This is a genomic window from Pseudoduganella flava (assembly GCF_007830495.1).
In the GTDB taxonomy this organism is placed as follows: Bacteria; Pseudomonadota; Gammaproteobacteria; order Burkholderiales; family Burkholderiaceae_D; genus Rugamonas; species Rugamonas flava.
This window is the reverse complement of record NZ_VLKW01000002.1, coordinates 602004-832689: the sequence shown is the minus strand read 5'-3', so window position 1 is coordinate 832689 and position 230686 is coordinate 602004. Positions and strand designations below refer to the sequence as shown.

The window sequence follows — 230686 nt, the reverse complement described above, 5'->3', positions numbered from 1 at the left end:
GCGGCCGGCGTTTGCCGCCTCGTCAGGCGGAGGGCAGTTGCGAGTGCGCTTCCAGCACGCGGGCCGAGTAGGTCAGCGCCGCTCCCGCGTTCAGCGCGATCGCCACGCCCAGCGCCTCGGTGATCTCGTCCACCGTGGCGCCATGTTCCGCCGCCTTCTTCGTGTGCACGGCAATGCAGCCGTCGCAGCGGGTCGTCACGGCGACGGCCAGGGCGATCAGTTCATGGACCTTGGGCTCCAGGCGCCCCGTGCGCGCGGCCGCGTTGTCGATCGTGGCCAGGCCGCGCAGCACATCCGGGCTGCGTTGCCCCAGTTCGCCCACGCGCTCCAGCAGCGCGGTACGGTAGGTGTTCCAGTCATGCATCATGGTGTATTCCTCCGTGATTTCAATTACGGCCGGCCATCACGCCGCCATCCACGTCCCAGATCGCGCCCGTCACCCAGCCGGCCTGCTCGGACAGCAGGAAGGCGATCGTTTCGGCCACGTCGCGCGGCGTGCCCACGCGGCCGATCGGGTGGAAGCCGTTGAAGCCCTGCAGCGCCGCGTCCACTTCCGCTTTCGGAATGAAGCCTTCGTAGATCGGCGTCTGCACGACGGCCGGCGACACCGCGTTGACGCGGATGCGGTGCGGCGCCAGCTCCATCGCCAGGTGCTGCGTCAGCGCGTGCAGGCCGGCCTTGGCCATCGAGTACGCGGACGACGGCGTGGCGGCGATCGCCTGCTTCGCCCACATCGAACCGATGTTGACGATCGCGCCCGGCCGCCCGGCGGCCACCATGTTTGCCGCGACCTTCTGCGTGATGAAGAAGAACGCCTTGTTCAGCTTCATGTACTGCTCGTAGTCGGCCTCGCCGTGCTCCAGGAACGGCTTCGGGAAGAATACGCCTGCCGCATTGACGAGCAGGTCGATGTCGCCATGGCGTGCGCCGATCTCGCCCAGCAGTGCCGCCACGCCCGCATCGCTGGACAGGTCCGCCGTCAGCGCATCGACTTCGCCCAGCGGCGCCAGTTCGCGGCGCGCCGCGTCGACCTTGTCGGCACGGTGGCCCACGACGATCGCCTTGCCACCTTCGGCCAGCACCATCCGCGCCGTCTCCAACCCCATGCCGCTCGTGCCGCCGACTACCAGCAGCTTCTTGCCTTCAAATCGCTTGTTCATTGCATTCCTCATATCGTCACTTCACATTCAGTGAAGAAAAACTTATCGGTACCAGCACCGCGCCGGCACCTGACATGACCGCCATTCTTCACGATCGGCGGGCGTGGCACAAACGAGTTAAAGTGTCGGGTATCGAAAGAAAATCTTTACCACGACGATGACGACACCGTACCTGAACGCCCTGCGCGCCTTCGAGGCCAGTGCGCGCCACCAGAGCTTTGCCAAGGCTGCCGAAGAGCTGCACGTGACGCCGGCCGCCGTCGGCCAGCTCGTGCGCACGCTGGAGGACTGGCTCGGCACGCCGCTGTTTCACCGCGGCGCCAGCGGCCGCGCGCGGCTCGTCGCCACCGAGACGGCCGAGCGCGCGCTGCCCGACATCCGCGCCGGCTTCGACCGGCTGGCACTGGGCCTGGAGCGGCTCAGGGAAGGCGGCACGAACGGCACGCTGACGGTGACGGTCAGCCCCGCGTTCGCGGCGAAGTGGCTGCTGCCGCGCATCGACCGCTTCCAGGCCGCGTGCCCGGACCTGGACGTGCACCTGGAAACGAACCAGAAGCCGGTGGACTTCCTCGCGCAGCGCATCGACATCGGCGTGCGCTACGGCGCCGGCCACTGGCCCGGGCTGGCGGCCGAGAAGCTGATGGAAGAGGATATCTATCCGGTGTGTTCGCCGGCGCTGCTGCGCGGCCGCGCGCGCCTGCGCAAGCCGCGCGACCTGGCCCGCGAAACGCTGATCCACGACATGCCGATGGACAGCTTCGCGGGCTTTCCCACCTGGGACACGTGGCTGCGCCATGCCGGCGTGACGGACGTTCCGCCCACCCGCGGCATGAAGATCAATAACTCGGCCGCCGTGCTGCAGGCCGCGATCGACGGCCACGGCATCGCGCTGGCGCGCAGCGTGATGGCGCGCGACGACCTGGCTGCTGGCCGGCTGGTACGCCTGTTCCCCGAGCTGGACTACCCGTCGCCGCTGGCCTATTACATCGTCTACCGGCCCGAGTGCGCGAGCCTGCCGCGGCTGGCCGCGTTCCGCGCGTGGCTGCTGGGCGAAGCCGCACGCTAGCGCCCGCGCCGGAAAACTGCGATCATGCAGCGTGTCCCGAACCGATCGCATCCGATGAACAGCCGCGCCATCCCCACCTTCTGGCACGACCCCGCCCTGCCCTGGCTGGAAGCGCGCGCCATCGACGACGGCCGCGCCGTCCGCTACGGCAAGCATGCGCACGACACGTTCTCGATCGGCCTCGTGACGGGCGGCGAAAGCATCTACGTGAACGGGAAGTCGCGCGAGCACGTGCGCGCCGGCGCGGTGGTGCTGATGAACCCCGGCGACGTCCACGCCTGCAATCCGCTCGGCGACACGCCGTGGGCCTACCGCATGTTCTACGTCGACAGCCGCTGGTTGGCCGGCGTTCAACGCGACGTGGGCCTGCATCGCCACGACGACCTGCAGCCCTATGTCGCCATCGTCAGCCATGCGCCGGCGCTGTCCGCGGGGCTGGCGGCGCTGTACGCGACGTGCACCGGCCGGCACGCGGACCCGCTGGCGAAGCAGCAGGCTGCCGTCGCTTTTTTCACTGGCATGCACGACGTGTTGCAGCCCGCTGTGCAGCCGACTTCCACCCCGCGCAACGAGCCGGGCGCGCCGCTGCGCCGTGCGGCCGAATACATCGCCGACAATTGCATGCACGCGCTCACGCTGGACGACATCTGCGCGGCCGCCGGGCTGTCGCCGTCATACCTGATCCGCGCCTTCAAGGCCCGCTACGGCATGACGCCGCACGCATGGCTCGTCAACCGCCGCATCGAATACTGCCGCGGCCTGCTCAAGCGCGGCCACCCGATCGCGGATGCCGCATTGCTGGCGGGGTTCGCCGACCAGGCCCATATGCAGCGCACGTTCAAGCAGCATGTGGCGGCGACGCCGGGGCAGTATCGCTCCCGCCAATACGCCGCTAGTGCGCCACCAGCCACACCGCACTCGCCGCCAGCAGCGCCGCCATCGCCCGGTTGAACAACCGGATCCTGGCTGGGTCGCGCAGGTGCTCGCGCAGCGCGGCCCCGGCCCAGGCCCAGCTGGCGATCGACAGGTAGCAGACGATGAAGTAGATCGCCGCGAATTCCCACACGAGCCGCGCATCGCCGTCGGCGACGAACGCGCCCATGCCCGACACGGCGGCCAGCCATGCCTTCGGGTTCAGCCACTGCATCGCGGCGCCCGTCCACCATGCAGGACCGGCCACGTGCGCGTCCTGCGGCAAGGTGCCGTCGTCGCGCGCCAGCTTCCAGGCGAGGTACAGCAGGAACGCGACGCCGGCCCAGCGGACCGCCGTGATCGTGTGCGGCGCCTGCCGCATCAGCTCATGCAGGCCCAGGCCCGTCAACAGCAGCAGCAACGTAAAACCGACGGTGGCGCCGCTGACGTGGCGCAGCGTTGCCGCGAGCCCGTGCCGCGCGCCGGCGGACAGCGCGACGACGTTGACGGGGCCGGGCGAGATCGAGGAGGCCAGCGCGAACGCGGCCATCGAGAGATAGAGTGACATGGAGTGCGCTTCCCTGAAGATGAATCGGAAGCGCCACGATAGGCCGCGGCGGCGCGGCCGTATTGAACAAAGTTACCCTGTTTTCGCTCAGGCGGGCATGAACCGCAGCGGCTCCACGTTCCACTTCTTCGGCGACTCGTGGCTGACGATCCGCTCCGACTCGGCAAAGCGCGGCAGCGCGAGGTCCACCACTTCCGGCCGGATGTAGACGTTGGTGCGGATGTTGAAGAACACGTTCACCTTCGGCAGCAGCGGCTTGCCGGGATTCGGTTCGTACACGACGCCCAGCCGGCCCGATGCCAGCTGCACCAGCGTGCCGGCCGGGTAGATGCCGATGCAGCGCATGAAGTCCTGCACCAGCGCGGGCCGGAAGTGGAACTTGCTCCACTCGTACAGCTTGCGCAGCGCCAGCGCCGCCGGCATCGCCTCGTGATAGCAGCGCTCGGACGTCAGCGCGTCGTACACGTCGACGATGGCGGCCATCTGCGCCAGGTCGCTTATCTGTTCGTCGCGCAGCCGGCGCGGGTAGCCGGTGCCGTCGCAGCGTTCGTGGTGGTGCAGCGCGATATCCAGCGGGATCGGGCCGACCATGCCGCTTTGCTTCAGCAGGTCGTGGCCGACTTGCGGATGCGTGCGGATCACGGCGAACTCCTCGTCCGTCAGCTTGCCCGGCTTGTTCAGGATCTCGAGCGGGATCGCGGCCTTGCCCGCGTCGTGCAGCAGGCCGCCGATGCCGGCCTGGCGCACCGTCTCGGCATCCATGCCGCGGTGGTGGCAGAACGCGACCAGCAGCGTGCACACGCTGACCGAGTGCAGGAACGTGTAGTCGTCCTTGTTCTTGATGCGCAGCAGGCCGAGCAGCGCGCCCGGATTGCGCAGGATCGATTCGGTAATGTCCTGCACCACCGGCGTCACCTGCCCGATGGCCACCGCCTTCCCCAGCCGAACGTCCGCCATCACGTCGCGCACGACGTTCACGGCCTGGTCGCGTATCTTGACGGCGCGCTCGTATTCGTCGCGGTAGCTGGTCCGCACGGGTGCTTCGCGGGCGATCTCCTGCACCGCCGTCTCGACCGCCGCCGCGGCTTGTTCGACACCGGGCGCTTGCGGCACGTCGCCGCCGCGCCGCGTGTCGATGACGACATCGTGGATGCCCGCGTCGACGATCTTCCTGATCTCGTCGGCACCAACGACGAAGCGGTTGCGCACGAATGGGTGGGTCATCCAGTCGCAGCTGAGGTCGTGCACATACATGCCGGGCCGCAATTGCGCGCTGTCGATCTTCTTCAGGTATTCCAACATGATTCCCTCCGGATCAAACAGCTCCGCGGCGGGGGCGGGGACGGGAGCGAAATGATGATATTGACGATTGTGGAAACCATCATGCCGCAGCAGTTACCATACGTCAACAGGAATAATCAATTTCATCATTTATGGTTGTGAGTTGGACACGCTCTGCCGTGCATGAGCAAACCGCGCCGCTGCGCTAGAATTTCGGCCTTCAAAAGAAGCAACGAAGAACGGTTCGATATGGAGAAGATTTTTGCGCCGGACAAGCTGCTTGACCGGCTGAGCCAGGAATTGCGCGTCCGCTCAGACAAACAATTGGCCAAGGCGCTGGGGCTCAGCGCCGACGTCCTCTGCCAGCTGCGCCGGCGCCGCATTCCCGTGACGGCAACGATGCTGATGCAGATGCAGGAAGTAAGCGGCGTGCCTGTCGACACGCTGCGCGCATTGATGGGGGACCGGCGCCGCCGCATCCGTGTGATGGGCCTGTCCCGGCCGCGCAGGGGCAAGGCCGCTCCGCCTGCCCGCGATGGCCAGGATGCCGTCCGGCCTCCCGACACCCGGGCCGCCGCCTGACTTGCCGCACCTGCGCCAACACACATCCGAGGAATTTACTTAGGACTCTTGACCAATTCCTTTTCCATGCTATGATGCGTGCATGGAGATCACATCGGAAACCCCGTGGGACGGCACGCCGGACATCTCCGCCCGCATTATCGTCGCGATCGGTCGTGTCGCGAGCGTGCTGCGGGCGGGCATGTGGGAGTTCGCCACCGCGGAAAACCTGAACCCGGCCCAGGCGGAGATCCTGCAGCTGCTGAAGGACCGCACGCACGGCGTCCGGCTGTCGTGGCTGGCCACGCAGCTGTCCGTGTCGCCGGCCAGCGCCAGCGACTCGGTCGCCGCGCTCGTCACCAAGGGCCTGGTGCGCAAGGACCGCGCCGAGGACGACAAGCGCGCTACCGCGCTGTGGCTGACCGACCAGGGCAAGGCGCTGGTAGAACGGATGGCGCAGGCGCTGGGCTTCGCGGACGATGCGGCGGCCAGGCTGAATCGCGCCGTGCAGGAACAGATGCTGGTCGGCCTGTTCAAGCTGATCGCGCAGTTGCAGAAGAGCGAGCGGTTCCCCGCATTGCGGGCTTGCCTGTCGTGCCGCTTCTTCGAGGCGAACAAGTTCCCGGGCAGCGCGGCACCGCATCACTGCGCGCTGGTGAAGGCACCGCTGCCGATCGCGTTTCTGCGCATCGATTGCGCCGAGCAGGAGCCGACCGATCCCGTGACGGAGCGGCGCAACTGGGAGGCGTTTGCCTGACATTTTTTTTGACCTAAATATTTAGGACTCCTACTTTAAATGATGTAGCGTGCGTGGCCGGCCGCTGCATCCAATCCCTGGCCGTAACGTAAAACGAAAGGAAACACCATGTCCCGTATCGAACTGCTGTCCCGCGAAAACGCCACCGGCGCCTCCCGCCAACTGCTGGAACAGGTGCAGGCCGCGTTCGGCGCCACGCCGAACATGTTCCGCGCCGTGGCCAACTCGCCGGCGGCGCTCTCCAGCATGTGGGCCGCCTTCGGCGCGCTGCACGGCGGCACGCTGGGCGCCAAACTCGGCGAGCAGATCGCGGTGGCGATCGCCGACGTGAATCGCTGCGAATATTGCCTGGCCGCGCACACGGCGCTGGGCCGCAAGGCCGGTGCCAGCGCCGCGGAGATGAGCGCCGCGCAGGCGGGCCAGGCGGACGAGCCGAAAACGGCCGCCGCGCTGCGCTTCGCCACCGCTGTCGTCCGCGAGCGCGCGCAGATCGGCGCGGCCGATGTCGACGCGTTGCGCCAGGCCGGCTTCGGCGACGGCGAGATCATGGAAATCATGGCCCACGTGGCGTTGAACCTGTTCACGAACTACGTGAACGTGGCGTTCGACGTGCCGGTCGATTTCCCCCGCGTGAAGCTCGGTGCGCAATGACGCGGCCATCGATAATGGAGGACCGCCGATGAAATGCATCGCCCTGTACCACGTGCGCTTCGAGGACCTTGGCACGTTTGCCGCGCCGCTGCGGGAGATGGGCTACGAGATCGCCTACCGCCACGCCGGCGCGGCGCCGCTGACCGACGACGAATGGATCGCCACCGATCTCGTCGTCGTGCTGGGCGGGCCGCTGGGCGTCAACGACACGGCCGCGTATCCATGGCTTACGGCCGAGCTGCACGGCCTGCGGCGGCGCCTCGCCCTGCACCGCCCTACCCTCGGCATCTGCCTCGGCGCGCAGCTGATCGCCGTGGCGCTGGGCGGCAGCGTCGGACGGCGCACGGGCCCGATGGAGATCGGCTGGTCGGCGCTGGAACTGCCCGCTGCTGCCGGCCCGCTGGGGGCGCTGCGCGGCGTACCCGTGCTGCACTGGCATGGCGACAACATCGTCCCGCCGCCCGGCGTGCCGGCACTGGCCGCGACACCCGGTACGCCATGCCAGGCATTCCAGGCAGGCGGCCATGCGCTGGCAGTGCAGTTCCACGGCGAGTTCGATGCCGCCGCGCTGGAGGAATGGCTGGCTGGCCACGCGGTCGAACTGGCGCATGCGGGCAGCGACCTGCAGGCACTGCGCGACGACACGCGGCGCCATGGCCCGGCGCTGGCACAGGCCGGCCAGCGGTTGCTGCGTGCCTGGCTGGCGGACCTGCGATGACGGCGCGGATCGACCAGCTGTTCGCCGGCCCGGCGCGGCCGCTTTCCCGGCCCGGCCATCCGGACGTAGCGAGCGGCATCGCCAAGCTGCCGCTCGCCGGGCCGGTGCGGTTGACGGCAACAGGCCTGGATGGCGACGAACAGGGCGATCGCGCATGGCACGGCGGCCCCGAGAAGGCGTTGCACCACTACGCCGCCGAGCACTACCCGCTGTGGCGCACGCTCTATCCGGACAGCCCCGTGCCGCTGGCGGCGGGCGCGTTCGGCGAGAACGTCTCGACCGCCGGCATGACGGAGGCCACGGTGTGTATCGGCGACGTGTACCGGATCGGCGGTGCACTGGTCCAGGTGTCGCAGGGCCGGCAGCCGTGCTGGCGGCTGAACCGCCGGCTCGGCAGCGGCGACGCCGCGCTGGCGATGCAGACGGCCGGCTGCACCGGCTGGTACTACCGCGTGCTGGAGGAAGGCCTGCTCGCGCGGCACGACCCGATCGTGCTGGTGGAGCGCCCCTGCCCCGCCTGGCCGCTGGCGCGGCTGATCGCCGCGCTGTTCACCGCCGACCGCGATGCGCCGGCGCTGCACGGCGAGTGGCGCGCGGCGAGCCTGCTGGCGCCGCTGGCACCGAACTGGCGCGCGACCTTCGCGCGCCGCACCGAAACGGGCCGCATCGAGGACTGGGCGCGCCGGCTGTACGAATGAACGACGAATCAACAACGAACGAACAACGAACGAACAACCGCGCGCCCGCAACGGCGCACCACTTCAAAGGAAAACACATGAACCTCGTCAAACCCCTGGCAGTCCTGATCCTTGCGGCCACCACCTGCGCCGCCCTCGCCGACCCGGGCCATGCGGCGCACCGCGCCCACAGCGGCGGCATCGCCAGCGCCGCCAAGGCGGATGCCGCACCCGCGTTCGACATCGTCCACACCAAGATCACGACCCAGGGCAACCTGGCCGTGTTCCACATCGCCGTGGCCGGCAAGGCCGGGGCGTCGCGGCCATCGAAAGTCGGCAAGCTGGCCGGCAGCACCGTGTTTTCGTACGTGTGGCCGACAACGATCGATCCGTCCGCGGTCGGCTTCGACCAGGGCGCCGGCATCCTGGCATTCGCCGTCACATCGCACCCCGATTTCGACGACACGCCGCTGTACGACGAGAACGGCGACGGCGACCTGGCCAACGACGGCGACCTGTGGCACTCGCACTGGGTCGTGCTGAAGCAGGACGACGCCTGCGGCAAAGGTGCGTTGAAGGTCGTCGACATTGCGCCCGGCGCGAAGCCGAAGCTGCCGAAGACGTGGCCCGGCCTGCCGCTGTTGATCGACAGCCCCGGCTACAGCCCCGTGTTCAACGGCGAAAGCCTGGAAGTGCGCGTGCCGTTCGACGACATCGGCGCCGTGCAGGCGGCGGGCTTCGACGGCGTGACGGCCGCGCTGCGCGTGAACGCCAGCGTGCACGACCCGCTGCTGTGCGTCGTCGACGTGTTCAAGGTCGCATCGGGCAACCTCACGCTGGCGGGTAAGGTGAACCGCTGAGCGCAGTGCGCACATCGTTTCCATTCACGTGCAACCGCAGTGAGAATGAGAATCATTCCTATTGCGTTTGCTTAGCAAATTGACTAGAATCTTTCACGCGACAAGCGCCTGTGGACCGCGCGGTGAGCCTTGGCCACCGCCGCGGCCTTCCTGATACGTTGAGCTGAAGGGTTTGCATGGAATCGGTCAAGGAGCGGATGGATTGGTGTGCGCTGTTCGTCGAGCACCGTGCGCAGTTGCAGCGCGCCGCGTACAAGGTGCTCGGCAATATCGAGTGGGCGCAGGACGTGGTGCAGGACACGTACCTGAAGCTGTCGGAAGCGGCCCACGTGTTCGAGGCCGCGCAACCGCTGGCCTACCTGTTCCAGATGGTGCGCAACCTGGCGATCGACGCACACCGCCGCGCCGCCCTGGAAGCCCGCGTCTTCGTCGGCGAGGAAGATGGCGAGCAGGTGCCGGCCGCCGGCGGCACGCCCGAATCGGTGACGGTGACGCGGCAGGACTTGCGCATCGTCGCGGACGCGCTGGGGACGCTGCCCGACCGCACCCGCCAGGCGTTCGAGCTGCACCGCTTCAACGGTCTGACGCAGCGCGAGATCGCCGACCGGCTCGGCGTCTCGATCACCCTCGTCAACTTCATGATCCGCGACGCGCTGACGCATTGCGCGGGTGCGCTGCGCCGCGCCGAACGCTGAAGGAGTCGTTCCGTCCGATACAATGCCGACGCAAAACCATTTTCACGACTCATCGGCACTCATCGACATCTTCATGACAGACTCCAACGATCGATACGACGATCGCGCCTGGCAGCAGGCGCTCGACTGGCTGCTGCGCGCGCAGGAACAGCCGCTCGATACAACGGGCAGCGCGGCACTGGCGGCCTGGCTGGCCGAACATCCATCCCACCGCGCCGCGTATGACGAAGCATCGCGCGTCTGGCTGTTGACGGGGCTCGTGCCGCCGGCGGACGAGCGCACCTGACGCGCGCGGGTCAACCGTCCGTCGACAGCGTCAACGCTTCCCATTTTTCAAGCTGCGTCGAAAACGCGGCGAGCCTGCCGCGCACGAGGCGCAATGCATCGCTGCCCAGCAGCAGGTGGGCCGGCGGATCGTCGGCCTCGATCAGCTTGAGCATCGCCTGCGCGGCCTTGGCGGGATCGCCCAGCTGCTTGCCGCTCTTCTCGATGCGGGCCTGGCGCACCGGTTCGAACAGCGCGTCGTAATCGGCGATCGCGCGCGGTGAGCGGCGCATCGACCTGCCCGCCCAGTCGGTGCGAAACGAGCCGGGAGCGACGGCCGTCACGGCGATGCCGAGCGGGCGCACCTCCTGGTCCAGCGCCGCCGAAATCCCTTCCAGCGCGAACTTGCTGCCGCAGTAGTACGCGATGCCCGGCATCGTGATGTGCCCGCCCATCGACGTGATGTTCAGGATGCGTCCGCGCCGGCGCATGCGCATGGACGGCAGCACGGCCTTCATCAACGCCACCGCGCCGAACACGTTCACGTCGAACTGTCGGCGCATCTCGTCCAGCGGCGACTCTTCCAGGATGCCTTCGTGCCCGTAACCGGCATTGTTGACGAGGACGTCGATCGGGCCGATGTCCGCTTCGATGCCCGCGACGACAGGGCCGATCGCAGCGAAGTCGGTGACGTCGAGGATGCGCGCCGTGGCGCCCGCGCCCAGCTGCTCGAAGTCGCGCCGCGCCGCGTCGTTGCGGACGGTGCCGACGACGCGGTGGCCCGCCGCCAGCGCGGCCTGGGCCAGTGCGCGGCCGAAACCGCTGCTGACGCCGGTGATCAGGATCAGTCGCTGTGTTGTCGATTGCGTTGTCGATTGTGCTGTGTATGTGGTTGTCATGTGCGCTCCTTCCGTTGTCGATGGAAGCGCATGTTATTCTCGCGCCTGCCGGTCCGTAAGCCGGGAATCCGTGAATTTCTAGCCTAAAACTATGACATCCCCACAGCTGGCCCGCCTGGCCGCCGCACTGGCGCCGGCCGAGGGCTACAACCCCACCGCGCTGCCCGGCGTGCGGATGCTGCGCTCGGATCGTCCATTGGCACGCACGCCGGTGCTCTACGATCCCGGCATCGTGTTCGTCTGCCAGGGTTGCAAGCGCGGGTACTTCGGCGGGGACGTGTATGTCTACGATGCGGAGCACTACCTGGCCGTCTCCGTGCCCGTGCCGTTCGACATGGAGACGGATGCGACGCCGCAGCGCCCCCTGCTGGCGCTGTACCTGCACCTCGATTTCGCGCTGGCGGCGGACCTGATGCTGCACATCGACCGCGCCGGCCCGCCACCGGTGCAGGCGCCGCGCACGATGATGTCGAGCCGCATCGACGGCACGCTGCGCGCGACGCTGTTGCGCTTCCTGGCCGCGCTGGCCCAGCCGCTGGAAGCGGCGGTGCTTGCCCCGGGCCTGCTGCGCGAGCTGTACTTCCGCGTGCTCACCGGCCCGCAAGGCGGCCCGCTGCGCGCCGCGCTGGCGCAGCGGGGCCAGTACGGCAAGATCGGCCGCGCGCTGCAGCTGATCCACGCGCGCTACGCCGAACCGCTCGACCTGGCGCAGCTGGCACGCGCGGCCGGCATGAGCGTGCCGTCCTTCCACAGCCACTTCAAGGCGATCACCCGCACGTCGCCGATGCAGTATCTGAAGTCGGCGCGGCTGCACCAGGCCAGGTTGCTGATGGTGCGGCAGGACCTGACGGCGGACGGCGCATGCCGCGCCGTCGGCTATACCAGCGCGTCGCAGTTCGGCCGCGAGTTCAAGCGGCTGTTCGGGGTGACGCCGGCCGCGGAGACGAAGCGGATGCGGGAGCGGTTTGCGATTGCGCCGCCGGGGCGGGCTGATAGTGCCTATATCGCTTCGCATTGAAGCTGGCGTGCGCCGGAAAAGGGTTCAGCACGGATGCATGTGCAGAACGGTCTGCTTTCGCGGCTTGCATCGATGTTTGGCTCACGCGCCGCAGGGGCGCTGGCGTGCATGGCGAGCAGGAAGGAGGCACGGGTGATGGCGGCTGGACGCAGCCTGTGCGGCCGCGTGGAGACGCGGCAGGTGGCATGCGTTGAAGGCGGCGTAGCGGCCGCACACGGACTGCCTCAAGCGCCCCAGGGGCGTTGCCGTGCGTGGCGAGCAGGAGGTAGACACGGGTGATGGCGGCTGGACGCTGCCTGTGCGGCCGCGTGGAGACGCGGCAGGTGGCATGCATTGGAGGCGCGTAGCGACCGCACGAGGACTGGCTCAAGCGCCGCAGGGGCGCTGCCGTGCGTGGCGAGCAGGATGGAGGCACGGGTGATGGCGGCTGGACGCAGCCTGTGCGGCCGCGTGGAGACGCGGCAGGTGGCATGCGTTGAAGCGGCGTAGCGGCCGCACGAGGACTGGCTCAAGCGCCGCAGGGGCGCTGGCGTGCATGGCAAGCAGGAAGGAGACACGCGTGATGGCGGCTGGACGCAGCCTGTGCGGCCGCGTGGAGACGCGGCAGGTGGCAATGCATTGAAGGCGGCGTAACGGACGCACGCGGATCGGGTCACGGCGCCGCCCTCCCAAGGAGCGCCGACGGGCGCGCTGCGGCAACCGCATTGATACCGGGCCCCAGATGCAGTCGATCATGCACGCGCCGGCATGTCCTCCAGCCAGAGGTATGCGCTATTTCGCGACTCCCTGCCAGCCCGACGCATGCACGCCAGTGGGCTCGCACCCGGCGCCGGCCGGCGGTCCGCTTCCGTGGCGCCGCGCGGTGTGCTGTCCGTCATATCAATCCGTGAAGAGTCAGGCACAAGGCCTCGCACCGCGTTCCGCCCGGGCGGCATGCAGCACTGTGGCAACGGCGTTCAGCGCGTGCCGGCTGCGCAGATTACGTGCGCGCGGAATTGCGCCTACAGATCACCGCTGCGGCGCACGAGGCGGCGGCGGTCGATGAATCGGGACGGCCACGTCGCGGAATAACGGCTGCGCCATCGGCAAGCCTGAACCCAGTATTCATTGACGGCCCGCCGTATCCAGATGTCGCGCCAGGCATTGCGGTTCGTGCCGGTGACCATCAATGCGAACTGCCTTGGCGATACATTTTCGCCCGCATACATCAACCGGTCGCCCTCCACCGTCGCAAAATAATCGACGCCCTGAAAGCGCAAGCGCAGCTCCGCACCATCCGGTAGAAACAACTCCTTCCATTGGTAGCCACGCTGCCGCGAACACCCATTCGCCGCGAGCCAGTGCCGAACAGCCACGCCGACGATTTCCCCAGGATCGCGGTCGTCGCCAAGCTTGCGAAGCTGCTCCATCAAGTCAAAGTACACGTTGATACGCAGGGGCACGGCAATCGCCTCCTTCAGCATGATTCCGCCTCCTTTTGTCTCGCTGCCAAATGATTGGACAACGCCGCAAGAGAAAAGTTCGACGCCTCCGTGAAAGAAGCGAGGCACGAACGAAGCGAGAACAAACAAAACGAGGCATTCCGCTGGCCAGCCATGGCACATCCGACCGTCAGTGGGGCGCCCGATGCGTCGCCGGCCATGTGGAGACGGCCACCGGCGCCGGCGGCATCGCTCGTGCTCATTCGCCGCTGTGCAAAGGGAGCTCTCAACGACCAGGCATGCCGTCCAGGGCGCGGGCAGTTGCGCTCCGGCGCCACGGCGTGCCAGCATTCCCCACCTGCCGTCGCCACATGCCGGCAGCGACAATCCTCCCTGCTCGAAGTAGCCGCCCGGCTTGAAGAGCTGCACGGAAGGCCGATGTAGACGATGCCATGCCGGTGATACGGCAACTGCCTCGTTTTGCCTCGTTCCGCCTCTTTTTTGCCTCGTCTTTAGCGCGATCGGCAGTCCGGCAAGAGGGATGATTATCAGCCGGATGAAAAGGGTGAGGCAAGAACGAGGCACGATTAGGCAAAACGAGGCACTTCTCCCCGACCACCTACCGAGTACTCGCGGGCGGCGGCGGCACCACGCGCGATGACGCCTGCCGTGCCGCGGCCGCCCCGACACGCCGGCGCCTGCGGCAGCGGCAGCACCGGCCGCCCGCGCCCCGCGCCCTCCCTGCCGGCCAGCAGCGCAGGCTCCCGCTCCGCCGCCCGACGCCTGCCGCGGGCCACCAACGCGCCGCCAACCAAGCCCCCGACCACCGCCAGCGGCAGCACCACGCCCTTCCCTGCCGGCCGGGAGCACGCATTCCCGCGCCCCCAACCCCGGCGCCGACCGCCGGCCACCATCGCCTGCCCAACCAAGTTCGCCCGCCAGCGACGGCCCCACCGTTCACCGGCGGCCAACAGCGCGCGTTTGCATTTCCCGCGCCGACCGCCGGCCCCAATGCAGGCCCAACCAAGCTCCACCACCGCCAGCGGCAGCACCACACCCTTCCCTGCCGGCCGGGAGCCCGCAGTCCTGCGCCCCCAACCCCGGCGCCGACCGCCGGCCACCATCACCTGCCCAAGCAAGTCCCCCGCGAGCGACGGCCACACCGTCCCCGGCTGGCCGACAGCGCGCGTTCCCACGCCCGCCCCGGCCAGCAACGCATACCGCGCAAGCGCCACGTCGCAAAAAAACCCTAAATTTCCCCAACCTTCCTTCGTCTAGCTAAATGAGAAGCATTCCACCCACCGGATGCATTCATTGACCAAGACGAGAGGAAGCTTGATGGAACTACTGATACTCGCCCACGCCCCGGCCCGCAGCCTGGAACAGGGCTTCCTGCCCGCCGCGGCCGAGCTGCGCCTGGCGGTCACGATCCTGACCGACCGCGCGATCGAGCACGTCGCCCACGTGCAGGATGGCGCCCATGGTGCCGACTGCGAGCTGGCCGAATGCGACGTCTTCAACCCGCTTGCCGTGTGCCGCTGGATCGCCGCGCACGGCAAGCGCTACGCCGGCGTGTTGGCGGCCGATACGGCGCTGCGCGCCAGCGCCGCCGGCGTCGCGGCCGCACTCGGCTTGGCTGGACCCGCGTGGCCCGCCGCCGTGCGCGCCGAGCAGCGCCTCGACCTGCAGCCGGGCGCCACGCCGCTGCGCCGCATCGTCGATTGCGCCGAGCCGCCGGCGGACATCGACCCGGCGTGGTTCCCCGCCACCGTGCAGCAGCTGGACGACGCGACGGCGACCGGCACGATCGTGCATGACGCGACGGCACTGCGCGAACTGCTGGCAACGCTGCGCCACGGCCACACGCTGGTCGAGTCGTACCGTGCCGACGAGGAAGTGTATGGGCTCGACCTGCTTGCCACGCCCGAAGGCACGGCAGTCCTGTGCGGCAGCCGCATCGCCTTCGATGCTGCTGATGCCGATGCGGTGCGCACCAAGCGTGTCGCCGCCTTCCTGCCCCGCCCTCCCAACTGCGACGAGCTGCTGGCGCTGCTGCCCGCACTCGCGCTGGGCAACGGCCGCCACCACATCGAGTACGGCGTGTCCGCCGCAGGACTGCGTATCCGCGACATCCACGACGGCCTGCATGACGACGAGTCCGAGCTGGCGCTGGACGACCAGCTGGACGGCAACCTGTTCGCCGCGACGATCAAGGCGGCGCTGGGCCAGAGCGTCAAAGCGCCCCAGCTGTTGCCATTGCAGCACACCGGCACGCCGGCTCTGGAAGCGGCGGCATGAGCGTGCGCCCTGCTCCCGCCGCGCGCCTCGTCGCCGACCACGCGGCCACCCATGCGCTGATGAATTGCCTGCTGAAGGAATTCGCGCTGCCGATGGCCCTGCACGAAGGCGATGGCCGCGGCCTGCCCTACGCATTGGCACGCCGGCTGCGCGCGCCCGTCACGGTGCCCATCCTCATCCGCATGCCCGACGGCGCCCAGTTCGCCGTGCTGGCGGACCGCCGCGACCCGCTCGGCAGCCAGGCCTACGTCTCGGCCGTGTTCGGCCGGCGTGCCGGCGAACGGTGGCGCATGCTGACGCCGGCGATGCTGGCCGAGCGCATGCTGGAGAGCTGCGCGCGCATCACCGGCAAGGGCAACCCGGAGCTGCTGACGCAGATCCACGCGAGCCGCGACCTGAAACGCGCCGTCACCGCGCACCACGCGAGTCGGCACCCCGATCCGCTGGCCGGCTATCTCGCCAGCGAACAGGGCCTGTGGTACGGCCACCCGGCGCAGGTGGCGCCGAAGGCAAGGCTGTGGCCCGCTTCGCTGCGCGAGGAGGACGTGTCGCCCGAATTCGGCGCGGCCGTGCGGCTGCACCGTTTCGAAGTGCCGGCGGACGGCCTGTGGCTGGGTGCCAACGACATGCCGCGCGATCAGGCGCTGGCGGCGTTCGCGGACCAGCGCGACGCGGCACCCGGCCACGCGATCCTCAGCATGCACCCGATCCAGGCCGCGCTGTTCTGCGCGGACGAGCGCGTGCAGCGCCTGCTGGCGGACGGCACGCTGCGCGACCTGGGGCGCACCGGCTGGCTGTCCTATCCGACGGCGTCCGTGCGCACGATGTACGTGCCGGCCCACGAGTATTTCATCAAGGGTTCGCTGAACGTGCGCATCACGAACTGCGTGCGCAAGAACGCGTGGTACGAGCTGGAAAGCGCGCTGCTGATCGACCAGCTGTTGAAGCGCCTCACAGCCCTCGATGACGGCACCACGGGCGGCTTGCGCACGGTGCCCGAGCCGGCGGCCCTCGGCTGGTCGCCACCGGACCACTCGTTGGATGACCGCATCTGGTTCCGCGAGCAGACCGGCGCGATCCTGCGCCGCAATTTCTGCCTCGACGAAGGCGAGGATGCCTGCCTGCTGGCCGGCACTGTCTTCGGCCGCGACCTCGCGCTGCGCGCCAACGTGCTGCCGTTCCTGGAACGCCACCTGGGCCGCGCGCCGGGCGACGCCGACCTGCTGGCCTGGTTCGGCACCTATGCGGCGCTGCTGCTGCGGCCCGTGCTGAACATGTTCTTCCACCACGGCGTCGTGTTCGAACCGCACCTCCAGAACACCGTGATCGTGCAGCGCGACGGCCAGCCGGCGCAACTGCTGCTGCGCGACTACGAAGGCGTCAAGCTCACCGCCGAACACGGCATCCATGCGATCCCGGCCGGCACGCACCCGCGCGTGCGGCATTCGATGGAGTACCCACGCGCGCAGGGCTGGAACCGGATCGCCTACTGCCTGTTCGTCAACAACCTGTCCGAGGCGATCCTCGCGCTGACACAGGGCCGGCCCGCGCTGGCTCCCGTGATGTGGCAGGCCGTGCACGAGACGCTGCACGCGATCCGCGCCACGCTGCGCGCCCCGGCGCCCGAACTGGATGCGCTGCTGGCCGGCGCCACGATCCCGTGCAAGACGAACTTCCGTATCCGCCTCGCGGCGGAAGCCGACCGTTACGCCAGCTACGTGCAGCTGCGCGCACCGTGGGAGGCACGCGCATGACCGTACCGCACACTGTGCCGGATCACGTGGTGCGCCGCGCGCTGGAGCTGGCCGATGGGGCGGACGATCCCATCTCGGCCTTCATCTACGACCTCGATGCGCTGCGCGAGCGGGCCGCCTGGCTGAAGTTGCACCTGCCGCCGGGCGTGCAGCTGTACTACGCGATCAAGGCGAACAGCGAAGCGCCCGTGCTGGATGCGCTGGCGCCGTTCGTCGACGGCTTCGAGATCTCGTCCGGCGGCGAGATCGGCCGGGTGCTCGAATGCGGCACGCGGCGGGGCTTCATCTTCTCCGGCCCAGGCAAGCTCGATTCCGAGCTGACGCGCGCGATGACGCACGGCGTCGAGATGGTCCACGTCGAGGGCCTCGCCGAGATCGGCCGGCTGGAAGCGCTGGCCGCCCGGCTGGGCCGCCGCCAGGACGTGCTGGTGCGGATCAATCCCACGCTGCCGCCGCAACTGGCCACGAAGCTGTCGATGGCCGGCGCGCCCACGCCGTTCGGTGTCGACGAAGCCGAACTGGCCGAAGCCGTGGCGCTGGTCGATGCCAGCCCGCACCTGACGCTGCGCGGCTTCCACGTGCATGCGATGTCGCACCAGCTCGACGTGGCGCGCCACATGCAGCTGCTGGACTGGTACCTGGGGCGCTGGCCCGCGTGGCGCGCACTGGCCGCGAAGCCGGATGACGTGACATGCCTGAACGCGGGCGGCGGCATGGGCGTCGATTACCTGGCGGGCCGGCAGTTCGACTGGCCGGGACTGTGCCGCTACCTGGGCGAACGCCTCGCCGCGATGCCCGATGCGCCGGCGATCCGCTTCGAACCGGGCCGTTTCGTTACTGCCTATTGCGGCTACTACGTGATGCAGGTGCTGGACCTGAAGCACAGCCACGGCCGCGGCTTTGCCGTCTGCCGCGGCGGCACGCACCAGTTCCGGCTGCCCGTCGCGCAGGCGCACGACCATCCCGTCGTGCACGTGCCGCGCGGCGCCGGCCCACGCCGCGAGGCAGGCCGCTGGACCGTCGTCGGTCAGCTGTGCACGCCGAAGGACGTGCTGGCGCGCGACGTCGACTTGCCGGGCCTCGCGGTCGGCGACCTGCTGGTGCTGCCGCTGGCCGGCGCCTACGGCTACAACATCTCGCACGCCGATTTTCTCTGTCATCCCCGCCCGCTCCAGGTCTTCCTCGGCGCGAGGTCACACCACACCCAAGTAATGGAGTCAACGTAATGGAGCCAAGTATGCTGCACACGCCAACGTCTGAACGCCGGGGCAACCGGTCCCTCCTCGAAAGCCAGGCGGCCCGCGAATCGAACGCGCGCTCCTATCCGCGCCGCCTGCCGCTGGCGATCCGCTCGGCCGAAGGCATCCATGTGACCGACATGGACGGCAAGACGTACTACGATTGCCTGGCCGGCGCCGGCACGCTCGCGCTGGGCCACAACCACCCGGCCGTCATCGACGCGATCCGCGCGGCGCTCGATGCGAAGCTGCCGCTGCACACGCTGGACATCACGACGCCCGTCAAGGAAGCGTTCGTCGACGAGCTGTTCGCCAGCCTGCCCGCCGAATTCGCCGACGACGCGCGCATCCACTTTTGCGCGCCGACGGGCGCCGATGCGATCGAAGCGGCCGTCAAGCTGGCGAAGACGATCACGGGCCGCAGCGGCGTGTTCTCGTTCCACGGCGGCTACCACGGCTCCACGCATGCGACGATGGCCCTTTCCGGCACGCTGCACCAGAAGGGCGAGATCGCCGGCCTGATGCCGGACGTGCACTTCCTGCCCTACCCGTACGCCTACCGGTGCCCGTTCGGCGTCGGCGGCGACGATTGCCAGCGGCTCAGCGCCCGCTACCTGCGGGGCCTGCTGGCCGACCCGGAGAGTGGCGTGCGCCCGCCGGCCGCGCTGATCGTCGAAGTCGTGCAGGGCGAAGGCGGCGCGATTCCCGCACCGGTCGAATGGCTGCGCGAGATCCGCCGCATCACGGCCGAACACGGCATCCTGATGATCGTCGACGAGGTGCAGACGGGCTTCGGGCGCACCGGCAAGCTGTTCGCGTTCGAGCACGCCGGCATCGTGCCGGACATCCTCGTGCTGTCGAAGGCGATCGGCGGCAGCCTGCCGCTGTCCGTCCTCGTCTACCGCAAGGAGTTCGACCGCTGGAAACCTGGCGCCCACATCGGCACGTTCCGCGGCAACCAGCTGGCGATGGCGGCCGGCCTGGCCAGCCTGCGCCACCTGCGCAGCGAGGATATTCCCGCCCAGGCGGCGGCGCGCGGTGCGCAGATGATGGCGCGCTTCGAAGCCCTGCAGCGCGAGGTGCCGGAAATCGGCGACGTGCGCGGGCGTGGGCTGATGATCGGCGTCGAGATCGTCGATGATAGCGGTGCGCTCGATGCGCTGGGCCAGCCGCTGGCGAATCCGCAGCTGGCGACAGCCATCCAGCGCAAGTGCTTCCAGAAAGGCCTGATCGTCGAGCTGGGCGGCCGGCATGGCGCCGTCGTGCGCTTCCTGCCGCCGCTGATCGTCAGCGCGGCGGACGTCGATGCGATCGCCGATATCTTCGCCGCCGCCGTGCGCGAAGCCTGCGCGGCACCGGCCGTGATCAGCGCGGCCGCATGAGCGAGGTGCACGCGCCCATGTCGGCCAAGGCGCGCCGGTTCGTGTTCGCGACCGTGCTGCTGGGGACCGTCGCGATCAGCCTGAACAACACGGCGCTGAACCCGGCGATTCCCGTCTTCATCGCGGCGTTCGGCATCGACGCCGTGGCGGCCAGCTGGGTGATCACCGCGTTCATGATCAGCATGGGCATGACGATGCCGGTGACGGCGTGGCTGGGCAACCGCTACGGCAAGAAGCGCGTGTACCTGGCCGGCCTGGCGCTGTTCATTGCCGGCTCGTGCCTGGGCACGGTGGCGCCGACGATGGCGTGGGTGATCGCGGCGCGCTGCATCCAGGGCGTGGCAGGCGGCATCACGATCCCGCTGTCGCTGGCCCTCGTGTTCGAGGTCTACCCGAAGGAGGAACGGGGCCGCGTCAGCGGCTGGTGGGGCATGGCCGTGATGCTGGCGCCGGCCGTCGGGCCCGTGCTGGGCGGCTTGCTGGTGCAGTTCGCCAACTGGCATGCGCTGTTCGCCGTGAACATCCCCGTCGGCTTGCTGGGCTGGATCATCGGCTGGTACTGCCTGCCGGCGCCTGCCGCGCGCACGCCGCGCCCGTTCGACTGGCGCGGTTTTGTACTGGCCACCGCCGGTGTCGGCCTGCTGCTCGCGACGCTCAGCCGCGTGCGCACCTGGGCCGCGCTGACGGAGCCGCTCACGCTCGGCCTCGTCGGCGCGGCCGTGCTGTGCCTGGCCCGCTTCGTGCGCGTCGAGCTGCGCCATCCGGCGCCGCTCCTGAACCTGCGCATCTTCGCCGAGCCGGGCTACAGCGTCAGCGTGGCGATCGTCGCGGCGCAGTCGGTGGGCATGTTCGGCTGCGTCGTGCTGCTGCCGCTGTTGATGCAGACGGTGCTCGGTTTCGGCGCCACGTGGACGGGCGTCGCGCTGTTCGCCACCGCGCTGTGCGCCAGCCTGTTCTCGGCACCCGGCGGCCGGCTGCTGGACCGGCACGGTCCGCGCACCGGCATCGCGCTCGGCCTGCTGTGCAGCGGCGTGGCGACGGCGGCGTTCGGCCTCGTCGGCCCCGGCACGGCGCTGTGGCCCATCGTGGCGCTGATGGCGCTGCGCGGCGTGGGGCTGGCGCTGTCCTACCTGCCCGTCACGACGGCCGGCTTGAACGCCATTCCCGAACACCTCGTGACGGAAGGGTCGGCGATGAACAACATCCTGCGCCGCGTGACGGCGTCGCTGGCGGTGGTGCTCGTGTCGATCTACTTTGAAGTGCGCCGCGCGGTACTGGTCGGCGCCGGTGCGCAGGAGACGGCCGCCAGCCTCGCTGCGCTCAATGAAATCTTCGTCGCCATCGGCCTGCTCATCTTGCTGACGCTGCCGCTGGCGCTGCTGTTCCCGAAACCGGCCGGCGCTCCCGCCGCCGCCGGGTCACTCTGACATTCAAAAGGAAAACCATGAACATCCTGGAAGCAAAGCAAATCGAAGACCAGGCCAAGGACGCCCGCGACACGTGGACCACGGCCTGGCTGGCCGCGCTGCAATCGCCCCGCTACCGGCAAGTGGAACAACGCGTCGTGCGCCAGCTGCTGCAGGCGCTGATCTATGAAGGCGTGGTGCCTTGCGAATACGCGCGCGCGGGCCAGTTCCTCGTCGAAGGCAGCGATCCACAGGGCCGCGCCGTGCAGTACCGCTGCCCCGGCGAGATGAAGACGAGCTTCGGCCTCGTCAAGCTCGATCGCGGCCCCGTGCTGCGTGCCGCCCGCGACGAAGACGCGCGGCCGGCCACGCTCGCCGACGTGTGCGCCGAAGTCCTCGGCCGCCTGCCGCCATCGGACCGCCTGGCCGCCTTCATCGACGAGCTGGAACAGACGCTGGCCAAGGACCTGCAGGCGCACAGCCAGCCGGCAGGCGCCAGCGGCCCGGCCGCGCAGCGTGCCTACGACGAGCTGGAAGGCGACATCATGGACGCCCACCTGTACCACCCCAGCTACAAATCGCGCATCGGCTTCTCGCTGGACGACAACCGCCGCTACGGCCCGGAGTTCAAACAGCCACTCGCCCTGCACTGGCTCGCGGTGCACCAGCGCGCGGCGCGGATGAACCATTCCACGCGGCTGGATTACCGCCAGCTGATCCAGGCCGAGCTGGGCGACGCGGAATACGCCCGCTTCGCCGCGCTGCTGGCCCAGCAAGGCAAGGACATCGGCGAATACTTGCTGCTGCCGGTGCACCCGTGGCAGTGGCAGCAGCGCATCGCCACGCTGTTCCATGCGGAGCTGGCCGACGGCAGCGTCGTCTGGCTGGGCACGGGCAGCGACAGCTACCGCCCGCAGCAATCGATCCGCACGCTGGCCAACCACAGCGCCCCGGAAAAGGCGTACGTAAAGCTGTCGCTCAGCATCACGAACACGTCGACGAGCCGCATCCTCGCTGCGCACACGGTGATGAACGGTCCGATCGTCACGGACTGGCTGCACCGGCTGATCGGCAGCGACCCGACGGCCCGTGAGCTGGATTTCGTGATCCTCGGCGAAGTGCTGGGCGTGAGCTTCAACTACGACACGCTGCCGGAGCCGCGCAAGGCGCGCGCGTACGGCACGCTGGGCGCGATCTGGCGCGAGAGCCTGCACGGCTACCTGCGGGACGGCGAGGCAGCCGTGCCGTTCAACGGCTTGTGCCACGTCGACGATACCGGCAACCCGTTGATCGCCCCGTGGATCGAGCGTCACGGCGTGCACGCATGGACTGAACGCCTGCTGCACGTGGCGGTCACACCGATCATCCACATGCTGTTCGCCCACGGCATCGGCATGGAATCGCATGCGCAGAACATCGTGCTGATCCACCAGGACGGCTGGCCGGCCCGCATCGCGCTGAAGGATTTCCATGACGGTGTGCGCTACTCGCCGGCCCACCTGGCGCAGCCGGAACTGGCACCGAACCTCGTGCCCGTTCCCGCCACGCATGCGCGCATCAACCGCAACTCGTTCATCCTGACGGACGACCTGGATGCCGTGCGCGACTTCTCGTGCGATGCGTTCTTCTTCATCTGCATGGCGGAGACGGCGATCTTCCTGGCGCGCCACCACGGCTTGCCGGAGACGGAATTCTGGGCGATGACGGCAAAGCTGATCCGCCAGTACCAGCAGCGCCACCCGCAGCACGCCGAGCGCTATGCCGCGTTCGACGTGTTCGCGCCGACGTTCCAGGTGGAAGAGCTGACGAAGCGCCGCCTGCTGGGCGACGCCGAGCCGCGCTTCCGCCAGGTGCCGAACCCGCTGCACGCGTTCAGGGACGTGGCGTGCTGACCTCCAATGTACCGCGGCCGAACGCGCTGAAACAGAAGCTGCGCCGCGGCGACCCCGTGTTCGGCCTGTTCTGCTCGATGCCCGCGCCGGCCGCCGTGGAAATCGTCGGCGCGGCCGGCTTCGACTTCGTGATCGTCGACACGGAACACGTGCTGGTGAACCCGGAGACGCTGGAGAACATGCTGCGCACGGCCGAGGCGATGGGCATCACGGCCCTGGTGCGCATCGCGAACGGCGCGCGGATCGACCCGAAGGAAATCCTGCGCGCGCTGGACGGCGGCGCGCAGGGCATCGTCGCGCCATGCGTGGAAACCGCGGAAGCGGCGCGCCAGCTCGTCGCCGCCTGCAAATATCACCCACACGGCAACCGCAGCCTGAACGCGGGCCGTCCCGGTGCGTTCGGCCGTTCCAGCCTGGCCGAGTACGTGGTGCGGGCCAACGACGAAATCATCGTCGTGCCGATGATCGAAAGCGGCGCAGGTGTACGGCAGATCGTCGACATCCTCGCCGTGCCGGGCATCGACATGGTGCTCGAAGGCGCGGCCGACCTGTCGCAATCGCTCGGCATGCCGTGGCAGACGGCTGCACCAAGCGTGCAGGAAGCGCTGTTGCACGTGCAGCAGGCGTGCCGGCAGGCCGGCATCCCTTACTGCGCCATTCCCCGCGCCGACGGCGACGTGGCGACCTGGCGCGCGCGCGGCGTGCACGCGTTCGTGCTGGGCGACGAGCGCGGCATCGCCTTCCGGGCCTTGCAGGCCAAACTGAAATCGATGACTCTTGATGAAGGATGACTACGTGAACAACGAAGAACAACTGCAAACCGAGGCCGCGGAACTGGTGCTGCGCGACCTGATCGACTGCCTGCTGGCCGAAGGCCTGTTCGATGCGGCCCACCCGCAACTGCTGCCTGCCTCCGAATGGCCGCCGGCGCTGGGCACGCTGCCCCAGGGCACGCTGGTATGGCAATGGACGCTCGCCGCCGCGCCGCTCGACCGCGTGGTGGTGCCTGTCGTACGCGGCATCGCCCAGCCGGTGCAGTGCGCGCCCGGCATTCCAGCGCAGGCATGGCGCATCGCGGCGCAAGACGAGCCGGCCGCGCTGGACCCGGCCGGCCTGGTGCGCCTGCTGATCGCCCATGCGCCCGACAGCTTCATTCGCGACAACGAGCAAGGTGCCGCGATGTTCCTCGACTGGATCGAGGACTCGGTACGGCAGACGGCATGGTCGCTGGCGCACGCGGTCGACACGGCCACCGTGCTGGAGGGCTCGGCCGCCGCTGCGTTCCGCACCCTGGAGCAGTGCGCATCGCTGCGCGACCGGCCGTTCCACCCCGTCGCCAAGGCCAAGAAAGGGTTCGATCGCGCCGACTACCATGCCTACATGGCCGAATTCGGGCGAGAGGTGCCGCTGCGCTGGGTGGCCGTGCGGGCCGACTCCGTCGCCTGCGGCAACGGCGTCGACGATCCCCGCGAAACGCGCCCGGAGCGCTTCCTGCTCGATGACGGGGAGCGGCAGGCGCTGCATGCGGAGATGGCGGCGCGCGGCATCGGCGCCAGCCACGTCGCGCTGCCCGTCCACCCGTGGCAGCTCGCCCACGTGCTGCCGAAGATGCTGCCGGCCGAACTGGCCGACGGCACCTGCGTGCCGCTGGACTTCGCGCATGGCGGCTTCGTGCCGACGTCGTCGGTGCGTTCGCTGGCGCCCGTGTCAAGCAGCCACCATCACCTGAAGCTCCCGCTGGGCATCCACTCGCTGGGCGCGTCGCGCTATCTGCCGGCGATCAAGATGATCAACGGCCAGCGCAGCGAAAGCCTGCTGCGCCGCGCCCTTGCACTGGACCCGGTGCTGACCCAGCGCGTGTTCCTGTGCGACGAAACGAAATGGTGGGCCTACCTGCCGGAGCAGGCGACGTTGTTCGACGAAGGCCCGCGCCACCTGGCCGCGATGGTGCGCAGCTACCCGCATGCGCTGACCCAGGATGCGGAATGCCGGCTGGTGCCGATGGCGGCGCTGGGCGTGCCGCTGGCACCGCGGGACACGCACTTCTTCGACGCGTGGCTGCGCCAGCGCCGGCTGCCGGCCGAACCGGGCCCCGTACTCGCGCTGCTGCGGGAACTGTGCGAAGTCTTCTTCGACATCAACCTGCGCATGTTCCGCCTGGGCCTCCTGGCCGAGGTGCATGGCCAGAACGCGGTGCTGGTGTGGCGCGCCGGCCGCGCCACCGGCCTGCTGCTGCGCGACCACGATTCGCTGCGCGTGCACGTGCCGTGGCTGGAGCGCCAGGGCCTGGCCGATCCGGAATACCAGCTGAAGCCCGGCCATGCCAACACGCTGTACCACGCCACGCCGGAAGACCTGCTGTTCTACCTGCAGACGCTGGCCATCCAGGTCAACGTACGCGCGATCTTCGAGACCGCCGAAGCCCGTTACGGTGTCGCGGCCAGCCAGGCATGGGCGATGCTGCGCGACGTGCTGGAGCAGGCGATCGAGCGCATTGACTTCGGCAGCGAGGCGCGCGCGATGCTGCGGGACCGGCTGTTCGACGCGCCGGAGTGGCCGTTGAAACTGCTGGTGCGGCCGATGATCGAGCGCGCCGCGGGCCCGGGCAGCATGCCGTTCGGGAAGAGCGTCACGAGCAATCCGTTCCAGGCGGCGCCCGCGCACCACGCCACACCGCCGGAAGACTCGGCAGCCGCCGCGTGAGCATGCCGAGCTGCAGCCCGCATGACCTGCAGCCCCGCGTGCAGGGTGTCGATGCCGCGCTGCTCGCGCTGTACGCCGGCATCGATGCGTCGACGATCGGCCACGTGACGGAAGACGGCTACGTGCGCGGCGTGCAGCCGCTGTTCCGGCCGATCCGGCTGCTCGGCAACGCCGTCACCGTGCGATTGCCGGCCGTCGACGGCAGCGTGTTGCGCCCCGCGCTGATCGCCAGCCGCCCCGGCGACGTGCTGGTGATCGAGATGGCGCCCGGCGACGAGCACCGCGCGTGCTGGGGCGAGCTGCGCACGCTGGCCGCGCGCATCAAGGGCCTGGCCGGCGTCGTCATTGCCGGCTGCGTCACCGACGTGCGCGCGGTGACGGCACTCGGCTTTCCCGTCTTCGCCGAAGGCATCAGCGCCGTCACGACGCGGCCGCTGGACATGGGTGGCGCCGTCAACGTCCCTGTGCGCATCGGCGACGTGACGGTGCGCCCCGGCGACCTTGTGGTCGGCGACGACGACGGCCTCTTCATCCTCGATCCGGCCCGCGCGGCCGGCATTGGCGCGCGGGCCGCGCAGCGCGCCCAGGCGGAAGCGGAGCGGCGCCGGCGACTCGCCGCGCAGCTGCCGACACAATTGTCCGCACAATTGTCAACACAACTGCCGGTGACAACGTCCGCTTGACTTCAGGGCAATACGCGTATGATAATGAGAAACATTCTCATTTAGCCAGCCACGCGTGCATGCGTCCGCATGCGAAGCCAGCCCTGCAGTAACCCATGAGTACCACTGCGCGCCCTCCCCTTGCGCCGGGGCCGGGCGGCGCATGTCCATCATTTCAAACACGCTGGGGAGATTTCTGTGCAGTCGTACAAGGTCATGCCGTTCCAACTCCGTCCGCTGGCTGCGGCCATGCTGCTCGCCATCGGTGCGCCCGCGTCCGCGCAAACGCAGGCCGCCGCCGCGGAAGCGCTGATGCAGCCCGTGATCATCACCGCCTCGCGCTCGAACATCGAAGTCGACAAGGCGCCGCAAACGGTCGTCGTGATCGAGAAGGAAGACATCGCCCGGCAGCTGTCGATCTCCACCAATTCGTCGGACGTGCTGAGCAACCTGCTGCCGTCGTACACGCCCAGCCGCGGCAAGATGAACGGCTCCGGCGAAACGCTGCGCGGCCGCACGCCGCTGATCCTGATCGACGGCGTGCCGCAATCGAACCCCGTGCGGCCGACGGGCCGCGAGGCGCACACGATCGATTATTCGATGGTCGAGCGCATCGAGATCGTCCAGGGCCCGAACGCCATCAACGGCCTGGGCGCGACGGGCGGCACGATCAACATCATCACGCGCAGCCCGGAAAAGGGTTCGTTCAACCAGTCCCTGGACGTGCAGGTGACGGCGCCGACGACGGACGTAAATTCGGATGTCCTCGGCTACAAGACGACCTACCGCGCGGACGGCCGCGGCGACAAGCTCGAATACCTCTTTTCCCTCGGCTACGAGGACCAGGGCCTGTACCTGGACGGCGCCGGCCGGCCCATCGGCGTGGACGTGACGCAGGGCGACCTGATGGATTCGCGCAGCTACGACGTGCTGGCCAAGATCGGCTACCGCCCGGGCGACAAGCAGAAGCTGCAGTTCTCGGTGAACCGCTACCGCATCAAGTCGAAGGCCAACTACGTGGGCGTGGCGGGCAACCGCACGCTGGGCATCCCCTCCACGTCCGTCGAAGGCACGCCGCCCGGCACGCCGGCGTGGAACGACGTGTGGACGGCCAGCGCCAGCTACAACCACTACGACCTGCTGGGCATGGAACTGTCCGCGATGGCGTTCCGCCAGGAGTTCGAAGGCCTGTTCGGCGCCGACAACTCGGCCACGTTCCAGGACGTGACGATCGCCCCGCGCGGCAAGCTGTACGACCAGTCGCGCTCCGTCGCGAAGAAGTACGGCAGCAAGGTGGGCTTGACGAAGGACGGCCTGTTCGCCGGCCGCGCCAAGCTGACGGTGGGCTTCGACACGCTGGTCGACGAAGGCAAGCAGGACATGTACGGCACCGGCCGCACGTTCGTGCCACAGTCGAAGTACACCAACCTGTCGCTGTTCGCGCAGGGCGAGTACAAGGTGATCGACACCGTGACCGTGCACGCGGGCGTGCGCCGCGAGAACGCCGACCTGAAGGTGGACACCTACCGCACCCTGGCCGCCTACAACAACACGCTCGTCGAGGGCGGCAAGATCAAGTTCAACGAAACGCTGGCCAATGCAGGCATCGTGTTCACGCCGGTCGACGGGATCAGCCTGTACGCCAGCTATTCGGAAGGCTTCGGCCTGCCGGACATCGGCCGCACGCTGCGCTCGATCAACACGCCGGGCCAGAGCATCGCCAGCCTGCGCAGCCTGGAACCGATCCTGACGGACGGCGTCGAATTCGGCGCCCGCGCCCGCAAGGGCAACTGGGAAATGGATGCGTCCTGGTACCGCTCCGACTCCGACTACGGCGCGCGCGTCGTCTCGAATAATGGCGTGTTCGCGATGGCGCGCGAGAAGACGCGGCTGGAAGGTGTCGATGCCAGTGTGGCCTACCGCTTCAACGCGGCGCAGCGCGCCAGCCTGTCGTATGCGCACACGAAGGGCCGCTACGACAGCGATGCGAACGGCAGCCTGGATGCGAAGCTGGACGGCCTGAACGTGGCGCCGGACCGCCTGCTGGCGTCGTGGACCGCGAACTGGACGGACAAGCTGTCGTCGTTCGTGCAGGTGCAGCACGCGTTCAGCCAGACGTTCGACGACCCGGCCAAGGCGTTCTCCGGCTACACGCTGGCCGACGCGACGCTGAGCTACAAGCTGCCCAAGGGCGACGTGCGGATCGGCGTCGCGAACCTGTTCGACAAGTCCTACATCACCTACTACTCGCAAAGCGCGCTGGTCGAGCCGGCCCGCTACTTCGCGGGGCGCGGCCGCACGGTGACGCTGGGCTACGCGGTGCGCTTCTGACATGGTCCGCCACGCCGCCATTCCTGTGACTCTGCGCGTCGTTGGCGCCGTCGGCGGCGGCTACGTGGTGACGGCGTCCACCGTCGCGGCACTGGCCGCCGTGCTGGCCGCGTGCGGCGTGGCGCGGCCGGACGCGGTGGTGCTGGCGTCCATCGGCGGCTTCCTGCTGTACCTGGCGCTGCTGCTGTGGGCGTTCACCGTAAAAAGCGTGACCCGGCTGTGGTTCGCGCTGGCGGGCGGCGCGACGCTTGCGCTGTCGCTGACATGGTCGCTGGCGGCGATTCTGCCGCACTGAGTTACCGCACTGAGTTGCCGCACTGAGGAGAGCACATGGAAAACACGTTCCGGCAATCGATGGCATGGCTGCACACATGGGCGGGCGTCGTGCTCGGCAGCGTGCTGTTCGCCGTGTTCTGGATGGGCACCCTGTCCGTGTTCGACCGCGAGATCGACCGGTGGATGATGCCGGCCACGCGCCTGCCGGCGGCCACCGAACCCGTGTCGCTGGACCGCGTCGCGCAGCTGGTCGCGCCAGCCGTGCCGCAACGCGCCAGCCAGTGGCGCGTCGACCTGCCGACCGAGCGCGTGCCGGTGCTGCGCTTCACGTACAAGGCGGGCAAGGACGAGGTGCCGGTGCGCCAGATCGACCCGGAACGCATGGCCTTCGTGCCGGACCCCGGCACCAAGGGCGGCAGCGGCTTCATCTTCCCGTTCCACTACGGCCTGCACCTGAAGTGGAACGCGATCGGCTCGTGGATCGTCGGCGCTTGCGCGATGGGCATGCTGGTGCTGCTGGTGACGGGCGTGATCGTCCACCGCAAGATCTTCGCGCAGTTCTTCACATTCCGCCCCCACAAGCGGCTGCAGCGCGCAAGCCTGGACCTGCACAACCTCTCCGGCGTGCTGGCACTGCCGTTCCACTTCACGATGACGCTCTCCGGCCTCATCATCTTCTTCTCGATCTTCTTCCCGCAGGCGCACGTTGGCGTGTACGGCGACGGCAAGGACGGCAAGGCCGCGTTCACCGAGGAAGCCTACGGCAAGTACGCGCGGCCGAAGGCAAAGGCGCCCGGCACGCTGGCGTCGCTGGACGCGATGGCGGCCCAGGCCGAGCGCCTGTGGGGCGGCGGCAAGCCATATTTCGTGCGCGTGTGGCACCCGGGCGACGCCAACAGCTACGTCGAGCTGCGCCGCTCGTATGCGCGCGACGTGACGATGAACCTGGACCAGATCTATTTCGACGGCGCCACCGGCGCCGTGCTGAAACGCTTCGAGGCGACGCCCGTGATGACGGCGCAGCGCTTCATCTCCGGCATCCACTTCATCCAGTTCCAGCACTGGCCGCTGCGCTGGCTGTACTTCGCCGGCGGGTTGACGGGCTGCCTGTTGATCGCCACCGGCTTCCTGTTCTGGCTGGAGGGGCGGCGCGCCCGGCACACGCAGCGGCGCCTGGCCGGCGTGCGGGTCGTCGAGGGCCTGACGATCGGCAGCGTGACGGGCATCGTCATCGCCACGCTGGCGTTCTTCGCGGCGAACCGGCTGCTGCCGGCCGATGCCGCGTTCGCCGGCGCGGAGCGCGCCGCGCTGGAGATGTGGGTGTTCTACCTGACCTGGCTCGGCACGTTCGCCCATGCGTGGCTGCGGCCGGCGGGCGCGTGGCGCGCCCAGGCCCTGGCGATCGCCGTGCTGGCACTGGCCTGCGTGCTGCTCGACGCGGCGACGACGGGCGCGCACATGCTGCACCCCGCGGCGGCCGGCATGGATGCGCTGCTGGTGGCGCTGGCCGCGCTGGCCGGCGCGGCGGCACGGCGCCTGGCCGGCCAGCCGCTGCGCCGGCCCGCGCCGGCGCCGGCACTGGAGCGGCAGGCATGAGCGCGCTGCAGTTGCTTGCCGCGGCCGCGCTGTGCTACGGCGGCTTCGCCTGCCTGGCGCTGGCGATGCCGGATCATTGGGTGCAGGCGGGCGGCCGGCAGGAAGCCGCCGCGACGCTGTGCCGGCCGTTGCGCCGCGCCGGCGCCATGCTCCTTGCCGCCGCGTATGCACTGTGCGTGTGCCGCGACGGCGCCAGCTTCGGCACCCTGCTGTGGGTGGTGCTGGTATCGGCCGGCGCGCTGGCCGTGGCGCTGACGCTGACGTGGCGGCCGCACTGGCTGCTGGCACCGGCACGGGCGCTGCGGCACCGGGCCTGACGGCCCCGATCACACGCTACAATTCATCTGGCGTTAATCTTCGCCGCCTAACGTTGTCCTGTCGCAACAGACAGGAAAACGTCATGTCCATCGCCTTGCTGCCCTCCGCGTGGCCGGCCGCCGCGCCGGAGCCGCCCCGCGCCGCCGCGCCCTGCCTCGTCTGGGCGGGCCCCGGCCACCCCGAACGCGCCAGCCTGCAAGCCTTCATCGCCGCCGGCTTCGCGCAAGCCTATGGCGCCCAGGTCAGGCACTTCTGCGACACGCTGGTCGGCTGCCGCGGGCCCGACGGCTCCTGGGCCGCGGCGCTCGGCTACACGCTGGGGCGCGACGGCCGCTTCTTTCTCGAACAATACCTGGACAAGCCCGTCGAAGAGGCGATCGCACGGCTGGCCGGCGTGCCCGTCGGGCGCGCCAGCATCGTCGAAGTGGGCAACCTGACGGCGCGCAGCGCCGGTGCCGCGCGCCAGCTGATCGGCCTGATGACGCACCACCTGCACGGCCAGGGCCTGCGCTGGGTGACGTTCACCGCCACGCGCGCCCTGCTGAACTCGTTCACCCGGCTGCGGCTGCAACCGGCCGTGCTGGGCGATGCCGATCCCACCCGGCTGCCAGGCGGCGCCGCGGACTGGGGCACCTATTACGCAACCTCGCCGAAAGTCATGTTCGGCAATATCGGATCAGGCCATGCACAACTTGTACAACAACGGGGCGCCTGACGTGGAACTTGCGTCCGCACTCACGTCGACCCTCAACGACGCCAACGACGCCGTGCTCTTGGCCGGCCCCGCCGGCACATGGACGGGCGCCGAGCTGCACCGGCGCGTCGCCGACCTGGCCGCGCTGCTGCGCGAACGCTTCGCCCCCGGCACGGCGCTCGGCATCCTGGCGGACAACTCGCCGGACTGGATCGTCGCCGACCTGGCCACCCGCGCCGCCGGCCTGGCGCTGGTGCCGCTGCCGTCGTTCTTCACGCCGGCCCAGTGGGCCCATGCGCTGCAGGCGGCGCAGGTGCAGGCGCTGTTCTGCGCGCAGGCCGGCCACGCCGCCGCGCTGGGCTATGACGTGCCGCTGCCCTGCCCCGGCGGCCTGGTGCTGCAAAACCGCGCCGATGCCGGCAGCGTGGCCCTGCCGGGCATCCAGAAGGTCACGTTCACGTCCGGCACGACGGCGCAACCGAAAGGCGTGTGCCTGACCGCCGCCCAGCAATGGGAGCTGGCCGCGACCTTGCGCGACCTGCTCGCGCCGCTGGGCATCCGGCGTCACCTGAACCTGCTGCCGCTGCCGGTGCTGCTGGAGAACATCGCCGGCCTGTACACGGCGCTGCTGTCGGGCGCCACGAACATCTGCCTGCCGCTGGCGCAGGTGGGCCTGTCCGGCGCGTCCGGCTTCGATGCGCAGGCGTGCCTGGGCGCGATCGCCGAACACGGCGCCGAGAGCGTGATCCTGCTGCCGCAGATGCTGCACGCGCTGGTCGCCGCCGCTCAGCCGGGCGACGCACGCCTGGCCACGCTGAAGTTCATCGCCGTCGGCGGCGCCCGTACGCCGCCGGCGCTGATCGCCGCCGCGCGCGCCAAGGGCTTCCCCGTCTACGAAGGCTACGGCCTGTCCGAATGCGGCTCCGTCGTCGCGCTGAACCTGCCCGGTGCGGACCGCGTCGGCAGCGCCGGCCGGCCGCTGCCGAACCGGCGCGTGCGCATCGCGGCCGATGGCGAGATCGAAGTGGGCGGCGGCACGATGGCCGGCTACCTGGGCGCCCCCGCCGCGCAGGACGACTGGCTCCCCACGGGCGACCTGGGCCGCCTCGATGCCGACGGCTTCCTGCACGTCGATGGCCGCAAGAAGAACGTGCTGATCACCGCCTACGGCCGCAACGTGTCGCCGGAATGGCCCGAAACGGCGCTGTTGGGCGCCGGCGCAGGCGTCCAGGCCGTCGTGTTCGGCGACGCGCAACCCTACCTGGTCGCCGCCATCGTGCCGGCGCGGGCGGACGTGCCGGATGCGCTGATCGCCGCCGCGGTCACGCGCGCCAACGCCGACCTGCCCGATTACGCGCAGGTGCGGCGCTGGTTCCGCGCCGCGCCGTTCACGCCGGCCGACGGCACCGCCACCACCAACGGCCGGATCCGGCGCGATGCGGCCGCCAGCCGCTGCGCCGCCCAGCTCGCAGCAGCCTATCAACCCGATGGAGAATGACATGCAGTTTTTTGACACGCTGTGCGCCCGCACCGCCGCCGACCGCGAACGGCTGTTCGCCGTGCCGGTGATCCAGGATGCGCTGCGCGGCGACATCGTCACCGCCCAGTACATCGCCTTCCTCGGCCAGGCCTATCACCACGTGCGCCACACCGTGCCGCTGCTGATGGCCTGCGGCAGCCGGCTCGACAACCGCCACGGCTGGCTGCGCAACGCCATCGCCGAGTACATCGAGGAAGAGCTGGGCCACGAGGAATGGATCCTGTCCGACATCGCCGCATGCGGCGGCGACGCGGAACAGGTGCGCGCCTCGGCGCCGCACCCGACCACCGAGATGATGGTCGCCTACGCGTACCACCAGGTCGACCGGCACAACCCCGTCGGTTTCTTCGGCATGGTGCACGTATTGGAAGGCACCAGCACGGCGCTGGCCACGAACGCCGCCGCGACGATCGCCGGCACGCTGAAGCTGCCGCCGAACGCGTTCACCTACCTGAACTCGCACGGCAGCCTGGACCTGGAGCACGTGGAATTCTTCAAGGGCCTGATGAACCGCCTCGACGACGCCGCCGACCAGGACGCCGTGGTGCACTGCGCGGCGATGTTCTACCGGCTGTACGGCGACATCTTCCGCAGCCTGCCGCGGCGTGCCGACAGCCTGGCTGGAGCGTAAATGAGCACCTTGCCCCATCGCGCGGTGCTGACCGGCGCCACCGGCGGCATCGGCCGCGCCATCGCGCGGAGCCTGGCGCCGTCGTGCGAATGGCTCGTCGTGTGCAGCCGCGACGGCGCTGCGCTGGCCGCGCTGCGCAACGAGCTGGGCGCCGGCCGCGTGCACGCGGTCCAGGGCGACCTGACCGACGACGCCACGCTGGCCCGGGTCGCGGCGCAGGTCGCCGAGCTGGGCGCGCCGAACCTGTTGATCAACAATGCCGGCATGGGCGACTTCCATGCGTTCGAAAGCCAGGACGCCGCGCGCATCCGCGCGCTGCTGGCGACGAACCTGCTGGCGCCGATCCTGCTGACGCAGCGCCTGCTGCCGCTGCTGCGGCAGGCGCCAGTGGCGCAGATCGTCAACGTCGGTTCGCTGTTCGGCTACATCGGCTACCCCGGCTTCGCGGCGTACGCGGCCAGCAAGAGCGGCCTGCGCGGCTTCACGCAGGCATTGCGCCGCGAACTGGCCGATACGCCCATCGCCGTGCGCCACTTCATCCCGCGCGCCACCCGCACGGCGATCAACAGCGCCGCCGTCGACGCGCTGAACGACGAGATGGGCACCCCGGTCGATGCGCCGGAAGACGCGGCCGCCCAGCTGCTGCGCTTCCTGGCCGGCAGCGCCTGGGAACGCAAGCCGGGCGTCAAGGAAGCGCTGCTGGTGCTGCTGAACCATGCGCTGCCGGGCCTGCCCGACAAGGCGATCCGCGGCCAGCTGCCCGGCATTCGCAAACATATGCCAAAATGAGGAGGAAATACCGATGAAGACGATCGAACGCACGGCCGTGCTGCTGTGTGGCGCCCTGCTGGCCGCCGCCGCGCATGCCGGCCCCGCCGAAGACGCCGTGGTCCGGCTGCAGCACGGCTGGGAAGAGGTGAAATACGCCGCCCCGGCGCCCGAGCAGGAAAAACGCTTCGAGCGGCTGGCCGCGCAGGCGGACGAGGCATTGGCACGCTATCCGGACCGTGCGGACGTGCTGATCTGGCACGGCATCGTCAAGGCCAGCTATGCGGGCGCCAAGGGCGGGCTGGGCGCGCTGTCGCTGGCGAAGGGCGCGCGGCAGGACTTCGAGCAGGCGCTGCGGATCGATCCGAAGGCACTGGCCGGCTCGGCCTACACGAGCCTGGGCTCGCTGTACTACCAGGTGCCCGGCTGGCCGATCGGCTTCGGCAACGACAAGAAGGCGGAGGAAAACCTGAAGCAGGGCCTGGCATTGAACCCGGACGGCATCGACCCCAACTTCTTCTACGGCGACTACCTGTACCGGAACGGCAAGCTGGACGACGCCGAGCGCTACCTGCGCAAGGCATTGCAGGCGCCGCCCCGGCCCGACCGCCAGATGGCGGACGAGGGGCGCCGCAAGGAAATCAATGCGCTGCTGGCGAAGATCGCGGAGCAGCGCCGTTAAGGAGGAACCCGGCCGATGCGCATCCTGCTGGTCGAAGACGACGAATCGCTCGCCTCGGGCTTGCTGCTGGCATTGCGCCGCGCCGGCTACACGGTGGAACACGTCCAGGACGGCGCGGCGGCGGTGCGCGCGCTGACGGACAACCACTTCGACCTCGTGATCCTCGATCTCGGCCTGCCCCGCCTGGACGGCACCGAGGTGCTGGCGGCGCTGCGGCGCGGCGGCAGCGCGATCCCGGTACTGGTGCTGTCGGCCCGCGACGCCGTGCGCGACCGCATTGGCGCGCTCGACCTGGGCGCCGACGACTACCTCGTCAAGCCGTTCGACCTGGACGAGCTGCTGGCCCGCCTGCGCGTGCTGGAGCGGCGCCGCGTCGGCCTGCCCGTCAACCGGCTGCGCCTCGGCGAGCTGGAACTGGACCTGGCCGCGCTGTCGGTGCGCTGGCAAGGCAAGCCCGTCGAACTGCAGCTGCGCGAATTCATGCTGCTGAAGCGGCTGGCCGAACACCCGCACAAGGTCTTCCACCGCAACGAGCTGGAGGAATCGATCTATGGCTGGGGCGACGGCGTCGCCAGCAACGCCATCGACGTCTACGTGCACCACCTGCGCAAGAAGATCTCGCCGCGCATCGTTGAAACCGTGCGCGGCATGGGCTATCGCATCGGCCAGGCCGACGTTGCCGACGCCGAAACCGCCGAACCGGCCGCCCCGGCCGATACCGCGCCATGACGCGCCGCGTGCCGACGATCCGGCGCCGCCTGCTGGTGCGCCTGATCGTGTGCGTGCTGGCCATCTTCGGCGTGATCAGCCTGGCGGCCCACCTGACGGCGCGCCACGAATCGGAGGAATTCTTCAGTGCCCGCCTCGCCAGCTCGGCGCGCATCCTGCAGGCGCTGCTGGCGAACCAGCTGGAAACGGCCACCGTCGAGCAGCCGATCGACATCGAGATTCCCCGCGGCGTGCCGGAATCGGGCGGGCCGACGCGCTTCGGTCATCCCTACGAACACAAGATCGCATTCCAGGTGTGGCGCGCGGACGGCAAGCTGCTGGCGCGCTCCGCCACGGCGCCGGGGCAGCCGCTGGGCGCCTTCACCGCCGGCTACAGCAGCAGGACGATCGACGACGACGTGTGGCAGGTCTTCGCGCTGCGCTCGGGCCAGGTGTGGATCTTCGTGGCCGAGAAGGACGAGGTACGCGAGGAGATGGTCGAGGAACTGGGCACGTCGGTGCTGATTCCCGTGATCGTCGGCGGCATCGCCCTGCTGCTGACGGTGAACCTGGTGCTGGCGTCGACCCTGGCGCCGCTGCGTACGCTGGCCGACAACATCGCCCGCCGCGCGCCCGATTCGCTGTCGCCCGTCGACCTGCCGGAAGTGCCGGGCGAGCTGGCGCTCGTCGTCGATGAGCTCAACAGCCTGCTGCGGCGCATGCGCGAGGCGTTCCAGCGCGAGCAGCGCTTCATCGACGCGGCCGCCCACGAGCTGCGCACGCCGCTGACGGCCGTGCAGCTGCACGTGCAGAACGCGCTGCAGGCAGGCGACGACGACGGCGAGCGCGCCCGTTCGCTGGACGAGGCGCTGTGCGCGCTGCGCCGCACGATCCACCTCGCCGAACAGTTGCTGACGTTCAGCCGGCTGGCGTCCGGCACCGACCTGCTGCGGCACGAACCCGTTGTCCTCGCCGACGTGTGCCGTGGCGTGATGCAGATGCAGCGGCCGCTGCTCGAGCGCAAGGGCCAGTCGGCGCGGCTCGCCGCCCCGGACGATGCCGTGATCGACGGCGATCCCTACCGGCTGCAGCAGCTGGTGCGCAACCTGGTCGACAACGCGTCGCTGCACGGCGCCGCGCTGGGCGTCATCGACATCGACGTGGCACGGCACGACGGCACCGTTGTGCTGCGCGTCGCCAACGATGGGGCGCCGGTGCCGGAAGCGGAGGCCGCCCAGGTGTTCACGCCCTACTACCGCCGCGACGGCAAGGCCGACTTCGGCGCGGGCCTCGGCCTGTCGATCGTGCACGAGATCGCGAAACAGCATGGCGCCGCCATCCACCTCGGCGCCAAGCCCGACGGCCAGGGCTGCGTCGTCAGCATCGCCTTCGCCGCCGCCCGCGACGGCGGCACGGCGGACCCGGACGAGGCCGGCGCGCATGCAGCTGCACATCCCACTGAGCATCCCGACGCGCTGTCGACCCACCGTCAGTGACGCCCGCAGCACGCCCGCGGCGGGCGCTCCACGCTGTTGCGTACAGTACGCCGAATATTGTCAACAATGCAGCTTGATGATATCTTCCCCGTGTTGAAGCGAGCTTGTGCGTGACTGGCGTCATCGAAGCCACGTCTTGTTCGTACCACCTAACAATAGCAATTCCCCGGCGGCAAAATTCGCCTCCATGCGGCGGCCACGGGCGGCCGGTCGTTAGGCCCGCGGGCGCGGCGAATTGCAACGTCCCCACTGATCCACACTCGGCACACCTCATGGAAATCGCACAGCCCGAAGAGAAAACGACCGGCCCCGGCCAGAGCGCCATGCGCCCGAACGAGAAGGCGTTCTGGGCCCTGAACTGGCTGCGCTTCATCCTCGCCATCTACCTCGTCCTGTTCCACACGTTCCAGGGCCGCTACGACGTCATCGAGGACACCTGGTTCGAAGCCTTCCTCGGCATGGGCAATTTCGCGACCAGCGTGTTCTTCGTGCTGTCCGGCTTCCTGCTCACGCATGCCTACGTCGTCAAGAAGAACGGCCGCGAGATCAACAAGCGCAGCTTCTTCATCGCCCGCTTTTCCACGCTGTACCCGCTGCACATCGCCGGGCTGGCGCTCGCCTTGGCGCCGTTCGCGGCCGCCATCGTCGGCAACCACGGCGTGACGGTGCCGGCCGATACCCATGGCCTGGCCGTGCGGGTGCTGAAGGACATCGAAGTGTTCTTCGCGCTGGGCACGAACCTCGCGCTGCTGAGCGCATGGAACCCGTACTACCTGCCGTTCAATACGCCGTCGTGGTCGCTCTCGGCGCTGGCCTGCTTCTACCTCGTGTTCCCGTTCATCGCCGTCAGGATCTACCGGATGAAGTCGCACGGCAGCGCGCTGGTGCTGCTGGGCGTGCTGTTCCTGGCACCCGGCGCGATCGCCGACATCCTGCAGCGCACCGATCTCGTCACGGACGGCCTGCTGCACCGGAACCCGCTGATCCGCCTGCCGCTGTTCATCGCCGGCATGGTGCTGTGCGCGCTGTTCGCCCACAGCCAGCCGTCCGGCTCGCGCTGGCGCACGCCGCTGCTGGCCGCCGTGATCGCGGCGACGACGCTGGTCGGCGTCAACCTGCAGTACCAGGACAGCACCCTGCACATCGAACGCAACGGCCTGTACTTCCCGGCCAGCCTGGCGATCATCTGGCTGTGCGTGCACGTGGGCCCCACGTTGAACGAACGCGTGAAGGCATGGGGCGAACGCCTCGGTGCCGCCTCGCTGCCGATCTTCTTCCTGCACGCGCCGCTGTACGCGCCGTACGCGAAGGCCGAGAAATTCATCCGCGGCGCGCTGGCGAGCCCGGACTGGCGCCTGTCGTCGATCGTCGCCGCCGGCAAGGGCCTGGAACCGGCGATGGCGTTCTATCCGCTGTACCTGGTCACGCTGGTCGTCGTTTGCGTGCTCGTGCAGGAACGCTTCGTCACGCCGCTGCAGGCGAAGATCCGCAACCGCTACGCCCCGCCGCCCGCCCGCGCACAGCAGGCGCAGGACGTGCGCACCGGCACCTGACCCGCGGCCTTACTGCCGCAGGCGCTTCCGGATGTAGCCCGGCAGGTTCGGGTTGGCCAGCAGCCGCTCGGGGAACTGCGGATCGTCGACGGCCGTCAGCGGTTCCAGCTTCATGCTGCGCAGCGGCGCCGGGGCGGCCGCGGCCCGCAGCCCGGCCGCCATCATCGTGCGGTTCCGCGGCGCCGGCTCTTCCATTTCCATGTCGAGGTCCAGCCGCCATTCCGGTGCCGGCATGCGCTTGCGCTGCGCGCCGTCCGGCTTCGCGTCGCGCAGCGCCGGCAGGCGGTGCAGGCCATCGGCCAGCTTCTCCACGGCAGCGGTGAGCGTCATGCCGGCCATCGGATCGTCGCTGCCTTCCAGGAGGTCGATGTAGTAGTCCTTGCCGCCGATGGCGAACGTTTCGGCCGAGTCCTCGTCCGCGCTGCACAGCGTGGCGGCCTCGCCCAATCGCACGCGGCCGTCGATCAGGATCGCCCGGATCGACGTCTCGCGCGCATCGATCAGCGCCATGTACGGGTCGGCATGCTGGCCCTGCAGGACCAGCAGGTCGGCGCGGCGGCCGCGCGCGATCGTGCCCACGTGGCGCTGCCAGCCCAGCATCGCGGCCGGCACGGCGGTCGCCATCGCCACCAGCTCCTCCGGCGAAAACACGCCACCCTGCTTTTCGCTGACGGCATGCGCCATCTTCAGTTCGCCCAGCAGGTTCTTGCAGCCGCTGGGGCTCCAGTCGACGCCCAGCGCGATCGGAATGCCATTCGCCTTGGCCGCCGCCACATTGGCCGTCTTCCCGTACAACAGCAGGTTGCTGGTCGGCGACCACACCATGCCGGCGGCCTGCTCCAGCACGTCGAAATCGTTCTTCCACAGCCCCACGCAATGCACGCAGATCAGGCCCTTGCCCAGCGCCCAGCTGCGGTCCGGCCGGCGCAGGTCGCGAAAGCGCTGGCGCGCCTCGCGGTCGGTGCCTTCGGACAGGTGGTAGAAGAACGGCACGCGCTGCGCCAGCGCGGGCACCAGCTTGCTCTCGATCTCGTCCGGATGGTAGTCCAGGGTCTGCCCGCCGGCCGCCGCCCAGCCTTCCTCGATCGGCTGCTCGACGTTGCGCACGAGGCCCTGGAACAGCTTGCGCGCGCCGCCGCTGGACGACATCGACATGCCCTGCCCCGTCGTCACGCCGCCGAACAGGCTGCGGCATTCGGCGAAGCGGATGATGGCGCGCGTGTAGTCCGGGTCCGGGTGGCGTGCCAGGATGCTGGCCGGCAGCGCCACGTCCGTCTGGTAGCTGGGTTCCTCGGTGCGCCACTGGTTCCGGTTGGTGAACTTGCGCGGCACGTTCCACAGCGGCAGCATGTTGTAGGTGAGGTGGTTGTGCAAGTCGATCAGGCCGGGGAAGATCGTGCCGCCCGTGTCGATCTGTTCCACCTGGGCGAACGCGGCGGGCAGCGGATCTTCCGGCCCCAGCACGGCGGCAATTGTCGCGCCGTCGATGCAGACGCGGCCGCGCCGGCGCACGGTGCGTTCGGCATTCATCGTGACGATATCGCCGGCAAGCAGCAGCTTGCCGGACTGGTCCTGCCTGGAGTCGTTCTTGGAGCCGTTATTCAAGCCATTGAAGCGAATCATCCCTTGTCCCCCCAAACAAAGATTGCGAAGCGCCCAGCTTTTACAGGGCTCCCACACGGATGTCAAGTTGGCAATTTTTATGCCCGCTCGCCAGCGGTGCCATGCTGGACAGGGCGCGCCGTCCTCCTTCCGTTAGAATGGCCGGGCACTCGGCGCACCCTGCGCGCAACCGCCCACCCGTTCACCCGACACCATGAAGCGCTTCACGCTGACTCAAACCTCGTTCCTGCTGTTGCTGGGCCTCGTCACCCTCGCCTTCCTGTGGATCCTGGTGCCGTTCGCCGGCGCCGTGTTCTGGGGTGTGGTGCTGGCGATCGTGTTCGCGCCGCTGTACTACCGGCTGCAGAACGCGTGCGGCAACCGGCCGAACCTGGCCGCCTTTGCCGCGCTGCTGCTGATCGTCCTGATGGTGATCCTGCCGCTGACGATGATCGCCGCCTCGCTGGTGCAGCAGGCCGCGGCCGTGTACGCGATGATCGAATCCGGCCAGATCGACTTTTCGCGCATCTTCCAGCGCGTGATCAACGGCCTGCCGGCCTGGGCACTGACGGTGCTGGACCGCCTGGACCTGACCAATCTCGCCACGTTGCAGGAGCGCGTGACGGCGGCCGCCGCCCAGATCAGCCAGGCCACGGCGCGCTACGCGCTCAACGCGGGCCGCAACGCGCTCGACTTCCTCGTCAGCATCACCGTGATGCTGTACCTGCTGTTCTTCCTGTTCCGCGACGGCCGCACGGTGGCCTCGCGCATCCGCCGCGCCGTGCCGCTTTCCGAGACCTACAAGCAGCCGCTGTTCGACAAGTTCACCACTGTCATTCGCGCCACCGTGAAGGGCAATGTGCTCGTCGCGATGGCGCAGGGCGCGCTGGGCGGCATGATCTTCTGGCTGCTCGGCGTGCCGGGCCCGCTGCTGTGGGGCGTCGTGATGGCGTTCCTGTCGCTGCTGCCGGCCGTCGGCGCCGCGATCATCTGGGGCCCGGTGGCGCTGTACTTCCTGCTGACGGGATCGATCTGGCAAGGCGTCGTGCTGCTGCTGTTCGGCGTGCTCGTGATCGGCCTCGTCGACAACCTGCTGCGCCCCGTCCTCGTCGGCAAGGACACCAAGCTGCCCGACTACATCGTGCTGCTGTCCACCATCGGCGGCATGGCGCTGTTCGGGTTGAACGGCTTCGTCATCGGGCCCGTGATCGCGGCGCTGTTCATCGCGGCGTGGGATCTGTTTGCCGAGGCGGACGAGTTCCACCAGGAGTAAGCCGCCGCAACCGGTCACGTGCAGCATCCGCCGCGGCAGGCGCCGACCGGATGCAGCACCGTTCGCCAACCGGCGCGCTCGCCGGGCGGCGTTTCGAACTCGCTGCGGAACGACGGGTCGGCAAGGCGCGGCCGCAATCGCGCCCCGAGCCCCCGGCGCAGCGGCGGCGGCGCGGCCTGCCAGTGGACCAGGTCCGCATGGGACACGTCGCGCTCCTTGACCGGCGGCACCTGGCCGGCGTAGGGCAGCGCCGGTACCGCCTGCAACGTCGCGCGGAGCGCGGGCGGCAGCGCTGCAACGAAGTCGCGGGGTGCCCGGCCGACCGCCTTCAGCTCGCCCGCCTCGAATGCCGCGTACTGTTCTCCCAACGGCCGCAACGTCCTGCGCAGCCGGCCGGCGCCAATCTGGTGCACCACCTGCTGCTCCCCCGCCTCGGCAAGCACGGCCGCCTTGCCGCCGTCGCTGTGCACCACCGTGACACCGTCCGGCACGCACACCTGCAGCAGCGGCGCGACCACCCGTGCGCGCCCGTGCGCCGCCAGCTTGACCCAGCCTTGCAACAGCGCGATCTCGGTAACCGGCTTGCCGTCTCCCGGCAGCATCGCCAGCCGCACGCGCGTGCGCGGGCCCAGTGCGACGATGGCCGTGCCGGTATCGAACCGGGCGCCGACATCCTCGGTCTCGACGATGTCGTCGCGCTGCAGCGCGGTGCCGTTGACGGCCTTGTACAGCACCGTGCCGCGGATCAGGCGCACGGGCCGATCCGCCAACGTCAGGATCGCCGGCGCCGCCGCGTGCACCAGCACGGGCAGCAGCAGGAGCAGCAACGGCGGGAGCAGCAAAGGTCGCATTGTCGTTCCTTGATGACCGTGGGCCCGTGCCGGCGCGGCGCCCGCCACGTCGCCCGCACCCCGTGGGCGATCGGTGCGCCCGCTCGTGTCGTGCCACGCCCCGGCAGCGCCGCTTGTCCACTCGTCCACTGTCGCTTGTATCGTGCTATCCGATGGTGGGCAACGGCACTGTCGGCAAAAGGCCGCCGTACCTTGTCGCAAGCTGCTGTTGCACATCCATACATAACCAGACGACAATGCTATGTGCCCGCGCTTTCCCCGCCTATAGTCCAAATGGACTGACGGCCCCGCGGGCCATGTCGAGAGATACGCGGATGAATGCCAGGAATGTGTTGATCATTGACGACCACCCGATGTTCAGGACCGGCCTCGGCCTGATTCTGCGGACGGCGCTGGAAGGGATCGCGGTGCAGGAAGTGGGCGCGCTGCACGAGGCGCTGGCGCCGGCCATCGCGGAACCAGCCGTCATCCTGCTGGACGTGCACCTGCGGGGCCTGAACGGTCTCGAATGCGTGGCGGCGCTGCTGGGCCGCTGGCCGGCGGCCGCCATCGTCGTGCTGTCGGCGGACGCCACCGAAGCGACAGCGCGCGCGGCCCTCGCCCGCGGCGCGGTTGCCTTCGTGCCGAAATCGGATACGGCAGCCGACATCATCGACACGGTGCGCCAGCTGCTGCACGGCGAGTTCGCCCGCCAGCCGGTGGACGCGGCGGCGCATGCTCCCGGCCTGACGCCGCGCCAGCAGCAGGTGCTCGACCTGTTGTGCCAGGGCCTGCCGAACAAGACGATCGGCCGGCGCCTGGACCTGTCGGAGAACACGGTGCGCGGGCACGTGCAGGCCGTGCTGGCGTTTCTCGGCGCACCAAGCCGGACGAAGGCGGCGTTCGAGGCCCGCCGCCGCGGCCTCGTCGACTAGATGCACGGACCCGCCGACGCCGGACGCGCGCGGATCGAGAATCTGCGGCTGTCCCTGCACAACGTGCGCAGCTCCGTATGGCCGCCCATCTGCGTGGCGCTGGCGATGACGTGGGCGCTGTTCGACGATGCGATCGGGCTGGCGCTGTTGGCGTGGTGCGCCGCGCTGATCGCCTGCCAGGGGTCGATCGGCTGGTACTCCAGTGCGGTACTGCGCCGCGATATCGGCGCACACGACGCGGCACGGATCCAGCACGCGCTGCTCGCGCTGAACGTGTTGTACGGCGTTGCCTGGGGATCGCTCGTGTGGGTCACGCTGGATACGGCGAGCAACAGCGAAACGATCCTCGTCAATTCCGTCATAGCGGGTGTGGCGGCCAGCGCGATGTCCGTGCTGGCGTCGACGATGCCGGTCTTCGCGGCCTTCGTCCTCGCCGAATTCGCCACGGCCGCGGGGAAATTCGTCCAGATCGACGATCCCGCCTACCACGCGTTGCTGGTGGCGCTGATGGTGTATTTCCTCGCGCTGCTGATGCAGGGCCGGAACTGCGCGAAGACGATCAACAGCGCCATCATGCTGCGCTTCGAGAATGCCGAACTGCTGACGCGCCTGCGCGCCGAAAGCGTGAAGGCGACGGCCGCGCATCACCAGGCCGTCGAAGCCAACCTGGCCAAGTCGCGCTTCATGGTGGCCGCCAGCCACGACCTGCGCCAGCCCGCCCATGCGCTGGGCATGTTCCTGGAAACCCTGGCGCGCGGCGAGTTGAGCGCGGCGCAGCGGCGCGTGCTGGAGAATGCCCGTTCGGCATCGCAGGCGTCCGCCGACATGCTTAATACGCTGCTCGACATGTCGCGCATCGACGCGGGCGTCATCGAAGCTTCCACGCGCCCGTTCGCGCTGCAGGAGATACTGAACCGGATCGAGCGCGAACTGGCGCCGCAGGGGGATGCGAAAGGCCTCGTCTACCGCACCCGCGATACGGACGCGCTGTGCGAATCCGACCCGGCGCTCGTGGAACTCATCCTGCGCAACTTCGTCACGAATGCGATCCGCTACACGGAGCGCGGCGGCGTGCTCGTCGGCGCGCGCGCGCGGGGCGACCGCATGCACCTGGAGGTGTGGGATACCGGCATCGGCATCGATCCATCGAAATTCCACGACATCTTCCGCGAATTCCACCAGCTGAACAACCCGGAACGGGACCGCTCGAAAGGGCTGGGCCTGGGGCTGGCGATCGCCGACGGCCTGGCGCGGAAGCTGGGCCACCGGCTCGAACTGGCATCGAGGCCGGGCCGCGGCAGCGTGTTCCGGCTGGTGCTGCCGCGCGCCGCGCGCACGCCGCACGCGGGCGAGCACGCGGCACCGGCGCCGGCGCCGGCGCAGCCGCAGCTCCACGCCCACGTGCTGGTGATCGACGACGACGCGGCGGTGCGCACGGGCATGGCGATGCTGTTGCAAGGCTGGGGCTGCACGTGCGACGTGGTGGAGGCGCCGGAGCAGGCGCTGGCCGCGGCGCGGGCGCGCTTGCCGGACGTGGTGATCAGCGACTTCCGCCTGCGCGAGAACCATACGGGCACGGAAGTCATCGCCGCGCTGGGCACCGCGCTGGGCCGCCCGGTACGGGCGTTGCTGATCACCGGCGACACGGGGCCCGAGCGCCTGCGCGAAGCCCAGCGCGGCGGCCTGCCGCTGCTGTACAAGCCCGTGTCGCCGCTGCGCCTGCACGCCGCGCTGCGCGGGCTGTGCGAGCCTCAGGCGGCAAATCCGCCGTCGATCAGCAAGTCCGCGCCCGTCACGAACGCCGCTTCCGCGCCCGCCAGATAAGCCACCATCGCCGCCACTTCATCGGCACGGCCGTGGCGGGGCAGCGCCATGAAGCCGTGCATCGACGGCGCCATCGCGCCATCGGCCGGGTTCATGTCGGTGTCGATCGGCCCCGGCTGCACATTGTTGACGGTGATGCCGCGCGGGCCCAGGTCGCGCGCCAGGCCTTTCGCCAGCCCCGTCAGCGCCGATTTGCTCATCGCGTAGACGGCGCCGCCGGCAAACGGCATGCGCAGCGCGTTGGTGCTGCTGATGTTGATGATGCGGCCGCCGTCGCCCATGTGCCGTGCCGCCGCCTGCGCGGCGACGAACACGGAGCGCACGTTGACGGCCACGGTGCGGTCGAAGTCCTCCAGCGCGAACTCCTCGACGGGGCCGAGCCGCAGGATGCCGGCGTTGTTGACGAGGATGTCCAGGCGGCCAAAACGATCGGCGACGCTGTCGATCGCCCGCGTCAGCGTGACGGCGTCCGCGGCATCGGCCTGCACGGCCAGCGCCTTGCCGCCGCCCGCTTCGATCTCGGCGACGAGGGCTTCGGCGGCGATCGCCGAAGCGTGGTACGTGATGGCGACGGTGGCGCCGTCCCTGGCCAGGCGCCGGGCGATCGCGGCGCCGATGCCGCGCGAGCCGCCGTTGATGAAAGCGATCTTGCCATTCAGATTCGTGCTCATGATGTTCTCCTTGGGTTGGTTGATGGACCCAGTATGGAGGGCCGGATTGGATCGCACTAGTCGTCAATCGGCAGCATCAGCTTCAACCAACGGTATAAGATGACGGTACAAAAACACCGGGAGTCGTCATGCAATCCGAGCTTGCCCCCTATCTGGACGCTTTCGTCGCGGCGGCCGACGGCAACAGCTTTTCAGCCGCGGCGCGCCGCCTGGGCCTGACGCCGGCCGCCGTCAGCAAGAGCGTCGCGCGCCTGGAAGCGGGGCTCGGCGTGCGTTTGTTCCAGCGCAACACGCGCAGCCTGAGCCTGACCGGCGAAGGCGAGCGCCTGTACCGGCAGGTGCGCACCGCGTGGGGCGAGATCGGCGACGCATTGACGGAGGTGCGCCAGGGGGCCGGCAGGCCGGCCGGCACGCTGAAGGTATCGCTGGCACCCGCCGTGGGCCGCCACTACTTCGTGCCGCTGCTGCACGGCTTCACGCAGCGCTACCCGGACATCGTGCCGGACCTGCGCTTCGAGAACCGTCAGGTGGATCTGGTCGGCGAAGGCTACGACGTGGCGATCGGCGGCGGCATCGCGCTGACGGAGGGCCTCGTCGCGCGCGAACTGGCGCGGGTACGCGTGGTACTGGCGGCCTCCCCCGATTACCTGGCGCGCCATCCGGCGCCGGCAACGCCGGACGACCTGGCCCGCCACCACGGGGTGCTGCGGCGCTCGATCGGGTCCGGCCGGCTGGTGCCGTGGGTGCTGAGGGATGGCGACGGCTGCGAAGTGGTGGCCAGCGTGCGGCCGGTGGCCGTGCTGGACGACCCGGAGGCGATGGCCTCCGCGGCGGCCTGCGGTCTCGGCATCGCGATGCTTCCGCTGCCGCACGCGCTGCCGCTGCTCGACAGCGGCCAGCTGGTGCGCGTGCTGCCCGGCTGGTATGCGGAAACGGGGCCGCTGTCGATCTACTATGCGAGCCGGCGGCTGATGCCGGCCACCGTGCGCGCCTTTGTCGACTACGTTGTGGACGAGGTGCGTGAGCGCGGGCTGGGCGTGCGCTTCGCCGAAGTGTAGGAAGAGATCAGCGCGGTGTTCATCTCTTCGCCAGGAGATGCCGGGCAGCGAACAGCATGCCGATACTCCCGGCCAACCTGCCGATCCGAAGCGCTCGTCGCTCCTGTCCGCGACGAACCTTTTTTTCAGCGATGTGTCGATTTCCGCGGGCCTGCCACGTCGTAGCGGCAGAGGGTCGTCCTCTGCCTACCCAAGGAAACCATCATGTCCACCAATACCGTTGAATTCCACCGCGTCCTGAAAGCAACGCCCGACCGCGTCTACCGCGCCTTCGTCACGCCGGCCGCGTTTGCGAAATGGCTGCCGCCGCACGGCTTCGTCGGCACCGTGCATGAACTCGACGCACGCGAAGGGGGCCGCTACCGGATGTCGTTCACGAACTTCACGACGGGGCACAGCCATTCGTTCGGCGGCGAGTACCTGGAACTGCGGCCGGGCGAGCGCCTGCGTTACTCGGCCGAGTTCGAAGATCCGAACCTGCCGGGCCGGATGCAGACGACCGTCACGCTGCGCGAAGTGTTTTGCGGTGTCGAGGTGCGCATCCGGCAGGAAGGCATCCCGGCGGCGATTCCCGCCGAAGCGTGCTGCCTCGGCTGGCAGGAGTCGCTGACGCTGCTGGCGCAACTGGTCGAGGCGGAGATCAACGACTAGGGCGCACACGGTCACGCCTGTTCGCCGAACGCTTCGGCCACCAGCGTGCGCAGCCAGCGGTTGCCGTCGTTCTGGTTGTAACGGCGGTGCCAGAACATATTGGTCTGCAAGCCGGGCAGGCGCAGCGGCGACTTCACGTAGACGAGGCCGAACGGCGCAGCCGCCCGCTCGGCCAGCTTGCGCGGCACGGTGACGACGAGATCGGTGGTGGCGACGATGTACGGCGCCGCGGCGAAATGCGGCACCGAAAAACTGCTCGATGCCAGGATGCCGGCCTTATGCAACGCCGTGTTGATGCGGTCGTACGGGCTTTCCAGCGCGGCCACGACGAGGTGGCGCGCCTGCGCGAAGCGCTTCATCGTCAGCGCACCGTCGGCCAGCGGATGGCCGGCGCGCAGCAACGTCACGTACTCCTGGCGGAACAGGCGCCGCTGGTACAGCGCGCCGGGCGCATCGTCGAACGCGCCGATGGCGAGATCGATGCGCCCCGCTTCCATCTCGGCGCGCAGCCCGGCCCCGCCGGCGCGCACCGATGCGATCTCGACGCCGGGCGCGGCGGCACCGCACAGCTCGACCAGCCGCGGCATGAAGTACACCTCGCCGACGTCCGTCATCGCGATCGTGAAGCGGCGCCGCGTTACCTGCGGGTCGAACGCCTGGCGCGGCGCCAGCGCCTGCTCCAGGTGCGCCAGCGCGGCCGCCACCGGTTCGGCCATCCCTTCCGCATATGGCGTCGGCTGCATGCCCGTGGCCGTCCGCACGAACAGCTCGTCGCCGACGGCCCGCCGCAGCCGCGCCAGCGCATTGCTGACGGCCGATTGCGTCACGCGCAGGCGGCGCGCCGCTGCCGAGATGCGGCGTTCGCGGAACACTTCCTGGAATACCAGCAGCAGGTTGAGGTCCAGTTCGCGCAACTCCATGCGGCCTCCATTTACATTGTAAATACTGGCTATTTTCTCATTTACGGCGGAAATCGACTACAGTGCGGCAAATCATCCCAGCGAGGAGACACGATGAATACGCCTGACCTGCATCCGGGCTACCTGTCCGGCTTCGGCAACGAATTCGCCACCGAAGCCGTGCCGGGCGCCCTGCCCGCCCACCGCAATTCGCCGCAGCGCGCGCCGCACGGGCTGTATGCCGAACAGCTGTCCGGCACCGCCTTCACGGCGCCGCGCGCGCACAACCGGCGCAGCTGGCTGTACCGCATCCGCCCCGCCGCCGTGCACCAGCCGTTCGAACGCATCGACAACGGCCGCATCGTCAGCCGCTTCGACGACGTGCCGGCGCCGCCGAACCAGCTGCGCTGGGACCCGCTGCCGCTGCCCGATGCCCCCACCGACTTCATCGACGGCTGGGTCACGATGGCGGGCAACGCCGGCTGCGCGATCCACCTGTACGCGGCCAACCGGTCGATGGACGGACGCTATTTCTACGATGCGGACGGCGAGCTGCTGATCGTGCCGGAACAGGGGCGCCTGTCGATTGCGACGGAGCTGGGCGTGCTGGACATCGAACCGCAGCAGATCGCCGTGATCCCCCGCGGCGTGCGCTTCCAGGTCACGCTGCCGGACGGCGCGGCGCGCGGCTACATCTGCGAGAACTTCGGCGCGCTGCTGCAGCTGCCGGACCTGGGTCCGATCGGTTCGAACGGCCTGGCCAACCCGCGCGACTTCCTGACGCCGCAGGCGGCCTTCGAAGACCGCGAGGGCGACTTCGAACTGGTGACCAAATTCGCCGGGAACCTGTGGCGCGCACCGATCGGGCATTCGCCGCTGGACGTCGTCGCATGGCACGGCAACTACGCGCCGTACAAGTACGACCTGCGCCACTTCAACACGATCGGCTCGATCAGCTACGACCACCCGGACCCGTCGATCTTCCTCGTGCTGCAAAGCCCCAGCGACACGCCCGGCGTCGACACGCTGGACTTCGTGATCTTCCCGCCCCGCTGGCTGGTGGGCGAGGACACGTTCCGCCCGCCCTGGTTCCACCGCAACGTCGCCAGCGAATTCATGGGCCTGATCGCGGGCCAGTACGACGCGAAGGCGGAAGGCTTCCGGCCCGGCGGCGCGAGCCTGCACAACTGCATGAGCGGCCACGGCCCCGATGCGGCCACGTTCGACAAGGCCAGCGCGGCCGATACAAGCCAGCCGCACAAGGTCGATGCGACGATGGCCTTCATGTTCGAGACTCGCGACATCATCCGCCCGACCGCGCATGCGCTAGCCACGCCGCTGCTGCAGAAGAACTACCACGAATGCTGGTCCGGCATCCGCAAGCACTTCAAGGAACCCCAGGCATGACGATCGCACTGAACGAAACCCACGATCCGGCGCTGGCCAGCTGGGTAAGCTCGGCGAACGATACCGCCAGCGACTTCCCGATCCAGAACCTGCCGTTCGGCGTGTTCCGCCGTGCCGGCAGCGATGAGCCGCTGCGCGGCGGTGTCGCGATCGGCGACCAGGTGCTGGACCTGGCCGCGCTGCACGGCAGCGCGCTTGACGCGCAGTTCGACGACACCGCACGCGCCGCATTGGCATTGGCCGCGCGCGACACGCTGAACGACTTCATGGCCGCCGGGCCGGCGGCCTGGTCGGCGCTGCGCCTGGCGCTGTCGCGCTTCGTGCGCGCCGATGCGCCGGCCCATCCGGAGCTGCTGGTGCCGCAGACGCAGGCCGAGTATGCGCTGCCGGCGCGCATCGGCGACTACACGGATTTCTATACGTCGATCCACCACGCCACCGCCGTCGGCCGCCTGTTCCGCCCCGACGAGCCGCTGCTGCCGAACTACAAATGGGTGCCGATCGGCTACCACGGCCGGGCGTCGTCGATCGGCGTCTCGGGCCAGGCATTCCGGCGGCCGCAAGGCCAGACGCGACCCGCCACGGGCGGCACGGTACCCCACTTCGGCCCCAGCAAGCGGCTCGACTACGAGCTCGAAGTGGGCATCTTCATCGGCACCGGCAATGCGGACGGCGAGCCGATTCCCGTGGCGGAGGCCGACGAGCACGTGTTCGGCCTGTGCCTGCTGAACGACTGGTCCGCGCGCGACCTGCAGGCGTGGGAATACCAGCCGCTGGGGCCTTTCCTTGCGAAGAACTTCGCATCGACGATCTCGCCGTGGATCGTCACGACCGAAGCGCTGGCGCCGTACCGCGCCGCGTGGCGCCGCGACGCGGCCGATCCGCAACCGCTGTCCTACCTCGACTACCCGGCGCTGCGCGAAACGGGCGCGTTCGACATCGAACTGGAAGTGCTGCTGCAGACCGCGGCGATGCGCGCGGCCGGCCAGGCCCCGGCGACGATCTCGCGTTCGAACTTCCGCGACTCGTACTGGAGCGTCGCGCAGATGGTGGCGCACCACACCGTCAACGGCTGCGGCCTGCGCCCGGGCGACCTGCTCGGCTCGGGCACGCAGTCCGGCCCGGAACCGGAAGCCGCCGGCTCGCTGCTGGAACTGACGGGGGGCGGCAAGCAGTCGATCGCGCTGCCGAACGGCGAACAGCGCACGTTCCTAGAAGACGGCGACACGGTGGTGCTGCGTGCCCGCGCCGTGCGGGCGGGGTTGCCGCGCATCGGTTTTGGCGAGGCGGCGGGCACGGTGCTGGCGGCGCGCTGACCGCCAGTCCTGTCAGCGCTGGCTGGCCGACTTCACGGGAGCGACGAACGCCAGCGCTTCCTCGAACGATTGCAGCACCAGGTCGACCCGCTGCGCCAGCGCGCCGGGGTCGGCCTTCTCGGCCATCTCAGCCATGCCACGCGGCTGGATCGTGACCAGCGGGACGTCCGGCAGCACGTCGCGCAGCTGCGCAACCGCTTCGTACCACACGTCGGGCGCCGTATCCATCGGCCACGCGACGATCACGCTGGAGACGAGACGCTCGGCATCCGGCGGATCGTCGTCGTCCGGCTTGCCCAGCACCACGCTACGCGCGTCGATTTCCGCCTCGCGCAATGCCAGCACCAGCAGCTCGCTGAGGAATTCCTCGCGCACCCCTTCCAGGCTGGCGCACAGCACGATCGAGCGCTCCGGCACGTCGAGCGAACCTTGCCAGCGGCCGAGGCGCTCCTCGCGCGCATGGCGCAAGTGCGCGCCGATCGTTTCGTTGAGCAGCGACACGCTGCGCCGGCCTGTGCGCCGCGCCGCAGTACCTGCGCCGGCATCGAGCGTGTCGGCCACCATCGCGATCGTCGCGCGCAGGCGCTGCTGCTGCGCGCCGACGTCCTGGCTGGCCTGGCTGCCGCGCAGGTCGGCGCTGGCCAGCGCCAGCCCAGGCAACAGCACCTGGTCGCAGTAGCGCGCCAGCGTGTACTTGCGCAGGAAGGCGCGGGCATCGCGGATGATCGCGGCCGCGTCGCCGGACAGCACCCGGTGGTAGAAGCGCTGCGCGTCGCTGGCGTTCGGCGATTCGGCCAGCAGGATGCTGACCGGTTCCAGTTCCTTGATGTAGCGCCCGGCGACGACGAGACACAGCGTGAGCGGTGTCGACAGCAGCAGGCCCACCGGCCCCCACAGAGCGCTCCAGAACAGCGCCGACACGATCACGGCCAGCGGCGACATGCCGGAGCTGTGGCCGTACACGCGCGGTTCGACGACGTTCGCGACCAGCACTTCCAGCACGCCGAACAGCACCATGGCATAGACGGCCAGCGCCCAGCCGGGATCGACGGCCGCGGCGAACAGCCCGATGCCGGCGGCGGCGATCAGCGCGCCGATGTACGGCACGAAGCGCAGCACGGCGCACAGCGCGCCCCACAGCGCCGCATGCGGCAAGCCGAGCAGCCACAGCGCGATGCCGCTCACGGCGCCGAACACGAGGTTCACGACGAACTGCGAAAAGAAGAAGCGCGACACGCCGTGCGCCGCGTCTTCCAGCCCGCGGATCGTGCGGCTCACTTCGCGCTGGCCCGTCAGGCGGATGATGCGGTCGCGCAGGTTTTCATGGTCGAGCAGGATGAAGATCAGCAGCACGAGCACGAGGCCCGCGGCGCCCAGCGGGCCCGAGACGACGGCGACGGCTTTCGCCAAGGTGTCCTGGGTTGTCGCGCGGGTGCGGATCTCGACGGGCACGGGTTGCACGGCGCCTGCCGGCAGCGTGGCGGCGCCATCGTGACCGCCGGCCAAAGGTTCGTCGCCCAGCAGGTCCGCCGGCAGGCGCGCCAGCGGCTGTTCGGTCAGCACGCGCACTTCTTCCAGCTTGGCGCGGATCTCGGCGCGGTATTGCGGCAGCTCGGCCGTCAATGCCAGCATCTGCGCGCCCAGCACGGTGCCCGCCGCGGCCACCGCCGCGAACACGAGCGCCAGCGCGGCGAAGATCGCATGCACGCGCGCCAGGCCCAGCGTGCCGATCGCGCGGATCAGCGGGGCCAGCGCAAGGCTCAGCACCAGCGCGAGGACGATGGGCTGCAGCACGCCGCGGCCGAAGTGGAGGATGGCAATGAGGCAGGTGGCGGTAACGACGCGGTTCACGGGCAACGGTGGAAGGTCAGGAAAGAATGGTCGGCAAACAGCCGCATTTGACCATAAAACGGCGTCGCCCGCTCTACTTTGCGGGCGGCGCCGCCCCCTGCCCGTTGTGTGCTGGTCTACTGCTTGTCGGCGACCTGCGCGGCCAGCGCGCGCACGAACGGCGCCGGATCGTCCTGTGCCAGCTGGCGCAGGCGCTGCTGCACGCGCGGCGCGGACAAGCCCACGGCCGAGCGCAGCGCCACCTTGCGCACGCCCGCATCGGCGTCCGCGTGCAGCACGTCGAACATCTCGCCCGCCGCATCGGCCTGCAGGTTGCGCAGCGCCGATGCCGCCGCCACTTTCAACAGCGGCGCCCCCGTCGCATGGGCCGCCTTCAGCGCCTGCAGCGCGCCGGCCTGGCCGGGCAGCAGGCTGGCGAGATACGTGGCCTTGCTGGCCAGCGCCGGGTCGCCGCCCTGGATCAGTTGCAGCAGCACGGGCTGCGCGGCGTCGCCCAGCGCGTTCGCAGCGGCGGCGTAATCGGGTTCCTCCGCGTCGAGCCAGGCGCGTACTTCCTTGATGGTGATGGTCATCGCGTGTTCTCCTTGTCAGGTGGCGAAACTGAGCGTGCTGGCACGCATCGTGTTCACTTCCGTCGAGATCAGGTCCGGCGGCGGGTTGGTGATGTTCGACGTGCCGTTCCCCGTCATCAGCCGGTTGTTGTCGTCCACGTGCCGCAGGCCCAGCACGTGCCCGACTTCGTGGCCCAACGTCCACTCGGTGGCGATCGATGCGACGACGGCGCCGGGCTGCCCGGCCGGATGCGACGCACAGCCGTTGTACACGGGGACCGTGCTGCGCACGAGGTACACGACGACGTCCGTGCCCCATGCGTTGTTGCGGTGCGCGAACAGGTCGTTCTGCTCGCCGGTGGTGCTGCCGAGCGTGCACCCGCCGACGTCGACGTCGTTCAGCGCCGGCAGGTCCAGGCGCTCGGTGCTGACGTGGTGGACGCGCAAGCCCACCGCCTCGTACACGCGCTGCATCGAGCGCACCATCGTGGCGACGCCGACGGTGGGATCGGTGAGGATCTTCAGGTGCAGCCGCACCGTCTGCTCGCCGATCTCGAAGCGGTTGTCCGCCGTGTTCAGCAGCCAGCCGCCGAAGCGGGTGCCGTTCGGCGCCATCGTCGCCGCTTCCATCGTCGGCCCCGCGAGACGCAGGATGCCCAGGCCCCACGGGCTCGTCACCAGCACGTCCGCCCGGCCGTCGCCGGTGAAGTCGGCCACCGCGTCGAAGCGGTTGTCCGCCGTGTTCAGCAACCAGCCGCCGAAGCGGGTACCGTTCGGCGCCAGCATCGTCGAGGTGAAGCTCGTACCGGTGTACTTCAGCACGCCGATGCCCCATGGGCTGGCGACGAACAGCTCGTTGCGGCCGTCGCCATCCATGTCGGCCGCGGCGATGATGCGGTTGTCCAGCGTATTGAGCAGCCAGTCGCCGAAGCGCGTGCCGTTCGGCGCCATCATCTTCGCGTTCAGGGTCGCGCCGGACATTTCCAGCACGCCCAGGCCCCACGGGCTCGTGATCACGATTTCCGAGCGCCCGCCGCCGTCGAAGTCGGTGACGGTGACGATGTGGTTGTCGCCCGTGTTCAGCAGCCAGCCGCCGAAGCGCGTGCCGTTCGGCGACATCACCGGCACCTGGAATGCGCCATTGGACAGCCTGAAGACGCCCAGGCCCCAGCTGCTGGTGACGACCAGTTCCTCGCGGCCGTCGCCATCCAGGTCGCCCACCGCGCTGTAGCGGTCTTCCGCCGTGTTGATGGGCCAGTTGGCGAAGCGGGTGCCGTTCGCCGCCATCATCGGCACCGTGAACGTGCTGCCGGAGAGCTTGAAGATGCCGATGCCCCACGGGCTCGTGACGAGGATCTCGTCGTGGCCATCGCCGTCGAAGTCGCCGATCGGGCCGAAGCGGTTGTCGGCCGTGTTCAGCAGCCAGCCGCCGAAGCGCGTGCCGTTCGCCGCCATCACCACCGGCGTGAAGCTGCCGCCTTCCTTGCGCAGCAGCGCAATGCCCCACGGGCTCGTGACGAGCATTTCGGCGCGGCCGTCGCCGTCGAAATCGCCGATCAGGTCGAAGCGGTTGTCGGCGCTGTTGAGCAGCCAGCCGCCGAAGCGGGTGCCGTTCGCCGCCATTACGGGGGATGTGATCGTGCTGCCGTCGAAGGTCAGCAACCCCAGCCCCCACGGGCTGCTGACCGGTATGTCCGCCCTGCCATTGCCATCGAAATCGCGCCTGCGATACACCATGATCGAGCTCCTTCACCTGGTACTGCGTTGAATGGATGTCCGTGCCGGCGCCCGTCGCGATTGGAGTCGTGGGAGCCTGGCCGGATCAGTATGGCAAACGCGAGCGGGGGATCTATCCGGGATTTGTCGGCAAATTGTCATCGCGCGTCGCCGCGACCGCCTCCAGCAAGTGCCGCGCCGCGCCGACATTCCCTGGCACAAACCCCACCGCCCGTGTAAAATCGGCATCTTGGGTGCGCCGCTCTCCGACCGGAGTGCGGCGTTAAACGGGAAACCGGTGCCACCGCCAGCTTTGCTTAGCTTTGTCCTGCATAGCTTTGGCGGTCATTCCGGTGCAGCCCCCGCTGCTGTAAGCCTGACGACTCCGAACACCGCCACTGTGGCTACGCCATGGGAAGGCTCGGAGAAGAACGACGGCGAGCCAGAATACCGGCCCAGAACAATCAGCACCATTCCCCGGGGTGACGGGAAAAAGCTGTCGACCGGATCGGTGTACCGACTTCCCGTGTCGGCGTCTTGTCGCATCCCCCCGATGGTGTCGTATGAACCATTCGACGGGAGGATTCGAATGCATATCATGGAAGGTTTCCTGCCACCGGCGCATGCGCTCGGGTGGACTGTCGTGTCGCTGCCTTTCGTGGCGTGGGGCACGCGCGTCATCGGGCGCGACCTGCGCGCCCACCCGGAGCGACGCATGCTGCTGGGCGTGGCCGCCGCGTTCACGTTCCTGCTGTCCGCCCTGAAGCTGCCGTCGGTGACGGGCAGTTCGTCGCACCCGACCGGTGTCGGCCTGGGCGCCCTGCTGTTCGGACCGATGGCGATGATCCCCGTGGGCTTCGTCGTGCTGCTGTTCCAGGCACTGCTCCTCGCGCACGGCGGCCTGACGACATTGGGCGCCAACGTGTTCTCGATGGCGATCGTCGGCCCGTTCGTGGCGTTCGGCGTGTTCCGCGCCTGCGTCGGCGTCGGGCTGGGGCGCGCCTTTGCCGTCTTCCTCGGCGCCTGCCTGGGCGACCTCACCACCTATGTCACCACGTCGGCCCAACTGGCCTGGGCGTTCCCCGACGCCGTGGGCGGCTTCACCGCGTCGTTCGTCAAGTTCGCCGGCATCTTCGCATTGACGCAGGTGCCGATCGCGATCAGCGACGGCCTCCTCACGATGCTGGCCGCGAACGCGATGCAGCGGCTGAATGCGCGCGAACTGGGCGCGCTGCCGTTGATGATGCACGGGCGGGCCAAATGAAGGGGCGCCTGATGAACTGGAAAGTCTGGGCCGTGCTGGCAGCCGTCGTGGTGATCAGCGCCGTGCCGCTCTGGCTGGCCGCCGGCGCGCCGTTCGGCGGTGCCGACGACGTGGCGAAGCAGGCGATCGGCACGATCAAGCCGGGCTACCAGCCATGGTTTTCCCCGCTGATCGAACCGGCCAGCGGCGAAGTGGCGTCGCTGCTGTTCGCGCTGCAGGCCGCCGTGGGCGCCGGCGTGATCGGCTACTGGCTCGGCCTGTCGACGGCGCGCGCCCGGCAAGCGAAGGAACACGATGCAAATTGAGGCCGCGGCGCAGGCCAGCCGCTGGCGCGACGCCACGCCGACGGCGAAGGCGCTGTTCGCGCTGGCCGGCATGACGGCGGCCGCGTGCGCCCGCCAGCCTGCCACGCTGGCCGCGCTGGCCGGTGCGCTGGCCCTTGTCACGCTGCTGGCGGCAAGAGTCCCGGTGCGGCTGTACCTGGCCGTGCTGCTGCCGCCGCTGGGCTTCCTGGCCGTGTCCACGCTGACGATGCTTGTCGCCGTCGATTTCAACGGCCCGCACTGGAACCCGGCCGCGCTGCCGCTGGCATCGATGACGGCGCTGCGTGCGCTGGCGATGCTGGCCGCGCTGCTGGCGCTCACGCTCACCACGCCATTGCCCCAGCTGCTTGGGTTGCTGCGTCGCTTGCGCGTGCCCGAACCGCTGCTGGACCTGATGGCGCTGTGCTACCGCATGCTGTTCGTGCTGCGCCAGGCATGGGACGAAGGCCTCGCCGCGCAAAGCGCCCGGCTGGGCTACAGCGGCACGCGCGTTGCCTGGCGTTCGCTGGGCCTTCTCACCGCGCGCCTCGCCGTGCAGGTGTGGCAGCGCGCGGCGGCGTTGGACCAGGCAGCGCAGGCACGGGGCTACGCCGGCACGTTAAGCTTCCTGCCGGCCGTGTACCCGCAAGCGCGCCGGCAGAACACCTGCGCGGCGATCGCCGGCACGCTGCTGATTATCGCCGTGCTCGCGGGAGAACGCGCGTGACGGCACTGATCGAACTGCGCGCGGTCGACCACGTGTATGGCGACGGCGGTTACGGCCTGCGCGGCTGCAGCCTCGCGATTCACGCGGGCCGCCGGCACGCGCTGCTGGGCGCGAACGGCGCCGGCAAGACGACGCTGCTGCTGCACCTGAACGGCCTGCTGCGCCCGGCGGCCGGCACCTTGCACTGGCAAGGCGCGCCATTCGACTACAGCCGCGCGGGCCTGGCGGCGCTGCGCCGCCAAGTGGGCCTCGTGTTCCAGAATCCGGACCGGCAGCTGCTGTCCGCGCACGTCGAGGAAGACGTGTCGTTCGGCCCGCTGAACCTGGGGCTGGACGAAGCGACCGTACGCCGGCGCGTCGCCGCCGCACTCGACGCCGTCGGCATGCGCGAGCACGCGCAGCGTCCCGTGCATCACCTGAGTTTCGGGCAAAAGAAACGCGTCTGCATCGCCGGCGTGCTGGCGATGGAACCGGCCGTGCTGCTGCTCGATGAGCCGATGGCCGGGCTCGACGCGCCGATGCAGGAAGAGCTGGAAGAGCTGCTGGGCCTCCTCGCGGCGGGCGGCGTGACGGTTGTCGTCTCGACGCACGACATCGATTTCGCATGGCGCTGGGCGGACGACTTCCACCTGATGGCGGGCGGTGCCTGCATCGGCTCCGGTCCCGCCGCCGCGCTGGCGGCGCAGTCCGAGCTGCTGCGCGCGGCCGGCCAGCGCCCTCCCCTTGCCCTGGCGCTGCATGAACAACTGGCAGCGCGCGGCATCGTGCCGCGTGAACCCGTCCCGCGCAGCGTCGATGCACTGCTGCGGACACTGAACCTGGAAACCGCATGACGACTACCCCCAAAGGCAAAGTATGGTTCGTGGGCGCCGGCCCCGGCGACCCGGAACTGATCACGCTGAAAGGCCAGAAGCTCCTCGCGCAGGCCGGCGCCGTGCTGTTCGCCGGCTCGCTGGTCGACCGTGCCGCCACGCTGTACGCGCCGGCCGGCTGCGTGATCCGCGACTCGAAGGACATGACGCTCGAACAGATGACGGACTGGCTGATCGAGCAGGCCGCCGCGCACGGCACGGTGGTGCGGCTGCAGACGGGCGACCCGGCCCTGTACGGCGCGTTGATCGAGATGGCCCGGCCGCTCTCCGCCGCCGGCATCGAATGGGCCGTCGTGCCCGGCGTATCGTCGGCGATGGCGTCGATGGCCGCCGCCGGCGAATCGATGACGTTGCCCGAGGTGACGCAGACCGTCATCCTCACCCGCGTCGAAGGCCGCACGCCGATGCCGCCCGGCGAAGACCTCGCCACGCTGGCCGCGCACCGCACCACGCTGTGCATCTTCCTGTCCATCACGCTGATGTACAAGGTCGAGGCAGCGCTGCGCGCGGCCGGCTGGCCGGAGGATGCGCCGATGCTCGTCGTGCACAAGGCCAGCTGGCCCGGCGAGGAGCGCATCGTGCGCGGCACGCTGGCCGACATCAAAGCACGCTGCCGCGAAGCCGGCATCGCCAGCCAGGCGATGATCGTTGCCAGCCCCACGTTGGGCGCGCTGCACTGGGAAACCCTGGCGCGCTCGAAACTCTACGACCCCGCTTTTACCCATCGATTCCGAAAGGCCAGCGCATGATCCAACCTCAAGACACCATTCTTCTCGTGGGCCACGGCTCGCGCGAATCGTCCGGCAACGAGGAGATCCTCGAATTCGTGGCGCGCTGGCGCGCCCGCCAGCCGGGCTGGCGCATCGAAGTATGCTTCATCGAATTCGCGCCACCGAGCCTGGCCGACGGCCTGCTGGCCGCGGGCCGCGACGGCGGCCGCGTGTTCGTCGTGCCGCTGATCCTGAACGCGGCGGGCCACGTCAAGATGGAGATTCCCGAAGCGATCGAGCAGGCCCGCATCGCCTGCCCACGCGCCGAATTCCTGCTGGCGCCGCACCTGACCGCGTGCGACCCGATCCTGGCCGTGCTGCGTCGCCGGCTGCGCCACGCGATGAATGGGCTGGACATGCCCGATCCGACGACGACCGGTGTCGTGCTGCTGGGCCGCGGCTCTTCCGACCGCGGCGCCAACGGCGACATGGCGAAGATGGCGCGCTGGCTGCTGGAGGAAACCGACCATGAACTGGTCGACCTGGCGTTCACCGGCATCACGTGGCCGCGCCTGGAAAAGGTCGTGCAGCGCCAGGTGCTGCTGGGGATGACGCAGATTGTCGTGCTGCCCTACTACCTGTACACGGGCACGCTGATGCAGCGCATCCATCGCCAGGTGGAGCACCTGCGCCTGCAGTACCCGCAGCTGCGCTTTGCCTGCACCACGCACTTCGGCTTCGAGAACGAGATCTTCGAACTGGTCGAGCAGCGCGTGCACGACCTGGCAACCGGCGTGCCGGACAGCCGCCTGCCGTGCGACGGCTGCACCTACCGCGAGATCGCCCACGACCACGGGCACGGTCATTCGCACGAGCATACGCATGGCGCGGCCCATGAGCACACCCACGCGGTGCACTTCCATCCGGAGGTCAAAGCGGCATGAGCACCGTCAACACCGTTACCGAACAGCTGACCCGCGCGGGCCAGGTCATCGAGCATGACAGCTTCGCGATCATCGATGCCGAAGCGGGACCGCATGCCTACACGGCCCAGCAATGGCCGATCGTGCGGCGGATGATCCATGCGAACGCGGACTTCGACTTCAACGGCCTGACGGCGTTTCATCCGGACGCCGTGCAGGCGGGCATCGACGCGATGCTGGCCGGCGGCACGCCCGTGGTGGCGGACGTCGAGATGATCTGCTCGGGCCTGTCGCAACCGCGCCTCGCCCACTTCGGCATGCGCACGCACCAGTTCATCAGCGATGCCGACGTGATCGCCGCGGCGCAAGCAGAGGACACGACGCGCGCCGTGCAGGCGATGCGCAAGGCGCACCGGCTTGGCTTGCTGGACCGGGCGATCGTCGGCATCGGCAACGCGCCCACCGCGCTGATCGAGCTGGTACGGCTGATCCGCGAGGAAGGCGTGCGCCCGGCGCTGGTGGTCGGCATGCCGGTCGGCTTCGTGTCGGCCGCCGAGTCGAAGGATCTGTTGGCCCACGTCGACGAGGTGCCGTGGATCGTCATCCGCGGCCGCAAGGGCGGCTCGACGCTTGTCGTGGCGGCGCTGCACGCGCTGCTCGCGCTGGCCGAAGCACGCCAGAAGCAAGAGGCCTGATGGACGAGAAGCGGAAGGCCGAACGGGGCACCCGCACCGGTTTCACGACCGGCGCATGTGCCGCCGCGGCCGCACGTGCCGCGGTGCTCGGGTTGGCCGGCGGCGCCGTGCCGGCCGAGATCGAAAGCCTGCTGCCGAACGGCACACGGGTGCGCTTCGCCGTGCAGGACGGGCGCTGCACGGCCGGCACGGCGCACGCGATGATCGTCAAGTTCGCCGGGGACGACCCCGATTGCACGGATGGCGCGCACATCACCGTCGATCTGCGGCTGCTCCCCGGCCAGCCCGGCGTCGTCACCTATTGCGCCGGCGACGGCGTCGGCACCGTGACGATGCCGGGCCTGGGCCTGGAAGTGGGCGGCCCGGCGATCAACCCCGTCCCGCGCCGTAACATCGCCGACAACCTGCGCGAGGCGGCGCCGGAACTGCTGGCGCAGCATGGCATCGAAGTGACGATCAGCGTGCCGGAAGGCCAGGTCATGGCGAAGAAGACGACCAATGCCCGCCTGGGCATCCTGGGCGGCATCAGCATCCTCGGCACGACGGGGATCGTGAAGCCCTACTCCACCGCCGCGTGGCGCGCCAGCGTCGTGCAGGGCGTGCAGGTGGCCGCGACGACGGGCCACGGCGTCGTCGCGCTGACGACGGGCGGGCGCACCGAAAGCTTCGCGATGACGGCGCTGCGGGCGGAGCGCCCCGAGCTGCCGAACGCCTGCTTCGTGCAGATGGGCGACTTCCTGCGCTATGCGCTGGACACGGCCGTCGAACATGCGATTCCGCTGGTGGTGCTGGCCGTCATGGTCGGCAAGCTGACCAAGATCGCCCAGGGCGAGACGATCACGCACGCGAACCGCAGCGAGGTCGATACGGATCTGGTGGCCCGCATCGCCCGCGCGATCGGCGCCAGCGACGAGGACTGCGCCGCGATCGCCGCGGCGGAAACGGCCCGCTTCGGCGCCGAACTGATGGTCGAGCGCGGGCTGGGCGACGCGTTTCACAGCGCCCTCGCCCAAGCCGCGATCGACACGCTGACGGCACCCGACCGTTACGGCAATGCGTTCCGGCTGCGCGTGATGGTGTGCGATTTCACCGGCCAGCAAGTGGCGGACGTATGGTCCGCACCGCAACTGGACCCCATAACGGAGGCATCATGACTGATCCCAATCCCTGCCGCGTGATCGGCGTGCTGGACGACGGCGTCGCCAGCCTGTCCGCCGACGCCCGCGCCTACCTGCGCAATGCCGACGTCGTGATCGGCGGCAGCCGCACGCTGGCCCTGTTCAAGGATGCGACGAAACCGGGCGCGACCCTGCTCGACCTGACGGGCAAGCTCTCCGCCGTGCCGGAGTGGATCCGCAACGCCCGCGCCGACCACCTGGCTTGCGTGGTGCTGGCCACCGGCGACCCACTGTGCCACGGCATCGCGCCCTACCTGGCGCAGCACGTGTGCATCGACGCGCTCGACATCGTGCCGAACGTGTCGACGTTGCAGCTGGCCTGCGCCCGCGTCGGCCTGGCGTGGCAGGATGCGCGCATCGTCTCCGTGCATGCGCGCGACGCGGGCGAATGGGAACGGGGTGCGCTGCCCACGCACGGCCTGTACGCGCTGGCGCAAGCCGTGCGCGCCCATGCCCGCCTGCTGATCCTGACGAGCCCTGACAACAGCCCGGCCCGCATCGCGCGCCTGCTGCTGGCCGAAGGCCTGGGCGACGATTTCCACATGGCCGTGGCCGAGAACCTGCTGCAGCCGGAGGAACGCGTGCTGGCCGACCTCCGCCCGGCCGACGCCGTCGACATGAGCTTCGCCCCGCTGAACGTGGTGCTGCTGTGGCGCACGGCGCCCGCGCCGCGCCCGGTGCGCTTCGGCCTTGCCGACGACACGTTCGTGCAACGCCAGCCGGACAAGGGCCTGATCACGAAGCAGGAAGTGCGCGCCGTCAGTCTCGCGCGGCTGCAGCTGCGCGAGGACAGCATCGTGTGGGACATCGGCGCCGGCTCCGGTTCCGTGGGCCTGGAAGCGGCGCGCCTGTGCCCGCGCGGCCACGTGTTCGCCATCGAGAAGAACGAGGCCGATCACGCGATCACGGGGCGGAACCATGCGGCATTCGGCGTTTCGAACTACACACTGCGCCATGGCCGGGCACCCGACGGCCTGGATGCATGGCCCGATCCGGACGCCGTGTTCATCGGCGGTTCCGGCGGCGAGCTCGCGGAGCTGATCGCGCTGATCTCCCGCCGCCTGCGCCCCGGCGGCACGCTGGTGATGAACTTCGTCACGCTGGAAAACCTCGCTGCCGCCACCGCCGCGTTGCAGGACTTGGCGCCGCAAGGCGTGCAGTGGGACGTGGTGCAGCTGCAGGCCGCCCGCAGCAAGCCGATCCTGCACATGCACCGGATGGCGGCCGAGAACCCGGTGTGGATCGTTTGCGCGGAGGTGCCCCTTGGCTGACGCCGCGACCCGCCCCGGCACGCTGTGGGGCATCTCGCTGGGCCCAGGCGACCCGGGCCTGATCACCCGCGCCGCGTGGGCCGCGCTGGAGCGCCGCGACACCGTGTGGGTGTACCCGGCGCGCAGCGGCAAGACGCCCAGCTACGCGTTCGACATCGTGCAGCGTGCCGGGCTGGAGCCGCCCGACGAACACACGCAGCTGCTGTTCCCGATGACGCATGACGGCGAGAAGCTGGCGCGCGCGTGGCTGCGCGCGGCCGACACCGTGCTGCCCTGGCTGCGGGCCGGCCGCGACGTGCTGTTCCTCGTCGAAGGCGACGCCAGTACGTACGCGACGTTCGGCCACCTGGCGCGCACCGTGACGGCGCTCGACCCGGGTATCCCCGTGCGCACGATCGCCGGCGTCAACGCATTCACCGCATCGTGCGCGCAGGTCGGCGTGCCGTTCGCGGAGCAGGACGATACGGTGGCGATCGTGCCTGCGGCGTACGGCGTGAGCGCCGTCGACCGCCTGCTGCCGGACTTCGACACGCTGGTGCTCATGAAGATCAAACCGCTGCTGGACGAATTGCTCGACTGGCTGGAGCGCCGCGACCTGCTGGCCGGCGCCCACTTCATCGAACGGGTCGGCGCACCGGACGAGCGGCGCATCAGCGGCGCCGAGCTGTTGACGTTGCGCGGCACGAAGGTCAGCTACCTGTCGCTGATGATCCTGAAGCACCCGCACCGTATCAGGGGCGAGCGCATCAAGGGCTGCCTGAAGAAATCAACCACGGAGACTCCATGACCGAAACCGCAACCGCCACGCCGCGCATCTGCCTGGTGGCGATCACAAAGCACGGCGCGGCCCTGGCCACCCGGCTCGCACGCGACCTGCCGGACGCGCACATCCGCACCTCGGCCAAGTTCGCCGCGCAGTTCGCCGGCCTGCCGAACGCGCTGCACGCGTATGAAGGCGCGCTGCGCGACGAGATCGGCCCGCTGTTCGCCGACTACGACCAGCTGATCTGCTTCATCTCGCTGGGCGCCGTCGTGCGCCTGATCGCACCGCATCTCAAAAGCAAGGACGAGGACCCGGGCGTCATCGTCGTCGACGACGCGGGCCAGTACGTGATCCCCGTGCTGTCCGGTCACGTCGGCGGCGCCAACGAATGGAGCGAGCGCGTGGCCGACCTGCTGGGTGCCGCGCCCGTGCTGACGACGGCCTCCGACGTGGGCCGCACGATCCCCGTCGACATCCTGGGCCGCCACCTGGGCTGGACGGTCGAGGCGCCGAAGATCAACATCACCCGCGTCTCCGCCCACGTCGTCAACGGCGAGCCGATCGCGTTCGTGCAGGAAGCGGGCAGCCCGCACTGGTGGACGCGCCCGACGCCGCTGCCCGACAACATCCACCGCTACGAGCGCTACGCCGACGTGCCGCTGGACCGCTACGCCGCGCTGCTGTGGGTGACGCATGCGGACGTGCCGGCGGAACGGTGGGACGCGCTGCACGAGCGCCTCGTCGTCTACCGCCCGCCGCTGGACACATGAGCGCCTACACGCTGGGCCTCGGCTGCGACCGGGGCACGTCGCTCGACACGCTGCGCGAGGCGGTGCAGGCAGCCCTGGCAAAGGCGGGCGTGCTGCCCGAGCAGGTGGCCGGCGCGGCCAGCATCACGCTGAAGAGCGACGAGGCGGGCCTGCTGGCCATCGCCGCGGAACACGGCTGGCCGCTGCGCTTCTACCCGCCCGAAGAACTGGCCGCCGTGCCGGTGCCTCACCCATCGGAGACGGTGCGCCGCTACACGGGCACGCCATCCGTCAGCGAGGCAGCCGCACTGCTGGCCGCGGGACCGGATACGCCGATGACGGCGCTGGTCGTCGAAAAACACAAACACCGGGGCGCCGATGGCCGCAACGCCACTGTCTCGATCGCAAGGAAACCATGATGAATATCGCAAGTGAACTGCCCGCAACGAGCACGCAGGCAGGTACTCAGTTTGGCAAAATCATGCTGGTGGGGATCGGCCCCGGCAGCGTGGAACACATGACGCAGCGGGCCCGCGACGCGATCGCGGAAAGCGACGTCGTGATCGGCTACGTCACCTACATCAAGCTGGTGGCGGACCTCATCGAAGGCAAGGAAATCATCCGCAAGTCGATGACGGAAGAACTGGACCGGGCCATCAGCGCGCTCGACGCCGCGCGCGCCGGCAAGAAGGTGGCGCTGATCTCGTCAGGCGACGCGGGCGTTTACGGCATGGCCGGCCCGACCTACGAGGTGCTGTTCCAGGCCGGCTGGACGCCGGATGACCCCGTGCAGATCGAGATCGTGCCGGGCGCCTCGGCGCTGAACAGCTGCGCCGCCCTCGTGGGCGCACCGCTGACGCACGACTTCTGCGCGATCTCGCTGTCCGACCTGCTGACGCCATGGCCGACGATCGCCCGGCGGCTCGATGCAGCCGCGCTGGCGGACTTCGTCGTCGCGCTGTACAACCCGAAGAGCGGCCGGCGCACGCGCCAGATCGTCGAAGCGCAGCGCCTGTTCCTGCGCCACCGCGCTGCCGATACACCGGTGGCGATCGTCAAGAGCGCCTACCGCCGCCGCGAGAACATCGTGTTCACGACCCTGGACCGGATGGCCGATGCGGACATCGGCATGCTCAGCACCGTCTTGATCGGCAACAGCAACACGTTCGTGCGGCACGGCGTGATGGTCACGCCGCGCGGCTATGCGAACAAGTACGACCTGGAGGAAGGCGGCGCCGCACGCGAAGGCGAACGGGCCGGCCGCTCGCTGTCCACGGGCCTGCTCGGCTGGCTCGACGGGCTGCGCCAGGACCATGCGGAAGGCGCAAGCATCGAGACGCTGGCCGCGCGCCACCGCCTGCCGGCCGACTACATCCGCGCAACCTTGGACGACACGTCTGAAGCGCCTCTAGCCGCCGTGGAGGACGAGGCATGAGCGACGTCGTGAAACCGAAGATCGGCAGCTACCACCGCCACCTGCTCGTCTGCACAGGCCCCCGCTGCACGGAGGACGGCGCCGCGCAGGCGCTGTTTGACAGCCTGGGCGACAAGTTCAAGGCAGCCGGCCTGAATGCCGGCGAGCTGCGCGTGAAACGCAGCCGCGTCAGCTGCTTCGCCGCCTGCAAGGGCGGCCCGATCATGTGCGTGCAGCCGGACGGCACGTGGTACTACAACGTCACGCCGGAAAACCTGGACCGCATCATCGACGAGCACCTTTGCAACGGGCGGCGCGTGGAAGACCTCGTGTTCCACCAGCACGGCGAAAAGTGCGTGGATTCATGAGCGAGCACGCCTTCCCGCCCGAGCAGATCGACGGCGTGTATCGCGCGATCCGCGAACGGCGCGACATGCGGCACTTCCTGCCGGCGCCGATCCCTCCCGAGCAACTGGCGCGCTTCATCGCGGCCGCGCACTGCGCGCCCAGCGTGGGGCTGATGCAGCCGTGGCGCTTCATCCGCATCGCCGATCGCGACCTGCGCCGGCGCATCCATGCGCACGTGGACGCGGAACGCGCCCGCACCGCCGAGGCGCTGGGCCAGCGTGCCGATGAATTCATGCGGCTGAAGGTCGAGGGCATTCTCGACTGCGCCGAGGTGCTCGTCGTGGCGCTGATGGACGAGCGCGAAAAATACGTGTTCGGCCGCCGCACGATGCCGCGGATGGACCTGGCGTCCGCCGCGTGCGCGATCCAGAACTTCTGGCTGGCGGCACGCGCCGAGGGCATCGGCGTGGGCTGGGTGTCGCTGTTCGAACCGGAGTTCCTGCGCGAGCTGTGCGGCATGCCGGCGGGCGCCGAGCCGATCGCCGTGCTGTGCGTGGGACACGTGCGGGAGTTTTATCCGGCGCCGATGCTGGAGGTGGAAGCCTGGGACAAGCGCAGGCCGCTGGCGGAGATGGTGTATGAGGATGCGTGGGGGCACATTCCTCCGGCTTGATTTCATGCCAGCCAGGGGTCATCCTTTTTCGGTGGCTGCGGATTTCTTTCGCGTTCGACCTTTGCGATGGCAACCTTGATGGATACGGCAAAGGCGGCGAACGCGAACAGGAATATATAGCCAGCAAAGGCAATGAATACCTGCCATTTTTGATCCATGCACGCGCCAAGTTGCAAGGCTATCTGCAGCTCGCATGCGGATTTGAACTGTGTGAAGCCAAAACTGAGCAGACCTGCGGCAGCGAACATCTCTGCCCGGTGTTTCAACGTGGCGATCGTTGGCTTGCCATCTGTACCGTCCTTCATACTGTCGCGCAATTGGTGCACGTGCACCACGTACATGCAAAAGGTGGCAATCAGGACCAGCACCGTGTGCGCAATGGTCAACGCTACAAGCTTGCCCTCGCGTGCATAACTCGGCCAAAGCCAGGCCAGTATCGCGATGATGAGAGCGAGGACAAGCAGCTCCAGCACCGAGAGGCCCATCCAGCGCCACCACAACCAGGCCCACTTATTCCGCCCGTCCGTTACGTCCTTATTCATCCGATTTCATCCTTGAAACACCCGCTGTAAAAATACGCGAGGATCATAGCATCGCGAGCCGGAGGTTTTCCGCGGTTCACAAAAACTTGGTGGAATTAAATAAAACATAATGCTAAACTGCGCGGCTCTTTAGCTCGACAGTGAGCGCCCCCGCCATTGCGCCATGAGTTTCATCAAGCAAGTTTCGCCACTCCTTTATGTGCTCGCCGCGCACCTTCCCGCCCACGCGGAAGAAGGCGCCGTGCTGCCGTCGCTGCCCGCCCTGCTGCTGGACCGCCACCAGCTCGTCACCGTCGACGGCAAACTCGATGAGGCGGCCTGGCAGGCGGCACCGGAGTTCGCGCAATTCCACCAGTTCCTCCCCGAGAACGGCAAGCCTGTACCGCCGGGACTGCGCACGTCGGTGCGCCTGTTGATCGACGAGCACGCGCTGGTCTTCGGCATCCGCGCGTGGGACGACGATGCGGCCGGCATGCGGGGCTCGCTGGCGCGGCGCGACAAGGTGGCGCGCGACCAGGACTTCATCGGCATCTGGCTCGACCCCACTGGCCACAGCCGCGCCGCGCAGTTCGTGCGCGTGAACATCGACGGGGTGCTCAGCGACGGCATGTACCGCGCCGACGAGGACGAGCAGGATATGGGCCCGGACTTCCCCATCGACGCGGCCGTGCGCCGCCTGCCGGACGGCTACAGCATGGAGATCCGCTGGCCGCTGGCGAACCTGCGCTTCCCCTACGAAGGCGGCAACGCGTGGAAGCTGATGGTCGAGCGCAGCGTGCCGCACGCCGGTGGCCTGGTGTTGACCAGCACACCTTTGAGGACTGGCACGATCAGCTTCATCGACGCGCTGCAGCCGATCGACGGCATGGGCGCCACCGTGGAGACGGTGCGCGACCGCGCCTTCCTCGACCTGAAGCCGGAGCTGACGGTGCGCGCCAACCGCGACCGCGACGACGCGGGCAGGCGCCACGCCAACGAGGCCAGCGCCAGCCTGGAGATCAATGCCCGACCGCGCGCGGACTGGGTGTTCAACGCCACCATCAATCCGGATTTTTCGCAGGTGGAGATCGACGAGCCGATGCCGACGGGCGCCAGCCGCATCGCCCTCAGCCTGCCGGAAAAGCGTGCGTTCTTCCTCGAAAGCGCGGACGTGCTGGGCCTGCCCCTGCCGGCCTTCTATTCGCGCACGATCGCGAGTCCGGAATGGGGCTTGCGTGCCACGTGGCGCAGCGCCCAGGCCGATGCGACGGCGATGAGTTTGCGCGATGAAGAAGGCGGCGCGGTGCAGCGCGGGCGCGTGTATGAAACGGTCGAATATGGCCAGACGCGCCGCACGCTCGCGAGCCTGGTGCGCGGCCGCTGGCACGACGGCGGCATGGTGCTCGGCGCATTCGCGTCGCAGCGGGGCTATGGCGACGCGGGCGGCAACGCCGTCGCTGGCTTCGACGGCCAGTGGCGCAGCGACGGCAACCAGGCGTCCTGGCTGCTGATGCATTCGCAAACCAGCGCCGCCTTCACGGACGAGGAACGCACGGTGCGCGTGCCGGCGCGCCGCGGCAGCTATGCGCAGGGCCGCTACGTGCACACCAGCGACGACTGGTGGAACGAGGCGAAGATCGAAGCGATCGGCGCGGGCTTCGTCAACGACAACGGCTTCGTGCCGCAGACGGGCATCGTCAAGACGGACATCAACCTGAACCGCCGCCTCGGCGAGCATACGGTGCCGCTCGGCGCGGGCAGCCTGCAGCTGTACGAGTTCGAGACGCACCTGGGCGTGCACGAAACGCGCACCTTGTCCGACGCGGTGACCGGCCAGCCGGCCAACGAGATCGTCGAGCGCAAGGTGCAGCCGGGGATCTGGTTCCGCAGCGGCCGGCAGACGGACCTGTGGGCCAACCTCGGATTCGACCAGCAGCGCGCGCACCGCGGCGGCAAGCTGCACGACACGCCGGCGCTGCACTTCGGCTTCGACTCGTCGCCGCTGCCGTGGATGCCCGTGCTGAAGGCGGAAGTGACGCTGGGCCGCCAGCTGGACGTCGATGCGGACCGCGTGGGCGGCGGCGGCAACGTCGTCGTCGACGCAGGCTTGCGCTTCCCGCTGCCGGGCGGGTGGGCGCTGGAGTCCGACGTGCGCGTGAACCGCGCGTGGATCAACGGCACGCGGGTACGCCCGGCGTTTGCCGACAACGGCTGGCGCTGGCTCGGCATGCTGCACTTCACGGCCAGCGATTCGCTGCGGCTGCTGGCACAGAACACGTCATCGTCGCGGCGCGACGATGGCATCACGGGTCTCGCGCCGTGGGCCGAGCGGGGTTCGCACCGTTCGCTGCTGTACCGGCACCTGTGGCGGCATGGGCGGTCGATGTCGGTGGGCTATGCGCGCGACCGGGCCAGCGAGGCGAATGCCGTCAATGCGTCGCTGACCGTGAAGTTCCAGTGGGAGGTGTGAGGGGCGTTGCCGCCGGCCTGCGGCAAGGACATCGCGCGTTGGTGGTATGCTCCCGCCTCTGCTCATCAATTTACAACGGTTTTCCAGAGGTGCCCAATGAAACGACTTGTCCCGCTATTCGGCCTGTTCCTGTTACGGACGGCGCTCGCCGATCCGACGGTGCTCGCTGCCAGGGATCTGGGCTGGGAGGTCAGGTTCGACGCGCCGCCTACGGCCAAGGTTGAGGAGCGGAGCACTCCCAATGCCTACCGCTACGCTGGTACGGCAGGCAAGTTCAATCTGTCGTTGTTCATCGAACCGCCCCAGTGTGAGGGCGGCGCCACGAACAACGAACAGCTCCAGTGCTTTGCTGGGCGGCTCGAGAAGGTGCCGGGATTGGTCAGGCAGTCGATCCGCGTGAACCGGCTCCCGAACGCCGTGCAGCTCTCCTACCTGACCTATGGGCAAACAGGCGAAACCGCCGTGAAGATAATGCATACGCATGTCCTCTTCGCGGACAAAGGAAAATGGGGCGACTTGCACGGGTCCATCGTCAAGCCGGATACGGCGGAAATCGCCATGCTGCTGGCATTGGGCGACAACTTCAGCTTCACGGATTGATTGTTCGCGGATCGGCTTCACTGCGATCCACTGCCCCTTCCCAATCGCTGGCGTCGGCGTGACTGTCTACAATCGTCACGCCCGGGTCGCGCCTAACAACCGCGCCATCGCCCACCCATGCACAGCGCCAACCACGGCGCCGGCCACCGCAAGGCCTAAGGCAACGGCCACACACGTGCCGACCGCGCCGGGCACCGCAACCGCCACGTGCACGGTGAGAAAAATCACTGACATGCCGAGGGCCCAGGCGGCGGCATTGGCGGGCAGCCACGTCACGCTGCCGGCCGGGACGACCGTGCGCAGCCGGCGCCACTGGAACAACGCCAGCAGCGGGCCGGCGACCAGGCCCAGTCCGGCAGCGAGTGCCAGCCGCTGCGGCAGGCCGATGTCGGGTGCGGCCGCGTCGCCCGTGGCGCCGTGCAGGTGCGCCACCGTACTCGGAATCATCCCGAGCAGCCAGGCGCACAGCGCGCCGATCACGGTCGCGCGCGTCCAGCCGGCCAGCGCCGGCACATACCCTTGCAGCACGCGCTGTTGCAGCATGCCGACGACCCAGCCTTCGAAGCCGCCCAGCAGCACGAGCGCCAGCGCCTGTGCCAGCACGCCGGATACCGTCAGCGCAGCGCCGGCTTGCCGCACCAGCACGTAGCCAACCACCGCGACGGTGCCGAGGCCGAGCAGTTCGGCCAGCGCGTTGGCACCGATCCAGCGCACCAGGAAGCGCCGGCGCCTTTTGTCGGATACGACGCTCACGCGATCCCCGCCCCATGGATCACCGTGCGCAAGCTGCACGGATCATGCCCCAGCACGAGCTCCGCGATCGCGGCGGCGATCTTGCGGCCCCCTTGCGCGGATGGTTCGATCGGCGACATGTCCGAATAATCGGCCGCCTGGTCGCAGACCAGCCGCAGGTCGAGCACCGGCACGCGGCGGCGCGCCGCCTCGCGCAGGATCACGTCGTTGAACAGTGCCAGCGCGCCCCGCGAACCGGGCGCCAGGCCCGGCACGCTGTCGTACACGGTCGACACCGCATACGGCGTGCCCAGCGCGCGCACCGCGTCCAGCATCGCCAGGTATTCGCGGCGGAACTCGGTCTGCCATGCGGCCAGCAGGTCGGCGGCCTGCTGCACGGTGCGCACCGTTGACTGCATCGCCGGCACGAGGCCCAGCACGTTGTTGCCGCCGGCGCTGATCACCAGATGGCTGGGCGGTTGCGCCAGACCCTTGATCGCCTTCAGCTGACCGGGCACGTTGGCCAGCACGGCACCATCCTGCGCGAGCAGCGTCACCCGGTGCACGGCGCCCAGGCGCTCGCGCAGGTGCGCCTGCACCTCGCTGTTTTGCGGAACGTAGCGGGCGTTGTCGAACACCGAATCGCCCAGCAATACCACGTGTGCCATGCCCGGCTCCCGTCAAAACGCCCATCGTGCCACAGCGGCGGCGCATGCCGCGCCGCGCTGTGCAAGGTCAGGCTGCCGCGGTGGACTGCTTAAGCAGCGCGAGGTCCGGCTTCCACTGCACGCACGCCTGCTCGAGCAGGATGCCTTCGGCGTCCTCGACGCGGGAATCGGCATCGACGATCGTCACCATCGCCGCCAGCAGGCGCTGTTGCAGGGCCGGGTCGGTGATCTCGGCCAGCAAACGGTCCAGCAGCGCGGGCTTGATCTCGACGGCGCCGTCACGCACGGCGGTGCGCAGCAAGTCCGTGCACAGCTCGCCCAGCACCTGCTGGAACACGGCGCCGTCGAGGCCCAGGCCGCGCAGCAGCGCGCCATCTTCCAGCACTTCCAGCTCGGCGGGATCGAGGTCGCCGTCGACGACCATCGCCAGCGCCAGCAGGCGGGCGCAGGCGCGGGGACTGTTCGCTTCATAGGTACGCATAAAAACTCCTTTCATCATCTTTGACAATCGTCGGTCAGGCATCATGCTTCTTCGGCGGCAGCAGCAGGCTGGCCACCACGCTGGCACCGATCAGCAAGGCCACCACCAGCAGCGAAGCCTGCACCGGCACGTGGTACCACGGCATGATCAGCATCTTCGCGCCGATGAACGCCAGCACCATCGCCAGGCCATACTTCAGCAGGTGGAAGCGGTCGGCGATATCGGCCAGCAGGAAGTACAGCGCGCGCAAGCCCAGGATCGCGAACAGGTTCGACGTGAACACAATGAACGGGTCGGTCGTGATCGCGAAGATCGCCGGGATCGAGTCCACCGCGAACACCAGGTCCGTCACCTCGATCAACAGCAGCACGAGGAACAGCGGCGTCACGTACAACAGGCCGTTGCGCTTGACCATGAAACGCTCGCCATGGTCGTCCTCGGCCACGCGCAGGTGGCGCTTGGCGAAGCGCAGCACGGGGTTCTGCGTCACGTCCGGCTCCTGTTCCGACATCATCAGCATGCGCACGCCGGTGTACAGCAGGAACGCGCCGAACAGGTACAGCACCCAGCTGAACTCCTGCACGACCCAGGCGCCGGCCAGGATCATCACGGCGCGCATCACGATCGCGCCCAGCACGCCGTAGATCAGCACGCGGCGCTGGTATTGCGGCGGCACCTGGAATGCGCCGAAGATCAGCAGGAACACGAACACGTTGTCGACGGACAGTGCCTTCTCGATCAGGTAACCGGACAGGAATTCCAGCGCCTTCTGGTCCGCCACCGCGGCGCCCACCGTGCCCTTCAGGTACCACCACAGGCCCGCGTTGAACAGCAGCGCGAGCGTCAGCCACACGCCGGACCACGCGGCGGCCTCGCGCACGCTGACCTTGTGCGCCTTGTTCCCGCCGAACACGAACAGGTCCAGCAGCAGCATCACCAGCACGAAACCGACAAAGCCGGCCCACATCGCCGGTGTCGCGATATGTTGTAGTTCAGTCATGGGGTCACCTCATAAGCTTTCGATAAGGGCAGGATAACGATTCGCGAGCCATTGGACAAATCGAATATACTTGGCCGATTCATCGAAAAATACGATGTATTTCCCGACATGAGCCTGAACTACAAACACCTGCGTTACTTCTGGATGGTGGCGCGCACCGGGACGATCGCGCGCACCGCCGAGCAGCTGCACCTGACGCCGCAATCGATCTCGGGCCAGCTGAGCGAGTTCGCCGACGCACTGGGCGTGGAGCTGTTTCGCCGTACCGGCCGCACGCTCGAACTGACCGAGGCGGGCACGCGCGTGCTGCGCTATGCGGACACGATCTTCCGCATCGGCGACGAGCTGGTGGAAGCGCTGCACGACGAATCGGCCCATGCCACCCGCTTTCTCGTCGGCTGCGCCGATTCCGTGTCGAAGATCGTCGCCAGCCAGGTCATCAGCCCCGCGCTGGACCTGGACGAGCCGGTGCGCCTGGTGTGCCGCGAGGGCCGGCTGGCCGCGCTGCTGGGCGACCTGGCCGTGCACCGGCTGGACCTGATCATCGCCGACCGGCCGATGCCCGCCCACCTCTCCGTGCGCGGTTTTTCGCACCTGCTGGGCGAGAGCGTGCTGAAGGTGTTCGGCGCGCCGGCGCTGCGCGAAAAGTTGCAAGGCCCCTTCCCCCGCTGCCTCGACAAGATGCCGATGCTGCTGCCGGGCGAGGATTGCGCCACCCGGCCGCGCGTGCTGAAGTGGCTGGAGGATCACCAGGTGCGCCCGCGCATCGTCGGCGAATTCGACGACAGCGCGATGCTCAAAGCCTTCGGCCAGGCCGGCGCCGGCGTATTCTTCGCGCCCGCCGTGCTGGCGGACCACATCCGCAAGCAGTACCAGGTGGAGGAATTCGGCGAAGCCGCCGACGTGATGGACCAGGTCTACGCGATCACGACGGAGCGCCGGTTGACGCACCCCGCCACCGTCGCCATCAGCCAGCAGGCGCGCAAGCACCTGTTCGCGCAATAGGCCGTGCCGCCGCCGCTCTGGCGCCCGGCCGTGGAATCCACTACCATCGCCGCCTTGCCGTTCCGCCCCAACCGATGATCCTGCGTGCCCTGCAAACCCTGCTGCTCCTGCTGTGCGTGTCCGCGTGCGCCGCCGCGCCCGCGCCGCGCCCGCTGCTGACGGATTACACGCACACGGCATGGACCGAGCTCGATGGCGCCCCCAGCGGCGTGACGAAGTTCGCGCAGGGCCCCGACGGCTGGCTGTGGATCGCCACGCCGACGGGCCTGTACCGCTTCGACGGCGTGCGCTTCGAGCGCGCCGACACGGTCCACGGCCAGCCGCTCCAATCGAGCAACCTGATGGCGCTGACGACGACGCCGGACGGCGCCGTCTGGGTCGGCTACCGCATCGGCGGCATTTCCGTGTTCCGCGCCGATGGCGCCACTCATTACGGCGCCAGCGCCGGGCTGCGCCTGAGCGGCGTGATGCACCTCGAAGCGGCGCCCGATGGCGCGCTGTGGGCCGCGATGCGCGACGGCGTGGCCGTGCTGCCGAAAGGCGCGCGGCGCTTCCGCTACCTGGGGCGCGAAGTGGGCCTGCCGGAAAACGGCATTTTCCAGATCCTGTTCGCGCGCGACGGCACCACATGGATCGGGACAAACAAGGGCGCATGGTTCCGCCGCCAGGGAGAAACCCGCTTCACGCAGGCATGGCCGAGGAAGACGCTGGTCTCGCTGTGCGAAGCGCCGGACGGCACCATCTGGGGCAACGACTTTGCCAAGGGCTATTACCGGGTACACACGGTTGCGCCGCCGGCCGGCACCGCCGACACACCGGAACTGGCCGGCATCAGCATGCGCTACGACCGCGGCGGCACGATGTGGGTGACGCAGACGGACCGCGTGGAACGCGTGCTCGATCCCGGCACTCCGGCCGCGCCGGACCAGCGCCTGGACGCGCTGAACGGCATCAGCGGCCCGATGATCGGCGCGACGTTCCAGGACCGCGAGGGCAATCTGTGGATCGGCACGTCGCGCGGCATCGACCGGCTGCGGCCGAACCGGCTGCGCACGCTGCCGGCCCCGCGCCAGCTCGAATACCCGGCGCTGGTGGCCGGGCCGGAGGGCGACATCTGGGTCGGCGACTATGCCGCCGACCTGTGGCGCTACGGCCTGGACGGCCCGCTGCGCCGCGAGCCGACCGGCGCGCTGACGGCCGGCTACACGGCCCCGGACGGCGTGGTGTGGCTGGGCGGCACGGAGAACCTGCTGCGGCGCGGTGTCGACGGCACCTGGAGCGCGATCGCCTACCCGGTTGCCGCCCACGCGATGCGGGTGCACGCGCTGCAGCAGGATTGCGACGGCGCGCTGTGGGTGGCGTTTTCCACGGGCCGGCAGCTGTACAAGCTGGCCGGTGACCGCTGGCTTCAGGGCGGCGGCGTGACCGGCCTGCCCGACCTGCTGACGACGTCGATGGCGCGCGATGCGGACGGCAATGTGTGGATGGCGCACCCGTCCAGCACCGTCACAATCGTCGCGGGCAATGCCGCGCGCAACCTGGGGCCGGACCAGGGCCTGCGACTGGGCACCGTGATGACGCTGGCCGCCGACGGCAGGGCCATGTGGGCCGGCGGCGAGAACGGCGTGACCCTGTATCGGAACGGCCGCTTCGACGTGCTGCGGGGCGAGCGGGACGAAGCGTTCCGCGGCGTCTCCGGCATCGTGCGGCTGCCCGGCGGCGACCTGTGGCTGCATGGCGCCGCCGGCCTGTATCGGATCGCCGCGCCCGACCTGGCGCGCTGGCTGGCCAATCCGGGTGAGGCCGTGCCGTTCGAACGGTTCGATGCGCAGGACGGCATGCAGGGCCACGCGCCGCAGCTGCGCCCCGTGCCGTCGCTGCGCCGGGACCGCGACGGCGTGCTGTGGTTCGCCACCACCGGCACGGTCGGCACGATCGATCCCGCACGCATCCTGCGCAACCCGCTGGCGCCGCCCGTGCACATCATCGGCGTGCTGGCCGACGGCGTGCGCCATGCGCCGGCCGGCAACGGCGTGCTGGCCCTGCCGCAGGGCACCCGCAACCTGCAGGTCGAGTTCACCGCGCTGTCGCTGTCGATGCCGGAACGGGTGCGGCTGCGCTACCGGCTCATCGGCCTCGATCCCGCGTGGCAGGAAGCGTCCGGACACCGGCAGGCGTACTACACGAACCTGGCGCCGGGCAGCTACCGCTTCGAGGTGATCGCGTCGAACGAAGACAATCTGTGGAACACGGCGGGCGCCACGCTGGCCATCGACATCCCGCCCACCTTCGTGCAAAGCGGCTGGTTCAAGCTGCTGCTGGCGGTGGCGGCCCTGCTGCTGCTGTCCACCGCCTACGCGCTGCGCATCCGCTTCATCACGCAGCGCATGCAGGAGCGCCTGCAGGAGCGGCTCACCGAGCGCACCCGCATCGCCCGCGCGCTGCACGACACGCTGCTGCAGAGCATCCAGTCGCTGCTGCTGTCGTTCGATGCGCATACCCGCCGCCTGCAGGAAGGCACGCCGGAGCGCAACCGCCTGGACCAGACGCTGAACCTGGCCGAACGCCTGCTGGTGGAGGGCCGCGACCAGATCATGGCGCTGCGCGCCTCGTCGTCGCCGGAAGTGCTGGAACTGACGCTGGGCCAGTTCGGCAAGGGCCTGGCGGCGCACCGCCCGCACGCGTTCGACATGCGCATCCTCGGCACGCCGCGCCAGCTGCAGGCCGACGTGCACGAGGAAATCTACGTGATCGCCCGCGAGGCGCTGTTCAACGCATCGCACTATGCCGACGCGGCGAGCATCGAACTGGAACTGGACTACGGCGACACCGCCTTCGTGCTGCGCATCCGCGACGACGGCTGCGGCATCGACGAGGCGGTGGCGGCGGCGGGCCACCGGCCCGGCCACTTCGGGCTGATCGGCATGCGCGAACGGGCCGCGTGCATCGGCGCGGCGCTGGCGATCGTCAGCCGGAGCGGCGTGGGGACGGAGATCACGGTGACGGTGCCGAGCGGGAAGGCCTACGCAAGCTGATAGGAACCGCTCGCCGGCGGCGCCTGCGTTGGCCGCGCGCGACGAACGTCGAAAATCGGCCGAGCGGCGGCGCCAACGGTGTTAGAGTTGGTTTCAACACGACCCCGACCGGCAGGCTGCCCCCCTGCGTGACCCTGCACCATGAACGACAAGCGAGAAGATCCGCAACCCGGCGGTATCCGGCACCGCCTGGCGGCGTTGCTCGAGCGGTGGCTGGTCCGCCCGCTGCGGGGCGGGCACGCGCAGGCCGCGCAGGCCGCGACCATGGTCCAGCCGGACAGCAAAGGTGCGGGCGGCCAGCAAGCCCCGGCGGCACGGCGCCCGAGCCTCGCGGAGCAGAGCATCCCGGAGAGCCGCGGCGCGATGGTCAACCTGGCGCTCGGCTTTGCCGCGACGGCCGGCGCCGCCGTGTTGTTTTCCTGGACCACCGGCACGCCCGCGGCATTCGCCGGCGCGGCGGCGGCCTCGTTGCTGCTGCTTGGGGCGGCGGCCTTGAGCGGTGGCGTCATCGGCTTCCTGTTCGGCATCCCGCGCTCGCTGCAGGACAGCGGCGCCACCGCGCCGCCTGCCCCGGACGGCACAGCCGCGCCACCGGGCGGCCGCGGCGGGGGCTACATCCCCAACACGAACCTGGAGCAGATTTCCGACTGGCTCACGAAAATCCTCGTCGGCGTCGGCCTCACCCAACTGAACGAGATCCCGCGCAAGCTCGACGCGCTGACCCTGGCGATCGCGCCGGCGTTCGGCGCGGTGCCCTTCCTGAAGCCGTACCTCGGCGCCCTGCTCGTCACCGGCGTGCTGCTGGGCTTTCTGTTCGGGTACCTGTGGACACGGCTGTTCCTGATCGGCGCGCTGCGCTACGCGGACCGGATCGGCATCCTGACGGAGCAGGCCGAGGCAACCAAGAAGGAAGTGGATGAGCTGAAGCGCCAGGCGCAGACGGATGCCGAGGCGCTGAACCTGGTGGAGCGGCAGCTGAGCGCGCGGCCGGGCGACCCGGTGCCGGCGGAACCGGCGCTGCAGCAGTCCATCGCCGCGGCGTCCGGCCTCGTCAAGGCACAGATCTTCTACCGCGCCCGCGACCTGCGCATCCGCACCCGCGGCGATCCCGCCAGCAAACCGGTCATGGAAAGAACGATCCCCGTGTTCCGCGCGTTGATCGCGTCCGATCCAGGGCGCAATTATCACGAGAATTTCGGCCAACTGGGCTTCGCACTGCGCGACAGCGCCACCCCCATGCCCGCCGAGGCCGAGCAGGCACTGACCAGCGCGATCGACATCCGCCGCCGGGTAGGCCAGACCGGCTGGGGCATGTACGACTTCTGCCGGGCGCTGTGCATCATCGCGCAGGACCCGCGGTTCCAGCAAAAGGCCGCCAGCGATCCGGCAACCCGCGAGCGCGTGGTGCAGGATCTGCGGCAGGCACGCCTGTACACGACGGGCCCGTTGCCGCGGGACCGGGACCTCGACGAATGGTGCAGGTTGAATGGCGTGGACCCGAACGCGCCATGACCGCGGGGACCAGTGCGTTTGACACCGCCGCAAGCGTCCAGTAGCATGACCAATCCATTAACCACCCCAAGGAGCCTCCGGTTCACCCCCGGCCCCGTATGGACAGTCCCTGTTGTTCCCCCTGCCCTGACCCCGTCATATTCTCGTCCGCCAGCCTTTCATTGCGCTGGCCCTGCCGTAGCGTTTCCAGCCACATCCCACTGAGCCGCTTCCCGCGTTCGCGCGACCGCTCCGGAGAGGCAGCATGGAAATCCTGATCCTCGTCGGCCTGATCGTCCTGAACGGCATCTTCGCGATGTCGGAAATCGCGCTCGTCACGGCGCGCCGCGCGCGGCTGGCGAAGCTGGCGGCGGAAGGCGATCATGCCTCCGCCGTCGCGCTCAAGCTGGGCGAAGACCCCACCAAGTTCCTGTCGACGATCCAGATCGGCATCACGTCGATCGGCCTGCTGAATGGTATCGTCGGCGAAGCCGTGCTGGCCGCGCCGTTCTCGGCATGGCTGCAAACACTGGGCGTGCCGGAACGGACCGCGCTGATCCTCGCCACCGCGCTGGTCGTGCTGAGCGTGACCTATGTGTCCATCGTCGTCGGCGAACTGGTGCCGAAGCGGCTGGGCCAGATCACGCCGGAGCCGATCGCCCGCCTCGTCGCGCGGCCGATGCAATGGCTGGCGACGGCCACGCGGCCGTTCGTGGCGCTGCTGACGTTCTCGACGCACGGCCTGCTGCGCCTCCTCGGCGTCAGGCAGGAAGAGCGCACCGCCGTCACCGAGGAAGAGATCCACGCGATGCTCGAGGAAGGGTCGGATGCCGGCGTCATCGAACACCAGCAGCACGAGATGATGCGCAACGTGTTCCGCCTCGACGAGCGCCAGCTCGGCTCGTTGATGGTGCCGCGCAGCGACGTCGTCTTCATCGACGTCAACCTGCCGCCCGAACAGGGCCTGGCGCGGCTGATCGAATCGGAGCATTCACGCTTCCCCGTCTGCGATGGGGGCCTCGACAAGATCCTCGGCATCGTCCACGCGAAACAGGCGCTGGCCTGCGTGGCGCGCGGCAAGCTGCCCGACTTCCGGGCCGACCTGCACCCGGCCGTGTACGTGCCTGAAACCCTGACCGGCATGGAGTTGCTGGAGCAGTTCCGCACCAACCGCATCCAGATGGCGTTCGTCGTCGACGAGTATGGCGACGTGGGCGGCATCGTCACGTTGCAGGACGTGCTGGAAGCCGTCACCGGCGAATTCACGCCGGCCGACGCGGGCGATGCGTGGGCCGTGCAGCGCGACGACGGTTCCTGGCTGCTCGATGGCGTGATCCCGATCCCGGAACTGAAGGATTGCCTGGCGCTGCGCAGCGTGCCCGAGGAAGACCGCGGCCGCTACCACACGCTGAGCGGCATGATGATGCTCTTGCTGGGCAAGATCCCCGCCACGGGCGAATGGGCCGAGTGGCATGGCTGGCGCTTCGAGGTCGTCGACATGGATGAAAAGCGCATCGACAAGGTGCTGGCCACCCCGCTGCCACCGGCAGCCGACGGCGGCGCAGACGACGCATCCGCAAGCTAGCAGCCACCGCTGCGCTCACGCGGCTGAGCGGAACCTCGGATCGGCAATCAAGCCCGCGCCGGCGGAATCGATCCCACTGATCACGGCGCGGGCGTCAACGCCCCGCTACGCTCACGACGAATCGATTCTCTGCGCGGCGCCGATTTAATCATCGGCGTGATCGGCCGCCGATTGACTTCCCCATTCGAAGCTTCCTACCATCGGCGGCACGCCCATGCGTACCAACGCCACTTCGAAGGGGAGCAGCAATGCGACATCGCCAGCGCAGTCACCACGCAACCCGGCCGGCGCAGTTGTCGGCCATTTTTGCCGCGGCCAGCCTCGCCGGCGCCGCGCACGGCCAGGAGGCACAGCCTCCGGCCGCGCCAAAGGACGACAACACGGTCGTCATCACCGGCACGCGCCTCGTCAACCGCGGCTTCCTCGCACCCACGCCGGTCACGGTGCTCGATGCGCAGGAGCTGAAGGTGACGGGCACGCAGAACCTGGAAACGCTGCTGACGGACACGCCGCAGTTCGCCGCCAGCCAGTTGAGCAGCCCCACCGCCAACACGATGCAGGCGGGCCAGCCGTCCGGCACGGCCACGCTGAACCTGCGTAACCTGGGGCCCACGCGCAACCTCGTGCTGGTCAACGGCCGCCGCTTCGCGATCACGGGGCCGGACTTCACCACCGACATCAACGCGATCCCCGCAGCGCTGGTGCGGCGCATCGAAACGGTCACCGGCGGCTCGTCGGCCGTGTACGGGTCCGATGCGATTTCCGGCGTCGTCAACTTCATCATGCGCGACAACTTCCAGGGCGTCGAACTGAATGCGCAGCGCAGCTGGGACCAGCCGACGAAAACCCCGACCAGCAGCCTCGACCTGACGGTGGGCGGCAACTTCGCCGACAACAAGGGCAACGCCGTGCTGTCGCTGAACTACATGAACCGCGAAGGCATGACGCGCGGTGAGCTGGGCGGCTACTCGTTGCCGTCGCTGGGCGACGGCTGCGTCACGGCCGCCTCATGGTCCGCCACCCGCCCCGGCACGCCGCTGGCCGTGCCGGCCGGGCAGACGTGCCTGTCCGCCGGCGGCCGCCCTGGCCTCATCTTCAGCGGCTCGTCGACGGTGCCGAACGGACGGATCGGCAACCTGCCCGTGCCCGGATCGGCCGCATCGAACCCCGCCCTGGACGCCGCACTGCGCGCAGCCGGCCTGCAGAACATGGGCACCTTGGGTGCGATCTTCGACGCCAGCGGCAAGGCGGTGCGCCCGTACGTCGCGCCGGACGACGGCTACGACCTGGGGCCGCTGTCGTACGTCGTCACGCCGCAGAAGCGCTGGATGGGCAACGCGTTCGCGCACTACGACTTCAACGAGCGCACCACGGGCTATCTAGAAATGCACTACAGCAGCAACAAGGCACAGGTGCAGATCGGCCCGACGAGCGCCAGCGGCAACTTCCTCGTCGACACGAACAACCCTTACCTGAGCCCGGAGATGCGCGAAGTGATGCGCCAGCTCGACCTGCGCGAGACAGGTACGCTGAACGCGGCCAACGGTTCGCAGACGCTGACCACCGTGGCGGGCGACGGCCGCGCTCTCGTCAACCTGAACCGCCGCCTGTCCGACCTCGGCACGCGGCTCGGCGCGACGGACCACTCGGTGTTCCGCTTCTCCGTCGGCGTCAAGGGCGAGCTGCCGGCGCTGTCGGAACGCTACCTGTCGGACCTGAAGTATGACGTGTACTACACCCATGCGCGCACCACGGAATCGCAGTACCAGGCCGGGTCGATCTCGCTGTCGCGCTTCCAGAACGCGCTGCTGGCGCAGAACGGCGCCGCGCCCGTGCTGAACCCGTTCGGCCAGAACATCACGCAGGCGGCGCGCGACGCGATCCTGATCTCGTCGAACTCGGACATCGTCGCCGAGCAGCAGGTCCTGGCCGGCACCGTGACGGGCAAGCTGGCCGAGCTGCCGGCCGGGCCGGTGGACTTCTCGGCCGGCTTCGAGCGCCGCCATGCGTACAGCAAGTACACGCCGGATGCGTTCCTGTCGTCCGGCGACGTATCGGGCTGGAACGCGGCGCGGCCCACCGAGGGGGAGGCGACCGTCAAGGAAATGTATGGCGAGGCGCGCGTGCCGCTCCTCAAGGACAAGCCGCTGGCGAAAAGCCTGTCCATCAGCGGCGCGTTCCGGCGCTCCGACTACGACGTGGAATCCGTCGGCACCGTGTGGACCAACTCGATCGGCACCGAATGGGCGCCGGTCGACAGCCTGACGTTCCGCGTGCAGCGGCAGAAGTCGATCCGCGCGCCGAACGTGGGCGAGCTGTTCGGCGGCCAGGGCCGCAATGGCCCGATCGCGATCGACCCATGCTCGAGCCGCGCGGCGGCAGGCCAGCAAACGGCCGCCGTGCGCGCAGTGTGCGAGGCCACCGGCGTGCCGGCCAATATGGTGTTCGATGCGTCCGTGCAGCCGACGCAATTCCTCACGCAGATCCTGGGCGGCAATCCGAACCTGGAAGCGGAAACGTCGCACACGACGACGATCGGCGCCGTCTTCGCGCCGCCATCCGTGCGCGGCCTGCAGCTCTCCGTCGACTGGTACCGCATCACGCTGGACAACGCCATCTCGACCCTGGGCGGCGGCGGCATCCAGTCCGTGCTGGACCTGTGCTACTACACGATCCAGAGCGTGGACAGCGTGTACTGCAAGGCGATCCACCGCGATCCCGTCACGGGCCAGATCGCCGCGCCGGACTACGTGATGACGACGGCCGCGAACATCGGCGGCATCAGGACGCAAGGGCTGGACCTGGCGCTGCACTACGGCTTCGCCACCGGCTGGGGCCTCTTCGCCAACGGCGCACGTTGGAACCTGGACACCAACTGGACCTATGTCGACGAGCTGACCTTCACGCCGATCCAGGACATCCCGGATGTGAAGAACGCCTGCGTCGGCAGCTGGGGCGGCACGTGCGGCCAGCCGGTGCCGAAGTGGAAAGGCACGGTGCGGCTGACGATGAACAGCGGGAAGCTGATGCTGTCCGCCCGCGCGCGCTACAGCGGCAGCGTGACGACGGACGCCTACGTGATCCCGCAGCGCCGCGGCCTCACACCGCCGGCCTACGACTCGCTGACGAACCCGCGCATCAAGGCTTACACGTACCTCGACCTGACGGCGGGCTGGGACTTCAGCAAGGCCGTCAGCGTCACGGCGGGCGTTCGCAATGTGACGGACAAGGACCCGCCGGTGCTCGGCTCCACGCAGCTGCCGGCCAACAATTCGATCTCGGCCAGCTACGATCCGCTGGGACGCACGTTCTTTGCGATGTTGAACGTGAAGATGTAATCAGCCCAGCCTGCACGCGGCCGGCGCGATCAGCGCGGGCCGCGCATCCTGTCCAGTCGTAGTGAACCGCACGCGTTGCAACGTCAGGTTGCGCACGTTGCGGGCCCACAGGCCGGATGCCGGCATCACCGGGGCGAACATGTGCGGGTCGGGATACAGGCCGCGTCCATCGGGGACGGCGGCCGCATCGGGTGCCGGCCCTGGTGCGGGCGCCATCGTCAACGCCACGTCGCGCAGCAGCACGTTCTCGATGGGGCGTTCGGGTATCGCCGTGAAGAACGAGCCGCGCATGCCGTTGTCGTCGCCCGTGATGCGGTCGTAGACGATGTGACGCAATCGGCCCGCCGGCGGCTTCGACTGGCCGGGCCGCACGCGACCGCGGTCGCTGAGGATCAGGAACAGCGGGCTTTCGGAGCGGACGATCTGCACGTCGTGCACCAGTATGCGCTCGACGGTGCCGCCGTCGACGCTTTCCCACGAAATGCCGCCATCGGCCTTGCGGCGCTTGGCCGCGCGCATCGTCGCGGCCGGTCCACCCAGCACGACGTGGCGCACCAGGACATTGCGAAAATCGCCTTGCGAATCGGTGCCGAACTTCAGCGCATTGCAGCTGCTGTAGAACTCGCAGTTCTCGACGAGGATCTGCTCGCCGTTTCGCTGGCTGGCGCCCTTGAAGCACAGCCCGTCGTCCTCGGCGTTGATGAACGTGTTGCGGACGATGACGCGGCGGCAGCCGTCGATGTCCAGGCCGTCGTTGTTGTGGTTCGCCTGGTTCTCGACGTGGATGCCGTCGACGATCAAGTCTTCGCAATTGAGGTAGTTCTGCATCCAGCACGGCGAGTCGCGCATGCGCAGGTCGCGGATCACGACGTGGCGGCAGTCGAGCATGCGGATCAGGAACGGCCGGCCCGGCGTGGCGCCGGTGGTTTCTTCACCGGGGAAATTGTCCGGCGTGCCGCGGCCGTCGATCGTGCCCTTGCCGCACAGGCCCACGCGCTCGCAGCCTTCGGCGAAGATCAGCGACTGGTGCATGCCCATATTGCTGTCCATGACTGTCGAGCGGCGCGCGTGGCGCGTGGGATAGTCGGCCAGGTTCGTGCTGGCCAACAGCCGGCTGCCCGCCGCGATCTCCAGCATCACGCCCGAGCGCAGGTCGATCGTGCCGCTGACGTAGTCGCCACCTGCCAGGCGCACGGTGCCACCGCCAGCCGATGCGCAGGCGTCCACGGCACGCTGGATCGCCGCCGTCGCCAGCGCATCCTTGGCCAGGCCGTACGATTCGGGCACGAATACGCGCGGCGGCACTGGCCACGGTTGCAGGGTACGGGTCAGGTGGCTGGCCATCTCGTCCAGCTCGCGGCGCAGCTGGTCGGCCCATGCGGGCGCCGTCTCGCATGGTGCGCCCATTGCGGCCAGCGGCAGCGCCGCGCCCAGCGCCAGCACCACCCGGCGGCGGCGTGCATCGATCGTCATCACGGTTCTCCTTGCAGGACGCGGACGCGGAACCAGTCCACGTCGATGTAGTCGCGGGCGAGCGGGCCGGCGTGGGCAGCCTTCGGCTCGTCCGCGTCGGAACGGACGTAGGTGAACACGGCGGGGCGGCTGCCCTTCCACCACGAGAACTTCGCCAGCGGCGTGGCGGGGCCGAAGTTCGTGAAGGCGCCCTGCCCGTCCAGCGCATACGCGAATCGCACGTGCTGGTCGGCGGTCACCGTGGCGCGCAGGATCACGGCATCGGCATCGATCCGCGCGCCACGCGTTTCCGCGCCGGCGTTCGCATAGGTCAAATGGTTGATACCGTCCTCCCGCACAACGCCGATCCACGGCACTTTCACGCCGAACAGCACAAGGCCGGCGCGCTGGCCTTCCGCCATGCCCTGCAGCTCGATGCGCGTCGTGATCTCGGAGGCAGGCCCCTGCAGGATCTGCGTCAGCGTGTTGCGGGCGCCGACGAGGTGCCGCGCCCGGGTTGCGCCGATGCGCAGGAAACCAGGCCGCTCGGTGAGGCTCCAGCGCGCCGCGTCGGGATTGTGGTTCCATGACCATTGCAAGCCCAGCGCCGGTTGCGCGAATTCGTCGGAATCCTGCAGGCGGTAGCCGCTGCCGGCCATCTGCGGCACCTGGTGCTCCAGCACCGGCAGGCCGCCGTTGCCGATCACGGGCCAGGCGTCCCGCCACGTCACCGGCTGCAGGTGCGCGATGCGGCCGAACGCCCCCGTGCTGTTGAAGTGGATGAACCAGCCCTGGCCGGACGGCGTCTCGACATAGCCGCCCTGGTGCGGGCCCGCCAGGCCGTTGCCGGGATGGAGCACGGTGCGGTATTCGTACGGCCCCGTGATCTGCCGCGCACGCAGCACGGCCTGCGGCCCCGTCCCCACGCCGCCGATCGGCGCGAAGATGTAGTACCAGCCGTTGCGCTTGTAGAGCTTCGGCCCTTCCAGCACGGGCAGGTTGACCTTGTCCTCGACGATCGTTATCCCCGCGTCCAGCAGGGCCGTGCCGTCCGCGCGCATCGCGTGCAGGATCAACGGGCCGGCGCCCACTTTCGAATGGACGAGCCACGCCTTGCCATCGTCGTCCCAGAACGGGCACGGGTCTTCGTAGCCTGGGCCGGCCAGCACCGTCACCGGCTTTGTCCACGGCCCGGCCGGGTGTGCGGCGGAGCTCATGAAGATGCCTTCGTCCGGCGTGGCCCAATAGACGTAATAGCGCCCCGCATGATGGCGGATCGACGGCGCCCACACGCCGCCCGCATAGCGCATGCCGGGGCCGACAGGCTTCGACGTCGCATCCGTCAGCGTGTACGGCGGCACCATGTCGTAGGCGGGGTGGAAGTCCAGCCGGTCCAGCACGTGGCCGGCGATACGCCAATGGACCAGGTCCTTCGAGTGCAGCACCGGCAGGCCGGGCGAGAAATGGAAGCTGGACGCAACGAGGAAGTAGTCGTCGTCCACCCGGATCACGTCAGGGTCGGAATAGTCGGCGTACAGGATCGGATTCGTGTAGGTGCCGGGCGCGGCGCAGCCCGCGCAGAACAATGCCAGCGCCAGGGCCGCAAGCGTCGCGGCAAGCCACTGGCTGCGGCGCTGCCGCACGGCTGGATTCATGCTCACGCGTCTTTCGTGAAGGTTGACTGTGCCGGCCAGTAGATAACAGGACGGCACGCGCGTCAATGCCGCACCAATCAACCTGCTGAGCAAATCGCGACCGGCACAAGCACAGATTCACGGCCGCGCCAGGGGAAAGTTGTCGCGTATGTGTGGCCCGCCGCCCAACTTTTCGGACAAATTCATCGCACATTCACCTGACCAGCCGGCGCAGCATGGCGTGAGCACAACCACTGAAAGGGACTACATCATGATCCAGGACTGGAACGCCTATCGCAGTGCACTCATCGGTCGCGTGGGCGACCTCGCCACCTTGAGCCCGGATGCTATCCGCGGCTGGCAGACGATCGACGGCGCCGCGGCCGCCACCGGCAAGCTCGATAAGAAGATCCACGAGCTGATCGCGCTGGCCGTGGCCGTGACGACGCGCTGCGACGGCTGCATCACCGTCCATGCGAAAGCGGCGCTGGAAGCGGGCGCCACGCGCGAGGAAATCGCCGAAGCGCTCAGCGTGGCCATCGCGATGAACACGGGTGCCGCCGTCGTGTATTCGGCGCGCGTGCTCGACGCGGTGGACCAGCTGTAGCGGGAATTACACCCTGCGCACGCTGCAGACCGTATCGAACCAGGCCTGCATGCCGACCAGCGGCGACGGATTGACGGGCAGGATCGCGTTGATGTTGACGCCGTTGCCGCGCCCGCCGTTGCGCTCGTCCCACCAGACGCCGTTGCGCAGGTCGTCGTGGCGCGGTTCCGGTCCCAGCGCGGCCACCGTCGCGCCCTGGCCGGAGGCGCGCAGCACCGCCGTGCGGTTGCCGTTGCGTCCCTGCGCCGCCCGGCCGCCGAACTTCCAGCCCAGCGAATTCGACACCGCCAGCACCTTCGGATGGATGCCTTGGGTGACGAACACGCGGATGCGCGCCCGCCCGACGACGGCATCCTTGCCGGCCGCGCCGCCCTTGAACGCCTTGTCGCCGGCGGTGCCGGAACGGGGCCGGTAGGTCGTCAGCTCGACCATGTCGCCCGACTTCACGCCGATCCGCGCCGCCACGGACGGATGCATCCACATCGGATTGTCGTGCACGATCTCGGCCAGGTACTTCTGCGACGCGGTGCGGCCCTGCGTGTGCACGTTCCACTTGAACGACGTCAGCACGTAGCGGTCCGCCGGCAGGCTTTCCAGGCCGGGCACGTGGTGGAACGACGGCAGGCCGTCGTCGCGCATGCCCGCCGCGGCGGCCACCTGCGCCACTTCCGGCGCGTGGATCTCGAAGCGGCGGGACGGCGTCGCGAAGCCGCGCACGGCCACGCCACCGACCATCAGCCCGATCGCGCGTTCCTTGCCGCCCGGCTTGTCCGCCTTCAGCACGCGGCCACTCGCTTCGTCGACGCGGCTGCCGGCCAGCTGCTCGGCGCTCAACGCGCGCCGGTACACCTCGTACGCCTTCGGCCCGGCGTCGACGTGCACGCCGTAGTGCTTCATGTACTCGAAACCGCTGGCGAAGGCGCGCCCGTCCGGCCCCTTCGTCGGCAGCTTCGAGCACTGCGCCCGCACGTAATCCTCGTGCGTGCCGAACGCGAAATACTTCGCCTGGTCCGGGCCGAGGCGCTTGCCGATATTGAACAGCACGTCGGGGAACGACACCGCCTCGCCCGGCGGCGGCACCATCGGCTGGCGCAGCATCACGTAGTGGCGCAGCTCGAGGTTGTTGCGGATGTCCATGCCCCAGCGTTCCAGGTACGTCGCATCGGGCAGGATCAGGTCGGCGTAGTGCGCCATCTCGGAATACACGATGTCCGAGCAGGCGTGGAACGGGATCAGCTTCTCGTCGGCCAGCACCTCGGCCGCCGTGGTGCGCCCTTCCGGCCACGTCATCGGCGCCGCGATCGTGTAGCTGATGTAGACGTCCAGCCGCGCGCGGCCTTCCTTCAGGTAGTCGTACACCACCTGCCCGACCTTCATCTTCTGCCAGCGGTTCGCCAGCGGCCATTCGGGCGGGTCTTCCAGGTCGGTGCGGATCGTGACCTTCGGCGGCTCCGGCTGCGGCGCCGGGTATTTTGCCGGCGACAGCTTCTCTTCCAGCCCGTAGCAGTAGCCGCCCGGCTTGCCGACGGAGCCCACCAGCGCGTTCAGCATCACCACCGCGCGCTCGGCGTTGAAGCCGTTGTAGTGCGCCCCCGTACCGCGGTTCGTGAAGGCCGCCACGGCCGGCTTCGCGGACGCGAACTCGATCGCCAGCCGTTCGATGTCCGCCGCGGGCACGCCGGACAGTTGTGCCGCCCACGCGGGCGTGCAACTGGCCAGCCACTCGCGCAGCCGCGCCTCGCCCGGCTGCACGTAGTCGGCGACGAACGCGCGGTCGTGCAGGTTCTCGCGCAGGATCACGTGGCCCATCGCCAGCGCGATCGCGCCTTCCGTGCCGGGATACGGCTGGAACCATTCGTCGCTGCGGCCCGCCGTGTTCGACATCCGTACGTCGAACGTCACCAGCTTGGCGCCATGGTCGAAGCGCGCCTTCGTCACGCGTTTCACGAGGTGCAGGCCGCCCTGGTGCGCCTCGAAGAAGTTGGCGCCGAAGTTCAGGAAGTAGCGGCAACGCTCCGCGTCGATCGATTCCCAGTCCGTTTCGCCCAGGCTCACGTAGTTGGCGGCGCGCTTGTTCGACGAGCACAGCGCCCGGTGGTTCAGCAGCACGGGCGAGCCGATCGCGTTCAGGAAGCGGCCGATCTCGGACTCGTAGCGCGAACGGCCCTGGTGGATCGCCACGCGTTCCGGGTGGCCGTCGTCGATGCAGCGGCGGATCCGCGTCGCCATCTCGGCATACGCTTCTTCCCACGTGATCCGGCGCCACAGGCCCTCGCCGCGCTTGCCCACCCGGCGCAGCGGGAACAGCAAGCGCTCCGGGTAGTTGTTGATCGTCGGGCCGCTCTGGCCCTTCGCGCACGTCATGAAACTGCCGAGGTTCGGGTCGAGCGGATTGCCGCGGATCTTGACGACGCGGCCGTCCTGCACGAAGCCCTCGATGCCGCACACGGTCGAGCAGTTCAGGCACACGCTCTTCACGGACGTGGCGGTGCGGTAGTCGGGGCGCACCTTGTGGGCGGCACCGTCGGCGTCGGTGGCGTAGTTCAGCGGATCGGGGGCGGCGGCCATCGCATCGCCCGCGCCCAGCAGGATCACTTCGCCGACACCCAGCGTGGCCAGCGCACCCAGGCCCGACTTGATGAATTCGCGGCGCAGCATCACTTGCCTCCCTTCGTGGCCTTGGCGCCGGTGCCGTAATCGGCGCGCAGCTCGGCCCACGTATCGATCTCGTACGTGAACGGGTCGTGGTTGCGGCCCTTCGGCAGCTTGTTTTCCATCGCGCGCGGCACCACGGTGCCGATGCCGCGATAGTGCACCGCGGGCCGGGTCAGCTCCTGGGGCTTCAGTACCGTCAGGTCGGCTTCATGGCGCGCGCGGAAGCGGCTGATCGGGCTGGCGGCGTCGTTCACGTCGCCGAACACCAGCACCTCGGTCGGGCAGGCTTCCACGCAGGCGGGCTGCATGCCGGCCTCCAGCCGGTGGCTGCAGAAGTCGCACTTGTCGGCCACCTGGGCAACCGGGTCGATGTGGATGGCACCATACGGACAGGCGGCGATGCAGTCGCGCGAGCGGTCGCAGGTGGACGTATCGATGCGCACCACGCCATCCGCATCGCGGCGGATCGACTCGGTCGGGCACGCCTTCAGGCACGGCGCATCCTCGCACTGCATGCACAGCGTGGGCAGGAAGGCACGCCGCTGCGCGCTCCTGCCCGCGGCATCCTTGCCGGCGAAATCGTGGTAATACACCTTGGTGCGGAACATGCCGAGGTAGACGGAGTTCTCGACCTTGCAGGCGACGGAACAGGCGTGGCAGCCGATACAGCGTTCGGTATCGACGGCCAGGCCCCATTGGGGTTGCTGGCTGTGGCTCATGGGCTGGCGGTCAGGATGGACGAAGCCGGCAGGATACACGCCGCGGCCCCGCGCCGCCACCCTATGGCGCGGTTACAACGAGGCGGCCAGCGCTTCCGCATCCGCCCCGGCCGGAATGCGCATCGGCGCGGCGGGATCCGTCACCGCATGCCAGACCGCGCGGGCGACGGCCTCGGCCTCCGTCACGGGGCCGGGCGTGCGCATGCCCGTGAACACGGCATCGATCAGCGGTGCGTAGTCGTCCGGGATGGCGTCCTGCGTATGGCCGCGGGCGTTCTCGCCGAATTTGGTCCCCGGCCCCCGCCCCGGCAGCACGAGGCGGGTGCGGATGCCCAGCGGTGCCACCTCCAGCGCCAGCGATTCGGTGAATGCGTTGACGGCCGCCTTGCTGGCCGTGTAGACGGCCAGCAGCGGCCTTGGCACCAGCGTGACGGTCGACGTGACATTGACGATCACCCCCGCGCGCCGCGCCCGCATGCCCGGCAGCACGGCTTGCGTCAGCGCGATCGTACCGAGCGTGTTGGTGGCGAAGACGGCGCGCGCCGTGTCCATCGTCGTGCCTTCCAGCGGGGACAACACGCCGACGCCGGCATTGTTGACGAGCGCGTCGATCGGCCCGGCCGCGGCGACGGCGGCGCGGATGCTGGCGTCGTCCGCCACGTCGAGCGGCAGGATGCGCAGGCGGCTGGACGCGGGCAGGATGTCGGCCTGCGGATTGCGCATCGTCGCGATGACGTTCCAGTCTTGCGCGAGGAAGTGGCGGGCGATCTCGAGGCCGAAGCCGGACGAGCAGCCGGTGATCAGGACGGTTTTCATGGAGGGGCTCCTGGTTGGTGTGTAAGAGCCTCTACGATAAGCCTGTGGCGCAGGACGCGCTACAATAGCAAGTCCAGGTTTTATGTTCAGGAGTCCAGTATGACAGATCCATTGGCCGAGGTGGTCGGCTTGCTGCGGCCGGGTGTGCGGCACACGAAGGTGGTCGGCGCCGCTGGCCAGTGGGGCGTGCGGCGCGCGGAGACGGGCGAGCCGTCGTACTGCGCCGTTCTGGAAGGCACCTGCCGGCTGGCGCTCGACGACGTTGAACCCGTGGTGCTGGAGGCCGGTGACTTCGTGCTGATTCCGGCGGCGTGGGACTTCGCGATGTCGAGCCTGCGCCCGCCGCCGGCGCGCGACTTCGACCGGCCACCCACCGTCATCGCGCCCGGCGTCGTGCGGCAAGGCGACCCGGCAGCCGAGCCGGACGTGCGCTTCATCATCGGCCACTGCGTGTTCGGGTCGCCCGATGCGGCGCTGCTGGTCTCGCTGCTGCCGCGCATCGTGCACGTGCGCGGCGAACCGCGGCTGGCCACGTTGGTGCAGCTGGTCGGCGACGAATCGCGCGCGCAGCGGCCGGCGCGCGACGTGATCATGGCGCGGCTGCTTGAGGTGCTGTTGATCGAGGCATTGCGGAGCAACGCCGCGGCCGGCACCGCCACACCGCCCGGCCTGATGCGGGCGCTGGCCGATCCACGCCTGGCAAGTGCGTTGCGCGCGATGCACGCGGCACCCGCGCGGCCGTGGACCGTGGTCGAGCTGGCGCGCGAGGCGGCACTGTCGCGCTCCGCGTTCTTCACGCGCTTCTCCGATGCCGTCGGCATGGCGCCGATGGCTTACCTGCTGGCGTGGCGGATGGCGCTGGCCAAGGAACTGCTGCGCGGCGGCGCTTGCGGCATCGCCGAGGTGGCCGAACGGGTCGGTTACAGCTCGGCGAGCACGTTCAGCGTCGCTTTCACGCGGTACGTCGGCGTGCCCCCGGCCCGCTATGGAAGGGAGCGAGGGCGCGAGCGGGACGACAGCGCGGCGCTGGCCGCGTGACTAGGTAGGCTCGCCCACCGGGATCACGTAAGCCTGCAGGGCGGCCAGCTTGCCGTCGCGGACGTGCCAGACGTCGCAATAGGCATTGCGCACCCGCTTGCCCTGCCCGTCCAGCGAGACGATATGGCCGAGCGCGACGACGTTCTCGCCGTCGGCGATCAGCCGGTCCACCGTGAACTCGGGCGGCGCCGTGCACTCGGTCGCCATCCACGCGCGCACGGCCGCCTTGCCATGCAAGGTGTCGCCGCCCACCGTGGACCACACGACGTCTTCCGTGCAGAACGCCAGGAAGCCTTCGTTGTCGCCGGCACGGACGGCGGCATTGGCCTGTTGCAGGATGCTCTTGTTCAGTTCGGACATGGAGACTCCTTTCGGTTGGTAACGCAAACGCCGTTCAGCGCACGTCCAGCAGCTCGACTTCGAAGATCAGGTTCGCGTTTGGCGGAATCGGCCCCGCGCCGCTGTCGCCATACCCCATCTCGGGCGGCAGGATCAGCGTGCGCTTGCCGCCGACCTTCATGCCCTGCACGCCTTCGTCCCAGCCGCGGATGACCTGGCCGCCACCGAGGCGGAAGCTGAACGGGTCGCGGCCGATCGAGGAATCGAACTTCTCGCCATGCTGCTGGGGCGCGTCAGGCACGTACAGCCAGCCCGTGTAATTGACGACGGCCGTCGTGCCGGCCACGGCTTCCTTGCCGGTGCCCGTGACGGTATCGATCTTCTGGAACGGCGCCGGCGCGGCGGTGGACGCCGCGGTGGAGGCGCTCGCGGGGGCCTTGGCGCGGTCGCAGGCGGACAGGGTCAGCGCGATGGCAAGGCCGAAGGCGCAGGAGGAAAGCAGCTTGTTCATATTAGTCGTCCGGAATGGGTAATCGTGGGTTGCCGCCGCAGCATACATGGCGGGCGCGCCGCTTGCAAACACGACATTACAATGACGGCAACACGTATCTTGAAAGCCGCCATGTCCATCTCCTCTCGCGCCCTGCCACTTGCCGTCCTGGCACTGCTGCTCGCCGGCCCTGCTGCGGCCCAGACCGAAGTCAGGATCGGCACCGCCTCGCCGCTGTCCGGCCCCGGCGCGCACCAGGGCAAGGACATCGAGAACGGCGCGCGCATGGCGATCGACGAGCTCAATGCGCAGGGCATCGCCATCGGCGGGCAAAAGGTGCGCTGGGTGCTGGTACCGGAAGACGATGCAAGCGATCCGAAGACCGGCACCGCCGTCGCCCAGAAGCTCGTCGATGCGCACGTGGCGGGCGTCGTCGGCCACCTGAATTCGGGCACCACCGTGCCGGCCTCGAAGATCTACGCCACGGCCGGCATCCCGCAGATCTCGCCCGCCGCCACGACGCCCGTGTACACGCAACAGGGCTTTCGCACGGCGTTTCGCGTGGTCGCCAACGATCACCTGATCGGCCGCACGCTGGCCGACTACGCGGTGCGCACCTTGAAAGCCCGGCGCATCGCGATCATCGACGACCGCACCGCGTTCGGCCAGGGCCTGGCGGACGAATTCGCCAAGGGCGTGCGCACGCTCGCCGGCCCGGCGGCAATCGTCAGCCGCCAGTTCACGCACGACAAGGCAGTGGACTTCAACGCGATCCTCACGCAGATCCGCGGCAAGCGGCCGGACGTGATCTTCTACGGCGGCATGGACGCGGTGGCGGGGCCGATGCTCAAGCAGATGAAGACGCTGGGCATCGAGGCGCGCTTCGTCTCCGGCGACGGCATCTGCTCGGAACGCCTGCCGATCCTGGCGGGCGATGCGCTGGCGGACGACAAGGTGGTCTGCGTCGTCGCCGGCGGCATCGACGGCAAACAGCAAGCGGCGTACGACGCGTTCGTGGAACGCTACCGGGAGCGCTTCAAGCTGCCCGTCGAGACGTATGCGCCGTATGCCTACGATGCCGTGATGGTGCTGGCGCAGGCGATGCGCACCGCGCAGTCGACCGCACCGGCCACCTTCCTGCCCGCGCTGGCGGCGGTGCGCCACGCCGGCATCACGGGCGCCATCGCATTCGATGCGAAGGGCGACCTGCGCAACGCGGCGATGACGCTGTTCACCTACCGGCAGGGCAAGAAGGTCAAGCTGCAGGTGGTGCGGGGCCGCTGACGCGCGGCCCGTACCGTCAGCGCGGCAGCACGTGGCGGAACGTCGGCTCGATGTTCTGTGCGTGCAGGTAGCGGACGATGTCTTCCAGCGTCGCGTCGCGCAGCAGCAGGTCGCCGGGGAACGCGTCCGGCCGGCCCTGCGGCGTGGCGACAGTGGCAGGCGGCGCGGATGCACGTTCCAGCACGCCGATGGCCTCGCGCAGCTGGGCCGCGCCGATGCTTTGCAGCCCCTCCAGGAACGCGGCCTGCGCGGCGGCCGGCGGCGGCATCTCGAGCGCCGGCTCGTCGGCAAACGAAGCGCCCATGCCGGGATGGATGAAGGCGGCCCATTTTCCCGTCGCCGGGTGCCGGCACGGTGGCAGCTCGACCGGAATCAGTACCCCGTGCGGCAGCGGCACCACGTCCGGGCAATAGGCCGCGCACAGCAGGTCGACGAAGCGCTGCGCGGTGGCCGTGTCCACGGGCGCCGCGAACGACAGCCACAGCTTGAAACCCGTTGCGCCGGAGACGCTGACGGCCGGCGCCGGCAAGCCCAGCTCGCCCTGCAGCGCATTGGCCACCTTGCACAGGCGCTCCCATTGCGTGGCCCCGTCGCCGCTGCTGCCGCTGTCGAACGGGATGACGGCCGCGCGCACGGCGCCGCCGCGCGCGAGATCGAAGGCGTGGGTGACGTCCCCGGCCAGGTGCCGCGGCAGGTCGGCGGATGCGGCGGATGAGACAAAGTCGGCCGGCAGGTACAGGCGTTCCAGTTGCGATATCAGTTCTTGCATGTATTCCTCCATCGCCGTAATTGTATGCCGGCGGAGCGCGGCAATCCCCGTTAAACTAACGCCCTCCGAACCGCAGACCAATGCCACCATGAAGATTTCCCAACGCGCGCAAGCCATGGACACGTTCTTTGCCATGGAATTCGGCACCCGTGCCGCCGCCCTGGCGGCCCAGGGCCACGACGTGATCCGCCTCAGCCTGGGTGAGCCCGACTTCGGCGCGCCGCCGGCCGTGCTCGACGCGGCCGCGGCCATCGCCACACAGGGCGCGATCCCGTACACCCCAGCGCTCGGGCTGCCGGCGCTACGCGAGGCGATCGCCGGGTTTTACCAGCGCGAGCACGGCGTGACGATCGCGCCGCAGCGCATCGTCGTCACGGCCGGCGCCTCGGCCGCGCTGCTGCTGGTGACAGCGGCGCTGGTCGATCCGGGCGACGACGTCATCGTCGGCGACCCGTCGTATCCGTGCAACCGCCAATTCCTCAGCAGCTTCGGCGCGAACGTGCAACTGGTGGCGACGGGTCCCGACACGCGCTTCCAGCTGGACGCGGCCAGCGTGCGTGCCCACTGGACCGAGCGGACGCGCGGCGTGATGGTCGCCACGCCGTCGAACCCCACCGGCACGTCGGTGCCGCCGGCCGAACTGGCGGCGATCTGCGAGCACGCGCGTGCACACGACGCGTGGCGCATCGTCGACGAGATCTACCTGAACCTGGGGGACCGCGATGCGGACGGCCGCGCGCCGCAGACGGTGCTGGCGTTCGACGACGGCGCCATCGTCATCAACAGCTTCTCGAAATACTTCGGCATGACGGGCTGGCGGCTCGGCTGGTGCGTCGTACCGGAAGCGCTGGTGCCGGCACTGGAGCGCCTCGCGCAGAACTACTATATTTGCCCGTCGACATTGGCCCAGCAGGCCGCGCTGGCCTGCTTCACGCCGGCATCGCTGGCCGTGTGCGAACAGCGGCGCGTCGAGTTCCTGCGCCGCCGCAGCCTCGCGCTGGAGGGCCTGCAGCGCATCGGCCTGCCCGTGCCCGTGCCGCCGGACGGCGCGTTCTACGTGTATTTCGACGTCAGCGGCACCGGGCTGACGTCGTGGCAGTTCTGCGAACGCGCGCTGCAGGAAGTGCACGTCGCCCTCACGCCGGGCAAGGACTTCGGCCAATGCGGCGCCAACACCTACGTGCGACTGTCGTACGCCGCCGGCACCGCCCAGCTGGAGGAAGCGGTGCGGCGGCTGGGCGGCTTCATGGAACGGCTGCGCGCGTAACCCTGCTTACGGCTGCGGGTCCCACCCGGCGCCGTTGCCGAACGCCGCGAAGATCTGCGCGCGCGTTGCGAAGCCCGCCGCCACGTCGCTGGCGCTGAGCTGGAAGCCCCCTGCCCTGGCCGACAGGTCGAGCGGCGCGCCCGCCAAGTCCATCGTGCCGTATTCGCGCCAGCCGGACACCGCACTGGCCTGGACGGGGTTCGGTGCCGGCTGGCCGTTCACGCCCAGGCCGGCCCAGCCCACCGGGGCCACGTGCCGGTCCATCCGGCAGTTGATGAACGCGATATTGTCCCAGCTCGACGTGCCGCCCGGGCTGCGCGCCAGATAAGTCGCCCCATTCGGCACGTCGCCGTGCAGCGGGCCGGGACCGGGGCCGTGCGTCAGGCGGCTGTTCAGGAACACGAAGCCCTTGTCGGTGGCCGCGGGCACGCGCGCCTGCAGCACATAGCCGCCGCCCGTTGCGCTGCTCGTATCGCCCACCGAACGGATCTCGCTGTCCTCGAACAGCGCGGCGCGGCTGCCGCCCCAGATGAAGTCGACGTTGCCCGCAACGAGCGTGCGGTAGAACCACGACCAGCCTTTCAGGTTCAGCGTGTCTTGCTCGCTGTAGAACGCGGCGTTCCTTGCCACCAGCCGGCCCGCGTCGTTGTTGAAGTACAGCGTTTCGGCCTGCGCCGAGATGCCGGACCCGCGCAACGTCGTGTTGTTGAAGCTGAGGTTCTCCAGCTGCAGCATGTCGGACGACTCGACCAGCATGATCGCCCTGCCCCCGCTCGGTGCCGCGTTGCTGGCCGCGGCCTGGCTGGCGCCAGTGCCGGGATTCAGGCTGTCGTTGTTCGTGTAGCGGATCACGGTGCCGTCGCGGCTCTCGCCGACGATGCGCACATTGTCCTTGCCGCGCAGGTAAAGCAATTCCTCGTAGGTGCCGTTCATCACGCGGACTGTGACGGGAGCGGCCTTGGCGAACTGCCCCATCGCGTAGTCGAGCGCGCCCTGCACGGTGCGGAAGTCGGCCGGGCCGTCGTCGTCCACGGTGACCGTGTCGCCCGTCGGCGCGGCAGCCTGCGTCGTGAACGACCAGTTGGCCAGCTTGCCGATGCCCGCAAACGGCACGCCGTGCAACGTGGCGCCCGTGAACACGCCGTCGGCGATCGCCACGTAGTACTCGGTGCCGTACGTGAGCCGGTTGCTGTGCAGCTTGATGGTGGCGGCATTGCCGTCGATCCGGACCGGTACCGTGTTCACCTTGCGCACCTGGTCCTGGCCGGGGTAGCCCAGCACGTCCGTCTCGCCGCCGAGGCGCACCACGTCGACCAGCGCATCGTCGGCCTTGCGGAACACGCGCACCGAGCCGCCGCTGCCCAACGTGGGCGGGTTGTCGAACACGAGCTTGAGCGCCACGTCGACCGGCGCCGGCTCCATCTGCGCGGACGGATACGCGGCGTCCTCCAGCTGGTACGTCTGCGTCGGCTGCACGAAGCGCGGCGCGATCGTGGCCGTGATCGTGCGCGTCAGCAGCGGGTCCGAGCCGGAGCGGAACACGATGGTGGCCGTGCCGGCGGCCAGCGGCGCGATCGTCGCGACGTTGCCCGTGACCGTGACGCCGGCCACCTGCGGGTTGCTGGAGACGGCCGTGTAGCCGTCGGCACTGCCGTCGGCCGCCACCGCCCGCACCGCCACCTGCAGCGGATTGTCGCCCGCCTCGGCCGCGTACGTCGTCGCGGCGGGATCGAGCGTCAGCTGCGCCGGTTTCAGCGCGGGATCGCCGATGCGCACGTCGTCGATCTGGAACGATTTATTGGCCGTGTACAGGCCGACGAGGCCGCGGGCCGCGAAGTCCGCATCCGTGACGGAGCCGAGGTTTTCGCCATCCAGGTACACCGTCAACGTACTGCCGATCATCTCGAAGCGCACCGTGTAGAACGGGCCATCCATCGCGATCGCCTTGCGCACCTGCTTCGGCCGGCTCAGCGAACCGGCCAGCATCTTCGCGATCTCGACCTGCGTGCTGGCCGTGCTGTTCTGCACGTTCAAGCCGCCGCCATACCAGTTGGCCGCATCGACGTAGCGCGTGACCAGGTACAGCTGCTTGTTGCCGGTGGTGCCGTTCGTCATCGGGCGGATGCGCGCTTCCACGTAGTAGTCGCCGGAGGGCACGGCACCCAGCGCGCTGTCCTTCATCAGCGCCAGCACGCCGCCCGTCGACGAGGCCGTGTACTGCAGCACCTTGTTCGCGCTGCCGGCCACTTCATCCTGCACGCGGAAGCTGCCGTTCGGGCCCACCACCGGCAGCAAGTCCCACTTGCCCGTTCCGCCGCCCTGGAAATCGTCGCAGAAGTACAGGCCGGACGGCGGGCATGCCAGTGCGGGACCCGTGTCAATCGTCGTGCTGCCCGTACCGGTGACGGTGCTCGTCAGCTTGCCGCCGCCCGCCTGCGCCAGCGCATTGGCTTTCACCAGCGCGATCGGCCGCACGCTGTACGGGTATGGCGGCGTCCACGTGACGCTCGCCGATACGGTGCAGGCGCCCAGGCCCGCGCCGTTCAGCAGCGAGCCGTTGTCCTTGAAGGCGCCGGCGATCGTGCCGGAAAAGTCCTTGACGACATCCGGGCACGAATGCGCGCCGGCCACCTCGAACACGTTATTGTTCGACAGGATCTTCGCCGCATTGCCGACGCCGACGCCGTAGCTGACCGGGTAGACGGCATGCGACTTCGACCCGGCGTAGTAGTTGTTGAACAGGTGGACCTGGCCGTAGCGCACACGCGGTGCGCGACTGGCCACGTCGCGGAACACGTTGTTGCTGAACGTGACCCGCAACTTGCCTTCGTCGCCCGTGGCGCTGTCGCTGCCGCCCACCAGGTTGTTCTTGTTGTGCTGCTCGAACACGTTGTACGACACCGTCACGTAGTCGGCACCGTTCGTGATGTCCAGCGCGCCGTCGTGGCATTGCCGCACGTGGCCATTCTCGACGGGCAGGAAGTCGTCCGTCACCGGCGCGTCCGTGAAGCTGACGTGGTCGACCCACACGTGGTCCGCGCCGGAGATGCCGATCGCATCGAACGCCGAGTTCCAGTTGCCGGTGGCGCCGTCGGTCGGATCCCACACGGGGCCCACGTCGCAGGGATTGACGAGCTTCAGGTTGCGGATGATGACTTGCGAGACGTTCGACACGACGATGTGGCCGTTGACGAAGCCGGCGCCGCCGTCCGCACCGATCAGCGTGGTATTGCTCTTCACGCGCACGGCGCCGCGCGCGGCCTGGTCGGCGCTGCTGGTGTACGGCTGCCCTTCGCTCATGTCGATGATGCCGGTCACCTTGATGATCTTCGGATTGCTGGCGCCGTTGTAGAGGGCCGCCAGCAGCTGGGCGCGATTGGCCACCGTGTAGATCTGCTCGGCGGGTGCCGCGGCGCCGCCCTGCGTGCCGCCGGCCTGGCTTGCCCAGCCGTCCGGCGGGGCACTCTGGCGCGCCGGATCGACGGTGCCCGCGCCTTGGCCGAAGACGGCGGCAAGCGATAACGCGGCGCACAGCGCCGCCTTCACTGCGAAATGTCGCATGGGATTCTCCTGTCCGGGAAACGTGACGATCAGCGGCGCAGGCGGCGCACGGCGGCCAGGCCCGCGAGGCCGGCCAGCAGCAGCGCCGGCGTGGCCGGTTCCGGGACGGGCGCCGCCGCGCCGATCTGCGCGCTGACGGAACCGAATTCGCTCCATTCGACGGCCGACAGGTCCAGGCCGATCGTATGCGCATCGATGAGGGACAGGACGACGTCGCCGCTCGCCCCGCTGGCGCCCGTGAACGTGAAGCTGCCGATCGGGCTGGCGAGGCTGCTGCCGAAGTCGAAGCGCATCGCGTAGGCGCCGGTCGGGATCGCGCCGTTGGCGATCACCGTCACCGCGCCGTCCGCCGCGAAGTCGATGCCGAACAGGTAGTCGGCGGTGAGGAACTCGACGCCGGTGCCGGTGGGGTCGAGCCGCGTGACGTTCGTGCCGGGGACGGCGGCAAAGCCCTGGTCCAGGCCCAGCATGCCGGCGGCACTGCCGTTGTAGGTGGCCGTGATGACGGCGTCTTGCAGCGCGATGGGCGCCGCCTGCGCGCAGTGCGAGGCGGCGGTGCAGGCGACGAGCGCCATGGCCCGCGCGATGGTGTTGATGTTCAAGCTTGTCTCCGATGTTGTTTGTGGTGTTACGACGGTGCGCCGGCGGTGCTGCCGGCGCACGGCGAAGTGTCGGTCGCTCAGTTGGCCGGTGCCCCCACCTTCACGTCGTCGATCTGGAACGATTTATTGGCCGAGTACAGGCCGATGCGGCCGCGCGCGGTGAAAGCGCTGTCGGTGATGGCGCCCAGCTGTTCGCCGTCGAGGTACACGGTCACCGTGCTGCCCTTCAGTTCGAAGCGCACCGTGTAGAACGGGCCATCCATCGCGATCGGCCTGGCCACCTGTTTCGGACGGCTCAGGGTACCGGCCTGCATCTTCGCGATCTCGACCTTCGTGCTGCTCGTGCTGCTCTGCACGTTCAAGCCCGCGCCATACCAGTTGGACGCATCCTTGTAACGCGTGACCAGATACAGCAGCTTGTTGGCGGTGGTGGAGTTGGTCATCGGGCGGATGCGCGCTTCCACGTAGTAGTCGCCCGACGGCACGTTGGCCAGCGCGCTGTCCTTGACCAGCGCCAGCACGCCGCCCGTCGACGCGGCCGTGTACTGCAGCACCTGGTTGGCACTGTCGGCCGCATCGTCCTGCACGCGGAAGCCGCCGTTCGCGCCCGCCACGGGCAGCAGGTCCCATTGCGCGGTGCCGCCGCCTTCGAAGTCATCGCAGAAGTACAGGCCCGTAGCGGTACAGCCCAGGCTCGGCGCGGGATCGGGGTCGGTGTTGCCGTCGCCGCCGACGGACGTGGTCAGCTTGCCGGCACCGGCCTGCGCCAGCACATGGTCCTTGACGAGCGACGTGGCACGCGGGCTGGACGCGTAAGGCGGCGTCCAGCTGACACTCGACGAGACGCCGCAGGCGCCCAGCGAGTTGCCGTTCAACTGCGAGCCGTTGTCCTTGAACGCGCCGGAGCCGAAGTCCTCGACGACGTCCGGGCAGGACTGCGCGCCCGCGATCTCGAACACGTTGTTGTTCGACAGGATCTTGGCCGCCTTGCCCACGCCGATGCTGTAGCTGACCGGGTAGGTCTGGTGCGACCGCGAGCCCGTGAAGTAGTTGTTGAACACGTGGACCTGGCCGAAGCGCACGCGCGGTGCGCGGCTCGCCACGTCGCGGTACAGGTTGTTGTTGAACGTGATGCGCAGCTTGCCCTCGTCGCCCGTGGCGCTGTCGCTGCCGCCGACCAGCGTGTTCTTGTTGTGCAGCTCGAACACGTTGTACGACACGGTCACATAGTCCGACGCCTTCGTGATGTCCAGCGCGCCGTCATGGCATTGCTTGACGTGGCCGTTCTCGACGGGCAGCTGGTCGTCCGTCTTCGGCGCATCGGTGAACGTCACGTGGTCGACCCACACGTGATCCGAGCCGGTGACGCCGATCCCGTCGAACGCCGAATTCCAGTTGCCGGTGGAGCCGTCGTCCGGATCCCACACAGGGCCCACGTCGCATGGATTGACGATCTTGAAGTTCCTGAGGATCACCTGCGAGATACCGGAGACGACGATGTGGCCGTTGACGAAGCCCGTGTTGGCGCCAGTGCCGATCATCGTCGTATTGCTCTTCAGGCGCACGGCGCCGCGGGTGGACTGGTCCGAGCTGCTCGTGTAAGGCCGCCCTTCGCTCATGTCGATGATGCCGGCCAGCTTGATGATCTTCGCGTTGGTACCGCCGTTGTTGATGGCGGCGAGCAGCTGGGTGCGATTGCTGACCGTGTAGACCTGGTCGGCCGCGGCCGCCGAGCCGCCGCGCGTGCCGCCGCCCTGGCTCGCCCAGCCGTCCGCCGGCGCTGCCTCGCGGGCCGGGTCGACAGCCAACGCCGTGTGGCCGAGGAATGCGGTGGACAGTAACGCGGCGGACAGCGCCGCCTTCAATGCAAGATGTCGCATGAGTGTCTCCTGATGGTTGGCGGAGCACGTGCGTCGCCCTGACCGTCGCCGGTCCTGGTGTTCGAGCATGTCTCCGATCGGTTCTTGTGATGGGTGGCTGCCGGGGAGGTCGCCGTGGGACACCTCGCGTGTCCCATGCCGGTTCGCGGGGGCGCTGGCGCGCCGTGACGAACGTGGTCGGGTTGATACCGCCACCGAAGTTGCTATAAATGCAGCAATCCGGTCAGGCCCATTCTAGGGTGGTCAGGCCAGATTGGCAACAAGAGTCCGGTCTTTTCGGTGCTTGCAGTGGCAAGAAAAAAACACTGTCGTTCGTGACATTCCGAGAGATTTTTCTGCACTGCAACGACCTATACTTTTCTCGCATCATCCTTTATCCACTTCGGAGAACCCATGAAACTCATCGCTTCAGCAGTGCTGGCGCTGTGCACGGCCGCGCCGGCGTATGCCGCCAATACCTTCGCGTGCCAGAACGTGAAGGATTACGGCGCCCTCGGCAACAACGCGACCGACGACACGGCCGCGGTCAAGTCCGCGTTCACCGCGGCCGCCGCGGGTACCATCGTTGAAAACGGCACGACGATCAGCAAGGGGGGCTGCGTGTATTTCCCGGCCGGCGTGTATGTCGTGTCGTCGACGATCACCGTCCCCGATCGGATTTCCGTGTATGGCGACGGTGAAGGCGGCGTCCTCGGGCCGTCCGACGACAGCCCGGGCGCTTCCGTTGTCCGTGGCACGATGAATGCGCCGATCCTCAATTTCGCCAACAACCGCTTCACGTTGCGCGACCTCGGCATCGTCGGCCCGAACAACCCCGCCTACACCAGCAGCGTGTGCGTCAACGTCGGTCCGAAGTCCGCCTTCAATTTCGATATCCTCCACGTCTTCGTCTCGGCCTGCTACGACGGCATGCTGATCGACGGCGCGTTCAACGGCAACCTGCACGGCGTGACGGCGCAGCGCAACCACCACAACGGGATCCGGGCCCTGTCGGCGCAAGGCTCCTGGAACAGCATCAATGTCACCGCCAACGGCGGCGACGGTGTGTACATCGGCCTCGGCTCCATCAACAAGACCGCGTCGCCATGGATCACGAACCTGCAAACGTGGGACAACGGCGGCTATGGCGTCAACGCGCAGGAGGGCGGACTGTCGCTGACCCAGTTCTTCATCAATAACGACTATCTCGGCGGGATCTACGTCGGCCCATCCGCGCTCAGCGTGCAACTGGCGAGCGGCCAGGTGCAGTACAGCGGGCTGACGTCGTCGCACGGCACCAATGCCAGCGCGGCGGGCATCAAGTTCGCCGACGGCTATTCGTCGCATGCGCAAATCAGCGGCCTGCAATTCTTCGACGACCAGGGCAACAACATCGATATCGCATCGGCCCATGCCCACGTGTCGATCGCTTCGAGCACGTTCCTGGGCGCCGGCCGCGGCGGCATCATCGGCAATCAATATGCGATCAAGAGCGTGGGTGAGGAAATGACGGTGTCGGGCATCAACACCAATCAGCCGGTCATGTTCTCTGGCAGGTTCTCCACGTGGGGTAACAGCTGGATATCCAGTAACAGCAGCCTGCCCACCTTCCACGTGGCGGGCGGCACCAACCACGCCTTCACGGGCCTGAATATTTACCAGAACTCCACCGGCAAGGCATTTGTCTCCGCGCCGGGAACGAGCTACACGATCGCGGCCACGCAAGTCTATGGCGGCAGCCAGTCCAGCGGCGTTGCGTTGTCCAGCTTCAACGGTTCGCCATAACCTCCCCTCGGCGGCGTAGTGCCGCCTTGTTCTTGGGCTGGGTCCATTGGATGGGCCCAGCTTTTTTTTAAGGTTCTCGACGGCTTAGTGTGAAGACCGGTTTCCTTACGGATGCCCGAACCGTCCGCGATGGTTGCAAGCGCCTGGGGCGCGCCAGCGTGCATGGCTGGCAGGAAGGAGACACGCGAGGCGGCAGCTGAACACTGCTTTTGCGGCCGCGTGGAGGCAGCCCCGACGGCATGCGGTGACATGGCGTTGCCGGCGGCCGGCGGAATATCGCGATGTCTCCACTTCAAACCCATCTAAAAGACCCAACCGCGCGCTAAAGATGCGGCTGTTTTAGGCTTTTCGACTTTGGAATTGGATCAAAGCGGATAAATGCCGGCTTTTTATAGACCTCATCAGGCGCGTCATTCCGCACGGTAGAGTGGATTAGACTCTGTTGGGACATATTGGAGCAATTTGGACATTGAGGCTCCGACGGTATGCCACGGGCTGGTGGAATAGTGGGCGGAGCGGCGCGCGAACAAGATGCCAGTGGGGGGCACGACTACGGAGGAAATCCGCCAGTCGATTGACCATATCTCCCGGAATATTCCGAACCTCGAAGCCGGCGCCGCCCAACGTACCAATCGCACTCCCCGTAACCTCTTCAGAGGAGGGAGGGCGTCGAAAGTGCGAAAATCTAAACGACGCCAATACAAGCCGAACGAGTCTAGTCCGCTCCATTCTCAAGGATGAAGCGCCTGATTCGCACTTTAAAAACATCGCCTCGACCTTATTTGATCTACTTCTAATTCAGGAGAATCTAAACCAACCTTATTCCAGAGGCCCGGTCCAACGTATTAGAACGTTTAAAAAGGAGCCGACCATGGAATACATACCAACGAAACCGGTGAATCTCCCCCTCGCTGAGTTCATGGCGCTGGAATTCTATTTGATGGACAGCCGGCCAGGTGTCAAGCCTGAGCTGTTCGTGGCTGAACTGGTAAAACGATGGCTGGCTGTCGAGAATGAGCGCCTGGCACTGCGGCGGGACGGGCCAGCCCTGCGCGGCTTCCAATGGAAAAATCTCTTCCTGCCGGAAGGTACCAATCTACGGACGAGCTATGGCGATGAAGTCGTGTTCGCCAAGGTGCGCGCCGATCGCATCCTGTCCGATGACGGCGCTGCGCTGACGCCATCGCAATTTGCCAACCAGCGCGCGAAGGGGCGCAATGCGTGGCGCTTCGTCTGGCTGCGCTTTCCCGGCAACGAGCGCTGGGTGCGCGCCGACGACTGCCGGGTGCGGCCGCATCGCGGTGGAGATCGGCACGCTTCGCCCGATGACATCCGCAGCGGTTCTGGATGACCGGGCCGACAGCCCCTTCTCGAATTGCCGCCGGCCCGTCGCGGTGCGCGATGCGATCGCGGCCCCATGCGGACCTGGGTACGCGGCGCTGCGACGGTCGCACGACGGCCGCCTCGGCGCGTGTGATCCGCAATGTCTCCACGCGGCCGAACCAGCGGCGTCCAGGCACCGGCACGCGTGTCTCCCTTCCTGCCCGCCATGCACTGCAGCGCTGCGCGAACGCCTGGAACAAACTTGACGCAAGTGCCGAAAGAAGACTGGGCGCCACATCAATCCGAGAAGAACCTTTTTGACGAGGGGCTACCTCTCGACACCCGCCACTTTCACCATTCAGCTGTCGCAAATCTTTACAGCACCTCTCACCGCCCCCGCTAGCCGCTTGATTTTCCTCGCTTTGCGCGCGCGGCATATTCCTTGCTCACAATAGACGTGTCCGCCAGCCCGGCGACGGCACGCCGCCGGTCCACCACCCCGCTTGATCCGAGGATGCCATGGCCCTACTCTCCGATTTCCCGCAGGCGCAAGCCGTCACGGGATCCTTCCACCGTTTGCTGGGCGGCGTCGCCATCGCGGCGCTGCTGACCGGCTGCGCCACGTCGAAGCACTTCAACAACGCGTTGACGGAGCCGGCCAAGGCCAGCACCAAGGCCGCCGAGGTGGTCGCCTCCGCAGCCAACGACGTGCTGCGTGCAAACGCGCTCGGACTCGTCGACACGCCGCCCGCCGATCCCACGGAACTCGTGTGCGCCACGCAGGAAGGCTTGCGTGCGGCAACCAGCAACCTGGGGCAGTTCGGCGATGCGCTGGAGACCGTCGGCAAGGTCGCGGAAAAGCCGGACAACGTCAGCTTCGCCGGCTACATCCACCAGATCCGTAAAAACAAGGAAGCGATCGCCGCGGCCGGCGATGCGCCTGAAGTGGAGCGGCAACTCGCGGAAAAAAAGCGCGTCGCCGACTACAACCGCTGCAAGCTGTTGCTGGCTGCGGACTGGAGTGCAAACGGTAAGCTGTCCACGGATAGCGCGATGCAATTGCACGGCATCGCGCCCACGCTGGGCATGGTGCTGGCCTTCCGCGACATCGCGCAGACATTGCTGAAATACGGCGAGGCGGCGCAGCGCGAGGAAGCCGTCAAGGCCACCGTGGCCCAGTTGCTGCCGCAGCTGGAGGAAGCCGTGCATAGGCTGGCCGCGCCCGTCGACCCGACGCGGTTCGGCAGCCGGGTCGTGTATGCCGCTCCCGCCGCCGGCGCGGCCGCGCCGGCGCAGGCGATGAACCAGTCGAACCTGGGTGCGGCGCTGTCGATCCAGCGCTGGATGACGGCGATGCAGGTCAGGGCCACTTGGGACAGCCTGGCGGCCTGCCGCGCCGGTGCCGGCGCGCAGTCCTGCCTGGGCAACGCGGATGCGCGCGCGAATGCGGCGGACTTCGCCGCGCAGGTGGCCAACTACCGGAACCTGGCGAAGCTCGACGACCGCGTGATCCTGCAAGGGCTGGAAGACGCCGTCAAGAAGGCACGCGCGGCCAGCGAACGGCATGCGTCGCTTGGCGACGTGATCGATGCGCTGTCGACGGTCGGCGACGCTGTCGGGGAGATCGGTGACGGCGTCGATGCCCTGAAAGCGGCCCGCAACTGAGCGGAGGACACGATGCAACCGATCGCTCTCTCGCCGCGCGGCGTGGACATTCCGATGGCGGAACTGGCCAAGGTCGCCGCCGCCCTCACCCGCCAGCTGATGGGCGACCTGCAGCGCTGCTGGGGCGTGGCCGGCGTCGTCAGCCCGTTCGCCGATGCTGCCGAAGCGCCCGGCGGTGCATGGCAGATTCTCGTCGTGCCGGACGCCGCCGGGCGTGGCGGCATGCACTCCGTGCCGCAGCACATCGACGAACCCGTCATCGCGATCGTGCAGTACCAGCCGAACACGATGTGGTCGCTGGCCGCCAGCCACGAAGCGATCGAGATGCTGCTGGACCCGCTGGGCGCGAGCTTTCGCGACGGCCCCGATCCGCGCGGCAGCGGCAAGCGCGTGCGGTTCCTGATGGAGGTGTGCGACCCGTGCCAGAGCTTCGGCTGCGCGTATGCGCTGGACGGTGTGTGGGTGTCCGACTTCGTGCTGCCGTCGTTCTACCAGGTTTCCGGCGGCACGGCGCCGTACACGCTGAAGAACAACGTGCTGTCGCCGCTGTCCGTCACGGCGGACGGCGTGCTGTCCTGGCAGGAGCCGGACAGCGGCGACTGGCACCAGCTGGACGCCGCCGGCTTCAAGGGCCCGGTGCACCAGTCCGACGTGCTGGGGGCGCTGGCCGGCATCAACTGGCGCGGCGCGTTCGACCGGCGCAGCGGCGACTATCCCGGCCACCTCGTCACCGATGCCGAGCTGCGCAAGCACAAGGCCCGTATCGCCGCGGTGGCGAAGCGGGAGCGCGCCGCCGAGGCGAAACGCCAGGCGGCGCTGGAGAAGTTCTGCAAGGCGAACGGCTTGTAGCAGTGGCGCGCCGTCAGCGGCCCTGCACCTGCACCTCCTTCACGGCCCCGCTCCACGACGACGCACCGGTGCGCCCTGACACCCGCACGCCGCGCACGCCGGCGATCGCGCGTCGTGTCGCCGCCGCTGCCGCCCAGGCCCGCGATCACCGCGTTCCACGCTTGCTGCCCGGTGCTGTAGTCGTAGTTGTAGGTCGGCAAGCCTTGCAGGACCTTCTCCGGCGCGACGCGCGACACGGCATAGCTCAGCTTTGTCTTCATCCAATCCAGCCCCGCCTGCGGGCCGGGCCACGTGCCGCAGCCCGATGACGACCAGCCGGGGCCGGCCTCGTCGTACGTCATCACCTGGAAGTAGTCGACGGCCGCGCCCAGCGCCGCGTAGTCGTAGCCGTCCAGGTACTCGGGCGCATGGTCGCCGCTTTTCGTGGGAACGCTGATGAGCGCCTACTGTAGTGAAAATAAAACAACCAGTGCAAAGACGTGCTTTCCTTGCAATCGATGAGTAGTAATATTACAGCCGCAGCGGGGTGCGACTTGGCGCGCCCATGATAACGCTGCGCAACGATAATAAAGACAAGGAGACCTTATGCTCATCGGAAGTAGTTTGACTTCACGATTGGCCGCGTTGCTGGCTTGCGCCAGTCTGCTGGCGGCCTGTGGCGGCGATGGCGGTGACGCGCTGCAGGCGTCCGCCGCACCCGTCCGGCTGGCCAGCGCCGTCCACTCGGCCGCCGCGGTTGCCCCCGGCACCATCCGCATGCACTTCCACCGCATCCAGGGCGACGAAGCCCAGTGGGGCGTGTATTCGTGGGACGGCCCGCTGCAGCCCAGCCCTGCCTGGATCACAGGCCGCTTCATGTTCACCCGCAGCGACGCGTTCGGAGGCTATGTCGACATCCCGCTTGCCGCGGGCAAGAGCGCCATCTGGTTCCTTGTCACGGATGGCAACGGCACGAAGAACTGCTCGGCGGACCAGCACGCGGACCTGAACGCCGACGTGATGACGGCCGGCCAGGAAGTGTGGATGCTGGAAGGCGACTGCACCGTCTACGCCTCAGAACCCGCCCTCACCTACGGCAACCTCGGCAGCGCGAATGCGCACTGGCTGTCCGCCACGACGCTGGCCTGGCCGGGCGCGCCCGCGACGGGCACCTACAAGCTGTATTACGCGGCGAACGGCGGCATGACCGCGTCGCCGGATGCGACCACGGGGCTGGCCGGCGCCGACGGCAGCCTGAATCTGCAGGTGGCAGCGCTGCCGGACGCGATGCGCCAGAAGTACCCCCACCTGGCCGGCGCAACGGGCTTGCGCCTCGCCGAGACGGAGCTTGCCAACGTGGGCCGCTTCAATACGTTACGGGTGGCCAGCGCCCAGTTCGCGATCGCCCAATACGGCGCCGACGGCAAGCTGGTGCAGGTCACGTCGCTGCAGCAGGCCGGCATGCTCGACGACGTCTTCGCGACGCACGCGGCCAACACGCCGCTGGGCCTGACGTTCGACGGCCGCGGCGTGCCGACGTTCCGCGTGTGGGCGCCGACGGCGAAGTCGGTGCGGCTCGACGTGTACCCGAACGCCACGGCCGCCGCCACGGCCACAGTGCCGATGACGCGCGACGCGGCCAGCGGCGTGTGGTCCTATACGGCGCCGGACGCTTCCTGGACCAACAGCGCCTATTACACGTACACGGTGCAGGTGCTGTCGCGCTGGGCGAACAACACGGTCGTGACGAACACGGTGACCGATCCGTATTCCGTCAGCGTGTCGGCCAACAGCACGCGCAGCCTCGTCGCGAACCTGGACAGCCCGCGCCTGAAGCCTGCCGGCTGGGACGAGCAGCGAATTCCCCGCCTGGATGCACCGACCGACATCGTGCTGTACGAGCTGCACGTGCGCGATTTCTCGGCGCTTGATACCACCGTGCCGGCCGCGCATCGCGGCAAGTACCTGGCCTTCACGGACGGCGACGCGGCGCCGATGCGGCACCTGAAATCGCTGCAGAAGGCGGGCCTGACGCACGTGCACCTGCTGCCCAGCTTCGACTTCGCCAGCGTGAACGAAGCGGGCTGCGTGACGCCGGCCATCCCGAACGGGGCCGCCAACGCCACCACGCAGCAGGCCGCGGTGGCGGCGACGGCCGACACGGATTGCTTCAACTGGGGCTACGACCCGGTGCACTACAACACGCCCGAGGGCAGCTACGCCACCGACACGAACGACGGCGCGGCCCGCGTGCGCGAGTTCCGCGCGATGGTGCAGGCGCTGCACGAGGCGGGACTGCGTGTGACGATGGACGTCGTCTACAACCACACGAGCCAGTCGCAGCAAGGCCCGCTGTCGGTGCTGGACCGCATCGTGCCCACGTATTACTACCGGCTGGGTGCAGGCGGCAACATCCTGAACGACAGCTGCTGCGCCGACACGGCGCAGGAAAACGCGATGATGGCCAAGCTAATGACGGATTCGGTGGCGCTGTGGGCGAAGCAGTACAAGATCGACAGCTTCCGCTTCGACATCATGGGCTTCACGCCGCTCGACCTGATGAAGCGCCTGCAGGCCGCCGCCGACCAGGCCGCGGGTCGCCCGGTCTACCTGTACGGCGAGGCATGGAACTTCGGCGCCGTCGGCAACGATGCCCGCTTCGTGCAGGCGCGCCAGGCGAATATGTTCGGCACCGGCATCGGCTCGTTCAACGACCGCATCCGCGACACGGTGCGCGGCGGCGGCTGCTGCGACACGGGCACTGCGCTCGTCACCCAGCAGGGCTTCGCGAACGGCGTGTGGTTCGACCCGAACGGCCAGTCGACGCAGACGCGCGACGATGCGCTGCGCCTGGCGGACCTGGTGCGGGTGGCGCTGTCCGGCACGCTGCGCGACTACCGCTTCACGGACCGTTCCGGCGCCGTGCGCAGCAATGCCGACATCGACTACTTCGGCCAGCGTGCCGGCTTTGCGGGCAGCCCGGCGGAGACCATCAACTACATCGAGGCGCACGACAACCAGACGCTGTTCGACGTCAACGCGCTGAAACTCCCGCAAGCGACACCGCTGGCCGAACGGGTGCGCGTGCAGACGCTGGGCGCGGCCATCAACATGCTGGCGCAAGGCGTGCCGTTCTTCCATGCGGGCCAGGAAATCCTGCGCTCGAAATCGCTGGACCGCGACAGCTACAACGCGGGCGACTGGTTCAACCGCCTCGACTACGGCTACACGTCGAACAACTTCGGCGTCGGCCTGCCGATGGCCGGCGTCAACGAGGGCAGCTGGTCCGTGATGTCACCCGTGCTGGCCAATCCGCTGATCGCGCCCGACACGCGGGCGATCCTGGCCGCCAAGGCCGGGTTCGAGGAACTGCTGGCGATCCGCAAGGACAGCACGCTGTTCCGCCTGCGCACGGCGCAGGACGTGATCGACCGGCTGAAGTTCCACAACACCGGGCCGGACCAGGTGCCCGGCATCGTGGCGATGAGCATTTCGGGCAGCGCACCGTCTCCCTACCCGGGCGCGCAGTACAAGCAGGTCGTCGTCGTGTTCAACGTCGACAAGGTGGCGAAGTCGGTGGCGCTGCCCGCGCTGAAGGGCAGCAAGCTGCAGTTGCACCGCATCCAGCGCAACGGCAGCGACAGCGTGGTGAAGGCATCCACCTACGATGCCGCCACCGGCAGCTTCACGATACCGGGGCGGACCACGGCGGTGTTCGTGCAGCACGCGAACGACTGATCTACCGGCGGCCGGGGCATCAAGCCCCGGTGCGCCGTGCCACCGTGCTGCCGCCGAAGATCAGCTGCTGTACCATCGGCTGCGCGACGAAGCGCTGCGGGAAGATCGGTGCCTGGCGGCTGACGGCATCCAGCCGGGCGATGTGCTCCTCGTCCAGCCGCAGGTCGAGCGCGCCCAGGTTGTCCAGCGCCTGCTCCAGCGTGCGTGCCCCGAGCACAGGCGCGGTGACGGCCGGGTTCAGCAGCGTCCATGCCAGGGCAACTTGCGACGGGCTGGCGCCGATCTGCGCGGCGATGGCCGCCACCTCGTCCGCCACGGCCAGCGCCGCCTCGGTGAGGAGGCCCGACGATGCGATGACGCCCGCGCGCGTCGCCGCCACGTTGCGGTCGCCCTGCGTCTGGAGGTCGGCCCTGCTGTACTTGCCGGACAAGATGCCTCCGCCCAGTGGCGACCACGGCATCACCCCAAGCCCCAGCTCGCGCGCCATCGGCAGCAGCTCGTGCTCGACGCTGCGTTCGACGAGGTTGTACTCGATCTGCAGCGCGACGAGGCGCGACCAGCCGCGCAGCTCGGCCATCGTCTGCAGTTGCGCCACGCGCCATGCGGGGGTATTGCAGATGCCCAGGTACAGCACCTTGCCGGCGCGGACCAGGTCGTCCAGCGCGCGCAGCACTTCGTCCGGCGGCGTCGTGTCGTCCCACGCGTGCAGGTGCAGCAGCTCGATGCGGTCCGTGTTCAACTGCCGCAGGCTCGTCTCGACGGAGCGCACGAGGTTCATCCGGTGGTTGCCGCCGGCGTTCGGATCGTCCGGCTGGCGCGCCATCGTGTACTTGGTGGACAGCACGATGCGATCGCGCCGCCCTTCCATCAGCTTGCCGACGATCCGCTCCGACGCGCCGTTCGTGTAGTTGACGGAGGTGTCGACGAAATTGCCGCCTCGCTCGACGTACGCGTCGAAGATGCGGCGCGCTTCCGCCTCGTCCGCGCCCCAGCCCCAGTCCTTGCCGAAGGTCATCGTGCCCAGTGCCAAGGGCGACACGCGCAGGCCGGAACGGCCCAGCAGGCGGTAATGGTTCAGTGCCAGTGGTGTGCTCATTTGTGTTCCTCGTCGAAGTGGTGAAAGACGAGGTACATTCTGAGCGCCGCCGCGCGGCCGGCGATAGACGGATAGTCCGCGGCGATTGCCTGATCGTCCGCCGCGTCAGCGCGGGTACACGAACCCGGTGCGGATATCCATCGGCACCAGCCGCCCGTCCTGCCGCACCATCAGCCGCTCGGGCGGTTCGTCGCCGGCCAGCACGCGCCGGGTGATCGGCAGTCCCTCGCCCTTGCGGATCAGCGGGTCGCACCGTTCGTAGATGTTCGGGCAGCCCGTTTCCTTCAGCAGCGCCTGCACGACCGCCACCTTCCACAGGTCGACGCCCGCCGCGTTGAACTGGCAGACCAGGTAGCCGGCGGTGCCGCCGTAGCTGTGCACCAGCAGGCCCGGCAACGCATCCTGCTCGCCATCGACCAGCAAGGTCAACGCGTCCGGATCGGCCGCACGCAGCGCGTCGGCGCGCCGCGCCACGGCGGCCTGCACGCGCCGCTTCATCATCGCGTGATCGACCGGCTCGTCCTCGCGCAGCGTCCAGACGCGGGCGACGATCTGCGACTTCGCGTTGTAGGCCGCGCGGGCCAGGAAGCGGCGCGCCGACGACTGCACGATCGCCGTCGCGCCGGCCTTGTTGCGCTCCTGCGGCTTGCCGTCGACCTTCTCGACGGCGGAGGCATAAATCCATGGGTCGCCGGCCAGCAGGCCGTGTTCCTTACCCTGTTTGAGCGTGATGGTGAGCATGGGGGCTTTTCGGTTCGAGGATCGGATCCGGACAGTTGTCGTCAGGGCTGCGGCAGAGCGGACGCCGTCGCGGGAGCGAGATGATACAGCAAACGACACGTGCCCTGTGCAGAGCTGGCCATGGAGCAAGCGCAAACGGCGGAGAGAACTCATGCGCAAGAAAGGACGGGTAAATAAGGTTTTTCACGGGTTGGTGTGACGCACAAGCTCCTTTCGGCACTTGCGTCAAGTTTGTTCCACGCGTTCGCGCAGCGCTGCCGTGCATGGCGGGCAGGAAGGAGACACGCGCGCCGGTGGCTGGACGCCGCCGTTTCGGCCGCGTGGAGAGATTGCGGATCGCACGCGCTAAAGGCGGCCGTCGTGCGATCGTCCAAGCGCTGCCCCCGCTGGCCGCTTGAGGCCGCGATCGCATCGCGCACCGCGACCGGCTGCGGCTTCGGGAAGGGCTTTCGGTCCAGTCAACCCGAACCGCTGCGGATGTGATCGGGCGAAGCGTGACGATCTCCCACGCGGTGCGGCCGCACCCTGCAGTCGTCAGCGCGCACCCAGCGCTCGTTGCCGGGAAAGCGCAGCCAGACGAAGCGCCACGCATTGCGCCCCTTCGCACGCTGGTTGGCAAATTGCGATGGCGTCAGCACAGCGCCGTCATCGGCCAGGATGCGGTCGCCGCGCACCTTGGCGAATACGACGTCATCGCCATAGCTCGTCCTTAGATTGGTACCTTCCGGCAGGAAGAGCTTTTTCCATTGGAAGCCGCGCAGGGCTGGCCCGTCCCGCCGCAGTGCCAGGCGCTCATTCTCGACAGCCAGCCATCGTTTAACCAGTTCAGTCACGAACAGCTCAGGCTTGACACCCGGCCGGTTGTCCATCAAATAGAATTCCAGCGCCATGAACTCAGCGAGGGGAAGATTCACCGGTTTCGTTGGTATGTATTCCATGGTCGGCTCCGATTTAAACGATCTAATACATTGGACCGGTCCTCCGAAATAAGGTTGGTTTAGATTCGCCTGAGTTAGAAATAGATCAAATAAGGTCGCGACGATATTTTTATAGTGCAAATCAGGCGCTTCATCCTTGAGAACAGTGCGGACTAGACTCATTCGGCTTGGATTAGCGCCGTTTAGACATTCGCACTTCGGACGCGCTTCCTCCGCGCCGGCTTCGAGGGGTTGAATATTCCGGGCGACATGGTCGATCGATTGGCGGATTTCCTACTTAGTCGCGCGCTCCCACCAGCATGTTGTTCGCGCGCCGCTCCGCCCACGATTTCACCAGCCCGTGGGGTACCCGCCGGCGCCTCAATGGCCAGATTTCTCCAATATGTGCCAGCAGAGTCTAATCCACTCTACCGGCTGGGATGGCGCGCCTAAAGAGGTCTACAAAAAACCGGTATTGATCCGTTTTGATCCAATTCCAAAGCCAGAAAATCTAAAACAGCCGCGTCTTCAGCGTGCGGCCTTATCTTTTAGATGGGTTTAAAGTGGAGACCCCGCGATACGCCGCCGGCCGGCGCGCAATGCCACGTCACCGCATGCCCTTGGGGCTGCCTCCACGCGGCCGCACAAGCAGCGTCCAGCGACCGTCACGCGTGTCTCCTTCTTGCCAGCCATGCACGCTGGCGCGCCCCAGGCGCTTGCAACAATCGCGCACGGTGCGGGGCATCGGTAAGGAAACCGGCCTCGCCATTAATCGGTGGAGAACGCAAAAGCAAGCCTTCATGCGAAGCTAGCGACAATAACGCTGTTGGGGCAACCCATGACCCCTGACGAAGGGGTCGAATGGCTCAGCAAATCCGCTCGTGAGCTGATGTCCATCGAGGATGAGCATGGCGGAGCAATCCACGGCAGCAACCCGGCAGATGACAGACCAGGCGCGAGCTGATATCCCAGGCATCAGACCATGACAGCCTTCAAATAAGGCGCCGTCCGGCTCTCCTTGCTGGCCGCCACCTCCTCCGGCGGCCCGGCCGCAACGACGGTGCCGCCCGCTTCGCCGGCGCCCGGCCCGATATCGACGACCCAGTCGCAGGCCGCCGCCACGCGCATCGTGTGTTCGACCATGATGACGGAGTTGCCCGCATCGACCAGGCGGTTCAGCTGGGCCACCAGCCGGTCCGTATCGAACGGGTGCAGGCCGGTGGTCGGTTCGTCCAGCACGTACAGCGCGCCGCCCCGCGTGGCCCGCTGCAGTTCGGTGGCCAGCTTGATGCGCTGTGCCTCGCCGCCGGACAGTTCGGTGGCGCTCTGCCCCAGCCGCAGGTAACCGAGGCCCACTTCGCGCAGCACTTGCAGCGGCCGCACCACCGCTTCCTCGTCCGCGAAGAACGCGTGGGCCTCGTCGACGGTCATGCCCAGCACGTCGGCGATGTTGCGGTCCTTATACGTGATCTTCAGCGTGTCGGCGTTGTAGCGCGCGCCGTTGCAGGTGGGGCATGGCGCGTAGACGCTGGGCAGGAACAGCAGTTCGACCATCACGAAGCCTTCGCCGGCGCAGTGGGCGCAGCGGCCCTTGGCGACGTTGAACGAGAATCTTCCTGCGTCGTAGCGGTGCTTGCGGGCCGCCGGCGTGGCGGCGAACAGCTTGCGCACCGCGTCGAACAGCCCCGTGTAGGTGGCAAGGTTCGAGCGCGGCGTGCGGCCGATCGGCTTCTGGTCCACCCGCACCAGGCGGCGCACGCCTTCGATGCCGCCGGCGATGCGGCCCGCCGTGTCTTCCTCCACCACGTCGTCCAGTTGCGGCTCCAGGCCCTCGTCATCGGCCGGCTCGTCCGCCGTATGGCCGAGCGCCGTGCCGACGAGGTCCACCAGCACCTGGCTGACCAGGGTCGACTTGCCCGAGCCGGACACCCCGGTCACGCAGCACATCACGCCCAGCGGGAAGGCGACCGCCAGGTCGTGCAGGTTGTTGCGGGTGACGCCTTCCAGCCGCAGCCAGCCGGCGGGTTCGCGACGCTCGCGTGCCGGCGGCGTCACCTCGTCGAACAGGTAGCGCCGCGTGTGCGACGCCGCCACGTTGCGCAAGCCGTCCGGCGGACCGCTGTACAAAATCGCGCCGCCGCCCTCGCCCGCCAGCGGGCCCACGTCGACGATCCAGTCGGCGCGCCGGATCACGTCCAGCGCATGCTCGACAACGAACAGCGAATTGCCCGCCGCCTTCAGCTGCGCCAGCGCGGCCAGCAGCGCTTCCGTATCGGCCGGGTGCAGGCCGGCCGACGGTTCGTCCAGCACGTAGACGACGCCGAACAGGCTCGATCGCACGGCCGTCGCCAGCCGCAGGCGCTGCAGCTCGCCCGGCGACAACGTCGGCGTGCTGCGCTCCAGCGCCAGGTAGCCCAGGCCCAGCGCCAGCATCGTATCGAGCCGCGCGCACAGGTCGGCGGCGATGCGGCGCGTGACGATCAGCTGCTCCGCAGGCTTGTCCTTCTTTGCCTTGCCGGCCGGCTGGCTGCCGTCCGCATAGGGCCGCAGCAGGCCGGCCAGGCGCTCGATCGGCAGGCGCGACAACGTCATGATGTCCATGCCGGCAAACGTGACGGACAGCGCTTCCTGGCGCAGCCGGCGGCCCCGGCACATGGGGCATTCCGTGCTGACCATGTAGCGCGCCACGCGCTTCTTCATCGCCGCGCTTTCCGTGTTGGCAAAGGTCTGCAGCACGTACCGGCGCGCGCTGGTGAACGTGCCCTGGTAGCTGGGCGTTTCCTTGCGCTTCAATGCGCGGCGCGTTTCCTCCGGCGTCAGGCCCGCGTAGACGGGTACCGTCGGCGTCTCTTCCGTGTACAGGATCCAGTCGCGGTCCTTCCTCGGCAGCTCGCGCCATGGCGTGTCGACGTCGTAGCCCATCGTCACGAGGATGTCGCGCAGGTTCTGGCCGTGCCATGCCGGCGGCCACGCGGCCACGGCGCGCTCGCGGATCGTCAGGCTGTCGTCCGGCACCATTGATGCCTCGGTGGCTTCGTAGACGCGGCCCAGGCCCGAGCATTGCGGGCAGGCGCCTTCCGCGGTGTTCGGCGAAAACGACTCGGCATACAGCAACTGCTGGCCGGCCGGATAGTCGCCGGCGCGCGAATACAGCATGCGCAGCGAATTGGACAGCGTGCTGACGCTGCCCACCGACGAGCGGGCGGTCGGCGTGCCGCGCTGCTGCTGCAACGCGACGGCGGGCGGCAGGCCGTCGATCTCGTCCACCTCCGGCACCGGCATCTGGTGGAACAGCCGGCGCGCGTATGGCGATACGGATTCCAGGTAGCGCCGCTGCGCCTCGGCATACAACGTGCCGAAGGCCAGCGACGACTTGCCCGACCCGGAAACGCCCGTGAACACCACCAGCGCATCGCGCGGCAGTTCCACGTTGACGTTCTTCAGGTTGTGCTCGCGGGCGCCGCGCACGCGCACACAGGCGTGCGGGCCGGGCGCGCCGTCGTTGGGGGATGGTTGATGGTCGGGTTCCTGCTTGCGGCGCATCGGCGCTCCGTGAGTCGAAGTGTGTGGATAGTTCGGTAATGGCTCCATTGCAACGCAATGCGGCGTGCCGCGCCGTGCGCTGGCGCACCGAGCCGCCCGTTTGGCGGCGGCATGGCGTACGCCGCGTTATGGTATCGTGCCCATCGTTCCCTTGCCGAGCACTCACAGCATGCGCCTCCCGCCCCTGCCATCCTCCTTCTCCGCACTCATCAAGGCGGGCCTCTGTTCTTGCGTCGCGTTCGCCGCGCAGGCCGCCGAGCCGCCAGAACCGGCCCGCGAGCCGTCCTTGCCGCTGTGGGAAGTCGGCCTGCTGGGCGCCGCGGCGGCCACGCCGGCCTACCCCGGCGCGGACGACCGCTCGTCCCGCGCGCTGGTGTTGCCGCTGGTGATCTATCGCGGCAAGATCGTCCGTGCCGACCGCTCCGGCGTCAACGCCCGCCTGATCAACAGCGACCGGGTCGAACTCGATCTCGGCTTCGCGCTGTCGCTGCCGGCCCGCTCCGACGACGTGGCGGCACGCCGCGGCATGCCGGACCTGAACTCGCTGCTGGAGTTCGGCCCGCGCCTGAAGGTCCTGCTGGCCAGGCCGTCGGCCACCAGCCAGGTCAGGCTGGAGCTGCCTGTGCGCGTGCCGGTGGAGCTGGGCAACGGCTTTCGCCGCCACGGCCTGGTGGCGGAGCCGCGCGTGCTGGTCGAGACAGGCGACGGCAACGGCACGTGGTACGCGGACGCCAGCGTGGGTGCCGTGTTCGGCAATGCGGACCTGAACGCGTATTTCTACGACGTGGCGCCGCAATACGCCACGGCCGCACGCCCCGCCTACCAGGCGTCGGGCGGCCTGATGATGACGCGCCTGGGCGTGAGCCTGTCGCGCCGCGTGTCGCCGGACTGGCGCGTGTTCGGCTTTACCCGCTACGACAATCTCAGCCATGCGGCGAACCGGGACAGCCCGCTGTTCCGCAAGCGCAGCGGCTTCTCCGTCGGCGGCGGCTTCACGTGGACGATCCACCGGTCCGCCGCCCGCGCCTGGGAATAGGCGCGCACAGCCTTTCCACGCGTTTTCCGACCTGGCGCGCGCAGCGCCTTCCTCAGCGCCCCCGTGTTTCGCGGCGGCGGTTGACACGCCTCACATTACGCATGCCGGCCGCATGAGAAGCTGCCCCTCACGGGTCCTGTTGCGCGATTTCCCGGCCCAACAGTCCCGCGCAACGGCCGCGGCCCTGCTTCCCTCCACCGTCTTGCCGCACTGCCCGCCGGCCGCCATCGATACCAGCCCATACTGCCTACGGCCCTAAAATGGATGCGCTCGTCAAAACGCCCGCGGTCATCGCCGTGGATCTCGACGGCACGCTGACGCCGACGGACACGCTGCATGAAGCCGCGCTCTGCCTGCTGCGCGACAGTCCTTTAAACTTGCTGGCGCTGCCTTTCTGGCTGATGCGTGGCAAGGCCGCGCTGAAGGCGCAGGTCGCCGCCCGCGCCGCGCTGGACGTGACCGTCCTCCCCTACAACCTGCCGCTGATCGCCTGGTTGAAGGACCAGCGCGCGGCCGGTGCGAAGATCGTGCTGTCCACCGCCAGCGACCGGCGCGTGGCCCAGGCGATCGCCGACCATCTCGGCGTGTTCGACGACGTCATCGCCAGCGACGGCACGACGAACAATGCCGGCCCCAACAAGCGCGCCGCGCTGGATGCGCGGTATGGCGAGGGAGGGTATGACTACGCCGGCAACTCCACGTCGGACATGCCAGTGTGGGCCGGGGCGCGCCAGGCGATCGTCGTCAACGCCAGCGCCGCGCTGGCCCGGCGCGCGGCCGGCGTGACCACTGTCGCCAAGGTGTTCCCTGGGCACGCGATCACGCCCCGGCAGTGGCGCAAGCTGTTCCGGGTCCACCAGTGGCTGAAGAACCTGCTGCAGTTCGTTCCCCTGCTGGCCGCGCACGAAGCCGGCAACCTGCACGCGCTGGCGACGCTGCTCCTGGCGTTCGTGGCGTTCAGCCTGTGCGCTTCCGCCGTGTACATGACGAACGACCTGCTGGACCTGGAGAGCGACCGCCGGCACCCCAGCAAGCGTCATCGTCCGTTTGCCAGCGCAGCCGTGCCGATCAAGCTCGGCGTGACGCTCGCGCCCGTGTGCGCCGTCGCCAGCCTGGGCCTGGGGCTGCTGGTCGGGCGCACGTTCACGGTATGGCTGGTGTTTTATTTCCTGTTAACGTGTGCCTACTCGCTGCGCCTGAAGCGGCTGGCATTGATCGATTGCCTGACGCTGGCCGCGCTGTACACGCTGCGCATCATCGCCGGCGCCGCGGCGGTGGCCATCACGTTGTCGTTCTGGCTGCTGGCGTTCTCGGTATTCATCTTCCTCTCGCTGGCGTTCGTCAAGCGCTATGCGGAGCTGCAGTTGCTGGCGGGCGCCGGCAACGATCATGCGCACGGCCGCGGCTATCTGGTCGCGGACGCGCCGGTGGTGCAGGCGCTGGGGATTGCCGCCGGCTATGCGGCCGTGCTGGTGCTGGCCCTGTACCTGCACGGCGAGACCGTCGTCACGCTGTATGCGCAGCCGGAACTGATCTGGTTCGCCGTGCCGCTGATGCTGTTCTGGGTCAGCTGGGTCTGGATGAAGGCGCATCGCGGCGAAATGCACGACGACCCGATCGTCTTCGCGCTGAAGGACAGGGCAAGCCTGGTGATCGCCCAGCTGGTCGCGCTCTGCTTCCTGCTCGCCAACCAGGGCCTGGGAGGTTGACAGTGAAGCGCGCGGCCGGCATCGCCGTGATGTATTCACTGTTCGCGACGCTGGGCGCGGCAACCAATCTTGGCGTGCAGATGCTGTTCATCCAGGCCTACACGGGGCCATACGGCGTGGAGTTGTCCATCGCCGCCGGCACGGCGGCTGCCTTGCCGCTGCGCTACCTGCTGGAAAAGCGGTATGTCTTTTCATTCCAGAGCAAAAACATGGCGCACGACGGCAAGCTGTTCGCGCTGTACAGCTTCATGGGCGTGTTCACGACCGCCCTGTTCTGGAGCGTCGAGTATGGCTTCCACCTGCTGTTCGACACGGCAACCGCGCGCTACGCCGGCGGCATCATCGGCCTGGTCCTGGGCTTCTGCGCGAAGTACCAGCTGGACAAGAAATACGTCTTCGTCGCCGCCGCGCGGAAGGCAGCCGATTGATGCCGGCTGGCCCTGCAGCCGGCGCAAGCACCGCCAGGCCGCGCGCTACGGGCACTGCGCCAGCCCACCAACGGGTACGGTGCAGCGGCAGTTGGTCAGCCCCCAGGCACGGTTGCTCCACGCCAGCACCCCCAGCAGGCCGTAGTGGTGCACGACGCCGTGCGGCTCCTGCCCCGCCGGCAGCACCACGCCGTTAACGGTGGCCCTCGGCCATTCGACGTCGCCGGTGGCCGTGCGGGCCGGGATCAGCCAGTAGTCGCCAGTACGATACTGGCCGCCCGGCTCGAAGCGGATCGTCACGCCATCCTCCAGCATGAACGCGTTCTGGCCGGGCGCCGTCGATTCCTTGACGGCGATGACGCCATGGTCGTTGGCGCCCTTGCGCTGGTCCCAGCGCCGCAGCACGCGGCCGGGCGCGCTGGCGGCACGGTCACCCAGCGTGCCGGACAACGTCACCGTCATCTGTTCCTCGTCGACGGCCATCACGCGCAGCAGGCCGTCGTGGCGCTCCTGGTACAGGTAGGGATCATCCACCAGCTCCACCCAATCGCCTTCGGTCAGGCCGCTGCGCTCGTCGCGGCCCAGGTGGGCCAGCGTGACGGTCGACCCGGTAACCGCCAGCACGGGGAACACGACCGAGCCGTTGTCGCGCGACCATTTGAACGTCGGCGCATTGCTGGCCGTGTCCAGCGCACCCGGATCGTGGATCTCCACCCGGTACAGCTGGTTCTCCGCCCCCCGGTACGACGAGTCCGGGGAGATCTCGCACGGCGCGTCGGCGGCATCGTCGACCGCCCATGCGTACAGCACCGGCAGCGTGCGCAGCAGGTCTTCCCGCAGGCGCACGCGCGCATCGCTGCAGGCGATCACGCGGCCCGCGCCCGTGGCGTCCGGCGGCACCGGCAGCAGGCGCACCTGCCACACCACTTGCGCGCGCGCCGCCGTATCGGCGCCGCCCAATGCCACCTCGCGCAGGCGCTCGTCCTCGGCGGCCGTGACGAGCCGCTCCCACGCGTCGATGTAGACGAGGTAGGGCGTGTCGGTATTCCAGTTCCGGTCCGCCTCGCGCACACCCGGCTGCGCCAGGAAGGAGAGGTCCTCGACCAGGTCGCAGGCAATGCCGTCGACATAGAACCGCCCCGGGCCGATCGTGAAGTCGTTGTCGCCGATCGTCAGCTGGAAGCCATTGCCGACCGCCCAGGCGGGGCCCACCAGGTCCATCGCCAGGCTGCGCAGCTGGTGCAGCATCAGCGCCCCCTGCTCGTTCCAGTCGGCGTCCAGTTGTACCCGGCCTTGCTGCATCAGCACCCGGCTGTAGTGCCTGGACCGGTCGAACGTATCGCGGGTGAAGTCGCCTTTCATGCTGATGTCTCCTGGTTGGCGTAAAGGATGCCGGCTTCCATCGCTGCCGGACTGTATTCGTGCAGGCGGGCGCGCAGGTTGGCGTCGCGCTGCGGCTGGTAGAGATCGTGGAAGGCGCCCATCTCGGACGTGTCGTCGGCGCCGCGCCGGATCTCGTCGGCGCATGCCCCGTGCAGCTGGCAGTAGCCGGGCGTGCCGTAGCGCAGGCTCGTGAAGCGGGGCCGCACGCGGGCCGTTTCCAGCTCGCGCAGTTCGGCGTCACCGCCGCTGGCCTGGCGCACCAGATCCGGCTGGCACTGGGAGCGGCGCGGTGTGCGCGACTCCACCGACACATAGCTGAACCGCACGCAGCCCACCTGGCGCCGGCCCGCTCGCACCATGTCCAGCAGCAGCGCATTCTCGGCCAGGTCGATCGCGTGCACGAGCACCTGGCCGATCACCGTGCAGCGCGCGATGCGCAGCCGCGCGAAGGCTAGCGCCTGGTCGCCCGAGCCGATCGCGAGGCGCTCGTGCGACGTCGCATCGACGATGCTGTCGCGGATGGCGATGGCGATCGGATCCTGTTCCACCTCGTTCGCCACCACGACGATGGCGCCGACGATGCTGTGCTCGACCACGAGGCTGGCGCGCGTATGCAGCAGTTCGATGCTGGGCTTGGCGGGCTGGCGCGGCCGGCAATCGCCGTGGATGCCCCAGCCGGGCACCAGGGTGCAATGGCGAATGCGCACGTCGCACAGCTCGGCGGGCGCGCGGCCGCCCTCCTCCGGCTCCGGCCCGGCGATGCGCACGCCGCGGCCCGTCACCAGCAGGCCGTCCAGCGTGAAGCGGCTGGCCGCGCCTCCTTCGATGGTGAGCCCATCGACACCGTCGACGATCTGGTCGAGCAGGCGCAGCACGGGCCGGCAGCGGCTGGCGGCGCGCAATTGCAGGCTTTCGCCGGGCGCGAGGCGGATCGCCAGCGCTTCCGTGTACACGCGGCTGTCGGTGATCTCGATGACCGCGGCCAGGACTTCGCGCTGCTGCTTCTGGACGTCCCACGCCGCCAGCGCCGCATTGATCGTCGCGAATTCCTCTTCCCTCCCCACGCGCAGCAGCAGCGCCCCTGCCGGTTCGCTGGTAGCCCGGGCATACTCGCCGCCACCCATGTCGGCGCTGAAGCCGTAGTGGTAGCTGACCGTGACGCCGTGGCGCGGCGCGCCCCGTTCGGGAAACGCGATGCGCCCCCGCACCGGATCGACGGCCACCTTGCCGCGGGGGACCTTGTACCGCTCCCAGTCCCGCAGGTCGGCAGGAATGATCAGGTGCGCCGGAATCGGCTGGGCCGCGCCGCGCGTGGGCCAGTCCGGCGCCGCGATCGCGAACGACAGGCCCTCCCCGTACAGCGGACCGACACCGTCGGCACCCAGCCAGCGGCGGCGGATCGGTTGCGGCAGGTTGATCGGCTGGGCGATATCGGTGGGATCGTCCTCGCGGCGCGGATCGATGAACAGCGGGGAGTCGTTACCCAGCACGCTGAAACTGAAGCAGCGCGAGCCCAGCCCTTCCTGGCAATAGGCCGGCGTGTGCGTGACGGAGTAGGCGCGCAGCCTGAACACGAACAGCCCCACCGACGGGATGTTGTAGCGGCCCGCGCCGCGCCGCGAGGCCACCCGGCGCACGTCCACCGTGTGCGCCAGCCGGTCGAACGGCCCATCGAGTGCATCGAGCGCGCGGCCGTCGCGCAGGTCGACGGTGCGGCCGCGCCGCGGGTGCTGGTGGTCCAGGTGCTGGGTCCATGCCAGCAAGCGGTGAAATTCCACGGCGCGCGCCGGCCAGCCGGCCACCTGCGCGGCGAGCACCTCCAGCAGGGCCAGCGTGCCCTTGCGCCGGCGCCAGGCCAGCGTATCGGCCACCTCGCCGCGCGGGATCAGCACGCGCAGGCGCGCTGCATCCAAGCCCCGTCTATCTTGGCCCGCCCCGCCGCCCGGTGCCCCCGCTTCGGCCAGCGGACGGTAGCCGATCAGGTCGCCGATGTACGGCACGGCCCAGTCGTCGCACGTCTCGATGAAGCTGTTGTCGTACAGGCGGGCGATATCGTCTTCCAGCACCTGCACCTGCGCGCCGATCACGTCCAGCAGCGCGCGCAGCGGGAAGCCCTGCTGCTCGTCGCGCTGGCGGTGGATCGCGGGCAGCAGCGCATACAGGCGTTCGGCGGCGGTACTCATGGCAGCAGCTCCAGTATCACGGTGTCCGGGACCTTCGGGGTCAGGTAGGCGATCTGCGCGGGCTCGACCCGGTTGATGCCGGCCGGCGTGGCCGGCGTCAGCCCTGCCACCAGTTCGCCCTGCGTGTACGTGCGCACCTGCACGAGCGCGTACGCGACGCCGCGCACCTGCTGGATCGTCGCGACGATCGCGCTGTCCACCACGCCCTGGCCGATCTTGCGCCGCTCGAAGCCGTGCGCGTCGTACAGGGCGGCGCGGATGCGCGGCGCCACGTCCTCCCACGCGTAATCGGGCTGCAGCGCGACCCGCGCGCGCACCGTCAGCGCCAGCGCTTCACACAGCTGCAGGCGCAGCGGCAGTTGCGGATCGCCGAGCCGCCGCAGCGCCGCCAGCAGGTTGCGGAACAGGTCGGAATTGGGGTCGACCGGCTGGTCGTCGATGCCGGCGATCGTGACGACCACCGCCGCCCTGCCGGCGCTGCGCTGCTGCGTGGCGGTGGCCTTGCCGATGCCGGCGAAGGCCCGCGCGAAGTCGGCATAATCGCGCACCGAGACGAGCCGGCCGAGCGTCATCACGGCCAGGGGGGCGTTGCGCCGCGCCTGTTCCAGCCGGTCCGGATCGGCGCCGCCGGAGGCGCGCAGCGGATTGACCACGCCGGCCACGCCCAGCGGCTTGTCGGTGGCCAGCGTGATCTGCCCGGCGCCCACATTGCCGCTCACGCCGATGCCGCTGCGGTACACGGCGCGGATATTGTCGGCGCCGCCGGGCGGGCGCTGGCCGTGCATGCCGTCGCCGAAGACGACGCTGGTCTGCTCGGCATCGTTGCGCCGCGTGACGTAGGCGCGCGCATCCTGCCCGTCCGCCACCAGCGCCACGTGTTCATGCCACAGCAGGCCGTTGACGCGCACGGCCAGCGTGCTGTCGGCCCCCGTCTCGGTGGATGCCGCCACGTGCGTCAGCGGGCCCTGTTTCAGCGCCAGCTGCTGGAAAGCTTTCGTCGGGTCGCCGCCGCCCAGCACCTCGTGCCGGGTTTCACCATGCGTCGCACGCACCACATTGGCCTGCAAGGTGACGCTGGCGCGCCGGTAGCGATAGGCGAGCGGTTCGGCCAGCGTGATGAAGGTGTGGATACGTTCTCCCGGCAGCGGCTCGGGCGGCGGCGGCTCCTTGCCGCCGCCCGTGTCGCCCGCCGTCATCCGCACGCCGTTGCGCACCGCGGCCAGCATCACCAGTTCGGTGGCGGCCACGTTGCGCACGTCGCCCATGTCGCTGCGCTCGCCGTTGACGAACAGCCAGCGGCCCGGCTTCAGGCCGTCGTACAGACCATCCAGCTCGATCTCGCCGATTCTGCCGCGTTCGTCCCCCAGCTCCTCCGCCAGCGGTTCCTCGGCCAGCTCCAGCGGCTCGCTCTGCGCATACACGCGCGTGCCGCGCAGCGCCGCCGTGGACTCGAGCACCGACTCCATCCGGTCGCGATCGCCCAGGTCGCGCAGCCATGCCGATTCCACGTCGAGCTGGGTGACTTCCAGCGCGGCGCCGGCCGGGGTGCTCATCGTCGCGGTCCTGACGTTGCCGACCCTGTGCACGGAGACGCCGGCGGGCACGTCCGGCGCGTCGGAAAAGCCGTCGACAAACGGCCGGTCGACGACCACCCAGCTGTCGGCATCGGCCCGCACCGTGTCGTAGACGCGGTCCAGCGCGATGTGCGGCAGGCCGTCGGGACCGTCCCCCGGCAGGTCCGCAAACGGACCCCAGGTATTCGTGATCGTCGGCACCACGTAGTCGGGCGGCTCCAGCACCATGTGGTTTTCCAGGCCGGGCGCCGGCTGGTGCGGTGCGTTGTGGGCAAACAGCGGTGCAGCCACGCGCAGCGCATACACCCGCACCGGCACCGGCTGGGCGACGGGCGCATTGACCAGCGCGTCGTACAGCCGGGCGTCCAGCGCCGGCTGGAAGTTCTTCAGCAGCTGCGGGTAGACGTCGGCGCCGCCGACAAAGGCCTGGGCCGGATCGCGCCGCAGCCGCAGCGCATTGCGCGGTTGCAGGTTCGGCAGGCGGCCCAGCTGCCTGATCAGCGTGTCGATGCTGGTAAAGCTCAGTTGCAGCCATCCCGGCAGCGCCAGGCTCTGCGTGCCGGCTCCGCCGCTCCATGCGCGCAGGCCGATGCGGGTACGCCCGGCCGCCTCGTCCAGCGCCACGCTGCCGACCCGGTAGTAATGAAAGTCGTGCTGGCCGCCCATGCCGAAATCCACCAGCAGCGCATCGTTGACCTTCAGTCGCGTGCTCACGCCCCGCAGGTACAGCGGCTGGTCGACGATGTCGGCCGCGCTGCGCAGTTGCGGCTGCGTCAGGCGAGGCCGGATCGCGTTCCAGCGCGCCCGCGCCTCCAGCGGCTCGGCCGTCTCGAAGGTCTGCATCTGTTCGCCCGGCCCGGGCACGCTCTGGCTGCGGGTACCGACGGGGATCGTCAGCGCGCCGGCGTTCGCGTCGAGCTGATACGCCAGGTAGACGCTGGCGGCCACGCCGGGCCGCAGCCGGTAGCCCGTCAGCCGCGCCAGCTCCAGCACGGAACGGCGCTCGGTGGCCGTGCGCAGATACGCTTCGTTGGCGATGCGTTCGTTGTAGAAGGAGAGAATGTCCGCCGCGACGGCCCACGCATCGAGCAGGGCGATGGACGGATCGCCGCGCTCGCGCGTGTGCAGCTGCCGCAGCGGGCCGGCCTGCTGGCCGGACAGACCTGCCACCATGCGCCCGTAAAAACTCCGGTACGTACCGGCCCGGTAGGCGATGCGGTCCTGACCGGGCGGGTTGTACGCCACCGGCGGCGTCGTCGCCGCGCCGCCGCAGTCAGCACAAGCACAAGCACAGGCGCCGTTGCAATCGCAATCGCTCATCACCGGCCTCCATCCATCGTCAGCAGCAGCTGCCCCTGCTCGGGGAAGTCGCGGTCGTTGTCGAGCTGCGCGATCTCGTGCGGCGCCAGCTTCAGCAAGCCCGCTTCCACCTCGCCGGCCGGCGGCTCGCCGTAGCGGTGCAGCCGCAGCACGCGCACGCTCGCCACGCCGGCCACGGCCTGCACGGCACCCACCAGCGCGGAGAGCGCGACGATGCCGCCAAAGTCCAGGCGATCCGGGTGGAAGAAGCCCAGGCTGCCGTCGGCCAGCCGGCGGTTCGACAGCCGCTCGCGCAGCGCCGCCTGCACGTGGCCGCGCACATAATCCGGCAGCACGCACACATGCAGCTCCAGCATCAAAGGCACGTAGCGCGCGGCCACCACACGCAGGTCGTGGCCCATGCGGCGGTAGCGGTACAGCGCGCCGGCGACGGCACGTCGCAGCGCCGGGCTGGTAATCTCCGTGCCCAGCGGATCGAGCGCCACGACGGCTTCCTGCCAGCTGCCGTTCCAGCGCAGCCGCGCATGGGCGCGGGCGACGCGCGGATCGCGCTGCGCCAGCTCGGCATAATCGGCGGCGGTGACGGCGCGCTGCGCCACGGTGCGAAACGCGTACGGCGCCGCCATCCGGGCCGCGGCCACCGTCTCAGGCGCCATGCCGCCGACGGCCGGCAGCGGGTTGCGCACGGTCAGGCCGCTGCCATCCACCATCTGCTCGCGGTAGACGAGGTAGCGGATCGCCTCCGCCGCCGCATTGCCGGCCGTGCCGCCGCCGACCAGGTACGTCGCCTGGAAGCGCGTGTCGGCAGCAGGCATGCGGCCTGCCTCGCCGTCGCCGAAGCGCAGCCAGGCGACGCCGTCGTCGTCGATCTCGGCCACGAAGTGGCGCTCGTCCGCGCCGCTGTGCAGCAAATCCGGGTAGGCTTGCCACGCCGCGCCGGCGTCGCCACGCTCGACCAACGCGACGCGGGGCCGCGCCTCGGCCGGCTCCTGCAACAGGCTGCGCGCCGCGGGCAGATGCGACCGCGCCGGCACGCTGTGCACCAGCGGCGCGTGTTCCAGCCGGGCGCGGAACGGCAACGCAGGCCGGCGCATGTCGACGATGCTGCCCTCGCAGGCGCATTCGCCGGCATCAAGGCCCGGCTGCACGGGCCCCAGTTCTTCGGCCGCCGGCATGCCATGTTCGACCAGCACGACATTGCCGCGCGCGACGCTGATGCCGTCGACCGGCGAGCAGTCCGGCGCCGCCAGCCGGCCCGACAGGCACAGCGCGAACGGCAGCGCATCTTCCGCGCCCCATTCGATCTCCAGCACCGGCACGCCCAGCAAGCCATCCTCGTCGTGCCGGACGCTGGTGATGCGCACCGCATGGCGGCGGGCGGGATCGGCATCGTACTCGCTGCCGGTCAGTGGTCCCTTCACTTCCTCGAAGATCAGCACATCGCCCCGGTGCAAGGCCAGCACGCGCCGGCCGGGCTGCTCCGGATCTTCATCGCGCAAGGTGGCGCGGCGGCTGCCCGCGGGCAGGCAGCATTCCGTGTCGCCCCATGTGTGGAAGGCGATGCGGCTGTGCGCCGCGACCAGCGCGATGCCGTCGGCGCCAGGCTTCAACATCGGCTGGTAGCCCTGGTGCCGGCCGGCGGGCAGCGCCTGCACCGCATACTCCGGCAGCGCCGGGCCGCCATACTCCACCGTCAACTGCGCCAGCGCGGGCGAGCCCGTGACGAAGTACACGTCCGGCGGCAGCAGCCTGTCGGTGTCGGAGCCCAGCGCCACCCACGCACGCGCATTGCAGCCCTCGTGCAGCTGGTAATCGAGCAGCCGCACGTGGCGCCGCACGGAGATGCGGCGGCGCGCCGTTTCCAGGTACGCTTCCGTGGCCACCGCATCCTGGTAGTAGCTCAGCATGTCGGCCGTATAGGCCAGCAGCTCGACCAGCATGATGCCGACATCCGGCACGTGGCGCTCGCGCCACTCGGGCATCGACAGCGTCAGGCGCTCCAGCAGCAGGCGCCGGAAGCTGTCGTAGTCCTTGGCCAGGTAATCGATGTCCGGCCCCGGCGCCTCCACCGCTGGCACGCAGGGCGCCGGCGCGCAATCGAACGGGTTCGGGCAATCGATTTTGAAGGAAAACGCCAGGCAGGCATAGCGGGGATCGAGCCCCGGCAGCGGGTGCTCCGGGCAGGCGGGATCGACGAGGCACAGGCGGTAAGTGGAGAAATCGCCGTACTTGTCCAGCGTGATGTGCAGGCAGTCGTCGCGTTCGTCGTCATCGTCTTGCGCGCACGCGACGGCCAGCACGCGGATGTCGCGGATGCGCCGGCCTCCTTCGATGCGCACGGCGCGCGGGTCGAGGCCTTGCGGCACCTGGCCGAAGAAGTGCACGCACAGCGACAGCTGGTCCGGCCCCACTTCCAGGAAGTCGATGCCGTTCCAGCGCGGATTGTTGAACAGCGCCTGGCGCCGCTGTTCGTTCCGGCAGCGCAGGTCCATCATGCCACCTCCCGTTCGAACTGCACCGTCTGCGGCGCCGCGCCACGCACCGCATAGCTGAGCGTCACCCGCAGCGTCGCATCCTGCGCCGTGACCTCGAGCGCGCGCACATCGATCACGTCGCCCAGCCATTGCAGCAGCGCCGCCTGCAACGTGAACTGCAGCGTGGCGGCCAGCTCGGGGCTGTTCGGCGCGAACACCATCTGCATCAAGCCGCTGCCGAAGTCGGGCCGGTTGACGCGTTCGCCCGGCTGCGTGAACAGCAGCTGCTCGATCATGTCGCGCACATGATCGTTCGTGTCGGTGCGCGCCGTGATGCCGTCGGCGTAGTGGAAGGGGTAGTCGATGTCCATGCGGGCCTCAGATGCCGCTGCAGCGGGTTTGCGTGGCCAATACCGTCAGCGGCGTACCGTTCGGCACGCACGTGGCCTGGCTGTCGAACAGCAGCAGCGGCTGGCCGTTCGACGTCAGCCGCGTGGCAGCGGTGATCCAGCTGGCGGTCGCGCACGGCGGCGCGCCGGAGGTCACCGTCGGCAGCGTGCAGCCCGTGATCGCGTACTGTGTGGTCATCAGCACGGTCGGCATGCCCATCACGGTCACGCGCGGGTTCGGCGCGGTGGGCTGGGCAGGGCCCAGGTGGGCGCAGGTGACGCTGGCGCCGGCATGCAGCAGAAAGCCTGGCATGATCTCTCCTTTCACGTCACGACGAGCGCGCCGGCATTCACCGTCACGGGCGAGCCGACGATGTTGATGGCCGATCCGTTCAGCGAGATCGTCGCGGTGCCCGTCGTCAGCGTGATGCCGGCCTGCGTGATCACGATGCGCGGGCTGGACGGACTGCCGACGGGGCCGGAACACAGCATCACGCCGCCGCCCGGCACGCCGAACACGGTGATCGAGTTGCGCCCCGTGGTCTGGAACACCATGTTCGGCGTCGGCGGCGGCGAAGCGATGCCCATCTCCGGCAGCTCGACGGTGGCGCCCCAGAAGCAGCCCGTCCAGATCGGGTAGTCGGGATCGCCCTGCTCGAACTCGATCCACACGCCGGAGCCGATCTCCGGCACGAAGTAGGCGCCGCTGCCCTTGCCGGCCGCCGGCAGGCAAGGCAGCGCGAACGTCGTCGGCGCCAGGCCCTGCACGTCGGGCACGATGGCCATGATGCGGCCGCGGTTCTCCGGGTCCACGTTGTTCAGCACCGTGCCGCGGTACTTGCCGTAGTAGCGTGTCGTGTCGTCTCTCATGCGGGCACCCTCGGTAAGGTTGAGATGAGGCCATTGCGCGACAGCTCGAAGCTTTGCTTGTAGTCGCCCGGCTTGATCTTGTGCGTGACGCTTTTCACGTAATGCAGGCCGTCGAACGCGGGGCCGGCGCCGCGCACGCCGACCAGCTGGCGCGCCTTCAGGATGCGGCCGTAGCGCAGCACATTCAATTCGCCCTTGCCCGTCACCGCCTCGGCCCATTTGGCCGCCTTCGCCAGGCCGCACATGATGCTCTGCGCCAGCGGGTACTTCGCCAGGTTGTCGGCCACCGGTTCCAGCCGCGTCGGGATCGGCGGGATCAGGCCCAGCGGCGGGTTGAGCGGCGTGATCGGCGGGATCGGAATGGGGATCACCACCTTCGTCAGCTCGTTGTAGTAGTACAGCGTGGGGATCGCGTTCAAGCTGTTGTCGAAGCTGAACGACAGCGACAGCACATTGGTGTGCGCATCCATGTTGATGTTCAGCGCCGGCTGTGGCACCCCCACCTTGATCTGCGGGCCCCAGTACGCGATGCTCATGCCGGGCTCCGGCCCGGGATCGAGGTAGAACACGTAGCCGACCCGTTCGGCCAGCGCATTGATGTACGAAAAATCGGTGCCGCGCTGGCCCTCGATGCGCGTGGTGGGAATCGGTATGTTCACCAGCACGCTGGGGATCACGAGCGGCACGACGCCGAGCACCGCATATTTCGCGCACAGCAGCGCCACCCTGCCCTCGGCCGGCACGGCGGGGAATGGAAAGCCGGAGAGGTCCTGCCGGTCCATCAGCACGGACAGGTCTTCGCCCGTCACCGTCAACGTCGCATGGCCATCGGTACCGGGCACGATCTCGTTATTCGTCACGACGCCGTCGATCAGCACGTTCGGCGTGCCGTTCAACGTGACGACGACGATCACCCGCAGCACCGGCACCGGGCTGCCGCCGGACAGCAGGAACAGCGTGTGCAGCGGCGAGCGGTTGCTGAGCGTGAAGGTCAGCTGGAAGCCGCTGCGGCCCGTGTCCTTGGTGGTCACGGTGACGTCGTTCAGCGCTTCCAGCACGGCGCGCGGCGCCGGGATCGGCACCAGTGGGCCGATCAGCAGCGTCAGGTTGAGACCCTGTTTGATCGCATCAGGCATCGGGCACTCCCGGCAGCCCTTCGGGCAACGTGATGCGCAGCAGCTTGCCCGGCCGGTCGACCAGTTCCTCCGGCCGCAGCGCGCGGTTGGCATCGCACAGGCGCCAGAACTGCTCGGGATCGCCCAGGTATTGCGCGGCGACCTGGTCGATCCGTTCGCCATCCCGCACCTCGTGCCACTGCAGCAGCGCGTAACGTTCCGGGGCCGGCACGAAGCGCCGGCGCAGGTAGATCACGGTGGTACCGTCGGCCAGTTCCAGCGTGGCGGTGGCGCTGCCGAAGTAGCGCGAGAGTGCCGAGAAGTCGCTCATGGTATGCCTTTCAATCCCAGGCCGGCCAGCGTGCCGCCCTGCGCCAAGGTGGCCAGTTGCTCCTTCTGGCGCAGGTAGTTCATGAACAGGTTGCCGCCCTTGTGCGCGAAGCCCAGGTCGTTCACGGACAGCACGCGCAAGCCGAGGCTGACCTTGGCGCGGATCGGGTGCAGGTTGACGTCGAACGCTTCCTCGGTCACCGACAGGTCCGTCACGCGCACCGGCAGCACGCGCACGCTGCTCCACACGAACAAGGTCAACGGCGCCTCCATCGGCAGGATCTCCAGCGTGCCATTGCCTTGCAGGCTGTTGTTGTTCTTCAGCTGGGCGCTGGTGGGATAGACCAGCGCTTCCAGCACGGCCAGTTGCGGGAAGATGCCGAACTGGCCGACGGTGCCGTTCTGTTCGGGGAATTCCATCTGGTCGGTGGCGTCGATTTCGGCGTCCAGCTTGATCGTCTCGGCCGGCGGGCCCTTGATGCGCAGGGCCTCCGAGCGGTCGGCGCCATCGCCCGCCACGGCCTGGACCTGCAAGGTGCGCGACAGCGTATCGGCGTTGTACTGCAGCGTGATCACGCGCAGCACGGCCGAACTGGCCGGGTCCAGCAGCACGATGCCGCCTTTCAGGATGCGGGGGGATCCGGGGAAGGTGGTCATGGCTTTTCCGGCCGTTTGGCCCGTGGCTGGCTGCGTTGGAGGAACTTCATCACGTCGATCGTCAGCATCACGCGCGTATCGGGAATCGCCGGCGCCGCCGGCATGGCCGGGATGCTCTTGCGGCTTTCCATGAACGTGCCGCTGCCGTTCGGGAACAGCGCGGGCGGCTGCAGCACATCCTTGTACATGCCGGCCGAAATCGACACGCCCGGCAGCGGCGAGAACGTCGCGTCGCCGCCCAGCAGCACCATGCGGCCGCTGCCCGCGTCGACGCCCCACTCCAGGTTCAGGCCGAGCGCCATCGGCTTCAGCCCGCGCCGCTTGGTGAAAATGTTCAGCAGGTCGTCACCGGCCAGCGACGTCTGGAACTTCCACAGGTTCGCATCGGGGCCCGTGCCGGCCGGTTGCGTATAGCTGAATTTCTTCAGCGGTACATACGGGATCAGCGCCAGCGGCGCGGCCAGGTTGACGCCTTCGAGCGCCTTGCGCCCGCCCTTGTCGCTCAACATGGCACCGCCGGCCATGCCCAGGGTCGCCGCGCCGAAGCCGATGCCGAATGCCTTCTCGCCGGGGGAGAGCTGGCTGAACGGCGCCTTCAGTTTCGTCAGCGCCGGATCCAGCATCGCCTTCAGAGGCTCGTGCTCGACGATGTGCTCCAGCACGACCGACAGGCCGCCGCCCAGCGCATCTTCTTCGTTCTTCTTTTCTTCCTCGGGCTTGGCCTGGGCCGGGTCGCGCTGCACGCGCACCTGGCTGAAATCGTGGGCGAAGCGCGACGGCGCGGCGCTGTCGCCGGCATGCAAGGCTGCCGGCGCCGGAGCACGCGACACGGCCGGCACGCCATGGCGAGCCGACGGGATGCGAGGGGAACGGGCCAGGGATGTCATCATGCGCTCGCCATGGTGGTCAGACGTCCAGTTCTTCGGTCGTCAGCTTCGACTGCCGGTACTGCCCGTCGCAGCAGAAGAAATCCAGCACGCCGACGTAGCGGTACTTCGACCCCGCTTCCGTCCAGCCGGGCGGCTCCTTCGTGGTGGCCGGCAGCGGCCCGGCCTGGGGCAGGCGCCCCCAATTGAACGGCTCCATGTAGCCCTGGATGAACTTGGCCGCGCCGCTCACGTACGTGCCGCCCTTCGTGCCGCTCGTGTTCGACCAGGTGAACTCGTCGCCGAGCGATTCCCGGTCCGAAATGCCGCTCATGATCTTGCCGTTCTTGACCTGCCACGCTTCCCAGTACAGGTAGAAGTCATGGTCGGAAGTGCCGTCGCATTTCTGCGTCAACGATTCCTGCTTGACCTTCTGCACGATGAAGCCATTGGCCTGGTCGGCTGCGCCCTGAAGCCCCCATTTGATCCGCCAGGCGAAGTCGCCGCAGCGGTGCTGCACAGGCGTCTGCTTCGTGTAGGTGAGCCGGGCCGGAGCCGAAGACGGAGCCGAAGACGGCGGCACGGCCGGGCCCTTGTCCTGCCGCTGCACGCGCGGCGCGATCGGCGCGGCACCCGATTGCTGGATCACGTGGGTCAGCTCATGCGCCAGCAGCCGGCGACCGTCGCGCGTCGCGGGTGCGTAGCGGTGCTCGCCGAACACGATGCGCTGGCCGACCGTATACGCATGCGCGGCGACGTCCCGCGCCGAGCGCGCCGCCAGCGCATCCGTATGCACCCGCACGCCGGAAAAATCGTGGCCGAAGCGCCGCTCCATTTCCTGGCGCAGCGGCGCGTCCAGCGGCGTGCCGGCGCTGCCGATCGCCTGGTCGACGCTGGCCGGCACCGGCGATGCGTCCGGCGCCGGCTGGCCCCCATGGCGCTGCACCGACAGCGGCGCGCGGCCGCCCGCAACCACATGCTCGGCCACCCGGTCGGCCTCCACTTCCAGCGGATCGTCGCTCGCACCGATGCCGAGGCTCGCCTGCAGGAAGCCGGCAGCCCGGCCCTGCGCGCAAGCCGCGCATTGCCCACCACCCCAGGTATGGGCCCCGCAGGCACAGCGGCGCTGCAGCGGCCCCGCAGTGGACGCCGGCGTGGAACCCGCTGCGCCATTGGCCCTGGCGCCGGCGTTGATCTTTTGCATACCGTCCTCGCTGGTCAGGCTTTCTTCAGGCGCCACGTGCCGCCGTTGTTCATCGACTTGCCGATCCCCCATACGCCGGTCAGGTTCTGCTCGTCGACGGAATCCCATTTCCCCTTGCCCTTGCTGCTCTTGCCCTCCCACTCATACGTGATCGAGACGCCGCTCACGGCATCGGCCGACAGCGTGTCGGGCGGCGTCGTCGGCAGCGTGCCGGTGACGGCCGTGGTGCGCTGGGTGATCTTGCCGTTCTTGATCTTTTCCTTGTTGGTGGGCTTCGCGGCCGGCCACTCGGCCGTCCCGGTCACGGTGCCCGCCGGCGTGGCGACCAGGTCCACCTTCGCGTCGATCGGTGCCGACTTGCCGCCGCCGGACGTGAACGCGCCCAGCCATTTGCCCGTCAGCAGATTGCTCCAGATGACGCTGCCCTCGCTGGCCGCGTAGAAGCTGGGATTGGCCGCCTCGTTCCACTGCTTCGTGATGTAGTTGGCGATCTTGAACGTGTAGCCGGCGGGGTCCGCTTCCAGGTCCGTATAGAACTGCTTGCCCGCCATGTTCGCCGCCATGTCCGCGTTCGAATAGACGCCGGTCACACCGAGCCCCTGCTTGGCGCTGATCTCGAGGTAGCGGCCGGTGCTCTCCAGCTGGGCCTTCGTCCCACCGGCGCGCGCCAGCTGGAAGTAGATGAAGCCTTCCTCGAAAAAGTGGCCGAGCTTGTCCGCCCCCATGCAGATGCTCTTCACGTTCGCGGCCGGGCCGACGACACCGACCACACCCTGTGTGTGCAGCTGATAGAAGCGGTTGACGCTCTCTACCCCCGCGAACTTCGTGCCCGACAGGTCCTGGGCCGGATCCGTGCGTTTCGTTTTCGGCAGCGCCTTGATGAATTTCTCGATCGACCCCATGAACTTGCCGCCGAGGCGCCCCGCCACGTCGTCGAGGAAATCGGCCACCACCATCGGCTTGGCGGCCGCCGTGCGCGCCGCGGCGATCTGCGCATTCACCTTGGTATCGATGTCGGATTCGATGTCGGTCAGCCCCGCGCAGGAGCGGTCGTCCACTTCGGCGCGCTGCACGAGATCCGCACCGCCGTCCTGCTGGATCACGTGCGTCAGCTCGTGCGCCAGCAGGCGCCGCCCCGCTTGCGTCTGCGGCGCGAACTGGCCGGCGCCGAACACGAGGTGGTTGCCCACCGTGTAGGCGCGGGCATGCACGTCGCGCGCCGATTGCGCGGCGGCGCTGCCGGCATGCACGCGCACGCCGGAAAAATCGTGGCCGAAGCGCTGCTCCATGTCCTGCCGCACGGCACCGTCGAGCGGCGCGCCGGCGCCGGCGATGACGCTCGCCACGCTAGCCGGCGCGCTGTCCTGGTGGGCCAGGGCGTGGTGAGCGGCACGCTGGATACCGGGTGCCGCGCCGCCGATCACATCGGGCGCGGGACCGGCCAGCACCTGGTCGGCGACCCGGTCCGCTTCGTGTTCCAGTGGATCGTCGGCCGCGCCGATGCGCAGCCCGCCCGGCGCCGCCGCATCGGCCTTGCGCTGTCCCCAGGCATGCTTGCCGGCGCACTCGCTGCACTGGCCGGCACCCATCGCCGGCCTGCCGCATGCGCACTTGCGCTGCAACAGCGCCGGTGCGCGCGGCACGGGGTGCAGCGCGGCGGGGGCGGTGGTGGACGTGGCTTTTTGCATGGCGTCCTCCTGGTCAGGTATTCGGGAAGTTACGTTTCAACACGGCCGACCCCATCAGCTTCCACACCGTATCGCCATAGTCTGTCGGCTTCGCGGCGGCCAGCGGCGTGTCGGAGGCGCCGATGTTGTATTCCGTGGCGATCAGCTTCACGGCCTGCTCGTCGGCGCCGAACTGGGCGCGCGGCATCGCCGGATACCGGTGCGGCCGGTTCTTCAGCCGTTTCAGCAGGGCCGCGGCCACGAAGATGTTCTTGCGCGGGTCGGCGAGAATACGGAGCACGGCCGACTTGACGTCCACGCCCAGCGCCGCGAAGTCCTGCGCGGTCTGCGCGCGCACGCCGTGCCGGGTGGCCGGATTGCTTTCGCGCCAGGGGATCTTGCCGGCCATCGCCGCCGCGGTACTGAGCTTGATCTGCCCCACGCCGACGGAACGGTCGATGTCCGCCGGGTCGACCTGCGCGCCGGCGGCCGCCCGTTTCAGGCTGGCGTCGACCTTCTTCACTTCGTCGGCACGGGCCTCGGCCGGCGTTTCCAGCGGCTGGCCGATGACGGCCGTATTGGCGATCTCATTGTGCAGCACGGACGCGAGCACCAGCGGCGTGATGCCCTGCGGGCCAGTGTCCTGGCTGGCCGCCATCACGTGCTCCTTGAAGTCGGCGGCCAGCTCATGTTGCGCCTCCTCTTCGTCCGACGCGTACATGCCTTCGTAATACATGCCGGTCTGCTCGGGAAAGCGCTCCCCGACGACGATCTGCAGGGCGATCTTCGCCATGCGCAGTCCACCGATGACCTCGTTCCAGTGGCGCGCGTCGACGGGATAGCCGCTGCGGATCTTGCCGGCCAGGCTCGCGGGCGCCGCGCGCACGTTGTGCACGTCCAGCGCCTTCGAGCCCAGGTAGCGGCGCTTGGCGTCGATCTTCGCGTCGGTCAGCGCCTCGCTCAGGTAGCGCGACAGCTTGTCCAGCAGCGCGATGGCGCCCGGCTGGTCGGACGGGCTGGCGTCGAAGCGCACCTTCGCGGCGACGGCCATGTCGATCGCACCATCGATGCTGCCGGGCGCCGCCGCCGCGACATCGGGCTTCTGGCAATGCACGACGGCGCGGTCGGCAACACCGCCCTGCTCCATCACGTGCGTCAGCTCGTGGGCGATCAGCCGGCGCCCGGCCCCGGAGTCCGGCACATAGCGGCCGGCGCCGAATACGATGTGGCGGCCGCTCGCATAGGCATGCGCGCCCGCGTCGAGCGCCGATTGCGCGGCAGCCGGGCCGGCGTGCACCCGCACCTGCGAAAAATCGTGGCCGAAGCGTTGCGCCATGTCCCGTTGCAGCGGCGCCGGCAATGGCTGGCCATCCTCGGCCAGCACGCGCGCGGCACTGGCCGGCGCCGGCGCCGCGTGCGCACCACCGCGCGGGCCCATACGCGACGCGACCCGTTCCATGGCGGCGGCATGCGCGCTCATGGCGCCACCCCGCCGATGGCACGGTACACACCGGCGGCGATTCCCCGCCCGGCTTGCCCGCCCTGCGCCCCGGCCGGCAACGCCAGCTCCCCTCCCGCGATGCGCGGCACGGCCATGCCGCCGGCGATGCCGCCAGCCAATTCGGGCGCGAGCCCGCCGGCCGCCAGCAGCCGTACCAGCTCGGCCTGGACGGCCGCCTGCAGCAGGTGCTGCTGCCCTGCTTCCAGCGCCACGCCGTCCATCACGAGGCGATCGATGTGGACGACGACGTTCATCGGGGCGCCGTTCATGACCGCGCTCCGGCCGGCGCCAGCTGCCGGAAGTCCGCTTCGCTGACGGGTTTTTCCAGCTTGCGCAATTCGCCCCGGATCGCTTCCAGCACCAGCGGCATGTCCACCTTGCGTCCCGCGCGCGCCGCGAGGAAGGCGGCATTGAGCGCTGCGTTGTGGATGCTGCCGCCGGACAGGCCGAACTGCGCCAGGCGCTGCCAGTCGAGTTCCTCGAGCGGGGTCTCGGGCGGGAAGATGCGCCGCCAGATGCGCTCGCGCTGGCTTGGCGCCGGCATCGGGAAGTTGACGATGAAGCGCAGCCGCCGCAGGAACGCGGTGTCCAGCGCGCCCTTGCGGTTGCTGGCCAGGATCGCCAGGCCCCGGTAGGCTTCCATCCGTTGCAGCAGGTAGTTCACCTCGATGTTGGCGTAGCGGTCGTGGCTGTCCTTGACCTCGCTGCGCTTGCCGAACAGCGCGTCCGCCTCGTCGAAGAACAGGATCGCGCCGCTGTCCTCGGCGCCGTCGAACAGCTTGCGCAGGTTCTTCTCCGTCTCGCCGATGAACTTGCTGACGACGGCCGACAGATCGATCCGGTAGATCAGCAGGTGCAGCTCGCGGGCGATCACTTCGGCCGCCATCGTCTTGCCGGTGCCGCTGTCGCCGGCAAACAGCGCGCTGATGCCCAGGCCCCGGTTCATCCGCGCCCGGAAGCCCCACTCATCGTACACGGCGCCGCGCTGGGCAACCTGGCCGGCGATCTGGCGCAGCAGCGCCGTCTCGGCATCGGGCAGCTGCAGGTCGTCCCAGCCGGCCACCGGGTCGATGCGCTGCGCCAGCTGGTCCAGCGCGGGGCGCGCATGCAGCAGCGCGCTGTCCCACAGCGGTGCCAGCGCCGCCCCATCGGCTTGCGCGGCAATCCGGCGGATGTCGTCCACGTTCAGGTTGAAATGGCTCGCGAGCGTAGCCGCGTCGGAGGCGGCGCGCTCCGGTTCCTGCGTCAGCACGTCCTGCCATGCGCGCTGCTGCTCCGCGGTGCTCGGCTTGGCCGCGTCGACGCTGACGACGGCGCGGCCAAGCCGGGCCCACGGCTCGCGGGTGGCCAGGAACATCACCCCGCCGGTGCGCAGCAGCAGCCGGTTGATCGCCGCGCGGTGCGCCTCGCCCGCGCCGGCCGGATCGAGATCGTCGGTGTCCACGTACAACGCCAGCGGCAGCAGCAGGCTTTCGCGCTGCCACAGGCGGGCGAAGTTTTCCACGTCCGCCACCGCCTGCGGCAGGCTGGCAGGGTCCAGCGCATACAGCTGGCAGCCCAGCGCCCGCGCGGCCTGCCCGGCGATCGCGCGCTTGCTGGCACTGTCCGGCCCCAGCAACTGTACCAGCGGCAGTGCGGGCGTCGCGGCCACCGGCTCGACGGGATGGGCGACGGCATGCGCGATCGCCTCCGCGACGGCTTGCTGCGACGGCGGCAGCGGCTCGGCCGGCCCGGCGACGGGCAGCACCAGCATGGCGAGGCGATCATCCAGGTAATTCAAGCCCTTGATGAAGTTGACGATGCGCTCGTCGATCGACAGGCTGGCGGCGATCAGCGGCACGCCCTGCGGCTGGCGGATGTCGACCAGGCGCCAGTAGCGCAGCGGCCGCTCCGGCGACAGCGCATCCCAGCTCGGCTCGTCGAACATCGCCAGCGCCAGGCCGAACGTCGGATAGCCGCGGTTCGCATTGTCCTGCGCCCGCGCGCACTGGGCGGCGATGCCCGTGTCGAACTCCATCGCGGCGCACAGCAGCAGCACGTCGCGCTCGAATGGCGACAGGTCCAGCCGGGTGGTCAGCTGCACCAGCGCCGGTGCCATGTCCTCCTCGGCCGGCTCGTCCAGGCTGGCCGGGCGCGGCACGCGCTGCGCCGCCGGCGGTTGCGCCGCCTGGCCCTGCAACGGCACCTGCAACGGCGCGGACGCCGGGCTGGTGCGCCAGAACGCCTTCGCCGGCCGGGCCGCCGGCGGCGGCTCCTCCTTCGGCGGCGCCATGCCGTCCAGTCGCGTGCGCACCCAGGCCACCGCTTCGCTGAGGTAGCGGTCGTTCTCCTTGTTCCAGTCGGCGGCATTCATGGCTGCACCGTGACCTGTTGTTGCGGGTCGAAGCCGGGTACCGGCGGCGTGCCGGTGTAGACGACGGCCACGCTGTCCACGCCGTCCACCCGCAGGCGCACCAGGTAGGTGCCGCTGTCGGCCACGTCGAGGTCGAACGTCAGCGTGCTGGGTGCGCTGCTGTCGGCGCCTTGCGTGAAGCTGGCCGGTGCCGCCTGGCGGTCGCCGAAGATCAGCCGCACCTGCTGGCCGTCGCGCAGCTGCGGCGCGCACGTGACGGTCAGCGTGAACGGGCCGGCCGCCACCGTCAATGGCGCCACCGTGATGACCGGGGCAAGCGCGAAGCCGACCTGGTTGCTGGCCAGCGCCGGGCCGTCCGGCACCGTCTGCACCAGCGACAGCGCATAGAAGCCCGGAGCCCAGCGCACATAGGCATCCGGATCGGCCGGCGCCGGGCCGCTGGCCGGCAGGCGCACGGCCAGTTGGCCCGGCGTGTCGCCGGCCACGGGCGGCAGCTCGATCCGTGCCGGGAAGCGCATGCCGTCGAAGCGCACCACGGCGCCGGCCGCGCTCAGGTGCTCGCCCAGCAGCAGCACTTCCTCGCCCAGCCGCGCGGCATTCTGCCGGCCCGGGATGCGCACCGCATCGATGCGCGGCGCGGCGCCCAGCATGGAGAACACGCCGCGGTCCTCCTTGCCCCGCTTCAGGACGGGCGGTGCCGCCTGCTGCGTCAGGCGGCTGTCGACCAGCGTCACCGTCGCTTCGTACGCGGCCGAGATGCGGTACGGCGCCTGGTAGGCCGTCCACAGCTTGTAGATCTCGTCCACCGACAGCGGTTGCGGCGTCACGCGCACCCGCTCCAGCTGCCGCGCCAGGTCGTTGCCGTCCAGCGCCGCCTCGATGTCCGCCCGGCTCAACACCGGGTAGTCGTGCAGCACGCTCATCGCCGCGCACAGCACCCGGTGGCTGGACTCGTCGCCATCCTTGTCGTCGTTGTTGTTGGTGGCGTAGGCCGTGATCATGTAGTACAGGTTCAGCGCCAGCGGCGGGATGCCGCGCTCGCCGGGCCGCGACCGGTCCGGCAAATCCGTATTGCGCCAGCCGGCGTTCAACGCAGTGTGGTACAGGAAGATGTTCAGCTGCGGCGGCGTCGTGTCCTTGCGGGCCTGGTGCACCAGGTCGAGCGGCTGCGTCGTCACCGTCAGGTCGCTCTTCAGCGTCGCATCCAGGTCGCCGATCCGCTGCAGCAGCACCTTGCGCAAGGTCGCCGTCGTGGCGGCGATGGCCAGCGTATTGCTCATCGCCGTCCCTCCCGCCGGCCGTCGCGCTGGCGCAGGTAATCGTCAAGGCTGGTCGGCTGCGGGCGGCTGGACTGGCGCACCGGCGCGGCCGGCGCCTGCGTCGCGCGCACTTCCACACGCCCGATCGTGACCTGCACCGTCGGCAGCGGTGTGGCGGCTGCCGGCTGCGCGGCACGGGCCGCGCGCACCGCATCGGGCGCGGACGGGACGCTCGGCGTCAGCGCCGGTGCCGGCGTGGCAGGCGGCGGGCTGCGGTGCAGCGCCGCTCTGTCGTCGTCGATTGGGGACCGGTCCAGTGCTGCCGGCGGTTGCAAGCGTGGCCGCTCGGGCATCGCCGTCTGCTGCCGCGGCAGGGACGCATGGGCCACCGGCGACGGCGCCGGCGGTTCGATGACGGGCGCGATGACGTTCGGGTGGGCCGCGGTTGCGGCATGGTGCTGCGGTTCCGGCCGCGTCAACGCCTGCGCCGCTGTGACAGCTCGCACCGGTTCAGCGCTCGATGGCGATGCACCCTGCGGCATGCGGGCGATGCTGGTATCGGACTCGTCTCGCGTTATCCGCTCCGGTGCCGGCGACGAAGGGTGCATGGTACGCGTCCTGCCCTGCTCCGCCGGCGCGGGCATGGCGGCGGCATCGTCCGCGCCGCCATCGTCCCCGACCGGCAGCGCCGCAACGCCGGCCGGCGGCTCGAACAGCCCCGGCAGGCGCGGCCTCAGCACGGGCAACGTGCCGTTCCCGCGCAACGCCAATCGTTGCAGGAAGCTCGTCATGATGCGCTCATTTCCACGTACAGCATGCGCCGGCCGGGGCTCAGCGCCAAGATCTGCTCTTCCGACCAGCCGTAGGCGCGCGCCAGCTTGTGCACGTCGAGCAGCAGCCGCTGGGCCCACGCGTGCAGCTCGGCCCACAGGAAGCTGACGATGTCGAAGCCCACGTCCCACCGGTGGCCGCACGCGGGGCAGGACAATGCGATGTCGATGTCGGCCATCGGATCGGCCGCCGCCATCGCCTGTTCCAGCGCATCGAGCACGGGTTCCGGCAAGTCTTGCGGCTGCACCGCCGCGCCGGGCGACAGTGCGTCGGACGATTCGATGCAGCGCTCCAGCAGCAGGCGGCGGATCGTGGCCGGGGAACCGTGCGGCGGCAATGCCAGCAGGTCCGCCGTGGTCGGCAGCCGGAACGCGACGCGCACCTGCCCGTCGGTCCACTCCAGCGGCGCGGGCGCCTCCCCTGCGAGCCCGGTCCGCAACTGGCCGGCGCGCCAGCGCGTCTCCACCGCCTCGCCGCAGGCCGGGCAGTCGACGACGCTGACCAGTTCATCGCCGAACAGCCGCTCGCGCAGCGCCAGCAGCATGTCGTCGCGCCCGCCGATGCTGCAGTAGGCGGCGCCGGCATGGCCCAGCTCCGGCACGGCCAGCGCCAGCAGCGCCAGGGCGCGTTCGGCGCTGGTACGTGCGGCGCTGTCCTCCCACAGCTGCAGGAGTTCGCTGGCGGTCGGCGTGCGCATGGTCAGGACAGGCTTTGCTCGGCCGGTTCGGGCACGCTGACGTCCCGCTCCCAGCCCTCGTTCTCGACCTTGATGTGCTGGATCGCGACGGCGTTCGCATTCGCATCCAGGTCCGGCAATGCCTGGTATTCCGAGACCCAGCAGCGATACACCTTGTACGCCAGCGCCAGCTGGCCCGCCTCGTTGTAGACCTCGATGATCAGGTCCTTGCGGAAGTCTTTCAGCGATGCTTCCGCGCCCAGGCCGGCCCCGAAGGCCCAGACCTTATTGGCCCATGCCTCGAAATCGGCATCGTGCGTGACGCCGCGGTCGAACGAGATCGCCTCGTACTTGGTGCGGCCGGGCGACTTGCGCGCGGAACTGGGGTCGCCGCCCTCGCGGTGCTCGACGACCTCGGTGGTGCGTTTCAGGCCGCTCACCTTGCTGATGCCGGCGACATAGCGGCCATCCCATTTGACGCGGAACTTGAAGTTCTTGTACGGATCGAAGCGCTGGGCGTTGACACTGAACTGAGCCATGCTATTCCCCCTCAAACCTGGATCTGACCGGCGATTTGCTGAATCTTGATGACGACGAATTCAGCGGGTTTCAGCGGCGCGAAGCCGACCACGATGTTGACGATGCCCAGGTCGATCGCGTTCTGCGGCGTCGTCTCCTTGTCGCACTTGACGAAGTAGGCGTCGCGCGGCGCCGCGCCCTGGAACGCGCCCTGCACGAACAGGTTGTGCATGAAGGCGCCCAGGTTCAGGCGGATCTGCGCCCACAGCGGTTCGTCGTTCGGTTCGAACACGGCCCATTGCGTGCCGCGGTACAGGCTTTCCTCGATGAACAGCGTCAGCCGCCGCACCGGCACGTACTTCCAGTCCGACGCCAGCACGTCGGCCCCGGCCAGCGTGCGCGCGCCCCACACGACAGTGCCGAACACGGGGAAGCTGCGCAGGCAGTTCAGCCCCAATGGATTGAGGCGGCCGTTGGCGCCGTCATCGAGCTTGTACGTCAGTTCGCGCACACCGGAAAAGCCCGCGTCCAGCCCGGCCGGCGCCTTCCACACGCCGCGCTGGCTGTCGGTGCGCGCCATGATCCCGGCGATGGCGCCGCCCGCCCCGAACGCGGCGGAGCGGCCCTGCTGCAGCGGGTCGGCCATCACCACCCGCGGGAAGTAGACGGCGACGTTCGCCGCGTCGGCGGTCGCCTGGCTGCGCAGCGCATTGACGGCCGCTTCGGCCTTGGTGACGTCGTCGCCGCCCGCCGCTCCCTCCAGCGACAGGTCGGCGATCAGCAGTGCGCGCCGCTTCGTGCAGTAGGTGGCGGCCTTGGCCAGCGTGTCGTTCTTGACGTCGGTGTCCCGTTCCAGCGGCGGAATGTACAGCAGGTTGAACAGATCGACCTCGTCCAGTGCGTACAGGCCCGTGCGCTTTTCCTGGTCGCCGAGGACATCGGCGTCCTTGATCGCCTTGCCCGCGTTGCCCTTGGACTTCGGGTCGAATGTCGCGGCGTTCGGGCGTGCGGCAGGCACGGCGCCATCCACGTTCAGCAGCGCCGAGCCCCTGAGCACCGACTTGACGTTGCGCTCGTGCGCCGCCTCATGCGAGAGGTTGATGAACTTCTCGAGGTCGACCAGCTTGTCGGACCCGGGGCTCGCCGGCTTCTGGATCCGCAGCGTGAACAGCTTGTCCTTGTCCTTCGTGTCGTCGTAGCTGATCGTCACCTTCAACTCGTCGGCCCACGTGCCTTCGCCGGTGGCGACCAGCTTCAGCGGCGTGTCCGCGGTCGCCAGCTCGAACGTCGCCTTCGCAGCGCCGTCGCCCGCCACGCGGACGATGTAGGCATCGGTGCCGCCGTGCTGGAAGTAGTGCTGCACCGCGTAGCCCATTGTGCAGGCCGCATCGAGCGGACCGAACGTGCGCTCGTAGTCGGCATAGCTCTGGATGCGCGTGGCCACGTTGCTCGGGCCGCGCAGCGTGGCGCCGATGAACGCGGTGATCGACGTGGCGACACCGGTGATGGTGTGCACGCCGCTCGACAACTCTTCGATATAAACCCCTGGATAACTCAGCGTGACAGGCATGTCGCCCTCCCCTTGGTGTAGGCAAGCCGATACGGGAACCGCTCGATGGCGCGCACCGCGCGTGGCGGCGCGAACCCTACCATGCGCGGGCGCACGTGCCGGTTCAGTGCCGGCCTGCTGCGCGCAATGGGCAATGCGTTTGATGCATGGGCGATCAGAGCCCGGTCACGATAGGAAGGGGCGTCGGGTCGTTGTATGGCGCTGCCCCGCCAACGGGTGCAAGATGCACGGTCGCGCGGGTGCCAGGAGGGTCTTCAGCCGCACCGACATCGGCGCCGGCATGCAATGCCCGGCAGTGCCTTTGGCGGCTGAACTTCAGGAAGTGGTGACATGTTACCTCCTTGGTAACGTAAGCTTAATATAGCCCACCGCCACCGCGAATTCCACCACAAATTGCGAGATGTCAGCGGAATGTGACACACGCACCGGCGGCGTGCGTCGCATGCAGGATGCATGCTGCGCACAGTCCGCACGGAGCGGGCCGGCGCGGGAAGCCCGGACCGCCCGCGACGTCACGCCTGCGGTGCCGTCCAGACGAGGTTCCACAGGTGGCCGTCGATGTCCTCGAAGCCCTGGTCGTACATGAAGCCGTGGTCCTCGGGCGGATGCGGCGTGCGGGCGCCGTTGGCGACGGCCTTGGCGATCAGGCTGTCCACTTCCGCGCGGCTCTCGCAGCTGAGGCAGATGATGACTTCGTTGGCTTCCCTGGCCTGCGCCAGCGGCTTGTCGATCAGCGACTGGAAGAAGGGCTCGGTCATCAGCATCGCGTTGATGCTGCCCGGGGCGATGACCATCCATGCCGCGTTGTCGCTGCTGTACTTCGCATCGAACGTGAAGCCGAGCGCCGCGAAGAAGGCTTTGGAACGGTCGAGGTTCTTGACCGGCAGGTTGAAGATGACTTGCTTGTTCATGGTAGCTCCTTGTCGAGGGTTGGATGATGGGTGCCGCATCCCGACGACGGGCCGGGATGCGGGGAATCGACAAGGATCTGAAAAAATCTCCGGAAGAGAAGGTGCGCTCCTTCGTATTATTGCGGCGTGCTGTCACAGGAGGGGTAAGGCGTCCCCTGTGAGTCGGTCTTTTGCTTCACGGTCGGGCCCAACGAGCCGTAAGTACGTTCAAAGCGTTTGCGTGAATAGCAGAGAACCCGGCTCGCCACAAACAGGCGTTGGTAGGTGTTCTGCGCCTCCGCGTCCTCTCCACCGAGTCGTGAGAGCCGTCCAAGCTCCACCGCGACCGCCTGTTGGCTCGACGGCCCAAAGTACAAATCCATGGCGAGCACCCACCTCCCGTCGTTCTCTGGATCTCTTCCGACGAAGATGTCATCGCGCCACAATGGATAGGCGCCTGGCCCGACTCCTCGTTTCACTGTTTCGTACTTCGTGTACAGCGCCTTGAACGCATTCCTTGCTGCTTCGGCCTCCGCTTGGGAAGGCCAGTACGAAACAACCGCGACCCATTCGTCGCGCAAGTCTTCTTCGTCAGGAGACATCAGCGCAGTTTTCCCTTTCAGTTGCGAAAGAACAGTCGCGGCAGCGTTCACATAAAACATGGCGAGTCCATAAGCACCCGGCAATACGAAAATCAGCAGTACTAAGGCCACCGCAACTGGCTGTCTTCCGAACGTCAACGCGTGCCATAGGTCCGCAAGGGTAATTTTCCAGGGCTCCTCCGTTTTTTGATCCATGGGCGGCTCCTTCGCCTTGAGACAGAAGCGCGGCGTCGTGCACAATGCACGAATAGCCCTCTGCGCCAACGACGCAGCAAAAACCGCACCAGATAAGCTTTTTTTCGTCTCGTCAGACACATAGGGAGAGCATAGTGATTCCGCTTCAGAAAAGAGTGTAAAAATTCCCGACATTCGCGTGACCCCAAGCGCGGTCTGACAGCTCATCCCGGAATGTGACAGCTCGACATTAAAGGTCGTTGCCGAAATCCGACGCGCACGCCTTCTTCTTCGTTAACCTCTTGAAATCATCGTCGCGCGGATTTAATCTGAAGTAGCACTTCTACAACTAACCGTACGCCGAATTCGGCGTACGGCCAGAAAAATCTCGAGGGAGCTGAATGTGAAAATCGCGATTCCCGTCCTGGCCATTTACGTTCTGGCTCTTACTCGAATCGCGTCAGCAGAGCAGAACTGCACCGATTCGGCCACTTCCGAAGCGATTCTCGACCATCATTCCATTTACATCGATCGAAAAGGAAGATTGGTCGACGAAGCTCGGGTCATCGAGAAGCAGCAAGGCGCGCGTAAATCCACCTATCAAGTGGAGAAAGCCTACGCACAGCGGATAATCGCGCACTTTGACGCGGAGCGGTTGAAAAACCCACAGCTCGAACTGACCATAGTCATCCATGGCGGGCTGAACAGGTTTGAGAACTCGAAATGCCGAGCTGTGCGTCTCGCGCCTCACATGCTTGAGGACGGTCAATACGCCGTCTTTATAGGGTGGAACTCCGGCCCTTTCACCAACTATAACGATCACCTTTTCCGGACTCGGAAAGGCGAGCATACGTTGTCCCAAGCGATCCCGACCTCGCCGCTTGTACTACTGGAAGATATCATTCGTTCGTTGGTGCACATTCCTGAAGCTTGGTACCGGCAAATACGCGACCCGATAGTCGTCAGTCGCAAGTTTTACGCAGACGTAGAGCGCGATTCCAAGCGCAGGCGCGAAAAACTCGACCAGATTGGCTTCAATGTGAAGGATGAAGAACCGGACACCGGCGTAGGAGGTACCTACTGGAGCATTCTTAATCCCGTGCAGTTCCTTACGGCGCCCCTGGTTGATGGCTTTGGCAGCGGCGCGTGGGACGCCATGTTGCGCCGGACGGATCTAGTGCTCAGCAAGCCGGAGGCATTCGAGGGACGAATTCCCGTGACCAAACCCGAGGAGATCGACAAATCCAACCGTGGAAACGGCTACGCCGCGCAAATGCCCGCAGAACCGTCCGACGACGAATTTTATGCCGATACCGCCGCTACCACCTTTCTAGCACTTTTCCATACGCGACACCAATGTTCGTCACAACCCGGCGAGTGCGTGAAGATCAATCTCATTGGCCACTCGATGGGGACGATCGTCGCTAACGCAATCCTGGCACGTCACCCGAGGTTAAACGTACACAATGTCGTGTTCATGGGCGCCGCTGCGCGCATCAAGGACATGGAAAATGTGCTGGTGCCCTGGATGCGCCAAGGGGGCCATGACGAAGCTCGCTTTTACAATCTGAGCATCGATCCGTATCGGGAGATCAGCGAGAACGGCTATTACGACTTCATTCCACGCGGCAGCCTGCTGCATTGGATCGACAATATCTTCGGTGAAATCAACTCATTCAAGGACAGGACATCGGGCTCGTGGTGGAATATCACGCGGACGGCCGCAGATGTCTTCCCCCGCGACGGCGACGACGGCAAGCAGCTGCGACGCAGGGTTTATTTGACCCGCTTCCCGATCGGTGGTGACGAGAAGGGTCCTCAGACGCATGGTGAGTTCGATGATTACTGCTTCTGGCGGACCGATTTCTGGACAGCGGCCGGACCATTTGCCAAATTTCCCGACTGCGCGGCGACGGCCGCAATCCAACCGGTTCCAGCCGAGCCAACGCTGGATTCGCTCTTCGACACCCCGCGAAAGCGCCGATGACCTGCCGGCGTCTCTGTCCGCCGCCGGCGCCTCTCCTGCATCATACAACAGGCTTCGGCCATCGCCCTCCGCGAGCACCTCCGCAGAGTCTTGGCTCCGTCGTCTTCGCGGGTGATGCCCTTCGCGTGCGTTGCCGTTACTGCCGCGTCGCCAGCGCCACGATCGCGGCGCCGGCCGCGACGATCAGCGCGTCCTCGATCAAGCCGCTGCGGGTCTGGCCGATGCGGGCCATCGCTTGCTTGCGTCCGGCAAGCGTCGCATAGGCCAGCGGTACGGCCGTGGCGACGGCCAGCGCGGCGCCGGCCCGCTCCTCGCCGCGCGGCGCCAGTGCCGCGCCGGCGATGCCCGCGCTCATCACGCGCGCCAGCAGGCCAAGAAACACGGTGCGGTCGGGCGCGGTCTTCATCTTGTCGCCGACCAGTTCGCCGGCCCCCATCGCCAAAGCGCCGAACTTGAACAGGGGCCGGTCGAGCAGGAACAGTTCACCGGGCGTGTGGCGGCCGGCCAGGCGGGCCGTGGCGATGGTGGCCATCGGGGTCATCGAACGGGCGCTGGCGACGGCGCCGATCAGGGCGGAAGGAATCAGGCTGCGGATATTCATCGGGATAGGCTCCTGTGCGAATGGAAGTGACTCCACTTTACCCATCCGCACGCTGCCGTGTCGCCACCCTGGCCCGCAGCCTTGCCGATCCCAGCGAGTTACCTGGCGGCGTTGACGATCGCGCCGATCACGTCGGGGTAGCCCTGGGCGCCCGTGGCGCGGTCGAACAGGCCGCTCTGGTGGTTGTCCCGGTAGCCGTTATCCCAGTAGATGGGCACCAGGCCGCGCTGGAAGGCCGCCTTCGTCACGTACTGGTCCCAGTACTTGCGATAGTATCCGGCCGAATCGTATTCGGTGCGCAGGCTGGCCGCGTACTCGCCCACGATCACGGGCACGCCCTTGTCGATGAAGTTCGTCTTCATCTTCTGGAACGTGCTGTCGACGTGCGCCTCGTTGGCCCAGTCTCCCGGCATGGCCGCCTCGCCCCACTTCCAGTTGCCGGAGTTGACGTCCAGCGTGAACGAGTACGGATCGTAGAAGTGCACCTCCATCATCTGGCGCGCCGCGACCGAGTCGCTCGGCATGCGCGCGTTGCACGTCTGCGCGTAGTCGATATTGGTATTGAAGGCTTGCACCACGAGGTGGCGGCTCGCGTTGTTGCCGCCGGTAGCGCGCACCGCGTTGACGAATTCCTGGTTGAAGCCGTTCTGCACCTCGCAATACTCGGCCGTCGGCGCGTTGTAGTCGCCGTCGACCATCACCTCGTTGGTGCCGGCGAACAGCAAGGTGTCGCCGTGGTTCCTGAAATTGCCGGCGATCTGGGTCCAGAATTTGCGCAAGCGCGCATTGGCTTCGTTCTGCCGCGCATAGGTCGGTTGCAGCCAGCCGCCATCCCAGTGCACGTTGATGATCGCGTACAGGCCCGCGTTGTGGGCATAGTTGACCACTTCCGTCACGCGCGTCATCCACGCGGGATCGATGTTGTCGTTGGCGTCGGCGTACGGCTTCCACGCCACCGGGATGCGCACGCTGCGAAATCCCGCCGCCTTGACGCCGTCGAACAGCGCCTGGTTCGCCGCCGGATTGCCCCATGCCGTTTCCTGCGACGTGTGGTACGGCGGTGCGCCGCCGATCGATTCCAGCGTATTGCCCAGGTTCCAGCCGGGCGACAATTGCGGTGCCAGCTGCAGGCTGCTCAGGTTGCGCATCGCGCCCACGCGCACGGCCATCGCCGTGCCGGAATTGTAGCTGCCGGTGCCGGCGGTGAACTTCACCCAATACCAATAGGCCTTGCCGGCCACCGCGGCGCTGTCCGTATAGCTGGTGGTCGTACGGCCGAGCTGCGCGATCCTGGTCCGGCCGGCCGGGTCGCTGTCGGTATCGCGGTACACCTCCAGCCCCGTCACCGTGCCGGTTACGGTCCAGCGCAACTGCACGTTGCTGGCCGAGCCGGTCGCGGTCAGGCACACGGTCGCACCGCCGCCGCTGCCGCAATGCGCGTATGCCGCCGGGGCCGCGGCGCAGGCCGCGGCAAGGACGAGGGAGATCGACATCAAGGTTTTCATGGGCATCCATTCTTGGTTGTATGCCCGCCACGGTGTCTCCCCCGGTGCGGGCGGGTGGATGGTGAGCGCACCGGGCGGTGCGCGACATTGCGCCGTGTTGGTGTTGCTTGCTGTCGGGTGGGCGGCCCGGCGCGGGACCGTGGAGGCATTGTGCGAAGTGCGCCGGCGCGCCGCAATTTCGAATTTGACCAAGGGGCGGAACGAAATCGCCGCCGCGTGAAGTCCACTACGCTAGTCGCGTGCGGGATGGCCGGTCAGGCCTGGCCCGGGTCGTTCGCGGCGGCGGTCTCGACGAGCATGTCGCCGGCGCTGATCAGGCTTGCGAGCACGCCGCCGTACGGGCGCCCGGCGGTCGATGTGATCAGCTGTGTTTCCAACGCCTGCAGCTGGGGCTTGGTCTCTGCCCAGGCGGCGGCGAACGACACGGCCGTCGCGTCATCCGGCCAGGCAGGCAATCCGGCCGGCGCAAGCGCCACTGGCGGTTGCACGGGCGGGTTCTGTTGCAGGCCGGTGAGTGCGGTGACCGCCAGTTGATCCAGCTGCTGCACGGCGCTGTAGAACTCATGGCTGGCGCCATCGATCGCATTGCCGGCGCCCTGCGGCAACATCGCGGCCTGCCGGAAGAGCTGCATGACGGTGCCGGCGGCAACCCGCAACCGCGCTATCCAGTTTTCATAGGCGGCGATCTGTTGCGAGACGGTGCCGCTTGCCGGGTTGGCGGGGCTGTTCGGATCCATGGCGCTTCCCTCCTTCACGTGAACGGCAGCGTGGCGCCGCGTCTGCGCCCGCGCTGCCGGTGCAAGGGTACACAATCGGCAGGATGCGAGGCGCAAGGCAGCGGCTGGACCGGCCCGCCGGTTGCGGGCGGGAGATCCAGCCGAGGCAAGCCATCAGAACGTCATGCGTACCCCTGCCCGGTAGGTTCGGCCAACCGCGTCATAGATTGCCGGGTTCAGCGCCAGGCTGAGGTTCGTCTGCGGTACGAGCACGGGATCGCGATCGGCCAGGTTGTCGATCTTGAAGTAGGCGGTCGCCTGCTTCGTCAGGTTCCACGTGCCGCCCAGGTCGAGGTAGACGGCGCCCGGCAGGTGGTTGTCGTAGATGGTCGGGTGGGCGGCCGTCGGCAGCGGGCAGTTGGCCTGGCATTCGATGTACTCGTTGTTGATCACGCCCGCGCTGATCCACCGCTCCGTCAGCGTCAGGCCGAACCGGGCGCTGTCCCACGATTGCGACAGCAACGCTTTCCACTTCGGCGTGGACCCCGTCATATTGCCCGCCCCTTCGCTCGGCGTGGTGCCCGGCACGCCCGGATCGGAAATCGAATGGATCGTGCGCGAGGCCAGGCCGCGCAACGTCACGCTGCCGGGCAGGTTGTAGTCGGCGAGGCTCTTGCGGTAGGCCATCTCGAAGTCGACCCCGCGGGTATGCAGCGATGCGAAGTTGAAGCTCTGCGCCAGCACGTAGTTCGTACCGGCCGGGCCATTGATCGACACGGCAGCACACACGTCCTGGTAGCCGGCATAGCACAGGTCCACCTCCTGCTGGGCGTTCAGCGAATTGATGACGTTCTTCACCTTGATGTCGTAGTAGTCGATCGACAGGTTGAAGTTGCGCGCCCAGCCCGGCTGGCTCAGCACCACGCCGAACGAGTTGTTGCGCGCCGTCTCAGGCTTCAGGGCCGGGTTGCCCACATTGCGCTGCTGGATCTGCACCGACGTGCCCTGGTTGTTGTTGACGGCCTGGTTCGTCACCGTCATCGCCGCATACAGCTCGCTGAGGTTGGGTGCCCGCACGTCCTTCGAGCTGACGGCGCGCAGGCGCAGGCCGTCCACCGGAGTCTTCCAGGTGGCGCCGATCTTCCACGCGCTCGCATGGCCGGCCGTGCTGTACTTTTCCTGGCGGTCGGCGACGTTCAGGTTCGCCTCGCCGAACGTGGCCGATTTCAGGAACGGGATATTGAATTCGACATACGCTTCCTTCACGTTGAAGCTGCCCTTGCCGTTGTGGTAGTTCCCGGCGAACCAGTTGTCGCCGGTGGCGGACAAGGTCGGGTCCAGCGGATAGCTGTCGCTGTACGGCGATTCGTACGCCACGCCGGCGCCATACGGGTCGCCATGCACCGCGTACTTCTCGCGCCGGTACTCGGCACCGAACGCCATCGAGATCGGCCCGGCCCACCCTTCGGCCAGCTCGCCGTTGATGTTGATGCTGGCCACGTTCTGGCTCGAGTCGGTGTGCTGCACGGGCCCGTTCGCCGGCGCGATGTACTGCCAGCCCGCCATGTCGATCGGCACGTCGCCGAAGATGTTGATCGGGCGGCAGCCGGCCGCGCGCGCCTCGGCGCTGCGGCACACGACCTGGCCGCTGACGGGGTCGCGCACCGCATCGATCGCGAAGTTGTAGCGGCGGTTCAGCGTGATGTCGCGCACGTGGATCACGGTGGTGTTCTCGCCATGTTCGGCATAGGCATCGTACGTCCAGTCCTTGCCGAACAGCGCGAAGCGGCCGTCGGCACCGACGACGAAGCGGCGCTGCGTGCGCGTCGGATGCACGTTGATATTGGCGGGGAATTCGCCGTTCGAGGTACCGACCGACATCACGCCGCTCGGGTAGCCCGTCGCGCAGCCGGCGGCCACGCTGGCCGGCAGGAAGGCGTTGTCGCAGCGGATCGCCAGGTTGCCCTGCTTGGCCGCGCCGGGATTCGGCGAGAACACGGATTTCACCTGCGCCCAGTTGCCGGTGACGTAGATCTCGTTGTCGGCATCCAGGTTCCACGACACGCGGCTGTACGCGACCTGGCGCTTGAAGTTCATCGCCAGGTTCGTGCCGGCGCCCACGCTGCCGGCCCGGTCGCCGCCGATGCAGAAGTTGCCGACGCAGTCCGTGCCGTACTCGAACGGGTAAGGCGTGCCGCCCGGCCCGAACGCCGTGCCCCGCAACGGGCCGTCCGTGATCAGGCCATACTTCGCGTACTGGATGTGCTGGGCGTGGTGGATGTACTTGTAGCGCGGCGCGCCGGCCGCCTGCATGGCCTTCGTCGATTCCTGCAGCGCGGGATTGTCGTACCACGTGCGGCCGTTCGGGCCCACTTCACCGAAGCCTGGCGAATCGATGCCGTTCTGCTTCGTGAATTCGCCGCTGACCGTCACGTGCAGGCGGTCGTCCAGGAAGCCCTTGCCCCACGCGGCCTGCAATGTTCCGCTCTTGTCGTCGTGGTAGCGCGTCATGCCGCCCGCCACATTGGCCTTGAAGCCCGTGAACTTCTTGTCGGTGATGAAGTTGACGACGCCGCCAATCGCGTCCGACCCGTACGATGCCGAAGCGCCGCCCGTCACGACGTCCACCCGCTTGACGAGCAGTTGCGGGAACTGGCTGACGTCCGTCACGCCGGTGACGTTGGCGCCGACGACGCGCTGGCCGTCCAGCAGCGTCAATGTGCGGATCGTGCCCAGGCCGCGCAGCGACAGCGACGACAGGCCCTGGATGCCGCTGGACGTGCTGAAGGTGTTCGTCGTGCGGCCGGTGCTGCCCTGCAGCGCGGGCAGCTCGACGAGCGATTCGAACATGTTCGGCTTGGCCGCCTTGTCGAAGTCGGCGGACGTCAGGCTCGTCGTTGGCGTCGGCTGCGTGAAGCCGCGCGCCGCGATGCGGGAGCCCGAGACCACGACGGTGTTGGCCGCGCTGGTTGCCGCGGGCGGTGGCGCAGGTGCAGGGGCAGATTCGGGGGCTGGCGCGGCAGGCGTCTCGTCGCCCGCGTTCGTGCCGGCCTGGGTTTCCTCGGCCTGGCCGGGCAGCGCGAGGATGCCGCAGGTGCCGGCCACGGCGAGGTGGATCAGCGTGCGTTGCAATGGGATGTACATGTGGTCTCCGTTTGTGGTGTGGACGGCACCGTCTGTGCGGTTGGCCGGGGTGCGACTGTCCGATGGACGCTGTGGCGTCACCGGTTGTTGGGCTTCAGGTGGCGTGCATGACGATCCCGCGCGCTATGCGGCAGGACGGTGCACAGGATGCCGGAACGGCGTTGGGAGGCGTGCGGAAAAACGGACGGCGCGGACGGCGCAGCCGGCGGAGGCGATGGTGGAATGGCGCATGTCAAGTACCCTCGATGGTCGAAGACCGGTACCCGATGACATATGTGGAATCGCGCTTCTGTGGCGCGGTTGGCTGTCCTCCCGATGCGCAGTCGCACGGTCGCTATCAAGATGGACGAAACCAATGTACGACAGCGTTGCGCGCGTCGTCAATCACTTTTTCCAGCGTACCGATATCGCAATCGATATCGGTACACGTCCCGCCCTATGAGGAGACCGTCAGCGGTTTGCCGGAACAAATTCTTCCATGACGGCCTTGCGCAACAGCGCGGGCGGCACGAGGCCCTGGGCCAGCACGAAATCGTTGAACGCCTTGCGGTTGAACTTGTGCCGCAACGCCACCTCGGCCGCCTGCCGCGTTTCCATCAGCCTTTGATAGCCGTAGAAATACGACGTGGCCTGGCCCGGAGCGCGGAACGTGTAGCGCTGCATTTCCTGCGTCGCCATCCCTTCGGACAAGCCCACTTCCTCCATCAGGAAGCTCTTCACGCCGTCCGGCGTGATCTCGCCCAGGTTGACCATCGGGTCGAGGAAGGCGCGCGCCGCGCGCTGCATGCGCGCCTGCAGCGCGAACAGCTGGCCGTCTAGGGGCTCGAACGGCTGCATCTCCGCCTCCGCATATAGCGCCCAGCCTTCAGCGTTGACGCTGTTGAACGCGAACACGGCGCGCGCCGTCGACACGCCCGTCTCCAGCATCTTGGCGAACTGCAGTTCGTGGCCGGGGCGGGCTTCGTGTGCCGTCAACGTCCAGCTGCCCGCTTCGTGCGTGAAGTCGTCGAACACGAGCGTCTTGCCGTTCGCGTCCGGCGGCATGCCCGTCGTCAGCACGAATTCGCCATACTCGCCAGTGTTGCCGATCAGCCGCGGTGGGTTCATGTGCGGGGCCGGCTGTTGCGCGTTTTCCGCGGGCGTCGCCAGGCGGATCACGGCCTGGCGTTCGGGCAGCGACACGATGTCGTGCTGGCGCACCGCCGCCTCGATCTGCGCCAGGCGCTCGGCGTACAGCGGCATCACCCGGTCGGTGCCGATCTGCTGTTTCTTCAGTTCCTTCATCACCGCCCGGTAGTCCGCGTCCGGCAGCTTGCGCTGCTGCGCGATCAGCCCGGCCGTGATGGTCATCTGGTTGCGGATTTCCGCGAACGACGTCAGCGCCTTCGCGATCAGTTCGCGCGGCCCGATGTCCACGCCGATCTGGTGCAGCCGGTCCGCATACACTTCCGGCGGCAGGCGGTGGTCGGTGCGCGAGCGCGGCAGCACCTGCGCGCGCACGTGCGCGTCATACGCTGCCAGTTGCCGTTCCAGCGCCGCGTAGCTGGGTTCCCAGCCCTTCACACCGCTCTTGACGAGCAGTTCGCGAATGCCCTGCAGCAGGACCGGGCTGTCGTTCAGCGCCTGCTCCACTTCGCCCTTGTAGGGGCCGAGCAGCTTCCTGTCCGCCTTCAGCCGCTCCTGCATCCGTTCGACGGCCAGCTCGGTGAACGGTCGGTAGCCCTGCGCGCGGCCGGCGTATTTCTCCAGCCGCGCCACGACGCTTTGCTGGCGCGCGGCGGGAATCCGCGGATCGAGCATCTCGCGCACGGTCCCGTAAAGTAGCTGGGCGACGTTCAGGTATGGCAGGAAGTACTTGCGCTCCAGCGCCGCCGTGCGCAACTGGTCTTCGCCCGCCTTGATGAGGATTTCCAGGTCCTGCTTCACCTTCTGGTCGCGTTCATTGGCCAGGCGCCGGCGCAGTTCCGCGATCGCCGCGCGCGTATCGCGCTGCTGCGGCGCGAACTGGTCGCGCGACAAATCCATGATCCGCTCGTCGTACCCATCGACGCCGAGCGAGCTCGCGTTCTCCGGCGCGTACTTGGCACCGACGATCAGCAGCAGCTGCGCGTTGGCGTTGCTCTTCTCCACCCATGCCGGCCCGGCCGCCAGCGCCGGCAGTGCCAGCGCGGCGAAGCCGAGACCGCAGATCAGGCTGCGGATCCTGGCGTTCGTCGTCACATTTTCCTCCAAATGGTTATTTGGCGAGGATCACGATCGGTTGGTTCTTCTCGACCACGTAGGTCGCCAGTTCGCCCGTGATGCCCGCCCCTACATTCTTGGCCGAGTGCACGGCGCCGGCAGGAATGTACAGCGACTCCCCGGCCTGCAGCCGCACCGTCTTGCCCTCCAGTTCATACTCGATCGTGCCGCTCAACACGTAGGCGATTTCCACGCCGGGGTGCGAGTGCTTCGGGAACGATGCCCCCGGCGCGAACTCGACGCGGACCTGGATCGCTTCGCGGCTCGCGTCGAACGGCCGGCGCACAGTCTCCGTGCGGGCGATTCCCTTGGCATCGAATTTCGGTTGCGCGGCCGCGGTGGCGGATTGCGCGCAAGCCGGCGACAGTGCCTGCAGCGCGGCCAATGCCAGCGCCGCGGCGGTTCCAGTATAACGGTAGATCGATTTCATGATTGCTCCTTCGTGAGTGGTGAAAAGCCGCGCTGTGTAACGTTGCGCGAAACGCCTGCGCAAAACGGCCGGGGCGCATTGCCGGGGGCTGCGCGGCTGTATTAAACTGTCGGCCTCCTGCCCCATGGAGTCCTTGCCTTGCGTCTTACCGAAACGTCCCAGTCCACGCCCATCCGCGTCCTGCTCGTCGACGACCATCCGATCGTGCGCGCCGGGCTGGCCGACACGATCGCCGGCCAGCCCGACATGACCGTCGTCGGCGAGCTGGAGGACGGCACGCACGTGCTGCCGTCGTTCGCGGCGTTGCGGCCGGACGTGACGATCCTCGATATCGCGATGCCTGGCCTCGACGGCATCCAGACACTGGAAGCGCTGCGCCGCCAGCACGGTCATGCGCGCGTCATCATGCTGACGACGCTGGCCGGCGACCACCAGATGCGCCGCGCGGTGGAACTGGGGGCCGCCGGCTTCCTGATGAAGAGCAGCGTGCGCAAGGACCTGCTGGACGCCATCCGCGCCGTCCATGCGGGCACGCGCTGGATTCCGCCCGACGTTGCCCGCACGCTCGTCGAGCACCTGGGCCAGCCGCAGCTGAGCGAGCGTGAAGTGGCGGTGCTGCGCAGCGCCGCCGGCGGCAATGCGAACAAGCAGATCGGCGTGCAGCTGGGGATCGCCGAAGATACCGTCAAGACGCATATCCGGACGATCCTGGCGAAACTGGGTGCGCGCGATCGCACCCATGCCGTTGCCATCGCCGTCAAGCGCGGCATCATTTCGCTGTAGCGGCCGGGTGGCCGGTCAGCCCTTGATGAATGCCAGCAGGTCGTTGTTGACGCGGTCCTTGTGGGTGTCCGTCAGGCCGTGCGGCGCGCCCGGATAGACCAGCAGCTTGGCATGCTTGACGATCGCGGCAGAGGCGCGGCCGGACGCATCGATCGGCACGATCTGGTCGTCGTCGCCGTGGATGATCAGCGTGGGTTTGTCGAACTTGCGCAGGTCGGCGCGGAAGTCGGTCTCGGAGAACGCCTTGATGGAGTCGTACGTGTTCTTGTGGCCGGCCATCATGCCCTGCATCCACCAGCTGTCGATCAGGCCCTGCGACACCTTCGCGCCCGGGCGGTTGAAGCCGAAGAACGGGCCCGCCGCGATTTCCTTGTAGAGCTGCGAACGGTTGGCGATCGAGCCGGCGCGGATGCCGTCGAAGACTTCGCGCGGCAGGCCGCCCGGGTTGTCCGCCGTCTTCAGCATCAGCGGCGGCACGGCCGATACGAGCGCCAGGCCGGCGACACGCTTCGTGCCATGGCGGCCGACGTAGCGCGCCACTTCGCCACCGCCGGTGGAGAAGCCGACCAGCACGGCGTTCTTCAGGTCGAGCGACTCGATCACGAGGGCCAGGTCGTCGGCATACTGGTCCATGTGATTGCCGTCCCACGGCTGGCTCGAACGGCCGTGGCCGCGGCGGTCGTGGGCGATGCAGCGGTAGCCGTGGTCCGCCAGGAACAGCATCTGCCCTTCCCAGCTGTCCGAGTTCAGGGGCCAGCCGTGCGAGAACACGACGGGCTGGCCGTTCTTCGGCCCCCAATCCTTGTAGTACAGGGTCACGCCGTCGCGCGTCGTCAGCGTGCCGCCGGCACGGGCCGGGGCATGCGTCGGGGCCGCGGTGGCGCCCGCGGAGACGCCGGCGGCGGCGGCACCGGCCACGGCTGCGCTCATCAGGACGTTGCGCCGCAGCGCGTTCGGGTTGGTCTGGCTGGTCATGCTTTCCTCTCTACGTTTTAGTGACTGACATCGTTTTCATGCCTGTACAGCTTAACGTCGGGAGGCACTGTTGTAATCACCACAACGAGCCCGCATGCCGTCGCTCTTTCGAGTGACGGGCCGCTATTCAACGTGGGCGCGCGAACGGCGCCACTGCCGCAAGCGGGCAAACAGCGCCGCCGACCGGCGCGCGCCATACGCCAGCTCGGCCGGGATCTCCACGCTGACGGTGGTGCCGGCGCCCGGCACGGACAGCAAGGTGCATGCCGCGCCGATCGCGCGTGCCCGCTCGCGCATGCCGGTGATGCCGAAGTGCCTGGGCCGCCCATCGCCCGCCGCCAGCGCCGGCGTCATGCCGCGGCCATCGTCGCGCACCAGCACGGCCAGGCCGCCCTTGCGGTAGTCGACGATCAGTTCCACCGCGGACGCGTTGGCGTGGCGCGACGCGTTGAACAGCGCCTCGCGCACGATCGCCAGCACTTCGCCGCGCACCTTCGGGCACACGGCGCATGGCGTGCCGCGGATGGTGGCCGTGAAGCGCTCGCCGAACAGCACGAGGCCGTATTGCGTCAGCGCGTCCGCCAGCTCCTCCGGCGCGCCGCTGCCGCGCAGGTCGGAGATGCATTCGCGCCCTTCCGTCATCAGCGCATCGGCCAGGTCCAGCGTCTGTTCGAGCTTGGTGCGTTCCGCGGAGCCGACCGGCAGCTTGCGCAGCTGCTGGTCGAACAGCATGATGAGGCCCTGCACGCTTTGCAGCAGCGTGTCGTGCAGGCCGCGCGCGATGCGTTCCCGCTCGGCGAGGCGCTCCTGCATCAGGTCCTCCATCCGCGCCGTCAGCCGGCGCACGCGTATCAGATACAGGCCGGCCAGCAGCAACGCGCCGGCCAGCACGACCAGCACGGTGAACCACGTCGTTTCGACGAAGCGCGGCGGCACGACGAGCCGCAGGGTGGCCCCGGTGTCGTTCCACACGCCGTCCTCATTGGCGGCGGTGACGCGGAAGCGATACGTGCCTGGCCGCAGGTTGGTGTAGATCGCCTCGCGGCGCGCGCCCGCTTCCTGCCAGCGCTCGTCCACGCCCTCGAGCTGGTAGCGGAAGCGCACGCGCTCCGGCACGGCCAGGCTTGGCGCGGTGTAGGCGATCTGCAGGTCGCGGCTGCCGGTCGGCAGGCGCAAGCCGTCCCGCGGCGGATACGCGACATCGGCCGAGCGCACCGCCAGCACCTGCACCGACGGCGCCAGCGGGTTGCGTGGAATGCGCGCCGGATCGATGCTGGCCACTTCGCTGGCGGTGGCGAACCACAGCCGCCCATCGCTGCCCTGCGCCAGCGACGGCAACGGCCGAAACTGCTCGGCGCTGCCCACCAGCCCATCGAGCGCGTCGAACCGTTCGTAGGGCAGCGCACGCCCCGGCTCGCGCAGCAGCCGCTCGACGTCGGCGGCCGCGATGCGGGTGATGCCGTCCGACCCGTGCAGCCACAGGTCGCCGTTGCCGGTGCGCGCCAGGCCCGACACGCCGCGCAGCGGCTGCCGGCCCGCGGGCGTGACGGCATGCCAGCGCTGCCCGTCGTACCACGCCAGGCCGTTCCGGCCGCCCGCCCAGATGCGCGGCCCATCGACCAGCAGCGCCTGCACGTCCCCCAGGTCCAGCCCCGCCGCGCTGTCGAACACGCGTACGCGGCTACCGTCGATCATCGCGATGCGGTTGCCCAGGTAGCCGGCCCAGATGCGCCCCGCGCCATCGCGCGCCAGCGCCATCGCCAGCGCATCCGGCAGCCCGGCCAGGCCGCCATGCTTGCGCCACGTGCCCTCGTCCACGAGGAACAGGCCGACGCGCGACAGCGAGACCCACATGCGGCCGCTGCGGTCGATGACCATCGCCTGTGTGTCGCGCCCGGCCAGGTGCGGCGGATGGGGCAACCGCGTGAACTGGCCGGACGGCTCGCGGCGCCAGCGCGCCTCCGCGTTCGCCACCCACAGCGTGCCTTCCGGCGCGCGATAGGCGGCCCTGCACGCGATGCGCGCCACCGTCCGCACGCTGCCGTCGGCACCGTAGCGCCGCAACGGCTGGCGCGCGTCGCCGATGATCACGGCACCGTCGTCGTCCGCGATCACGCCCGGCCGGTCGAACGCCGTATCGACCGGCACCGCGCGCAGGCGGGCGCGCCGCAGCCGGTCCAGTCCAGCCGACGTGCCGACCCACAGATTGCCTTCGCGGTCCTCGAACGCCGTCTGGATCAGCGGGCCGCTCAAGCCGGTGGCCCGGCTGATCTGCTGGGGTTGCGCGGCGCTGCCCACATACGGCGCCTTGCGGTGTTCCAGCGCGTCGACCTTCAGGATCCACAGGTCGCCCGCACGGTCGAACAGCGCGCCGTTGCCGCCGAACTCGGCGCGCGGCGCCGGATTGCCGGGCGGCGCCGTGGGCAAGATGCGGTAATGCTTGTCGATGCCGTCCGATCCCCACACGGTGCCGTCCGGCGCCTCGGCCAGCGCCATGATGTCGATATAGGGCCACGCACGCCGGTAGCGCGGCATGCCCGGATCGCGGTAATAGACGCCGCCATCGACGGCCACCCACTGCCGGCCGTCGCGCCCAAACAGCACCTGGCGCGTGAAGGTGACGGGCAAGCCCTCGGCGTCGCCGATCAGGCGAAACCGGTCCGCGCCGGGCGCCAGGTAGCCCAGCCCGCCGACGGTGGCCGCCCACACGCCGCCGTCGGGCGCCTCCGTCATCGTCATCACGGCGCCGGGGGGCAGGCCCTCCGCCGCCGTGAACATGCGCATGCGGCCCGCGCCGAACACGCTGATGCCGCCGAACCGGTCGCCGACCCACAGCCGGCCGTCGCGCGTGGTCAGCAGGCCGAGGGGGCTGGTGGCCCGGACCCGGTGTCCTTCCACGCTGTCCATGCGCTGGAAGTCCACGCCGTCGAAGCGGAACAGGCCGTTGGGTGAACTGAGCCACAGCCAGCCGTCGGGAGTCTGGGTGAACTGCACCACGTCGGCGGGTGCGCCGCGCTGCCCGTTCCACGCGGTGTGCGCGTAATCGGCCAGCAGGTGCGGGGCCTGCGGGTGTGGCACTGCGCACGCCAGCAGGGGCAACGCGATGGTCAGAAGCAGGAGGTGAAAGCGGGGACGAAAAGCAGGCATGTTCACGGTCGGGAGACGATACGCAAGTGTAGCCGCAGTCGCCGGTGAAGATGAAGGGGCTCGCTGATTATTTCCCCATGTCGGACCGCGGCCGCTTCAGTATTCGCCCAACACGACGAGCGTGCGGCCGTGCTGCCTGACCTTCGCCAGCGCCGCCTTGTGCAATGGCACGCAATCGTCCGGACGCAATGCACCAGGCAGGGGTTCGCCGGACTGCGCCTCCCGCGCGGACAGGATGTCCAGCCTGCCGGAACGGCTGAACCGGATGACATCCACGCCTTCCGGCCGGGCGAACACGAATGCCCAGTGCCCTTCATCGGCCGTGTAACCGGTCATCTCCAGATAGGCGTTGATCCTGCCTGCCTGCGGGACAGGCCCGGCGACCCGCGGCTGGTACGGATACAGCACGCATGCCAGGCCATTGTCGCCGTGAGGCGCCTTGTCCAGCCGCAGCACCTGCCCGACACGCATCGATTCGGCCTGTTCGACGAGGCTGACGCCGTGCCGCGCCTCGCACGCCGCCAGCAACGGCAAGAACAGGAGGAGCGCCCACGGCCACGCCGGCAGGCCGCCGGCGTCCCGTGCGTGCCGCCCCCACAGCGTGCGCCGCCCGCGATCGTCCCTCGTCTCATCCATCACCTGCCTCCTCGCGTGGCGCGGCCGCGAATGTCCGGAATCGAGGGATTCGTGTCCCACCGGACATCGGTTCCGCGGTCAGAATGTACCCATCACTTCAACGAACCGAAAGGGTACATCATGAACAGCACCGGCAACACCATCTTCATCACCGGCGGCACGTCGGGCATTGGCCGCGGCATCGCCGAAGCGTTCCACCGCCAGGGCAACCAGGTCATCATCAGCGGCCGCCGCCAGGCGCTGCTCGATGAAGTGACGCGCGCCAATCCGGGCATGCACGGCGTGCGGCTGGACATCCAGGACCCGCGCCAGATCCAGGCCGTGGCGACGCAACTGGTGCAGGACTTCCCTGCCCTGAACGTATTGTTCAACAACGCAGGCATCATGCCGTTCGACGATGCTGCCGGCGCGATCGACGACGAGACCGCGCTGGCGACGGTGACGACAAACCTGCTGGGCCCCGTGCGCATGACGGCCGCCCTGCTGCCCCACCTGAAGCGGCAGCGGAATGCCGTCGTGATCCACAACTCGTCCGTCCTCGCGTTCGTGCCGTTGGCGAATACAGCCGTGTACTCGGCCACCAAGGCGGCCATCCACTCGTACGCGCTGTCGCAGCGCTTCATGCTGGCCGGGACCGGCGTGCGGGTCGTCGAAATCGCGCCGCCGTGGGTGGATACGGACCTGATCCACCGCAGCGGCGATCCGCGCGCGATGCCGCTGCCGGACTTCGTCGCGGCCACGATGAAAGGCCTGGCCGAGGGCAAGGATGAAGTCTACGTGGAAGCCGTGCAGGCGCTGCGCGACAATCCCGGGTCGGGCGAGCACGCGTTCTTCAACGCGTTCAATCAGTCGATCCGGGACAATCCGATCCCCGTCGGCCACTGATCCGGCGGCGCGCCGGGCCACGCGACGCTTACTTGATGCCGGCCGCCAGCTTCGCCCACACGGCGTCGCCGATGTCCGGCCGGCCGTCCGGCGCGCGGAACGCCAGGTAGAACACCTCGTTCTTGACGCCCGTCGCCATGTACATGAAGTAGGCCGGCTCCCCCGTCGTCCCGCTGATCATCGACAGCACCACGGCGGGGAACTTGCCGTCCTTGAACTGCTTGACCTGGATGTTGGTGGCGGCGCCGCGCAGCTTGTTCAGCGAGCCCGGATCGTCGATGCCGTAGAAGACCTTGTGGCGCGCATCGTAGGTGACGTTGGTGGCGGTCGAGCCGTACATATAGCCATTGCGGGTCGGCAGGCTCTCGGCGCTGGCCCGCGCCGCATCGTCGGGGCGCATCCAGTACGAATAGCCGATCTTCTTGATCTTCGCCGGTTGGTAGTCCACCGGCACGGGGATGTTCAGCGGGATCTGCACCGGCAGGCGGCCCTGCATGAACTGGTTGACCGGTACGTCGCGGGTCTGGACCGGTGCGGCAGGTGCGGCAGGTGCGGCAGGTGCGGCAGGTGCGGCATGGACGGTGGCGGCAGCGGCAAGCGTGGTGGCGAATAACAGCGTTTTCATGGGTATCCCTGGTTGTATCGATCGTTCAGCCACCGGCGCGCTTCGGCTGGTGGCCCAGCCTGGCGAGCGTCGCCATGACGAGGTCGCAGTGATCGCCCTGCACCTCGATCACGCCATCCTTGACGGTGCCGCCGCTGCCGCACTCGGTGCGTAACTGCTTGCCCAGCGCGGCCAGCGCCGTGGCGTCGAGCGCGAGGCCCTTGACCAGCGTGACCACCTTGCCGCCGCGGCCCTTGGCCTGGCGCGACACGCGCACCACCCCGTCGCCCTTGATCGCCGTGGCGGCCTTGCACACGCAGGCGGCCGTGCTCTGGCGGCACTCGGGACACATGCGGCCCGTTTCGGTGGAATATACGAGGCCGCTGTAGGAACTGCTCTTCATGTCTTGCTCTGGACTGTATGCTTGCTGAAGTATGCGAGTGTAGCAGCACCGGCCGGGTCACTGCCCGCCTGCTCGTCAGTGCAGCGCGGCGCGTAGGGCCGATGCTTCGAAATAGACGTGCCGGATGGCCGGATGCTCGGCCGCGATGGCCGCCTCGAGCCGGCCGATCGCCTGCTCCACCTCGTCGATCGGCATGCCGCGCCGGAATTGCACGGAGGCGGCCAGCAGCACGTCGTCGGGCCCCAGCTGCATCGTGCGCAGGCTGGCCACCGAGTCCAGCGCCCGCTCGCGGGCAAACAGCGCATGCAGCGCGGCCAGCTGGTCGCGGTCGATGCTTTCGCCGACCAGCAGGTGGCCCGTCTCGCGCCCGAGCGCCAGCGCCGCGCCGATCAGCAGCGCGCCGATCAGGATCGAGGCGGCCGGGTCGAAATACGGGTTGCCGAAGTACTGGCCCAGCGCGATGCCGGCCGCCGCGATGGCGATGCCGAGCAGCGCCGCCGTATCTTCGATGAACACGGTGAACACCGACGCGTCCTTGCTGGCGCGGACAGCCTGCCACAGCGACGTGCCGGGCTTGCGCACGGCGTTCAGCGCCTGGCGCGACACGTTCCAGCTGTAGCCCTCGAACACGGCAGCCACCGCCAGCACGACGTAGTTCCACAGCGGGTCTTCCAGCGGCGGCGGGGCCTGCAGCGCGGCGATGCCGTGATAGATCGACAGCCCGCCGCCCAACGAGAACACGGACAGCGCGACGATCAGCGCCCAGAAATACAGCGATTTGCCGTAGCCGAACGGGTGCTTGCGGTCCCCGAGCAGGAGCAGCAGCTCGTTGCCCGTGTCGACGGCCGAATGGATGCCTTCGGCCACCATCGCCGCGCTGCCGGTGATCGCGGCCACGACGAACTTGGCGGCGGCGATGCCGAGGTTCGCGGCGATCGCTGCGTAAATGACTTTCTGCGAGCCCTGGCGCGGCGCGCCGGCCGCCTGTGCGGTGTCGTCCATGGATGCTCCGGTTCGGCTGGCCAGGATAGGCGCGAGCCGCCCGCGCTTCTGTACGCGCACGCACTGTTTCATGCCCGGCCCTGCTCCAGTCCCAACCGTAAGCGTACGGTAAGCAAGCACACGTAGGGTCACACCCAGGCTGCTTGGAAATAAGCTTCGCCATAAAAAATCACTGGAGACAATATGGAACAAGATGTAGTCCGCCGGGTCAAATCCGACCCGAATTACCAGAAACTGGTCAAGACCCGCTCCCGCTACGGCTGGATGCTGACCTTCGGCGTGATGATCGCCTACTACGGCTTCACGGCGCTGAACGCGTTCGACAAGGAGTTCATGGCCGCCAAGATCGGCGACGGCGTGATGTCGCGCGGCGTGCCGCTCGGCCTGTTCGTGATCCTGTTCACGGTGGCCGTCACGGGCATCTACGTGCGCCGTGCGAATCGCGAATTCGATGCGCTGACGGACGCGATCCACAAGAACGCCGCGGCCGCGAAGCCGGCGGCGGCCACCAAGGAGCAGCTGGAAGAGGTGCGCGGATGATGGCCCGCCTGTTTGCCCGCGCCGCTTCCCGCACCACCGCGGCAGCCGCCGCCCTGCTGGCCGCCGGCCACGCGCTGGCCGCGCCCGACCTGGGCCAGGCCGCCAAGCAGCCCACCAACTGGACGGCGATCGCGATGTTCGCGGCCTTCGTGCTGCTGACGCTCTTCATCACCAAGTGGGCCGCCAAGCGCACCCGCTCCGCCGCCGACTTCTACACGGCAGGCGGCGGCATCACCGGCTTCCAGAACGGCCTGGCGATCGCCGGCGACTTCATGTCGGCCGCATCGTTCCTCGGCATTTCCGCGGCAGTCTTCGCCAACGGCTTCGATGGCCTGATCTATGCGATCGGCTTCCTGGTCGGCTGGCCCGTGCTGACGTTCCTGATGGCCGAGCGCCTGCGCAACCTGGGCCGCTTCACGTTCGCCGACGTCGCCGCCTACCGCTTCGCCCAGAAGCCGGTGCGCATGTTCGCCGCCTCCGGCACGCTCGTCGTCGTGCTGTTCTACCTGATCGCGCAGATGGTCGGCGCGGGCCAGCTGATCAAGCTGCTGTTCGGCCTCGATTACTGGATCGCCGTCGTGCTGGTCGGCGTGCTGATGATGGTGTACGTGCTGTTCGGCGGCATGACCGCCACGACGTGGGTGCAGATCATCAAGGCCGTCCTGCTGCTGGGCGCCACGAGCTTCATGGCGTTCTCCGTGCTGGCACTGTACGACTTCAGCCCGTCCGCGCTGTTCGCCAAGGCCGTCGAAGTGCATGCCAAGGGCGATGCGATCATGGGCCCGGGTGGCTTCATCAAGGACCCGATCTCCGGCATCTCGTTCGGCATGGCGCTGATGTTCGGCACGGCCGGCCTGCCGCACATCCTGATGCGCTTCTTCACCGTGCCGAGCGCGAAGGAAGCCCGCAAGTCCGTGCTGTGGGCCACCACGTGGATCGGCTACTTCTATGTGCTGGTGTTCATCATCGGCTTCGGCGCCATCGTCCTGGTCGGCACCAACGCGGGCTTCAAGGACGCCGCCGGCAAGCTGCTCGGTGGCGACAACATGGCCGCGGTGCACCTGGCCAAGGCCGTCGGCGGCGACGTCTTCCTCGGCTTTATCTCGGCCGTGGCGTTCGCGACGATCCTGGCGGTGGTGGCGGGCCTGACGCTGTCCGGCGCCTCGGCAGTGTCGCACGACCTGTATGCCACCGTGATCAAGCAGGGCAAGCCGGCACCGGGCAGCGAGCTGCGCGTGTCGAAGTTCACGACCATCGTGCTGGGCTTCATCGCCGTCCTGCTGGGCATCGTGTTCGAGAAGCAGAACGTGGCGTTCATGGTGTCGCTGGCCTTCGCGATCGCCGCCTCGGCCAACTTCCCCGTGCTGTTCATGTCCGTCCTGTGGAGCAAGTGCACGACGCGCGGCGCCACGATCGGCGGCTTCCTCGGCCTGTTCACGGCCGTGACGCTGACGGTGCTGTCTAAGTCCGTGTGGGTCGACGTATTCCACAACGCACAGGCGATCTTCCCGTACACGTCGCCGGCGCTGTTCTCGATGACGGTCGGTTTTGTGGGCATCTGGCTGTTCTCGATCACCGACAGCAGCCGCCGCGCGGCGATCGACAAGGCCGGCTTCGAGGCGCAGGAAGTGCGTTCCGAAACCGGTATCGGTGCCGCTGGGGCGCTGGCGCACTGATCGCCCTGTAATCCGGGAGCCGCGCCTCGCCGGCGGCTCCCGAATCGCTCAACAGATTGAGCGGCCGGCATGAGACGGCGCACCAGCGCTTCGGCTACGATAGGCCGACCTCCACCCTCGCCGGCCGACGCATGTCCTTCCTGTCACGCATGGGCGCCCGCAGCGCTCCGCCCCTCCCCCTGCGTTTCACCCTGTCTTTCGCCCTGTCCTTCGCTGTCCTCTCCGGCCTGTGCGCGCCTGTCGCCACGCTGGCCGCCAACCCGATCGTCACCGACATCTTCACGGCCGATCCCACCGTGCTGGTCGACGGGCCCCGCCTGTACCTGTACACGGGCCGCGACGAGACCCGCGATGGCGAACAGGGCTACAAGATGCACGAGTGGCGCGTCTATTCGACCTGCGACATGGCGCACTGGCAGGACCACGGCGTCGCCGCCACGTACCGGGTGTTCGCGTGGGCCAAGGGCGACGCCTTCGCGGCCGACGTCGTCAAGCACCAGGGCAAGTATTACCTGTACGCGCCGGTCAAGCATGCCGGCATCAAGGGAATGGCGATCGGCGTGGCGGTGGCCGATGCCCCGACCGGCCCGTTCACGGACGCGCGCGGCACCGCGCTGGTCACCAACGACATGACCCGCGAGACGCCGAACGATTGGGACGACATCGACCCGGCCGTATTCGTCGACGACGACGGTCAGGCCTATCTGTACTTCGGCAACAAGGTGCTGAAGTACGCCAAACTGAAGCCGAACATGATCGAGCTGGCGGGTCCGATCCAGACCGTGGGCCTGTTCAATTTCGAGGAGGCGCCATACCTGCACAAGCGCGGCGGCGTCTATTACCTGAGCTATGCGAGCGGACTGCCGGAGGTGATCGCCTACGCGACAGGCCCAAGCCCGACGGGTCCGTGGACCTATCGCGGCGTCATCATGGACAAGAACAAGGTCACGCACACGATCCACCAGGCCTTCGCCCACTTCAACGGCAAGTCCTACCTCTTCTACCACAACGAGGCATTGTCGAACGCGGACTTCCGCCGCTCGGTGGCGGTGGAGGAGTTCAGCTACGGGCCCGCGGGCGAGATCCCGTTCGTCAGGCAGACCACGGCGGGGCCGCAGGCCAATCCCGCTGCCGGATGTGCGGCACGCTGACCGAATCGGGCGCACAGCCAAGCGCCCCTGCCCCGCTAGGTGCGCGGCTGCTTCTCCGCCGGATCGACGCTCGTGATCGTGACGGCCACCGGATCGCTTGCCGGGAACGATTCGTCCAGCGCTTCGTCCAAGTCATCCGATTGCCTGTCCCGCTCCACGGTCTGTGCGGGCACGTGTTGGTTTGCCGGCGCGGCCGGCTGTCGATGGCTGGACATGGTGCCTCCCGTGTCAAAAGCACGATTCTAAGCCCGCTGCCCACGCCTGCCCCCTGCCGGAAGGGAGAGGAGGATGGCCGGCATGCCCGCGCCGCGGCCCGATGTTGGTAGGTCACGGCAACGGGAAATGGATCGGCGAAAGGCTGTCGCATCGCGCATGGGGCAGCGCGTGCCACTGGCTTTGTCCGGCCTATTGTATTACGATCATATTTTCAACAGGAGGTGCGATGCGCTACGCCGCTGGCCAGAAGGAAGAAACGAGAAAGAAGATGGTGCAGACCGCCGCACGGGTGCTGCGGCGCGACGGCATCGCCGCCGCCGGGGTGGCCAGCCTGATGGCCGAAGCGGGCCTGACGAATGGGGCCTTCTATGCCCATTTCGAATCGAAGGAAGCGCTGGTCGCCGAGGCGGTCGTGGCCGCGCTGACCGAGACCACCGCCGCCATCGCCGCCCGCATCGAGCAGGCGCCGCCCGGCAAAGCGCTCGACGCGGTCATCGATCACTACCTGGACCCGCGCCACGTCGACCACCCGGAACACGGTTGCGCCGTGGCTGCGCTGGCACCGGAGCTGGCGCGCCGGCCGGCCGCCACGCGCGTGGCGGTGGACAAGGCCGTCGCCGCGCTGATCGACACGATTGCCGGCGCCCTGCCACCCGGCCAGCGCAACGCGCAGGACGTGGCACGCGCGGTGTTCGCTTCGCTGGTCGGCACGATTCAATTGGCGCGCACCACCAGCCTGCCTCTCGTGCCACGCATCCTTGCCGCGGGCGCCGTCGCTGCACGAACGATCGCCCAGGCACCGGCCGGCACGGGACGCGCACATGCCTGAATTCCGCGAACGTTGCATCGTTGCGAACGGCATTCACCAGCACGTGACGGAAGCCGGCAGCGGCCCTGTCGTGCTGCTCTGCCATGGCTTTCCCGAAGTAGGTTACTCGTGGCGGCACCAGCTGCGCGCGCTGGCCGATGCGGGCTTCCACGCGATCGCGCCGGACATGCGCGGCTACGGCCGCACGGACGTGCCGCAGCCCACCGAGCAGTACACGATCTACCACCTGGTCGGCGACATGGTCGGGCTGCTGGCGGAGCTGGGCATCGGGCGGGCGGACATCGTCGGCCACGACTGGGGCGCGCCCGTCGCGTGGGCGGCCGCGCAGCTGCGCCCGGACTTGTTTGCCAGCGTGACAGGCATGTGCGTGCCCTTCACGCCGCGCCGGCCGGTCAGCCGCCTGGATGCGTGGCGCCGCTCCGGCCGCACGGAGTTCTACCAGCTGTACTTCCAGGAGCCCGGCCGCGCGGAAGAGGAATTTGAGCAGGACATCGCGGCCACGCTGCGCCGCATGATGTGGACGCTGTCGGCCGGTCCCTCAGCGCGCTGGGACGGCATGATCGGCCCATCCGGCGCGCTGGCGGCGCTGGCCGAACCGGAGCGGCCGATGCACTGGATGAGCGACGCGGAACTCGCCGTCTACATCGCGGCCTTCGAACGGTCCGGGTTCGCCGGCCCGCTGAAGTGGTACCGTAACATCGAACGCAACTGGGAGCTGACCGCGCCGCTGCAGGGTGTCGCCATCCACCAACCGGCCTGGTTCATCACGGGCGAACACGATCCGATCTACCCGCTGATGAAACCGCTGGTGGATGCCCTGCCGCACACGGTGCCGGGGCATCGCGGCAGCACCATCGTCGCCGGCGCCGGCCATTGGGTGCAGCAGGAGGCGCCGGGTGCGGTGAACGCCGTGCTGATCGACTTCCTGCGCACCGTGCACGCATAGTTCCGCGGGTCGGTCGCCGGGCGCTGTACCATGGCTGTTCGCCCGGGAGGAAAGCACATGAGCGACTGGATCGACCTGACCCGCAAGCTGGACGAGCACCTGTGGATCTACCGGGACGGCGCCTATGCCGACCCGCCATTCGCGGCCGAGCGCTGGGCCGAACGCCACAGCGCGGGCTTCGAAGTGTGGCGCCTGTCGCTGGGAACGCAGACCGGCACGCATATCGATGCGCCCTGCCACTTCGCCGACGGCGGCGCCACGCTCGACCAGCTGCCGGTCGGCGCATGCGTGGGCAGCTATCGCCTCGTCAGTGCCGGGCACCTCACCGATCCCGCGTTCCGGCTGGACTGCGCCGGCGCCACCCACCTCCTCATCGATGCGCGCGCACCGCTGCGTGCCGCCACGGCAGCGATCGACGCGTTGCTGGCGTTGCCGCCGCCGATGATCGTGACCGTCGGCGCGCTGCAGGTGGCGCATGACGACCCGCTGTGGTTCCACCGCCGGGTGGCGCAGGCGGGCAAATTCCTCGCCGAGGATACGCTGGAAGACGTTGGCGAATTCGCGCACAGCGGCGACGTCATCGCCCTGCCTTTGCGGCTGACGGGCGTCAGCGGCTCGCCGGCCCGCGTGCTCGTGCGGGCGCGGGAATCAGCTCCCGGCTGAGCAACGGGGCCGCGGGTCACTGTTGCAAATCGGGACAGGTGTACCGGAAAACTGTTCCATTGCCATGGCACCCCGCCGGCAACGCCGCCCTGCCGGGCGGTGGCACGAATACTGCAGCAGTGCTTCCCGACCGCGCACGCCGTGCGGTGACCAGCCGGCAACCGATGCCTGCCACACCGAACCTTGAGGAGACTGTTCATGACCTGGAGCAAGCCGCAATTCACCGACGTCCGCTTTGGCTTTGAAATCACGATGTACATCGCCAACCGCTGACCTACCCGAAAAGCCGTGCCCTGCGCACGGCTTTTCGCAACCACTCCATGAAGATCATCGTCTTAGGTTCGGCAGCGGGCGGCGGTTTCCCGCAATGGAACTGCAACTGCCGCAATTGCGCCGGCGTGCGGAGCGGCACCGTTGCCGCCACGGCGCGCACACAATCGTCGATCGCCGTGTCGGCGAACGGCGCCGACTGGGTGCTGGTCAACGCGTCGCCGGATATCCTCGCGCAGATCCGCGCCACGCCGGCATTGCAGCCGGCACGCTCGCCGCGCGACACGGGCATCGCCGCCGTGATGCTGATGGACGCGCAGATCGATCACGTCACGGGCCTGTTGATGCTGCGCGAAGGGCGGCAGCTGCCGCTGTACTGCACCGCGCCCGTGTGGGACGACTTGAACGCCAGCCTGCCGCTGGCGCCCGTGCTGTCCCATTATTGCGGCGTGAAGTGGCATCCGCTGGAGACCATCGGCGACGGTCCCGGCATGCGCCCCGTGCAGGTCCCCGGCATCGACGGCATCCGTTTCACGCCGCTGGCCCTGTCCAGCAAGGCACCGCCGTATTCGCCGCACCGCGACCGCCCTGCAGTGGGCGACAACATTGGATTGCTGATCGAGGACATCGCCAGCGGCCGCTCCGTGTTCTATGCCCCCGGCCTCGGTGCGATCGAACCGCAGGTCGATTACGCGATGCAGGCAGCGGACTGCGTGCTGGTCGACGGCACGTTCTGGAGCGCCGGCGAAATGATCGAGCACGGCTTTTCCACGAAGAGCGCGGCCGACATGGGCCACCTGCCGCAGGCGGGCCAGCGCGGCATGATCGCGGTGCTCGACAGCCTGGACGCGCACGGCAAGGCGCCTCGCAAGGTCCTCATCCACATCAACAACACGAACCCGATCCTGGACGAGCAATCGCCACAGCGTGCCATGCTGGCCCACCACGGCATCGAGGTCGCGTTCGACGGCATGGAGATCAACCTGTGACGGACGCCCAAGTGAGCATGCCGGCGTGGGACCGCGCCGAATTCGAGGCGCAGCTGCGGGCCCGCGGCGCGGGGTACCACATCCACCACCCGTTCAACACGCGGATGAACAGCGGCCTGCTGGGCCCCGAGCAGATCCGCGGCTGGGTCGCCAACCGCTTCTACTACCAAGTGAACATCCCCCGCAAGGATGCCGCCATCCTCGCGAACTGCCCGGACCGCGCCACGCGCCGTCTATGGGTGCGCCGCATCCTCGACCACGACGGCGGGGAGGATAACGAAGGCGGCATCGAAGCGTGGCTGCGGCTGGGCGCCGCCGTCGGTCTGGCAGCGGACGACTTATGGTCGCACCGCCACGTCATCCCCGGCGTGCGCTTTGCCGTCGATGCCTACGTCAACTTCGCGCGGCAGGTGCCATGGCAGGAAGCCGTGTGCTCGTCGCTCACCGAGATGTTTGCGCCGCGGATCCACAAGGACCGCCTGGCCAACTGGCCGCTCCATTACGGCTGGATCGATGCCGACGGCCTGCAGTACTTCCGCAGCCGCATCGCGCTGGCCGAACGCGATGTCGAGCACGGGCTGCGGGTGACGCTCGACCATTTCACGACCCGCGCCCAGCAGGAACGGGCGCTGGAGATCCTGCAATTCAAGCTCGACATCCTGTGGGCCATGCTCGACGCCATCGACCGGGCCTACCCCTAGCCGCGAGGTGCCACGATGAACACGATGGACAAGATTCCCGCCCAACCCCAGCTGTCTCGCCGCTTCCGCATGCAGTGGGAAGAGGCGCAGGGCCAGTACGTGCTGCTGTACCCCGAGGGCATGGTCAAGTTGAACCAGAGCGCGGCCGAGATCCTGAAGCGCTGCGACGGGCTGCACAGCGTGCCGGCCATCGTCCACGAACTGGAACAGGCGTTCAGCGCAAGCGATCTGCGGGCCGACGTCGACGACTTCCTCCGCGCGGCCAACGAGCAGGGCTGGCTGGCCTGAGCCGCGATGAATGCACCTGCATCCCGCCCGCCGATCGCGCCGCCCCTGTGGCTGCTGGCCGAGCTGACCTACCGCTGCCCGCTGCACTGCGCCTTCTGCTACAACCCGGTCGACTACGCGCAGCAGCGCGCCGAACTCTCGACGGGAGAGTGGATCGACGTGATGCGCCAGGCCCGCCAGCTGGGCACCGCGCAACTGGGCTTTTCCGGCGGCGAACCGCTGCTGCGCGACGACCTGGAAGAGCTGATCGGCGAGGGCCGGCGGCTGGGGTTCTACACGAACCTGATCACGTCCGGCATCGGCCTCACCGAACCGCGCATCGCGCGCATGAAGGAGCGCGGACTCGATCACATCCAGCTGTCGTTCCAGGATTCGACACGGGAGATGAACGACTTCCTGTCGAGCACGAAGACCTTCGACCTGAAGGCGAAGGTGGCGCGGCTGATCAAGCGGCACGACTACCCGATGGTGCTGAACGTCGTGCTGCACCGCTTCAACCTCGACCACGTGGACCGCATCATCGACATGGCGCTGGAGATGGGTGTCGAGTACCTGGAATTGGCCAACACGCAGTACTACGGCTGGGGCCTGGTGAACCGCGCGCAGCTGATGCCCACGCGCAAACAGCTGCTGTGGGCCGAAGCCGTCGTCAACGAGTACCGCGCCCGGATCGGCAACCGGATACGCATCCTGTTCGTCGTGCCCGACTATTTCGAAGAGCGGCCGAAAGCCTGCATGAACGGCTGGGGCTCCGTGTTCTTTGCCGTCGCACCGGACGGCACCGCCCTGCCCTGCCACGCGGCACGCTCGCTGCCGGGGATCGCCTTCCCGAACGTGACGGAGCACCGGCTGGGCGAGATCTGGTACGGCAGCGGCGCGTTCAACCGTTACCGGGGCGATGCGTGGATGAAGGCACCGTGCAGCGGCTGCCCAGAACGGCACAAGGATTTCGGCGGCTGCCGGTGCCAGGCTTACGCGCTGACGGGCGATGCGGAGAATGCGGACCCGGTGTGCGCGCGGTCGCCGCGGCATGGCGATGTGCAGGCGGTCGTGCTGCAGGCGCAGCGGATGCAGGCACAAGGCGTGCAGCCAATCGTTTTTCGGAGCGATGCGAATTCACGGCGGCTGGCGGCGGTAGAGAAGTGAGCGTGGCCGGCGAAAAACGCTGCGCAATGCAACGACTGCCCAACGCGAGGATGCAGAGCCCTAGCGCCCCCATCGGCACGCCGACATCATCCGCCGCATGGTGCGGACGATCCGACCATCGACGTTATTACTGCCAAGGTGGCAAACATGATCGGCTAGTTGCCGCGGCCGCACAATCGACCGCGAGCGATGCAGTCGGTGTTCATTCAGAGTTTGCGCCGCTGGGCCGGGGAGGCGCATCCGGACACTCTTCGGCCCACCGCGTCACCACCATATAGCCCACCTTCTCGCCGATGGTGTCCATCCGCAGGCACTTTCCTCTCTTCGCGTAGAACAGGATACAGCGCGAGCTGTCCGACGAGCACGAGTCGACCTCGAATATTCTGCGCCGGATAAGCTCCACCTCCGCGCCGCTGTATTCGTAGCCGTCATCGGCGTGACGCCGCGTCGGCTTCCATCCATGCTTGAGGAGTTTCGCCCTTGCCGTCACGAGCGGTTCACCAATGGTGATGTCCGACTGCGTGCCTCCAGTTGACGTATCTGCCCCGGCAAACGGGGCGCTCCAGCCCCCCAGGAGCATCACGCTCACGCAAATGAGACGTTTCATTGCCCCGTTCCTCCCGCTGCTTTGTCCGTTGCAAAAAATTCGGTGTACTCCATTAAGGCTGATGATTGCCCCCCTCCGCCAAAACCGGGGTCCTGCGCTTCAGCACTGGCAAGGCCACTGGGCGTACCTGCACGTTCGTGCCTATGACGAATTATAAATACTGCGCACATCCGCGCATATGTACGCTGCAACCCGCGCCTTGCATGTTGTGGGGCGTTCCTGGATGCGCTCCGGGGGAAGCACGACTCCCCGTCCCCTTTTTCACACGCTTTCAGAAAAAGATTGACAGCCGCAACTGGGAGTACGACACTTAGTAAAACGTTGCACTAAATCGTTACAGTAGGTCGTTACGCAGAATAGGCGAGGCACTTTAGGCGTGCTTTTCATATTCTTTGTTTTCCCAAAGCCGGCTTGCCGGCGGCGGACTGTAACGATGCAGTAAAACGTTTTATAATCTAGCAGTCTGCTGTCGTCACAACACCAAATAACGGAGACAACAATGGCAGTCAAGCAGCACCACCGTGGCGCGCCGCCGCCGCTTACCCCGATCGCCGCCGCATTGGCCCTCCTGCAGCTCGCCGCGCCGGTACAGGCGCAGGAAGCCGCGCCGGCCGATGCGCCGAAGCTGGAGGCGGTCGTCGTGTCGGCCAACCGCCGTATCGAAAAGCTGGAAGACGTGCCGATGTCGATTTCCGTGCTGACCGAGGAAGCCCTCAACCGCAACAACGTGCGCGAGTTCGACGACATCGTCAACCTGTCGCCCGCGCTCACCATTTCCACCGGCACGCAGGTGGGCACCAACAGCATCAACATGCGCGGCATCGGCACGACGTCCAACAATATCGGCATCGAAGGCGACGTGGCGATCATCGTCGACGACATGCCGTACGCCCAGGCGCAGCAGGCGTTTCGCGACGTGTCCGACGTGGCGCGGGTGGAGGTGCTCAAAGGGCCGCAAAGCACGATGTTCGGCAAGAGCGCGATTGCCGGCGCGGTGGTGATCACGACGAAGCCGATCGGCGCCGGCCCGATGAAGGGCAAGCTGTCGCTGTTTCGCAGCAGCGACGACGAGTACCGCGTCGCCACGTCCGTCAGCGGCCGGCTGTCCGATACGGTCGGCGTGCGCCTGTTCGCCAGCAAGACCGATTTTCCCGGCCTGCTGCACAACCTGACGACCGACAGCATGCAGAACGGCTCGGGCGGCAAGACGTTCTTCGCGAAGGTGCAGTGGCAGATCACGCCCGACCTGGACGTGCAGATCTCGCCCCGCTACGACCACGCGCTCCGCACCGGGAACACGGCCGCCATCACGTCGATCGGCCCGGGCGTGGGCTACCTGTACAACAAGAACTACAAGGCGCTGTCGAACACGGAGGTGTTGCGGGGCATCGCCGTCACGCCGTTCAACACGACGATCCGCAACGATTCGCCGACCGGCCTGGATGCCACCGATCGGGGCATCGGCGTGCGCTTCAACTACCTGTTCCCGGACCGTTCGCCGCTGGCCGGCTATGCGCTGACGTCGATCACGTCCGTCGACAAGAACCGGTCGAACGACTTCCGCGACAACGACAACATCGACCTGATCTCGACCTTCTACCAGCTGGATCACTCGGGCAAGCCTTCGGGCATCGCCGAGCCGCCGATGATCAACGGCACGATGGACACCAAGCTGTCGACCCAGGAGCTGCGCCTGACGTCGCCGGACAGCGGCAACCTGCGCTACCTGGTGGGCCTGTGGCTGGCCCGCACCAGCATCGACCGCTGGTACCAGCGCGGTAATCCGTTCGTCAAGGAGACCAACTGGACCAACTACCACACCACGTCGGCCAGCCTGAATCGCGCCATCTACGCGAACGGCAGCTGGGACTTCCGGCCGCGGCACACGCTGTCGGCGGGCCTGCGCTTCACGCGGGAGACGAACGACTACATGTTCCACACGATCGACAGCCTGTCGTCGACGGCGCCGAACAATGTGCACACGGGCTCGCACCTCTACACGGCACCGCAGCACGACGAGAACTTCGTGACCGGCAAACTCGGTTACAGCTACAAGCTGACGCCGGACACGATGGTGTACGGCACCGCCTCCACGGGCAGCAAGGGCGTCGCGTACGACATGACCAGCGGCGCCAACAACGTCAACGTGTTCAAGCGCCTGCCGCTGGCGCCGGAGAAAGCGACCAGCTTCGAAGCGGGCCTGAAGGCCAACCTGTGGAACAACCGCGCCACGCTGAACGTCGCGGTGTTCAAGACCAGCTTCCGCGACTACCAGACGTCGGCCACGGAACGGTTCTCCGACGGCAGCCAGGCCAGTGTGCTGTACAGCATACCGAAGCTGCAGACGCAGGGCTTCGAGGCCGATGCGTCGGCGCTGCTGACGCGCGCGCTGCTGCTGACGGCGAACCTCTCGTTCACGCGCGCCACCGTCGTCGACTGGAAGCAGGGCCCATGCTACAGCGGCGCCAAGGACTGCAACGTGCCGAACGAACTGGTACCGGGCGCCTTCCTGCGCGACGCGAGCGGCGGCATGATGCCGAACGCGCCGAAATGGAAGATGAACCTGGGCGGCGAATACACGCTGCCCATCACGGCGATCCCGTACAAGCTGGCCGTCAACGGCAACGTGCGCGCGCAATCGAAGGTGCAGGGCGCGATCAGCCAGGACCCCAGCCTGATGCGCCCCGGCCATGGTATCGTCGATCTGGGCGCGTCGATCGCCGACCAGCGCGGCAAGTACAAGTTCTCGGTCGGCGTCAAGAGCCTGTTCGACCACCATTACGCGGTCGGCAATGTCGGCTCCTTCCTGAATTTCAAGCAGGTATCGGGACCCGACATCCGCTCGTACGGGTGGCAACCGGCACGCGACGCGTTCCGTTATTACACCGCCCGGCTGGACGTCAATTTCTGACCGGCCGGCCCATTACCAAGGACACCATGAGCGAACCCAAGATCCAGGATGTCGCGCGGCTGGCCGGCGTTTCACCGTCCAGCATCTCGAACTTCCTCAACAACCGCATGGGCCAGATGCGTCCCGATACGCAAGCCAAGATCCAGCAGGCGATCGAGCAGCTCGGCTACCGGCCGAACAACGCGGCGCGCCAGCTGAAGACTGGCGTGGCATCGATGGTCGGCTTGCTCGTGCCCTCGCTGGCGAACCAGTTCTTCGGCGCGCTGGCATGCGCCGTCGAAGCAGCCGCCACCCGCTACCAGTGCCACGTGATGACCTTCAGCACCTTCCGCGACCCGGACCGCGAGCGCGCCGTGATGGCCGACCTGCTGGCCTATGGCGTGAAGGGCATCATCACGGGTTCCGCGCTGAGCGACACGGAGCACCTCGCGGCCGTCACGTCGCGCTGCCCCGTGGTGGCCTTCGACATCAAGCGCAACGACGAGGCGCACGACCGCATCACGACGATCTCGATGGACAATGCGGCCGCCACCGCGCAGGCCGTGCAGCACCTCGTGACGCTGGGGCACCGTTCCATCGCGCTCGTCACGCCGCCGCCGTACACGCTGAACCGGCAGGAGCGCATCCGCGGGTTCCAGCAGGCCGTGGCCGCCGCCGGCATCACGGGCGAGCTGGTGATCGCCGACGCCACGGATGGCCCCAGCGATCCGCACGGCGACACCCGGCTGTTCGAGCTGGGGCGCAGCGCCGCGTCGCGTATCGTCACGTCTTCAGCGCGGCCCACGGCGGCCATCGCGATCAACGACATGATGGCCATCGGCATCGGCGTCGGGCTGAAGCAGCTGGGCCGGCGCATCCCCGCCGACATCTCGCTGGTCGGCATCGACGACATCTTCTTCTGCGCTGCCCACGACCCGCCGCTGACGACGCTCCGTCAGCCGATCCAGGCGATGGCCGACGCCGCCGTGAAATGCATTCTCGCGCCGGACGACAAGCCGGACGGCGCGCTGTTCGCGCCCGAGCTGATCGTCCGCTCGTCCACCGCGACACCCCCTCAACCGTGAATCACCTGATGGAGACAACCATGGAACTGCAAGGCAAACGCGCGCTCGTCACCGGCGGCGCATCCGGCATCGGCAAGGCCACGTCGCTGGCCCTGGCACAGGCAGGCGCGGACGTGGTGCTGACCTACTGGACCAGCGCCGCCGAAGCGGAGGAAACCGTCGAGCAGATCCGCGCGCTTGGCCGCCAGGCCCACGCGGTCCGTGCCGACCTGACCGGGCCGGAAGCGGCGGAACAGGTATTCGGCGAAGCGGAAGCGGCGATCGGCGCCATCGACGTCGTGTTTGCCAATATGGGTGGGCTGATCCAGCGCTGCCGCGTTGCCGACATGCCGGTCGCGCTGTGGAACGACGCCGTGAACCTGAACCTGACCAGCACGTTCCTCGTCTGCCGGGCGGCACTGCGCCGGATGGAGCCGCGCGGCAAGGGCACGATCGTCACGATGTCGTCGCTGGCCGCGTTCGACGGCGGCGGCCCCGGCTCGGCGCACTATGCCGCCAGCAAGGCGGCCGTGGCCACCTTCACGCGTGCGCTGGCCAAGGAAGTGGGCCCGGCCGGCATCCGCGTCAACGGCGTTGCGCCGGGCCTGATCGCCACCCGCTTCCACGACACGTTCAACACGCCGGCCAACCGCCAGGCCATCGCCGAGCGCACCCCGGCGCGCCGCGAAGGCCAGCCCGACGACGTGGCCAACGTCGTCGTCTTCCTCGCATCGGAGCGCGCCGCCTTCCTGGCCGGCGAGATCGTCCAGGTCAACGGCGGCCTGGGCCTGTACTGACGGAGTCCCCATGAACCGACCCATCACACGGCGCCGTTTCCTCGGCACCGCCGCCCTCTCCTTGCCTGCGCTGTTGCCGGGCCTGTCCGCGATGCCCGCGCTGGCCCAGGATGCGCGCGAGGCGCTCGGGCCGAAACAGGGCAAGCCGACGCGCGGGCCCCATCCGCTGGAAGCGCTGATGCACGAGCATCCCGCCGCATTGAAACAGGAGCTGCGCGGCGTGCACCCGCGCGTGTTCACGACGGCTGCCGGCCTGGCCGACCTGCGCCGCCGCGCCACCGGCAGCCATCGCGACGCGTGGCAAAAGGCCCTGGCAGGGCTGGTGGCGATGCGGCAGGAACCGGCCCCGCCGCCGGCCCAGGAACGGCGTGCGCAGAACACCGTGGCGATCGGCATCGCCGGTGCCGCCCTCGCCTACCGGATCGAAGGCGACGAACGTTATCTCGCCGCCGCGAAGCGCTACATGGATGCCGCGGTCAGCTATCCGGTGTGGGGCTACACGTACAGCAAACCGGACGTGGACCTGGCGGCCGGCCACCTGCTGTATGGCCTGGGCATGGGCTACGACCTGCTGTTCGACGTGCTGAGCGACGAAGAACGCAAGCGCTATCGCGACAAGCTGGTCCGCCAGGCGCGCCTGCTGGCGGCGCACTTCGCACCGAAGCCGGGCAAGACGTATTCGTACAGCCAGAACCACTGCTTCATCCCCATCGCCGGCCTCGCCGTGGCGGTGTATGCCGTGTGGGACGACGCTCCCGAGGCGGCGACGTGGGCCGCGCTTGCCCGCGCCATCTTCACGCGCGTGCTGCAGGTGGCAGCGCCGGACGGCTATTTCTACGAAGGCGTGGAGTACTGGGTGTTCTCGATGCCGTGGATCGTCCATGCGCTCGACGCGTTCGCGCACGCGGCCGGCGACGACATGTACAACCACCCGGCGCTGCGCAACGCGCACCTGTACATCGCCCATTCGCTGACGCCGAACGGGCAGGACATCTTCGACTTCGGCGACGCGTTCGAAGGCCCGCACACGCGCGCCCGGCACGGCCGCGACGCGGCGCGCACGCACCCGGGCGGCAAGCTGCATTCGAACTACAACCTGCTGTACCGGCTGGCCGCGGTCTCCCGCAACCAGCAAGCGCAGGGCGTGGCAGACTGGATGGCATCGCTCGGCCACACGTGCGCCGAGGATTTCTGGACCCTGCTGTGGCACGACGCGACCTTGCCAGCCAGCCCGATCACGGCGCTGCCGCCGTATCACCACTTCACCGACCTGGGCACCGTGTACTGGCGCAGCGGCTGGACGAAGGACGCCACCGCGTTCGCCTTCCGCGCCGGGCCGCCGGAGGGCCACCATGCAGCCACCTTGCTTGCCGCGCTGCCCGACTGGCACCTGTCGATGGGCCATTCGCATCCCGATGCCGGCAGCTTCATCCTGTATGCGCAGGGCACCTACCTGAGCGGGCCGATGGGTTATGCCGGCATCCCGCGCAGTAACCTCAGCAACACGCTGCTGGTCGACGGCCAGGGCCAGGCCAACGAAGGGCACGGCCACGACGCGTTCGCCGGCTACCCGTATGCGCGGCTCGACGCGATCCGCATGCCGCGCGTGGAGCTGACCGCCAATGGCGCCGAGATCGTCGCGGATCTCACGGGCGCCTACCGCCCCGAACTGGGCGTCGAGAAGCTGGAACGCACCTTCGTGCTGGCCGGCGGCACGTGGACGGTCACGGACCGGCTGCGCGCCACGCGGCCCGTGGTGCTGACCGCGCAGGTGCACGGCGACAGCGCCATCGCCGCGGCCGGCCCGCAGCGCTTCGTCGTTGCCGGCAAGCCGGCCGCGCTGGAAGTCGACATCGGCACCGCCGCCGCGAAGGCCGTCGTCGAACCGGGCGTGGTGACGGCCGCCGGGCCGCCGGGCAACGTCGACAAGGGTCCGCGCGAGGAGCGTGGCGTGGTGCTGCGCGTGTCGCTGCCGGCCGCCCGCGAGGCAACGCTGGTCACCCGGATGAGGCCTGTCCGTGGCTGAGCACCAGTTCGACGTCATCACCGCCGGCGAAGCGATGGCGCTGTTCATGGCGGCGGACGGCGCGCCGCTGCCGGCCGTGCGCAGCTTCGAACGGACCACGGCCGGCGCGGAGCTGAACGTGGCGGTCGGCCTGGCGCGCCTCGGCTTGCGCGTGGCGTACCTGTCCGCCGTCGGCGACGACAGCCTGGGCCGGCACCTGCTCGACTGCATGGATGCCGAGGGCATCGACCGCCGCCACGTGCGCACCGATCCATACCACCCGACGGGGTTCATGCTGAAGGCGCAGCCGCGCGACGGCGCCGATCCGGAAGTCGAATACTTTCGCCGCGGCTCGGCGGCCAGTTGCCTGTCGGCGGCCGACCTGCCGGACGGCGCCCTGCCCGCCCGCCTGCTGCACCTGACGGGCATCTTGCCGGCGCTGTCGCCGGGCTGCCGCGAACTGGCGCACGCGATGGCGACGCGGGCGCGCGCGGCGGGCAGCACGATCACGTTCGATCCCAACCTGCGGCCGCGGCTGTGGCGTTCGCAGGGCGAGATGATCGCCGAGCTGAACGAGCTGGCTTCGCGGGCGGACGTGGTGCTGCCCGGCCTGGCCGAGGGCGGCCTGCTGACGGGGCGCGCGGAACCTGCCGCCATCGCCGACTTCTACCTGTCGCGCGGCGTGCGCCTCGTCATCGTCAAGCTGGGCCCGGGCGGAGCGTATGTCGCGACGGCGGACGAACAGCGTACGGTGCCCGGCATGCCGGTGGCGCACGTGGTCGACACGGTGGGGGCCGGCGACGGCTTCGCGGCCGGCGTCATCAGCGCGCTGCTGGAAGGCCTGCCGCCTGCCGCCGCCGCACAGCGGGGCAATGCGGTCGGCGCCCGGGTCGTGCAATACCGCGGCGATTGCGAGGGGCTGCCCACGCGCGCCCAACTGGATGCGCTGCTGTCCATGTGACGCGGCGCCGCCCGCCAACACCAACAATACGGAGACATGGGCATGAAGACACGACAAGGACTGCGCTGGCTGGTCATGGCGCTGGTGGCGGCCGCCACGATCATCAACTACATCGACCGGTCGGCCCTCGCGGTCATGTGGCCGGGCATCGCCGACGAACTGGGGCTGGACAAGCGCGATTACGCCAACATCATCACGGTGTTCCTCGTGGGGTATGCGATCGGCCAGTCGCTGTTCGGCAAGATCTTCGACGCGCTCGGCACGCGCGTCGGCTTCCTGCTGTCGATCGCGCTGTGGTCCGTCTCGATCGGGCTGCACTTCGTGGCCCGCACCGCGCTGTCGTTCGCGCTGTTTCGCGCCCTGCTGGGCGTCGGCGAGGCGGGCAACTGGCCCGGCGCGACGAAGGCGATCGCCGAGTGGTTCCCCGTGCGCGAACGAGCGCTCGGCCAGGGCATCTTCGGCGCCGGTGCGTCGCTCGGTTCGATCGTCGCGCCGCCGCTGGTCGCCTTCCTGTACGCGTTCGTCGGCTGGAAGACGACGTTCATCCTGATCGGCGCGCTGGGCTTCATCTGGGTGGTGCCGTGGCTGATCGTCTACAAGTCCGGCCCCGGCGAGCACCCATGGGTCAGCGCCGAGGAGCGGGCCTACATCCTGGGCGGCCAGAGCCATGGTCAGGCCGGCACGCCGGCAGACGACTACGTGCCCACCACGACGCAGCTGCTCGGCCACCGGCAAAGCTGGGGCGTGATCGCGGCGCGCTTCTTCATCGATCCCGTGTGGTGGCTGTTCGTCGGCTGGCTGCCGCTGTACCTGAACGAGAAGTTCGGCTTCGACGTCAAGCAGATCGGCCTGTTCGGCTGGGTGCCGTACGTCGGCGCCGCCATCGGCGCGCTGGGCGGCGGCTGGCTGTGCGGCCGGCTGCTGCAGCGCGGCTGGACGGTCGACCGGGCACGCAAGACCGTCATCGCGCTGGGCCTCGTCGTGATGTTCCCGGCCCTGCTGCTGACGGCCGTGGTGGAGACGCCCCTTGCCGCGGTGCTGTCGATCGCCGTGATCCTGTTCGGCTTCCAGGCCGCAATCACGAACATCCAGACGCTGCCCAGCGACTTCTTTTCCGGCCGCACGGTGGGTTCGCTGGCCGGCATCAGCGGCACGGCCGCGGTGCTGGGCGTGATCGGCTGCATGCAGCTGGTACCGGTCCTGACGGCCGGCGGCAACTACACGCCGTTCTTCGTGCTGGGCGCGGCCCTCGTGCCGCTCGTGTTCCTCGCCATCTGGCTCGGCGGCCCCGTGGCACGGGTCCGTGCCCGCCACGCCACGGCGCCGCATGGGGCGGCGCCGGGCACCACCCTTCGATAAAGGAGACTTCCGCATGACCGCTAACGTATTACGCCGCCTGCTGTTGGCGCTGTTCGTGTTCTGCCTGGCGAGCAGCCAGGCATTCGCCCAGGCCACGCCGGCGCCGAGGCAGGACGCGTCGCAGCCGTTCCCGAAACAGGACGACGGCAAGTTCCTGAAAAAGCACGAGGCCAACCTGGCGCGTGCCCGCAGCGGGCCCGTCGGCCTGCTGTTCCTGGGCGACTCGATCACCGACAACTGGCGCAAGGCACCGCACATCTGGGACGCCTACTACGGCAAGTACCAGCCGGCCAACTTCGGCATCGGCGGCGACCGCACGCAACACGTCATCTGGCGCATCGAACACGGGGAACTGGACGGCATCGCGCCGAAGGTCACGGTGCTGATGCTGGGCACGAACAACAGCCTCGATTACAGCGCGGCGGAGATCGCGGCGGCCGACCGCAAGATCGTCGGCATGATCCGCGCGAAGCTGCCGCAGACGAAGGTCCTGCTGCTCGGCGTGTTCCCGCGCGGGCCGCGCGACCGCAACGGCGGGCCCGTCACCCCGGCGCTGGTCGCGGAGGCGGAAACCCGGCAGGCCACGATCGCCGCACTGAATGCCGAACTGGCCAGGCTCGACGACGGCAAGACCGTGCGCTACCTCGATATTTCCAAGGTCTTCCTGGGCCAGGACGGCAAGATCCCCTACCCCATCATGCCGGACCAGCTGCATCCCAATGCGGCCGGCTACCAGCTGTGGGCCGATGCGATGCAACCACTACTCGAGGAGATGATGAAATGACGACCATGTTCCGGCTGGCACCCCTGCTGCTGGCCTGCGCGACGCTGCAGGCGGCCGCCGCAACCGGCTATACATCCCAGGCGGACCTCGACAAGCTGTTCGACGTCGAAGGCAACTCACCCTATCCCGCGCCGTATGCGGGCACGCTGGAGTTCAGCGCGCTGGAATCGAAATACGATTCCGGGCACGGACACGGCTACCGCAACGAGATGAAGATCGCCAGCAAATTGCGCAAGCCCGCCGCGCAGACCCGCGAACACTTTTCGGCGCAGGTGACGCCGATCCTGCCCGATGGCGCGAAGTCGATCGTCGCCCAGTACCACGGCGAAGGCCTGGGCACCGTGCTGAAAGTGTATGTGCAGGATACCGCCGACTGCCTGGGCGCCGATGGCAAGAACAACAACGGCGTGTTCGATATCCTGCTGCGGTGGACCGGCACCAACGGCGTCGAAACGGGCATGCCGCTTGGGACCGTCCGCTCGGGCGGCACGTTCGGGCTCGATATCCGCTTCGAGGCCGGCGACGTCAGCATCGCGCTTACCGACGCGGACGGCGGCACGCGCACCGTGCGGCAGAAGGTCCAGTCGGACAGCAGCGACGTCTACTTCAAGTTCGGCGACTACCTGCAGGCGCTCGACCCGGCCACGGGCCAGCACACGACCGATCCGCTGAAGTGGGAAGAATATTATCGGCTGCACCACATCGACAGCAGCCGGATACGGTTCAGCAATACGGTCTTCCAGCGTGAGGGCACCTCCCAATGAGCGCCCGCACCACGACCGCCGTGGCACCGGCCACGCTGGACATCCTGAAGACCATCGCCACCTCGACCCTGACGACGTTGCTGTACAAGCGCGGCCTGCGCAACACGTTCCTGCAGGGCGCCCGGCCACTCAAGACCGGCCAGCGGATGGTGGGCCCGGCCTACACGCTGCGCTACATCCCGGCCCGCGAGGATCTCGACGGCCTGGACGTGTTCCGCGATCCGCGCCATCCACAACGCCTGGCCGTCGAGGAAATCCCGCCCGGCGCCGTGCTGGTGATGGATTGCCGGGGCGACGCGTCGGTCGCCTCCGCCGGCAGCATCCTGGCGACCCGCATGCAGGTGCGGGGCGTGGCCGGCATCGTCACCGACGGCGGCTTGCGCGACGCCAGCGGCATCGCCGCCCTCGATATTCCGGCGTGGTGCGCGGGTCCGTCCGCGCCGACGAACCTGATCCGCCACCACGCGCTGGACATCAATGCGCCCATCGGCTGCGGCGGCGTGCCCGTCTATCCGGGCGATATCATGGTCGGCGACGACGACGGCGTGGTGTGCATTCCCGCTCACCTGGCCGAGGAGATCGCGGCGGAGGCCGTGGACATGGAACGCTACGAGGAATTCGTGCTGGAACAGGTGCGCAACGGTGCGACGATCATCGGCCTGTACCCGCTGACCCGGCCGGAGAACCGGGTCCTGTTCGAGTCGTGGCTGGCGCGCCGCGCTACCTGAACCGTACTGCCGGGCAGGAACGCGGCAGGCGTGGCGGGATTGCCGCACACGGCAATATTCGGCGGCGGCCCTGTCGGTTCGGGCGCCGCTCCGGTATCATGCGGGGATGAATGAGATTTCTTACCTTCCGTTTGTCATCGGAGTAGCTGGCGGAAGCGGCAGTGGCAAGTCAACGGTAACCCAGCAGGTGCTGACGTCGTTCGGCACGGACATGGTCTCGGTGGTGATGCAGGACGATTACTACCGCGACCAGTCCGACCTTCCCCCCGAGGTGCGCCGCAAGCAGAACTACGACCATCCGCAGGCGTTCGACTGGCCGCTGCTCGTCCAGCACGTCCAGGCGCTGCGCAATGGCGAAACGATCGCGATGCCGGTCTACGATTTCACGATCGACAACCGCTCCGACCAGACGATCCTCGTCAAGCCCGCCCCCGTCATCGTGATCGAAGGCCTGTTCGCGCTGTACGACGCGGATCTGCGCGACATGATGTCGCTGAAGATCTTCGTCGACACTGCCGCCGACGTGCGCTTCATCCGCCGCATGCAGCGCGACATCGCCGAGCGTGGCCGCACGATGGACAGCATCGTCAACCAGTACCTGGAAACGGTGCGCCCGATGCACAAGCAGTTCATCGAGCCCACCAAGCGCGAGGCCGATGTCATCCTGCCGCACGGGGCCAATGATCCCGCGGTCGATGTCATCACGACCAAGGTGGCAAGCGTGATCGGGCAGTTGCGATTGCAACGGCCCTGAGCCCGCAGGTCATCCGGATCACACCCGCTCGCGCCGGCGGCGCACCCGGGCAACGCAGGTGCACTCCGCGTTGCCCGGTTTCCAACCTTGTCAGAACATATACGTCAGGCTGAACCGAATGGTCCGGCCGAACAGCGGCCGCGCCACGCCCCGGTTGCGCGTGCCGTCCGGCGACAGCAGGTCGTTGAACAGCGGGTCGCCTTCCGTGAACGATAACTGGTTCGTCAGGTTCGCCACGTGCAGGTGCGCGTTCAGGCGGTCCGTGATCTGGTACTGCGCCCCGGCATTGACGATGTGATACGCCGGGTACAGCGTCACGTTGTTGTCGCTCGCCTCCGAGAAGCGCGAGCCGTAATGCTGGTATTGCGCGTACACGCTGACGGGGATGTCGGTCAGCGGCTTCAGGTCGAAGGACGGCATGAAGTTGAACATCATTTTCGGCAGCCGGCGCGGGCGCCGGCCATCCTCGCTGATGCGCACGTAATGGTAGCCGGTGATCACGCCCTGCGGGTCCTTGTCCTCCTGCGTGATCGTGTAGTTGGCGCCCTTCACCTCCGGCCGCTGCACGACGATATTGCCTTTCAGTTCAAGCCCTTCGATCGCGTGCGGCCGCCAGGACAGCTCCACTTCCGCGCCGACGTTGCGGATGCCGCGCTTGTACAGCTGCGCCACGTCCGGGCACGAATTGATCTGCGTGACGCCGCCCACCGTCGAGCATTGCGCCGACTCGATGTCCTTGTAGATGTTGACGGCGCTGCGCGGCGAGAAGTTGTTGTAGAACGCCGCCACCGCCGCGCCGAACGGCCGCGTGAGGTAACGCAGGCCCACCTCGTACTGGCGGATGTGCTCCACCGCGCTGACGGACACCGTCTGGCCGTTGACGACGGTCGCCCCTGCCGTGGAGAGGTCGTTCAAGTCCTGCAGGCTGGGCAACCGGAACGAGTTCGACGCCAGGCCGTACACGGCAAACGCCTTGCTGAAGCTGTAGTTGGCGCCCAGCGACCAGCCGAAGCCGTGGTACGTCTCGCCGAGCCGGTGTGCTTCGCCGGGCAGGCTCACTTCGTTGTCGGCCGTCGTGTCGCCGGTCGAGCCGACCGTGATGCCCGCCGGCGTCAGGTCGGTGATGACGTCCCGATTGCGCCGCACCACGTCGGCCTTGACGTTCTGCCACCGCACGCCGCCATCGATCTTCAGCTTGCTGCCGAGCGTTTCCCAGTGGTCCAGCAGGTAGGCCGCGTTGCCGTTGGCCCGGATATCGCTGACGAATCCGCCCCAGCCGGGCAGGATCGCGCCGCCCTGCGTCAGGCTGGGCCCGACCTGGTTGCCCTGCGCATCGACGGCGACCAGGTCGACGAGGCGGGACTGGTTGGTGCCGTCCGTGACGAGCAGCGCCTGCTGGAAGTTCGGCGCATAGTGGTAACGGCTCTTGTAGGCGCCGAACGTCAGGTCGTGCCGGCCCTGCAGTTCGAATGACTTCTGCGCCTTCAGGTCCAGCGACGTGCTGGACGCATCGACGTCGGCGATGAACGGGATCAGGAAGTTCAGGTAGGCGTTGGCCGGCACCGCCCCGCCGCCGTCGCGATAGCGCGCCGCCACACCCGTGGCCTTCGCGTACTTGCCGATGAACTCTTCGCGGCTGATGTTCGCGTAGGCGCCGCACGCATTGGCGGACGGGATGTTGAAGAATCCGACCAGCTTCGCATTGGTCAGGTTGCACGCCAGCGCCGCGCCATGCGCGGGCGACACCACGTCGTTCTGGTAGCGGGCATTCAGGAAGCCGGTGGCCGACGCCGTGTCGTTGCCCGTGAAGACGCCGTTGAAGCCGTTGCTGCCCGTCGTGTGGCGCAAGCCGCTCGATACCTTCCAGCCGCCGCCCAGTTCACGCGAGCCGCTCAACGTCAGCATCCGGAAGTCGGGGTGGATGCCGTCCGCCTGGTCGATCGTCCGGCTGCCGTATTCGCCGATCATGTCGAAGCGGCGGTTGTACGGCGAAGCGGTGGTACCGTGCGCGAAGTCGATGCCCAGCGGCTGGATCGTATCCTGGTCGATCTTCGTGGGATTGGCCGGCGTGCCGCTTTGCGTGAAGCGTGGCACGGAGATCGGCAGGTTCTGGTAGAACGCCGTGCGGTCGTTGATCAGCAGCGCATCGAGGCGCAGCATGGTCTTGCGATCGTCGCTCGTGTAGACCAGGTTGCCGCGCACCTGGCCGCCGCGGTCGGCCGTGTAGCCGGTATCGCGGATGCCATTGCTGCGCCGGTAGAAGCCGCCGATCGCACCGGTCACATTCTTGCTCAGCGGGCCGGATACGAACGCATCCTGCCGGATGAAGCCATAGTCCGCGTATTTGATCTTGTAGCCGCCGGCCAGCGCGGCGCCGCCGGTGCGCGTGACGTGGTTGACGGTAGCGCCCAGGCCGTTCGAGTACAGGATGCCGCCCGGGCCGCCCTTGACCAGTTCCACGCTTTCGGTCATCAGGTCGTCGCGCACGAACACGTCGTTGTTCATGAACGGCGCTTCCGGCTCCTCGTAGGCCGGAAGGCCGTCGATCAGCTGGGGCGCGAAGCGATAGCCGCCCGTAACGGGCAAGCCGCGCACGGTGATGTTGTTGCTGGCTTCCCCCGCGCTGCTGCCCTCCGAATAAATGCCGGGGAAGTTCGCCAGCAGGTCGGCGGTGCTCATCGGCGCGAGCTTCTGGATCTCTTCGGAGCCCAGCGTGTTGATAGAGAACGTCGCGTTCTTTTTCGTCGTCGCCTGCGTCACGCCGGTGACGATGACGACGGCGGCCGGGTCTTGCGCCTCGCTGGCCGGCGGCGCGGCGTCGGGCGCGGGCTGCGCCTGCTGCTGGGCGAACACGAGCCCCGGCGCCAGCAGCAGTGCGAACGCCGCCGAGCGGGTGAAGTAGCGATGGATGGGATGGGTCATGCCATGTCTCCTTTTGTGATTATCGGCCAGCCCTGGCAAGGACCGGACGGGTGGTGGTGTCCAACGTTGTCATGATCGATACGACGAATTACAAGGTGGCCTCGACTTCGGCGAGACGCGGCAGGTCGGCGCCGCGGCGCGAACAGGTGATCGCGGCGGCACGGGAGGCGAACGTCAGCGCCGCGCGCAGCGTGCGCGCGTCCAGCGCATCGAGCGCCGCCCGCGTCAGCAGGCCGTGGCGGGACAGCCAGGACAGCAGCGCGGCCTGGAACGTGTCGCCGGCGCCCACGGTATCGACGACGTCCACCGGCGTTGCCGGCAGTTGCACGATGCCTAGCGCCGGCGTCCCCGCCAGCACGCCCTCGGCGCCGCACGTGACCACGGCCAGCGCGACACCCGCGCCCAGTGCGATCTCGATGAACTCGCGCGGCGCCGTGCCGGGATACAGCGCGGCGATGTCCTCGTCGCTGATCTTCAGCAGGTCCGTGCGCGGCAACATCCACGCCACGGCGCGTATCCAGGCGTTGCGGTCCGGTTCAATGGTCAGGCGTACGTTGGGGTCGAAAGCGATCAGGCTGCGCCCCTGCTGACGCGCTACGAGGGCGCGCAGCGCTGCGACAGGTTCCACCACCATGCAATACGAGCCGACGTGGATGGCCTGCGCATCCTCGGGCACCCGCGCCACATCGCCGGTGCCGACGTCACGTTCGGCCGTGCTGCCGCCATACAGCTGGTAGGTCGGCACGCCGCGTGCATCCAGGTCGACAGTGACGAGCGCCGTCGCGCCGGCGGGCCGCGGCGAGCAGCCGAGGTCGACGCCTTCGCGTTCCAGCGTGGCGGCCAGCTTGCGGCCGAACATGTCGGTCGACAGCCCGCCGAAAAACGCCGGCGGCACGCCCAGCCGCGCCAGCCCGATCGCCAGGTTGAACGGCGAGCCGCCCACCTTCGCGGACAACGCGTAGCCATTGCCGGTTTCATCGTCGGCAAACACATCGAACAACGCTTCACCACAGACCACGATCATGCGACCTCCGAGATGCCGGGCGTGCCGGCGGTTGATTGAATGGCGGCCGATCCGCCGGGCGCTTCGAGACGCAGGCCGTGCTCGTCGAACACGTGCACCCGGCCGGCCTGCGGTGCGATGGCCCAAGGTACGCCGGCCACCGGCGGCTCGCCCTGCACGACGGCCATCAGCGGCTTGTCCAGCCCTGCCACGGACAAGTGAACATACGAATCCGCGCCCAGCCGCTCGACCAGCAGCACCTGCCCGCGGATCGGCCCCTGCGCATCGGGCACGAGGTGCTCGGGCCGGATGCCGACCGTGACGTTCCCGCCACCAATCGCGGCATGCGTGCCGATGCGCGCATTGCCGATCACGAGCTGGCCATCAGTATCCAGCCGCCCCGGCACGAGGTTCATCTTCGGGCTGCCGATGAAGCCCGCGACGAATACATTTGCCGGGCGGTCGTACAGGTGCATCGGCGCGCCGATCTGCTGCACTCCGGCCGGGCCCAGCACGACGATGCGGTCGGCCAGCGTCATCGCCTCGACCTGGTCGTGCGTCACGTAGACCATCGTCGCGCCCAGCTGCTTGTGCAGGCGGGCGATCTCCACCCGCATGTCGGCCCGCAGCGCCGCATCGAGATTCGACAGCGGTTCGTCGAACAGGAACGCGCGCGGCTTGCGGACGATGGCCCGGCCGATCGCGACGCGCTGTCGCTGGCCGCCGGACAGCTGGGGCGGCCGGCGCTCCAGCAGGTGCTCCATCTGCAGCATGCGCGCCACTTCCTGCACCGCGCTCCGGATCTCGGCCTTCGGCACGCGCGCCAGGCGCAGGCTGAACGCGATGTTCTCGAACACCGTCATGTGCGCATACAGCGCGTAACTCTGGAACACCATCGACAGCCCGCGCTTGGCCGGCGGCGTTTCGTTGACACGCTCGCCGCCGATGTGGATCGCGCCCTCGCTGATTTCCTCCAGCCCCGCGATCATCCGCAGCAACGTCGACTTGCCGCAGCCGGACGGGCCGACCAGCACGACGAATTCCCCGTCCGCGATCGTGAAGTCCACGTTGCGCAGGATGTGCCGGGTTTCCTTGCCTGGGTAGGTCTTGCCGACGCCCTGCAATGCGATCGCCGCCATGTCAGTTCCTCCCCGCGCTGGGCTGCATCGGCCACACCTTCAGGCTGACGACACGGTCGCCCGGCAACGCAAGCAATCCCAATCCGAGCGCGTCGTCCCGGGACGGGTACACGCGGCTCGTCAGGCTTTTGCGTTCGTTCACGTACGCCTCGACCATCGAGCGGTCCAGGAACACACGCATGCGCAGCGGCTCCTTACCCAGGTCGAACGCGCCGCCCTGCACACCGTACGAACGGCCCGCCGTCGAGCGGGTGCGGTCGATTTCCAGCCGGTTGCGCGCGGTGTCCACGTACAGCGCCGTGTACTCGGCCTGGTCCTGCCCAACACGTACGCGCAGGCCCCGCTTGCCGGCCGCCGGCGCGGGCGCCAGTGCCAGTTCGATCTCGATGGCGTCGCCACGCAGCGCGCCCAGTGCCTTGGCCGCATCGGCCACGCTGGCATCGCGCAGGTCCAGCAGCGGCTTGCCGCGCAAAGTGGCCAGTTCGGCGATCGGCGCGAGGCGCAGGTCGCCATCGGCGCCCAACGTCAGCGTGATCGGCAGGCCGCCGTTGTGGGCCCAACCGGCATCGCGCTCGTCTTCCAGGGAGCGCTCGCCCTGCGCGATCGAGAACACGATCGTGCGGCCCGTGCGGGGATCGACGAAGCCGCTCGGGCCGGAGAAATGGCCCTGCCCTACGTCGAACACGCGCGGCGCCGGGCTGTCCGGCTGGAAGCGCGCACTGGCCGCATCGAACGTGCCGATCCAGTAATACGCCTGTCCACCCACGTCGTTCAGGAAGACGTGCCGCTCGCGGCCATCGCTGCCCCGGCCGACCGGCAGCAGCACGGGCAGCTCCCACGTCTTGATCATCTCCGGAAACGCGGCGGCATCGATCGAGAACAGCGGTCCGCGCGGCGTCCAGTGCGTCAGGTCCGTCGACTCGTACACGAGTGCCGTGCCGCTGCCGCCGGGAAGGCCGGACCCGACGAGCTGGAACCAGCGTGCGCTGCGCTTGTCCCGGAACACGAACGGGTCGCGGAACTCGCCGAAGCGGCCCTGCCCCTGCTGCTGCAGCGTGACCGGCACCGGGTGCTTCTTCCAGCACGCCAGATCGGGATCGCGCGGATCGCACGGCACCGCCATGCCGGTGCGCTGGTTCGGTTTCGCAGCATCGTTCCCGGCCGTGAAGAACAGCACCGGGTTGCCGTCCGGCACGTAAGCCGCGCTGCCGGACCAGATGCCGTCCGGCGCCAGGCCGTCGTCTTCCGGCGCCAGCGCGATCGGCAGCTCGCGCCAGTGCACCATGTCCTTGCTGACCCAGTGGCCCCAGTGGATCTGGTGCCAGAACGGGCCGAACGGATTCTTCTGGAAGAACAGGTGATATTGCCCCGCGAAGTAGAACGGCGCGTGCGGCTCGTTCATCCATCCGGCATCGGGCATCACGTGATAGCTCGGCCGGTGGCGGTCGCCCGCGAACGTCGCCGCGGGGATGCTGAAGTCGGCGTGCGTCAGTATGGGCACCTTGCCGCTGCGGGCCGCCAGGTCGGCGGTCATCCGCTCCGCAACCGCGTGGGCATCGAGCGGCGCGGCGTCGATGCGCACTTCATCCATCAGGCCGAGGAAGGTGTTCATGCGGAACACGCCGCGTACCGTGGCCGGTTGCGAATAGCGGCCCAACGTCAGCGCACGGGCAGGCAGTGCGAACGCCGCATCGGCGGGGGCGGCAACGTCGCCGACCTGCTCGCCGTTCAGGAACAGCGCCACGCGCCGGCGCGCCGGATCGTAGCTGGCCGCCACGTGCGACCAGGCGTCGCGCGGCAGCTTGCGTTCGGTGACGCGCGCTTCCAGCACCGTGGCGCCGAAGCCCAGCCGGATGCCCCAGGTGCCGAAGCGGTACGCGCCGAACGCAAAGCCCTGCTTCGACTCCGGGTCGTACTGGCTGACGAAGGCCGACGGGTTGCCGCCGTCGCCCCATTCGAACGCATGGGGCGCCACCCAGGCGCTGACCGTGAACCCGGCCGACAGCTGCGCCGTCGTCAGCGCCGGCGCCTGCACGTCGGTCGAGTAACCGTCGAACAGCAGGCAGCCGCCGCGGATGCAGCAGGCGGCCGGCCGCCACAACGGCGACGACGCGGGCTTGAAGCGGGCCGCGTTGAACACATAGTCGACCTTATCGCTGCGTCCGGACACGCTCTCCGTGGCCGTGCTTCCCTGCCCTTCGTCGAAGCCCCAGTGCGCCAGTGGCGGTCCGCTCTGCGACGCGAGCGCCGGCAGGCATGCGAGCGCGCCTGCTGCCAGCAGGGCCCGCAAGCCGCGGCGCCGGATGCCGCGTGGTTGTAAATCGTCGATGTACACCTGTCTCCTCCTGCTCGTCTCAGCGGATGTCTAACGTTGTCATTTTTAAGCCAAAGAAGGCGCGAGCGCGTACAGCCCGTCCTGCAGCACCAATGGCAGCGGGTCGCTAATCGCGCCGACGAACTGGCCGTCCGCGCCCGCGTCGAGGAACGCCATCAGGCAGTCATTGCCCGTGACGGGATCGCGCAGGATCTTGCCGGCGTAGCGGCGGCAAGGATTATCGCCATCGAGGAAGCAGGGAGCGACAGTCCATGGGCCCAGCGGATTGTCGGCCACCAGGTAATGCGTGCCGGAGACGCCGCCGTCGTGCTGCGTGCGCATCGCTTCCGACCAGTGCGCGGCGACATTGCAGAACACGCAGTACCAGCGGCCGTCGCGCTCGAACACTTGCGGTACTTCCAGCTGGCCATAGTGGCCGCCGTCATACACGGGCGCCGTCGCTTCCCAGTGCACCAGGTCCGTCGACACGGCATGGCCGATCACGCCCCGTTCATACAGCGGTCCGTCGTTGCGGCGCGCCGTGAAGAACATGTGGTACTGGCCATCGATTTTTTCCGGCAGCACCCACGGGTCGCGCAAGGCCCGGTCGTGCCAGCGCCCTTCCTCGTGCTCCTCGTAATAGCGCGTGTCGAGGTCCAGCGCCAGGCCGTTACCGACGCGCTGCCACGGGCCGTCGACGCTGTCCGCCACCGCGTGACCGATACGCTGGCGCAGGCCGTTCTCGGCGCGGCAAGTGCCCGTGTAGAACAGGTGGTAGCGGCCTTCGGCGCGGATCACGGAACCGGTCCACGTCGTGTAGTCGTCCCATGCCGGTCCTGCGCTGGGGCCGAAGACGGTGCCGCGCGGCGTCCAGTTGCGCAGGTCCGTCGACACGGCGTGGCCGATCGAGACGTTCCAGTGGCGCAGGTCGGGATTGCCGATCGCGCGGTCCGCCTGCAGGAAGAACAGGTGCTGCTGGCCAGCTTCCTCGAAATGCCAGAAATCCCAGATGTATTTGTCGTGCAGTGTAAGTGCCATGTGTCGTCCAAAAAGTCAGCCCTTGATGCCGGTTCCCGCCACCGATGCGACGAACTGCCGCTGGAAGACGAGGAAGACGGCCAGTACGGGCAAAGTGATCACCGTTGCGTAGGCCATGATCTGGCCCCACGAATTGGTGCGTCCGAAAAATTGCTGGATGCCGGGTTGCACGGGGCGGAACGCTTCGCCCTGGATTACCATGATCGGCCACAGGTACTGGTTCCACGCCGAGATGAACAGCACGATGGCGGCGGTGGCGATGACCGGGCCGCTGTTGGGCATGATGATGCGGGCGTACAGCGTCCACGGCCCGGCGCCGTCCATCTTCGCCGCCTCGTCCAGCTCCAGCGGAATATCGCGGAAGAACTGGTAGAACAGGAAGACGCAGAATGCGTTGGCGAGGAATGGGATCACCTGCACGTGCAGGCTGTTGAACCAGCCCGTGTGCAGCACGAGGTGACCATGTTCGATGGCCGGCCACGGCAGGCGCGCGACGAGCGACAGCAGTGGAATGGCGATGACTTCGAACGGCACGATGACCATCGCCACCACCAGCGCCAGCACCAGCTCGCGGCCGCGCCAGCGCATGCGCGCGATCGCGAACGCCAGCATGCTGTTGACGAGGATGCCCCCGCCGACGACGAGCGCCGCGATCACCGTGGAATTGAGCAGGAACGCGGGCAGGTCGCTTTTCTGGAACACCTGCCGGTAGTTCTCCATCGACCACGCGGCCGACGGCAGGTAGGCGGACCAGCTGCCCAGGTTTGCGAAGATCGCGTCGTCATCCTTGAAGGACGACACAGCCATGAACAGCAGCGGCGCAACGAACACGATGCCGAGCGCCGCCATCGCCACTAGCAGCGCGACCGCGCGCCAGCCCTTCACCGAGCGATCCGTCATTTGCCCTCTCCTTTCTTCACAAGCACGCGCTGCAGCACCGAGAGCCCCAGCACGATGCCGAAGAACACCAGCGTGATCGTCGAGCCATAGCCGACGTCCTGTTGCCGGAAGCCGCTGCGCACGGCGTGGTACACGACCGTCGACGTGGAATCGAGCGGCCCGCCGGACGTCATCACATCCACCTGCGTGAACAGGCCGAACGCCAGCAAGGTGGTGGACACGAGCACGAAGATGATCGTGTTGCGCAGGCCCGGCAAGGTCACGTGCACGAAGCGCTGCCACGCATTCGCGCCCATCAGCGTGGCCGCCTCGTACAGCTCCGGCGAGATCGATTGCAGCCCGGCGAGGAACACCAGCATCTGGAAGCCGGCGCCCTGCCATGCCGACATCAGCGCGATCGCCGGCAGCGCGTAATGGCTGTCGCCCAGCCAGTCCGGCCCCGCGTCCGGGTCGTGCAGCAGGCCGCGCAGCAGCTCGTTGAGCATGCCGCGGTCCGTGTTCAGCATGAACGCCCAGACGATCGACGCCACCACCATCGACGTGACGACGGGCGCGAAATACACGGTACGGAAAAACACCCGGCCGCGAATCTTCTGGTTGACGAGGATCGCCAGGCCCAGCGCCACGCCGCATTGCAGCGGCAGCACCAGCGCCGCGAACAGGAACGTGTTGATCAGCGAACGATAGAACAGCGGATCGGTGGCGGCCAGCACGATGCGTCGCTCGCCCGCCTCGATCTGGAACGCGACGCGGTAGCCGGCCAGCGCCGGCCGCTGCTCGCGCACCTGGCGCCACGTGGGATAGCGCATACCGGCGGCGTCGCGGACAGGCTCGATGACGGCGACCTGGGCGGACAGCAGCCGCCGGTAGTTGTCGAGCCCTATGTAGCGGGTCGGCTCCGGCGACATCAGCCGGTGGTTGGTGAAGGTAGCGCCGGCCGCCAGCAGCAGGGGCAGCGCCACGAACATCAGGAACAGCAGCAGCGCCGGCGCCGCGAACGTGCCTACGGCGATGGGGTGGTCGACGTCGAACCGCTTGCTCATTTCACGCTCCCGGTGGCGCGTTCGGCAAAGCCATAGCCGTTGTTGCGCGCGATATCGTGCTCCACCGCTTCGACAGCTTCGTCCAGCGCCTCGGCGGCCTCCTTGCCGCTGCGGATGTCGGCCAGCGCCTTCTCGAACGCCGCCGACAGTGCCGGATAGCCCGGCGTTGCCGGCCGCGGCACCGCGTAGCGCGATGCGAACTCGAAGAACACGCGCCAGTCGCCGCCGGGGCGGTAATGTTCGGTCAGCGCCGCGCCCTCCGTCGTGACGGGAACCAGCCCTGTCGCGCGCGACGCCGCGGCGATCTCCCCGGTTGAAATCAGGTGTGCGAGGAACGCGGCCGCGCCCTCGGGTTGCTTGCAGCTGCGGGTGATGCCCCACTGCCAGGAAGCGGCGCCGATCTTCGGGCCTTGGCCGAAATCGGGCGGCGGCATCACGACGAGATCGCTGCCGAAGCGCTGGCTGTATTCGCGCGCCTTCCACGACCCCGTGTAGTGGAACAGCACGCGGCCCTGTTCGAATGCCTTGTCGTCCGCCGGGATGCGCTCGACCAGCCGGTCCGCGAACAGCTGGCCGTAGTAGCGGCCGACACGGAGCGCCGGCTCGCTGTTGAGGATACCGTCGAGGCGCCGATAGCCGGCGCGGTCGATCAGGTCGGTGCCGGCGCTTTGCAGCCACGGCGAGAACGCATAGCTGTACCACTCGCCCTTGAAGCGGCCGTTGACGTCCAGCGGGAAGCGATAGCGGCCGCTCTTCTTGGCCTTCGCCAGCACGTCGTGGAATTCCGCGGCGGTGTACGGCTGCGCCATCGTCGCGATGCGGATGCCCAGCTGGTCGAGCATCGAGCGGCGCGAGAACAGCGCGAGCACCACGTCGAACTGGCCGACGCTGTACAGGTGGCCGTTGTACATGCCGCGCCCGCCCTCCAGCAGCCGGCCCGTCGCTTCCTTCGGCAGCAACGCGTCGAGCGGCCGGATATGGCCGGCCCACGCGAAGTTCGGCACCGTCGGCTGGTCCATCGCGATGATGCACGGCAGCTGCCCCACCAGCGACGCGGCCGTGATCGACTCCGTGTACGAGCCTTGCGGGATCGCTTCGACGACCACTTTCCACTGCTGCTGCGCGCGATTGAACCGTTCGACGGCCGCGCGGCCCGCCGCCATCTCCGCGTCGCCCGTGTCGTGGCGCCACAGCCGGATCTCGACGGGCGCGGCCAGCACCGGCACCGCGCAGGCGGCCAGCACCGCCACCATGAGCCGCCTCATCGTTTCCCCCGTCCGGCAGGCGGCGCCGCTACCGTACCGCGCAGCACCGGCACGCACGGCACGCGAATGGTGCCGGCACCCTCTTCCGCCGGCGCCAGCGCATGGCGGCCGGACAGCTCGCCGATCTCGCGATACGGCAGCGCGACCGTCGTCAGGCCTGGGTCCAGCGCTTCGGAAATGAGGCGGAAATCGTCGTAGCCAACGACGGAGACATCGGCCGGCACGCGCATGCCGCGGCGCTGCAGGATGAAGATGACGCGCATCGCCATCTTGTCGTTACCGCACAGGATCGCGGTCGGCCGCTCGGGACCGGCGAACAGGCGATCGACCGCTTCTTCAAGATGCGCGAACTCGTCCGCCTCGCCCGCCACCGCGCCGTGCAGCAGCCACGCGGGATTGACGGCAACGCCGCGTTCACGCAACGCCCGCTCGAAGCCGTGCAAACGCAAGGTCGTCGCGACCATGCCGGGGATCAGCTGCAGGAACGCGATGTGGCGATGGCCGGCGTCGAGCACGATGCGTGCGGCGGCATGGCCGCCCCCTTCGTCGTCCGGCACCACCTGCGTGTAGCGCGCCTGGGCCTCGAAGCAGTTGGCCAGCGCGACGGGCGTGTTGCCGAGCATCGGCTCCAGGGTCACCTGGCGGTGGAACGGCGTCGCGAACAGGATCGCTTCGACGCGGCGCTCGCGCATGTCCGCGACGAGGCGGTCGGCCACGGCCGCGTGCCCGCCCGTCTCGCCGATCAGCAGCACCTTGCCCAGCTCTTCGCACACGAGCTGGATGCCCTTGATGATCTCGGTTGAATCGGGGGTGGTCGTCAACTGTTCGGCGATCACGGCGACAAGCCCCGTGGGCTTGCCCCGTAACATCCGCGCCGCCGCCGATGGCGCGAAATCGAGCGCGCGCATGGCCTGCTCGATGCGCACCCGGGTTTTTTCCGATACCTCGGTCGCGCCGTTCAGTACCCGCGAAACCGTCTTGATCGACACGCCGGCCTTCTCAGCCACGTCGTGAATCGTTGCCACGCTGTCTCCTCTGCACAGGACCAGAATCGCGCTGTTCCGCGAAAATGTCCAACGTTGTCATTTTTGATGAGGATAGGGGTTTCGGCGGTGCTCGTCAACAAAAAGTTAGCAAGGAGGTAGCACTTCAGCCGTGGCCGCGGGCGATGCGCGCCAGGTGGAATGGCCGGCGGCTTGCGCGCGCGCCGGCCCGGTGAACTCAGTCGAGCCGCTTCAACCGCTGCCCAAGGATGCCCCACTTGACCTCGACGCCATCAACCGTGCCGCACAACGCCCACCCGGTACCGATCTTCTCGACGGTGACGGGACTCTCGATCTCGGCGGCCACCTTCTCCGCCCACATACTGGCGGCACCCTGGCCCTTGAAGAGTTCCTGGCCCTGGTAGACGACGGTGGCGTCGAACACGGGTTTCGCGAAAATGGTCATGACTGGTCTCCTTATGCGTTGGCCGCGCGGGCGCGCGCCGCGTGCAGTTTGCGGTAGCTGTCGAGCAGGCGCGCGTGACGGTCCAGGCCTTCCAGCTTCATGCTCGTCGGCGTCAGGCCATAAAAGCGCACGGTGCCGTCGATCGAACCCAGCGCCGCGTCCATCCGCGCGTCGCCATACAGGCGGCGGAAGTTGACCACGTAGTCGTCCATCTCCAGCTCGTCGTCGAGCTCCACCTCCAGCACGGCATCCATCGCCCGGTAGAACAGGCGGCGCTCGGCGGTGTTGTCGTTGTACTGCAGGAAGGCGCCGACGAGATCGTGCGCGTCCTCGAACTGGCCCAGCGCCAGGTGGATCAGCAGCTTCAGTTCGAGCACCGTCAGCTGGCCCCATTCCGTGTTCTCGTCGAACTCGATGCCGATCAGCGTGGCGATGTCCGAGTATTCATCGAGCTCGTTGTTCTCGAGGCGATCCAGCAGGTCCGCGAGCGCGTCGTCGTCCAGGCGGTGCAGGTTCAGGATGTCTTCGCGGAACAGCAGCGACTTGTTCGTGTTGTCCCATACGAGGTCCTCGACCGGGTAGATCTCCGAGTAGCCGGGCACCAGGATGCGGCACGCCGTGGCGCCCAGCTGGTCGTACACGGCCATGTAGACTTCCTTGCCCGCGTCGGCCAGAAGGCCAAGCAACGTGGCCGCTTCCTGCGCGTTGGAGTCTTCGCCGTGGCCGGAGAAGTCCCACTCGACGAACTCGTGATCGGCTTTCGCGCTGAAGAAGCGCCACGACACGACGCCGGAGGAATCGATGAAGTGTTCGACGAAGTTGTTCGGCTCCGTCACGGCATTGCTGGCGAACGTCGGCGGCGGCAGGTCGTTCAAGCCTTCGAAGCTGCGGCCCTGCAGCAGTTCCGTCAGGCTGCGCTCCAGTGCCACCTCGAAGCGCGGGTGGGCGCCGAACGACGCGAACACGCCGCCGGTGCGCGGGTTCATCAACGTCACGCACATCACCGGGTAGGCGCCGCCCAGCGACGCATCCTTCACGAGCACGGGGAAGCCCTGCTCTTCAAGGCCGCGGATGCCGGCCAGGATGCCTGGGTACTTCGCCAGCACGTCGGCCGGCACGTCCGGCAGCGCCAGCTCGCCCTCGATGATCTCGCGCTTGACGGCCCGTTCGAAGATCTCGGACAGGCACTGCACCTGCGCTTCGGCCAGCGTGTTCCCGGCGCTCATGCCGTTACTGGCGTACAGGTTCTCGACAAGGTTGGACGGGAAGTACACCGTCTCGCCATCGGACTGCCGCACGAATGGCAGCGAGCAGATCCCGCGCGCCGTGTTGCCGGAGTTGGTGTCGATCAGGTGCGAGCCACGCAGCTCGCCGTCCGGGTCGTAGATCTCGCGGCAGTATTCGTCGAGGATCCCGGCCGGCAGCGCGTCCTTCGGGCCCGGCTGGAACCAGCGCTCGTTCGGGTAGTGCACGAACGGCGCGTTGGCGATGTCCTCGCCCCAGAATACGCCCGCATAGAAGTGGTTCGCGTTGATGCGCTCGATGTACTCGCCCAGCGCGGAAGCCAGCGCGCTTTCCTTCGTCGCGCCCTTGCCGTTGGTGAAGCACATCGGCGAATGCGCGTCGCGGATGTGCAGCGACCAGACGTTCGGCACGATATTGCGCCACGACGCGATCTCGATCTTGATGCCCAGCTCCGCCAGCAGGCCCGCCATGTTGGCGATGGTTTGCTCCAGCGGCAGGTCCTTGCCGGGGATGTAGGTGGCGCCGCCGCCCGGCTGCAACGTCAAGAGCGCCTGCGCGTCGGCGTCCAGGTTCTCCACTTCCTCGATGACGAACTCGGGGCCCGTCTGCACCACCTTCTTCACGGTGCAGCGGTCGATCGAGCGCAGGATGCCCTGGCGATCCTTCTCGGAGATATCCGGCGGCAGCTCGACCTGGATCTTGAAGGTCTGCTGGTAGCGGTTTTCCGGGTCGACGATATTGTTCTGCGAAAGCCGGATGTTCTCGGTGGGGATGCCACGGGTATCGCAGTACAACTTCACGAAGTACGCGGCGCACAGCGCCGACGACGCCAGGAAGTAATCGAACGGGCCGGGGGCCGAGCCGTCGCCCTTGTAGCGGATGGGCTGGTCGGCGATCACCGTGAAGTCGTCGAATTTGGCTTCGAGACGCAGCTTATCGAGAAAGTTGACCTTGATTTCCATGGTGGAGTTCCAAATGGGTGCTGATGAAAACAATGCGCTGCGCGCGGAATTACGAAAGCCCCGCCGCATGGAAACGCATCGGGTCGGGGTGGCGGATCGCGTGGACACGGCCTGGTCCCGCCCGGCGGGCGTTACCTTTGCAGCGGGGCTTTGGACGCCGGCCGCTTCGAGGGAAAGGCGACAGGTGCAGGATTATACCTGCTGATCGATACCGGCCGATGACCGGGGATGGGCCGCCGCGGCCCGGCAGGCATCGGGGCGGCTTCCAAAACGCCAGTCACGGCCGCGCAATAGCGGGCGCCTTCCTCCGTCAAAGCTCGCTACGATGCCCGCTATGTCGTCCGGGGGGGCTCATGTTGAACAACTGGAAAATCGGCGCACGACTGTACGCGGCATTCGCCGCGATCGTGGGAGCGTTACTGCTGCTGGTCGGTACCGCGTATCGCAACGTCGGCACGCTCAATGCGGCCAACGACATGAATGTGCACACCTATCAAGTGATCGGCGAAGCGCGCATGCTGCTGGAAAGCCTCATCAATATCGAGACCGGCCAGCGCGGCTTCTCGTTGTCGGGCAACGAGGCTTCGCTCGAGCCGCTGAACGCCGGCACTGCCGCATTCGGCAGCCACCTTGCGGCGATCCGCAGCCTCACCGCCGACAACCCGTCGCAGCAAGGCAAGCTCGATGAGATCGCACGCGCCGAGCAGGACTGGCTGGGGCAGGCGATCCAGCCGGCGATCGCATTACGCCGCCAGGTCGTCGCCGGTACCGCCAGCATCGACGATGTGCTCGTGCTGGAGCGGGCCGGCAAAGGCAAGGCCGGCATGGACGCGATGCGCGCCCGGATCGCTGCAGTGATGGACGCGGAGGAAGTGCTGCTGAAAGAGCGCGCCGCGCGGGCGGCCGCATTGCAAAGGCGCACGGAGGCGGTCCTGGCCATCGGCGGCTTGCTCGCGGCGCTGCTCGCCGGGCTGATCGCCTGGTGGATCGCCGGGAACATCACACGGCCGCTCGGCGAGGCGGTCGCGATCGCCGAGCGGGTCGCGCGCGGCGACCTGACGGGCGACATCGATAGTCGCTCCAACGATGAAATTGGCGCGCTGCTGAAGGCGCTGCGCGACATGAACCAGTCCCTCGTCAACATCGTCGGCAAGGTGCGCGACAGCACCGGGACGATCGCCACGGCGGCGGCCGAGATCGCGTCCGGCAACCTCGACCTTTCGTCGCGCACCGAACAGCAGGCGGGCTCGCTGGAAGAGACGGCATCGTCGATGGAGGAACTGACGTCCACCGTCAGGACAAACGCCGACAGCGCGCGCGCCGCCAACGACCAGGCGCTGGCCGCGAGCGGCCAGGCCCAACGGGGCGGCGAGATGATCGAGCAGGTCGCGGAGACGATGCGGCGCATCAACGACTCGTCGGCACGCGTCGCCGATATCGTCGCCGTCATCGACAGCATCGCGTTCCAGACCAATATCCTCGCGCTGAACGCGGCGGTGGAAGCGGCGCGCGCCGGGGAACAGGGCCGCGGATTCGCCGTCGTGGCGGGCGAAGTGCGCGCGCTGGCACACCGTGCGGCCAGCGCCGCCAAGGAAATCGGGCAGCTGATCAATACCTCGGTCGAGGACGTGCACGCTGGCAGCCGGCTCGTCGACGACGCCGTCGGCACCGTGCGCCAACTGGTCGGCAGCGTGCAGCAAGTAAGCCAGCTCATCGGGCACATCACCGCCGCGACCAACGAGCAGCAGGCGGGCATCGAACAAGTCAACAGCGCGATCACGCAGATGGACAACACCACCCAGCAAAACGCCGCCCTGGTCGAGCAGGCCGCCGCCGCCGCGGGCTCGCTGGAAGAACAGACGGGCGTCCTTGCCGGCACGGTGCGCGTGTTCACCCTGCCGGCCGGCCCGGCCGGCGCCCCCTCACCGCGGGAGGCCCCGCGTTCGTTGCCGCAACTGGCAAGGTAGCACCGCGCGCCAGCCCCCGCGGCTGGTGCGGCCGGGCGCCGCTACAACGGCCATACAGATCCGCGACAACTGGTGACAGCAGCGGCGCCACCATCGGCGCACTATTGCACGTGCCAGCCACACCCGCGATGGCGCCGAAAAAGGAGATCCGCATGAACGTCTGCCACTCATCGAGAAAACGTAGGCTGCGCCGTGGCGCGGCCACCTGTGCCGCACTGCTGGCGTCACTTGCCGCGCTGCCGCTGCCCGCTGCCGCCGAGCAGATCGGCGCCGAAGTCATGCTGGTCAACGCGAAGACGGCGAAATGCATGACGATCGCCGGTGGCGTCAGCACGGACAACAACGTCGATGCGGTGCAGTACGATTGCGACGCCGACCCATCGCGCCGCTGGACGCTGCGCGAAATGCGCAGCGGTATCTACCAGGTCGTCAACGTGCAGACCGGGAAGTGCCTGACGATCGCGGGCGGCGTCAGCACGGACAACAATGTGCGCGCGCTGCAGTACGACTGCGATACCCATCCTTCGCGAACGTGGCGCATCAGCGACGTGACGGGCACCGGCATCCACCAGCTGCGCAACGTGCAGACGAACAAGTGCCTGACGATCGCCGGCGGCACCTCGCCCGAGAACAACCTGCAGGGTGTGCAGTACAACTGCGACGCGGATACGTCGCGGCGCTGGATCATCCGGCTCAAGCTGCGCGGTTGAAGCGCGCCTCGCAAGCATGCTGCAAGTGTTGTAAAAGCTGATTATCTTTTCGCTAGCCAGGCGGCGGGGCGGCGACGCTCCGGCCAATATGTGTAAGATTTTTTATACGTCGCCAGATTTCGCGTAAACCGCCGGCGACATCACGGTCCGGCCAGATTGCAGCCGGAGCACCCGTCCCGCAGCCGCTGGAGGCTGACATGAGCAGTGGATCCGCAACGCGCCCCGCCCTGCGCCAGCTCGTCGGCGAGCCTTGCGCACCCGTCGGCATGGCGCGGCCGCCGCGCGACCTGTGCCAGCATCCGCCGAGTTGACGCCGGCCGCCTGCAGGACTTCCCTTCCCGGTCCGCGCGTGCGGACCTTTCCGGTCTGGTTGCGGTGACGCCGCGCCGGGGCTGCGTGCGCCCCGCCGTGCCGCACCGCTTGCGGTGGAGCGATCATGCCCGACTACGTGCTACCCACATCCGACGGCCAGCGCATGGACATCCGGCGCAAGCTGGAACACCTCGGCATCGACTGCAGCAAGGGGCTCGAGCACGGCTTCGCGCAGTTCTGCCGGCACTTCGACTGCCAGGCCACGCATCCGTGGCAATCGCTGACGGAGCAGGCCGGCAACACGTTCAGCGAAGTCTTCCGCTTCGAGCTGGACGCGCTGGCGGGCGCCATTCCGCCCGCGACGAAGCCGGCGGACCTCGACAAGGTGTACCGGGAAGCGCACGACGCCAGGCTGACGGCGCTGGCGTTCTCCGGCGGCGGCATCCGCAGCGCCACGTTCAACCTGGGCGTCGTCCAGGCTCTCGCCGAGCTGAAGCTGCTGCACGACTTCGACTACCTGTCCACCGTGTCCGGCGGCGGCTATATCGGCGGCTGGCTGTCGAAGTGGATCCACCACCAGCATGGCGACGTGGGCAGCGTCGAAAGCGCGTTGACAGCGGGCCACCCCGAGCTGGCACCCGACAACCAGCAACAGCCGGCCGCGCCGGAGCCGCCCTTGACGGAGCCCCGCCCCGTCCAGTTCCTGCGCCGCTACAGCAACTACCTGACGCCGCGCACCGGCATGTTCAGCGTCGACACGTGGACGCTGATCTGCACCTACCTGCGCAACACGCTGCTCAACATGGCCACGCTGGTGGCCTGGCTCGCGCTGCTGTTCCTTGTGCCGCGCGTCATCCTGCAGTGCGTCGTGCCGCTGGTCGACGAGCGCAGCGGCACATTGGGGCTGGCCGCGGCGGCGTGCTTCCTTGTCGCGGTGGGCTGCATCGCGTTCGGCATCTCGCGCCGCGATCCGCGCCCGTGGCGCGGCGTCGGCCTGCAAGGCCAGCTGGCGGTGGTTTGCGGCGTGTGCCTGCCGCTGGTCGCGGCGGGCGTCTTCGGCAGCCTCGCGCTGTCGCAGGTCGCACCGGACATCAACGCGTTCTGGACGCGGGGAGAGATACCGGATACGTGGCACTACGCGGTGCTGCTCGCGCCGGGCGTCTGCTATTTCCTGGCCTGGGCAACGGGCTGGACCGTCGCGCAAATCCTCAACTGGCGCGATGCCGGGCCATCGTCCGCCCCGGGCGGCGACGGGCCGCTGCTGCGGCGCCTGCAAGCGGTTTTCCTGATGGGATTGACGCACCTGATCTGTGCCATGGTGGCGCTGGCTGTCGGCACGCTGCTGCTGATCCAGCTGATCGTGTTCGCCAGCGGCACGACGCACGCCAACGCGGTTCGCGTCCTGACCTTCGGCATGCCGATCCTGCTGGGACTGTTCGGCATCTCGATCACGCTGATGATCGGCCTCGTCGGCAGGCTGTACAGCGACGCCAGCCGAGAATGGTGGGCACGCCAGGCCGCCTGGACCGTGATCTGCGCCGCCGCGTGGCTGTTCCTGTTCGGCTGCACGTTCTACCTGCCCCCGTTGCTCGACTGGGCCTGGACCAACTACGTCACCACCACGGCGATCACGGGCGCATTGACGTCACTGCTGACCCTGCTGGGGCTGAAGGCGGGCAGCAGCAAGTCGACGGGCTCGGCGCAACCCGTGCGCAGCAAGGAACTGGTGGCGCTGATCGCACCGTATGCGTTCAGCGTGCTGGCGATCGCCACGCTGACGACGGCACTGCAGGCGCTCGTCGCCCCCGTGGCATCGAACACGCCGCTACCCGTGCCGCTGGGCGCGCAGCCGGTTGCGTGCCCACAGAAGGACCCGTGCAAGCCCGCCCCGCCGCCGGCGCAACCGCTGGCGGAGCTCCTGGAGCGCTACACCGCCTGCAGCAGCACCCTGCGCGCGTGCCTGGCCGGGCCACGCGACCCTTCACTGCGCGGCTATACGGTGTGGTGCCCCGGCCCGCCGATGGCCGCCGGCACGCTGCTGCTGTGCTTCCTTGGCATCGGCCTCGTGCTGTCCTGGCGCGTCGACGTCAACAAGTTCTCGTTGTACATGATGTACCGGCTGCGGCTGGTACGGGCGTATTTCGGCGCCAGCACGCCGCACCGCGCGCCCCATCCGTTCACCGGGTTCGACGCACAGGACGACCCGCCGCTGGCGGACATGCTGGCGCAGCAGGCGCCCGGCCCCGGCGCGGGCAGGCTGCAGCGGCCGTACCATCTGGTCAACGCCGCGATCAACCTGGTGGGCGGCAAAGAGCTGGCGTGGCAGCAGCGCAAGGCCGGCAATTTCCTGTTTTCGCCCGCCTTTACGGGCTTCGAACTGCCGCGCCTGCCCGGCAGCGAAGGCGTGCGGCCGCAGCTGCGCGGCGCATACCGCCCCACCGCCATGTATGCGTCGCAGGAGTCCTGGCTGCGCGACAACGACGCCGGCGTCATGCTGGGCACCGCCGTGGCGGTATCGGGCGCGGCGGCCAGCCCGAACATGGGCTACCACTCGTCGCCGCCGCTGTCATTCCTGATGACGCTGTTCAACCTGCGCCTGGGGCGCTGGTCGCCCAATCCGATGCGGCACAACGTATGGAAAAGGCCCGCGCCGCGCTTCGGCCTGTTCAGCATCATGGCCGAGCTGCTGGGGCTCACCGACGCGACCGCGCGATTCCTGTACCTGTCCGACGGCGGCCACTTTGAAAACCTGGGGATCTACGAGCTGGTCAGGCGGCGCTGCCGGCTGATCGTCGCCATCGACGCCAGCGCGGACAAGGGCAACCGCTTCGAAGACCTCGGCAATGCGATCCGCAAGTGCGTGACGGACTTCAACGTGCCGATCGACCTGGATGCCAGCAAGATCCGCGCGCTGGAGGCCGACAGCAAGGACGACACCAAGGCAGGCGTCTGCTTCGTGACGGGCCGGGTGCGCTACAGCCAGGCGGACGGCCCCTGCGCCGACGGCATCCTGCTGTACATCAAGCCGACGATCATCGGCGGCGAGAACGCGGACGTGCTCAACTACAGCAAGCTGCACCCGGAGTTTCCGCACCAGAGCACCGCGGACCAGTTCTTCGACGAGAGCCAGTTCGAGAGCTACCGCGCACTGGGCCGCCACGCGACGCTCACCGCGCTGCGCGACATCGCAAGCGCCGCCGCGGGACTGGAAGGCAAGCAGCGCGTCGAGGCGCTGTGCGCCGCCTTGTACAAGCGGGCGTTCCCAGCGACCGCGGCATCCCCCGCTCCGCCGGCGGCATCGCCGCCTTGAGCACGGACGCGCGCCAGGCGCCCTGCCGCGCTCAGCGTTGCGCGGCCGCCAGCGCCTGCGCGATCCAGCTGTCGAACAACTGCTGGTGGTACGCGATCCACCCTGCCGTATGCCGCGCGATATCGGCCTGCGTATTCTCGCCGCTGCGCATGCGCTCGTTCTGTGCATTGATGTCGGCGATCGGCAGCCGCATCACTTCGAACAGCTTGACGGCCGCCGGATTCTTCTCGGCCCACGCGCGGTTCACGACGATCCGCGTGGTGTTGACGGAAAAGCCGTAGTCGCTGCCGTCGGCCAGGCGGGTACTGGCATGCGCCGGATTCGCCGAGAACGGCACCTGCAGCCACACGACGTCCTGGCCCGGCACCAGCACGCCGCTGACCCAGTACGGCGTCCACGTGTAGTACAGCACCGATTCGCCGCGCTGGTAGCGGCCGATCGTGTCGGCCATCAGCGCCGGATAGCTGCCCTGCACGTGCGTGACGGTCGTGCGCAGCTGGTAGGCGTCCAGGTGGTGCTCGATCATCGCCTCGCAGCCCCAGCCCGGGTTGCAGCCGGCCAGGTCGGCCTTGCCGTCGCCGTCATGGTCGAACAGCTTGGCCAGGCCCGGGTCGCGCAGCTGTTCGATGTTGGTGATGTTGTACTTCTCGGCCGTGGCCCTGTCGATCAGGTAGCCCTGTGCCGCCGGGCCGGCATACGCGCCGACGCGCAGCAGTTTCGTGTCGCCACCGGCATTGTCGTAATAGTCCTGGTGCAGCGGGTCCCAGTGCACGGCGAGGAAGGTGGCGTCGCCGTTGGCGATCGCCACGTGCGCCGTCGGATACTCGACTTCCTTGATCGGCTGCGTCTCGTAGCCCAGCTTTTCCAGCGCGCGCTCGACGAGCATCGTCTGGAACGTCTCCTCGGCGATCGGGCTTTGCAGCGCCTGCACCTTGATGCCCTTGCCTGGCAGGCCGGCATCGGGCGTTTGCGCCATCGCGAAGCTGGTGGTCAGGGCCAGGGCAGCCAGCGCCAGGGCGGAGATCCAGCGGAACTTGCGCTGCGTTTTATGGGTGACTTCGAAGTGTTCGATATGCTGCATGCGTTTCCTTTCTGCTTATTGCGCGGTGACGGGCGTGGGCGCGTCGACGGGTGCGGCACTGCCGCGCACCAGGCGAACGACGAGTCCTGCGGGACCCGTCTCGTACCAGTGACGGGCGCCGCGGCGCGGTTGTCCCATCGCCTGCGTCAGGCGATCCAGCGTGATGGCCAGCAGCACGATGCCGAGGCCGCCGACGGTGGCCAGGCCCATGTCGAGCCGGCCGATGCCGCGCAATACCATCTGGCCCAGTCCACCGACGGCGATCATCGACGCGATCACCACCATCGACAGCGACAGCATCAGCGACTGGTTGATGCCCGCCATGATCGACGGCATTGCGAGCGGTAGCTGCACGCGGGTCAGCAACTGCCATGGCGACGCACCGTAGGCCCGCGCCGCTTCGATCAGGTCCGGCCGCACCTGGCGGATGCCGAGGCTGGTCAGGCGCACCAGCGGCGCCAGCGCGAAGATGATCGTCACGATCACGCCCGGCGCGTTGCCGATCCCGAACAGCATCACCACTGGCACCAGGTACACGAAGGCGGGCGTGGTCTGCATCGCGTCCAGCAACGGGCGCAGGATGTTCTGGGCGCGGTCGCTGTTCGCCAGCAGGATCCCCAGCGGCAAGCCGATCGCCAGGCAGAACGCCAAAGACGTGAGCACCAGCGACAGCGTGATCATCGCCTCGTGCCACACGCCCAGCATCGCCACGACCAGCAGCGCCAGCACGGTGCCGGCGGCCAGCGCGCGGCTGGTGAACTGCCAGGCCAGCAGGCCGATGATGGCGATGACCGTCAACGACGGCGCGGCCAGCAGCACGTCGCCCATGCCGGTCAACGTCGCATCGATCGGCGCGCGCACGGTCTGGAAGAACGGCCGGAAGTGCGCAACCACCCAGCCCAGTCCTTCGTTGATGCCGGCCTGCAGCGGCAGCGAGCCGTCGAGGAGTTGCGAAAGGTGCGCCCCTGCGGCCTGTTCGGACGCACCCTTGGCCGCATCGAGCCACGAAGTGTCGGTCGGCGGCGTCGGCAGCCATGGGTTGGCTGGCGTCGACTGGTGGATGATCAGCTCCGGCGGCGTGGCGCTGTTGGCGATGGGGGAAGTCGGATTCATGCTTGTCCTTTCTGGGTCTGTGGCTCGGCGATGGGCGGCGTGTCGCGGTCGAGGAACTTCAGCAACGTGGTCTTGCTGATGGCGCCGCGGAAGCTGCCGTCGTGCGCCACGACGGGCACCGCGTACGGCAGTTGCGCCACCTGGCCGAACAGGTCCGCGACGGGCGCGTCCGCATCGATGCGCTGCACATCCGGCAGGTACGCATGCGACAGGCCCAGCGGGCCGGTGTGGCCATCAAGGGCACTGCGCAGCGAGTCGGCCGACACCATGCCGAGGAAGGCGCGCTGCGGATTGACGACGTAGGCATATGCCCTGTCCTGCTCTTCCAGCATCGACAGCGCGGCACGTGCGCCGCGGGTCGGCGATTCGGACACGACGATCTGGCTCTTGCGGGCGATATCGCCGGCCTTGAACACGGCCGCCGCATCGACGCCGCGCACGAAGTTGCGCACCCAGTCGTTGGCGGGCTTGCGCAGGATGTCTTCCGGCGTGCCCACCTGCACCACATGGCCATCCTTCATGATGGCGATGCGGTCGCCGATGCGCATGGCTTCGTCGAGGTCGTGCGAAATGAAGACGATCGTGCGGCGCTTGATCTGCTGCAGGCGCAGGAGCTCCGATTGCATCTCGGTGCGCATGATGGGATCGAGCGCGGAAAACGCCTCGTCCATCAGCAGGATCGACGGATCGCAGGCAAGCGCGCGGGCCAGCCCGACGCGCTGCTGCATGCCGCCGGACAGCTCGTCCGGATAACTGCCCGCGTAGGCCGCGAGACCGACCTGCTCCAGCGCCTGGCGGGCCAGCGCATGCCGCTCCGCCTTCGGCACGCCGGCCAGTTCCATGCCGAACGCCGTGTTGTCGAGCACCGTCAGCTGCGGCAGCAGCGCGAACGACTGGAACACCATGCTGATGTCCTTGCGGCGCAGCGCACGCAGCTCCTTGTCCGGCAAGGTATTGATGTCGTTGCCGTCGACGAGGATGCGGCCGGCCGTAGGCTCGATCAGGCGGTTCAGCATGCGTACCAGCGTGGACTTGCCCGAACCGGACAGGCCCATGATGACGAAGATCTCGCCTGCCTCGATCGTGAAGGTGGCGTCGTGCACGCCGATGGCGCAGCCGGTGCTGGTGAGGATTTCCTGCTTGCTGGCGCCCTGCCGCACCAGCGCGAGCGCGGCGTCGGGCTGGTCGCCGAAGACCTTGAAGACATGGTCGATGAGGATTTGTTTTGCCACGTTGTGGTTCTCCTTCGATGTTCGAGTGACGGTCGAGACCCGGCGGCCACGGGGCCTCGAGCGGGAATCGGCGAACCCTGGGCCAATGGCGGTGCGACGGCGCCGATGGGATGCATGGCGCACGCAAGCGATGGACAGGGCGTGACACGCGGGACCACTAGGCGAGCCTGCGGACCGGGGACGCCGTAGCGTCGTATGCGTATCAAAGGTGCGTGCTAAAAGAGGCTGGGGTTCAGGACTTTTAACCACGCGGGTGGCATGTGGAACATGGCACCGGGTGTTTGACGGCGGGCGCCAAACGATTAATGGATGCGGGCGCGAGGCCCTGATGACGTTCCCGCGATTGGGCGGGAAACATGGTGCGGCTGCGATGTTGCTACTGCATTGCCAACGTACTGCCGCACATAACTGTTGTTAATGTACGTCAATTATAGCCCAAAACGGCCTAACTGTCCAGCTACGCCCTGCGCTGGCACGCGGGAGCCCGCCCCGCGACGTATCGCCGCCCCCGGCCGGGGCATATCGAACTCCTGAGCGAACGCCTGAGCTAAGCGGCTTGGCCTAGCGATGCGCCGCCTGTCGGATGCGCCGGCATTGCCTTGACGAGCACAAATCCGACCGCCAATCCTGCGCCTGCAAGTCCCCAGACGATGGCTGCCACGATCTCGAAGGTATTGCGCAGTTCCGGGTGATTGACGGCCAGCACCGGCAACAGCAGCGCACGGCCGATGCAGACGGCAGCCATCGTGGCCAGTCCGATCCTTTGCAGCGGCGGGCGCCGGACCAGCCCGATGGCGGACGCGGCGTAATAACCGCACGCGCCCATCAGGCCGGCAATGACAGCGCAACTGACCGGTGCAAGCCATGTGCCTGCCTCATACGATGCGATGACGCTCGGCGGCGCATTGAAGAACGTGAAACAGGACAGCCCCGCAAACATGGCGCCCACATGGATCACAACGCCGGACAAGGCGATGAGGATGGAGGATGCCACCAGGGCTTTGGCAATTTTCATCGGAGGTGTTCCGAGCAATCGGATCGGCGGAGCACGCGACATGCGGTATCCGGATCTCGACAGTTGGACTCAGCTTACCACGCTGTTCGGCCTGAAAACTCCAACAATGTAACAGCCGGGTTCTGCGTTGGGCGGAAGCATCCCGGCGCGTATTCCGAGGCATATCCGGCATGCCGCGCCTTTGAACAGCCGGCTAGTTCAGCGCCAGCGCGTCCGCCTCACCTCCTTGCCAGCCGCCCCCGAGCGCCTTGAAAGACGCGACCGCCGCCCGTGCGGATTCCGTTTGCGCCTGCGCGCGCGCATCGGCGGCGCGCAGCAGGTGCTCGTCGGCCTGCAGCACCTCCGTCAGGCTGACAACCCCTTTCTCGTATGCCGCGAACGCGGCCGAGCGCGCGCGCCCGAGCGCATCCACGCCCTCGCTCAACACGGCAGCCTGTTCCTCGCGTTTGACGAGGTTCGACAGGGCATTCTCCACGTCCTCGGTGGCACGCAGCGCGGCAAGACGGTAGGCGTGCAGCAGTTCGGCCTCCTGCCCCCGCGCCAGCGCGATCTGCGCATCGATCCGGCCGAAGTCGAACAGCCGCCAGCGCAGGCCGAGGAACCCCGCCGCCTGGCTCGCGCCACTGCCGAACAGATTGCCGCTGGAGAGCGACGTGGCGCTGCCGATCAAGGCACCGAGCGAGAACTTCGGATAATACTCGGCGATGGCGGCGCCGCTGCGCGCGTGGGAAGCGGCCAGGCGGCGCTCGGCGGCGATCAGGTCGGGCCGGCGCCGCAACAGTTCTCCAGGGGTGCCGGCCGTGGCGATGCGGGGCGCCGCCGGGATGGCTGCCGCTTCAGCCAGCTCCGCCCGATGCGTTCCCGGTGCGGCGGCCAGCATCACGTCCAGCGCGTTCATCGCCGTGTCCAGGCCCGTCTCCAGCACCGGCACGGCGGCCCGCACCTGCGCGAGCGCGCCTTCGGCCTGCCGGAGCTGCAGCTCGGCGGCCAAGCCCTTGCCGTACAACAGAGTGACGAGGGCGAGCAGGTCCTGCTGCGTCTTGACCTGCCGCCGGGCGATGTCCAGGCGCGCCTGCAAGCCGCGGAGGACGATGTAGATGTCGGCTGTCTGCGCCGCGACCGCCAGCCGCGTGACCAACGCGCCCGCCTGCGACGACTGGTATTCGGCAAGCGCCGCCTCGCGTCCACGGCGCAGGCCGCCGAACAGGTCCAGTTCCCAGCTCGCGGCGAGATTCGCCTCGTAGGCATTGCCATGGCGGTCGAAACCGGGCGTGGCGTTCAACACCTGCCCCACCGGGGTCTCCACGGACTGGTAAGCCCGCGCCGCCTGGCCGGTGACGTTCGCCGAGGGCTGCAGCGCGGCGCTGGCCGCCGCCAGCCCGGCGCGCGCTTGCGTTACGCGCGCTGTGGCCTGGGCGAGATCGAGGTTCCGCTCCAGCGCCAGCGCCACATAGCGCGCCAGCTCGGGATCGCCGAAGGCCTTCCACCAGGCGGCCAGGTCGGCATCGGCAGCCGCCGGCCGCTGGATCACGGCAGCCTGGCCATGGAAGCGGTCGGGCAAGGGCACGTCGGGGCGGACGTAGTCGGGGCCGGCCGCGCAGCCTGCCGACAGCGCGGCCACCAGCAGGACGGCTTGAGTAGGTTTGGACAACATTTCGCATTTCCATTGCAGTGAAGAGTGACCAGAATACCATATGGTCACTAGTTGTCCAGTCTTTCGCCGTGGCGTAAACTGGCGCCATGACGAAAACCACCACCTCCCCCACCCCTGCGCGCGGGCCGGCCGAGCACGACGTGCGCGACCAGATCGTGGCCGCCGCGACCGAGCATTTCAGCCGCTACGGCTATGAGAAGACCACGGTGTCCGACCTGGCCAAGGCCATCGGCTTCTCCAAGGCATACATCTACAAATTCTTCGAATCGAAGCAGGCCATCGGCGAGATGATCTGTACGAATTGCCTGGCCGAGATCGAAGCCACTGTCGTGGCGGCCGTCGAACAGGCCGACGGCCCGCCGGAAAAGCTGCGGCGCATGTTCAAGGCCATCGTCGAGTCCAGCCTGCGGCTGTTCTTCCAGGACCGCAAGCTGTATGAAATCGCCGCCTCGGCGGCGACGGAAGGCTGGCAATCCACGCTCGCTTACGAACAGCGCATCCAGGCGCTGCTGCGCGACATCCTGCAGCAAGGCCGCCACAGCGGCGACTTCGAGCGTCGCACGCCGCTGGACGAAACCACGATGGCCATCTACCTGGTGATGCGCCCGTACCTGAACCCGTTGATCCTCCAGCACAGCTTCGATCACGTCGAGGAAGCGCCGGCCCGCCTGTCCGGCCTGGTACTGCGCAGCCTGTCGCCATGAGAGCAATCCGTGAAATCGTTGTGACCATTGACTGAATTGGTCACTCGAATCATAATGAAAGCCTCCTCACTTTCTCGCAGGGGCTTTCATGCTTCGAGTCCGTCTCCCCCTCATTCTCTTCAGTTGTGCATTACCGTTGACGCTGGCCGCCTGCGGCGACAGCGTGCCGGCCGACCCGCGGACCGAGGCGCCGCTGGTGCGCGCCGCGTTCGTCCAGGGCGCGTCCGTCCCGGCGCGCGCGTTCACCGGCATCGTCGCTGCCCGGGTACAAAGCGACTTGGGCTTCCGAGTGCCCGGCAAGGTGCTGGAGCGGCTCGTCGATGCCGGCCAGACCGTCAAAGAGGGCCAGCTGCTCATGCGCCTCGACGCGGTCGACCTGAAGCTTGCCGCCCAGGCGCAGCAGGAAGCGGTGGCCGCGGCGCGCGCCCGCGCAGTGCAGACGGCGGAAGACGAAGCGCGCTATCGCGACCTGCGCGGCACCGGCGCGTTGTCCGCCTCCGCCTACGACCAGGTGAAAGCGGCAGCCGATGCCGCCCGGGCCCAATTGAGCGCCGCAGAAGCCCAGGCCGTCGTTGCCCGTAACGCCACCAGCTACGCGGAACTGCGCGCGGACCGCGATGGCGTCGTCGTCGATACGCACGCCGAACCGGGCCAGGTGGTCGGTGCCGGTCAAATCGTCGTGCGGCTGGCGCAGGCGGGCCGGCGCGAAGCCATCGTCCAGCTGCCGGAAACGCTTCGTCCCGCGCTCGGCTCGACCGCGCAGGCGCAGTTGTTCGGCAGGGACGGCGCCGCGCCCGCCACGCTGCGGCAATTGTCGGATGCGGCCGACCGAGTCACCCGCACCTTCGAGGCCCGCTACGTGCTCGCTGGCGAGCTGGCGAACGCACCGCTGGGCAGCACCGTCACGATCAGCATGGGCACGCAGCAGGCTGCGTCGCAGCCGGGCGTGCAGGTGCCGATCGGTGCGGTCTTCGATGGCGGCCGGGGGCCGGCCGTGTGGCTCATCGACGGCAAGCCGGCCAAGGTATCTCGCCGCGCCGTCAAGGTGCTGCACCTGGGCGACGACAGCGCCCAGGTGGCCGGCCAGCTGCGACAGGGCGACCGCGTGGTCGCACTGGGTACCCACCTGCTCGCCGATGGCATGGCGGTGCGCGTCGCCTCACCCGCCGCCCCATTGCAAGGGGCGCAGCCGTGAGCGCAGGCCGCTTCAACCTCTCGGCGCTCGCCGTGCGCGAGCGCTCGATCACGCTGTTCCTGATCTGCCTGATTTCGGTCGCCGGCGTGCTGGCGTTCCTGCAGCTGGGCCGTGCGGAAGACCCGCCGTTCACGATCAAGCAGATGACGGTCGTCACGGCATGGCCCGGCGCCACGGCGCAGGAGATGCAGGACCAGGTCGCCGAGCCCCTGGAAAAACGCCTGCAGGAACTGCGCTGGTACGACCGCACGGAAACCTACACCCGTCCGGGCCTTGCCTTCACGATGCTTTCGCTGCGCGACAACGCACCGCCGGCGGCCGTGCAGGAGGAGTTCTACCAGGCCCGCAAGAAGCTGGCGGACGAGGCGCCCAGGTTGCCCGCCGGCGTCATCGGCCCGATGGTCAACGACGAATATGCGGACGTGACGTTCGCGCTGTTCGCGCTGAAAGCGAAAGGCGAGCCGCAGCGCCTGCTGGTGCGCGATGCGGAAGCGCTGCGCCAGCAACTGCTGCACGTGCCGGGTGTGAAGAAGGTCAACATCATCGGCGAACAACCGGAACGCATCTTCGTGTCGTTCGCACATGACCGCCTGGCCACGCTGGGCGTCACGCCGCAGGACATCTTCGCCGCCCTCAACAACCAGAACGTGCTGACACCGGCCGGGTCCATCCAGACCAGGGGCGCCCAGGTCTTCGTGCGCGTGGATGGGGCGTTCGACAAGCTGGACAAGATCCGCCAGACGCCCATCGTCGCGCAGGGCCGTACGCTGAAGCTCGCGGACGTCGCCACCGTCGAACGGGGCTACGAGGACCCGGCCACCTTCCTCGTCCGCAACCAGGGGGAGCCGGCACTGCTGCTGGGCGTCGTGATGCGCGACGACTGGAATGGCCTCAAGCTGGGCAAGGCACTGGACGCTGAAATCGCCCGGATCGGCGCTGGTCTGCCGTTGGGCATGAGCCTGACGAAGGTGACGGATCAGGCAGTGAACATCAGCTCGGCGGTGGACGAATTCATGGTCAAGTTCTTCGTCGCCCTGCTGGTGGTGATGGTCGTCTGCTTCGTCAGCATGGGCTGGCGCGTGGGCATCGTCGTCGCGGCGGCGGTGCCGCTGACCCTGGCCGCGGTCTTCGTGATCATGGCGGCCACGGGCAAGAACTTCGACCGTATCACGCTGGGCTCGCTGATCCTGGCCCTGGGCCTGCTGGTGGACGACGCGATCATCGCCATCGAGATGATGGTCGTGAAAATGGAGGAAGGCTACAGCCGAGTGGCGGCATCGGCGTACGCCTGGAGCCATACGGCGGCGCCCATGCTGTCCGGCACACTGGTCACCGCCATCGGCTTCATGCCGAACGGTTTCGCGCGCTCGACGGCGGGCGAATACACCAGCAATATGTTCTGGATCGTCGGCATCGCGCTGATCGTGTCGTGGGTGGTGGCGGTGGCGTTCACGCCCTACCTGGGCGTCAAGCTGCTGCCGGAACTGGCAAAGGTCGAGGGCGGCCACGCGGCGATCTACGATACCCGCAACTACCGGCGCTTGCGCCGGGTGCTGGAACGCGTCATCGCCCGCAAATGGCTCGTTGCCGGCACCGTCATCGGCGCATTCGTGCTGGCCATTGCCGGCATGGGCCTCGTGAAGAAGCAGTTCTTCCCCACCTCCGACCGGCCCGAAGTGCTGGTCGAGGTGCAGATGCCGTACGGGACCGCGATCGAGCAGACCAGCGCCGCGGCTGCCAAGGTGGAAGCGTGGCTGGCGAAACAGAAGGAAGCGCGCATCGTCACGGCCTACATCGGCCAGGGCGCGCCCCGCTTCTTCCTGGCGATGGCACCCGAATTGCCCGATCCGTCGTTCGCCAAGATCGTCGTACTGACGGGCGACGACAAGGAACGGGAAGCCCTCAAATTCAGGCTGCGCCAGGCGGCCGCCGACGGCCTCGCGCCGGAAGCGCGCGTGCGCGTGACCCAGATCGTGTTCGGTCCCCCGTCGCCTTTCCCCGTGGCTTACCGCGTGATGGGGCCGGACCCGGACCAGCTGCGCACGATCGCCGCGCAAGTGGCGGACACAATGCGCGCCAGCCCGCTGATGCGCACCGTGAATACGGACGGGGGGCCGCGCACCCCTGCCCTGCACTTCACACTGGACCAGGACCGGCTGCAGGCGGTCGGCCTGACGACCAGTTCGGTGTCCCAGCAACTGCAGTTCCTGCTGAACGGCGTGCCGCTGACCCAGGTGCGCGAGGACATCCGCTCGGTGCAGGTGGTGGGGCGCGCGGCCGGCGACATCCGCCTCGATCCCGCGCGGATCGCCGGCTTCACGCTGGTCGGGTCAGGCGGACAGCGCATCCCTCTGGCGCAAGTCGGTTCCGTCGACGTGCGGATGGAAGACCCGATCCTGCGCCGCCGCGACCGCACGCCCACGATCACCGTGCGCGGCGACATCGCCGAAGGACTGCAACCGCCGGACGTGTCCACCGCCGTGATGCGGCAGCTGCAGCCGATCGTCGACCGGCTGCCGGCCGGCTACCGGATCGAACAGGCCGGCTCGATCGAGGAATCCGGCAAGGCCACGACGGCGATGCTGCCGCTGTTCCCGATCATGATCGCCACGACGCTCCTCATCATCATCGTGCAGGTGCGCTCGATCGCCGCGATGGTGATGGTGTTCGCCACCAGCCCGCTCGGCCTGATCGGCGTGGTGCCGACCTTGCTGCTGTTCCGGCAGCCGTTCGGCATCAATGCGCTGGTCGGCTTGATCGCCCTGTCGGGCATCCTGATGCGCAATACGCTGATCCTGATCGGCCAGATCCGCGAAAACGAGGAGGCGGGGCTGGAACCGTTCCGGGCGGTCGTCGAAGCAACCGTGCAGCGCTCCCGCCCGGTGCTGCTGACGGCATTGGCGGCGATGCTGGCCTTCATTCCGCTGACCCATTCCGTGTTCTGGGGCACGCTCGCCTATACGCTGATCGGCGGCACCTTTGCCGGGACCGTGCTGACGCTGGTGTTCCTGCCGGCCATGTATGCGATCTGGTTCAGGATCAGGCCAACGCCCCCATCCACCACTGTCATAGAAAGAAACCACCATGTCGAACCCTGAAGTTGTTGTCGTCACCGGCGTGTCGTCCGGTATCGGCCGTGCCGCCGCGCAGAAGTTCGCCGAGCGCGGGTGCCGCGTCTTCGGCACCGTGCGCACTGCCGCCACGGCACAGCAGATACCCGGCGTGACCCTCGTTGAAATGGATGTGCGCGACGACGCGTCGGTCGGGCGCGCCATCGAGGCCGTCATCGCCCGGGCCGGGCGCATCGACGTGCTGGTCAACAGCGCCGGCGTGACGTTGCTGGGCGCGGCGGAGGAAACGTCGATCGCCGAAGCCGCCGCGCTGTTCGACACCAACCTGTTCGGGCTGCTGCGCACGAGCCAGGCCGTGCTGCCGCACATGCGCGCACGGCGATCCGGCCGCATCGTCAACGTCAGCTCCGTGCTGGGCTTCCTGCCGGCGCCGTACATGGCGCTGTATGCGGCGTCGAAGCATGCCGTCGAAGGGCTGTCCGAGACGCTGGACCACGAAGTCCGCCAGTTCGGCATTCGCGTGGCGCTCGTCGAGCCCTCTTTCACGAAGACCAACCTCGACGAGAACGCGCCGCGCGCCGCCGCCGTGGTTCCCGCTTACGACACGGAGCGCAGCGCCGTTGCGCAGGCGATCCGCGCCAACGTCCGGCAGGCGCCGCCACCCGAGCGCGTTGCCGCGACGATCGTCGCCGCCGCGCTGGGGGCATGGAAGATGCGCCATACGCCGCAGGGCGAGGCTGCGCTGCTGGCCCGGTTGCGGCGCTATCTGCCGGCCGGGCCGGTGGGGAAAGGCATCAGGAAAACGTTCGGCCTGGCCTGAGCCGGCCGGCGCATGGGTGCTATAACACGTACCGCGGCAGGATCGGCTGCCGATCCGTCGCGGGCAGCGGCATCGAGATGAAATACCCCTGAATCTCGTCGCATTGGAGCTGTTTCAGGCAGCGGGCCTGGCCAACCGTCTCCACGCCTTCGGCGACGACGCGCATGCCCAGCGCGTGGGCCATCGTGATGATCGCCGTGAAGAACACGCTGCCCTCGCGCGTTTTTTCCAGTTCGGCGGTGAATGCCTTGTCCACCTTCAGCACGTCGAAATCGAGGCGCTGCAGTTGCGACAGCGACGAGTAACCGGTGCCGAAATCGTCCACGGCCAGCGCCACACCGAGCCGCTGGATATTCTCCAGCGACTGCGACACATGGACGCTGTCGGCTGTCATCGACGATTCGGTCAGTTCGATCTCGACCAGCCGCGGGGAGATACCATGCCGCTCGATCGCCTGGCGCAGCACTTCCGTCACGTCCGATTCGTTGAACTGCCGGGGCGACACGTTGATCGATACGGGGACGACGTCCCTGCCCTGCCGGGACCAGTAAGCGATCTGCGCACAGACCTTGTCGATGACGACCTCCCCCAGCTGCACGATCAATCCGGATTCCTCCGCAAGCGGAATGAAATCGATCGGCTCCAGGATGCCCCTGGTCGGGTGGGCCCACCTGACCAGGGCCTCCAGGCTGCACGTAGCGCCGGTGGCCATTTCCACCCGGGGCTGGTAATACAGGACCAGCTGGTCGGTCTCCAGCGCATGGCGCAGCTCCGCGTTGCGATCGATTTTCGCGCGGACCGCTTCGTAATACTCGCGATCGAAGAAGCGGTAATTCATCTTGCCGCTGGTCTTGACGGCGTACATGGCCGCATCGGCATGCGTGAGGAGTTCCTGCATGTCCGTGCCATCCTGCGGGAACAGGCTGATGCCGATCGAGGCGCCGACCGGGAAGCTACCGCCTGCCACGTGAAACCGTTCGTGGAATGCCTGCAGGACGCGCTCGGCGATATGGGCGACCGCACCGTGGTCCTGCGCCTGCTCGATGATGACGATGAACTCGTCGCCACCGACCCGCACGACGTGATCCGCCGGCCGCACCGCCAGCTTCAGGCGCTTCGTCACATGGCGCAGCAGTTCGTCGCCGCTGTGGTGGCCGGCCGTATCGTTCACGTTCTTGAAGCCGTCGAGATCGATGAACAGCAGCGCCACCATGTCACGCTTGTCGCCGGCGCGTTGCAGCGCCGCCGGCAGATACGCGGTCATCCAGTGGCGGTTGGGCAGGCCCGTCAACGGATCCTCGTTGCCGCGGCGCTCCAGCTCGAACATGTGCCGCTTGCTGTCGGTGATGTCCCAGGCGGTCACGGACAACAAGCCATTCGAATGCACCATCTTCACGCGATACCACTTTTCCGACGTGCCGTTGAACGGCACTTCGATTTCGTCTTCGAAGACGCCCCGTTCCACGGCGATGATGAAGCGGTGCAGCAGCCGGGCGCGCCAGTCGCTGTCGTCGCCCTGGTGCAGCGTCGACAGCCGGGCGCCGACCATGGCCTCCCGCGGCCTGCCATACAGCTCGGCTCCGGTCTGGTTACAGTCGATGACTTCGAAGTCGGCGATGGCGCCGTTCCTGTCCCGTACGGCGCGGCAGATATAGAACCCTTCGGTGCCCTCTTCGGTGGCGAGCCGGTACGCCGCGCGGGCAAGTTCAATCTGGTACTTGCGCCAGCCAAGGCGCAGCGACAGCGCCATCGCGATCAGCGTGAAGATGGCCAGCACCGCGCTGCTGACGATCGCGCGTGCCAGCGTGCTCTCCCTGACCTTCGCGAAGGCGGCGAAGGCTTCCTGCTGGTCGACGGCGGCGATGGCCACGACGGGAAAATCCGGCACCTGCTGCCAGCCGAGGTAACGGTTGCGATGGTCGCCAAACCATGCGGCGCCATCGACGAGCATGCTGCCGCCGCGCTTGGCCAGCAGCTGGCTGCGCAGCGCCGGGGCGGCCAGCGCGGCCGCGGTGAAAGGACTCGTATAGGACGCGTAGACGGTGTCGCCGACCCGGCTGGCCCGGATGGCGCCATCGCTGCCCAGGATGGACAGCAGCCCGTTGCCGCCTAGCGCCACCGGGTCGTAATTGGCCGTCAGGTAGGCCGGCGCGACCGCCGCCCGCACCACCCCGGCGAACTTACCGTCGCTGCCGACCAGGCGCCGCGAGAAATGCACGACACTGCGCCCGGACGACCTGCCTTTCGCCGCCTCGCCCACGTACAGCGCGTCGGCCGTTTGCTCCCTCTGGAAACGGAAGTACATCCGGTCGGCCACGTCTTCCCGGGTAACGCGCAAGGTATTCGTGACCAGCTTGCCGTCCGGCCCCACGATGCCGACGTTGAAGATGGGGGTGGAAGGAAACAGCCCGGGTGCGCCGGGGCCTTCCAGCCGCAACTGCCCTCCGCTGAGCGCCCATTCGAAGCGGACGTGCTGCAGGATCTGGTCGATCATGTGGAATGTCCTGCCCAGGTGCTCGGCATAGCCCCGCGCAACGGTGGCGGCATCCCGCAGCGCATCCTCCTCGCGCCCGCGGCGCTCGCGCTCGAGCGTGTTGAGGATGGACGCCCAGCCCAACGCGGCAATGCACAGCGACAGGAGGGGCCAGAGCAGGATCAGCCTGGAGCGCCGGGCAACAAAGGAGATTCCGGGTCTGATGTCCATATTCGGCAGGCGCAAGATCAGTGATGTACGAGCTGCCGGCACGTCGACTGGCGTTCCGTCGCATGACTCGGCAACAACGCCGCGGTTCCGCCCGCGACGCGTGCCACCTGCGCGTCGGCCCAGGCCGGAAAACCCCGGGGCCGACGTGACGATCCCGCAGGATGAGCAGCCAGTGTACCCGATATGCTTGCATGTTTGGAGCAGCGCGCGGGCTCGTTCATGCCCGGCGCCGCCTGGGGCGGCCCCGACCGGTAACAGCGCCTCAGCGGCGTCGCAGTTGCGCCGGGGCAACGCCCAGCAGCCGCCGCATGCAGCGCGCCATGTGGCTGGCGTGCGCGAAGCCCGTCTCCAGCGCGATCGCCGTGATGCTCGACGTGGTTTCGGCGAGCAACGCATGCGCCCGCTGGACGCGGCGCTCCAGCACGAAACGGTGCACCGGCATGCCGACGGCACGCCGGAACAGCGGCTTGAAGTGCGACACGCTGTACCCCGCGACGGCGGCCAGCTCGGCCAGCCGCAAGTCCTGGTCGAGGCAGGCGTCGATGTAGTCGATGACCTGGCGCAGCCGCCAGGCCGGCAGCGCGTTGCCCGTCGCAGGCTCGGGCTCCCGCCGCGACTGCAGGTGGAGCAGCCGCGCAGCGAGGGCGGCGGCCAGGCTGTCCGCGAACAGGCTGCCGCCCGGATGCCCGTCCTGCTCTTCCGCCCGCATGATCCAGCCGATCCGCTCGACTTGCGCGTCCTGCACGTGGATCGACGGCGCCAGCACGTCGCGATGCGCGCCCAGGCCCATCGCCTCGGCAGCGTCGTCCAGCAGCGCCGGCGCGAGGCGCAGCAGCAGCGACGTGGCGGGTGCCGACAACGTCCAGCGGGTGCTGGAGCCGGCCGGCACCACGCAGAACCGGCCGTGCAGCCGCACGCCATGCTGCTCGGCCCGCTCCGCGCGCCACGTCACGGGAACCGGCGCGCCCAGGTGCAGGCACAGCACGTGCCGGCCGTCGACCGGAGACGGGAACAGGCCCTCGGGGACGGGCGACGTCAGCACGTCCAGCAATGGCAACTGGGCGGCACGGTCGGGATAGCACGCGGGGCGTGACGGCATCGCTGGCTCCGGTCGGATGAACGTGCGGTCAGCTTCGGCCATCCGGCCCTTTTTGGCAACTGCAATCATCCGTTCGTGCCCGGATCATCCGTCCATGCGCGCGGCGAATCCGTCGCAACGATACCGTGCAGGCATCGACCACAACCTAAGGAGAATGCCTTGAAACGACGCGACTTTCTGACATTGGCCAGCGCGGGGCTGGCGGCGGCCACCCTGCTGCCGGCGCACGCCGGGCCGCTCGACGCGGCGGCCTTCCGCGCCATGCGGCGGTACGCGGACCTGCCGTGCGGCCGGATCGCCTACGTCGAGCGGGGAACGGGCCCGGCCGCCCTCTTCCTGCACGGCGCACCATTGAACGGCTACCAGTGGCGCGGCGCGATCGAGCGCCTGTCACCGCTGCGGCGCTGCATCGCGCCCGACTTCATGGGCCTGGGCTACTCGGCGCCGCACGAGGGCCAGTCGCTCGCGCCAGCCGCCCAGCTGGCGATGCTGGTGGCACTGCTCGACAAGCTGGGCGTGCAATCCGTGGACATCGTCGCCAGCGACAGCGGCGGCGCGGTGGCGCAACTGTTCGCGGTCCATCATCCGGCACGGGTGCGCAGCCTGTTGCTGACGAACTGCGACGTCGAACCGGACTCGCCACCCGCAGGCATCGCGCCCGTGCTGGAGATGGCTCGTGCAGGCACGCTGGCGGACATGACCGCCCGGTGGCTGGACGACACGGCACTGGCCCGCTCGACGTTTGGCGCGGCGGTCTATCACGACCCGGCGACGCTGACGGCCGAGACGATCGCCTGCTATGTCGAGCCGCTCGTCGCTACGCCGTTGCGGCGGGCGCAGTATCACGCGTTTCATGTAGCGTTGGCGCCGAATCCGCTGGCGGGGGTTGAGGCTTCATTGCGGCGTAGTCGGGTGCCGGTGCGGATTGTTTGGGGTGGGAGCGATACGCTCTTCGCGCGTGGCGATGCGCAATACCTGGACAGCACGTTTTCCCGATCGCGCGGCATCCGCTTCGTGCCGGATGGGAAGCTGTTTTTTCAGGAGGAGTATCCAGAGGTGATTGCGCTGGAGGCTCGGGGGTTGTGGGGCGGGGCGTGAGGTCATCGCCCTATCCCACGGGCCAGAAATAACAAAGCAATTACCCCTCTGAAGCAGCGCGAAATTCTGCCGATTTCGACGCTAGTGTTTTCCTTCTCTCCAGGGAGTGCGACAGCAACTTGGCCTTGGGCCACAAGAAGTTTACATTTGCCAACAAAAATGTTCAAATAGCAATTTGAACAAAACTGGGGGCCATTTAATGCAAATACTAAAAAACATCCTAAGCTTGTGTATGGTAGGCCTTTTGACATCACACGCAAGAGCAGAAGTCCACGAGATCAGCTTCAGCGCTGACGTATGGGGAACATCTAATGAAAGCGATTACAATTATCCTTTCGAATTAAACGGCATTACCGTTAATCGGGGCGATAAGCTAATAGCTCACATTTCCTTTGACACTGATAAGTTGGTCAGATACACGCCACCTGTTCCATATCAGCTTTGGGAGGGGATGCCGATTAATTACGCCGCAGCGTACTATCAGTATCAAGGTCTGATCTTAAGCCTCTTCACTGCAGATGGTAAGATTCTAGACACATATTCAACCAGTGCCGAGGTGGCAGTGGGCGACGGACATTCCTCTATATTCGCTGGAGCCGGAGCGTCGTCGGTATCGTTCCGCGGGGCTTCAAAGGCGTCAACGATTTTAATGTATACCATGCCGATGTGGATTAGTTTTGGCAAAGACGCGACGGCATTGGATTTTCTCAACTATAAAAACATAGGTGGGGATATCAGTGTATGGCAGGGTACAGCCGATAGCCTGCAGTCTCATTGGCTTAATGCCACGTGGAGCAGCATGCCGGAAGTCCCGGAGCCGTCGATGTACGCTCTGCTGCTCGGCGGGCTAGGCGCCCTTGTGTGCGCTACCCGGAAACATAAAGCCGCCTAGTGTAATTAGCTAGAGCTCCCCGAGTTCTAGCTGAATCTCCCTCTTACTCGATTCATGCGCCGCGAGAGTTCCATGACCGGGAAACGATGTCAAATGGACGGCGCCGTCGACGATCGAGGTGTCGGTAGACGTGCCAAACATGATGTCGCTCGCGGTAGTCGGCGCTTGCGGAGAGCTACGATGTCATGTGAGCAAACGGATCGCGGACGGTAGCCAGGTGGACGCGCTGCGCACGTGCGCAGCCGCACGCCTCCGCTTTCTGTGCTGTACCCGCCACGCTGCCGCCAGTCGGCAACGACGTGGGCGCTCACCAGGGTACTGAAGGTCAGGCACCGCCATGCACCGCGTTCAGCGCGCGGTGACCTTCGCCGCCACGGCGGCATCGGCCGCCTTGCGCATCATAGCGGCTTGCGCGTGCTTGAAGCGGGCCGTCTCCATGCCGAGCGCCAGTTGGGGCGCCATGTACGCCGGGGCCTTTTGCCTGATCCACGCTTCCAGCTGCTCCGGCGGCGCGGCGCGCCAGAACAGTCCGGGCGCTTCCTGGGCCAGGAACGTCAGCCCGAACGGCGCGTACGGTTCCAGCAGCGCATCGACATTCTTCGTGAAGAGATCCCACGCCAGTTGCGGGTGCTCGTCCGCCATCCGCCCCAGCAGCGGCAGGCGCGCCGTGCCGGCCTGCTTCGGAATCTCGCCGGAGACGATGATGGCCCCGACCTTGGCCGCCAGCGCCGGGTCGCGCACCGAGGTCAGCGCCTGGTAGTAGCGGCGCAATTCCGCCTCGTTCTTCGCGCCCTTCGCGATGGCGTGCAGCTGCTCGAACTCGGCGGGCGTCGCACTGGAGGCGACGATCGACATGACCATGAGCTGGTCGTCCGGCGCGATTGCGCTGCGGTCGGCCACGAACGCGGCGAATCGCTTGCGCGCCGCGGCGACCGTCGCCGGATCGCCCCAGGCGCCGAGCTGGCCGAGCACCGTGCGCCGCAGCTTCTGGACGCCGGGCGTATCGTCCGGGCGCGCGTCCCAGCCCAGCTGCCGCGCCAACGGCCTGACCAGGTCCCTGGCATACGCCGTGAACGCGGCGTGGCCGGGCGCGCCGCGC

195 protein-coding genes, 1 pseudogene and 1 riboswitch (1 of these 197 running past the window's edge) are annotated in these 230686 nt (G+C 68.3%); of the genes and pseudogenes, 106 read left to right on the top strand and 90 right to left on the bottom strand.

Annotation, left to right across the window (positions count from 1 at the left end):
• Positions 1–22 precede the first annotated feature (22 nt).
• The gene (locus IP92_RS07920; RefSeq protein WP_145873967.1) at positions 23–367 is read right to left on the bottom strand and encodes a carboxymuconolactone decarboxylase family protein; all 345 of its coding nucleotides are present in this window, start codon (positions 365–367) and stop codon (positions 23–25) included.
• A gap of 19 nt (positions 368–386) precedes the next feature.
• Positions 387–1160 (bottom strand): SDR family NAD(P)-dependent oxidoreductase, encoded by a 774-nt coding sequence (locus IP92_RS07915; RefSeq protein ID WP_145873966.1) that lies wholly within the window; start codon positions 1158–1160, stop codon positions 387–389.
• A 157-nt stretch (positions 1161–1317) separates the two neighbouring features.
• Here IP92_RS07915 and gcvA point away from each other — a divergent pair, with 157 nt between their 5' ends.
• Together gcvA and IP92_RS07905 are read left to right on the top strand one after the other, a co-directional pair.
• Entirely contained in the window at positions 1318–2226 is a 909-nt protein-coding gene (gene gcvA / locus IP92_RS07910) for a transcriptional regulator GcvA (protein WP_145873965.1), read from the top strand.
• Between the two features lie 54 nt (positions 2227–2280).
• Positions 2281–3177 (top strand): helix-turn-helix transcriptional regulator, encoded by an 897-nt coding sequence (locus IP92_RS07905; protein ID WP_145873964.1) that lies wholly within the window; start codon positions 2281–2283, stop codon positions 3175–3177.
• On the opposite strand, the gene IP92_RS07900 is transcribed toward IP92_RS07905, so the two are convergent.
• Both IP92_RS07900 and IP92_RS07895 read right to left on the bottom strand, forming a co-directional pair.
• A complete protein-coding gene (locus IP92_RS07900) occupies positions 3119–3706 on the bottom strand; it encodes a LysE family translocator (protein ID WP_145873963.1) in 588 nt (195 codons plus the stop codon). The genes IP92_RS07905 and IP92_RS07900 overlap by 59 nt on opposite strands.
• Before the next feature lie 87 nt (positions 3707–3793).
• Positions 3794–5008 carry an HD-GYP domain-containing protein gene (locus tag IP92_RS07895; protein ID WP_145873962.1) on the bottom strand — a complete coding sequence of 405 codons (1215 nt, stop codon included), beginning with the start codon at positions 5006–5008 and terminating at the stop codon, positions 3794–3796.
• 162 nt (positions 5009–5170) lie between these two features.
• On the opposite strand from IP92_RS07895, the gene IP92_RS07890 reads away from it, so the two are divergent.
• The 8 genes from IP92_RS07890 to IP92_RS07855 all read left to right on the top strand — a co-directional run bounded on the left by IP92_RS07890 (position 5171) and on the right by IP92_RS07855 (position 10192).
• The gene (locus tag IP92_RS07890) at positions 5171–5569 is read left to right on the top strand and encodes a hypothetical protein (protein WP_145873961.1); all 399 of its coding nucleotides are present in this window, start codon (positions 5171–5173) and stop codon (positions 5567–5569) included.
• 82 nt (positions 5570–5651) lie between these two features.
• Complete coding sequence (locus IP92_RS07885) at positions 5652–6305, top strand: MarR family winged helix-turn-helix transcriptional regulator (RefSeq protein WP_145873960.1); 654 nt, start codon at positions 5652–5654, stop codon at positions 6303–6305.
• A 108-nt stretch (positions 6306–6413) separates the two neighbouring features.
• On the top strand, positions 6414–6956 hold the full coding sequence (locus IP92_RS07880; protein WP_145873959.1) for a carboxymuconolactone decarboxylase family protein: 543 nt from the start codon (positions 6414–6416) through the stop codon (positions 6954–6956).
• A 28-nt stretch (positions 6957–6984) separates the two neighbouring features.
• Positions 6985–7674: a glutamine amidotransferase gene (locus IP92_RS07875; protein ID WP_145873958.1), complete on the top strand. Its 690-nt coding sequence runs from the start codon at positions 6985–6987 to the stop codon at positions 7672–7674.
• Positions 7671–8372: an MOSC domain-containing protein gene (locus tag IP92_RS07870; RefSeq protein ID WP_145873957.1), complete on the top strand. Its 702-nt coding sequence runs from the start codon at positions 7671–7673 to the stop codon at positions 8370–8372. The genes IP92_RS07875 and IP92_RS07870 overlap by 4 nt, the downstream gene beginning before the upstream one ends.
• Before the next feature lie 77 nt (positions 8373–8449).
• Entirely contained in the window at positions 8450–9211 is a 762-nt protein-coding gene (locus IP92_RS07865; RefSeq protein WP_229418675.1) for a hypothetical protein, read from the top strand.
• Between the two features lie 176 nt (positions 9212–9387).
• The gene (locus IP92_RS07860; RefSeq protein WP_145873956.1) at positions 9388–9906 is read left to right on the top strand and encodes an RNA polymerase factor sigma-70; all 519 of its coding nucleotides are present in this window, start codon (positions 9388–9390) and stop codon (positions 9904–9906) included.
• Between the two features lie 73 nt (positions 9907–9979).
• Positions 9980–10192 (top strand): FecR/PupR family sigma factor regulator, encoded by a 213-nt coding sequence (locus IP92_RS07855; RefSeq protein ID WP_145873955.1) that lies wholly within the window; start codon positions 9980–9982, stop codon positions 10190–10192.
• A 10-nt stretch (positions 10193–10202) separates the two neighbouring features.
• On the opposite strand, the gene IP92_RS07850 is transcribed toward IP92_RS07855, so the two are convergent.
• Positions 10203–11069: an oxidoreductase gene (locus IP92_RS07850; protein ID WP_145873954.1), complete on the bottom strand. Its 867-nt coding sequence runs from the start codon at positions 11067–11069 to the stop codon at positions 10203–10205.
• Positions 11070–11160: 91 nt separating this feature from the next.
• Between IP92_RS07850 and IP92_RS07845 the strand changes: the two genes are divergently transcribed.
• A complete protein-coding gene (locus IP92_RS07845; RefSeq protein WP_145873953.1) occupies positions 11161–12087 on the top strand; it encodes an AraC family transcriptional regulator in 927 nt (308 codons plus the stop codon).
• A gap of 1001 nt (positions 12088–13088) precedes the next feature.
• Here the strand turns inward: IP92_RS07845 and IP92_RS07840 are convergent.
• On the bottom strand, positions 13089–13550 hold the full coding sequence (locus tag IP92_RS07840) for a hypothetical protein (RefSeq protein WP_145873952.1): 462 nt from the start codon (positions 13548–13550) through the stop codon (positions 13089–13091).
• 1296 nt (positions 13551–14846) lie between these two features.
• Here IP92_RS07840 and IP92_RS07835 point away from each other — a divergent pair.
• From IP92_RS07835 to IP92_RS07735, 21 genes are all read left to right on the top strand, one after another.
• Positions 14847–15806 carry a hypothetical protein gene (locus IP92_RS07835; RefSeq protein ID WP_145873951.1) on the top strand — a complete coding sequence of 320 codons (960 nt, stop codon included), beginning with the start codon at positions 14847–14849 and terminating at the stop codon, positions 15804–15806.
• Positions 15803–17560, top strand: coding sequence for an IucA/IucC family protein (locus IP92_RS07830; protein WP_145873950.1), 1758 nt, complete (start codon positions 15803–15805; stop codon positions 17558–17560). The genes IP92_RS07835 and IP92_RS07830 overlap by 4 nt, the downstream gene beginning before the upstream one ends.
• Positions 17557–18786: a type III PLP-dependent enzyme gene (locus tag IP92_RS07825; protein ID WP_145873949.1), complete on the top strand. Its 1230-nt coding sequence runs from the start codon at positions 17557–17559 to the stop codon at positions 18784–18786. The genes IP92_RS07830 and IP92_RS07825 overlap by 4 nt, the downstream gene beginning before the upstream one ends.
• 11 nt (positions 18787–18797) lie before the next feature.
• Positions 18798–20180, top strand: a complete 1383-nt coding sequence (locus IP92_RS07820) for a diaminobutyrate--2-oxoglutarate transaminase (RefSeq protein WP_145873948.1) — start codon at positions 18798–18800, stop codon at positions 20178–20180.
• Positions 20177–21607 carry a DHA2 family efflux MFS transporter permease subunit gene (locus tag IP92_RS07815; RefSeq protein ID WP_199271885.1) on the top strand — a complete coding sequence of 477 codons (1431 nt, stop codon included), beginning with the start codon at positions 20177–20179 and terminating at the stop codon, positions 21605–21607. Before IP92_RS07820 ends, IP92_RS07815 begins: the two co-directional genes overlap by 4 nt.
• A gap of 17 nt (positions 21608–21624) precedes the next feature.
• On the top strand, positions 21625–23478 hold the full coding sequence (locus tag IP92_RS07810; RefSeq protein WP_145873947.1) for an IucA/IucC family protein: 1854 nt from the start codon (positions 21625–21627) through the stop codon (positions 23476–23478).
• The gene (locus tag IP92_RS07805; RefSeq protein ID WP_229418674.1) at positions 23472–24269 is read left to right on the top strand and encodes an HpcH/HpaI aldolase family protein; all 798 of its coding nucleotides are present in this window, start codon (positions 23472–23474) and stop codon (positions 24267–24269) included. Before IP92_RS07810 ends, IP92_RS07805 begins: the two co-directional genes overlap by 7 nt.
• A 4-nt stretch (positions 24270–24273) precedes the next feature.
• On the top strand, positions 24274–26181 hold the full coding sequence (locus tag IP92_RS07800; protein WP_199271886.1) for an IucA/IucC family protein: 1908 nt from the start codon (positions 24274–24276) through the stop codon (positions 26179–26181).
• Between the two features lie 2 nt (positions 26182–26183).
• The gene (locus IP92_RS07795) at positions 26184–26864 is read left to right on the top strand and encodes an RraA family protein (protein WP_145874087.1); all 681 of its coding nucleotides are present in this window, start codon (positions 26184–26186) and stop codon (positions 26862–26864) included.
• Between the two features lie 195 nt (positions 26865–27059).
• Complete coding sequence (locus IP92_RS07790) at positions 27060–29174, top strand: TonB-dependent receptor (protein ID WP_199271887.1); 2115 nt, start codon at positions 27060–27062, stop codon at positions 29172–29174.
• Position 29175: 1 nt separating this feature from the next.
• The gene (locus IP92_RS07785) at positions 29176–29469 is read left to right on the top strand and encodes a hypothetical protein (protein WP_145873945.1); all 294 of its coding nucleotides are present in this window, start codon (positions 29176–29178) and stop codon (positions 29467–29469) included.
• Between the two features lie 35 nt (positions 29470–29504).
• Positions 29505–31046: a PepSY-associated TM helix domain-containing protein gene (locus IP92_RS07780; protein WP_145873944.1), complete on the top strand. Its 1542-nt coding sequence runs from the start codon at positions 29505–29507 to the stop codon at positions 31044–31046.
• Positions 31043–31363, top strand: a complete 321-nt coding sequence (locus IP92_RS07775; RefSeq protein ID WP_145873943.1) for a DUF3325 domain-containing protein — start codon at positions 31043–31045, stop codon at positions 31361–31363. The genes IP92_RS07780 and IP92_RS07775 overlap by 4 nt, the downstream gene beginning before the upstream one ends.
• Before the next feature lie 83 nt (positions 31364–31446).
• Positions 31447–32079, top strand: coding sequence for a thermostable hemolysin (locus IP92_RS07770; protein WP_145873942.1), 633 nt, complete (start codon positions 31447–31449; stop codon positions 32077–32079).
• Positions 32048–33556, top strand: coding sequence for an AMP-binding protein (locus IP92_RS07765; protein WP_145873941.1), 1509 nt, complete (start codon positions 32048–32050; stop codon positions 33554–33556). Before IP92_RS07770 ends, IP92_RS07765 begins: the two co-directional genes overlap by 32 nt.
• 1 nt (position 33557) lies before the next feature.
• Complete coding sequence (locus IP92_RS07760; protein WP_145873940.1) at positions 33558–34229, top strand: iron-containing redox enzyme family protein; 672 nt, start codon at positions 33558–33560, stop codon at positions 34227–34229.
• Positions 34230–35018, top strand: coding sequence for an SDR family oxidoreductase (locus IP92_RS07755; RefSeq protein WP_145873939.1), 789 nt, complete (start codon positions 34230–34232; stop codon positions 35016–35018). It abuts the gene before it with no gap.
• A 13-nt stretch (positions 35019–35031) separates the two neighbouring features.
• Positions 35032–35679, top strand: coding sequence for a tetratricopeptide repeat protein (locus IP92_RS07750; protein ID WP_145873938.1), 648 nt, complete (start codon positions 35032–35034; stop codon positions 35677–35679).
• A gap of 15 nt (positions 35680–35694) precedes the next feature.
• Positions 35695–36408: a response regulator transcription factor gene (locus tag IP92_RS07745; RefSeq protein WP_145873937.1), complete on the top strand. Its 714-nt coding sequence runs from the start codon at positions 35695–35697 to the stop codon at positions 36406–36408.
• On the top strand, positions 36405–37883 hold the full coding sequence (locus tag IP92_RS07740; RefSeq protein WP_229418673.1) for an ATP-binding protein: 1479 nt from the start codon (positions 36405–36407) through the stop codon (positions 37881–37883). Before IP92_RS07745 ends, IP92_RS07740 begins: the two co-directional genes overlap by 4 nt.
• 272 nt (positions 37884–38155) lie before the next feature.
• Positions 38156–39436, top strand: a complete 1281-nt coding sequence (locus IP92_RS07735; RefSeq protein ID WP_145873936.1) for an acyltransferase family protein — start codon at positions 38156–38158, stop codon at positions 39434–39436.
• A 9-nt stretch (positions 39437–39445) separates the two neighbouring features.
• On the opposite strand, the gene IP92_RS07730 is transcribed toward IP92_RS07735, so the two are convergent.
• Entirely contained in the window at positions 39446–41059 is a 1614-nt protein-coding gene (locus IP92_RS07730; protein WP_145873935.1) for an amidohydrolase family protein, read from the bottom strand.
• Positions 41060–41252: 193 nt separating this feature from the next.
• On the opposite strand from IP92_RS07730, the gene IP92_RS07725 reads away from it, so the two are divergent.
• Complete coding sequence (locus IP92_RS07725) at positions 41253–42311, top strand: AI-2E family transporter (RefSeq protein WP_145873934.1); 1059 nt, start codon at positions 41253–41255, stop codon at positions 42309–42311.
• 14 nt (positions 42312–42325) lie between these two features.
• On the opposite strand, the gene IP92_RS07720 is transcribed toward IP92_RS07725, so the two are convergent.
• Positions 42326–43162 carry a hypothetical protein gene (locus tag IP92_RS07720; protein ID WP_145873933.1) on the bottom strand — a complete coding sequence of 279 codons (837 nt, stop codon included), beginning with the start codon at positions 43160–43162 and terminating at the stop codon, positions 42326–42328.
• Between the two features lie 329 nt (positions 43163–43491).
• Here IP92_RS07720 and IP92_RS07715 point away from each other — a divergent pair, with 329 nt between their 5' ends.
• Positions 43492–44076 (top strand): response regulator, encoded by a 585-nt coding sequence (locus tag IP92_RS07715; protein ID WP_229418687.1) that lies wholly within the window; start codon positions 43492–43494, stop codon positions 44074–44076.
• Entirely contained in the window at positions 44077–45900 is a 1824-nt protein-coding gene (locus IP92_RS07710; RefSeq protein ID WP_145873931.1) for an ATP-binding response regulator, read from the top strand.
• On the opposite strand, the gene IP92_RS07705 is transcribed toward IP92_RS07710, so the two are convergent.
• Positions 45828–46571 carry an SDR family oxidoreductase gene (locus IP92_RS07705; protein ID WP_145873930.1) on the bottom strand — a complete coding sequence of 248 codons (744 nt, stop codon included), beginning with the start codon at positions 46569–46571 and terminating at the stop codon, positions 45828–45830. The two genes, IP92_RS07710 and IP92_RS07705, sit on opposite strands and share 73 nt — an antisense overlap.
• Positions 46572–46699: 128 nt before the next feature.
• Between IP92_RS07705 and IP92_RS07700 the strand changes: the two genes are divergently transcribed.
• Positions 46700–47629 (top strand): LysR family transcriptional regulator, encoded by a 930-nt coding sequence (locus tag IP92_RS07700; protein ID WP_145873929.1) that lies wholly within the window; start codon positions 46700–46702, stop codon positions 47627–47629.
• A gap of 204 nt (positions 47630–47833) precedes the next feature.
• Positions 47834–48280 carry an SRPBCC family protein gene (locus IP92_RS07695; protein ID WP_145873928.1) on the top strand — a complete coding sequence of 149 codons (447 nt, stop codon included), beginning with the start codon at positions 47834–47836 and terminating at the stop codon, positions 48278–48280.
• Between the two features lie 11 nt (positions 48281–48291).
• Here IP92_RS07695 and IP92_RS07690 read toward each other — a convergent pair whose 3' ends face one another.
• Positions 48292–49200: a LysR family transcriptional regulator gene (locus IP92_RS07690; RefSeq protein WP_145873927.1), complete on the bottom strand. Its 909-nt coding sequence runs from the start codon at positions 49198–49200 to the stop codon at positions 48292–48294.
• Between the two features lie 93 nt (positions 49201–49293).
• Between IP92_RS07690 and hmgA the strand changes: the two genes are divergently transcribed.
• Both hmgA and fahA read left to right on the top strand, forming a co-directional pair.
• Positions 49294–50586, top strand: coding sequence for a homogentisate 1,2-dioxygenase (gene hmgA / locus IP92_RS07685; protein WP_145873926.1), 1293 nt, complete (start codon positions 49294–49296; stop codon positions 50584–50586).
• On the top strand, positions 50583–51902 hold the full coding sequence (gene fahA, locus IP92_RS07680; protein ID WP_145873925.1) for a fumarylacetoacetase: 1320 nt from the start codon (positions 50583–50585) through the stop codon (positions 51900–51902). The genes hmgA and fahA overlap by 4 nt, the downstream gene beginning before the upstream one ends.
• A 12-nt stretch (positions 51903–51914) precedes the next feature.
• Here fahA and IP92_RS07675 read toward each other — a convergent pair whose 3' ends face one another.
• The 3 genes from IP92_RS07675 to IP92_RS07670 all read right to left on the bottom strand — a co-directional run bounded on the left by IP92_RS07675 (position 51915) and on the right by IP92_RS07670 (position 56041).
• The gene (locus IP92_RS07675; RefSeq protein WP_199272033.1) at positions 51915–53753 is read right to left on the bottom strand and encodes an AI-2E family transporter; all 1839 of its coding nucleotides are present in this window, start codon (positions 53751–53753) and stop codon (positions 51915–51917) included.
• 116 nt (positions 53754–53869) lie between these two features.
• Positions 53870–54325: a hypothetical protein gene (locus IP92_RS30135; protein ID WP_199272034.1), complete on the bottom strand. Its 456-nt coding sequence runs from the start codon at positions 54323–54325 to the stop codon at positions 53870–53872.
• Between the two features lie 15 nt (positions 54326–54340).
• On the bottom strand, positions 54341–56041 hold the full coding sequence (locus IP92_RS07670; RefSeq protein WP_145873923.1) for an FG-GAP repeat domain-containing protein: 1701 nt from the start codon (positions 56039–56041) through the stop codon (positions 54341–54343).
• A gap of 214 nt (positions 56042–56255) precedes the next feature.
• Positions 56256–56493, top strand: a riboswitch (cobalamin riboswitch).
• A 116-nt stretch (positions 56494–56609) separates the two neighbouring features.
• Here IP92_RS07670 and IP92_RS07665 point away from each other — a divergent pair.
• Genes IP92_RS07665 through bluB form a run of 15 tightly spaced genes read left to right on the top strand, consistent with a single transcriptional unit; the run spans position 56610 to position 67909 of the window.
• Positions 56610–57284, top strand: a complete 675-nt coding sequence (locus tag IP92_RS07665) for an energy-coupling factor ABC transporter permease (protein WP_145873922.1) — start codon at positions 56610–56612, stop codon at positions 57282–57284.
• Between the two features lie 11 nt (positions 57285–57295).
• Positions 57296–57589, top strand: coding sequence for an energy-coupling factor ABC transporter substrate-binding protein (locus IP92_RS07660; protein ID WP_145873921.1), 294 nt, complete (start codon positions 57296–57298; stop codon positions 57587–57589).
• Positions 57579–58313, top strand: a complete 735-nt coding sequence (gene cbiQ, locus IP92_RS07655) for a cobalt ECF transporter T component CbiQ (protein WP_145873920.1) — start codon at positions 57579–57581, stop codon at positions 58311–58313. The genes IP92_RS07660 and cbiQ overlap by 11 nt, the downstream gene beginning before the upstream one ends.
• Positions 58310–59146, top strand: coding sequence for an energy-coupling factor ABC transporter ATP-binding protein (locus IP92_RS07650; RefSeq protein ID WP_145873919.1), 837 nt, complete (start codon positions 58310–58312; stop codon positions 59144–59146). Before cbiQ ends, IP92_RS07650 begins: the two co-directional genes overlap by 4 nt.
• Complete coding sequence (gene cobM, locus IP92_RS07645; RefSeq protein WP_145873918.1) at positions 59143–59934, top strand: precorrin-4 C(11)-methyltransferase; 792 nt, start codon at positions 59143–59145, stop codon at positions 59932–59934. The genes IP92_RS07650 and cobM overlap by 4 nt, the downstream gene beginning before the upstream one ends.
• Positions 59931–60839: a sirohydrochlorin chelatase gene (locus IP92_RS07640; RefSeq protein ID WP_145873917.1), complete on the top strand. Its 909-nt coding sequence runs from the start codon at positions 59931–59933 to the stop codon at positions 60837–60839. Before cobM ends, IP92_RS07640 begins: the two co-directional genes overlap by 4 nt.
• The gene (locus tag IP92_RS07635) at positions 60836–61513 is read left to right on the top strand and encodes a precorrin-8X methylmutase (protein WP_145873916.1); all 678 of its coding nucleotides are present in this window, start codon (positions 60836–60838) and stop codon (positions 61511–61513) included. The genes IP92_RS07640 and IP92_RS07635 overlap by 4 nt, the downstream gene beginning before the upstream one ends.
• Positions 61510–62667, top strand: coding sequence for a cobalt-precorrin-5B (C(1))-methyltransferase (locus IP92_RS07630; RefSeq protein ID WP_145874084.1), 1158 nt, complete (start codon positions 61510–61512; stop codon positions 62665–62667). The genes IP92_RS07635 and IP92_RS07630 overlap by 4 nt, the downstream gene beginning before the upstream one ends.
• Positions 62664–63962: a precorrin-6y C5,15-methyltransferase (decarboxylating) subunit CbiE gene (cbiE, locus tag IP92_RS07625; RefSeq protein ID WP_145873915.1), complete on the top strand. Its 1299-nt coding sequence runs from the start codon at positions 62664–62666 to the stop codon at positions 63960–63962. The genes IP92_RS07630 and cbiE overlap by 4 nt, the downstream gene beginning before the upstream one ends.
• The gene (gene cobI / locus IP92_RS07620) at positions 63955–64749 is read left to right on the top strand and encodes a precorrin-2 C(20)-methyltransferase (protein ID WP_145873914.1); all 795 of its coding nucleotides are present in this window, start codon (positions 63955–63957) and stop codon (positions 64747–64749) included. Before cbiE ends, cobI begins: the two co-directional genes overlap by 8 nt.
• Positions 64746–65495: a cobalamin biosynthesis central domain-containing protein gene (locus IP92_RS07615; RefSeq protein ID WP_145873913.1), complete on the top strand. Its 750-nt coding sequence runs from the start codon at positions 64746–64748 to the stop codon at positions 65493–65495. Before cobI ends, IP92_RS07615 begins: the two co-directional genes overlap by 4 nt.
• The gene (locus IP92_RS07610) at positions 65492–65893 is read left to right on the top strand and encodes a cobalamin biosynthesis protein (protein WP_145873912.1); all 402 of its coding nucleotides are present in this window, start codon (positions 65492–65494) and stop codon (positions 65891–65893) included. The genes IP92_RS07615 and IP92_RS07610 overlap by 4 nt, the downstream gene beginning before the upstream one ends.
• Positions 65890–66909: a precorrin-3B C(17)-methyltransferase gene (gene cobJ / locus IP92_RS07605; protein WP_229418672.1), complete on the top strand. Its 1020-nt coding sequence runs from the start codon at positions 65890–65892 to the stop codon at positions 66907–66909. The genes IP92_RS07610 and cobJ overlap by 4 nt, the downstream gene beginning before the upstream one ends.
• Positions 66906–67256, top strand: a complete 351-nt coding sequence (locus IP92_RS07600) for a (2Fe-2S) ferredoxin domain-containing protein (protein WP_145873911.1) — start codon at positions 66906–66908, stop codon at positions 67254–67256. Before cobJ ends, IP92_RS07600 begins: the two co-directional genes overlap by 4 nt.
• A complete protein-coding gene (gene bluB, locus IP92_RS07595; protein WP_145873910.1) occupies positions 67253–67909 on the top strand; it encodes a 5,6-dimethylbenzimidazole synthase in 657 nt (218 codons plus the stop codon). The genes IP92_RS07600 and bluB overlap by 4 nt, the downstream gene beginning before the upstream one ends.
• A 2-nt stretch (positions 67910–67911) precedes the next feature.
• Here bluB and IP92_RS07590 read toward each other — a convergent pair whose 3' ends face one another.
• On the bottom strand, positions 67912–68451 hold the full coding sequence (locus IP92_RS07590; RefSeq protein WP_145873909.1) for a magnesium transporter: 540 nt from the start codon (positions 68449–68451) through the stop codon (positions 67912–67914).
• Between the two features lie 163 nt (positions 68452–68614).
• On the opposite strand from IP92_RS07590, the gene IP92_RS07585 reads away from it, so the two are divergent.
• Both IP92_RS07585 and IP92_RS07580 read left to right on the top strand, forming a co-directional pair.
• Entirely contained in the window at positions 68615–70900 is a 2286-nt protein-coding gene (locus IP92_RS07585; protein ID WP_145873908.1) for a DOMON domain-containing protein, read from the top strand.
• A gap of 96 nt (positions 70901–70996) precedes the next feature.
• Positions 70997–71500, top strand: a complete 504-nt coding sequence (locus tag IP92_RS07580) for a hypothetical protein (RefSeq protein WP_145873907.1) — start codon at positions 70997–70999, stop codon at positions 71498–71500.
• 75 nt (positions 71501–71575) lie between these two features.
• On the opposite strand, the gene IP92_RS07575 is transcribed toward IP92_RS07580, so the two are convergent.
• The 4 genes from IP92_RS07575 to IP92_RS07560 form a co-directional block, all read right to left on the bottom strand.
• Positions 71576–72253: a hypothetical protein gene (locus IP92_RS07575; RefSeq protein WP_145873906.1), complete on the bottom strand. Its 678-nt coding sequence runs from the start codon at positions 72251–72253 to the stop codon at positions 71576–71578.
• Positions 72250–72900, bottom strand: a complete 651-nt coding sequence (locus IP92_RS07570) for an SGNH/GDSL hydrolase family protein (protein ID WP_145873905.1) — start codon at positions 72898–72900, stop codon at positions 72250–72252. The genes IP92_RS07575 and IP92_RS07570 overlap by 4 nt, the downstream gene beginning before the upstream one ends.
• Positions 72901–72967: 67 nt before the next feature.
• On the bottom strand, positions 72968–73381 hold the full coding sequence (locus IP92_RS07565; RefSeq protein WP_145873904.1) for a tellurite resistance TerB family protein: 414 nt from the start codon (positions 73379–73381) through the stop codon (positions 72968–72970).
• 34 nt (positions 73382–73415) lie between these two features.
• The gene (locus IP92_RS07560) at positions 73416–74381 is read right to left on the bottom strand and encodes a TerC family protein (RefSeq protein ID WP_145873903.1); all 966 of its coding nucleotides are present in this window, start codon (positions 74379–74381) and stop codon (positions 73416–73418) included.
• A gap of 108 nt (positions 74382–74489) precedes the next feature.
• Between IP92_RS07560 and nhaR the strand changes: the two genes are divergently transcribed.
• The 5 genes from nhaR to IP92_RS07535 all read left to right on the top strand — a co-directional run bounded on the left by nhaR (position 74490) and on the right by IP92_RS07535 (position 84835).
• The gene (gene nhaR, locus IP92_RS07555; protein ID WP_145873902.1) at positions 74490–75386 is read left to right on the top strand and encodes a transcriptional activator NhaR; all 897 of its coding nucleotides are present in this window, start codon (positions 74490–74492) and stop codon (positions 75384–75386) included.
• Between the two features lie 74 nt (positions 75387–75460).
• Positions 75461–78421 carry a sensor histidine kinase gene (locus tag IP92_RS07550; RefSeq protein ID WP_145873901.1) on the top strand — a complete coding sequence of 987 codons (2961 nt, stop codon included), beginning with the start codon at positions 75461–75463 and terminating at the stop codon, positions 78419–78421.
• A gap of 141 nt (positions 78422–78562) precedes the next feature.
• Complete coding sequence (locus tag IP92_RS07545; RefSeq protein ID WP_145873900.1) at positions 78563–79933, top strand: hypothetical protein; 1371 nt, start codon at positions 78563–78565, stop codon at positions 79931–79933.
• Between the two features lie 244 nt (positions 79934–80177).
• On the top strand, positions 80178–81497 hold the full coding sequence (locus IP92_RS07540; protein ID WP_145873899.1) for a hemolysin family protein: 1320 nt from the start codon (positions 80178–80180) through the stop codon (positions 81495–81497).
• Between the two features lie 248 nt (positions 81498–81745).
• Complete coding sequence (locus tag IP92_RS07535; protein WP_145873898.1) at positions 81746–84835, top strand: TonB-dependent receptor domain-containing protein; 3090 nt, start codon at positions 81746–81748, stop codon at positions 84833–84835.
• Here IP92_RS07535 and IP92_RS07530 read toward each other — a convergent pair whose 3' ends face one another.
• Both IP92_RS07530 and IP92_RS07525 read right to left on the bottom strand, forming a co-directional pair.
• The gene (locus tag IP92_RS07530) at positions 84836–86308 is read right to left on the bottom strand and encodes a glycoside hydrolase family 28 protein (RefSeq protein ID WP_145873897.1); all 1473 of its coding nucleotides are present in this window, start codon (positions 86306–86308) and stop codon (positions 84836–84838) included.
• Positions 86308–87942 (bottom strand): glycoside hydrolase family 43 protein, encoded by a 1635-nt coding sequence (locus tag IP92_RS07525; protein ID WP_145874082.1) that lies wholly within the window; start codon positions 87940–87942, stop codon positions 86308–86310. Before IP92_RS07525 ends, IP92_RS07530 begins: the two co-directional genes overlap by 1 nt.
• A 250-nt stretch (positions 87943–88192) precedes the next feature.
• Between IP92_RS07525 and IP92_RS07520 the strand changes: the two genes are divergently transcribed.
• Complete coding sequence (locus tag IP92_RS07520; RefSeq protein ID WP_145874081.1) at positions 88193–88528, top strand: carboxymuconolactone decarboxylase family protein; 336 nt, start codon at positions 88193–88195, stop codon at positions 88526–88528.
• Positions 88529–88534: 6 nt separating this feature from the next.
• Here IP92_RS07520 and IP92_RS07515 read toward each other — a convergent pair whose 3' ends face one another.
• The 3 genes from IP92_RS07515 to IP92_RS07505 form a co-directional block, all read right to left on the bottom strand.
• The gene (locus tag IP92_RS07515; RefSeq protein WP_145873896.1) at positions 88535–91186 is read right to left on the bottom strand and encodes a molybdopterin-containing oxidoreductase family protein; all 2652 of its coding nucleotides are present in this window, start codon (positions 91184–91186) and stop codon (positions 88535–88537) included.
• Positions 91186–91902: a 4Fe-4S dicluster domain-containing protein gene (locus IP92_RS07510; RefSeq protein WP_145874080.1), complete on the bottom strand. Its 717-nt coding sequence runs from the start codon at positions 91900–91902 to the stop codon at positions 91186–91188. The genes IP92_RS07515 and IP92_RS07510 overlap by 1 nt, the downstream gene beginning before the upstream one ends.
• A 72-nt stretch (positions 91903–91974) precedes the next feature.
• Positions 91975–92718: an SDR family oxidoreductase gene (locus IP92_RS07505; RefSeq protein ID WP_145873895.1), complete on the bottom strand. Its 744-nt coding sequence runs from the start codon at positions 92716–92718 to the stop codon at positions 91975–91977.
• Positions 92719–92817: 99 nt separating this feature from the next.
• Here IP92_RS07505 and IP92_RS07500 point away from each other — a divergent pair, with 99 nt between their 5' ends.
• Positions 92818–93756: an AraC family transcriptional regulator gene (locus IP92_RS07500; RefSeq protein ID WP_145873894.1), complete on the top strand. Its 939-nt coding sequence runs from the start codon at positions 92818–92820 to the stop codon at positions 93754–93756.
• Here IP92_RS07500 and IP92_RS07495 read toward each other — a convergent pair whose 3' ends face one another.
• Both IP92_RS07495 and IP92_RS07490 read right to left on the bottom strand, forming a co-directional pair.
• Positions 93757–94116, bottom strand: a complete 360-nt coding sequence (locus tag IP92_RS07495; protein WP_145873893.1) for a nuclear transport factor 2 family protein — start codon at positions 94114–94116, stop codon at positions 93757–93759.
• Positions 94117–94150: 34 nt separating this feature from the next.
• The gene (locus IP92_RS07490; protein ID WP_145873892.1) at positions 94151–94606 is read right to left on the bottom strand and encodes an FKBP-type peptidyl-prolyl cis-trans isomerase; all 456 of its coding nucleotides are present in this window, start codon (positions 94604–94606) and stop codon (positions 94151–94153) included.
• Positions 94607–94717: 111 nt separating this feature from the next.
• Here IP92_RS07490 and IP92_RS07485 point away from each other — a divergent pair, with 111 nt between their 5' ends.
• Positions 94718–95869 carry a branched-chain amino acid ABC transporter substrate-binding protein gene (locus IP92_RS07485; RefSeq protein ID WP_145873891.1) on the top strand — a complete coding sequence of 384 codons (1152 nt, stop codon included), beginning with the start codon at positions 94718–94720 and terminating at the stop codon, positions 95867–95869.
• Positions 95870–95885: 16 nt separating this feature from the next.
• On the opposite strand, the gene IP92_RS07480 is transcribed toward IP92_RS07485, so the two are convergent.
• On the bottom strand, positions 95886–96638 hold the full coding sequence (locus tag IP92_RS07480; RefSeq protein ID WP_145873890.1) for a hypothetical protein: 753 nt from the start codon (positions 96636–96638) through the stop codon (positions 95886–95888).
• Positions 96639–96726: 88 nt separating this feature from the next.
• On the opposite strand from IP92_RS07480, the gene IP92_RS07475 reads away from it, so the two are divergent.
• Positions 96727–97905, top strand: coding sequence for a pyridoxal phosphate-dependent aminotransferase (locus IP92_RS07475; protein ID WP_145873889.1), 1179 nt, complete (start codon positions 96727–96729; stop codon positions 97903–97905).
• Positions 97906–97911: 6 nt separating this feature from the next.
• Here the strand turns inward: IP92_RS07475 and IP92_RS07470 are convergent, their stop codons facing one another.
• The 3 genes from IP92_RS07470 to IP92_RS07460 form a co-directional block, all read right to left on the bottom strand.
• Positions 97912–101466, bottom strand: coding sequence for a pectinesterase family protein (locus tag IP92_RS07470; RefSeq protein ID WP_145873888.1), 3555 nt, complete (start codon positions 101464–101466; stop codon positions 97912–97914).
• A gap of 29 nt (positions 101467–101495) precedes the next feature.
• Entirely contained in the window at positions 101496–102068 is a 573-nt protein-coding gene (locus IP92_RS07465; protein ID WP_145873887.1) for a PEP-CTERM sorting domain-containing protein, read from the bottom strand.
• Positions 102069–102145: 77 nt separating this feature from the next.
• A complete protein-coding gene (locus IP92_RS07460; protein ID WP_145873886.1) occupies positions 102146–103948 on the bottom strand; it encodes a pectate lyase family protein in 1803 nt (600 codons plus the stop codon).
• Between the two features lie 393 nt (positions 103949–104341).
• Between IP92_RS07460 and IP92_RS07455 the strand changes: the two genes are divergently transcribed.
• From IP92_RS07455 to IP92_RS07440, 4 genes are all read left to right on the top strand, one after another.
• A complete protein-coding gene (locus IP92_RS07455) occupies positions 104342–105712 on the top strand; it encodes a glycosyl hydrolase family 28-related protein (RefSeq protein WP_145873885.1) in 1371 nt (456 codons plus the stop codon).
• 871 nt (positions 105713–106583) lie between these two features.
• Positions 106584–107063 (top strand): hypothetical protein, encoded by a 480-nt coding sequence (locus IP92_RS07450; protein ID WP_145873884.1) that lies wholly within the window; start codon positions 106584–106586, stop codon positions 107061–107063.
• Positions 107064–107554: 491 nt separating this feature from the next.
• Positions 107555–108700 carry a hypothetical protein gene (locus IP92_RS07445; RefSeq protein ID WP_145873883.1) on the top strand — a complete coding sequence of 382 codons (1146 nt, stop codon included), beginning with the start codon at positions 107555–107557 and terminating at the stop codon, positions 108698–108700.
• A 12-nt stretch (positions 108701–108712) separates the two neighbouring features.
• On the top strand, positions 108713–109549 hold the full coding sequence (locus IP92_RS07440; protein ID WP_145873882.1) for a hypothetical protein: 837 nt from the start codon (positions 108713–108715) through the stop codon (positions 109547–109549).
• 164 nt (positions 109550–109713) lie between these two features.
• On the opposite strand, the pseudogene IP92_RS30775 reads toward IP92_RS07440, so the two are convergent.
• Positions 109714–109986: pseudogene (locus tag IP92_RS30775) on the bottom strand (glycosyl hydrolase family 18 protein); the annotation flags it as partial.
• 166 nt (positions 109987–110152) lie between these two features.
• On the opposite strand from IP92_RS30775, the gene pulA reads away from it, so the two are divergent.
• Positions 110153–113266 (top strand): pullulanase-type alpha-1,6-glucosidase, encoded by a 3114-nt coding sequence (pulA, locus tag IP92_RS07435; RefSeq protein WP_229418671.1) that lies wholly within the window; start codon positions 110153–110155, stop codon positions 113264–113266.
• Between the two features lie 19 nt (positions 113267–113285).
• Here pulA and IP92_RS07430 read toward each other — a convergent pair whose 3' ends face one another.
• The 4 genes from IP92_RS07430 to IP92_RS07415 all read right to left on the bottom strand — a co-directional run bounded on the left by IP92_RS07430 (position 113286) and on the right by IP92_RS07415 (position 119563).
• Positions 113286–114362: an aldo/keto reductase gene (locus IP92_RS07430; RefSeq protein ID WP_145873880.1), complete on the bottom strand. Its 1077-nt coding sequence runs from the start codon at positions 114360–114362 to the stop codon at positions 113286–113288.
• 105 nt (positions 114363–114467) lie between these two features.
• The gene (locus IP92_RS07425; protein WP_145873879.1) at positions 114468–115103 is read right to left on the bottom strand and encodes a class I SAM-dependent rRNA methyltransferase; all 636 of its coding nucleotides are present in this window, start codon (positions 115101–115103) and stop codon (positions 114468–114470) included.
• Between the two features lie 458 nt (positions 115104–115561).
• On the bottom strand, positions 115562–116041 hold the full coding sequence (locus IP92_RS07420; protein WP_145873878.1) for a hypothetical protein: 480 nt from the start codon (positions 116039–116041) through the stop codon (positions 115562–115564).
• Between the two features lie 954 nt (positions 116042–116995).
• On the bottom strand, positions 116996–119563 hold the full coding sequence (locus tag IP92_RS07415; protein WP_199271889.1) for an excinuclease ABC subunit UvrA: 2568 nt from the start codon (positions 119561–119563) through the stop codon (positions 116996–116998).
• Positions 119564–119732: 169 nt separating this feature from the next.
• Here IP92_RS07415 and IP92_RS07410 point away from each other — a divergent pair, with 169 nt between their 5' ends.
• The 3 genes from IP92_RS07410 (at position 119733) to IP92_RS07400 (ending at position 122736) form a co-directional block, all read left to right on the top strand.
• A complete protein-coding gene (locus IP92_RS07410) occupies positions 119733–120599 on the top strand; it encodes a MipA/OmpV family protein (RefSeq protein ID WP_145873876.1) in 867 nt (288 codons plus the stop codon).
• Between the two features lie 260 nt (positions 120600–120859).
• The gene (locus IP92_RS07405) at positions 120860–122308 is read left to right on the top strand and encodes a UbiA family prenyltransferase (protein ID WP_145873875.1); all 1449 of its coding nucleotides are present in this window, start codon (positions 120860–120862) and stop codon (positions 122306–122308) included.
• A gap of 2 nt (positions 122309–122310) precedes the next feature.
• Positions 122311–122736 (top strand): GtrA family protein, encoded by a 426-nt coding sequence (locus IP92_RS07400; RefSeq protein ID WP_199271890.1) that lies wholly within the window; start codon positions 122311–122313, stop codon positions 122734–122736.
• A gap of 45 nt (positions 122737–122781) precedes the next feature.
• Here the strand turns inward: IP92_RS07400 and IP92_RS07395 are convergent, their stop codons facing one another.
• From IP92_RS07395 to IP92_RS07285, 23 genes are all read right to left on the bottom strand, one after another.
• Positions 122782–124098, bottom strand: a complete 1317-nt coding sequence (locus IP92_RS07395) for a DUF6519 domain-containing protein (RefSeq protein WP_145873874.1) — start codon at positions 124096–124098, stop codon at positions 122782–122784.
• Complete coding sequence (locus tag IP92_RS07390) at positions 124095–126302, bottom strand: hypothetical protein (protein ID WP_145873873.1); 2208 nt, start codon at positions 126300–126302, stop codon at positions 124095–124097. The genes IP92_RS07395 and IP92_RS07390 overlap by 4 nt, the downstream gene beginning before the upstream one ends.
• Entirely contained in the window at positions 126299–129196 is a 2898-nt protein-coding gene (locus IP92_RS07385) for a putative baseplate assembly protein (RefSeq protein WP_145873872.1), read from the bottom strand. The genes IP92_RS07390 and IP92_RS07385 overlap by 4 nt, the downstream gene beginning before the upstream one ends.
• Positions 129196–131691 carry a putative baseplate assembly protein gene (locus tag IP92_RS07380; RefSeq protein WP_145873871.1) on the bottom strand — a complete coding sequence of 832 codons (2496 nt, stop codon included), beginning with the start codon at positions 131689–131691 and terminating at the stop codon, positions 129196–129198. The genes IP92_RS07385 and IP92_RS07380 overlap by 1 nt, the downstream gene beginning before the upstream one ends.
• Positions 131688–132041 (bottom strand): GPW/gp25 family protein, encoded by a 354-nt coding sequence (locus tag IP92_RS07375; protein ID WP_145873870.1) that lies wholly within the window; start codon positions 132039–132041, stop codon positions 131688–131690. Before IP92_RS07375 ends, IP92_RS07380 begins: the two co-directional genes overlap by 4 nt.
• Before the next feature lie 7 nt (positions 132042–132048).
• Positions 132049–132372: a hypothetical protein gene (locus IP92_RS07370; RefSeq protein WP_145873869.1), complete on the bottom strand. Its 324-nt coding sequence runs from the start codon at positions 132370–132372 to the stop codon at positions 132049–132051.
• Between the two features lie 11 nt (positions 132373–132383).
• A complete protein-coding gene (locus IP92_RS07365) occupies positions 132384–132929 on the bottom strand; it encodes a phage baseplate assembly protein V (protein ID WP_145873868.1) in 546 nt (181 codons plus the stop codon).
• Positions 132926–134065: a hypothetical protein gene (locus IP92_RS07360; RefSeq protein ID WP_199271891.1), complete on the bottom strand. Its 1140-nt coding sequence runs from the start codon at positions 134063–134065 to the stop codon at positions 132926–132928. Before IP92_RS07360 ends, IP92_RS07365 begins: the two co-directional genes overlap by 4 nt.
• On the bottom strand, positions 134058–134375 hold the full coding sequence (locus IP92_RS07355; protein WP_145873867.1) for a LysM peptidoglycan-binding domain-containing protein: 318 nt from the start codon (positions 134373–134375) through the stop codon (positions 134058–134060). Before IP92_RS07355 ends, IP92_RS07360 begins: the two co-directional genes overlap by 8 nt.
• Positions 134372–135031 (bottom strand): hypothetical protein, encoded by a 660-nt coding sequence (locus IP92_RS07350; protein WP_145873866.1) that lies wholly within the window; start codon positions 135029–135031, stop codon positions 134372–134374. The genes IP92_RS07355 and IP92_RS07350 overlap by 4 nt, the downstream gene beginning before the upstream one ends.
• Positions 135028–135921 (bottom strand): hypothetical protein, encoded by an 894-nt coding sequence (locus tag IP92_RS07345; protein ID WP_145873865.1) that lies wholly within the window; start codon positions 135919–135921, stop codon positions 135028–135030. Before IP92_RS07345 ends, IP92_RS07350 begins: the two co-directional genes overlap by 4 nt.
• A 16-nt stretch (positions 135922–135937) precedes the next feature.
• A complete protein-coding gene (locus IP92_RS07340) occupies positions 135938–137101 on the bottom strand; it encodes an eCIS core domain-containing protein (RefSeq protein WP_199271892.1) in 1164 nt (387 codons plus the stop codon).
• Between the two features lie 14 nt (positions 137102–137115).
• On the bottom strand, positions 137116–138789 hold the full coding sequence (locus IP92_RS07335) for an eCIS core domain-containing protein (protein WP_229418670.1): 1674 nt from the start codon (positions 138787–138789) through the stop codon (positions 137116–137118).
• Between the two features lie 13 nt (positions 138790–138802).
• Positions 138803–140248, bottom strand: a complete 1446-nt coding sequence (locus tag IP92_RS07330; protein ID WP_145873863.1) for an eCIS core domain-containing protein — start codon at positions 140246–140248, stop codon at positions 138803–138805.
• Positions 140245–140538 carry a hypothetical protein gene (locus tag IP92_RS07325; protein WP_199271893.1) on the bottom strand — a complete coding sequence of 98 codons (294 nt, stop codon included), beginning with the start codon at positions 140536–140538 and terminating at the stop codon, positions 140245–140247. Before IP92_RS07325 ends, IP92_RS07330 begins: the two co-directional genes overlap by 4 nt.
• Positions 140535–142622, bottom strand: coding sequence for an ATP-binding protein (locus IP92_RS07320; RefSeq protein WP_145873862.1), 2088 nt, complete (start codon positions 142620–142622; stop codon positions 140535–140537). Before IP92_RS07320 ends, IP92_RS07325 begins: the two co-directional genes overlap by 4 nt.
• A complete protein-coding gene (locus IP92_RS07315; RefSeq protein WP_145873861.1) occupies positions 142619–143902 on the bottom strand; it encodes a Pvc16 family protein in 1284 nt (427 codons plus the stop codon). The genes IP92_RS07320 and IP92_RS07315 overlap by 4 nt, the downstream gene beginning before the upstream one ends.
• Positions 143899–144672, bottom strand: coding sequence for a hypothetical protein (locus IP92_RS07310; protein WP_145873860.1), 774 nt, complete (start codon positions 144670–144672; stop codon positions 143899–143901). The genes IP92_RS07315 and IP92_RS07310 overlap by 4 nt, the downstream gene beginning before the upstream one ends.
• Positions 144669–145409 carry a T4 family baseplate hub assembly chaperone gene (locus IP92_RS07305; RefSeq protein WP_145873859.1) on the bottom strand — a complete coding sequence of 247 codons (741 nt, stop codon included), beginning with the start codon at positions 145407–145409 and terminating at the stop codon, positions 144669–144671. Before IP92_RS07305 ends, IP92_RS07310 begins: the two co-directional genes overlap by 4 nt.
• A gap of 2 nt (positions 145410–145411) precedes the next feature.
• Positions 145412–145927, bottom strand: coding sequence for a phage tail protein (locus IP92_RS07300; RefSeq protein WP_145873858.1), 516 nt, complete (start codon positions 145925–145927; stop codon positions 145412–145414).
• 11 nt (positions 145928–145938) lie between these two features.
• Entirely contained in the window at positions 145939–147477 is a 1539-nt protein-coding gene (locus IP92_RS07295; RefSeq protein ID WP_145873857.1) for a phage tail sheath family protein, read from the bottom strand.
• 512 nt (positions 147478–147989) lie between these two features.
• Positions 147990–148388 carry a VOC family protein gene (locus tag IP92_RS07290; protein WP_145873856.1) on the bottom strand — a complete coding sequence of 133 codons (399 nt, stop codon included), beginning with the start codon at positions 148386–148388 and terminating at the stop codon, positions 147990–147992.
• Between the two features lie 116 nt (positions 148389–148504).
• Complete coding sequence (locus tag IP92_RS07285; protein ID WP_145873855.1) at positions 148505–149164, bottom strand: hypothetical protein; 660 nt, start codon at positions 149162–149164, stop codon at positions 148505–148507.
• A gap of 382 nt (positions 149165–149546) precedes the next feature.
• Here IP92_RS07285 and IP92_RS07280 point away from each other — a divergent pair, with 382 nt between their 5' ends.
• Positions 149547–151130 carry an alpha/beta hydrolase family protein gene (locus IP92_RS07280; protein WP_145873854.1) on the top strand — a complete coding sequence of 528 codons (1584 nt, stop codon included), beginning with the start codon at positions 149547–149549 and terminating at the stop codon, positions 151128–151130.
• A 136-nt stretch (positions 151131–151266) separates the two neighbouring features.
• Here IP92_RS07280 and IP92_RS07275 read toward each other — a convergent pair whose 3' ends face one another.
• The 6 genes from IP92_RS07275 to IP92_RS07250 all read right to left on the bottom strand — a co-directional run bounded on the left by IP92_RS07275 (position 151267) and on the right by IP92_RS07250 (position 159767).
• Positions 151267–151731 carry a hypothetical protein gene (locus tag IP92_RS07275; protein ID WP_145873853.1) on the bottom strand — a complete coding sequence of 155 codons (465 nt, stop codon included), beginning with the start codon at positions 151729–151731 and terminating at the stop codon, positions 151267–151269.
• A 98-nt stretch (positions 151732–151829) separates the two neighbouring features.
• Complete coding sequence (locus IP92_RS07270) at positions 151830–153236, bottom strand: glycoside hydrolase family 5 protein (RefSeq protein ID WP_145873852.1); 1407 nt, start codon at positions 153234–153236, stop codon at positions 151830–151832.
• A 254-nt stretch (positions 153237–153490) separates the two neighbouring features.
• Positions 153491–153973, bottom strand: a complete 483-nt coding sequence (locus IP92_RS07265; RefSeq protein WP_145873851.1) for a hypothetical protein — start codon at positions 153971–153973, stop codon at positions 153491–153493.
• Positions 153974–154126: 153 nt separating this feature from the next.
• Positions 154127–157096: a TonB-dependent receptor plug domain-containing protein gene (locus tag IP92_RS07260; RefSeq protein WP_145873850.1), complete on the bottom strand. Its 2970-nt coding sequence runs from the start codon at positions 157094–157096 to the stop codon at positions 154127–154129.
• Between the two features lie 450 nt (positions 157097–157546).
• Positions 157547–159316, bottom strand: coding sequence for a DUF885 domain-containing protein (locus tag IP92_RS07255; protein ID WP_199271894.1), 1770 nt, complete (start codon positions 159314–159316; stop codon positions 157547–157549).
• Positions 159317–159332: 16 nt separating this feature from the next.
• Positions 159333–159767: a cupin domain-containing protein gene (locus IP92_RS07250; RefSeq protein ID WP_145873849.1), complete on the bottom strand. Its 435-nt coding sequence runs from the start codon at positions 159765–159767 to the stop codon at positions 159333–159335.
• 138 nt (positions 159768–159905) lie between these two features.
• On the opposite strand from IP92_RS07250, the gene IP92_RS07245 reads away from it, so the two are divergent.
• The gene (locus tag IP92_RS07245) at positions 159906–160550 is read left to right on the top strand and encodes a response regulator (protein ID WP_145873848.1); all 645 of its coding nucleotides are present in this window, start codon (positions 159906–159908) and stop codon (positions 160548–160550) included.
• Positions 160551–160565: 15 nt separating this feature from the next.
• On the opposite strand, the gene IP92_RS07240 is transcribed toward IP92_RS07245, so the two are convergent.
• The 3 genes from IP92_RS07240 to IP92_RS07230 all read right to left on the bottom strand — a co-directional run bounded on the left by IP92_RS07240 (position 160566) and on the right by IP92_RS07230 (position 165308).
• Entirely contained in the window at positions 160566–161525 is a 960-nt protein-coding gene (locus tag IP92_RS07240; RefSeq protein ID WP_145873847.1) for an alpha/beta fold hydrolase, read from the bottom strand.
• Positions 161526–161648: 123 nt separating this feature from the next.
• Positions 161649–164603 carry a sensor histidine kinase gene (locus IP92_RS07235; RefSeq protein WP_145873846.1) on the bottom strand — a complete coding sequence of 985 codons (2955 nt, stop codon included), beginning with the start codon at positions 164601–164603 and terminating at the stop codon, positions 161649–161651.
• A 165-nt stretch (positions 164604–164768) separates the two neighbouring features.
• Positions 164769–165308, bottom strand: a complete 540-nt coding sequence (locus IP92_RS07230; protein WP_145873845.1) for a hypothetical protein — start codon at positions 165306–165308, stop codon at positions 164769–164771.
• Positions 165309–165428: 120 nt separating this feature from the next.
• Here IP92_RS07230 and IP92_RS07225 point away from each other — a divergent pair, with 120 nt between their 5' ends.
• Positions 165429–166193, top strand: coding sequence for an SDR family oxidoreductase (locus tag IP92_RS07225; RefSeq protein ID WP_145873844.1), 765 nt, complete (start codon positions 165429–165431; stop codon positions 166191–166193).
• Positions 166194–166221: 28 nt separating this feature from the next.
• Here IP92_RS07225 and IP92_RS07220 read toward each other — a convergent pair whose 3' ends face one another.
• The 3 genes from IP92_RS07220 to IP92_RS07210 form a co-directional block, all read right to left on the bottom strand.
• Positions 166222–166818: a hypothetical protein gene (locus IP92_RS07220; protein WP_145873843.1), complete on the bottom strand. Its 597-nt coding sequence runs from the start codon at positions 166816–166818 to the stop codon at positions 166222–166224.
• A 25-nt stretch (positions 166819–166843) separates the two neighbouring features.
• Positions 166844–167200, bottom strand: coding sequence for a translation initiation factor Sui1 (locus IP92_RS07215; RefSeq protein ID WP_145873842.1), 357 nt, complete (start codon positions 167198–167200; stop codon positions 166844–166846).
• A 75-nt stretch (positions 167201–167275) separates the two neighbouring features.
• Positions 167276–168202 carry a cation diffusion facilitator family transporter gene (locus tag IP92_RS07210; RefSeq protein WP_145873841.1) on the bottom strand — a complete coding sequence of 309 codons (927 nt, stop codon included), beginning with the start codon at positions 168200–168202 and terminating at the stop codon, positions 167276–167278.
• A gap of 183 nt (positions 168203–168385) precedes the next feature.
• Here IP92_RS07210 and IP92_RS07205 point away from each other — a divergent pair, with 183 nt between their 5' ends.
• The 3 genes from IP92_RS07205 to IP92_RS07195 all read left to right on the top strand — a co-directional run bounded on the left by IP92_RS07205 (position 168386) and on the right by IP92_RS07195 (position 171569).
• The gene (locus IP92_RS07205) at positions 168386–168742 is read left to right on the top strand and encodes a DUF485 domain-containing protein (RefSeq protein ID WP_145873840.1); all 357 of its coding nucleotides are present in this window, start codon (positions 168386–168388) and stop codon (positions 168740–168742) included.
• Positions 168742–170418, top strand: coding sequence for a cation acetate symporter (locus IP92_RS07200; protein ID WP_145874074.1), 1677 nt, complete (start codon positions 168742–168744; stop codon positions 170416–170418). The genes IP92_RS07205 and IP92_RS07200 overlap by 1 nt, the downstream gene beginning before the upstream one ends.
• A 131-nt stretch (positions 170419–170549) precedes the next feature.
• The gene (locus IP92_RS07195; protein WP_229418669.1) at positions 170550–171569 is read left to right on the top strand and encodes a glycoside hydrolase family 43 protein; all 1020 of its coding nucleotides are present in this window, start codon (positions 170550–170552) and stop codon (positions 171567–171569) included.
• A 35-nt stretch (positions 171570–171604) separates the two neighbouring features.
• Here IP92_RS07195 and IP92_RS07190 read toward each other — a convergent pair whose 3' ends face one another.
• Entirely contained in the window at positions 171605–171784 is a 180-nt protein-coding gene (locus IP92_RS07190) for a hypothetical protein (RefSeq protein WP_145873839.1), read from the bottom strand.
• A 227-nt stretch (positions 171785–172011) separates the two neighbouring features.
• Between IP92_RS07190 and IP92_RS07185 the strand changes: the two genes are divergently transcribed.
• From IP92_RS07185 to pqqE, 8 genes are all read left to right on the top strand, one after another.
• On the top strand, positions 172012–172614 hold the full coding sequence (locus IP92_RS07185) for a TetR/AcrR family transcriptional regulator (RefSeq protein WP_158206673.1): 603 nt from the start codon (positions 172012–172014) through the stop codon (positions 172612–172614).
• A complete protein-coding gene (locus tag IP92_RS07180) occupies positions 172607–173560 on the top strand; it encodes an alpha/beta fold hydrolase (protein ID WP_145873837.1) in 954 nt (317 codons plus the stop codon). The genes IP92_RS07185 and IP92_RS07180 overlap by 8 nt, the downstream gene beginning before the upstream one ends.
• A 57-nt stretch (positions 173561–173617) precedes the next feature.
• A complete protein-coding gene (locus IP92_RS07175; RefSeq protein WP_158206674.1) occupies positions 173618–174223 on the top strand; it encodes a cyclase family protein in 606 nt (201 codons plus the stop codon).
• A gap of 198 nt (positions 174224–174421) precedes the next feature.
• Positions 174422–174496: a pyrroloquinoline quinone precursor peptide PqqA gene (gene pqqA / locus IP92_RS30770; protein ID WP_145874072.1), complete on the top strand. Its 75-nt coding sequence runs from the start codon at positions 174422–174424 to the stop codon at positions 174494–174496.
• 47 nt (positions 174497–174543) lie between these two features.
• Positions 174544–175482 carry a pyrroloquinoline quinone biosynthesis protein PqqB gene (gene pqqB / locus IP92_RS07165; RefSeq protein WP_145873835.1) on the top strand — a complete coding sequence of 313 codons (939 nt, stop codon included), beginning with the start codon at positions 174544–174546 and terminating at the stop codon, positions 175480–175482.
• Between the two features lie 17 nt (positions 175483–175499).
• Entirely contained in the window at positions 175500–176183 is a 684-nt protein-coding gene (pqqC, locus tag IP92_RS07160; protein ID WP_145874071.1) for a pyrroloquinoline-quinone synthase PqqC, read from the top strand.
• 15 nt (positions 176184–176198) lie between these two features.
• A complete protein-coding gene (gene pqqD, locus IP92_RS07155; RefSeq protein WP_145873834.1) occupies positions 176199–176471 on the top strand; it encodes a pyrroloquinoline quinone biosynthesis peptide chaperone PqqD in 273 nt (90 codons plus the stop codon).
• A 6-nt stretch (positions 176472–176477) separates the two neighbouring features.
• On the top strand, positions 176478–177617 hold the full coding sequence (gene pqqE, locus IP92_RS07150) for a pyrroloquinoline quinone biosynthesis protein PqqE (protein WP_145873833.1): 1140 nt from the start codon (positions 176478–176480) through the stop codon (positions 177615–177617).
• A gap of 202 nt (positions 177618–177819) precedes the next feature.
• Here the strand turns inward: pqqE and IP92_RS07145 are convergent, their stop codons facing one another.
• The gene (locus tag IP92_RS07145) at positions 177820–178224 is read right to left on the bottom strand and encodes a hypothetical protein (protein ID WP_145873832.1); all 405 of its coding nucleotides are present in this window, start codon (positions 178222–178224) and stop codon (positions 177820–177822) included.
• A gap of 499 nt (positions 178225–178723) precedes the next feature.
• On the opposite strand from IP92_RS07145, the gene IP92_RS07140 reads away from it, so the two are divergent.
• The 10 genes from IP92_RS07140 to udk all read left to right on the top strand — a co-directional run bounded on the left by IP92_RS07140 (position 178724) and on the right by udk (position 190330).
• The gene (locus IP92_RS07140) at positions 178724–181135 is read left to right on the top strand and encodes a TonB-dependent receptor (protein ID WP_145873831.1); all 2412 of its coding nucleotides are present in this window, start codon (positions 178724–178726) and stop codon (positions 181133–181135) included.
• A 26-nt stretch (positions 181136–181161) separates the two neighbouring features.
• The gene (locus tag IP92_RS07135; RefSeq protein ID WP_158206675.1) at positions 181162–182199 is read left to right on the top strand and encodes a LacI family DNA-binding transcriptional regulator; all 1038 of its coding nucleotides are present in this window, start codon (positions 181162–181164) and stop codon (positions 182197–182199) included.
• A gap of 20 nt (positions 182200–182219) precedes the next feature.
• On the top strand, positions 182220–182975 hold the full coding sequence (locus tag IP92_RS07130; RefSeq protein WP_145873829.1) for an SDR family NAD(P)-dependent oxidoreductase: 756 nt from the start codon (positions 182220–182222) through the stop codon (positions 182973–182975).
• A 10-nt stretch (positions 182976–182985) separates the two neighbouring features.
• On the top strand, positions 182986–185001 hold the full coding sequence (locus tag IP92_RS07125) for a DUF4962 domain-containing protein (protein WP_145873828.1): 2016 nt from the start codon (positions 182986–182988) through the stop codon (positions 184999–185001).
• The gene (locus IP92_RS07120) at positions 184988–185941 is read left to right on the top strand and encodes a sugar kinase (protein ID WP_371860890.1); all 954 of its coding nucleotides are present in this window, start codon (positions 184988–184990) and stop codon (positions 185939–185941) included. The genes IP92_RS07125 and IP92_RS07120 overlap by 14 nt, the downstream gene beginning before the upstream one ends.
• A 42-nt stretch (positions 185942–185983) precedes the next feature.
• Complete coding sequence (locus tag IP92_RS07115; protein WP_145873827.1) at positions 185984–187300, top strand: MFS transporter; 1317 nt, start codon at positions 185984–185986, stop codon at positions 187298–187300.
• Positions 187301–187313: 13 nt separating this feature from the next.
• Entirely contained in the window at positions 187314–188084 is a 771-nt protein-coding gene (locus IP92_RS07110) for a GDSL-type esterase/lipase family protein (RefSeq protein WP_158206676.1), read from the top strand.
• Positions 188081–188848, top strand: coding sequence for a polysaccharide lyase family 7 protein (locus tag IP92_RS07105; protein ID WP_145873825.1), 768 nt, complete (start codon positions 188081–188083; stop codon positions 188846–188848). Before IP92_RS07110 ends, IP92_RS07105 begins: the two co-directional genes overlap by 4 nt.
• On the top strand, positions 188845–189576 hold the full coding sequence (locus IP92_RS07100) for a ribonuclease activity regulator RraA (protein WP_145873824.1): 732 nt from the start codon (positions 188845–188847) through the stop codon (positions 189574–189576). The genes IP92_RS07105 and IP92_RS07100 overlap by 4 nt, the downstream gene beginning before the upstream one ends.
• Before the next feature lie 106 nt (positions 189577–189682).
• On the top strand, positions 189683–190330 hold the full coding sequence (gene udk / locus IP92_RS07095; protein ID WP_145873823.1) for a uridine kinase: 648 nt from the start codon (positions 189683–189685) through the stop codon (positions 190328–190330).
• Positions 190331–190420: 90 nt separating this feature from the next.
• On the opposite strand, the gene IP92_RS07090 is transcribed toward udk, so the two are convergent.
• From IP92_RS07090 to IP92_RS07040, 11 genes are all read right to left on the bottom strand, one after another.
• Positions 190421–193252: a TonB-dependent receptor gene (locus tag IP92_RS07090; RefSeq protein ID WP_145873822.1), complete on the bottom strand. Its 2832-nt coding sequence runs from the start codon at positions 193250–193252 to the stop codon at positions 190421–190423.
• Between the two features lie 88 nt (positions 193253–193340).
• Positions 193341–194276, bottom strand: coding sequence for a carbohydrate kinase family protein (locus IP92_RS07085; RefSeq protein WP_145873821.1), 936 nt, complete (start codon positions 194274–194276; stop codon positions 193341–193343).
• Entirely contained in the window at positions 194273–195394 is a 1122-nt protein-coding gene (locus IP92_RS07080) for an ABC transporter ATP-binding protein (RefSeq protein ID WP_145873820.1), read from the bottom strand. Before IP92_RS07080 ends, IP92_RS07085 begins: the two co-directional genes overlap by 4 nt.
• Before the next feature lies 1 nt (position 195395).
• Positions 195396–197729, bottom strand: coding sequence for a GH32 C-terminal domain-containing protein (locus IP92_RS07075; protein WP_145873819.1), 2334 nt, complete (start codon positions 197727–197729; stop codon positions 195396–195398).
• A 45-nt stretch (positions 197730–197774) separates the two neighbouring features.
• Positions 197775–198746 (bottom strand): family 43 glycosylhydrolase, encoded by a 972-nt coding sequence (locus IP92_RS07070; protein WP_145873818.1) that lies wholly within the window; start codon positions 198744–198746, stop codon positions 197775–197777.
• Between the two features lie 15 nt (positions 198747–198761).
• The gene (locus tag IP92_RS07065; protein ID WP_145873817.1) at positions 198762–199646 is read right to left on the bottom strand and encodes a carbohydrate ABC transporter permease; all 885 of its coding nucleotides are present in this window, start codon (positions 199644–199646) and stop codon (positions 198762–198764) included.
• Complete coding sequence (locus IP92_RS07060) at positions 199643–200689, bottom strand: carbohydrate ABC transporter permease (RefSeq protein WP_145873816.1); 1047 nt, start codon at positions 200687–200689, stop codon at positions 199643–199645. Before IP92_RS07060 ends, IP92_RS07065 begins: the two co-directional genes overlap by 4 nt.
• Positions 200686–201954 (bottom strand): sugar ABC transporter substrate-binding protein, encoded by a 1269-nt coding sequence (locus tag IP92_RS07055; protein ID WP_145873815.1) that lies wholly within the window; start codon positions 201952–201954, stop codon positions 200686–200688. The genes IP92_RS07060 and IP92_RS07055 overlap by 4 nt, the downstream gene beginning before the upstream one ends.
• Entirely contained in the window at positions 201951–202979 is a 1029-nt protein-coding gene (locus tag IP92_RS07050) for a LacI family DNA-binding transcriptional regulator (protein ID WP_145873814.1), read from the bottom strand. The genes IP92_RS07055 and IP92_RS07050 overlap by 4 nt, the downstream gene beginning before the upstream one ends.
• Positions 202980–203175: 196 nt before the next feature.
• On the bottom strand, positions 203176–203403 hold the full coding sequence (locus IP92_RS07045) for a hypothetical protein (RefSeq protein WP_145873813.1): 228 nt from the start codon (positions 203401–203403) through the stop codon (positions 203176–203178).
• Between the two features lie 11 nt (positions 203404–203414).
• A complete protein-coding gene (locus tag IP92_RS07040; protein WP_145873812.1) occupies positions 203415–205610 on the bottom strand; it encodes an OsmC domain/YcaO domain-containing protein in 2196 nt (731 codons plus the stop codon).
• 353 nt (positions 205611–205963) lie between these two features.
• On the opposite strand from IP92_RS07040, the gene IP92_RS07035 reads away from it, so the two are divergent.
• From IP92_RS07035 to IP92_RS30385, 3 genes are all read left to right on the top strand, one after another.
• Positions 205964–207577, top strand: a complete 1614-nt coding sequence (locus IP92_RS07035; protein ID WP_145873811.1) for a methyl-accepting chemotaxis protein — start codon at positions 205964–205966, stop codon at positions 207575–207577.
• Positions 207578–207729: 152 nt separating this feature from the next.
• Positions 207730–208287, top strand: coding sequence for an RICIN domain-containing protein (locus tag IP92_RS07030; RefSeq protein ID WP_145873810.1), 558 nt, complete (start codon positions 207730–207732; stop codon positions 208285–208287).
• 436 nt (positions 208288–208723) lie between these two features.
• The gene (locus tag IP92_RS30385; protein WP_229418668.1) at positions 208724–211909 is read left to right on the top strand and encodes a patatin-like phospholipase family protein; all 3186 of its coding nucleotides are present in this window, start codon (positions 208724–208726) and stop codon (positions 211907–211909) included.
• A gap of 31 nt (positions 211910–211940) precedes the next feature.
• Here IP92_RS30385 and proX read toward each other — a convergent pair whose 3' ends face one another.
• From proX to IP92_RS06995, 5 genes are all read right to left on the bottom strand, one after another.
• Positions 211941–212990 carry a glycine betaine/L-proline ABC transporter substrate-binding protein ProX gene (gene proX / locus IP92_RS07015; RefSeq protein ID WP_145873809.1) on the bottom strand — a complete coding sequence of 350 codons (1050 nt, stop codon included), beginning with the start codon at positions 212988–212990 and terminating at the stop codon, positions 211941–211943.
• A 15-nt stretch (positions 212991–213005) separates the two neighbouring features.
• Positions 213006–214103: a glycine betaine/L-proline ABC transporter permease ProW gene (proW, locus tag IP92_RS07010; RefSeq protein WP_145873808.1), complete on the bottom strand. Its 1098-nt coding sequence runs from the start codon at positions 214101–214103 to the stop codon at positions 213006–213008.
• Positions 214100–215335 carry a glycine betaine/L-proline ABC transporter ATP-binding protein ProV gene (gene proV / locus IP92_RS07005; RefSeq protein ID WP_145873807.1) on the bottom strand — a complete coding sequence of 412 codons (1236 nt, stop codon included), beginning with the start codon at positions 215333–215335 and terminating at the stop codon, positions 214100–214102. The genes proW and proV overlap by 4 nt, the downstream gene beginning before the upstream one ends.
• 547 nt (positions 215336–215882) lie before the next feature.
• On the bottom strand, positions 215883–216350 hold the full coding sequence (locus IP92_RS07000; protein ID WP_145873806.1) for a hypothetical protein: 468 nt from the start codon (positions 216348–216350) through the stop codon (positions 215883–215885).
• Positions 216351–216543: 193 nt separating this feature from the next.
• The gene (locus IP92_RS06995) at positions 216544–218004 is read right to left on the bottom strand and encodes an efflux transporter outer membrane subunit (RefSeq protein ID WP_145873805.1); all 1461 of its coding nucleotides are present in this window, start codon (positions 218002–218004) and stop codon (positions 216544–216546) included.
• Positions 218005–218090: 86 nt separating this feature from the next.
• On the opposite strand from IP92_RS06995, the gene IP92_RS06990 reads away from it, so the two are divergent.
• The 4 genes from IP92_RS06990 (at position 218091) to IP92_RS06975 (ending at position 223794) form a co-directional block, all read left to right on the top strand.
• Positions 218091–218708 carry a TetR/AcrR family transcriptional regulator gene (locus IP92_RS06990; protein WP_145873804.1) on the top strand — a complete coding sequence of 206 codons (618 nt, stop codon included), beginning with the start codon at positions 218091–218093 and terminating at the stop codon, positions 218706–218708.
• An 88-nt stretch (positions 218709–218796) separates the two neighbouring features.
• Complete coding sequence (locus IP92_RS06985; RefSeq protein WP_145873803.1) at positions 218797–219903, top strand: efflux RND transporter periplasmic adaptor subunit; 1107 nt, start codon at positions 218797–218799, stop codon at positions 219901–219903.
• A complete protein-coding gene (locus tag IP92_RS06980) occupies positions 219900–223001 on the top strand; it encodes an efflux RND transporter permease subunit (protein ID WP_145873802.1) in 3102 nt (1033 codons plus the stop codon). The genes IP92_RS06985 and IP92_RS06980 overlap by 4 nt, the downstream gene beginning before the upstream one ends.
• Positions 222988–223794 (top strand): oxidoreductase, encoded by an 807-nt coding sequence (locus tag IP92_RS06975; protein WP_145873801.1) that lies wholly within the window; start codon positions 222988–222990, stop codon positions 223792–223794. The genes IP92_RS06980 and IP92_RS06975 overlap by 14 nt, the downstream gene beginning before the upstream one ends.
• A 19-nt stretch (positions 223795–223813) precedes the next feature.
• Here the strand turns inward: IP92_RS06975 and IP92_RS06970 are convergent, their stop codons facing one another.
• Entirely contained in the window at positions 223814–226498 is a 2685-nt protein-coding gene (locus IP92_RS06970) for a bifunctional diguanylate cyclase/phosphodiesterase (RefSeq protein ID WP_145873800.1), read from the bottom strand.
• A 262-nt stretch (positions 226499–226760) separates the two neighbouring features.
• The gene (locus tag IP92_RS06965) at positions 226761–227597 is read right to left on the bottom strand and encodes a helix-turn-helix domain-containing protein (RefSeq protein ID WP_145873799.1); all 837 of its coding nucleotides are present in this window, start codon (positions 227595–227597) and stop codon (positions 226761–226763) included.
• Positions 227598–227756: 159 nt separating this feature from the next.
• Between IP92_RS06965 and IP92_RS06960 the strand changes: the two genes are divergently transcribed.
• Entirely contained in the window at positions 227757–228695 is a 939-nt protein-coding gene (locus IP92_RS06960) for an alpha/beta fold hydrolase (RefSeq protein WP_145873798.1), read from the top strand.
• A 244-nt stretch (positions 228696–228939) separates the two neighbouring features.
• The gene (locus tag IP92_RS06955; RefSeq protein WP_158206677.1) at positions 228940–229587 is read left to right on the top strand and encodes a PEP-CTERM sorting domain-containing protein; all 648 of its coding nucleotides are present in this window, start codon (positions 228940–228942) and stop codon (positions 229585–229587) included.
• Positions 229588–229935: 348 nt separating this feature from the next.
• Here the strand turns inward: IP92_RS06955 and IP92_RS06950 are convergent, their stop codons facing one another.
• Positions 229936–230686, bottom strand: the final stretch of a protein-coding gene (locus IP92_RS06950) for a M1 family metallopeptidase (protein WP_158206678.1). Its footprint extends 1919 nt past the window's final position; the window shows 751 of its 2670 coding nt (coding positions 1920–2670); the start codon falls outside the window, past its right edge — the gene reads right to left on this strand; it ends in the stop codon at positions 229936–229938.

Bases quoted from the DNA above. Each gene is read 5' to 3' on its own strand.
- IP92_RS07825 (WP_145873949.1), top strand. From the start codon at position 17,557: ATGACCGTACCGCACACTGTGCCGGATCACGTGGTGCGCCGCGCGCTG.
- IP92_RS07110 (WP_158206676.1), top strand. From the start codon at position 187,314: ATGACCGCTAACGTATTACGCCGCCTGCTGTTGGCGCTGTTCGTGTTC.
- IP92_RS07900 (WP_145873963.1), bottom strand. From the start codon at position 3,706: ATGTCACTCTATCTCTCGATGGCCGCGTTCGCGCTGGCCTCCTCGATC.
- proX (WP_145873809.1), bottom strand. From the start codon at position 212,990: ATGCAGCATATCGAACACTTCGAAGTCACCCATAAAACGCAGCGCAAG.
- IP92_RS07875 (WP_145873958.1), top strand. From the start codon at position 6,985: ATGAAATGCATCGCCCTGTACCACGTGCGCTTCGAGGACCTTGGCACG.
- IP92_RS07855 (WP_145873955.1), top strand. From the start codon at position 9,980: ATGACAGACTCCAACGATCGATACGACGATCGCGCCTGGCAGCAGGCG.
- IP92_RS07510 (WP_145874080.1), bottom strand. From the start codon at position 91,902: ATGAGCCACAGCCAGCAACCCCAATGGGGCCTGGCCGTCGATACCGAA.
- IP92_RS07835 (WP_145873951.1), top strand. From the start codon at position 14,847: ATGGAACTACTGATACTCGCCCACGCCCCGGCCCGCAGCCTGGAACAG.
- IP92_RS07195 (WP_229418669.1), top strand. From the start codon at position 170,550: ATGTCCTTCCTGTCACGCATGGGCGCCCGCAGCGCTCCGCCCCTCCCC.
- IP92_RS07085 (WP_145873821.1), bottom strand. From the start codon at position 194,276: ATGATCGTGGTCTGTGGTGAAGCGTTGTTCGATGTGTTTGCCGACGAT.
- IP92_RS07215 (WP_145873842.1), bottom strand. From the start codon at position 167,200: ATGAAGAGCAGTTCCTACAGCGGCCTCGTATATTCCACCGAAACGGGC.
- IP92_RS07270 (WP_145873852.1), bottom strand. From the start codon at position 153,236: ATGAAAACCTTGATGTCGATCTCCCTCGTCCTTGCCGCGGCCTGCGCC.
- IP92_RS07390 (WP_145873873.1), bottom strand. From the start codon at position 126,302: ATGAGTACCGCCGCCGAACGCCTGTATGCGCTGCTGCCCGCGATCCAC.
- IP92_RS07570 (WP_145873905.1), bottom strand. From the start codon at position 72,900: ATGGCACACGTGGTATTGCTGGGCGATTCGGTGTTCGACAACGCCCGC.
- nhaR (WP_145873902.1), top strand. From the start codon at position 74,490: ATGAGCCTGAACTACAAACACCTGCGTTACTTCTGGATGGTGGCGCGC.
- IP92_RS07785 (WP_145873945.1), top strand. From the start codon at position 29,176: ATGGTCCGCCACGCCGCCATTCCTGTGACTCTGCGCGTCGTTGGCGCC.
- IP92_RS07145 (WP_145873832.1), bottom strand. From the start codon at position 178,224: ATGAAACGTCTCATTTGCGTGAGCGTGATGCTCCTGGGGGGCTGGAGC.
- IP92_RS07500 (WP_145873894.1), top strand. From the start codon at position 92,818: ATGACAGATCCATTGGCCGAGGTGGTCGGCTTGCTGCGGCCGGGTGTG.
- IP92_RS07410 (WP_145873876.1), top strand. From the start codon at position 119,733: ATGCGCCTCCCGCCCCTGCCATCCTCCTTCTCCGCACTCATCAAGGCG.
- IP92_RS07365 (WP_145873868.1), bottom strand. From the start codon at position 132,929: ATGAGAGACGACACGACACGCTACTACGGCAAGTACCGCGGCACGGTG.
- IP92_RS07860 (WP_145873956.1), top strand. From the start codon at position 9,388: ATGGAATCGGTCAAGGAGCGGATGGATTGGTGTGCGCTGTTCGTCGAG.
- cobM (WP_145873918.1), top strand. From the start codon at position 59,143: ATGACGACTACCCCCAAAGGCAAAGTATGGTTCGTGGGCGCCGGCCCC.
- IP92_RS07775 (WP_145873943.1), top strand. From the start codon at position 31,043: ATGAGCGCGCTGCAGTTGCTTGCCGCGGCCGCGCTGTGCTACGGCGGC.
- IP92_RS07545 (WP_145873900.1), top strand. From the start codon at position 78,563: ATGAACGACAAGCGAGAAGATCCGCAACCCGGCGGTATCCGGCACCGC.
- cbiQ (WP_145873920.1), top strand. From the start codon at position 57,579: ATGCAAATTGAGGCCGCGGCGCAGGCCAGCCGCTGGCGCGACGCCACG.
- cobJ (WP_229418672.1), top strand. From the start codon at position 65,890: ATGATGAATATCGCAAGTGAACTGCCCGCAACGAGCACGCAGGCAGGT.
- IP92_RS07100 (WP_145873824.1), top strand. From the start codon at position 188,845: ATGAGCGCCCGCACCACGACCGCCGTGGCACCGGCCACGCTGGACATC.
- IP92_RS07920 (WP_145873967.1), bottom strand. From the start codon at position 367: ATGATGCATGACTGGAACACCTACCGTACCGCGCTGCTGGAGCGCGTG.
- IP92_RS07305 (WP_145873859.1), bottom strand. From the start codon at position 145,409: ATGCGCACGCCGACCGCCAGCGAACTCCTGCAGCTGTGGGAGGACAGC.
- IP92_RS07380 (WP_145873871.1), bottom strand. From the start codon at position 131,691: ATGATGGACCTGCGCTGCCGGAACGAACAGCGGCGCCAGGCGCTGTTC.
- IP92_RS07520 (WP_145874081.1), top strand. From the start codon at position 88,193: ATGATCCAGGACTGGAACGCCTATCGCAGTGCACTCATCGGTCGCGTG.
- IP92_RS07905 (WP_145873964.1), top strand. From the start codon at position 2,281: ATGAACAGCCGCGCCATCCCCACCTTCTGGCACGACCCCGCCCTGCCC.
- IP92_RS07185 (WP_158206673.1), top strand. From the start codon at position 172,012: ATGCGCTACGCCGCTGGCCAGAAGGAAGAAACGAGAAAGAAGATGGTG.
- IP92_RS07460 (WP_145873886.1), bottom strand. From the start codon at position 103,948: ATGCGACATCTTGCATTGAAGGCGGCGCTGTCCGCCGCGTTACTGTCC.
- IP92_RS07915 (WP_145873966.1), bottom strand. From the start codon at position 1,160: ATGAACAAGCGATTTGAAGGCAAGAAGCTGCTGGTAGTCGGCGGCACG.
- IP92_RS07225 (WP_145873844.1), top strand. From the start codon at position 165,429: ATGAACAGCACCGGCAACACCATCTTCATCACCGGCGGCACGTCGGGC.
- IP92_RS07870 (WP_145873957.1), top strand. From the start codon at position 7,671: ATGACGGCGCGGATCGACCAGCTGTTCGCCGGCCCGGCGCGGCCGCTT.
- IP92_RS06995 (WP_145873805.1), bottom strand. From the start codon at position 218,004: ATGTTGTCCAAACCTACTCAAGCCGTCCTGCTGGTGGCCGCGCTGTCG.
- IP92_RS07350 (WP_145873866.1), bottom strand. From the start codon at position 135,031: ATGACCACCTTCCCCGGATCCCCCCGCATCCTGAAAGGCGGCATCGTG.
- IP92_RS07515 (WP_145873896.1), bottom strand. From the start codon at position 91,186: ATGCTGCGCCGCGAATTCATCAAGTCGGGCCTGGGTGCGCTGGCCACG.
- IP92_RS07845 (WP_145873953.1), top strand. From the start codon at position 11,161: ATGACATCCCCACAGCTGGCCCGCCTGGCCGCCGCACTGGCGCCGGCC.
- IP92_RS07880 (WP_145873959.1), top strand. From the start codon at position 6,414: ATGTCCCGTATCGAACTGCTGTCCCGCGAAAACGCCACCGGCGCCTCC.
- IP92_RS07735 (WP_145873936.1), top strand. From the start codon at position 38,156: ATGGAAATCGCACAGCCCGAAGAGAAAACGACCGGCCCCGGCCAGAGC.
- IP92_RS07045 (WP_145873813.1), bottom strand. From the start codon at position 203,403: ATGACCATTTTCGCGAAACCCGTGTTCGACGCCACCGTCGTCTACCAG.
- IP92_RS07730 (WP_145873935.1), bottom strand. From the start codon at position 41,059: ATGATTCGCTTCAATGGCTTGAATAACGGCTCCAAGAACGACTCCAGG.
- IP92_RS07415 (WP_199271889.1), bottom strand. From the start codon at position 119,563: ATGCGCCGCAAGCAGGAACCCGACCATCAACCATCCCCCAACGACGGC.
- IP92_RS07180 (WP_145873837.1), top strand. From the start codon at position 172,607: ATGCCTGAATTCCGCGAACGTTGCATCGTTGCGAACGGCATTCACCAG.
- IP92_RS07125 (WP_145873828.1), top strand. From the start codon at position 182,986: ATGAACCGACCCATCACACGGCGCCGTTTCCTCGGCACCGCCGCCCTC.
- IP92_RS07820 (WP_145873948.1), top strand. From the start codon at position 18,798: ATGCTGCACACGCCAACGTCTGAACGCCGGGGCAACCGGTCCCTCCTC.
- IP92_RS07360 (WP_199271891.1), bottom strand. From the start codon at position 134,065: ATGCCTGATGCGATCAAACAGGGTCTCAACCTGACGCTGCTGATCGGC.
- IP92_RS07060 (WP_145873816.1), bottom strand. From the start codon at position 200,689: ATGAGCAAGCGGTTCGACGTCGACCACCCCATCGCCGTAGGCACGTTC.
- IP92_RS07070 (WP_145873818.1), bottom strand. From the start codon at position 198,746: ATGGCACTTACACTGCACGACAAATACATCTGGGATTTCTGGCATTTC.
- IP92_RS07220 (WP_145873843.1), bottom strand. From the start codon at position 166,818: ATGAAAACGCTGTTATTCGCCACCACGCTTGCCGCTGCCGCCACCGTC.
- IP92_RS07810 (WP_145873947.1), top strand. From the start codon at position 21,625: ATGAACATCCTGGAAGCAAAGCAAATCGAAGACCAGGCCAAGGACGCC.
- IP92_RS07345 (WP_145873865.1), bottom strand. From the start codon at position 135,921: ATGATGACATCCCTGGCCCGTTCCCCTCGCATCCCGTCGGCTCGCCAT.
- IP92_RS07055 (WP_145873815.1), bottom strand. From the start codon at position 201,954: ATGAGGCGGCTCATGGTGGCGGTGCTGGCCGCCTGCGCGGTGCCGGTG.
- IP92_RS07340 (WP_199271892.1), bottom strand. From the start codon at position 137,101: ATGCAAAAGATCAACGCCGGCGCCAGGGCCAATGGCGCAGCGGGTTCC.
- IP92_RS07750 (WP_145873938.1), top strand. From the start codon at position 35,032: ATGAAGACGATCGAACGCACGGCCGTGCTGCTGTGTGGCGCCCTGCTG.
- IP92_RS07770 (WP_145873942.1), top strand. From the start codon at position 31,447: ATGTCCATCGCCTTGCTGCCCTCCGCGTGGCCGGCCGCCGCGCCGGAG.
- IP92_RS07690 (WP_145873927.1), bottom strand. From the start codon at position 49,200: ATGGAGTTGCGCGAACTGGACCTCAACCTGCTGCTGGTATTCCAGGAA.
- IP92_RS07130 (WP_145873829.1), top strand. From the start codon at position 182,220: ATGGAACTGCAAGGCAAACGCGCGCTCGTCACCGGCGGCGCATCCGGC.
- IP92_RS07830 (WP_145873950.1), top strand. From the start codon at position 15,803: ATGAGCGTGCGCCCTGCTCCCGCCGCGCGCCTCGTCGCCGACCACGCG.
- IP92_RS07200 (WP_145874074.1), top strand. From the start codon at position 168,742: ATGGCCCGCCTGTTTGCCCGCGCCGCTTCCCGCACCACCGCGGCAGCC.
- IP92_RS07420 (WP_145873878.1), bottom strand. From the start codon at position 116,041: ATGGAATACATACCAACGAAACCGGTGAATCTTCCCCTCGCTGAGTTC.
- IP92_RS07285 (WP_145873855.1), bottom strand. From the start codon at position 149,164: ATGGATCAAAAAACGGAGGAGCCCTGGAAAATTACCCTTGCGGACCTA.
- IP92_RS07665 (WP_145873922.1), top strand. From the start codon at position 56,610: ATGCATATCATGGAAGGTTTCCTGCCACCGGCGCATGCGCTCGGGTGG.
- IP92_RS07760 (WP_145873940.1), top strand. From the start codon at position 33,558: ATGCAGTTTTTTGACACGCTGTGCGCCCGCACCGCCGCCGACCGCGAA.
- IP92_RS07540 (WP_145873899.1), top strand. From the start codon at position 80,178: ATGGAAATCCTGATCCTCGTCGGCCTGATCGTCCTGAACGGCATCTTC.
- IP92_RS07295 (WP_145873857.1), bottom strand. From the start codon at position 147,477: ATGCCTGTCACGCTGAGTTATCCAGGGGTTTATATCGAAGAGTTGTCG.
- IP92_RS07795 (WP_145874087.1), top strand. From the start codon at position 26,184: ATGCCGAGCTGCAGCCCGCATGACCTGCAGCCCCGCGTGCAGGGTGTC.
- IP92_RS07190 (WP_145873839.1), bottom strand. From the start codon at position 171,784: ATGTCCAGCCATCGACAGCCGGCCGCGCCGGCAAACCAACACGTGCCC.
- IP92_RS07590 (WP_145873909.1), bottom strand. From the start codon at position 68,451: ATGAATAAGGACGTAACGGACGGGCGGAATAAGTGGGCCTGGTTGTGG.
- IP92_RS07610 (WP_145873912.1), top strand. From the start codon at position 65,492: ATGAGCGCCTACACGCTGGGCCTCGGCTGCGACCGGGGCACGTCGCTC.
- hmgA (WP_145873926.1), top strand. From the start codon at position 49,294: ATGAATACGCCTGACCTGCATCCGGGCTACCTGTCCGGCTTCGGCAAC.
- IP92_RS07135 (WP_158206675.1), top strand. From the start codon at position 181,162: ATGAGCGAACCCAAGATCCAGGATGTCGCGCGGCTGGCCGGCGTTTCA.
- IP92_RS07080 (WP_145873820.1), bottom strand. From the start codon at position 195,394: ATGGCGGCGATCGCATTGCAGGGCGTCGGCAAGACCTACCCAGGCAAG.
- IP92_RS07815 (WP_199271885.1), top strand. From the start codon at position 20,177: ATGAGCGAGGTGCACGCGCCCATGTCGGCCAAGGCGCGCCGGTTCGTG.
- IP92_RS07485 (WP_145873891.1), top strand. From the start codon at position 94,718: ATGTCCATCTCCTCTCGCGCCCTGCCACTTGCCGTCCTGGCACTGCTG.
- IP92_RS07850 (WP_145873954.1), bottom strand. From the start codon at position 11,069: ATGACAACCACATACACAGCACAATCGACAACGCAATCGACAACACAG.
- IP92_RS07635 (WP_145873916.1), top strand. From the start codon at position 60,836: ATGAGCACCGTCAACACCGTTACCGAACAGCTGACCCGCGCGGGCCAG.
- proW (WP_145873808.1), bottom strand. From the start codon at position 214,103: ATGAATCCGACTTCCCCCATCGCCAACAGCGCCACGCCGCCGGAGCTG.
- IP92_RS07370 (WP_145873869.1), bottom strand. From the start codon at position 132,372: ATGCCAGGCTTTCTGCTGCATGCCGGCGCCAGCGTCACCTGCGCCCAC.
- IP92_RS30385 (WP_229418668.1), top strand. From the start codon at position 208,724: ATGCCCGACTACGTGCTACCCACATCCGACGGCCAGCGCATGGACATC.
- IP92_RS07740 (WP_229418673.1), top strand. From the start codon at position 36,405: ATGACGCGCCGCGTGCCGACGATCCGGCGCCGCCTGCTGGTGCGCCTG.
- IP92_RS07175 (WP_158206674.1), top strand. From the start codon at position 173,618: ATGAGCGACTGGATCGACCTGACCCGCAAGCTGGACGAGCACCTGTGG.
- IP92_RS07275 (WP_145873853.1), bottom strand. From the start codon at position 151,731: ATGAATATCCGCAGCCTGATTCCTTCCGCCCTGATCGGCGCCGTCGCC.
- IP92_RS07895 (WP_145873962.1), bottom strand. From the start codon at position 5,008: ATGTTGGAATACCTGAAGAAGATCGACAGCGCGCAATTGCGGCCCGGC.
- IP92_RS07455 (WP_145873885.1), top strand. From the start codon at position 104,342: ATGAAACTCATCGCTTCAGCAGTGCTGGCGCTGTGCACGGCCGCGCCG.
- IP92_RS06975 (WP_145873801.1), top strand. From the start codon at position 222,988: ATGTCGAACCCTGAAGTTGTTGTCGTCACCGGCGTGTCGTCCGGTATC.
- IP92_RS07755 (WP_145873939.1), top strand. From the start codon at position 34,230: ATGAGCACCTTGCCCCATCGCGCGGTGCTGACCGGCGCCACCGGCGGC.
- IP92_RS07430 (WP_145873880.1), bottom strand. From the start codon at position 114,362: ATGAGCACACCACTGGCACTGAACCATTACCGCCTGCTGGGCCGTTCC.
- IP92_RS07240 (WP_145873847.1), bottom strand. From the start codon at position 161,525: ATGACCAGCCAGACCAACCCGAACGCGCTGCGGCGCAACGTCCTGATG.
- IP92_RS07525 (WP_145874082.1), bottom strand. From the start codon at position 87,942: ATGAATCCAGCCGTGCGGCAGCGCCGCAGCCAGTGGCTTGCCGCGACG.
- IP92_RS07670 (WP_145873923.1), bottom strand. From the start codon at position 56,041: ATGGTGTATCGCAGGCGCGATTTCGATGGCAATGGCAGGGCGGACATA.
- IP92_RS07700 (WP_145873929.1), top strand. From the start codon at position 46,700: ATGCAATCCGAGCTTGCCCCCTATCTGGACGCTTTCGTCGCGGCGGCC.
- IP92_RS07615 (WP_145873913.1), top strand. From the start codon at position 64,746: ATGACCGAAACCGCAACCGCCACGCCGCGCATCTGCCTGGTGGCGATC.
- IP92_RS07040 (WP_145873812.1), bottom strand. From the start codon at position 205,610: ATGGAAATCAAGGTCAACTTTCTCGATAAGCTGCGTCTCGAAGCCAAA.
- IP92_RS07840 (WP_145873952.1), bottom strand. From the start codon at position 13,550: ATGCTGAAGGAGGCGATTGCCGTGCCCCTGCGTATCAACGTGTACTTT.
- IP92_RS07355 (WP_145873867.1), bottom strand. From the start codon at position 134,375: ATGAGCGACTTCTCGGCACTCTCGCGCTACTTCGGCAGCGCCACCGCC.
- IP92_RS07585 (WP_145873908.1), top strand. From the start codon at position 68,615: ATGAGTTTCATCAAGCAAGTTTCGCCACTCCTTTATGTGCTCGCCGCG.
- pqqE (WP_145873833.1), top strand. From the start codon at position 176,478: ATGAATGCACCTGCATCCCGCCCGCCGATCGCGCCGCCCCTGTGGCTG.
- IP92_RS07315 (WP_145873861.1), bottom strand. From the start codon at position 143,902: ATGAGCAATACGCTGGCCATCGCCGCCACGACGGCGACCTTGCGCAAG.
- IP92_RS07265 (WP_145873851.1), bottom strand. From the start codon at position 153,973: ATGGATCCGAACAGCCCCGCCAACCCGGCAAGCGGCACCGTCTCGCAA.
- IP92_RS06990 (WP_145873804.1), top strand. From the start codon at position 218,091: ATGACGAAAACCACCACCTCCCCCACCCCTGCGCGCGGGCCGGCCGAG.
- IP92_RS07695 (WP_145873928.1), top strand. From the start codon at position 47,834: ATGTCCACCAATACCGTTGAATTCCACCGCGTCCTGAAAGCAACGCCC.
- IP92_RS07480 (WP_145873890.1), bottom strand. From the start codon at position 96,638: ATGCAAGAACTGATATCGCAACTGGAACGCCTGTACCTGCCGGCCGAC.
- IP92_RS07475 (WP_145873889.1), top strand. From the start codon at position 96,727: ATGAAGATTTCCCAACGCGCGCAAGCCATGGACACGTTCTTTGCCATG.
- IP92_RS07565 (WP_145873904.1), bottom strand. From the start codon at position 73,381: ATGCGTACCTATGAAGCGAACAGTCCCCGCGCCTGCGCCCGCCTGCTG.
- IP92_RS07230 (WP_145873845.1), bottom strand. From the start codon at position 165,308: ATGGATGAGACGAGGGACGATCGCGGGCGGCGCACGCTGTGGGGGCGG.
- IP92_RS07300 (WP_145873858.1), bottom strand. From the start codon at position 145,927: ATGGCTCAGTTCAGTGTCAACGCCCAGCGCTTCGATCCGTACAAGAAC.
- pqqC (WP_145874071.1), top strand. From the start codon at position 175,500: ATGCCGGCGTGGGACCGCGCCGAATTCGAGGCGCAGCTGCGGGCCCGC.
- IP92_RS07490 (WP_145873892.1), bottom strand. From the start codon at position 94,606: ATGAACAAGCTGCTTTCCTCCTGCGCCTTCGGCCTTGCCATCGCGCTG.
- IP92_RS07405 (WP_145873875.1), top strand. From the start codon at position 120,860: ATGGATGCGCTCGTCAAAACGCCCGCGGTCATCGCCGTGGATCTCGAC.
- IP92_RS07065 (WP_145873817.1), bottom strand. From the start codon at position 199,646: ATGACGGATCGCTCGGTGAAGGGCTGGCGCGCGGTCGCGCTGCTAGTG.
- IP92_RS07780 (WP_145873944.1), top strand. From the start codon at position 29,505: ATGGAAAACACGTTCCGGCAATCGATGGCATGGCTGCACACATGGGCG.
- IP92_RS07470 (WP_145873888.1), bottom strand. From the start codon at position 101,466: ATGCGACATTTCGCAGTGAAGGCGGCGCTGTGCGCCGCGTTATCGCTT.
- pqqD (WP_145873834.1), top strand. From the start codon at position 176,199: ATGAACACGATGGACAAGATTCCCGCCCAACCCCAGCTGTCTCGCCGC.
- IP92_RS07385 (WP_145873872.1), bottom strand. From the start codon at position 129,196: ATGAGCGATTGCGATTGCAACGGCGCCTGTGCTTGTGCTTGTGCTGAC.
- bluB (WP_145873910.1), top strand. From the start codon at position 67,253: ATGAGCGAGCACGCCTTCCCGCCCGAGCAGATCGACGGCGTGTATCGC.
- IP92_RS07505 (WP_145873895.1), bottom strand. From the start codon at position 92,718: ATGAAAACCGTCCTGATCACCGGCTGCTCGTCCGGCTTCGGCCTCGAG.
- IP92_RS06970 (WP_145873800.1), bottom strand. From the start codon at position 226,498: ATGGACATCAGACCCGGAATCTCCTTTGTTGCCCGGCGCTCCAGGCTG.
- IP92_RS07260 (WP_145873850.1), bottom strand. From the start codon at position 157,096: ATGTACATCCCATTGCAACGCACGCTGATCCACCTCGCCGTGGCCGGC.
- IP92_RS07425 (WP_145873879.1), bottom strand. From the start codon at position 115,103: ATGCTCACCATCACGCTCAAACAGGGTAAGGAACACGGCCTGCTGGCC.
- IP92_RS07330 (WP_145873863.1), bottom strand. From the start codon at position 140,248: ATGAGCGCGCATGCCGCCGCCATGGAACGGGTCGCGTCGCGTATGGGC.
- IP92_RS07205 (WP_145873840.1), top strand. From the start codon at position 168,386: ATGGAACAAGATGTAGTCCGCCGGGTCAAATCCGACCCGAATTACCAG.
- IP92_RS07210 (WP_145873841.1), bottom strand. From the start codon at position 168,202: ATGGACGACACCGCACAGGCGGCCGGCGCGCCGCGCCAGGGCTCGCAG.
- cbiE (WP_145873915.1), top strand. From the start codon at position 62,664: ATGACTGATCCCAATCCCTGCCGCGTGATCGGCGTGCTGGACGACGGC.
- IP92_RS07535 (WP_145873898.1), top strand. From the start codon at position 81,746: ATGCGACATCGCCAGCGCAGTCACCACGCAACCCGGCCGGCGCAGTTG.
- IP92_RS07090 (WP_145873822.1), bottom strand. From the start codon at position 193,252: ATGACCCATCCCATCCATCGCTACTTCACCCGCTCGGCGGCGTTCGCA.
- IP92_RS06985 (WP_145873803.1), top strand. From the start codon at position 218,797: ATGCTTCGAGTCCGTCTCCCCCTCATTCTCTTCAGTTGTGCATTACCG.
- IP92_RS07035 (WP_145873811.1), top strand. From the start codon at position 205,964: ATGTTGAACAACTGGAAAATCGGCGCACGACTGTACGCGGCATTCGCC.
- IP92_RS07000 (WP_145873806.1), bottom strand. From the start codon at position 216,350: ATGAAAATTGCCAAAGCCCTGGTGGCATCCTCCATCCTCATCGCCTTG.
- IP92_RS07560 (WP_145873903.1), bottom strand. From the start codon at position 74,381: ATGACTGAACTACAACATATCGCGACACCGGCGATGTGGGCCGGCTTT.
- IP92_RS07600 (WP_145873911.1), top strand. From the start codon at position 66,906: ATGAGCGACGTCGTGAAACCGAAGATCGGCAGCTACCACCGCCACCTG.
- IP92_RS07530 (WP_145873897.1), bottom strand. From the start codon at position 86,308: ATGACGATCGATGCACGCCGCCGCCGGGTGGTGCTGGCGCTGGGCGCG.
- IP92_RS07865 (WP_229418675.1), top strand. From the start codon at position 8,450: ATGAACCTCGTCAAACCCCTGGCAGTCCTGATCCTTGCGGCCACCACC.
- IP92_RS07725 (WP_145873934.1), top strand. From the start codon at position 41,253: ATGAAGCGCTTCACGCTGACTCAAACCTCGTTCCTGCTGTTGCTGGGC.
- IP92_RS07495 (WP_145873893.1), bottom strand. From the start codon at position 94,116: ATGTCCGAACTGAACAAGAGCATCCTGCAACAGGCCAATGCCGCCGTC.
- gcvA (WP_145873965.1), top strand. From the start codon at position 1,318: ATGACGACACCGTACCTGAACGCCCTGCGCGCCTTCGAGGCCAGTGCG.
- IP92_RS30135 (WP_199272034.1), bottom strand. From the start codon at position 54,325: ATGACCATCACCATCAAGGAAGTACGCGCCTGGCTCGACGCGGAGGAA.
- IP92_RS07745 (WP_145873937.1), top strand. From the start codon at position 35,695: ATGCGCATCCTGCTGGTCGAAGACGACGAATCGCTCGCCTCGGGCTTG.
- pqqB (WP_145873835.1), top strand. From the start codon at position 174,544: ATGAAGATCATCGTCTTAGGTTCGGCAGCGGGCGGCGGTTTCCCGCAA.
- IP92_RS07550 (WP_145873901.1), top strand. From the start codon at position 75,461: ATGATCCTGCGTGCCCTGCAAACCCTGCTGCTCCTGCTGTGCGTGTCC.
- IP92_RS07250 (WP_145873849.1), bottom strand. From the start codon at position 159,767: ATGAAATCGATCTACCGTTATACTGGAACCGCCGCGGCGCTGGCATTG.
- IP92_RS07395 (WP_145873874.1), bottom strand. From the start codon at position 124,098: ATGAAAGGCGACTTCACCCGCGATACGTTCGACCGGTCCAGGCACTAC.
- IP92_RS07310 (WP_145873860.1), bottom strand. From the start codon at position 144,672: ATGACGAGCTTCCTGCAACGATTGGCGTTGCGCGGGAACGGCACGTTG.
- IP92_RS07140 (WP_145873831.1), top strand. From the start codon at position 178,724: ATGGCAGTCAAGCAGCACCACCGTGGCGCGCCGCCGCCGCTTACCCCG.
- IP92_RS07890 (WP_145873961.1), top strand. From the start codon at position 5,171: ATGAGCAAACCGCGCCGCTGCGCTAGAATTTCGGCCTTCAAAAGAAGC.
- IP92_RS07885 (WP_145873960.1), top strand. From the start codon at position 5,652: ATGGAGATCACATCGGAAACCCCGTGGGACGGCACGCCGGACATCTCC.
- IP92_RS06965 (WP_145873799.1), bottom strand. From the start codon at position 227,597: ATGCCGTCACGCCCCGCGTGCTATCCCGACCGTGCCGCCCAGTTGCCA.
- IP92_RS07375 (WP_145873870.1), bottom strand. From the start codon at position 132,041: ATGGACATCGACTACCCCTTCCACTACGCCGACGGCATCACGGCGCGC.
- IP92_RS07030 (WP_145873810.1), top strand. From the start codon at position 207,730: ATGAACGTCTGCCACTCATCGAGAAAACGTAGGCTGCGCCGTGGCGCG.
- IP92_RS07445 (WP_145873883.1), top strand. From the start codon at position 107,555: ATGGCCCTACTCTCCGATTTCCCGCAGGCGCAAGCCGTCACGGGATCC.
- IP92_RS07790 (WP_199271887.1), top strand. From the start codon at position 27,060: ATGCCGTTCCAACTCCGTCCGCTGGCTGCGGCCATGCTGCTCGCCATC.
- IP92_RS07440 (WP_145873882.1), top strand. From the start codon at position 108,713: ATGCAACCGATCGCTCTCTCGCCGCGCGGCGTGGACATTCCGATGGCG.
- IP92_RS07320 (WP_145873862.1), bottom strand. From the start codon at position 142,622: ATGAATGCCGCCGACTGGAACAAGGAGAACGACCGCTACCTCAGCGAA.
- IP92_RS07765 (WP_145873941.1), top strand. From the start codon at position 32,048: ATGCACAACTTGTACAACAACGGGGCGCCTGACGTGGAACTTGCGTCC.
- IP92_RS07105 (WP_145873825.1), top strand. From the start codon at position 188,081: ATGACGACCATGTTCCGGCTGGCACCCCTGCTGCTGGCCTGCGCGACG.
- IP92_RS07325 (WP_199271893.1), bottom strand. From the start codon at position 140,538: ATGAACGGCGCCCCGATGAACGTCGTCGTCCACATCGATCGCCTCGTG.
- IP92_RS07115 (WP_145873827.1), top strand. From the start codon at position 185,984: ATGAAGACACGACAAGGACTGCGCTGGCTGGTCATGGCGCTGGTGGCG.
- IP92_RS07450 (WP_145873884.1), top strand. From the start codon at position 106,584: ATGGAATACATACCAACGAAACCGGTGAATCTCCCCCTCGCTGAGTTC.
- udk (WP_145873823.1), top strand. From the start codon at position 189,683: ATGAATGAGATTTCTTACCTTCCGTTTGTCATCGGAGTAGCTGGCGGA.
- IP92_RS07660 (WP_145873921.1), top strand. From the start codon at position 57,296: ATGAACTGGAAAGTCTGGGCCGTGCTGGCAGCCGTCGTGGTGATCAGC.
- IP92_RS07290 (WP_145873856.1), bottom strand. From the start codon at position 148,388: ATGAACAAGCAAGTCATCTTCAACCTGCCGGTCAAGAACCTCGACCGT.
- IP92_RS07335 (WP_229418670.1), bottom strand. From the start codon at position 138,789: ATGCAAAAAGCCACGTCCACCACCGCCCCCGCCGCGCTGCACCCCGTG.
- IP92_RS07710 (WP_145873931.1), top strand. From the start codon at position 44,077: ATGCACGGACCCGCCGACGCCGGACGCGCGCGGATCGAGAATCTGCGG.
- IP92_RS07580 (WP_145873907.1), top strand. From the start codon at position 70,997: ATGAAACGACTTGTCCCGCTATTCGGCCTGTTCCTGTTACGGACGGCG.
- fahA (WP_145873925.1), top strand. From the start codon at position 50,583: ATGACGATCGCACTGAACGAAACCCACGATCCGGCGCTGGCCAGCTGG.
- IP92_RS07720 (WP_145873933.1), bottom strand. From the start codon at position 43,162: ATGCGACCTTTGCTGCTCCCGCCGTTGCTGCTCCTGCTGCTGCCCGTG.
- IP92_RS07705 (WP_145873930.1), bottom strand. From the start codon at position 46,571: ATGAGCACGAATCTGAATGGCAAGATCGCTTTCATCAACGGCGGCTCG.
- IP92_RS07640 (WP_145873917.1), top strand. From the start codon at position 59,931: ATGATCCAACCTCAAGACACCATTCTTCTCGTGGGCCACGGCTCGCGC.